Origin of the sequence: Streptomyces sp. NPDC046465, from assembly GCF_040646035.1 — a bacterium.
GTDB lineage: Bacteria > Actinomycetota > Actinomycetes > Streptomycetales > Streptomycetaceae > Streptomyces.
This window is the reverse complement of sequence record NZ_JBEYZK010000008.1, coordinates 57,672-283,907: the sequence shown is the minus strand read 5'-3', so window position 1 is coordinate 283,907 and position 226,236 is coordinate 57,672. Positions and strand designations below refer to the sequence as shown.

Below are 226,236 nucleotides of genomic sequence, written 5' to 3'. Positions count from 1 at the left end.
GAAGAAGGACGCCGTCCTGGCCGACACCGAGCAGTACCTGAAGGCCGTCGACCTGGCGATCGCCGAGCAGAAGCCCCTGCACAAGGCCTACCGGTTCTACTCCGAGGGCGAAGCCGCGGCCGGCAGCCAGAAGTTCGTGCAGGAGTACGTCAAGTACAAGGACCGGATCACCGGCACCAAGCGCTACTTCAACGCCCGGGTGGACCTCACGGGCGGCAGGACGGCAGGCGTCGTCTACTGCGAGGACCAGCGCAAGGCGCACAACAAGAGCCTGAAGACGGGGAAGACCGCGAAGGCGGCGGCGCCGTCCAAGGACGACTTCGTGCTCTACAGCAGCCGACTGCACGTGAACGATCAGGGCGTCTGGGTCACCGAGACGACCACATCCGACCGGGGGAACGACACATGCCAGCCATGAGCAGGAAGCCACTCAAGCCCCTCAAGCCCCTCAAGCCACTCAGGCCACTCATTGCCGCCGGAGCCGTGGCGATGGCCGCGGCGCTGCTGCTCCCGGCGCCCGCGGCCGCGCGCACCGGCCACGGCGGCACCGCGAACGGCGACGCCCAGGGCCCCACCGAGGACGGCGGTGACGGCTCGCTGCTTGCCACCGCGGGCGGCATCCGCTACGACGACTCCAAGAACGGCTCGGGCCCCAAGGCCGGGCCCATCGCCCCCGCGGGCGACTACAGCCCGCCGCCCTGCTGGTACGGCCCCACCTACACCCCCGCCCAGTTCAAGAAGGAGCGCGAGGCGATCTGGTCGGTCGACTCCACGGGCGCCCAGTGGGACCTGGAGCAGCGCAAGCGCTACGTCAAGGGCGAGCCGTACAAGAACTTCAACCTCGACAAGGCCGGCAAGGGCTACTGGTGGACCGCGTTCCCCAACAAGACGTACCCGCCCGGCTGGGACAAGTGCACCAAGGAGACCTTCTGGGTCGACGAGAACGAGCCGCCGCCCGCCGACCTCCCCGCCCTCGACCCGGAGATCCTGGCGAAACTCGCGTACGCCAGGATCCGCGTCCCCGGCACCGAGGTGAAGCTGGCCCCCGACGCCGCGACCAAGGTGAACCTGCCCACCTGGGCCTGGCTGGACGGCGCGGAGTTCAAGCCGGTGTCGGTCACGGCCAGGGTCGATGTCCTCGGCATCGAGGCGACGACGACCGCCGAACCCGTCTCCCTCAAGATCGACCCCGGCACCGCGGACGCGGAGACGTACCCCGCGGACGGTGTCTGCGACCTCGTCGGCGACAAGATCGGCACGCCCTACGCCAAGGGCAAGGCCAAGGAGACCCCGCCCTGCGGCGTGAAGTACCTGCGCTCCTCGGGCGAAGGATCGTACCCGCTGAAGGCCACGGTGACGTGGAAGATCCACTGGACGGGCACCGGTGTGAACGGCGAACAGCAGCTGCCCGACGGCGAGTTCGGCGCCGAGCAGGACGTGGTGGTGCAGGAGGTCCAGTCCGTCAACCGCTGACGCGAGACGGTCCGCCGGGCCGGGTGCGCGCGGTTCCGGCAGCCGTACCTTCCCACCAATCAGCAACCTCGTAGAAACACACCGTAGTCACCGACCCCGCAGGCGCCTACGGTGTGCCCGTGCAATCGAGCCAACCGCCGCACCAGCCGACGCCTCCCTTCAACTTCCCCGCCGCCCGGCGCCTGCGGGAGGCGCTCGGGATGGCGCACGGCCATGTCGCCTACGGGATGCGGGCCAGTTACGGCCTCGCGTACGTCACCGCCGACACCATCGCCTCCTGGGAGCGGGGGCTCTCCGCGCCGACCTCCGCCGAGCTCACCGCGCTGGCCGCCACCCTGTGGTGCTCGCCGGGGGATCTGATGGGGGCCGCGCGGACCCTGCGCGAGCACCGGCTCGCGCGCGGGCTCGCACCGGAGGACGTGGCGCGCGAGGCGGGCGTGGAGATCCAGTCGTATCTGCGCATGGAGGAGACCGGTACCTGGCGCGGCAACGAGCGGCAGTCCGCCGCCCTGGCCCGGGTCCTGGCCCTTTCAGCGGCCGACTTCGTCACGGTGACAGGGCGGGCCGACGCGCTCGCCGAGCTGCTGCGCAGCGCCGTCACGACGCGGTGGCAGGGATACGTGCGGCCGGTGGCCAAGCTGCTGCCGGTGGAGAAGCGGCACGTCGAGGGCGCGCTGCGGCAGATGCACGAGGACTACCAGTCCCGGATGACGCGCACGCTGAGCTGGGGCGGCGGGGCCGGTTCCGACGCGTCCGGGGAGGCCGGACGGGACTTCCTTGAGCGGATCCTCGAACACTTCTGGTCGCTGGTACGGGGCGGGCGGGGCTGAGATCCCGCCCGCCCCGGGCCGACGAGGGTACGGGGGCCTAGAAGACCGACTCCGCCTCGTCCATCCGGTCCTTCGGGACCGTCTTCAGCTCCGTGACGGCCTCCGCGAGCGGCACCATCGTGATGTCCGTGCCGCGCAGCGCCGTCATCCTGCCGTAGTCGCCGCGGTGCACCGCCTCGACCGCGTGCCAGCCGAAGCGGGTCGCGAGGACGCGGTCGTACGCGGTGGGGGTGCCGCCGCGCTGGACGTGGCCGAGGATGACCGGCTTGGCCTCCTTGCCGAGCCGGGCCTCCAGCTCGTACGCCAGGGCCGTGCCGATGCCCTGGAAGCGCTCGTGGCCGAACTGGTCGATCGCGCCCTTGCCGTAGTTCATCGTGCCGTCCTGCGGGTGCGCGCCCTCGGCGACGCAGATCACCGCGAACTTCTTGCCGCGCGAGAAGCGCTCCTCGACGAGGGCGACCAGGTCGGCGGGGTCGAAGGGACGCTCCGGCAGGCAGATGCCGTGCGCGCCGCCGGCCATGCCGGACTCCAGGGCGATCCAGCCCGCGTGGCGGCCCATGACCTCCACCACCATCACGCGCTGGTGGGACTCGGCGGTGGTCTTGAGGCGGTCCATCGCCTCGGTGGCCACGCCGACCGCCGTGTCGAAGCCGAAGGTGCGGTCGGTGGAGGAGATGTCGTTGTCGATCGTCTTGGGGACGCCGACGACCGGCACGCCCGCGTCGGACAGCAGGCGGGCCGCCGTCAGGGTGCCTTCGCCGCCGATCGGGATGAGCGCGTCGAAGCCGCTCTTCTCGATGAGTTCCTTGGCGTTGTCGCAGGCCGCGCGGAAGCGGGCGCGCTCCAGGCGGGACGAGCCGAGGATGGTGCCGCCGCGGGCGAGGATGCCGCTGACGGCGTTCAGGTCGAGGGCGCGGTAGCGCCCGTCGAGCAGGCCCGCGTAGCCGTCCTCGAAGCCGATGACCTCGTCGCCGTAATGCGTCACGGCGCGGTGCACGACCGACCGGATCACTGCGTTGAGGCCGGGGCAGTCGCCGCCCGCGGTGAGAATTCCGATACGCATCGCGCTGTGTCTCCTGCTCGCTGCTGGTACTTGTGAGCCGATCCGATTGTTCCATGGCCACAAAGGGGTCGCCGCTCACGGATGTCCGACGGATGTCTGATCGAGGGGCGGGCAGGGACCTTGGTACCGCCTCTGCCGGGCCTTTCGTCCGGCGGGCCGTCTATTCAGCCGCAGAGGTATTGTCAAGAGGGCACAGCCGCGATATCGGATAATTTGTCCAGCTCGCCCGGCAGCCGCGCCGGGTCCGCGGACAGCGACGGAAGCGAAGAAGGGGAGCACGCGTGACGCGCAGCGTGTACGTGACCGGGATCGACCGGGGCGACGGTCGCCAGGTCGTCGAACTGGGAGTCATGGAGCTCCTCACCCGCCAGGTCGACCGGGTCGGGGTCTTCCGGCCGCTCGTCCACGACGGCCCCGACCGCCTCTTCGATCTGCTGCGGGCGCGCTACCGCCTCTCGCAGGACGCGACGACCGTGTACGGCATGGACTACCACGAGGCGTCGGCGCTCCAGGCCGAGCAGGGCACCGACGAACTGGTCTCCCGGCTCGTCGACCGGTTCCACCGGGTCGCGAGGGATTATGAAGTCGTTCTCGTCCTCGGCACGGACTTCGCCGCCACCCAGCTGCCGGACGAGCTCGCGCTGAACGCCCGCCTCGCCAACGAGTTCGGCGCCTCCGTGCTGCCCGTGGTCGGCGGCAAGAACCAGACGGCCGAGTCGGTGCGCGCCGAGACGCGGAACGCCTACCGCGCGTACGACTCGCTCGGCTGCGACGTCCTCGCGATGATCACCAACCGGGTGGCCCCGGCCGACCGCGACGAGATCCACGCCCCCCTGAAGGCCCGCCTCCCCGTCCCCTGCTACGTCCTGCCCGACGAGGCCGCGCTCTCCGCGCCCACGGTCGCGCAGATCACCCACGCCCTCGGCGGCCGCGTGCTGCTCGGCGACGACTCGGGGCTCGCGCGCGACGCCCTGGACTTCGTCTTCGGCGGCGCCATGCTGCCGAACTTCCTGAACGCCCTGACGCCGGGCTGCCTGGTGGTCACCCCCGGCGACCGCGCCGACCTCGTGGTGGGCTCGCTCGCCGCGCACAGCGCGGGGACGCCGCCCATCGCGGGCGTCCTGCTGACCCTGAACGAGCAGCCGGGCCCGGAGATCCTCACCCTCGCCGACCGCCTCGCGCCCGGCACGCCGGTGATCGCGGTCTCCGGCGGGTCCTTCCCCACGGCGGCCGAGCTCTTCGCGCTCGAAGGCAAGCTGAACGCGGCGACGCCCCGCAAGGCGGAGACCGCCCTCGGCCTCTTCGAGCGGTACGTCGACACCGCGGACCTCCTGGTCCGTGTCTCGGCGCCGAGCAGCGACCGGCTCACGCCGATGATGTTCGAGCACAAGCTCCTTGAGCAGGCCCGCTCCGACCGGCGTCGCGTCGTGCTGCCCGAGGGCACCGAGGAGCGGGTGCTGCGCGCCGCCGACGTGCTCCTGCGCCGCGGCGTCTGCGACCTGACGCTGCTCGGCACGGTCGAGCAGATCCGCAAGAAGGCCGCGGACCTCGGCGTGGACCTCGCCGACTCCGAGCTGATCGACCCGCAGACCTCCGAGCTGCGGGACCGTTTCGCCGCCAAGTACGCGGAGCTGCGCTCCCACAAGGGCGTCACCCTCGAGCTCGCGCACGACGTGGTGGCGGACGTGAACTACTTCGGCACGCTGATGGTCCAGGAGGGGCTCGCCGACGGCATGGTGTCGGGCTCCGTGCACTCCACGGCCGCGACCATCCGGCCCGCCTTCGAGATCATCAAGACCAAGCCGGACGCCTCGATCGTCTCGTCGGTGTTCTTCATGTGCCTCGCCGACAAGGTGCTCGTGTACGGCGACTGCGCGGTCAACCCGGACCCCGATGCCGTGCAGCTCGCGGACATCGCCGTCCAGGCCGCCGCCACCGCCCAGCAGTTCGGGGTCGAGCCGCGCATCGCGATGCTCTCGTACTCGACGGGCACGTCCGGTTCGGGCGCCGACGTCGACAAGGTGCGCGAGGCCACCGAGCTGGTGCGCGAGCAGCGCTCCGACCTGAAGATCGAGGGGCCGATCCAGTACGACGCCGCCGTGGAGCCCTCCGTCGCGGCCACCAAGCTGCCCGGGTCGGACGTCGCGGGCCAGGCCAGCGTGCTGATCTTCCCGGACCTGAACACCGGCAACAACACCTACAAGGCCGTGCAGCGCTCGGCCGGCGCGATCGCCGTCGGCCCGGTCCTGCAGGGCCTGCGCAAGCCCGTGAACGACCTCTCCCGCGGCGCGCTCGTCCAGGACATCGTCAACACCGTCGCCATCACCGCCATCCAGGCCCAGGCGCAGACGCCCACCCCGGCCGCCGGCTGACCCCCCACAGAAAGCGCCCCGAATCAGTGACCGCAACGCGCGTACTCGTCCTCAACTCCGGCTCCTCGTCGGTGAAGTACCAGCTGCTCGACATGCGCGACAGCTCACGCCTCGCCGTCGGCCTGGTCGAGCGGATCGGCGAGGAGACCTCGCGGCTCAAGCACACCCCGCTGGCCGGTGGCGGCGAGTCCCGGGAGCGCGAGGAGCCGATCGCCGACCACGAGGCGGCGCTGCGGGCCCTCGCCCACGAGCTGACGGCGGACGGCCTCGGCCTCGACTCCCCCGAACTTGCCGCGATCGGCCACCGGGTGGTGCACGGCGGCCTGAAGTTCACCGAGCCGACCGTGATCACCGACGAGGTGCTCGCGGAGATCGAGCGCCTGGTCCCGGTCGCCCCGCTGCACAACCCGGCCAACATCACGGGCATCCGCACCGCCCGGTCCCTGCGCCCCGACCTGCCGCAGGTCGCCGTCTTCGACACCGCCTTCCACACGACGATGCCGGAGTCCGCGGCGCGCTACGCGATCGACGTGCAGACCGCCGACGAGCACCGCGTGCGGCGCTACGGCTTCCACGGCACGTCCCACGCGTACGTCTCGCGCAAGACGGCGAAGCTGCTCGGCAAGGCGCCCGAGGACACCAACGTCATCGTGCTGCACCTGGGCAACGGCGCCTCGGCGAGCGCCGTGCGGGGCGGGAAGTGTGTCGACACCTCGATGGGGCTCACGCCGCTCGAGGGGCTCGTGATGGGCACCCGCTCCGGTGACCTGGACCCGGCGGTCATCTTCCATCTGGCCCGGGTCGGGAAAATGTCCATCGACGAGATCGATGTGCTGCTCAACAAGAAGAGCGGCCTGATCGGGCTCTGCGGCGACAACGACATGCGGGAGATCAGGCGCCGGGTCGACGAAGGAGACGAAGAGGCCGCGCTCGCCTTCGACATTTACATCCACCGTCTGAAGAAGTACATAGGTGCTTATTACGCGGTTCTCGGCCGCGTCGACGCCATCGCTTTCACCGCGGGTGTCGGCGAGAACGCCGCCCCGGTGCGGGAGGCGGCGGTGCAGGGCCTGGAGGAGCTGGGGCTCGCGGTCGACGGCGCGCTCAATTCCGTACGTTCCGACGAAGCCCGGCTCATTTCGCCGGAGTACGCTCGCGTCGCCGTCGCCGTGGTGCCGACCGACGAAGAATTGGAGATCGCCGCGCAGACGCATGCGCTGATCTCCGACCGCAACGCCTGAGCGGACTTCCGCCCATTTGTAGATTCCACCAGACGGAATATTCCGTAGCGAAACAAACCGATAGGATCGCCCCATGCGCCGTTCCAAAATCGTCTGCACGCTGGGCCCCGCCGTCGACTCCGAAGAGCAGCTCGTCTCGCTGATCGAGGCCGGCATGAACGTGGCCCGATTCAACTTCAGCCACGGCACGCACGCCGAGCACCAGGGGCGGTACGACCGCGTCCGTGCGGCCGCCGCGAAGACCGGCCGGGCCATCGGTGTCCTCGCCGACCTGCAGGGCCCCAAGATCCGTCTGGAGACCTTCGCCGAGGGCCCCGTCGAGCTGGTGCGCGGTGACGAGTTCACCATCACCACCGAGGACGTCCCGGGCGACAAGTCGATCTGCGGCACGACCTACAAGGGTCTGCCGGGCGACGTCTCCAAGGGCGACCAGATCCTGATCAACGACGGCAACGTCGAGCTGCGCGTCGTCGAGGTGAGCGGCCCGCAGGTGAAGACGATCGTCGTCGAGGGCGGCGTCATCTCCGACCACAAGGGCATCAACCTGCCCGGCGCGGCCGTCAACGTGCCCGCGCTCTCCGAGAAGGACGTCGACGACCTGCGCTTCGCCCTGAAGATGGGCTGCGACATGGTCGCCCTCTCCTTCGTGCGCGACGCGAGCGACGTCAAGGACGTCCACAAGGTGATGGACGAGGAGGGCCGCCGAGTCCCCGTCATCGCCAAGGTGGAGAAGCCGCAGGCCGTCGCCAACATGGAGGGCGTCGTCGCGGCGTTCGACGCCGTGATGGTGGCCCGTGGCGACCTGGCCGTCGAGTACCCGCTCGAGAAGGTCCCGATGGTGCAGAAGCGCCTCGTGGAGATGTGCCGCCGCAACGCCAAGCCGGTGATCGTCGCGACCCAGATGATGGAGTCGATGATCACCAACTCGCGCCCCACGCGCGCCGAGGCGTCCGACGTCGCCAACGCGATCCTGGACGGCGCCGACGCGGTCATGCTGTCCGCCGAGTCGAGTGTCGGCGCGTACCCGATCGAGACCGTCAAGACGATGTCGAAGATCGTCACGGCGGCCGAGGAGGAGCTCCTCTCCAAGGGCCTGCAGCCGCTCGTGCCCGGCAAGAAGCCGCGTACGCAGGGCGGTTCGGTGGCCCGTGCCGCCGCCGAGATCGCCGACTTCCTCGGCGCCAAGGCGCTGGTCGCCTTCACGCAGTCCGGTGACACGGCCCGCCGTCTCTCCCGCTACCGCGCGGCCCAGCCGGTCCTGGCCTTCACCACGGACGAGGCCACCCGCAACCAGCTCGCGCTGAGCTGGGGCGTGGACACCTACGTCGTGCCGCACGTCGACAACACCGACGCGATGGTCGAGCTCGTCGACGCCGAGCTGATCAAGCTGAAGCGCTTCAACGACGGCGACACGGTCGTCATCACGGCGGGTTCGCCCCCCGGCGTCCCCGGCACCACCAACATGGTGCGGGTCCACCACCTGGGCAACGGCGGCCGCGACTGACGGTCGGGTCCGCCCCCGTCCCCCGTACGCGCCGAGGGCGCCCCCTGGTCCAGGGGGCGCCCTCGGCGTCTGTCGTGCGGCCGGCTCAGTCGGTGATCGACTGGTGCAGTCCGGGAATCGTCAGATTCCCGCCGAACTGGCCCGCCTGCTGCACCTTCACATCCGTGAAGTGGATCAGCGGAATGTTCAGCGGCGGCGGGTGCTCGGGGTCGAAGGTGATCGGGATCAGCCCGAACAGCTTGCCCGAGATCCGCTCGGTGTACATCGTGGTCTCCCCGCCCCGGATGGTGGACGTGGAACCCTTGGCGGCCTCGACGTGGTACTTCTTGCCGGCCGGTCCCTCGACGATCTGGTGCAGGTCACCGATGTCGGTGTTCTGGACGACGTACTTCAGGGCCTGCTTGCTCCGGCCGTTGGGCATCGTCAGGTTCACGACGCCCTGGTAGTCGGCGCCCTTGAGAGTGAGCGAGCTGGCTTCCAGGTTCCACGGCTGGTTCGGGATCGGCGAGGGCGGCTTCTCGACGTCTCCGTCGACCTTCTTCTCGACCACGCACGGGAACGGCTTCTTGCCGTTCTCGTCCGGCGCCATCGAGTCCTCGGCCTTGTCCTTCGCCGCGTCCTTCGCCGCCTTCTCGGCCGCTTCCTTGAGCTTGTCGGCCTTTTCCTTCAGCTTGTCGGCCTCGTCGTCGGCGGTGTCCTTGCCGTCCTTGAGACCGCCCTTGAGGCCGTCCTTGACGCCGTCCTTGACGCCGTCCCCCAGCTTGCCGACGGTGTCGTCGACCGGCTTGGTGACCTTGTCGGTGGTGTCCTTCAGCGCGTCCTCGGGGGACGTGGACTTCGAGCCGGACGGCGCCGGGGACTCGGGCTCCTTCTCGGCCTCGTCCTTGGCTTCGTCCTTGTCCTTGTCGGGCGTGAAGACGTCCTTGAGCGCGTCGCCCACGCCCAGCGGGTCCCAGGGGTTCTTGGTCTTGGTGGGCTCCGGAGTCTTCTCGGGCTCCTCGGCGCCGTCCTTCTCACCGGTGGACGGATCAGTGGGCCCGGCCTTGTCGTCCGGGTCCGCCTTGTCGCCCGAGGAGGGCGGGGTCGACGGGTCCGGCTTCTCGGCGCCGTCCTTCTTGCCCTCGTCCTTCCCGTCCTCCCCCTTGCCCTTGTCCGACCCCTTGGCCTCGTCCGAACCCTTGGCGTCCTTGGCGTCCTTGGCCGCCTTCTTGGCCGCCTCTTCCTTCGCCTTGGCCGCGGCGTCCTTCTCCGCATCGCTCTCGGCGTCCTTGTCCGGCGCCGTGACACACGGGCCGTCCTGGAAGGGGTTGTCCGGAACACCCGGCTTGGCCTGCGCGAGCGTCGGGGTCAGGCCCATGCCCATGAGCACGGCGGTGGGCATCGCGGCGATGGCTATCGCCTTGCCCGCGGGAACCTGCAGCCGGGTCAGCAGCGGCTTCCTGGGTGCCGCGTGGCGCGGCCCGGTTCTCGCACGGGGCTCCCCCGCGAAGCCCTCGTGGTGCACCTCGTCAGCCGGCACGGTGCCTCCCGTTCGTCCCGTTCGTCGGGCTCGTTCCTGACAGATCGTCCTGTTCGCCGCTCACCCCACCCGCGCCGGCCACGGCGGGCGACCCGAGGGCCCCGTCGGGGCCGCCGGACTCTTTGGCCTTGCGTCCCGCGGGCTCACCGGCAGGCTTCGCGTGGGCCCAGGAGACGCTGAGGGCGCCACCGATCAGGGCGAGCAGGAAGCCGATGACGAATCCGCCGAAGTTGGAGACCACCAGGGAGACCAGGGCGAGCAGAATCGCCGCGACGCCCGCGAAGACACGGGAGTGCGGCTGGAACCACATGGTCAGGCCGAGCACGACCAACAGCACGCCGATGATCAGCGATCCGGCACCGGCGGTGGTCGCCATCCGGATCGTCATCGTGCCGAGCGTGAGGTTCGCGTACGGGAAGTACATGATCGGGATGCCGCCGAGGAGTGTCAGCAGACCACCCCAGAACGGGCGCTGACCGCGCCACCCTCGGAACGATCGGCGCATCCGGCCGAGCCTGTCGCCCAGTCCCACTTGCGCTTCGGCGCTCATGTCGTACAGCTCCTCGGGAATGGCGTTGGTTCTGTGTGTCGTGCGGTTTCGGGCACGGGGACGGCTCCGTCATGTGCCGTCGCGCCCCCGCGCCCGGCCGTTCTCATCGCACCGAGTGCGCACCGGACCGCCTGATGCGACCCGCTAGGGCATCAACTGCCCTAGTAGCACTCGTGCTTGCCCTTCTTGACCGACATGCCGAGGCCAGAGAGCTTGAAGGTGCCGGCGGTGGTCGCCCACGCACGCTGCTTGACGTCGGTGAACTTCACCTTGTCGGCCTGCTGCGCGAACGAGTCCGGGGCGTACTTGTCGCCCTTCGCCGGACCAGGGCCCTTGGTGGTCTGGTCGACCGAGACGCCGATGTCGACGTTGGTGAACGTCGCATTGGCCTTCAGGTCATCGGCGTCGATGTAGAGCTTCCTGGCCTGTACCTTCGGGCCACCTCCGCCACCGGCCTTGAGGGTCATCGACACATCGCCGAAGACCGGGACCGGCACGACCACCGACTGGCAGAGGTTGGTGATCGTCGCCTTTTCGAGACCGACGACGGCGACCGGGTGGTGACCCGACTTGCCGCTGTCAAGGGCTCCGTACTGGACGAATCCCGTACCGTTGAGCTCCTTCGCAGTCACCTTGAACTGCTGACCTGACACACTGAACGATGCCGCGAGCGCACCCTGGGACAGGGCGACGCCTATCGCGGCAGTCGCCGCGACGCTCGGCACCATGACCACGGCGAACCGCTTCCATCTGGTTCCGCCACGAGCCACGGACTCCATGACTTTCCTCCTTCTCGGACGTACATCTCCGGCCCTGACTGCTCCCGTTCGGGCGGTTCAGCCGGGCAGGGATGGGAGAAGTGCTACGTCCTCGGGAAGGAGAGCGCCTGCATCGGAGGCGCGCAACCGCACCACTCAGCACCGGCGATCACCCCCGAGCGACAACCACTGGTCGCACCTGACGCATCACGCACAACCTCGCGGACAGGCCCTACCGGTACCGGCAGAGACCCCCCTGTCCAAGACCGGCGACGGCGTCACCGGCCTGCTCGGTGGGGACCCAGAAACCCCGCTCCCGACTGGCTGTCGGGCTGCGGGTTACAGGACCGAGCGTCGCCGATCGTGGTGCATTCTCGGCCCCCGCACAAGGGGGTTCGTTACTCGCTAGTAACGGCCGGATAACCGAAGCGCGACCGCGCGGTATCGGTCGGCCACGGACGGTGGCTCAACGGGCCGGAGCAGAACGGGATATGAACGGGCGAATACGCCCAGAAGGATGCCGTTCCCTTACTCCAAGTAACAGCGGCCGCATTTACCAAGTTTTGGCAAAGTGCGGCCGCTGTCGCGTCCTGGGAACAGACTTTTCACTCGGGCATCACAAGCCCCGGCGTTTAGGGACTGGTCAGCCGGAGGGCCGGTGGACGGTACCGGCCGGACTATTCGGCGTACGGTCGTTGGACGGTCAGAAGAGCACCCGGGCGAGCGCCGTGCGCGCCGCCGTCACGCGCGGCTCGTCCGCGCCCACCACCTCGAAGAGTTCGAGCAGCCGCACGCGTGCGGCGTCCCGGTCGTCGCCCGCCGAGCGTCGCACCGCGTCGATGAGCCGCCCGAAGGCGTCCTCGACGTGACCGCCCACGAGGTCCAGGTCGGCAGCGGTGATCTGGGCCTGCACGTCCGAGGGCCGGTCGGCGGCGTCCTTGCGGACCGCCTGCGGGTCAAGACCCTGCACGCGCTGGAGCAGTTCCGCCTGGGCGAGGCCGAGCTTGGCCTCGGTGTTGGCCGGGTCGTCGCTCAGTACGTTCTTGTACGCCTGTACGGCACCGCCGAGATCGCCCGCGTCCAGCGCCTGTACGGCCGCTTCGAGCAGGGCGTCGTAAGGACCGGCCGGCACCTCGGCGGGCGCGGGAGCCTGCTCACCCTCGGCGCCGGCGTCGGCGTCGACCACCAGGCCCGTCAGGCCGAAGCGCTCCTCGCCGACCTGGATGAGCTGGTCCAGGGTCTGGCGGATCTGCTCCTCCGGGGCGGCGCCCTGGAAGAGGGGCAGGGCCTGGCCCGCCACCACCGCGAAGACAGCCGGGATCCCCTGGACCCCGAACTGCTGCATCAGCATCTGGTTCGCGTCGACGTCGATCTTGGCAAGGAGGAAACGGCCGTTGTATTCCTGCGTGAGCCGCTCCAGGAGGGGGCTCAGCTGCTTGCACGGCTCGCACCATTCGGCCCAGAAGTCGATGACGACCGGGACCTCGGTGGAGCGCTGCAGGACCTCGCGCTCGAAGCCCGCCTCATCGACGTCGATGACCAGGGAGGCCGGGGAGATCGCGGCGCCCGCCGCGCCCCCGCCCTGCCGGGCCGCTTCGGCGCGCGCCTGCTCCGCCTTCGCCTTGGCCTCCTGGGCCGCCTTCACCGCGGCGAGGTCTACGACACCGCTCATGGACATGTTCCGTGGCTGCATGAGTACATCCTCCCCCAAGCCGTGCGGGAACCGCGCCCGTCCGTGACCCCCCGCCGGATTGCGGGGCCACAGGGGGCACGGTCCAAGGTCCCGAGGAGGACCGTCGGTTGGCTCGGGGTCCCCACCCCGGGCCGGTGGTCGTGCTGGTCGTGCTGCGTGGTTGTCGCTCGTGGCCGTTCGCCGCGCTCACAAGCTTTCGCTACGAGTCGTAGCGTAACTGTCCCGCTCTGGACGCGGTACGGGGCCTCCGGTGATCTCGCTCACTTCGCACCCCGAGCCGATACGTACTGGCCGGTATGGTCGCGGGCATGCAGAGCCGCACCACTCCTCCCACCCGCACCGGCGGCCGCCCGCGCAGCGCGACCGCCGACGCCGCGATCCTGGAGGCGACCCGGCAGGGCCTGGTCGAACTCGGCTGGTCCAAGCTGACGCTCGGCGCCGTCGCCACGCGGGCGGGCGTCGCCAAGACGACCCTCTACCGGCGCTGGGCCGGTAAAAGCGAGCTCGTCGTGGACGCGGTGGCGGAGCTCTTCGACGAGCTGGAGCTGCCCGACCGGGGCAGCCTCGCCGCCGACATCGAAGGCGTCGTCCTGCAGTTCGCGGTGCTGCTCGGGCGCCCCGAGACGAAGACGGCGCTGATGGCGGTGGTCGCCGAGTCCACGACGGACGAGCCCCTGCGGGACCGCATCCGCTCCTCCATCGTCGACCGCCAGAAACGGCTCGTCCTCGCGGGCCGCAAACGGGCCCAGGACCGCGGCGAACTCCCTCCCGAACCCGACCCCGCCTCCGCCGCCCGCACCGCCGACCTCATCTTCGACGTCATCGCGGGCGCCGTGGTCCACCGCGCCCTGGTCAGCGCGGAACCAGTGGACGAGGCCTGGGCCCGCCGCTTCACCCTGCTCCTACTGGGCGGCTTGGCAGCGGCAACAGAGGCGTAACCACCACCCGGCGCCGGGGGTCTTGCTTTTCAGGGGCGCGAGGAACTGCGCGAGCAACCCCCCACAGCCCCGCACCCGAGAACACCACAGAACAGGGGGTCGAATCGGCGCAAACCCCCAGCCCCAGCCGGGGCGCAAGAATTAACAGGTTTAAGGCCCAGGGGCCAGGGCAGGCACCCGCCCGGTCAACCGCCCCCGTCCCAGGAGAAACCGTGACCTCGTCCGGCCACGCCCGCACCGCCGCCATCGCCATCGGAGCCGCCACCGCAACCGTCCTCGGCGCGCTGCTCGTAGGCGGTTCCGGCGAGGTGAGCGCGAGCCCGCCGCCCGAGCCCAAGGTGCAGGACGCCTTCGACTCGCTCGGCCCCGCGGTGCACGCGGCGGAGCTCTCCGACGGGCGGACGGCGCACTACTCGGACACCGGCAACAAGGACGGCAAGCCCGTCCTCTTCATCGGCGGCACCGGCACGAGCGCCCGCGCCTCGCACATGACGGACTTCTTCCGTACGACGCGCGAGGACCTGGGCCTGCGGCTCATCTCCGTGGAGCGCAACGGCTTCGGCGACACCGAGTTCGACGAGAACCTGGGCAAGGCCGACTACGCGAAGGACGCCCTCCAGGTCCTCGACAAGCTCGGCGTCGACGACGTGTCCGTGGTCGCGATATCCGGCGGCGGCCCCTACGCCGCCGAGCTCGCCGCCCGCGCCCCCGAGCGGATCTCGCAGCTCCACCTCGCGGCCGCCCTGCCGCCGTACGGCACGAAGCCCGCCTACTGCGGCCTCTCCGACGACGCGCTCGCCGCCGCCGTGCGGGAGCAGATCAAGGACCCGCGCAAGTGGTGGGCCTTCCCCGACGACAGCCCCGTGAAGTCGATCCCGGGCTTCGCCGACACCGCGTACGAGGAGGGGGCCCGCACCTACAACCAGCGCGGGCAGCAGGCCGACCCGGCGCCCCAGGTGCACGAGCAGAAGCTGTACTGCGGCCGCCCCGGCCCCGACCTGTCGAAGCTCGACGCCCCCGTCTACCTCTACGGCGGCAAGAAGGACACCACGGTGCCGCCCGCCACGCTCAAGACGTGGCAGGACGCGCTGCCCGGCGAGGAGCGGGTGCGCACCTACGCGGACTCCGGGCACGACGTGCAGTACCGGCACTGGGACCAGATCCTGGTCGACCTGGCCGGGCACGGGGACCGCACGGTCGTCTGCAAGGGCGACAAGACCCGCGTCCTGATCGCCCGCGAGGCCGACCGGCTCGTCACCAAGGGCAAGGCGGAGCTGGGCAGCTGCGCCTGGGCGAAGAAGTAACCCGCACGCACGGTCGTACGGTCAAACAAGTCGCACGGTCAAACAAGGCGTACGGTCGAACAAGGCTTACCCCATCGGCAGTACGAGGCGGAACAGCGCGCCCCCGCCCGGCGCGCGTTCCGCCGTCAGCTCCGCGCCGTGCGCGTGCGCGATCTGGCGGGCCATCGCGAGCCCCAGACCCGAACCCGGCAGCGCGCGGGCCTTCTCGGCACGGTAGAAGCGGTCGAAGACGTACGGCAGGTCCTCCTCCGCGATCCCGGGGCCGTGGTCGCGCACGGTCAGGGCGGTGGCGGTCAGCGCGACCTCGACGGGAGCGCCCGGCGGGCTGAACTTCGCCGCGTTGTCCAGGAGGTTGGTGAGCAGCCGGGACAGTCGCGCCGCCACCCCGGGCACGCTGAGGCCCTCCGCGTCCCGCGCCACCGACAGCGTGAACGGGACGGCGGGCCAGTGGCCGCGCGCCGCGTCCACCGCGTGGACGGTCAGCGGGGCGAGCGGGACCTCTTCGAGCAGCGGCTGCGGCTCCGCGTCCCTGGCCAGCTCGATCAAGTCGTTGACGAGGCCGGTGACTTCACGCAGCTGGCGGCCGAGCGCACCGGACGCCCGGTCGCGCTGGGCGTCGGTCAACCGGTCGGCCCTGGCGAGCAGTTCGGCGTTCGTGCGCAGCGCGGTCAGCGGCGTGCGCAGTTCGTGGGAGGCGTCGGCGACCAGGCGGCGCCGGGCCGCGACGGACTCCTCCAGTTCCGCGAGCATCGTATTGAACGATGTGGCGAGGCGGGTGACTTCGTCCTCGTGGCCCTCGCGGCCCGGCGGCCCCGGCGGCAGCTCGATGCGGTGGCGGGCGTCCCGCGTGGCCGCGATGCGCTCGGCGGTGGCGGTGAGCCGGGTGATGGGCGCCAGGCCGGTGCGCGAGACCCAGTAGCCGCCCACCGCGGAGAGCAGCACGCCCGCGCCGCCCACCGCCGAGAGCAGCGACGCGGCCTGGCGCACACCGCGCTCCGCGATGTCCGCGCGCAGGGCGACCTGCACGGCCTCACCCTTGCCCTTGCCGAAGGTGGTGGTGTACATCCGGCCCGGCTTGCCGCCGGGGAGCGTGAAGTTCGAGTAGTACGGGGCGCGTCGGCCGCCCGCGACGGCGCGCGTCGGCTGCGTCACCGGCAGCAGATACGGCTTCGCCGGGTCGTCCGCGGAGTCGGCGGGGACCACCTGGGAACAGGCGGGCGCGCCAAGGAACCGGCACTCGCCCGTCAGGACACCGGGCCCCTCGGTGCGGTGCTCCTGGGCGACGAGCGTCGCCGACTGGGTGAGGTTCTGGTCGAGCTGCTGGTACAGCTTGAAGCGGATCACGAAGAACGCCGCGGCACACACCCCGATGGCCACCAACGCCACGGCCGCCGCGGCCATCACCGCGAGGCGGGTGCGCAGCGGCCTGCGGCGCCGCCAGCGCGCGCCGAGCCTGCGCCGCGCGCTCACGGGGAGCCCAGCCGGTAGCCGATGCCGTGCACCGTGTGGACGAGCCGCGGCTCACCGCCCGACTCCAGTTTCCGGCGCAGGTAACCCACGTACACGGCAAGGGAGTTGGAGTCGGGTCCGAAGTCCCGGCCCCACACCGCCTGCTGGATCAGCTCGCGCGGCAGGACCTGGCCCGCGTTGCGGAGCAGCAGTTCGAGCAGGACGGCCTCCGTGCGGCTGAACTCCACCCGGCGCTCGCCGCGGCGTCCGGTGCGCGTCGCGGGGTCCAGGACGAGATCGCCGTACGCCAGGTCGTCGCCGTCGGCCGCGGCGCGCTCCGGCGTCGCGCGGCGCAGCAGGGCCCGCACCCGCGCCACCAGCTCGTCGAGGGCGAACGGCTTGACCAGGTAGTCGTCGGCGCCCGCGTCAAGACCGTCGACGCGCTCGCTCACCGAGTCCAGGGCCGTCAGGACGAGGACCGGCGTGCGGTCGCCCGCAGCGCGCAGCTGTCGGCAGACCGCGAGGCCGTCCATGACCGGCATCAGGACGTCGAGGACCAGCAGATCCGGCTGCCAGCGGGCGACCGCCGTGAGCGCGCGGTGGCCGTCCGCCGCGCCCCGCACGTGGTGGCCCTCGACCGTCAGGGCGTCCTCGACGGCGGCACGCACTTCGGGGTCGTCGTCGACGACGAGGATCCGGTGCCGCGCCGCGTCGCCCGCGCCCGGCGGGCCGCCCTTGCTGGTCACGCTCGTGAAGCTCATGAACCAAAGGTGCCAAACGCGGCTCTTAAAACCCTCTTAGACCCCCGCGTGAAGCTCCATTGCCATGCGAACCACTCACTCCGACCGCGCTGCCGCCCCGGGCCGCACCGGTCTCTCCGTCGTCATCGGCGCGGGCGGCACCGGTGGGCACATCTATCCGGGCCTCGCCCTCGCCGACGCGCTGCGCCGGGCCGTGCCCGGTGCGGTGATCTCCTTCGTCGGCACCGAGCGGGGCCTGGAGACCCGGCTGATACCGGACGCCGGGTACCGCCTGCACACCGTCGACATGATCCCCTTCGATCCGTCGCTCGGTGCCCGCCGCTATCTGCTCCCCGCCGCGCTGGTGAAGTCCGGCGCCCAGTGCCGGACCATTCTGCGAGAGCAGGGCGCGCAGGTCGCCGTGGGCATGGGCGGGTACCCCAGCGCCCCCGTCATCGTCGGGGCCCGCATGGCCGGGCTGCCGAGCCTCATCCACGAGTCCAACGCGGTGCCGGGCCGCGCCAACCGGTTCGCGGCGCGGCTCACCCCGAACATCGCGGTCGCCTTCGACCGCAGCCGCGCCCATCTGCCGGGCGGCGAGCGCGCGCACACGACCGGGATGCCGATCGCCGCGCCGCTCGCCGCGCTCGACCGGGCCGCGCTGCGCGACGAGGCCCGGCGCGACCTCGGCGTGCCCGCCGGGGCCCGGCTGATCCTCTTCAACGGCGGCAGCCTGGGTGCGGCCCGGCTCACGGAGGCGGCGGTCGGCCTCGCGGAGCGGTGGCGGGAGCGGCGTGACGTCCACCTGCTGATCAAGACGGGGCCCGCCGCGTTGGCGGAGACCCGGGCCCGGCTCGCCGCCGGGGGCGGGGGCGCCGTCGCCCGCGCCGTGCCCTACCTCGACCGCATGGATCTCTCCTACGCCGCAGCCGACCTCGTCGTCTGCCGCGCGGGTTCGGCGACGGTCGCCGAACTGGCCGCCACCGGTGTCCCCGCCGTCCTCGTGCCCTACCCGCACGCGCCCGGCGACCACCAGACCCACAACGCCCGGGTCCTCTCCGACGCGGGCGCGGGCGTCCTGCTGCCCGACGCCGAGACTACCGCCGACCGGCTCGTACAGCTGGTCGGCCCGCTGCTCGCCGACCCGGTGCGGCTCGCCGCGATGAGCGGCGCCGCGGACCCCGGCCCGCACGCCCGCGCCGCCGACCTGCTCGCCGAGCGGGTCCTCGAACTCGCCCACGTCACCCCTCACCTGGAGTACGCATGAACACGTCCACTGCCGCATTCTCCTGGCAGGACCGCACCGTCCTCGTCACCGGCGCCGAAGGCTTCATCGGCTCGACGCTCGTCGACCTGCTCCTCGAAGCGGGCGCGAAGGTCCGTGCCTTCGTGCACTACAAGCCGTACGCGGAGAAGGGACACCTCGCGCACCTCCTCGGCGACCCGCGGGTCGAGATGATCGCCGGGGACGTGCGGGACGCCGGGCGCGTGATGGACGCGGTCGACGGCTGCGACACGGTCTTCCACCTTGCCGCGCTGATCGGCATCCCCTACTCGTACGACTCCCCGGGCGCGTACGTCCAGACGAACGTCGTCGGCACGGAGAACATCGCCGAGGCGTGCAGGCGGCACTCCGTCCGGCGCCTCGTCCACACCTCCACCAGCGAGGTGTACGGGACGGCGCTGACGGCGCCGATCGCCGAGACGCACCCCCTGCAGCCCCAGTCGCCGTACTCCGCGTCGAAGATCGGCGCCGACATGATGGCGCTCTCCCACTGGCACGCCTTCGAGCTGCCGGTGACGGTGGTCCGGCCCTTCAACACGTTCGGGCCCCGGCAGTCCGCGCGCGCCGTCATCCCCACGATCCTCGCCCAACTGCACGCGGGCGCCCGGGAGATCAAGCTGGGCTCCCTGACGCCCACCCGGGACTTCACCTACGTCACGGACACGGCGCGGGGCTTCATGGCGATGGCCGTCTGCGACCGGGCGCTCGGCCACGCGGTGAACCTCGGCGTGGGCCAGGAGATCTCCATCGGTGACCTCGCGGAGGCGCTGATCGCGGCGTCCGGGCGGGACGCGTCGGTGGTCGTCGACCCGGCGCGCCTCCGGCCCTCCGGCAGCGAGGTCGAGCGGCTCCTGTCGGACAACTCGCGGGCCCGCGAGTGGGCGGGCTGGGAGCCTCAGGTCTCCCTCGCGGAGGGCCTCAAGTTCACCTCCGCCTGGGTGGCGGACAACCTCCGCCTCTTCGCCCCGGACCGCTACCAGGTCTGAGACGCACCGCCCCTGGGGCCCCGACAGGGGCCACCCAGGGGCGCGGGGAACTGCGCGAACAACCCCCACAGTCCCGCACCCGAAAGACGGACGGAGATGGCCTAGAACCCCGGCGGCTCCACGTAAACCCCCCACTCGTCCCGCAGGACCCCGCAGATCTCCCCGAGCGTCGCCTCCGCCCGCACCGCCTCCAGCATGGGCCCAATCATGTTCGACCCGTCCCGCGCGGCGGCCAGCATGGCCTCCAGCGCGCCCCGGACGACCGCGTCGTCACGCCGCCCCTTGCGCCCCGCGAGATCCCGTACCTGCTCCCGCTCCACCTCATGGCTGACCCGCAGGATCTCCAGGTCACCCGTGACCGAGCCGTGGTGGCAGTTGACGCCGACGACGCGCTTGTCGCCCTTCTCCAGGGACTGCTGGTACTGGAAGGCCGACTCGGCGATCTCGCCGGTGAACCAGCCGTCCTCGATGCCCCGCAGGATGCCCGAGGTGATCGGCCCGATCGGGTGCTGCCCGTCCGGGTGCGCCCGGCGCCCCCGCTCCTTGATCTGGTCGAAGATCTTCTCGGCGTCGGCCTCGATGCGGTCGGTGAGCTGCTCGATGTACCAGGAGCCGCCCAGCGGGTCCGCGACGTTGGCGACGCCGGTCTCCTCCATCAGCACCTGCTGCGTGCGGAGCGCGATCTCCGCGGCCTGCTCGCTGGGGAGCGCGAGGGTCTCGTCCAGGGCGTTGGTGTGCAGGGAGTTGGTGCCGCCGAGGATCGCCGAGAGCGCCTCCACCGCCGTCCGCACGACGTTGTTGTACGGCTGCTGGGCCGTGAGCGAGACGCCTGCGGTCTGCGTGTGGAAGCGCAGCCACTGGGCCTTGTCGGTCCGCGCGCCGTACACGTCCCGCATCCACCGGGCCCAGATGCGGCGCGCCGCACGGAACTTGGCGATCTCCTCGAAGAAGTCGAGGTGCGCGTCGAAGAAGAAGGAGAGCCCCGGCGCGAAGACGTCGACGTCGAGGCCGCGCGAGAGACCGAGCTCCACGTACCCGAAGCCGTCCGCGAGGGTGTACGCGAGCTCCTGCGCGGCCGTCGCCCCGGCCTCGCGGATGTGATAGCCGGAGACCGAGAGCGGCTTGTACGCGGGGATGTCGCGCGCGCAGTGCTCCATCAGGTCGCCGATGAGGCGCAGGTGGGGCTCGGGCTGGAAGAGCCACTCCTTCTGCGCGATGTACTCCTTGAAGATGTCGGTCTGGAGCGTGCCGTTGAGCACGCCCGGGTCGACGCCCTGCCGCTCGGCCGCGACGAGGTACATGCAGAAGACGGGCACGGCGGGCCCGCTGATCGTCATGGACGTCGTGACGTCGCCGAGCGGGATGCCCTGGAAGAGGACCTCCATGTCGGCGGCGGAGTCGATGGCGACGCCGCAGTGCCCGACCTCGCCGAGCGAGCGGGTGTCGTCGGAGTCGCGGCCCATGAGGGTCGGCATGTCGAAGGCGACCGAGAGGCCGCCGCCGCCGTTGGCCAGGATCATCTTGTAGCGCTCGTTGGTCTGCTCGGCGTTGCCGAAGCCCGCGAACTGGCGGATGGTCCAGGTCCGGCCGCGGTACCCGGTCGGGTAGAGACCGCGCGTGAAGGGGTACTCACCGGGCCAGCCGATCCGCTCGAACCCCTCGTAGGTGTCCCCGGGCCGCGGCCCGTAGGCGGGGTCGACCGGGTCCCCGGAGAGCGTGGTGAAGTCCGCGTCGCGCTTGCGGGCCTTGTCGTAACGGGCCTGCCAGCGCCGGCGGCCTTCCTCGATCGCTTCAGCGTCCATACCCTCGAATTTACTAGGACGTCCTAGTAAAAGTCGATGGGAAACCGCCACGGACCTGTCCGTGGCGGTCGGATTACGCCTTGGCCGTGGCGGGGGAACCGTCCGCGATCAGCGGCTCCACCTCGCGGACGACCTTGCGCTCGACGAAGAACGCGGCGGTCGGGATCGTGCCCGAGATCAGCACCCAGAGCAGCTTCCCGAACGGCCACTTCGCCTTGGAGCCCAGGTCGAAGGCGAAGATCAGGTAGATGATGTAGAGGACTCCGTGGATCTGGGAGACCACCAGGGTCAGACCCTCGCCCTTTTCGAAGCCGTACTTGGCCACCATGCAGGCGCACAGGATGAGGAGCATGACGGCGGTGACGTAAGCCATCACCCGGTAGCGGGTCAGCACGCTGGATTTCATGGCTACGAGCGTAACGGCCCGTTTTGCGCGATCTTCGCCGCCCCCGCCCCCGCCCGGCCTCGACCGGAACGGACGCGTCCTACTTCTCCTCGAAGTCCTCCGCCGCCACCCGCAGGGGCCTGAGCATCGCGAAGATCTCCCCGCACTCCTCCGCGTCGTACGCCCCGAGCCCGAAGTCCATCGCCATCAGCTCGCGCGTCGCGGCCTCGACGACCTCGCGGCCCTTCTCCGTGATGGAGGCGAGCGTGCCGCGGCCGTCGTTGGGGTTCGGGCGCTTGTCGACCAGGCCTGACTTGACCAGGCGGTCCACCGTGTTCGTGACCGACGTCGGGTGCACCATGAGCCGCTCGCCGATCTTCGACATCGGCAACTCGCCGGCCTGCGAGAAGGTGAGCAGGACCAGCGCCTCGTAGCGCGCGAAGGTCAGTCCGTACGGCTTGACGACCGCGTCGACCTCGGCGAGCAGGATCTGGTGCGCGCGCATGATCGAGGTGATCGCGCCCATGGCCGGCACCGACCCCCAGCGCTGTTTCCAGAGCTCGTCGGCGCGGGCGATGGGATCGAAGGGGAGGCTGAGCGGCTTCGGCACGGCATCGACCTTACCCGTCGGTCACATGCTGGTCAGCCCCGTCTCGCAATTCGGTCGTACGTTCCCGAACGGGGTCCGCCACAGGTGCCCTCGGCCCCCCGTCCCGTGTGCGCCGCACCTCCAGCGCGAGCAGCAGACAGCAGGCCGTGCCGAGCACCCCCGCGCCCGCGACGACCGTGCTCACCGCGTAGAACTCGGCGGCCAGGCCCGCGAGCGCCATGCCGAGGCCCTGGATCGTCATGAGCCCCGCCGTGTGCACCGTCATCGCGCGGCCCCGCAGCTCCTCGGGGACGGCGTCGACGAACCAGCGGTCGAGGCCCAGGGTGTACGCCGATGCGGCCCCGGCGAGCGTGAGGGCCCCAAGGGCGGGGACGAGGCCGGGCGTGAGCGCGTACGAGGCGAGCGGCACCAGGGCGAGCGAGGCGAGCGGCAGCACGATGCGGGCGCGCGCGGACACGGACAGCGCGGACCCGGCGTACAGCTCCCCCGCGACCGTGCCCACCGGCAGGGCGCACATGAGCAGTCCGACGCCCCCGGCGCCGATGCCGATCTCGTCCGCGTAGGGGGCGGCGAGCGCCTCGGGGGCGACCATGAACATGGGCGGCACCCAGAAGAGCAGCAGCAGGGCCCGCACCCGCCGGTCGCCGAGCACCTGCCGGGCGCCGCTCAGCGAGTACCGCACGAGCGTGCCGCCGCCGCTCCCGCGCGCCTGCCGCCGCCGCGTCCCGCACCGCAGCACCAGCGCCGACACCGTGAACGTGCCGACGGTGACGGCGAGGGCGGCGCGCGGCGTCACGAGGGTGAGGAGCACGCCGCCGAGCCCGAACCCGACGAGGACGGAACTCTGGGAGACGATCCGCAGCAGGGAACGGCCGAGCACGAACAGGTCGCCGTCGCCGAGGATGTCGGTGAGGGTCGCCGTCCTTGTGCCGTTGAAGACGGGGGCGACGAGGGCGATGGCGCAGCGCAGCGCGAGCAGCGCGGCGACGGGCGTCGCGGGCAGCGCCATGAGGCCCGCGCACCCGGCGCAGACCACGTCGCACACGACGAGCACGCGCCGCGGCGGGTACCGGTCGGCGATGCCGGACAGCAGGGTCCCGCCGATCAGGTACGGCAGCATGCCGAGTGCGAAGGTGAGCGCGCTGAGCAGCGGTGACCCGGTGAGTCCGTAGACCAGCACGGTCAGGGCGATCTCGCTGACGATGACGCCGAGCAGCGAGAATGCGTGCGCGACGAAAACGGCACGGAACTCGCGTACCGCGAAGACGCGGGCGTAGCCGGGGGGTTCGGTGGCCGGGGCGGGCCGGGCGCGGGACATGTGCGCAGCCTCACGCGGGTGCGGGTCCTGCCCTAAAGTTTCGGGCTCAAGCGAATCTTCGGCGCCCGGTGAGAGGCCGACGGGGGTCCGGTAAGGGGGGTCCGTGCCGTTTCAGCTGCGCTTCGGTCAGGACGATCTGCTGCGCTGCCGGTTCGCGGTGTCGCCGCTGTGGGAGACGCAGGAGGCCGTCCGCACCCTCAACCGCCCCGAGCGGCACGCCTACCACCCGCGGTGGCTGCGCCGGATCCGCGCGGCGGGCCGCGGGCTCGACCTCTCCCTGCTGTGGCTCCTGATGCCCCGGCGCGGGCACTCCCCCGATTTCCTCGGACCGCCGCCGATCGGCCCCGCCGCCCGCTTCGAGGAGGAGATCGCGGCCGTCCGCGCGGCCGACCCGGTGGCCGCGCGGGACGACATGGCGCGGGCGCTCGCCTGCACTGCGGGCGCCGCGGAGTCGCCGCGGGGCCGGGCGCTCCTCGCCGATCCCGTGGGCGCGGTCCAGGAGCTCGCGGACACCATGGAGGCTGCCTGGCACGCCCTTGTCGAGCCGGACTGGCCAAGGCTGCGCACGCTCCTGGAAGCCGATGTCGCCTATCACTCGCGGCGGCTCGCGGAGGTGGGCCTCGGCGGGGTGCTCCCGGAGCTCGACCGGCGCCTGTCGTGGGACGCGGGGACGCTCACCGTGGAGTGGCGGGACGAGCACGTGCGGGACCTTTCGGGGCAGGGTCTCGTCCTGATCCCGAGCGTGTTCTCGTGGCCGGACGTGATCAGCGGCTTCGAGCCCCCGTGGCAGCCGACGCTGGCCTATCCGGTGCGCGGCATCGCCGCTCTCTGGGCGGAGCCGGAGAGCCGTACGCCCGAGTCGCTCGTACGCCTCCTCGGCCGCGGCCGGGCCAGGGTCCTCGCCGCGCTCGCCGTGCCGGACACCACGTCGGGTCTGGCGCACCGGCTCGGGCTCGCGCCGTCGTCCGTGTCGGCGCATCTGGCGGCGCTGCGGGGCGCCGGGCTCCTGATGTCGCGGCGGTACGGGCACCGCGTGTTCTACGAGTGCACGCCGCTCGGTATCGCGCTCGGCGCCGGGGGCGGTGTGGCACAAGAGCTTGAATAGTCCTCTATGTAACGATTGCCGGGCTGACTGACCGTCACCGTCACCACCGCCCAAGGGGGCTGGATGCACCGGCTGCTCCGCACGAACACGGCGCTCCGCACGTTCACGGCACTCGCGGCCCTCACCGGCCTCGGGCTCACGGCGGGCTGCTCGTCGGAGTCCGGGCCCACCACGCGGGAGGCGGCCGAGCGCGGCCCCGCCTCCGAGTCCTCCCGGCAGCCCGCGAGCACCTTCTGGGTCGACCCCGACAGCGCCGCCGCACGCCAGGTGGAGCAGTGGGAGCAACAGGGCCGCGCCCAGGACGCCACGGTGCTCAAGCGTATCTCCGAGCAGCCCATGGCCGTATGGCCGGCCGGGGACGACCCCGCTCCCGACATCGAGGAGGCGACGAAGGGCGCGGCGAAGGAGGGCCGCACCGCCGTGCTCGTCGCCTACAACATCCCGCACCGCGACTGCGGCCAGCACTCCGCGGGCGGCGCGGGCAGCGCCGACCAGTACCGGGGCTGGGTGAACACCTTCGCCGACTCGATCGGCTCCGCGCCCGCCGTGGTCGTTCTGGAGCCCGACGCGATCCCGCACATCGCCGACGGCTGCACCCCGGCCGAGTACCACGCGGACCGCTACCAACTGCTCTCCGAGGCGATCCAGCGCCTCAAGCGGCAGCCGAAGGTGAAGGTCTACCTCGACGCGGGGAATCCGGGCTGGATCAACGACGCCCACAAGCTCACCGAACCGCTGCGGAAGGCGAGCGTCGACCGGGCCGACGGCTTCTCGCTGAACGTCTCCAACTTCCAGAGCGACGCGACGACCAAGGCGTACGGCCGCACGCTGTCGGCCACCGTCGGCGGCAAGCACTTCGTCATGGACACCAGCCGCAACGGCAAGGGCCCCCTGGTGGGCGACCGCCAGGACGCCTGGTGCAACCCGCCGGGCCGCGGGCTCGGCACCCGGCCGACCGACCGCACCGGCGACCCGCTGCTCGACGCCGTCCTGTGGATCAAGCGCCCCGGTGACTCGGACGGCCCGTGCCGGGGCGGCCCGGCCGCCGGGCAGTGGTGGCCGGACTACGCGCTTGGCCTGGCGCGCAACGCCAAGGAGGCGTGAGGGGCCCGGACCGGTCAGTCCTCCGGCCGGTCAGTCCTCCAGCCGGTCAGTCCTCCAGGCCGACGTGGATCCACTTCGCCTCGGACGACGTGCCGTCCTTGTCCGTCACGAACAGCATGTACCAGCCCGGCGGGACAAGGGCCGTGTCGCCCTGCGGCACGTCCACCGTCACCGCGCCCTTGCCCTTGCTGAGCCCCAGCGCGATCGAACGCTGCTCGACGTCCGTCGTGTGCGTCACGGCGCTCGGGCGCATCAGACGGGCCGACGCGAGGTTCTCGGGGTGCTCGGTCCTGAACGTCGCCCGGCCGTCCGCGGCCAGCTGCTCCGGACCCTCGCCGAGGACCGGCCGGACCTGGCCGCCCTTGTGCAGCGCGGGGGGCGTGAAGATCTCCATGCGCTGCTCGAAGTGGCCGAGCTTGGTGTTCTGCTGGTTGTCGTAGAGCGGGTCGGAGCCGAACGTCACGACCCGGCCGTCGGGCAGCAGCAGCGCCTCCGAGTGGTAGTTGCGGCCCACCCTGGGCGAGGCGGCGTCGCGGAAGGCGTTGTCCTTCGGGTCGTAGAACTGCGCCTTGAGGATGTTGCTGCCGCTGCGGCCCCGGTAGTCGCCCGAGCCGTTGGACGTGAAGACCGAGTCGTCCGGCATGAGCACGCTGTTCAGGTACCGCGTGCCCTGCGGGAGTTCGGGCCCCGTCTTGAAGGACGGGTTCTCCTCCTTGAGGTCGATCACGGCGGTGCGGGGCGTGGCCTTGTCCGACTCGCCCACTCCCCCGCCGCCCATGATCATCACCTTCTGGTCCTGCGCGGGCGGCAGCAGCATGGACGCCGACGTCTCGGTCTGGTCCATGTCCTCCAGGCCCGGGACCTTCTCGAACTTGTTCGTCGTCAGGTCCCACAGGCCCGGCTCGCGGCCCTTCTCGGCCGGGCCGTAGCCCGCGTTCGACGCCGGGTAGAAGAGCTTGCCGCCCTTGGTGAGGAAGAGCGCGGGGTACGTCGGGAAGTACCGTTTGGGCCCGTCCGTCCACTTCTTGGTCTTCGGGTCGTAGATCTCGTTGTCGCCCGGGTCGATCACGCCCACGTCGTCGAGCCCGGAGACCGCGAGCACCTTGCCGTCCTTCAGTCCGACCAGGGTCGGATACCAGCGGGCCTTCTTCATCGGGTCGACGGGCAGGTACTTCTCGGCCTTCGGGTCGAACTCGTACGCCGCCTTGATGCCCTGGAAGTCCTGCTTCTCCATGTCGATCTTCTCGGCGATGCCGTACGTGTCGTCGGCCGCGTCGCCGGTCAGCCCCTCGATCTCGTACTGCGCCGACTTCTCGGTGACCGACTGCGCGCCGCCCTCGACCGCCTCCACGAAGACGCGCGCCTCGCTCGCCTTGACCTTGGTCTTCCAGGGCTGCATCACCCCTGACTTGGAGTACGTGATCTCGAAGCCCCGCTTGGCCTTGGGCACTTCGACGTCGACCTTGCTGACGTACTCGACGCCGGACGGCGAGCGGAACCGCGTGCCCTTCTTGAGGACCACCGGTTTGTCGGGGTTCTCGTTCTTCACCCGCATGCCGCCGCCCGCCCGCTCCACCTCGCCGTCGAGCAGTTCGTAGCGCGCGGTCCCGCCCGCCACCAGGAGCCGTCCGTCGGGCAGTTGGGCGTGCCCGGAGCAGAAGAAGTCCTCCGGAGTGTCGACCTTCTTGAACGTGTCGTTCTTCGGATCCCACAGGACCGTGTCGAACGAGCCCGCGTCGAATTTCCTCTGCTCGTTCCCCGAACCGGCGACGATCAGCACCTTGCCGGTGTGCAGCAGCGCGGCGTGGATGGCGTTGGTACGGAACTCCTCGGGGATGTCGACCTGCTTCCAGGAGCCGTACTTCGCCTTGTAGCCGGGCTGCGAGATCTTGTAGTCGTAGTACTGCTCCTCGGCGAAGGAGAGCGCGGCGGGAGCGTTCAGTCCCACCAGGAGCGCGCCCGCGCCGACTCCGAAAAGCGTCTTCCTGGTGCGCTTCGAGGGGCGGTAGGCCATGGGTCAGTTCCCTCCTGTCGTCGTGCCGGTGGCGAAGGCCGGCTCCGGCTCGCCCTCCGTGTCCTCGCCCAGCGGCTCCGGCTGCTCCGTCCGCTGCTCCCGCCGGGCCGCCCTGCGCTCCTTGGCGAGCGAGAACGCCCAGATGGAGACCGGCGCCAGCGAGATCACCATCGCGAGGACCGCCCAGGTGCGCATCGCCACGTGGGTGTGGCCGAGCACGAAGGAGGCGACCAGCGAACTGGCGAGCACCACCGCCCAGAAGAGGTGGATGCGGAAGGTGAGGAGCCGGTCCGGGCTCGCGTCGCCGCCCTTGGGGGTGACCACGAAGCGGCTGGGGCGGCGCACCAGGGCCGCGCCGAGCGACTTGGCGTAGATGGGCGCGGAGAGCGCCGACATCGCCATGCCCGCGAGGCCACCGGAGCCCTCGGGCTCGTGCGGGGACACGTTGTGCCGCCGGTTCCAGAGGTAGAGGCCGATCTGCAGGGCGGCAGCGTCGCTGTACAGCATCAGCCAGACCGACGCGGCGACCTGCGTACCGCTGGCCCCGAACCACAGGAACAGGACGCAACTGAGGATGCCGAGCAGCCAGTTGACGGCCGTCATGGGGTAGTACACGAGCATCAGCGAGTACGAGAAGAGGCGCCCTGGCGGCATCGTGAACGGCGCCTTCCAGTACTGCTTGAACAGCGTCTCGTAGGTGCCGCGCGACCAGCGCATCTGCTGGGTGAAGAAGTCCGTCCAGGAGGCCGGGCCCTCGCCGACGGCCAGGACGTCCGGCGTGTAGACCGAGCGCCAGTGCCGCTTGGTCGCCGGGTTGCGGTGGCGGTGCAGTTCGAAGCCCGTCGCCATGTCCTCGGTGATCGAGTCGTGCAGGCCGCCGATCTGGGTGAGGGCGCTGATGCGTACGACATTGTTCGTGCCGACGAACATGGGGGCGCGGTAGCGGTTGCCCGCGCGCTGGATCAGCGCGTGGAAGAGGAACTGCTGGGACTCGGCGGCCTTGGTGACGGGCGTCGTGTAGTTCCCGTAGACCTGCGGTCCGACGACGAACGCCACGTCCGGGTCGCGGAAGTAGCCCATCATCCGCTCCAGGAAGTTGGGGAGCGGGACGTGGTCCGTGTCGACGGACGCGAAGAAGTCGTACTCCGCGTGGTACATCGCCAGCCAGGCGTTGTAGTTGCCGTGCTTGGTACGGGCCTTGTGCGGGCCCTTCTTGCGGTTCCACTCCGCGATGCCGTACCGCGTGAAGTGCCGCACGCCGAGCTCCTCGCAGAGCGCCTTGGCCTCGGGGGTGTTCCCCTCGTCCAGGAGCCATACGTCGAGGGGGCCGGGGTGGTGTATCCGGACGGCGCCCTCCAGGGTGGCCCGCACCATGGTGAGGGGCTCCTTGCCGGGTACGTACGTGGTGAGGAAGGCGACGCGGGTGCCCGCTTCGGGGAACACGGGGACCGGGTCCCTCGCGACCATCGTGGCGTGGGCGATCGAGATGACGTTGACGAGCATGAAGAGCTCGATGAGGCCGATCGCCACGAGCATCGTCGCGTCCAGGCCGATCAGCCAGCGGTCGGCGCCCTCACGTTCGGTCCAGTGGGTGGGCCAGACGAGGTAGACCAGCAGGATGCCGGTGAGGAGGGGCGCCAGGGCCATCAGGAGTACGGCGCGTATTCGGTGCGGTTCGCCGGACAGGAGCGAGCGGTACCGGACCCGGTACGGCTCGGGGTCCCCTCCTGTCCCCTCGTCGCCGTCCGGCTCCGTGAGCGGTCCGGCGAGCGTGCTGTGGGTCTCGTAGTCGTAGCCCTCCGGCTGCCGCACAGCGCCCTCCAGGTTCTGGGTGATCCGGTATCGAACGTGCCGATACCCACACAAAAGTGGAGTTTCCCCGGCGTGTCGAACGGGGTTCGCCCGTGCGAGGGGTTTTAGGTTGGGGGGTTTTGGCCGGGTTGCGGTGCTCCTACGGGCGTGTACGGCGCAACCGGTGGCGGACCGCCCGCTGGGCCAGCGGCCCCAGGTCCTCGACCGCCGTCACGAGGACGGACAACTGCTCCAGGGAGTTGAGCGCCCGCTCCGTACCCGCCGGGTCGACCCCCTCGTACAGCTCCAGGCCCACGAAGGACGCGCCCACCGCCCGCGCGAGCCCCACGGGGTCCGTGAACTCGCCGAGCGGCGACGCGGACAGGACCCGGGTGAGGACCTTCTCGATCTCCTCGATCCAGAGCGCGAGACCCGCCGCCGTCGCCGCCGCGAGCCGCGGCTGGGTCTGCGCCCCGGCGAGGAGCTGGCCGAGGACGGCGACATGCCCCGCCTCGCGTTCCCGCTCGTGCATCTCCCGCCCGAAGGCGAGCAGTCCGGCGAAGGACTCGATCCCGGCGAGGCGCTCCCGGTAGAGGGAGACCCGCTGTTCCGTGCCGTGCCGGCAGGCCGCCGCAAGGAGGTCGTCGACGGAGCCGTAGTGGTAGAAGACGAGCGCCTGGTTGACCCCGGCGGCGGCCGCGATGTTCCGCGCCGACGCCTTGGCGATGCCCTGCTCGGTAAGCGTCCGCAGCGCGCCTTCGAGGAGCTTGGTCCGGGTCTCCTGGCTCTTGGCCGGGTCCTTGGCGGCGCTCACGCGCGCACCTCCTCGCGGACGGGCCGCAGCCCGGGGCGCACCCCGCACATACGGACGTCGGTGTACGCCGCCGTGAAGGAGCCCTCGTACCCGAAGAGCGGCCCGAAGCGGCGGTTGGTGACCCGCACCCGGATGCGGAACCGGCCCGCCGCGTCGTCGTAGGACTCCCGCACTTCCGCGTCGCCGCCGATCAGTTCGGGCACGCGGCAGTCCACCGGGCCTTCCCGGAAGCGGTGCTCTCCGGAGCGGATCAGGAGCGAGCCGTCGGGCTCGGCCCGCAGGTGCAGGTCGCTGGCGAGGTGCTGGTGCGTGCCGAGGTAGTCGAGCACGCGGTCGCCCTGGGGTCCGAGGACCATCTGGGCGTCGAAGCGGCGGGGGCCGCCGGGCAGTTCGAAGGTGCGCACGAAGGTCACCGTCTCACGGCCGTACGTGTCGGTGTACGGCACGTTCTCGATGGTGAAGGGGACGTTCCTGCCCTGGCGCGGAAGGAGGATGTTGCGGGTGCCGCCGAGCGCGAGGAACGGCTTCACGAAGCCCCTGCCGTGCCAGACGCGGTCCATCACGCCCCGCCCCGTGCAGGCCTCGCCGCTCGCGAGGCCCACGGAGAAGCGGCGCTGGATCTGCGGGTGCAGCCGGTCGAAGTCGGCGCCGAGCACCGTGCGGAAGATCGAGGCGTGCTGCTTCACGAGCGCTGCTCCTTGGCGGTGGTGAGGGTGGTGAGCGTCGCGAGGACGTGCGGGGCGCGGGCGCGTTCCGGTGGGGTGCGCAGGCAGCGGCGGGCGGCCGGGGTGGTGGGCAGGGGCGGCAGGAACAGCATCAGGGCCGCCGCGGCGATGGCGGTCATGGGGGCGAGGAGGACGGCGGCGAGGACGCAGAGGACGCGCGCGGCGGCCTCGGCGACCGCGTTCCACAGGGCGCGTTCGGGGGTGATGCCCCGCTCCAGCCAGAGCCGGAGCCGGTCGAAGGACCAGGCGGTCGCCCAGCCCATGAGGGGCCGGAAGAGCACGCGGTCGGCGGCCTTTCCGAAGCGGCCCCAGCGCGGCCGGTAGTCGTACCCGGTGAGGAAGCGGATGCCGTCGCCGTCCGGCGCCGGTACGTAGCGCCAGTAGCCGCTGCCCTCTTCGAGGAGGGAGAGGGGGTGCGGCGAGGAGAAGCGCAGGGCCGAGGTCCGCGTGCCGTCGGGGCGCCGCTTCTCGCCCGCGGAGACGCCGGTGCCCGCGATGGCGAGGAAGGGCAGCACGCGCGTGGCGTACCGGAAGTGCTGGGGCTCGCCCTCCTGGCGCGGCAGGTAGTCGATCTCGGTGAAGCGCAGGTCCCAGCGCTGGTGCCGGTCGGGCTCCTGGGTGCGCGCCCAGAGGTCGTCGAGATCGGCGCGTATCCGTGCCTCGATGTACAGGCTCACCGTTAACCCCCACGTCAGCGTCGTTTTGAGCGAGTGCTCAAAACGGAAGGTACAGGTGTTTGAGCAGTCGCTCAAGTCGCTCGCTCAAGTCACTCAGGCCGCTCGCTCAAGTGATGGCGCACGAAAAAGCCCCCGCCCGGAAGGGCGGGGGCTTTCTGTGCCGCTGCACGTGCAGGGACCGGCGACGAGGTGTCGGCGGCTCATGCGCCGAGGTGACGCTCCACCGTGTCGACCTTGGAGGTGAGGCCGTCGCTCACGCCGGGGCGGATGTCCGCCTTCATCACGACAGAGACGCGCGGGGCCCGTGCCTCGACGGCGGCGACGGCGCGCTTGACGACGTCCATGACCTCGTCCCACTCGCCCTCGACGGAGGTGAACATGGCGTCGGTCCGGTTGGGCAGTCCGGACTCGCGGACGATACGGACCGCGTCGGCGACGTACTCGCCGACGTCCTCACCGACCCCCAGCGGGGTCACGGAGAAGGCGACGATCATGCGTTCACGATTCCTTCGTTGCGGGCGCACGAGGCGATCACCGCGGCCTCGGCCTCACGCTTGAGCCTGCGCTCGGCCATGAACCCGCCGCCGGGGATGAAGGAGTACGCGAAGTAGAGGATGCCCGTCTTCGCGTCCCACTTCGTACGGTTCCACGCGTCGAGCCAGAAGATCACGTACAGGATGAAGAGCACGCCGTGGATCGGGCCGAGCACCGGGGCGACGTTGAAGCTCTCGGCGACCGTGTACTTGATGATCGTGCAGACCAACAGCACGATCCAGGAAATGCCCTCGGGCACGGAGACCAGGCGGAGGCGGCGGAGGGCGGAGGCGGTCTTGATGTCCACGGGTCACCTTCGGTGGGTGGGGCGGCGGGAGGAGGCAGGGCCGGGCGGCGCCGATCTTGTGAACGGACGCACAAGCGACCCCATTGTGACATCGGGGTCTTCTCGGGGTTCGCTCAGGGGCCTTCACCCTGTTCTGGGCGGGTACGCGGCGGCTACCGTCGATTCGTGGCTACATTCCGGCTCCAAGGGAGCAGAGTGCTCGCCGTCGACATGACCGGCGATGCCGTGAAGGCGAAGAACGGCTCGATGGTCGCCTATGACGGCCAGATGGAGTTCAAGAAGATGACCGGCGGCGGCGAGGGCATCCGGGGCATGGTGACCCGCCGCGTCACCGGCGAACAGATGACGGTGATGGAGGTGAAGGGGCACGGCACCTGCTGGTTCGCCGACCGCGCCACGGAGATCAATCTCGTGCGGCTGCGCGGCGACAAGCTCCATGTCGAGGCGAGCAATCTGCTCTGCACCGACGCGGGGCTGCGCACCGGCACCAGCTTCACGGGCCTGCGCGGCGCGACCCAGGGGAACGGACTGTTCACGACGACCGTCGAGGGCACGGGCCAGGCCGCGATCGTCTCCGACGGGCCCGCGGTGGTGCTGCGCGTCTCCCGGGAGTACCCCTTGATGGTCGACCCGGGGGCGTACATCGCCCACCAGGGCGACGTCCACCAGAGCTTCCAGTCCGGCGTCACCTTCCGCACGTTCATGGGCGAGGGCGGCGGAGAGGCCTTCCAGATCCGCTTCGAGGGCGACGGCCTGGTCTACGTACAGCCCAGTGAGCGCACCACGATCGCGGGGGACGTCTGAGATGCCGTTCCGGGAGATCAACTCGAAGGTGGTCGAGGCGACGGTGCAGCCGGGCGTCAAGATCTTCAGCCAGCGCGGCGCCATGCTCGCCTACCAAGGGGATGTCACCTTCACCCCCAACCTCCAGGGCGGCCAGGGCGGCCTGGCCTCCATGATCGGGCGCCGGGTCGCGGGCGAGGCCACGCCCCTGATGACCGTCGCAGGCAGTGGCACCGTCCTCTTCGGGCACGGCGGTCACCACATCCAGGTGATCGGCCTCTCCGGAGACACCCTCTTCGTGGAGGCGGACCGCCTGCTCGCCTTCGACGGCACGCTCCAGCAGGGCACGATGTTCCTGGGCGCGCAGGGCGGCGTCATGGGCATGGTGCGCGGACAGGTCAGCGGCCAGGGCCTGTTCACCACGACCCTGAAAGGCCACGGCGCGGTCGCCGTCATGGCGCACGGCGGCGTCATCGAGGTGCCGATCACCCCGCAGCGCCCCGTGCACGTCGACCCACAGGCGTATGTCGCGCACCACGGCGACGTGCGCAACAAGCTCTCGACGGCGCTCGGCTGGCGGGACATGGTGGGCCGCGGCTCCGGAGAGGCCTTCCAGCTGGAGCTGTCGGGAAGCGGCGCGGTGTACGTCCAGGCTTCGGAGGAGAAGCTGTGAACCCCAACGTCTCGACCCCCGCGGGAGCGCCCGCCGTCTTCGACCCCATGACGCTGCCGAGCGACGACAACGTCAGCCCGTACACCTTCTGCGTGGAGCTCAAGGGCAGCCAGTGGTTCCTGCAGAAGGGGAAGATGATCGCCTACTACGGGCGCATCGACTTCAACGGCATCGGGCACGGCCGCCTCGACCGAATGGTCCGGACCAGCTTTCATTCGCCGCTGCACGCAAGCGACTGGGTCGTGGCGGACGGGCAGGGCAAGATGCTCCTCGCCGACCGGGCCTTCGACGTGAATTCGTATGACTTGAACGAGGGCAACCTGACCATTCGCTCGGGCAACCTCCTCGCTTTTCAGCCAACTCTCGCGTTGAAGCAATCCATCGTTCCGGGCTTTCTGACGCTCATCGGCACGGGCAAGTTCGTCGCCGCTTCGAACGGGCCCGTGATCTTCATGGAGCCCCCGATCCGCGTAGATCCACAGGCGCTCGTGGGCTGGGCGGACTGCCCTTCACCGTGCCATCACTACGACCACGGGTATCTCACCGGCGTGATCGGGGGCGTGCGAGCACTGACCGGCATCGGCGGCACTTCGGGCGAGGAGCACCAGTTCGAGTTCGTGGGCGCCGGCACGGTGCTGCTCCAGTCCTCGGAGGCGCTCATGCCCGAGCAGGCGGCGGGAGCGGTGCCGAACCAGGCGGGCGTGCCGGGCGGGCGAGGCACCCCGGGCCAACCGGGTCAGCAGCCGGGGACACCGCGCCTTCCCGGACAACTGGGGGACCTCCAGCGTCGCTTCGGGCTGTGAGCGGTAGTCTGCGGAGTGTGACGGCGAACGCCTGTGCCCCTCCGAGAGGCAGGGGTTGCGAGGCGCGTCACATCCCACCATTCGTTCACCTTTCAACTTCTTAGGTAGAATCGATTCCATGGAGACCGAGACGGCCCCGCAGTGGCTGACCGACGAGGAACAGTGCGCTTGGCGCACCCACGTGGAGGTCAACCGGATGCTGACATATCAGCTCGAAAAGGACCTTCAGCCGTTCAACCTGACCATGAACGACTACGACATTCTCGTGTATCTCTCCGAATCGGAAGAGCTGCGGATGCGGATGAGCGATCTTGCCGCCGCCACCCTGCAGTCCAAGAGTCGCCTGTCCCACCAGATCACCCGTATGGAGAACGCGGGTCTGGTGCGCCGTGAGAACTGCGAGTCCGACCGGCGAGGCCTCTACACCGTACTCACCGAGGAGGGCATGGAGACCATGCAGAAGGTGGCTCCACACCACGTCGCCTCCGTGCGGCGGCACTTCGTGGACCTCATCTCCGCCGAAGCGCTCGAAGAGCTGCGCAAGGCCCTGACCCCGATCGCGGAACACCTGCGCTCCCAGCGCGGCAAGCCCTGACCCGCTCCGCCACGACCGGCCGCGGCACCCCTCATTCCGCCGACGACTGAGGGCTGGGCAGCCGGAGTTCGAAGAGCGCACCACCGGACGGCGCCTCCCGCACCACGAGCGTGCCGCCGTGCCGTACCGCAACGTCCCGCGCGATGGCGAGGCCAAGTCCGGCCCCGCCCTCGTCGCGGGTCCGCGCGTCGTCGAGCCGCACGAACCGCTCGAAGACCCGCTCCCGTTCGCTCGCCGGCACGCCGCTGCCGTCATCGGCCACCTCAAGGACCGCCCAGGCGCCGTCGTTCCTCGTGGTGACCGTGACGCGGGAGCGCGCGTGCCGCTGAGCGTTGTTCACCAGGTTGCCGAGCACCCGCGCCAACTGGCCGCGCGAGCCCGCGACCTCGACACTCCGCAGATCCGTGTGCACGTCGACGCGGTCCCGGGTCCGCTGCGAGACCTCCTCGCGGACGAAGGCCGCCAGGTCGAGCCTGGCCCCTCCCGGCTTCTCCCCCGCGTCGAGACGGGCAAGCAGGAGCAGGTCCGCGGCGAGCTCCTGGAGCCGCACGGTGTCCTCGACGGCGCCGTCCACATCCAGCAACTCCGGGTGCGCCGCGCCCACTTCGAGCTGGGTGCGCAGGGAGGCGATGGGGCTGCGCAGCTCGTGCGAGGCGTCCGCCACGAAGCGCCGCTGACGCTCCACCGAGGTCTGCAGTGCGGTGAGGGTCTCGTTCGTGGTGCGGGCGAGCCGGGCGATCTCGTCGTGCGTGTCCGGCTCTGGCACCCGGCGTGCCAGGTCCTCCGACGCGGTGATCGCGGACATCTCCGCGGTGATCGCCGCCACCGGGCGCAGGGCGCGCCGCGTCACCAGCCAGGTGACGCCGCCGACCACCGCGAGCAGCAGCGGAAACCCGATCAGCATGGACGTCAACGCCGTTGAGACCGCGCTCTGTTCGCTGGAGAGCGAGCCGCCGGCGTAGACGGTGAGGTCGCCCTTGGATTCGGTGCTCACCTCGACGGCGGCGAAGCGGAAGTCGGAGGTCTCGCCGTCGACGGTGGCGGAGCCGTCGGTGAACTTGGTCTCGTCGTCGACCTCACCGCCATCGGAGGAGCCCTCACCACTCTCCTCCTTCTCCCCCTTCTCCCTCTTCTCCCCCTTCTCTCCGTTTTCGGCGCTCCCGGACTTCGGTGCCCGGGAGGCGGGGCCGGGCCTGACCGCGTCGACGCCGGTTCCGCTGATCTTCTCCAGGTCGTCGCTCGCCACGACCAGCCTGCCCTCGTCATCGACGACCTGGACGGGCTCTTCCTCGTCGTCCGGCAGGTCGAGTTCGTCGTACGGCCGGTCCGCGACGAGCTGGGAGGCGACCTTGCGGGCGGCGGAATCGGCCCGGGAGCCCGCCTGGTCGACGAGATTGGTCCGTAGCGAGAGGAGTACGGCGGCGCCCGCGGCGACCAGCGCGAGGGCGACGACCAGGCTCGCGCCGAGCGTGGCCCTGGCCCGTACGGATCCGAGCAGTTTCCTCATCTTCCTCATCGCGGGGCCTCCAGGCGGTAGCCCGCGCCGCGCACGGTCTTGATCAGGGTCGCGCCGAGCTTGCGCCGCAGCGTGCTCACGTACACCTCGACGATGTTGGGGTCGCCCTCGTACGCGAAGTCCCAGACGTGGTCCAGGATGTCGCCCTTGGAGACGACCTCGCCGGTGCGCAGGACCAGCTGTTCAAGGACCGCGAACTCCTTCGCGGTGAGGGTGACTTCGTCCTCGCCACGGAAGACGCGGCGCGCGGCCGTGTCGACCTTGAGGTCGCCGAGGGTGTGCACCGGGGACGGGCCCGCGGAGCCGCGGCGGCGCAGCAGCGCCTTCACGCGGGCGACGAGGACGACGTACGAGAAGGGCTTGGTGAGGTAGTCGTCGGCGCCCGTGTCGAGCCCCTCCGCCTCGTCGTACTCGCCGTCCTTGGCGGTGAGCATCAGGATCGGCACGTCGTGGCCCGCGGCGCGCAGCGTGGAGCAGACGCGGTAGCCGTTCATGCCGGGCAGCATGATGTCGAGGATCACCAGGTCGTACGTGCCCTCGCTCGCGCGGTGCAGCCCGTCGACGCCGTCGTGGACGACGTCCACGGCGTAGCCCTCGGCGGTGAGGCCCTTGGCCAGCGACAGGGCGAGTCGCTTTTCGTCCTCCACGATCAAGATTCGATAGGTGTGGCGCGTAGCGCCTCCGGCAGGGCGGTGGTGGGAGACGGGCGGGCGCATGCGTTCAGGGTGGCAGAGCGAAGCTGAAGAGTTCTTCAGGCGGCTTCAGCGTGGGTTCAGGATCGCTCAGCCAGATTGGTCCATGTCGAAAGCGAACGGCAGCGGCCCCCCGGCCGCCACCCGTACCGCCCAGTTCTCGGGAGGACCCTCATGAAGCGCAACATCGTGATCGCCACCGTCGCCGCCGCGGCCCTGATCGGAGGCGGCACCGCCACCGCCTTCGCGGTCGGCGGTGACGACGACAGCGCCGCGAGCAAGTCGAGCGTCCAGCTCAAGGACCACGACCGCAAGGACCAGGACGGCAAGGACGACGACCGCAAGGACGAGGCGCACGACGACTCCGACGACGCTGACGACGCCGCGGAGAACACCGCGGAGGCGAAGGCCGCGAAGGTGACGGCCGCCGACGCCATCAAGGCCGCCCTCGCGCACACCAAGGGCACCGCGGTCTCCGCCGAGCTCGACGACGAGGACGGCGGCCTGGTCTGGGACGTCGACGTCCTGAAGGGCAGCACCTGGCACAACGTCGAGGTCGACCCCGGCACCGGCAAGGTGCTCGGCTCCTGGGTCGACAAGGACGACGACGGTGACGACGCCGCCGACGCCGCCCGGGTGAACTCCGCACTGAAGGACGCGTCCGTCAGCGCCGCGGACGCCGCGCGGGCCGGTGCCGACAAGGGCACGGTGACCTCCGTGGACCTGGACGACGACGGCAAGGCGGTCGCCTGGAACGTGGAGACGACCGGCGCCAAGGGCGCCGAGTCCGAGTACGACGTCGACCTGAAGACCGGCAAGGTCACGGCCGACCGCACGGACACCCACGACCACGCCGGCCAGGACCACGACGACCACGACGGTCAGGACGACGACGGCTCCGACGACTGACGTACAGCGACCACTCGGGCCACAGGGGCGGCGTCATCGACGCCGCCCTCGGCGCGTCGCGGCGTCCGCAGCGTCGCGACCGCCCCCAGGACGGGGGCGACGGCGGCTCCCACGAAGCACCAGGCCAGCGGGGCCCTGCCCACCATCGCGCCGATCGCGGCCGCGCCGACCGAAAGACCCGCGTTGACCGCGGTGTTGACCCAGGCGCCCGCTTGGGTGCGCAGCTCCGGCGCCACGGACTCGTCCGCGATCAGGTAGGCGGTGGTCAGGGCCGGGGCGACGAAGAGTCCGGCGCAGGCCGCCACGCCGACCAGGGCGGGCAGCCCCGGCGCGAGACCGGCCGCGGCCGAGAGCAGGCCGAGGGCCACGGCGAGCACGGGCAGCCGGGACCGCGCCGACGAGCGCCAGGACACGGCACCGTGCAGCAGGCCCCCCACGGCGCTGCCCGCGGAGAACGCGGCCAGGACCCAGACCACGGCGTCCGGCCGCCCCACTCCCTCGGCGAAGGCCACGAAGAGCAGTTCGAGGGCGCCCACACAGAGGCCGACCCCGGCAACGACGACGACAGGCTGGGCCAGCTTGCGCCCCACGGCGCGCCCGCCGCCTCCGGAAGCCCCGCCGCGCCGCCTCCGCTGCCCCCGGACCGCCGGGGACGCGAGGAAGGCGAGCGTGCCGGTCCAGATCAGTGCGGCGCTGGCCGCGATGCCCGCGGCGGCGGGCCCGACCTGGACGATCAGCCCCACGAGCAGCGGCCCCGAGACGAACAGCAGCTCCTCGGCCACCCCGTCCAGGCTGTACGCGCGCTGCAGCAACCGCCGGTCACCGTCGAGGAGTTCGGCCCACACGGTACGCATGACGGGGCCGAGCGGCGGCGTACAGGCTCCCGCGCACGCGGCGAGGACGCCGAGCCAGACCGGGGCCGTGCCGGGCCGCCACGTCGCGAGGGTCAGGGCGGTGAGGAGCCCGGCGTACAGAGAGACCATCGGGGCGAGCACGCGGCGCGGCCCGTGCCGGTCGACGAGCGCGGCACGGACCGGCGAGAGCAGCACGTTGGCCGCCCCGAACAGCGCGGTGACGGCCCCCGCGACGGCATACGACCCGGAGGCGTCCCTGACCGCAAGCATCAGGGAGAGGGAGACCGTCCCGTACGAGAGGCGGGCGGGCAGGACGGTGGCGAAGGCGCGGAGGGCGTGCGGGGTCCGCAGCACGGCGAGATACACGGAAGGGTTCCTCTGGACTCGAAGAGGCACAAGGGGTCGCCGGAGTCCCGCGTGGGCCACGGTCGTGCGTGGCGAGCGCGGGCGGGGCGGGCCCTATGCCAAGAGGAGGAACACGGGGGTCACGGTATCCGCCGGGGTGCCGCCTGGACACTCTTTTTCACGAACCGCCGAAAAGCCCATCGGAAGCGACCTAGCTCTCCGTCAGCCCCTCGACCAGCTCATCGGCCGCCGTGTACGGGTCGAGTTCCCCCGCCACGATCCGTTCCGCGAGCGCGGACAGTCGGAGATCGCCGTGCAGGGAGCCGATCCGTTCCCGCAGCGTCGTGACGGCGATCGTCTCGACCTCGTGGGAGGCGCGGGCGACCCGGCGCTCCGCGAGGACCCCCCGCTCCTCCATCCACGCCCGGTGCTTCTCCAGCGCCTCGACGACCTCGTCGATGCCCTCGCCGCGCGCCGCGACCGTCTTCACGATGGGCGGCCGCCAGTCGCCGGCGCCGCGGGATTCGCCGAGGCCCAGCATGTGGTTCAGCTCGCGGGCGGTCGCGTCGGCGCCGTCGCGGTCGGCCTTGTTGACGACGTACATGTCGCCGATCTCCAGGATTCCGGCCTTCGCCGCCTGGATGCCGTCGCCCATGCCCGGCGCGAGGAGCACGACCGAGGTGTCCGCCTGCGAGGCGATCTCCACCTCGGACTGTCCGACGCCGACGGTCTCGACGAGGATCACGTCGCAGCCCGCCGCGTCCAGGACGCGGATGGCCTGCGGCGCGGCCCACGCGAGCCCGCCGAGGTGGCCGCGCGTGGCCATGGAGCGGATGTAGACGCCGGGGTCGGACGCGTGGTCCGACATCCGCACCCGGTCGCCGAGGAGGGCGCCGCCGGAGAAGGGGGACGACGGGTCGACGGCGAGGACGCCGACCCGCTTCCCGGTCCGCCGGTAGGCGCTCACGAGCGCGGACGTCGATGTCGACTTGCCGACACCGGGGGATCCCGTGAGACCGACCACGTACGCGTTGCCTGCGAGCGGAGCCAGCGCGGCCATCACTTCGCGCAGCTGCGGCGACGCCCCCTCGACCAGTGAGATCAGCCGGGCCACGGCCCGCGGCCTGCCCTCGCGGGCCTGCGCCACCAGGGAGGGGACGTCTTGCATCACAGCTCCGTTCAGTACGTACGGGAGAGGACCGCGTACGGGAGGACCGACGTACGGGTCAGGCCTTGGCCACCTTCACGATCAGGGCATCGCCCTGACCACCGCCACCGCACAGCGCGGCCGCACCCACGCCGCCGCCGCGCCGCCGCAGTTCCAGGGCGAGGTGCAGCACGACACGGGCGCCGGACATCCCGATCGGGTGACCCAGGGCAATGGCGCCGCCGTTGACGTTCACCTTTTCCGAGGACACTCCGAGGTCCTTCATTGACTGCACCGCGACGGCCGCGAAGGCCTCGTTGATCTCGATCAGATCGAGGTCGGCGACTTGCAGACCCTCCTTCTTCAGGGCGTGCCGGATCGCGTTGGACGGCTGCGACTGGAGCGAGCTGTCGGGTCCCGCCACGTTGCCGTGCGCGCCGATCTCCGCGATCCAGGCCAGGCCCAGCTCCTCGGCCTTGGCCTTGGACATGACCACGACCGCGGCCGCGCCGTCGGAGATCTGCGAGGACGTGCCCGCGGTGATCGTGCCGTCCTTGGCGAAGGCGGGGCGCAGCTTGCCGAGGGACTCGGTGGTGGTCTCCGCGCGGATGCCCTCGTCCTGGGAGAAGAGGACCGGGTCGCCCTTGCGCTGCGGGATCTCGATCGGCGTGATCTCGGCCTCGTACAGGCCGTTCTTCTGGGCGGCGGCGGCGCGCTGGTGGGAGAGGGCGGCCACCTCGTCCTGCTCCGGGCGGCCGATGCCGAGGCGGGTGTTGTGCTTCTCCGTGGACTCGCCCATCGCGACGCCGTCGAAGGAGTCGGTCAGGCCGTCGTGGGCCATGGAGTCGATCATTTCGATCGCGCCGTACTTGTGGCCCTCGCGGGACTTGGGGAGCAGGTGCGGGGCGTTGGTCATCGACTCCTGGCCGCCCGCCACGACGATGTCGAACTCGCCCGCGCGGATGAGCTGGTCGGCGAGTGCGATGGCGTCGAGGCCCGACAGGCACACCTTGTTGATGGTGAGTGCGGGGACGTTCATGGGGATGCCCGCCTTGACGGCGGCCTGGCGCGCCGGGATCTGCCCTGTCCCGGCCTGGAGCACCTGGCCCATGATCACGTACTGGACCTGGTCGCCTCCGATGCCCGCGCGCTCGAGCGCGGCCTTGATCGCGAAGCCCCCCAGGTCCGCACCCGAGAAGGACTTCAGGGAGCCGAGGAGGCGGCCCATGGGCGTGCGTGCGCCCGAGACGATCACTGAGGTGGTGCCGGTCGTTCCTGCCATGTGCGACGACCCCTTGGGAGGAGAGGAGTTAACGAGGGTTTATCTGAATGTACTGAGCAGTACCCCCGCCGTCACCGGGCGGCAGGTGTGATCGCGCGCACGTTGCGTAATCACTGGGTCAAGCGCTGCACTTGAAACATGCTGACGCGAATCGATCACATCGGGATCGCCTGTTTCGACCTCGACACAACCGTCGAGTTCTACCGCGCGACGTACGGATTCGAGGTGACCCACAGCGAGGTCAACGAAGAGCAGGGCGTGCGGGAGGCCATGCTCAAGATCAATGACACCGGCGATGGAGGTGCCTCCTACCTCCAGCTCCTGGAGCCGACCCGCGACGACTCCGCGGTCGGCAAGTGGCTGGCCAAGAACGGCGAGGGCGTCCACCACATCGCCTTCGGCACCGCTGACGTGGACGGCGACGCCGCGGCCATCAAGGACAAGGGCGTGCGCGTGCTCTACGAAGAGCCCCGGATCGGCTCCATGGGGTCACGTATCACCTTCCTGCACCCGAAGGACTGCCACGGCGTCCTCACGGAACTTGTCACTTCGGCACCTTCCGAGACACCGGAGCACTGACCTCCGTATATCTGGGCCGGTAGGGTGAGGGGCGGCCGTCCGAACTTCTGGGCGGCCGAGTGCCGGGGTCCGGGTTTCGGGGGACGAGCGTCGGGGCAGCAGCCCATGCTCCGCTGTTGATCTGACACCATTCCCCCGGGGGCCCCGTCCGGCGGATGGACGGGGCTCGTTGGAGAGACTTGCGACCAGGGTTGGGGTATCCCCTGCTCGTAGAGCTTGGGGAAGGATGGGACCGCGCAGTGCGGGGCTACGAACGCCAAGAGAACTCGCGGGCTGAGACCGACAGTCTGTCGCGGTTCGAGGCCGAGATGGACCGGCTGAAGACCGAGCGGGAGAAGGCCGTCCAGCACGCCGAGGACCTCGGCTACCAGGTCGAGGTGTTGCGCGCCAAGCTGCACGAGGCGCGCCGCAACCTCGCGTCCCGCCCTGCCTACGACAGCGCGGACATCGGGTATCAGGCCGAGCAGTTGCTCCGCAATGCCCAGATCCAGGCCGAACAGCTGCGCGCCGACGCCGAGCGCGAGCTGCGGGACGCCAGGGCACAGACCCAGCGCATCCTCCAGGAGCACGCCGAACAGCAGGCCAGGCTCCAGTCCGAGCTGCACACCGAGGCCGTGACGCGGCGCCAGCAGCTCGACCAGGAGCTGAACGAGCGCCGGCAGACCGTCGAGTCGCACGTCAACGAGAACGTGGCCTGGGCCGAGCAGCTCAGGGCCCGTACCGAACAGCAGGCCCGCCGCCTCCTCGACGAGTCGCGCGCCGAGGCCGAGCAGTCCCTCGCCGCCGCCCGCGCGGAGGCCGCCCGCGTCGCCGAGGAGGCCCGCCAGCGCCTGGCCCAGGACGCCGAGGCCGCCCGCGCCGAGGCCGAGGCGGTCCTGCGCCGCGCCCGCACGGACGCCGAGCGCCTCCTGAACGCCGCGTCGACGCAGGCCCAGGAGGCCACCGACCACGCCGAGCAGCTGCGCTCCACCACGGCGACCGAGTCCGAGCAGGCGCGCCGCAGGGCCGCCGAGGCGAGCCGGGCCGCCGAGCAGCGCATGAGCGAGGCCGAGACGGCGCTGCGCGAGGCGCGCGCCGAGGCCGAGAAGGTGCTCGCCGAGGCCAAGGACACCGCGAGCAAGCAGCTCTCGGCCGCCGAAGGCGCGAACGAACAGCGCACGCGCACCGCCAAGGAGCAGGTCGCCCGGCTGGTCAGCGAGGCCACGAAGGAGGCCGAGGCCACCAAGTCCGAGGCCGAACAGCTGGTCGCCGACGCTCGTGCGGAGGCCGAGAAGCTGATCGCGGACGCCGCCGAGAAGGCGCGCACGATCACCGCCGAGGAGACCGCGGGCCAGCTCGCGAAGGCAGCGCGCACCGCCGAGGAGGTCCTCGACAAGGCCTCGAAGGACGCCAAGGAGACGACGAAGGCCGCCACCGAGGAGGCCGAGCGGATCCGCACCGAGGCGGAGACCGAGGCGGACCGGCTGCGCGCCGAGGCGCACGACATCGCCGAGGAGCTCAAGGGCACGGCGAAGGACGACACCAAGGAGTACCGCGCCAAGACCGTCGAGCTGCAGGAGGAGGCGCGCAGGCTGCGCGGCGAGGCCGAACAGCTGCGGGCCGACGCGGTCACCGAGGGCGAGCGCATCCGGGGCGAGGCGCGGCGCGAGGCGGTTCAGCAGATCGAGGAGGCGGCCAAGTCCGCCGAGGAGCTGCTCGCCAAGGCGAAGGCCGACGCGGACGAGCTGCGCACGGCCGCGGCCACCGAGAGCGACCGGGTCCGCACCGAGGCCGTGGAGCGCGCCACGGCGCTGCGCACGCAGGCCGAGGAGACCCTGGAGCGCACCCGCGAGGAGGCCGAGCGGCACCGCGAGGAGGCCGCCGAGCAGGCCGAGGCGACGAAGTCCGGGGCCGAGGAGGCCGCGCGGGCGCTGCGCGAGGAGACCGAGCGGGCCATAGCGGCACGTCAGGCCGAGGCCGCCGACGAGCTGACGCGGCTGCGCACGGAGGCCGAGGAGCGTCTGGCCGCCGCCGAGCAGGCGCTGACCGACGCCCGCGCCGAGGCCGAGCGCATCCGCAAGGAGGCCACGGACGAGACGGACCGCCTTCGCGCGGAGTCCGCCGAGCGGATCCGCACGCTCCAGTCGCAGGCCGAGACCGAGGCGGAGCGGCTGCGCACGGAGGCCGCCGCCGATGCCTCGACCGCCCGCGCGGAGGGCGAGAACATCGCCGTACGCCTGCGTTCGGAGGCCGCCGCGGAGGCCGAGCGGCTCAAGACCGAGGCGCAGGAGACCGCCGACCGCGTCCGCGCGGAGGCCGCTGCCGCCGCCGAGCGGGTCGCCGCGGAGGCCGCGGAGGCGCTGTCCGCCGCCCAGGAGGAGGCCGTCCGCCGCCGCCGCGAGGCCGAGGAGACCCTGGGCTCCGCGCGCGCGGAGGCCGATCAGGAGCGTGAGCGCGCCCGCGAGCAGAGCGAGGAGCTCCTCGCGTCCGCCCGCAAGCGCGTCGAGGAGGCGCAGACCGAGGCGGTCCGCCTCGTCGAGGAGGCCGACCGCCGCGCGAGCGAGCTGGTCTCGGCCGCCGACCAGCACGCCCAGTCCGTACGGGACTCCGTGGCAGGCCTGCACGAGGCGGCGCAGGAAGAGGTCACGGGCCTGCGCTCGGCCGCCGAGCACGCCGCCGAGCGTACGAGGACGGAGGCGCAGGAGGAGGCCGACCGCGTCCGCTCCGACGCGTACGCCGAGCGGGAGCGCGCCACCGAGGACGCCAACCGCACCCGGCGGGAGGCGACGGAGGCTTCGGAGGCCGCGCAGTCCCTTGCCGAGCGCACGGTCGCGGAGGCCATCTCGGAGGCCGAGCGGATGCGCTCGGACGCCTCGGACCACGCCCAGCGGGTCCGCACGGAGGCGTCGGACACCATCGCGCAGGCCGAGCAGGACGCGTCCCGCACGCGTGCCGACGCCCGCGAGGACGCCAACCGCATCCGCGGCGACGCCGCGAGCCAGGCCGACCAGCTGATCGGTGAGGCCCGCAGCGAGGCCGAGAAGCTGCAGAACGACACGGCCACGGAGGCCGAGCGCGTCCGTACGGAGGCCATCGAGGAGGCCGAGCGGCTCCGGGCCGAGTCCACGACCGAGGCCGAGCGGCTCCGCGCGGAGTCGGCCGCCGAGGCCGAGCGGGTGCGGGCCGAGTCGGTGGCGAAGGCCGAGAAGCTCATCTCGGATGCCTCCGGCGACGCGGAGCGGCTGCGCGCCGAGGCCTCCGAGACGGTCAACTCCGCGCAGCAGCACGCCGAGCGGATCCGCAGCGACTCCGAGCGCGTCAAGGCGGAGGCGGCCCAGGAGGCCGAGCGGCTCACGTCCCAGGCGCGCGACGAGGCGGAGCGGACCCTCGACGAGGCGCGGCAGGCCGCCAACAAGCGCCGTCAGGAAGCCGCCGAGCAGGTCGACACGCTCATCACGGAGGCCGCGTCGGAGGCCGAGAAGCTGACCTCGGACGCGCAGGAGAAGGCGCTCAAGGCGACCACGGACGCCGAGGCGCAGGCCGACACGATGGTCGGCGCGGCCCGCCAGGAGGCCGAGCGCCTTGTCGCCGAGGCGACGGTCCAGGGCAACTCCCTGGTGGAGAAGTCCCGTACGGACGCGGACGAACTGCTCGTCGGGGCCCGCCGCGACGCGACCGCCATAAGGGAGCGCTCCGAGGAGCAGCGCGACCGCCTCACCACCGAGATCGAGGAGTTGCACGCCCGCGCCCGCCGCGAGTCCGCCGAGGCGATGAAGTCCGCGGGCGAGCGCTGCGACGCGCTGGTGAAGGCCGCCGAGGAGCAGCTCGCGGAGGCCGAGGCGAAGGCCAAGGAGATGGTCGCCGACGCCAACTCCGAGGCGAGCAAGGTCCGTATCTCCGCGGTGAAGAAGGCCGAGGCGCTCCTGAAGGAGGCCGAGACGAAGAAGGCCGCGCTGACCCGCGAGGCCGAGCGGATCAAGGCCGAGGCGGAGGCGGAGGCCACGCAGACGGTCGAGGAGGGCAAGCGCGAGCTCGAAGTCCTGGTCCGGCGCCGCTCGGACATCAATGCGGAGATCTCCCGTGTCCAGGACGTGCTGGAGGCGTTGGAGTCTTTCGAGGCCCCGTCGAGCGGTGCGAAGACCGGGCCCAACAGCGGCTCCGGCGCGAGCGGCGTCAAGGCCGGTGCTGCGGCGGGGTCGACCCGTTCGGGTGGCAAGCAGTCAGAGGGCTAGCCAAAGGAGCATCTCCCGTGCTCCGTAAGGACCTTTGGCCCTGTCGCTGGCAAGTGCTCCGGCGGTTAGCCACTCAAAAGGGGTGTCATTCTCCAGATCAAACGGGCATCTGCTCGATGACACGCCGCTTGGACCCCTAGGATTCCCTCTATCACCTCACCGGTCTCATTCGACAGGAACCCCATGAGCGACACTTCCCCCTACGGCTTCGAGCTTGTGCGGCGTGGGTACGACCGCGCTCAGGTGGACGAACGTATCTCCAAGCTCGTCTCCGACCGTGACAGCGCTCTCGCCCGTATCACTGCTCTGGAAAAGCGCATCGAGGAGCTGCACCTCGAGACGCAGAACGCCCAGGCCCAGGTTGCCGACGCCGAGCCGTCGTACGCCGGTCTCGGTGCCCGCGTCGAGAAGATCCTCCGCCTCGCCGAGGAGGAGGCGAAGGACCTGCGCGAGGAGGCCCGTCGCGCGGCCGAGCAGCACCGTGAGCTCGCCGAGTCCGCCGCCCAGCAGGTGCGCAACGACGCCGAGTCGTTCGCCACCGAGCGCAAGGCCAAGGCCGAGGACGAGGGCGTCCGGATCGTCGAGAAGGCCAAGGGCGAGGCGAGCGCGCTGCGGGCCGAGGCCCAGAAGGACGCGCAGTCCAAGCGTGAGGAGGCGGACGCCCTCTTCGAGGAGACGCGCGCCAAGGCCGCCCAGGCCGCCGCGGACTTCGAGACGAACCTCGCCAAGCGCCGCGAGCAGTCCGAGCGCGACCTGGCGTCGCGTCAGGCCAAGGCGGAGAAGCGTCTCGCGGAGATCGAGCACCGCGCGGAGCAGCTTCGCCTGGAGGCGGAGAAGCTGCGCACGGACGCGGAGCGCCGGGCCCGTCAGACGGTGGAGACGGCGCAGCGCCAGGCCGAGGACATCGTGGCCGACGCGAACGCCAAGGCGGACCGTATCCGCAGCGAGTCCGAGCGCGAGCTCGCGGCGCTGACGAACCGACGCGACTCCATCAACGCTCAGCTGACCAACGTCCGCGAGATGCTGGCGACGCTGACGGGTGCGGCGGTCGCGGCGGCGGGTACGCCCGCCGACGACGAGCCTGTTTCGCGTGGCGTTCCCGCGCAGCAGACCCGCTGAAGCGATCCGTCGGAGCAGCGAAGCCCCCCGCCACCGAGTGGCAGGGGGCTTTGTCTCGTTCTAGCGTTGGCGCATGATCGAGCTCGAGGGGCTGACCAAGCGGTACGGCGAGAAGGTGGCCGTCAACAACCTGACCTTCACCGTGCGCCCCGGCATGGTCACCGGCTTCCTCGGCCCGAACGGCGCCGGGAAGTCCACGACCATGCGCATGCTGCTCGGGCTCGACAACCCCTCGGCCGGTGACGTCCGCATCGACGGCAGGCACTACTCCCAGCTGAAGGACCCCCTCAAGTACATCGGCGCCCTGCTCGACGCCAAGGCGATGCACGGCGGCCGCAGCGCCTTCAACCATCTGCTCTGCCTCGCGCAGAGCAACGGCATCCCGCGCAGCCGCGTCACCGAGGTCCTCGACACCGTCGGCCTGACCGCCGTCGCGAAGAAGAAGGCCAAGGGCTTCTCGCTCGGCATGGGCCAGCGCCTGGGCATCGCGGGCGCGCTGCTCGGCGACCCCGAGATCCTGATGTTCGACGAGCCGGTCAACGGCCTCGACCCCGAGGGCATCCACTGGATCCGCAACCTCATGAAATCCCTTGCCGCCCAGGGCCGTACGGTCTTCGTCTCCTCGCACCTGATGAGCGAGATGGCGCTCACCGCCGAGCACCTCGTCGTCATCGGCCAGGGCCGCCTCCTCGCCGATCTGTCGATGCCCGACTTCATCCGGCAGAACTCCCGGTCGTACGTCAGGCTGCGCTCCCCGCAGCGCGAACGCCTCCTCGACGTGCTGCACGAGGCGGGCGTCACCGCCGTCGAGGCGGGTGACGGCGCCCTGGAGGTGGACGGGGCGGCCGCGGAGCGGCTCGGCGAGCTCGCCGCTGCCTACGGGCTCGTCCTCCATGAACTGAGCCCCCAGCAGGCCTCGCTGGAGGAAGCCTTCATGCAGCTCACCGCGGAGTCCGTGGAGTACCACGCGCACGCGGACCACGAACGCGGCGGTCCGCCGCCGAGCGCCACCGGGCCGGCGGACACCGGCTGGGGCGAAGGCTGGCAGCAGCGGAAGGACGTCTGAGCGATGGCCGCTACGCAGGTTCTGAAGTCGGAGTGGACCAAGATCCGCTCGGTCTCGTCGACCGTCTGGACGCTCGGCCTCGCCGTCGTCGTCACGGTCGCGCTCGGCACGTTGATCAGCATCCTGTCCAAGAACGACTACGACAGTCTGGACGCCAAGGACAGGCTGACCTTCGACCCGACCTTCATCAGCTTCGCCGGGATGTCCCTCGGCCAGCTCGCGATGATCGTCTTCGGGGTGCTCGTCGTCTCGAACGAGTACAGCACCGGCATGATCCGCACCTCGCTCGCGGCGGTGCCGCAGCGGGCCACGTTCCTGTTCAGCAAGATCGGCGTCGCGACGCTGCTCGCGTTCGTGGTGGGCCTGGTCACCAGCTTCCTCACGTTCTTCGTGGGCCAGGCGATGCTCGGCCAGTACAAGGCCCACATCGGCGACCCCGGCGTGCTGCGCGCGGTGATCGGCGGCGCCCTGTACATGGCGCTCATCGCGATGTTCTCGATGGGCGTCGCGACGATGCTGCGCAGCCCGATGCTCTCCCTCGGCATCCTGATGCCGTTCTTCTTCCTGATCTCCAGCATCCTCGGCAACGTATCGGCGACGAAGAAGATCGGCCGCTTCCTGCCCGACCAGGCCGGCAGCAAGATCATGCAGGTCAAGTCGCCGTTCGACGACGACACCCCGTACGGGCCGTGGGGCGGTCTCGCGATCATGGCGGTGTGGGTGGTGGCGGCGCTGATCGGTGGGTACGTACTGCTGAAGAAGAGGGACGCGTAACCGCAGCATCCCGCAGACATACGGGCGCAGGGAGGCGTGTGACGGCGCAGGACCGCGGACTGGCGGCGCTCGGCCTCGACGGGGTGCCCGCCCTGCAACCCCTCACCTACCCCGGCCTCCCGGTCACCGTGCCCTCCCTGCTGACCGACGCCGAACTGCTGCCGCTCCTGGCACAGCGGGGCGGGCTCGGCGCGTGGACCGTCGACGGGGCGGGCCACCGGCCCCACCGCTCGCTGGACGAGGTCCTCACCGGTCTCGGCCGGGCACCCGTCGCGGGGCGCCTGCCCGTGCTCGCCGTCGGCTCGAACGCCTCCCCCGGACAGCTCTCCCACAAGCTCGCCCGGCTCGGCGTCCCCGGCGGGGTGCCGATGGTGCCCGTGCGGCTGCGCGGCATCGGCATCGGCTGCTCCGCGCACATCGGCCGCGCCGGGTACGTGGCGGCCGCCCCCTACAGCTCCGCCGAGGCGCGGGCCGCCCTGGTGGTGTCCTGGCTCGACGAGGCCCAGCTGGCCGCGGTCGACGCCACGGAACTCCCCAACTACCGGCGGGTGCGGCTCCCCGGCGACGCGTACGGGATGAGCCTGCCGTCCGGCGAGCGGCTCGGCGAGGCGTACGTCTACGTCAGCGCGCGCGGCCTCCTCGCCGACCCGGTCACCGGAGCGCCGCGGCCCGGCGGCGGCGACCAGGCGGTGCTGCTCGACGCCCTGCTCGACGCGTCGCCGCGGCTGCGCGAACTGCTCGGGCCCGACGCGGCGACCTGGGTGCGCCGGGCGGCCGCCGACCCCGAACTGCGTGCCCGGGGCACCCTTCTCTTCGCCGAGGAGGGCTGGGTGCTTCCGTGGACGGAGCTCCCGGTTCCGCCCGGCCGAGCTCGGCTGTTTTACTCGCTCTTGGCTGGAACCGTCAGTTCCCCGTTATCCTCCTAACCCTTACGGGGGCGTGTGCCCCGACGTCCTGAACCATTCGATGGGTGCGGAGAATGATCGAGGCAGTCGGCCTGACGAAGCGCTACGGCGCCAAGACAGCCGTGTACAACCTTTCCTTCCAGGTGCGGCCCGGTACCGTCACCGGCTTCCTCGGGCCGAACGGCTCCGGCAAGTCGACGACGATGCGCATGATCCTCGGGCTCGACGCACCCTCCAGCGGGCAGGTGACGATCGGCGGCTATCCCTACCGGAAGCTCCCGAACGCCCCCCGCCAGGTCGGTGCGCTGCTCGACGCCAAGGCCGTGCACGGCGGCCGGCACGCCCGCAACCACCTGCTCTGCCTCGCGCAGCTCTCCGGCATCCCGGCCCGCAGGGTCGACGAGGTACTCGGCGTCGTCGGCCTTCAGGAGGTGGCGAGGAAGCGCTCCAAGGGCTTCTCGCTCGGCATGGGCCAGCGCCTCGGCATCGCCGCGGCGCTCCTCGGCGACCCGCAGGTGCTGCTCTTCGACGAGCCGGTCAACGGCCTCGACCCCGAGGGCATCCTCTGGGTCCGCAACCTGATGAAGTCGCTCGCGGCCGAGGGACGCACCGTCTTCGTGTCGTCCCACCTGATGAGCGAGATGGCGCTCACCGCCGAGCACCTCGTCGTCATCGGCCGCGGCCAGCTGCTCGCCGACATGAGTGTCACGGACTTCATCTCGGCCAACTCCGCGGACTTCGCGCGGGTGCGGACGCCGGACAGCGAGCCCGAGCAGCGCGAGAAGCTGACGGCCGCGCTGACCGAGGCGGGTGGCCAGGTGATGCCGGAGGCGGACGGCGCGCTGCGCGTGACCGGTCTGCCGCTCCCCCGCATCAGCGACATCGCGCACGGCGCGAACGCCCGCCTGTGGGAGCTCTCCCCGCACCAGGCCTCGCTGGAAGAGGCGTACATGCGGATGACGCAGGGCGCCGTCGACTACCGCTCCACGGTCGACCAGCGGGCGGGCCTCCAGCAGCAGATGCCGCCCGGCGCGCTGCCGCCGGGCGGGCCGCAGGCGCCGGTGCCCGGCCAGGGCCAGCCCGGCTGGTACGCCCCGCCGCCGCCCCAGCAGGGCGGCCAGCCCTTCGCGATGCCGCAGCCGCAGGGCGCGCCCGGCGGAACGCCGAACCCTTACGCCACGGCGCCCCAGCAGGCTCCTGCGGCTCCCCCGGCCGCTCCCGCCGCCCCCGCCGCCGCCCCCGCCGCCCCCGCCCCCGACATGACCAAGCGCGACAGCGAGGACCAGCGATGACCACGCCTCCGACGCCGCAGCAGCAGCCGCAGCCGCAGGCACAGCCCCAGCAGGCGTACGCACAGGCGGGTGCCCCCGCGCGGGGCGCCCCGATGCAGGGCGCCCCCACGGCCCCCGCGCCCGCCGCCCCCGCGCCGCCCTCCGCCTGGCAGCAGGCGATGGCCAACGCCTACACCTCGCCGATCCCGGTCAAGAAGACCCACCTCGGCAACGCCCTCGCCTCCGAGTGGACGAAGATAAAGTCGGTCCGCTCCACGATGTGGACCCTGGGCATCTTCCTGCTCCTGGTCATCGGCATCGGCCTGCTCGCCGTGGCCAACACCAGCCCGGCCGACTACGCGGACATGCCGTTCACGGTCCCGGCCTTCTTCGGCCTGATGCTCGGCCAGATCTGCCTGATCACGCTCGGCGTCCTGGTCACCTCGTCCGAGTACGGCACCGGCATGATCCGCCCGACGTTCACCGCGTCCCCGCAGCGCAGCCGCGTCCTCACCGCGAAGATCCTGATCTTCTTCGTGGTCGCCTTCGTGGTCTCGGCAGGATCCATCCTGCTGGTGGGCCTGGCCGCGTCGGCCGCCAACAGCGGCCCTGAGGCGGGCGACCTGCCGTGGGCGGGCTCGGTCTTCAAGGGCGGTCTGTACGTCTCGCTCCTCGGTGTCCTCGCGCTCTGCGTCGGCTCGATACTGCGGCACTCCGCGGGCGCCATCACGGCGATGCTCGGCGTGGTGCTGCTGCCCGCGATCCTGGGCGGGTTCCTGATGATCTGGAAGAGCACGCAGCCGCTCGGCGAGAAGATGAACGACTACAACGCCATCACCGCCCTCGCCAAGATCTTCGGCGCGGACGACACGGGCGCCAGCGGCGGCTCACAGCTGGCGCTGCTCGTCGTCATCACGGCGGCCGCCGTCGCGGGCGCGTTCGCGCTCCTGGAGAAGCGCGACGTATAGCCGGTGAAAGACGCATAGCCGGTAGACGTATAGCCGGTAAAAGCCGACGGGCCGTCAGTACCTCGGCGCGTTACGGGACCGCTGCACCCGCGTGGTGCGGCGGTCCTTCGCGTTCCAGCAGGCCTTGTGCCAGTGCCTGCGCTCCTCCACGCCCGAGTGCTCGGGCCAGGCCACCACGTGCGCGAGGGCCGAGGGGATCTCCTGGTCGCAGCCCGGGCAGCGGTACCGCTTGCCGGCCGCGCTCGCCCCCGCGACATGGCGCACGCTCCACTGCTCGCCCTGCCACGCCTCGGTGTTCTGGAAGCCGCCGTAGCGGCCCGACGGCTCCGCGTCCGCGGACGCCCTCAGCTCTCCGGCGCCCTTGGGGCGGTTGCGACGCGGGGACACGAAACACCTCACGGGCTGTACGGCGGTCAGGAGTGTGACCAGCCTACGCGCCACGCCGGGGGGTACCCGTCGACCTCCGACGGCTCCCAGCCCGTCCGCTGCACGGAAAATCAAACAATCTTCATGCCAGGCCGTGCCTTTGGCACGTGTCACACGTTGTTGCCCGTAGGGGGAGTGCCTGCGTCGGCGCCAAGGAGGCAGGAGTTCGATGCGTGTAGGTAGTTTTGTTCTGGCCGCCCAGTTTCCCGGCCAGGGTCAGGGGGAGGCGCTGCACCGGGCGGTGCGGTCCGCCGAGGTGGCCGAGGAGGCGGGGCTCGAATCCGTCTGGCTCGCCGAGCACCATTTCGTTCCGTACGGCACGTGCCCTTCGGCGGTGACCCTCGCGGCGCTGCTCCTGGGGCGAACGCGGCGGATCCACGTCGGCACAGCCGTGAGCGTGCTCCCGACCTCGCACCCCGTGGCCCTCGGCGAGCAGGCCGCGCTGCTGCACCTGACATCCGGCGGCCGGTTCTCGCTCGGCGTCGGACGCGGCGGTCCGTGGGTGGACCTGGAGGTCTTCGGGGCGGGCCTCGAAGCGTACGAGAAAGGATTCCCCGACTCCCTCGATCTGCTCCTCAAGTGGCTGAGCGAGGCCCGGGTCGAGAGCCGGGGCGAGCGGTACGCCTTCCGCGAGGTGGCCGTCGTGCCACGCCCGCAGGAAGCCCTGAACGGCGTGGGCGAGAGCGGTCCCGAAGTGATCGTCGCCTGCACCTCGCCGTCCAGTGTGCGGCTCGCCGCGCAGCGCTGCCTGCCGATGCTCCTCGGCATGCACGTGGGCGACGACGAGAAGGCCGAAATGGTGGCCTTGTGGAATCGGCACGCACGTGCTGCGGGGCACAGCCCCGAGGACATCGCCTCGGCACCGCACGTCTCCGCCGGTGTCGCCCAGATCGCGGACCGGCGTCTGGAGGCGGCCGAGACGTTACAGAAAGCCATGCCCGGCTGGCTGAAGCAGGGGCTGGACGCCCATGTGACCGTGGACGGCCGCCACCGCGCCATGCGGGATCCGCTGGCCTACACCGAACTGCTCTGCGGGCTGCACCCCGTAGGGACCCCGCAGGTGTGCGCCGACCGGCTCGCCGCCACTTCGGAGCGCACCGGCATCACGCGTTTCGCCCTGCTCGTGGAGGGCTCGGGCGACCTCTCGGCCACCGAAGAGAACGTACGGAGGCTGGGCGCCGAAGTACTGCCCCAGCTCGGCTGAGATCCGCCGTCGGCTGAGATCACCCGTCGGCTGCGGAGCCGCCGCTCCGGACTGAAACACCTCCCGCGTCCGGAGCAGCGGCAACATTCGTCAGCAGTCCCGGAGTTCGGGTGACTGGTTGAGCAGCTGGCCGCGGATCGAGGTGAAGCGGGCGAGCCGGTCGTCCACTGACGAATCCAGCGGGAAGACGGCCACGCGGTGGCAGTTCTGGAAGGCCAGACGCACACCGAAGTGCCGCTGCAGGGACCCGCGAATGGCGTCACTCGCGAGGGCGCGCAGCAGCTGGCCACGGGCCTGCTCGTCCGGCGGCGGAGTCTGATTGTCGGCGAACTCGCCGCCGTCGACCTTCAGCTGGGCCACCAGGGAGCTGATCATCTCCCATGCGTAAGGCAGGGAGGTCCGGACGCAGTCGACGAATTCCGCTTCGTCGACCTCGCCTCGCTCGGCCTGTTCCAACAGTGCCGGTGAGACGTCGAGCGACATGGGTTCTCCTCTCGCACCCCCGGGGAGCGGGGGCCTACGGACAGGGATGGAGTCCGCCTACGCAGCGTGCACGGATGACGACCTCTCGCTTCTACGGTAGGCAACGCGCGGTGACCGCACCAGGAGATTGGGCGCATAACCGGCCAGGATCGAACGGGTTCATCGGCGGACAAGTCGCGCGGGGGGCGGGCGGTCCCGGGAGCGTGCCGGGCGAATCGCGTGCACCGCCCCGAGTCGAGTAGCGTTGCGCCCCATGCGTCTCGTCATTGCCCGATGCTCCGTGGACTACGCGGGTCGGCTCACCGCCCATCTCCCCTCGGCCCCCCGCCTGATCCTTGTGAAGGCGGACGGCAGCGTCTCCATCCACGCGGACGACAGGGCCTACAAACCGCTCAACTGGATGTCCCCGCCCTGCACCTTGAAGGAGGGGACAGGGGACGACACCGGCGTGTGGACCGTCGTGAACAAGGCGGGCGAGAAGCTCATCATCACGATGGAGGAGATCCTGCACGACTCCTCGCACGAGCTCGGCGTCGACCCGGGCCTCATCAAGGACGGCGTGGAAGCACACCTTCAGGAGCTGCTCGCCGACCGGATCGAGACACTGGGCGAGGGGTATTCGCTCATTCGTCGCGAGTACATGACCGCGATCGGCCCGGTGGACATCCTCTGCCGCGACGCCGATGGACAGACCGTCGCCGTCGAGATCAAGCGGCGCGGTGAGATCGACGGCGTCGAGCAACTCACCCGCTATCTGGAGCTGTTGAACCGCGACCCGCACCTGGCGCCGGTCAAGGGCATCTTCGCCGCCCAGGAGATCAAGCCGCAGGCACGCGTTCTCGCCACGGACCGCGGCATCGGCTGCGCGGTCCTGGACTACAACGCGCTGCGCGGCATCGAGGACGACAAACTGCGGCTGTTCTGACCTCTCGTTCGGGGACGGTTGGGTACGTCCGGGTACGGAAGAGGGCCGGTCCTCATGGATCCGGCCCTCTTTCGCGTACGCGTGTCCCTCAGCCCGCCGACGCGCCGCCCGAGTCGCTCGGGGAGCTCATCGTGCTGTTGCTCGCCGAGTCGGAGATGTCGGGCGAGGTGGGCGGGTCTTCGCTCTCGGGCGGTGTCGTCGGCGGGTCGGTGGGAGGCGTCGTCGGCGGGTCCGTGGGCGGAGTGGTCGGCGGGTCCGTCGGCGGCTTGGTCGGCTTCGTCGGCTTGTCCGTGGGCTTGGTGGGCTTGTCGGTCGGCTTCGTCGGCTTGTCCGTGGGCTTCGTCGGCTCGTCCGACGGCTCGCCGCTGTCGCTCGGCTTGCCCGAGGGCTCGCTGCTGCCGCTCGGCGTCGGGTCGTCCGCGGTGCCGGTGACGCCGTCCCTGCCCGGGTCGTCGGGGCGGCTCGTGGAGTCCTTCTGCGGCTTGTCGGCGGTGAGGCCGTTGTCGCCGTCGTCCTCCGTCGCCGACTGCTCCGTCGTGACCTTGTCGCCGTCGGGCGAGTCGTTGTCGGACGTGGCGCCGAGCGTGACGACGGTGCCGAGCACGGCGGCGAGCAGGGCTCCGGCGCCCGCCGCGATCAGGTTGCGCCGGGTGCCGCTGATGATGGAGCGGCGGCTCGGCGCCGGACCCGAACCGGCGCCGGTGACGACGGGCGTCACCCTGCTGGTGACCAGCGTGTCCGGTTCCGCGGGCGGCTCGGGGAGCGCGAAGGCGGCGGGGATGCCGCCGGGGGGCGACGCGGATTCCTCGTAGCGCGCGTCGGGGACCTCCTCGGCGGCGGCGGTGCGCCCACCGGGCAGCGCGGCGCCCGAGCGGTCGGCGACCAGCGCGAGGGCCCTGCGCCCGGAGATCATGCCGCGCTTGTCGGCGAGCACGCCGCGCAGCCCTATGGAGGCCTCGAGCTCGGCGCGGGCCCGGTCGAGCTGCCCCGCGCAGAGCGCGAGGATCCCCAACTCGTGGTGGAAGTACGCCTCTTCGGCGACCTCGCCCGCGTTGCGCGCCGCTTCCTGGCCGGATCGCAGGGCACGCTCCCAGGCGGCCCAGGCGAGTCCGCCCGCGAAGGCGGGCGCGGCGGTGCGGGCGAGCAGGACGGCGGCGCCGCTCTCCGTGGCGACCAGGGCGGCCAGCGCGGCCTGCACGGCGTCGGCCTCGGCGGCGACGCGCTCCGGGGTGACGGAGGGGTGCCCGGCCCACCAGGCGTAGTGCTGGGCGGCGGACAGGGCGTGGGCGGGCGCGTCGTCCGCGTACCCGACGGATTCCAGCTGTGCGCGCACCCCGGCGGCGAGGCGGTAGTGCGCGCCGACCGGGGTGACCAGGGCGCAGCTCACCAGCTCGGCGAGGGCCGCGTCGGCGTGGGTGTGGCCCACCAGGGCGGGCAGGTGGGCCTGGTGCGGCAGCTCGCCGCCGAGGGCGACGGCGAACGTCAGCGTGGCGCGGGCGGAGGGGCTGAGCCGGGAGGCGAGCAGGGCCGCGGGCGCGGCTCCGTCGGCGAGCGAGGGCAGCGGCACGTCCGGTGCGCCGTCGGCGTCGAAGGGCGCGTCGACGGGGGTGTCCCCGAAGTAGCCGAACTCCTCGAAGGCGTGCGGGTCGGCGCGCAGCTGGTCGCGCTGGCGGAGCAGGGCGCCCGCCTGCACGAAGCGCAGCGGCAGCCCTTCGGACTCGAACCAGAGGTCGCCCGCCCAGTTGGCCTCCTCGTCGTCGAGGACGCGGCCGACGGCGCGCTCCAGGAGTTCGAGGCCGCCGCCGCGGCCGAGGCCGCCGAGGAAGACCTCTTCGAGGTGGGAGTCGGGCGAGGGCGCCGCCACGTCGGGCGTCGCGGAGATCAGGAAGGCGCACTCGGGTGTCGCGTCGAGCAGCTCGTCGAGTCCGGCGCCGCCGAACTCCAGGTCGTCCAGGACGACGACCGCGCCGATGTCGTGGACGAGGTCGAGCAGCAGGGCGCGCTCGGGGCGGTGCAGCGGCGCGTCGTGGACGGCCGCGAAGAGGTCGTGGAGCAGCTCTCCGGGTGTCCTGCGGTAGCCGGAGAGGCGGACGACGCCGTCGGGGGCGAGGTCCGCGCAGTCGTCGGCGACGGCGTTGAGGAGCGCGGTGCGCCCCGATCCGGCAGGTCCGGTGAGCCGTACGGAGCGGCCGCGCGCGAGGAGGCGTGCGAGGCGCTCGCGCTCCTCCTGGCGCTCCAGGAGCGGCAGCCGGGGCAGTGCGGGTCCCGGCGGCACGGGCGGCGCCGAGGCCCGGCGCAGCTCGGCGCGGGCCGCCTCGGTCCGCTTGGCGGGCCGCTCGGGGCGTTCCCCGGGCGGGCAGGGTTCGATCTCACTGCCGTCGACGGGGTTGACGGTGAGCAGGAAGTCGCCCGAGACGAGCTGGATGGTGCGGGCGAGTGCGGGTGCCTGCTGGCCGAAGTCGGGCGTCATGGGGTCGCGTGGCGGCCGCCCGGGGCGCGCCGCGTCGTCGTCGTTGCCGTCGTGGCCGTACTCTTCGGGTCCCCGGTTCATCGGGTCCATGGTCCTAGCCCCCCAGATGCGTGGTGTGCAGAGCCCCCTCCGGCCTTCGTGCACACTTCACTGTCGCTTCTGGTCCGGTGCCCCCGTGCGGGTTCGTATATCGGTGGGCGACCGAACCCTAGACCTTTGCTCAGTATCTCCGGGAGGGCGGGGTACCGCCCCGTCCGAGACGTCACAGGTTCGTGAGGATTGTGCGCTCTTCAGGCGTCAGGTCAGGCGTCAGGTCAGGCGTCAGGCTCTGGGAAGCGATTCGACTCCGATGCCACCCTCGATGGCGAGGATCCGGTGCAGCCGGGTCGCGACGAGGAGGCGCTGCATCTGGGGCGGTACGTGGCGCAGGACGAGTCTGCGTCCGCAGCGCCCCGCACGGCGGTGGGCGCCCATGATGACGCCGAGTCCCGTGGCGTCCCACGAGTCGAGTTCCGACAGGTCGAGCACCAGGTCGCCGGCGCCGTCGTCGACGGCCGAGTGCAGGACCGTGCGGGCGTCCGCCGCGCTGCGTACGTCGAGGCGTCCCCCGACGACCAGCTGGGCCTGGTCGCCCCTGATGTGCATATATGCGCTCCCCGAGAGTGCTGTGTCTGCTGTGACGCCCGATACGTAAGGCGTCTGCGTATGTCACTGCAACTGACTGCCACGTGGGCGAGGAAGTTGCCGTCTGTAAGCGAACCGATACCGAATTCACTCCGAGGGGTGACCCGTGCGGCGCCGAGGCGTCAGACGGGGCGTCAGACGGCGTACGTCAGTGCTGGTTCAGTGCTTGTAGAACCCTTGCCCGCTCTTGCGCCCGATGTCACCGGCGTCAACCATCCGGCGCATCAGCTCCGGCGGCGCGAACTTCTCGTCCTGGGATTCCGTGTAGATGTTGCTCGTGGCGTGCAGCAGGATGTCGACGCCCGTCAGGTCGGCGGTCGCGAGCGGTCCCATGGCGTGCCCGAAGCCGAGCTTGCAGGCGATGTCGATGTCCTCGGCGGTGGCCACGCCCGACTCGTAGAGCTTGGCGGCCTCGACGACGAGCGCGGAGATCAGCCGGGTCGTCACGAAGCCAGCGACGTCGCGGTTGACGACGATGCAGGTCTTGCCGACGGACTCGGCGAACTCCCGGGTACGGGCGAGCGTTTCGTCGCTGGTCTTGTAGCCGCGCACCAGCTCGCAGAGCTGCATCATCGGCACCGGCGAGAAGAAGTGCGCGCCCACGACCCGCTCCGGACGCTCCGTCACGGCCGCGATCTTCGTGATCGGGATGGCGGAGGTGTTAGAGGCGAGCACGGCGTCGTCGCGCACGATCTTGTCGAGCGCACGGAAGATCTCGTGCTTGACCTCGAGCTTCTCGAAGACGGCCTCGACGACGATGTCCGCGTCGGCGACGGCGTCCAGGTCGGTGGTGGTCGCGATGCGGGCGAGCGCGGCCTCGGCGTCGTCGGCCGCGAGCTTGCCCTTGCTCACGAACTTGTCGTACGACGCCTTGATCCCGTCGGTGCCACGGGTCAGTGCCTCCTCGGTGACGTCGCGCAGGACGACGTCCCAGCCCGCCTGAGCGGAGACCTGAGCGATACCGGACCCCATGAGTCCGGCTCCGATGACGGCGAGCTTCCGTGCCACTGTTCCGACTCCCCTACCGCTTATCACGCTTGGCTTACACGCTGTTTACGTATGCCTCTTCGGCGCACGTTAGCGTTCGTGAGCGTGCCTGTGGCGGTGAAGAGATACGCGTCACGTCTCAGATGACGGACGTCACACCGGTACGAGGCATTACGCGCCACGCACCGCGTAGTTGAGGACTTTCTCGCTCAGCAGCTCCTCCATCTCGTCGAGCAGCCCGAGCGCTTCGCGGGAGACCTCGGCGGGCTCGCGGCGCTTGGACATCTCGTCGCCGATCCAGGCCATGAGCGTGCTGTGCACCCAGGAGAGCTGGCCCGCGACGAGTCCGGGCAGCGGGTCGGACCCGGCGGCCCCGCCTGCCCCGGTCTCCTCGGCGAGGGTCTCGGTGAGGCGGTCGAGGGCCTCCTGCTGGATCGCCCAGAGCCGGGAGCGCAGGGCGTGCGCCTCGGTGATGACCTTCATGAAGTCGGCCCAGCCGGGGAAGAGCCCGACGGTCGGCGACACGGCCTCCACGTCGGCGCGCAGCTCGCGCAGGACGGCGTCGGCGGCCGACTCCCCGTCGCGGCGCCCGCGCACGTGGCGGGAGAGGCGGTCGACGATGTCGCCGCCCCGGTCGAGGAAGAGGTCCTCCTTCGCCGGGAAGTAGTTGTAGACCGTGTTGACGGAGACGTCCGCGGCGTCCGCGACCTCCGCGACGGTCACGGTGACGAAGCCGCGCTCCAGGAAGAGCCCGGTCGCGATGTCCGAGATCCGCTGTTTGGTCTGCCGCTTCTTGCGCTCTCTGAGCCCCTCAGCCATGCACCCATCGTAGGCATCGTTGGCGCGTCACAAATTTTGCGCCGCATGGATATGTGCGGCACGAGCAATTTTGGGGACGTTGCAAAATTTCAGTGACTCTGTTTTTGTGGTCGCCATGGCAATCATCAGTACCGCCGGTCTCGCCCGGACCTTCCAGACCAAGAACGGCCCCGTGGAAGCCGTGCACGGCATCGACCTGCGCGTCGAGCCCGGCGAGATCCTCGGCCTCCTCGGACCGAACGGCGCGGGCAAGACCACCACCCTGCGCATGCTGACCACGCTGCTCCCGCCCACCGGCGGCGCCGCCACCGTCGCGGGCTGCGACCTGGCCCGGGACCCCGCGGGCGTCCGGAACAAGATCGGGTACGTCGCCCAGTCCGGCGGCGTCGACCCGAACATCTCCGTCCGCGAGGAACTGATCACCCAGGGCCGCCTCTACCGCCTGACCAAGCCCCGGGCCGAGGCGCGCGCCGCGGAACTGGCGCGCGACCTCGGTCTGACCGAACTCCTCGATCGCCCCTGCGCCGCGCTCTCCGGCGGCCAGCGCAGACGGCTCGACATCGCCATGGGGCTCGCCCACCGCCCCGACGTGCTCTTCCTCGACGAGCCGACCACCGGCCTCGACCCGGGCAGCCGGGCGAGCCTGTGGCAGCTGGTGCGGCAGTTGCGGGACGAGCACGGCACGACGGTCCTGCTCACCACGCACTACCTCGACGAGGCCGACGCGCTCTGTGACCGCCTCGTCGTCGTGGACAAGGGCGCCGTGGTCGCGGAAGGCACGCCGAGCGCGCTGAAGCTGCGGTACGGCGGGTCGATCGACGCCACGCTCCAGGACACCTTCCTCGCCATCACCGGGCGCGCCGCCGCCCCCAAGGACACGACCCCCGTCGCCGTCTGACCGCCACGATCCGGGACCCCACCATGCCTGCACTGCTCTCCGACACCGCGCTGATCTTCGGGCGGTACGCCCGGCAGACCCTGCGTTCCACGTTCCAGATCCTCTTCGGCGTCCTCACGCCCCTGCTCTACCTGCTCTTCTTCGGCCCGCTGCTCACCGATCTGCCGCTCGGCTCGCAGGGCGACTCCTGGCAGGTGCTCGTACCGGGGCTGCTGCTCCAACTCGGCTTGTTCGGGGCCACGTTCAGCGGTTTCGCGCTCATCATCGAGAAGCAGTTCGGCGTGGTGGAGCGGATGCGGGTGACGCCCGTGAGCCGCCTCGCGCTGCTGCTCGGCCGGATCCTGCGCGACGCGGCGCTCTTCGTCTTCCAGGCGGTGCTGCTCGTCCTCGCCGCGCTCCTGATGGGACTCAGGGCGCCGCTCGGCGGCATTCTCATCGGCTTCGCGTTCGTGGCGCTCCTGACCGCCGGGCTCTCCGCCCTCTCGTACGCGCTGGCCATGAAGGTCGGCAAGCCGCACGAGTTCGGCCCCGCCGTGAACGCGGTGAGCATGCCCTCGATGCTGCTCTCGGGCCTGATGCTGCCGATGGCGCTCGCGCCCACCTGGCTGGACGTGCTCTCCCACTTCATGCCGTTCCGCTATCTGGTCGACGCGGTGCGGGCGGGGTACGTCGGGGCGTACGCGACGACGACCATGCTGTACGGGGTCCTCATGGCGCTCGGCTTCGTGGCGCTGTCCGTGACGGTGGGCACACGTGTCTTCCAGAAGGCCGGAGCGTAACTACGCTGGCCGCATGGTCAATCTGACGCGCATCTACACCAGGACCGGCGACAAGGGCACCACGGCCCTCGGCGACATGAGCCGCACCGCCAAGACCGATCTGCGGATCGCGGCGTACGCCGACGCCAACGAGGCCAACGCGGCCATCGGCACGGCGATCGCGCTCGGGCAGCTCGACGCGGAGGTGGTGAAGGTCCTGGTCCGGGTCCAGAACGACCTCTTCGACGTGGGCGCCGACCTCTCCACGCCCGTCGTCGAGGACCCCAAGTACCCGCCGCTGCGCGTCGAGCAGTCCTACATCGACAAGCTGGAGGGCGACTGCGACCGCTTCCTGGAGGAGCTGGAGAAGCTGCGCAGCTTCATCCTGCCCGGCGGCACTCCCGGCGCGGCGCTCCTTCACCAGGCGTGCACGGTGGTGCGGCGGGCCGAGCGCTCCACCTGGGCGGCCTTCGAGGTCCACGGAGCCGGTGAGGAGGGCGGCACCATGAACCCGCTGACCGCCACGTATCTGAACCGCCTCTCCGACCTGCTCTTCATCCTTGCCCGTACGGCGAACAAGTCGGTCGGGGACGTCCTGTGGGTGCCGGGCGGCGAGCGCTAGCGCTTGCTGAGGAGGTCCTCGCGCCGCTCGGCGGGCGGCGCGGCGGGCGCCTTCTTCGGGAAGAGCGTGTACGTCCCCGCGATGATCACGTTGATGCCGATCACCCACAGCATCTTCTGCTGCCACATCCGCAGTGAACCGACGTCCCCGTCACCCTCGACGTACCAGACAGCGCCCTGTAGCAGCGCCATGGCGATCAGCGCGGCGAGCACCCAGCGGGCGGCGATCTTCCACTCGTGCACGGCTCGGGCCGCGCCGTACTTGGGGGTGGACGGCGGCGGGCCGCCCGCGAAGCGGTGGGCGACGCAGACGTCCACCCACTTGACCGTGTAATGGCCGAGGGCCACGGAGTAGCCGATGTAGGCGGCGGCCAGGCCGTGCTTCCAGTCCGGCTCGGCGCCGTTCTTCAGGTCGATCACGGTGGCGACGAAGAGCACGATTTCGAGGAGCGGCTCGCACAGCAGCACGCCGATGCTCGTCCGCGGCATCTTCGCCCCGTAGCGCAGGGCGAGCCCCGCGGCGAGCAGCACCCAGAAGCCGACCTCACAGATGATGATCAGTGTGACGATCACGGCTCACTCCTCCAGTCGCTCCGTCGATCTCCCTTCAAGGGTCCCGGCGCCACGGCGGCCGAACGTCGTCGTCAGTGAGGAATCGCGACTGCATCCTTCGATGTAGCGCCCGGTTCCTCCCTCAGGATCAGGCACGGGACCGGCGCGCCGTGTTGGATGGACGCATGGTCGTGACCCTCCCCCGCCCGCAACGCGTCGACGTGCAGATCGCCGTGGGCAGCCTGCTGTGCGGGCTCGCGCTGTGGGCGCTGGGACTGGAATCCCAGACCGACCGGCCCCTCGGCGACACCTGGGCGCTCGTGCCCCTGCTCGTCCTGACCGGCTGCGAACTGCTGCGCAGCAGCAGACCGCAGTTCGCCCTGGTCACCGCCTCGATCGCGCTGGTGGCCGACCAGTTCACGGCGGGCAACCTCGCGTCGATCCTGATGTTCACGGACGTCATGTACGCCGCCGTCGTCTACGGGACGCCCGCCGCCGCCCGGCGCATCCCGATCACCTCCGGCCTCATCACCGTGGCCCTGACCGTCGGCTTCCTCGCCTGGTGGCAGGACCCGCAGGCCGTGCTCCTCGGGGTGGCGGCCGGCATCGTCTCCTTCACCCCGGCCGCCACCGGCGTGCTGGTGCGCAACCACCGCGAGGCGACCGCGGCGGCGAAGCTGCGGGCCGAACAGACCGCGCTGCTCGCCGAGATGGACCGCGCCCAGGCCGTCTCCGCCGAGCGCGCCAGGATGGCCCGTGAACTGCACGACATGGTGGCCAACCACCTCTCCGCGATCGCCATCCACTCCACGGCCGCGCTCTCCCTGGACGATGCGCAGACCAGCAAGGACGCGCTCGGCGTCATCCGGGAGAACAGCGTCGAGGGGCTCGCCGAGATGCGCCGCCTCATCGGCATCCTGCGCGACGACAGCGGCGACCTCGAACCCGCCGCCGCGCCCACTCTCGACGGCCTCGGCGCCCTGCTCGCGGGCGCCCGCAGGGACGGCCTGGACGTCACGCTCGACGACGCCAGGCCCCCGGAGGGGCCGAAGCTGCCCACGCCGGTGGAGCTCGCGGCGTACCGGATCGTGCAGGAGTCCCTGACGAACGCCCTCAAGCACGCCTCGGCGGGCCGCGTCACGGTCTCCCTCGCCCAGCCACCCCGCGCCCTGACGATCCGCGTGACCAGCCCGTACGGTGATCCGTCCGGGCCCCGCGCCCCGGGCTCCGGAGCGGGCCTCGTCGGCATGCACGAACGTACTGAACTGCTCGGCGGCGCCTTCGAGTCGGGCCCCGAGAGCAGCCCTGACGGCAAGGTCTGGAACGTCTTCGCGACCCTGCCCGTCGACCCCGCGGACGAAGGAGCCAAGGAATGATCCGGGTGTTGGTCGCCGAAGACCAGTCAGCCGTGCGCGCGGGACTCGTGCTCATCCTGCGCAGCGCGCCCGACATCGAGGTCGTCGGCGAGGCGGCGGACGGCGAGGAGGCCGTCGCGCTCGCCCGTGAACTCCGCCCCGATCTGGTCCTGATGGACGTGCAGATGCCGCGCCTGGACGGGGTGTCGGCGACGCGTCAGGTGGTCGCGGAGGGCCTCGCGGACGTGCTGGTCCTGACCACCTTCGACCTCGACGAGTACGTCTTCGGGGCGCTGCGGGCGGGCGCTTCCGGGTTCCTCCTGAAGAACACCGAGGCGAGAGACCTCATCGAAGCCGTCCGCACGGTCGCGCGCGGCGAGGGCCTGATCGCGCCCGCGGTCACCCGCCGTCTGATCGCCGAGTTCGCCGCCCCGGCGACTGCCGTACGGGGCGAGAACGCGCCGGACCCCGCGATCCTGGACTGCCTCACCCGCCGGGAGCGTGAGGTGCTCTCGTGCATCGGCAAGGGGCTGTCGAACGCGGAGATCGCCGACCGTCTCACCATGGCGGAGGCGACGGTGAAGACGCACGTCAGCCGGATGCTCGGCAAGCTGGAACTGCGCAGCCGAGTGCAAGCCGCCGTCCTGGCACAGGAGTTGGGAGTCTGATCCGCGGGCCGGGCGGAAGGCCGTCGCGATCCGGCCAATGGTTCAGACCTCTTGACCGATGGTCCAGACCTTTCTATTCTCGCCGCACTGCGGTGAGCACTCCCCCACGTGTCCACGTGCTCACGGGCGGCGCAGGGTCCCAACCCCGTAGACCCCCGGAACTCACCCGAGGAGCACCTCGTGCGCTTCACAGACAGCAACGCTCGCTCGAGACTCAGAGTCAGACACAAAGCCGTGGCGGGATTCACCACTCTGCTGCTGCCGCTCGCCACCCTGGTCGCCCTCGGCGGGTCCGCCGAGGCGGCCCCCGACGCGGCGCCAGAGGCCACCGCCACGTACGCCAAGACCCAGGACTGGGGCGGCGGCTTCGAGGGCAAGTGGACGATCAAGAACACCGGCACCACCAGCATCAGCTCCTGGAACGTCGCCTGGGACTTCCCCTCCGGCACCAAGGTGACCTCCGCCTGGGACGCCACCGTCACCAACTCCGGCAACCGCTGGAGTGCCAAGAACCTCGGCTGGAACGGGACGCTCGCCCCCGGCGCCTCGGTCTCCTTCGGGTTCAACGGCTCGGGCTCCGGCTCCCCCTCCAAGTGCGAGCTGAACGGCGCGAGCTGTGACGGCGGCAGCGTCCCCGGCGACAACCCGCCGAGCGCCCCCGGCACGCCGACCGCCTCCGGCATCACCGACACCTCGGTGAAGCTCGACTGGAAGGCCGCCACCGACGACAAGGGCGTCAAGAACTACGACGTCCTGCGCGACGGCGCCAAGGTCACGACGGTGACGGGGACTTCGTACTCCGACACGGGTCTGACCAAGGGCACCGACTACTCCTACACCGTCCAGGCCCGCGACACCGCCGACCAGACCGGCCCCGCCAGCGGCGCCGTGAAGGTCCGCACCACGGGCAGCACCGACCCGGGCCCCGGCCCCGGCGACAAGGTCAAGCTCGGCTACTTCACGGAGTGGGGCGTCTACCAGCGCAACTACCACGCGAAGAACATCGCGACCTCCGGCTCGGCCGACAAGATCACGCACATCAACTACAGCTTCGGCAACGTCCAGGGCGGCAAGTGCACCATGGGCGACGCCTACGCGGCGACCGACAAGGCCTACACCGCCGACCAGAGCGTCGACGGCGTCGCCGACACCTGGGACCAGCCCCTGCGCGGCAACTTCAACCAGCTGCGCAAGCTCAAGGCCAAGTACCCCAACGTCAAGATCCTCTGGTCCTTCGGCGGCTGGACCTGGTCCGGCGGCTTCACCGACGCCATGAAGAACCCGTCCGCCTTCGCCAAGTCCTGTCATGACCTGGTCGAGGACCCGCGCTGGGCCGACATCTTCGACGGCGTCGACCTGGACTGGGAGTACCCCAACGCCTGCGGTCTGTCCTGCGACACCAGCGGCCCGGCCGTCTTCAAGAACATGATGCAGGCCTTCCGCACCGAGTTCGGCTCCAAGAACCTCGTCACCGCCGCCATCTCCGCTGACGGCTCCGACGGCGGCAAGCTCGACCTGGCCGACTACGGCGGCGCCTCGCAGTACGCCGACTGGTACAACGTGATGACGTACGACTTCTTCGGCGCCTGGGACGCGAAGGGCCCGACGGCCCCGCACTCCCCGCTCACGTCCTACCCCGGCATCCCGAAGGACGGCTTCAACTCCGCCGCCGCCATCTCCAAGCTGAAGGCCAAGGGCGTGCCCTCGGCCAAGCTCCTGCTCGGCATCGGCTTCTACGGCCGCGGCTGGACCGGCGTCACGCAGAAGGACCCGGGCGGCACGGCGACGGGGGCCGCACCCGGCACCTACGAGGCGGGCATCGAGGACTACAAGGTCCTCAAGAACTCCTGCCCCTCCAACGGCACGGTCGCGGGCACGGCGTACGCCCACTGCGGCAGCAACTGGTGGTCCTACGACACCCCGGCGACGGTGCGCGCGAAGATGAGCTGGGCCAAGCAGCAGGGGCTCGGGGGCGCGTTCTTCTGGGAGTTCAGTGGAGACACCGCCAACGGTGAGTTGGTGTCTGCCATCAATGACGGCCTGAAGTAGTACGCGCCGTCCCCCTAAGACGAAGCCGGGAAGACAGGATCGCCCCCTGTCTTCCCGGCTTCTCCATGTCGCGTGGGCGCTCAGGCCACATTGACTCGCTGGCCCGGCGGGGCCGCCTCCAGCCACGCCAGGAAACCCGTCAGCGCGTCCTCGCCCATCGCCAGCTCCAGGCGGGCGCCACGGTGCAGGCAGCCCAGGACGATGGCGTCGGAGAGCAGGGCCAGCTCCTCCTCGCCGTCCGGGGCGCGGCGGTCGACGACCTCGATGGCCGAGCGTTCCAGGATGCGCCGGGGGCGGGGAGCGTACGAGAAGACCCGGTACCACTCGACCCGGTCACCGTTGTAACGGGCGACCCCGTACCCCCAGCCCTTGCCGGAGGTGTCGCCCTTCTCCGGGGCGTCCCAGCGCAGGCTGCAGTCGAAGGTGCCACCGGAGCGCTGGATCAGCCGGCGCCGCAGTCCGAAGACGAAGAGCCCCACCAATACCAGCACGATCAAAGCAAGTCCGCACACGAGCAGAGTGAGGATCATCGGCACCGACCTCCTCGCCTCTACCGTCGGTCGAAGGACCGACAACGGACCAATACATTGCACCCGCATTGCCTCAGCCGCGACCCGGTCCGGAACCTTCCCGGACCTGGCCGCGGCTGAGTCACGTTACGCCGCGCGCTGGGGTCAGCGCGGTGCCACCGCACGCAGTCGGACGTCGGCGCGCCGCTCGGCGGACGCGTCAGCGTCCGACTTCGCGCGCTCCAGCGCCCGCTCCGCACGCTGGACGTCGATCTCGTCGGAGAGCTCCGCGATCTCGGCCAGCAGCGACAGCTTGTCGTCCGCGAAGGAGATGAATCCTCCGTGGACAGCGGCGACGACAGTGCCGCCGTCGCTCGTACGAATGGTCACAGGGCCCGATTCCAGCACACCGAGAAGCGGCTGGTGACCGGGCATGACGCCGATGTCGCCGGACGTGGTGCGCGCGACGACCAGGGTGGCCTCACCGGACCAGACACTGCGGTCCGCTGCGACCAGCTCGACATGCAGCTCAGCAGCCAAGGGTGGCTCCTCGGGTCACCACCCGGCGGTTCAGCCGGGTGTTGGGTCAAATTCTAGTGGGCGTACGGAGAAGGGCGGGACACGGCCCCCGCGGGACGTGCCCGCCCCTCTCCGTCAAGAGCTACTGAGCTCAGGAGACGCCGAGCTCCTTGGCGTTCTTCTTGAGGTCCTCAAGACCACCGCACATGAAGAAGGCCTGCTCGGGGAAGTGGTCGTACTCGCCGTCGCAGATCGCGTTGAAGGCCGTGATCGACTCCTCGAGGGAGACGTCCGAGCCGTCCACGCCGGTGAACTGCTTGGCGGCGTGCGTGTTCTGCGACAGGAAGCGCTCCACGCGACGGGCACGGGCGACGACGAGCTTGTCCTCTTCGCTGAGCTCGTCGATACCGAGGATCGCGATGATGTCCTGGAGGTCCTTGTACTTCTGGAGGATCCCCTTGACACGCATGGCGGTGTTGTAGTGGTCCTGCGCGATGTAGCGCGGGTCCAGGATGCGGGACGTGGAGTCCAGCGGGTCCACGGCCGGGTAGATGCCCTTCTCGGAGATCGGACGGGAAAGCACCGTCGTCGCGTCGAGGTGGGCGAACGTGGTGGCCGGGGCCGGGTCGGTCAGGTCGTCCGCGGGGACGTAGATCGCCTGCATCGAGGTGATCGAGTGACCACGGGTCGACGTGATGCGCTCCTGGAGGAGACCCATCTCGTCGGCCAGGTTCGGCTGGTAACCCACCGCGGAGGGCATGCGGCCGAGCAGGGTCGAGACCTCGGAACCGGCCTGCGTGAAGCGGAAGATGTTGTCGATGAAGAACAGCACGTCCTGCTTCTGCACATCGCGGAAGTACTCCGCCATGGTCAGACCGGCCAGGGCGACGCGCAGACGCGTGCCCGGCGGCTCGTCCATCTGGCCGAAGACCAGCGCGGTCTTGTCGAGAACGCCGGCCTCCTCCATCTCGACCATGAGGTCGTTGCCCTCACGGGTGCGCTCGCCGACACCGGCGAAGACGGAGACACCGTCGTGCAGCTTGGCCACACGGACGATCATTTCCTGGATCAGCACGGTCTTGCCGACACCGGCACCACCGAACAGACCGATCTTTCCACCCTTGACGTACGGGGTGAGAAGGTCGACGACCTTCAGGCCGGTCTCGAACATCTCGGTCTTGGACTCGAGCTGGTCGAAGGCCGGGGCCTTGCGGTGGATCGTCCAGCGCTCGGCCTCGGCGACCGTGGACGGGTCGTCGTTCAGGACCTCACCGAGGGTGTTGAACACCCGGCCCTTGGTCACGTCGCCGACCGGCACCGAGATGCCCTTGCCGGTGTCGGTGACGGGCGCCTGGCGGACCAGGCCGTCGGTGGGCTGCATCGAGATCGCGCGGACCACGCCGTCACCCAGGTGCTGGGCGACCTCGAGGGTCAGCGTCTTCTTCGCACCCTCGGTGGCCGGGTCGTCGACCTCGACGTGCAGGGCGTTGTAGATCTCCGGCATCGCGTCGACGGGGAACTCCACGTCGACGACCGGGCCGATCACCCGGGCGACGCGGCCCGTGGCAACGGCCGTCTCAACAGTGGTCGTCATTACTTGTCACTCCCCGCGGTCGCGTCGGCCAGCGCTGCTGTGCCGCCGACGATCTCGCTGATTTCCTGGGTGATTTCGGCCTGGCGGGCCGCGTTGGCAAGCCGGGAGAGGCTGTTGATCAGATCCCCGGCGTTGTCGGTCGCCGACTTCATCGCGCGGCGCGTGGCGGCGTGCTTGGAGGCAGCCGACTGGAGCATCGCGTTGTAGATACGGCTCTCGACGTAGCGCGGCAGCAGGGCGTCGAGGACGTCCTCCGCCGACGGCTCGAAGTCGTACAGCGGAAGGATCTCGCCCTTGGTGGACGACTCCTCCGCGACGTCTTCGAGACTGAGCGGCAGCAGCCGGCTTTCGATGGCCGTCTGCGTCATCATCGAGATGAACTCGGTGTAGACGATGTGGATCTCATCCACGCCGCCCTCCGCCGTCTCCTTCTCGATCGCCTCGATCAGCGGCACCGCGACCTTCTTGGCATCCGCGTACGAAGGCTCGTCGGTGAAGCCCGACCACGACTCCACGACCTTGCGCTCGCGGAAGTTGTAGTGGGCCAGACCGCGGCGGCCGACGATGTACGCGTCGACCTCCTTGCCCTCGGCCTCGAGGCGCTCGGTGAGCTTCTCCGCGGCCTTGATGGCGTTGGAGTTGAAGGCGCCGGCCAGTCCGCGGTCGCTCGTGAGGAGCAGCACCGCGGAACGGGTCGCCGTCTCCGCCTCGGTCGTCAGCGGGTGCTTCGTGTTCGAGCCAGTGCCGACCGCCGTGACCGCGCGGGTGAGCTCGGTCGCGTACGGGGTGGAGGCCGTCACCTTGCGCTGCGCCTTGACGACGCGCGAGGCAGCGATCATCTCCATCGCCTTGGTGATCTTCTTGGTCGCGGTGACGGATCGGATGCGACGCTTGTAGACCCGGAGCTGGGCTCCCATGAGTCAGGTCCCTTCCTTACGTCACTTGGCAGCGGCCGGAGCGTCCTCGCCGAGAAGCTTCCCGTCCGAGGTCTCGAACTGCTTCTTGAACTCCGCGATGGCGTCGCCGATGGCCTGCAGGGTGTCGTCCGACATCTTGCCGCCCTCCTTGATGGAGGTCATGAGGCCCTGCTCCTTGCGGTGCAGGTACTCGAGGAGCTCGCGCTCGAAGCGGCGGATGTCGTTGACCGGCACCTCGTCCATGCGACCGGTGGTGCCGGCCCACACGGAGACGACCTGGTCCTCGGTGGCCATCGGCTCGTACTGCGGCTGCTTGAGCAGCTCGACCATGCGCTGGCCGCGCTCGAGCTGGGCCTTCGACGCGGCGTCCAGGTCGGAACCGAAGGCGGCGAACGCCTCCAGCTCACGGAACTGGGCGAGGTCCACGCGCAGTCGTCCCGAGACCTGCTTCATCGCCTTGTGCTGCGCGGAACCACCGACTCGGGAGACGGAGATACCGACGTTCAGCGCGGGGCGCTGACCGGCGTTGAAGAGGTCCGACTCCAGGAAGCACTGGCCGTCGGTGATGGAGATGACGTTGGTCGGGATGAACGCCGACACGTCGTTCGCCTTGGTCTCGACGATCGGCAGACCGGTCATCGAGCCCTTGCCCAGCTCGTCCGAGAGCTTCGCGCAGCGCTCGAGCAGACGCGAGTGCAGGTAGAAGACGTCACCCGGGTAGGCCTCGCGCCCCGGCGGGCGGCGGAGCAGCAGGGACACGGCGCGGTAGGCGTCGGCCTGCTTCGAGAGGTCATCGAAGATGATGAGGACGTGCTTGCCCTCGTACATCCACTGCTGGCCGATGGCCGAACCGGTGTACGGCGCCAGGTACTTGAAGCCGGCCGGGTCGGACGCCGGGGCGGCGACGATGGTCGTGTACTCGAGCGCGCCGGCCTCTTCGAGGGCACCGCGCACGGAGGCGATGGTGGAGCCCTTCTGACCGACGGCGACGTAGATGCAGCGCACCTGCTTGTTCACGTCGCCCGAGCGCCAGTTGTCGCGCTGGTTGATGATCGTGTCGACGGCCAGGGCGGTCTTGCCCGTCTGGCGGTCACCAATGATCAGCTGACGCTGGCCACGGCCGATCGGGGTCATCGCGTCGACGGCCTTGTAGCCGGTCTCCATCGGCTCGTGCACCGACTTGCGCTGCATGACCGTGGGGGCCTGCAGCTCAAGGGCGCGACGTCCGCTGGTCTCGATCTCGCCGAGGCCGTCGATCGGGGTGCCGAGAGGGTCGACGACGCGACCGAGGTAGCCCTCGCCCACGGCGACGGAGAGCACCTCACCGGTGCGCTGCACCGGCTGGCCCTCCTCGATACCGCTGAACTCGCCGAGGACGACGGCACCGATCTCGCGCTCTTCCAGGTTCAGCGCGAGACCGAGGGTCCCGTCCTCGAACTTCAGCAGCTCGTTCGCCATCGCCGAGGGGAGGCCCTCGACCTTGGCAATACCGTCGCCGGCGACGGTGACCGTACCGACCTCCTCGCGCGAGGCCGCGTCCGGCTTGTACGCCTGGACAAAGTTCTCCAGCGCGTCCCGGATCTCCTCCGGCCGGATCGTGAGCTCCGCCATCTGGGTTCCCTGCTCTCCTTGTTGGGCCCGAAGTTTTCTTGGGGGGTCTGGGGTCAGCCCCCAGGAATCCTCTGCACGGCCCAACTAGGGCCGTAGGTCATGCTTGTTCTTTTACTGTCCTGCCACGCGACGACCGGCGTCCGCGATGCGGTCCGCGACGCTGCCGTTGATGACCTCGTCGCCCACCTGGACCGTGATCCCGCCGAGGACCCCGGGGTCCACGTCGAGGTTGAGGTGCATCGGGCGTCCGTACACCTTGGCCAGGACGGCGCCGAGGCGCTCCTTCTGCTGGTCCGAGAGCGGAACAGCGGAAGTGACGACGGCGACCATACGGTTGCGGCGGTCCGCGGCCAGCTTGGAGAGGGACTCCAGTCCGTCTTCCAGGCTACGTCCACGCGGCGCGGTCACAAGGCGCTCGATCAGCCGCTCCGTGACGTCCTCGGCGCGGCCGCCGAGCAGGCTGCGCAGCAGCTCGCTCTTGGCCGTACCGGTCGCGGCGCGGTCCGTGAGCGCGGACCGAAGCTCGGTGCTGGACGAGACGATCCGGCCGAACCGGAAGAGCTCGTCCTCGACGTTGTCCAGGGCGCCGGTCTTCTGCGCGCCGGTCAGGTCGGCGAGGTTGGCGAGCTCCTCGAGGGCGTCCACCAGATCGCGCGACGACGACCAGCGCGAGCGCACCATGCCGGCCACCAGGTCGGCGGTCTCGCCGCTCACCTGGCCGGACAGCAGGCGTCCCGCGAGCTCGGCCTTGGCCTCACCGGACTGCGCCGGGTCGGTCAGGACCCGACGCAGCGAGACCTCGCGGCCGAACAGCGCCGTGACGGCGGCCAGCTCGTCCGCGAGCCGCTTGGCGTCGACCGAGGTGCTGTCCGTCAGCGCGTCGAGGCGCTCGCGCGCGGCGGCCAGGGCCTCGCGGCTAGCTCCGTGCGCTGTCATCGAGCAGCCTCGGCCTTCTCCTCGAGCTCGTCGAGGAAGCGGTCGATCGTGCGGCTCTGCCGGGCGTGGTCCTCAAGGGACTCGCCGACGAGCTTGCCGGCCAGGTCGGTGGCCAGCTGGCCCACGTCCTGACGCAGCGACTGCGCGGCGGCCTTGCGGTCTGCCTCGATCTGGGCGTGACCGGCGGCCACGATCTCCTCGCGCTGACGCTGGCCCTCGGCCCGCATCTCGGCGATGAGCTGGGCGCCCTGCTCCTGCGCCTCCTGGCGCAGACGCGCGGCCTCGTGCCGGGCCTCGGCGAGCTGAGCCTTGTACTGCTCAAGCACGCTCTGGGCCTCGGTCTGAGCGGCCTCGGCCTTCTCGATACCGCCTTCGATCGCCTCCCGGCGCTCGTCCAGAACCTTGTTGATGTTCGGGAGGAGCTTCTTCCAGAAGAAGAAGAAGACGATGGCGAAGGCGATGGCGCCGACGAGCAGCTCGGGGCCGGGCGGGATGAGCGGGTTCTGCTCTTCCTCGGCCGCCAGCTGAACCAGGTTGGCGATCACATCAATGCCTTTCGTCGAAAGTGGTCAGTGAGGGGTTAGATCACTGGCCGTAAACGAACGGCAGAACAATGCCGATGAGGGCGAGCGCCTCGCAGAAGGCGAAGCCGAGGATCTGGTTGGCACGGATCAGACCAGCGGCTTCGGGCTGACGGGCCAGGGCCTCGGTGCCCTTGCCGAAGACGATGCCGACGCCGATGCCGGGGCCGATCGCGGCGAGGCCGTAGCCGATGGAACCGGTGGAGCCGTGCAGGCCCTTCTCGGCGGCGAGGTTGACCATGTCGAGAGCAGCGGACATGCCGTTACTTCCTTCTCTTTCACTGGCCGGTGGGGGTTGGCCACCGGACGATCATGGGGCTTGTGGAGGCAGGCTGGTTCAGTGGTGCTCGGCGAGAGCACCCTGGAGGTACGAGCAGGCGAGGAGCACGAACACGTACGCCTGAACGGCCTGCACGAAAAGCTCGAAGAGGATCATGACCACGGTCATCACGAAGGAGACGCCGGCGGCCGGGATCATGTAGCTGTTCAGCAGGTACCAGGAGGCGACGGTGAACATCACCAGCATCAGGTGACCGGCGAACATGTTGGCGAACAGTCGCACCGCGTGCGTGAAGGGACGCACGAGCAGGTTCGAGAAGAGCTCGATGAACGAGACGAGCCACTTGATCGGACCGAGCGAGTTGTCGTAGCCGGTGACGTTCTTCCAACCGCCCACGAAACCATGGCGCTTGAAGGTCAGCGGCAGCCACGTCAGATAGACGATGCCGGCGAGCACGGCCGGGTAGGCGATGACCGACGAGACCGGGAACTGCGAGAGCGGAACCACGGACCAGATGTTCATGATCCAGATGAAGAAGAACATCGAGACCATCAGAGGGACGTACTTTTCGCCCTCCTTCTTACCAAGGGTCTCGTAGACGATGCCGCGGCGTACGAAGTCGTAGCCGGCCTCGCCCATCATCTGCAGCTTGCCCGGGATCACCTTGGCCTTGCCGAAGGCCGCGTAGAAGAACGTGACGACGACGAGCGTGGTCAGCAGGGCGAGCAGCATCACCTTGTTGAACTCGACCCCGCCGACGGTGGCGATCGGCTTGAAGAGGAACGAGTGCAGGCCCGGAGCCGGGAAGCCACAGCCGTTGTCGGACATGATCCGACAGCTCCAGTCAAAGGCGAGCTCAGTTTGGTCAGCACTCACCGCGGGCTCCTTCGGCGTGACGCATAGGTACGGCAACCTCGTTGTCGTGTCGGCGCGGCGCGCAGCCGCGGGTCGGCACCGGACTGGTGTTTCGGAAGTGTGAGCGGCATTCAGGCATCGAGCCTCGCGATCGTGCAGGCGTCAGCTCAGATGCCCGCGCCCGCAGTGCCGCAGTTGGCACCGGACGATAGCAGGATCTCGAACGGCCATTTATCCCGCCCCTACCCTTCACTGCGACGACCCCGACTTCTCCGGCTTGTCGCTGTTGTCGGAGTCGGGCTCGACGTAAAGGATCTTGGCCTTCATATGCGCGCGAGCCTGGCCGACCATCCACACGACGGTCGCGATGATGAGCGCGAGAGCGAACGCCTTGGGGTTGAACAGGTCCGTGTCCTTGAACAGGCCCACGAGAACGAGCAGCAACAGAAGTTGGGCGACGTAGAGCATCAGCCCCATCGCCTGAAAAAGATGCGGAAGAGATTTAGCCGTCCGTTGCAGGACGTACAACCCGAGCCCCATGAACACGATCACGACCAGCGTGCCGACGACGGCCCCGATGGCCCCCTTGCCACCCGCGACCACACCACTGACCACGGCGACGATCGCGCCGACGGCAGCTGTGGGTACAGCGGATTGGAGGAGAGTTCGGGTGTCTTGAGACGGCATGGCGGCAGCTCCGCTTACTGATGGGGGCAGGGTGTCGTCATGGACGAGCGTAGACCCGGGTCGAGAGGGTCCCTCGGGCCAATGGACCGTCGCACTACGGTCCTTCGGCTCTATCCCGGGGTTTCGTGAACGGTATCACAAACTATTTGATGAGGTCTTTACCTGCTGAGTGTGCTCGCTGTCACACATGAGAGGTAATCCGCGCGTCTGTGCATCCGGAGCGGCAACTTGTCTGGTAATGGGGCGATTTCAAGTCGGGCGTCAACGTGACGTACCGGCTTCTCGCCTCTCCGAGAGGTGTGAACGGTCGCCGACCGCGGTCGCTCCGTTGACACCGGCGCCGACGGGATCCTTCGACTCCGTTTCCCTCGCATCCTGTTCCGCCTCCAGCGCCACAGCCGCGGCGTTGCGCTCCGCACGGCGACGGCGGTAGCGCGGCGGCACAAAGGCCTCGGCCCACCGCGGGGTGCGCGGCGTGAAGCGCGGCAGCAGGAGCAGCACGAGACCCACGGCGCTCAGCGCGACGATGAGCAGCAGGATCCACATGCTCGTCGAGTGCACCGAGTAGGCGACGGTGCCGAAGGCGATGAGGGCCGACCAGAAGTACATGATCAGCACCGCGCGGCTGTGCGAGTGCCCGATCTCCAGGAGCCGGTGGTGGAGGTGGCCGCGGTCGGCGGCAAACGGCGACTTGCCGTTCCAGGTGCGCCGGACGATCGCGAGGACCAGGTCGGCGAAGGGGATCGCGATGATGGTCAGCGGCATCAGGAGCGGGATGAAGACCGGCAGCATCGCGTGCGTGGCATCGCGGCCGCCGCCGAAGTTCAGCTTCATCGCCGCCGGGTCGACCTGGCCGGTGACGGAGATCGCGCCCGCCGCGAGGACGAGACCGATGAGCATCGAGCCGGAGTCGCCCATGAAGACCCGGGCGGGGTGCATGTTGTGCGGCAGGAAGCCCAGGCACATGCCCATGAGGATGGCGGCGAAGAGCGTGGCGGGCGCCGCGGCCTCGATGCCGTAGCCGTACCAGATGCGGTAGGCGTACATGAAGGACGCCGCGGAGGCGATGCAGACCATGCCCGCCGCGAGGCCGTCGAGACCGTCGACGAAGTTGACGGCGTTGATCGTGATGACGACGAGCGCCACGGTGAGCAGCGTGCCCTGGCCGGAGGTGAGCGAGACCGTGCCGACGCCGGGGACCGGGATCCACAGGATCGTCAGCCCCTGCATGACCATGACGCCCGCGGCGATCATCTGGCCGCCGAGCTTGATCAGCGCGTCGATCTCGAACTTGTCGTCCAGAACACCGATGAGCCAGATCAGCGCGGCCCCGGACAGCAGGGCGCGCGGCTCGTTGGAGTTCTCGAAGACCGTGTTCAGGCTCGGCAGGTGGTCGGCGACCAGCAGACCGGCGCAGAGACCGAAGAACATCGCGATCCCGCCGAGCCGGGGCGTGGGCTCCCTGTGCACGTCGCGGGCGCGGATCTCCGGCATGGCACCGGCCACGATCGCGAACTTCCGCACCGGGCCGGTCAGCAGGTAGGTCACCGCGGCCGTGATGCAGAGCGTCAGCAGGTATTCACGCACGGGCTTCCCCACAGGTATCGCTGGCCATCTCAGCCCCACACCCTAGCTTTGCGCGCATACGGTTGGGGACTTCCGGGTAGCGACGATGGTTGCACGAGTACCGGCCTGTCCCTGACGCGGCCACCCCGTCCCGAGGGCCTTTCACCGGGATCAGCCCGGGTACGGCGGGAATCCTCCTACCAGTTCGCGTACCTCTTCTCGTACGTTCGAGTTCTCGCGCACCGCCGCGGCCAGCAGGCCCGCGACGCGTGACAGCTCCACTCCGGCCATGCCCTGAGTGGTGACGGCGGCCGTTCCCAGGCGCAGGCCGCGGGTTCCGGTGTGCGGCAGAGCGCAGGTGTCGAGGATGATTCCGGCTGCCGCGAGGCGGCCGCGGGCGGTCTGCGCGTCCACTCCCAGGGGGGTCGGATCGGCCAGGACCAGATGGGTGTCGGTGCCGCCGGTGGCGATCGCGAAGCCCTCGGTGGCCAGCGCCTGGGCCAGGACGCGCGCGTTCGCGACCACCTGATGGGCGTACGCCGTGAAGGCGGGTGTCGCCGCCTCGCCGAACGCCACGGCCTTCGCCGCGATCGTGTGCATCTGGGCGCCGCCCTGGGTGAACGGGAACACGGCCCGGTCGATGCGCTCCGCGAGCCCGGCGCCGCAGAGCAGGAGGCCGCCGCGCGGGCCGCGCAGCACCTTGTGCGTGGTGGCGCAGACGACGTCGGCGTGCGGCACGGGGCTGGGCGCCGCTCCCCCGGCGACCAGGCCCATGGGGTGCGCGGCGTCGGCGATGAGGTAGGCGCCCACGTCGTCGGCGATCTCGCGGAAGGCGGCGTACTGGATGTGCCGCGGGTAGGAGATCGAGCCGCACACGATGGCCTTGGGGTGGTGCGCGCGGGCGAGGGCGTGCACCTGGTCGTAGTCGATCAGGCCGCTGCCCGCGTCCACTCCGTAGCCGACGAAGTCGAACCAGCGGCCGGAGAAGTTCGCGGGTGAGCCGTGCGTGAGGTGACCGCCGTCCGGCAGGCCCATCGCCAGGACCGTGTCGCCGGGGCGCAGCAGCGCGGCGTACGCGGCGAGGACCGCGGAGGACCCGGAGTGCGCCTGGACGTTGGCGTGCTCGGCGCCGAACAGGGCCTTGGCACGGTCGACGGCGATCCGTTCGGCGGCGTCGACCAGCTCGCAGCCGCCGTGGTGGCGGGCGCCGGGATAGCCCTCGGCGTACTTGTTGGCGAGCGGCGAGCCGAGCGCGGTGAGCACGGCGGGCGACTGGAAGTTCTCGGCGGCGATCAGCTGGAGACCGTCGGCCTGCCGGGCACTCTCGCCGATGAGGACCTCGGCGAGCTCGGGGTCCTGCCGGCGCAGCGCGTCGAGATCCGTGTACGCCGCGGGGGCGGAGGGTGCGGTGCTGACCGTCATCGTGGGCTCCGGGGCCGGTGCGGGGGTGACCTCAGATCCAATGTAGGCCTGCGCGGGCCGCTCCGCGCGGGCCCGCCGCTACATGTGCGCGGGCACCCCGGTCAGCGCCGTCACCACGGGGTCGAGCGCCTGGTTGATCTCGTCGCCCACCGATCTGAAGAACGGCAGGGGCGCACCGTACGGGTCGTACACCTCGTCGGCCTCCACGGTGGGCGCGAGGAGCCAGCCGCGCAGGGCCGCCGCGGCGCGCACCAGGGCCCGCGCACGCTCGACCACGCCGTCCCCGTCGGGGTCCGGCAGCGTCGTCGGGTCTATGGCCCGCACGAGCCGCGTGAACTCCTTGAGCGTGAACGTGCGCAGTCCCGCCGAGTGCCCCATGGAAATGACCTGCGCCCGGTGGTCGCGGGTCGCGGTCAGGACCAGGTCGGCGCGGATCACGTGGTCGTCGAGGAGCTCGCGGCCCATGAAGCCGGTGGGGTCCGCGCCGTAGTCGGCGAGGACCGCCTCGGCGTTGGTCTCCATCGGGGCGCCCTCGTGCCCCCAGGTGCCCGCGCTCTCCACGATGAGGCCGCCGGTGAGGGGGTCGCCGAGGCGGTCGGCCAGGGCATGCCGGGTCAGCCGCTCGGTGATCGGCGAGCGGCAGACGTTGCCGGTGCTGACGTGGAGGATGCGGAAGGAGCCCGCGGATCCCGGGAAGCCCGCTATGCCACGCCCCGTCTCAGGGGCTGTCAATTCGCCACCTCGAGGTCGGGTACCACCTTGCGCAGCTCGTCCGCGTCAAGGGCGCCCGCGCGGAGCAGGACCGGCACCTTGCCCGTGACGTCGACGATCGACGACGGGACGATGCCGGGCGTCGGGCCGCCGTCCAGGTAGACGGAGACGGAGTCGCCGAGCATCTCCTGGGCGGAGTCGCAGTCCTCGGGGGCGGGGTGCCCGGTGAGGTTGGCGGAGGAGACGGCCATCGGGCCGACCTCGGTGAGCAGCTCGATGGCGACGGGGTGCAGCGGCATGCGGATGGCGACCGTGCCGCGGGTGTCGCCGAGGTCCCACTGCAGGGACGGCTGCTGCTTGGCGATGAGGGTCAGGGCGCCGGGCCAGAAGGCGTCGACGAGCTCCCAGGCCATCTCGGAGAAGTCGGTGACCAGGCCGTGCAGCGTGTTCGGCGAGCCGATGAGCACGGGGGTGGGCATGTTGCGCCCGCGGCCCTTCGCGTCGAGCAGGTCGGCGCACGCCTCCGGGGTGAAGGCGTCGGCACCGATGCCGTAGACGGTGTCGGTGGGCAGCACGACCAGCTCGCCACGGCGGACGGCGGACGCGGCCTCGCGCAGACCGGTCGTACGGTCGGTCGCGTCGTTGGTGTCGTATCGCCGTGCCATTTAGCGGGCCTCCTCGTACACGAACTGCTCAGTTGAAGTCTGGGTCACGGCATCGCCCTGCGGGCGGTCGCGAAGCGCGGGCGGTTGTTCAGGTCGGGGTGGTCGGCCGCGTCGGCCCAGCCCCGCTCCTCCGTGAAGATCCACGGGACCTGGCCGCCCTGGGTGTCGGCGTGCTCGATGACGACGACCCCGCCCGGTCGCAGCAGCCGGTGGGCGGTGCGCTCGATGCCGCGGATCAGCTCCAGGCCGTCCTCCCCGGAGAAGAGCGCGAGTTCCGGGTCGTAGTCGCGGGCTTCCGGGGCGACATACTCCCACTCGGTGAGCGGGATGTACGGCGGGTTGGAGATGACGAGGTCGACCTGGCCGTCGAGCTCGGGGAGCGCGTCACGGGCGTCGCCCCGGGAGAGCTTGACCCTGGACCCCTCGACGTTCTTCCGCGTCCACTTCAGGGCGTCCTCGGAGAGCTCCACGGCGTGCACCCGCGAGCGCGGGACCTCCTGGGCGAGCGCGAGGGCGATGGCGCCCGAACCGGTGCACAGATCGACGATCAGCGGCTCGACCACGTCCATGGCGCGCACGGCGTCTATGGCCCATCCGACGACCGACTCGGTCTCCGGTCGCGGTACGAAGACACCGGGGCCGACCTGCAGCTCCAGATACCGGAAGTAGGCGTGTCCGGTGATGTGCTGCAGCGGCTCGCGGGCCTCGCGCCGGGAGACCGTCTCCCAGTAGCGGGCGTCGAAGTCGGCGTCCTTGACGGAGTGCAGCGCACCGCGCTTCACGCCGTGCACGAAGGCGGCGAGCTCCTCCGCGTCGTTGCGCGGCGAGGGCACGCCCGCGTCGGCGAGGCGCTGGGTGGCCTGGGCCACTTCCGCGAGCAGCACGCTGCGGGGGTTCGGGGGTCGCCCCCCAATATGTTGCTGCACGCTGGTCCTCCGGGACGGGTCGTGAAGGGTCGTACGGGGGGTGGCTTACGCGGCGGCGAGCTTGGCTGCGGAGTCGGCGTCGACGCAGGCCTGGATGACCGGATCGAGTTCGCCGTCGAGCACCTGGTCCAAGTTGTACGCCTTGAAACCGACGCGGTGGTCCGAGATCCGGTTTTCCGGGAAGTTGTACGTACGGATCTTCTCGGAGCGGTCGACGGTGCGGACCTGGCTGCGGCGGGCGTCCGCGGCCTTGCTCTCCGCCTCTTCCTGGGCCGCCGCGAGGAGCCTGGAGCGCAGAATACGCATCGCCTGCTCCTTGTTCTGCAGCTGGCTCTTCTCGTTCTGGCAGGAAGCGACCACTCCGGTGGGCACGTGCGTGATGCGTACCGCGGAGTCGGTGGTGTTGACGGACTGGCCGCCGGGCCCGGAGGAGCGGTAGACGTCGATGCGCAGGTCGTTGGCGTGGATCTCGACGTCGATCTCCTCGGCCTCGGGCGTCACCAGGACACCGGCGGCGGAGGTGTGGATGCGTCCCTGGGACTCGGTGGAGGGCACGCGCTGCACGCGGTGCACGCCGCCCTCGTACTTCAGCCGCGCCCAGACGCCCTGCCCCGGCTCGGTCGCGCCCTGGCCGCCCTTGGTCTTCACGGCGACCTGCACGTCCTTGTAGCCGCCGAGCTCGGACTCGGTGGAGTCGATGATCTCGGTCTTCCAGCCCACGCGCTCCGCGTACCGCAGGTACATGCGCAGCAGGTCGCCGGCGAACAGGGCCGACTCGTCGCCGCCCGCGCCCGCCTTGACCTCCAGGATGACGTCCTTGTCGTCGGACGGGTCCCGGGGCACGAGCAGCAGCCGCAGCTTCTCGGTGATCTCCCCGCGCTGCCGCTCCAGGTCCTTGACCTCGGCGATGAAGTCGGGGTCGTCGGCGGCGAACTCGCGCGCCGTCTCGATGTCGTCCCCGGTCTGCTTCCAGGAGCGGTACGTCGTGACGATCGGGGTCAGCTCGGCGTAGCGCTTGTTCAGCTTGCGCGCGTTGGCCTGGTCGGCGTGGACCGACGGGTCGGCGAGCTTCTTCTCGAGATCGGCGTGTTCGCCGATCAGTTCCTCGACCGCCTCGAACATTCGGGGGCTCCTGGTTTTCTACGCGGTGGCTCTAGGCGTTTTGGCTGCGGGACGGCAAAAGCGCCGGTCCCGGCCGCCCCCTCGCGAGGGCGGCCGACGACCGGCGCAGTGGCTCGCTACTTGTTGGCAGCCGCAGCCTTGCCGAAGCGGGCCTCGAAGCGGGCCACGCGGCCACCGGTGTCGAGGATCTTCTGCTTGCCCGTGTAGAACGGGTGGCACTCGGAGCAGACCTCGGCACGGACGGTGCCGCTGGAGATCGTGCTGCGGGTGGTGAACTCCGCGCCGCAGGTGCAGCTGACCTGGGTCTCGAAGTACTCGGGGTGGATTTCGCGCTTCAAGGTGTCTCCTAGTTTCGGGAGGGCGCCGGGTCGTACACGCGGATTGCTCGTACGTGAACCGGGGCCGACGTACCAGTCTGCCAGGACCGGCCGTATCTCCCAAAACCGGGGTAGGTGCCGATCTATTCCCCACGGGGCCTTCAGTGGCTGGTGACCACGTCGCCCGCCTCGCCCTTGTCGCCCGCCGACTGGTCGGTGGCGGACTTGGGTATGTGCTTGTCGGCCCTGAGGGCGTCCCAGACCTCCCGGTCGGCCTTCTCCAGGGGAAGCACGCGGTTGAGGTCGTTTGGGTCGTACTCGATGGGCAGCGTGACCATCTTCATGTCGCCCGCGCCGATGCCCTTGAGGCCGTTCGCGAAGCTCGCGAGGGACTTCACGTCGTTCAGGTCGGAGTCGGTGGTGATGGCGCTGGTCGCGTCGTTCGCCAGGTCGTACAGCTTCTTCGGGTTGCCGAAGACCCCGACGTCCTTGACCTGGTCGAGCAGCGCCTTGATGAAGGCCTGCTGGAGCTGGATGCGGCCGAGGTCGCTGCCGTCGCCGACGCCGTGCCGGGTGCGGACGAGGCCGAGGGCCTGCTCGCCGGTGAGCGAGTGCTTGCCGGCTTCCAGGTCGAGGTGGCTGTCCTTGTCGTGGATGGCCTTCTTGGTGGTGATGTCGACGCCACCGAGGGTGTTGATGAGCTTCTTGAAGCCCGTGAAGTCGACCTCGACGTAGTGGTCCATCCGGATGCCGGACATCTTCTCGACGGTCTTGACGGCGCAGGCGGGGCCGCCGACCTCGTACGCCGTGTTGAACATCTGCCGCGGACCGCCGGGGTCCGTTCTGTCGCCCTCGCTCTTGCACGAGGGCCGGGTTATCAGGGTGTCGCGGGGTATGGAGACGACGCTGGCCGTCTTGTGGCCCTTGTGGACGTGCACGATCATCGCGGTGTCCGAGCGGGCCGCGCCCTCGTCCTTGCCGTACTTGGCGTTGTCGCCGGAGCGCGAGTCGGAGCCGAGGACGAGGATGTCCTGGGAGCCGTTGTCGACGTCCAGGGGGCGGTCGGTGCCGAGCGCGGCGTTGATGTCGACGCCCTTGATGTTGCCGTTGAGCTTGAAGTACAGGAAGCCGGCACCGGCTCCGCCGAGGACGACCACCGAGGCCGCGGTCCACGCCGTGATGACGAGCGCCTTGCTGCGCTTGCGGGGCTTGCGACGCCGGCCGCCACCGCCGCGGGGGCGCTGGGTCTTCCCCTCGGCCGTGCCCGCGGACATGCTCTCGTCGGTCATGCGCTCCTCAAGTCCTCGTCGGTCGGTTACCCCCTGCTTTCAGGGCCAGGCGCGGTCTGTCGTCACTTGTCAGACGGCGAATCCGGTTGAAGGGTTGCACAGCGCCCTGTGCGCGCCCCGGGTACCACCGATCACGGACCGTGTACCCCTACCCTCCGATTTCAGCCCCCACCTGCGCCTTTTTCCGTCACCCTCGGCGCTGGGCCACGGCCCGTGACCGTGAGAATCTCTTATGCGTGTGGCCAAGGTCTCGCCGGTCACAGACGCAACAAAAGGGCCGCCCCGTCACAGCTGTGACGGGGCGGCCCTTTTATGAACGGTACGAACGGTGCGGACGACTAGTCGTTGCCGTTGCCCGGCGCCGGGGTCGTCTTCTGGATCTGCAGCAGGAACTCGGCGTTCGACTTCGTCTGCTTCATCTTGTCCAGGAGCAGCTCGATCGCCTGCTGCTGGTCGAGCGCGTGCAGCACGCGGCGCAGCTTCCAGGTGATGGCGAGCTCGTCGCTGCCGAGCAGGATCTCTTCCTTACGGGTACCGGACGCGTCCACGTCCACCGCCGGGAAGATGCGCTTGTCGGCGAGCTTGCGGTCAAGCTTGAGCTCGGCGTTGCCGGTGCCCTTGAACTCCTCGAAGATGACCTCGTCCATGCGCGAACCGGTGTCGACGAGCGCGGTCGCGAGGATGGTCAGCGAGCCGCCGTCCTCGATGTTGCGCGCGGCGCCGAAGAAGCGCTTGGGCGGGTACAGCGCCGTCGAGTCGACACCACCGGACAGGATGCGGCCGGAGGCCGGGGCGGCGAGGTTGTACGCACGGCCCAGACGCGTGATCGAGTCGAGCAGCACGACGACGTCGTGGCCCAGCTCCACCAGACGCTTGGCGCGCTCGATGGCGAGCTCGGCGACCGTGGTGTGGTCCTCGGCGGGACGGTCGAAGGTCGAGGAGATGACCTCGCCCTTCACCGACCGCTGCATGTCGGTGACCTCTTCCGGACGCTCGTCGACCAGGACGACCATCAGGTGGCACTCGGGGTTGTTGATGGTGATCGCGTTGGCGATCGCCTGGAGGATCATGGTCTTGCCGGTCTTCGGCGGGGCCACGATCAGACCGCGCTGACCCTTACCGATGGGCGCCACGAGGTCGATGATGCGGGTGGTGAGGACGCCCGGGTCGGTCTCCAGACGGAGCCGGTCCTGCGGGTAAAGGGGCGTCAGCTTGTTGAACTCCGGGCGCCCGCGCCCGGATTCGGGCGCCATGCCGTTCTGCGAGTCCAGGCGGACGAGCGCGTTGAACTTCTCGCGGCGCTCGCCGTCCTTGGGCTGGCGCACGGCGCCGGTGACGTGGTCGCCCTTGCGCAGGCCGTTCTTGCGGACCTGGGCGAGGGAGACGTACACGTCGTTGGGACCGGGGAGGTAGCCCGACGTACGGATGAACGCGTAGTTGTCGAGGATGTCCAGGATGCCCGCGACGGGGATCAGGACGTCGTCGTCGGAGACCTGCGGCTCGTTGCCGAAGCCCTGCTCGTCGCGGCCACGACGTCCGCGACGGTCGCGGTAGCGGCCGCGACGGCCGCGACGGCCACCCTCGAAGTCGTCGTCATCCTGCGGGCCGTTGTCACGCTGACGGTCCTGGCGGTCCTGCCGGTCCTGACGGCCCCCGCCACCCTGCTGCTGACGGTCCTGCCGGTCCTGCCGGTCCTGGCGCTCCGGACGGCCACCGCCCTGGCCGCCGCCCTGACCGCCGCCTTGACCGCCGGCCTGCTGGTCGTCGCCCTTGTTGCCGCGGCGGTCACGGTCGCGGTCACGACCGCGGCCCTGCCGGTCACGGCGCTCGCGGCGACCCTCGGCGTTGTTGTCGCCGGAGTTGTCGCCGCCCTTGTCGCCCTTGGCCTCGGACGTGTCGCCCTTGGCGTCGGCCTTCGACTCGGCCTTCGCGTCGGCGGTGACCGTCTCCGGGCTGCCCGCCTCTGCGGTGGCACGGCGCCGACGACGCTCGCCCGCAGCCGACTGATCGTCGCTGGCCGGCTGACCGGGAATGTCGATCTGCTGCTGGGCCGCGGCCTTGTCGGCCTTGGCGCCCTCGGCCTTGGCGGCGCTCGCCTTACCGGCGGGCTCGGCGGCGTCCTCGCCCGTACGGGCCTTCGAGGTGGCCCGGCGCTTGGGCTTGGTCTCGGTGGTGTCCCCGGAGGCCGCGGCGCTCTTCGCCGGGGCCCCGCCCCCTGCCTGCGCCTCCTTGATGACCTCGATCAGCTGGCTCTTGCGCATGCGCCCGGTGCCCTTGATTCCAAGGCCCGATGCGACCTGCTGCAGTTCCGCCAGCACCATGCCCTCGAGGCCGGTGCCGCGGCGCCGCCGGGACCCGGCCGAAGCACCGGTGGCAGGCGCCGCAGAGGCGTCCGTGGCGGGCGTGTCGGCAGTCACGCCCATCAGATCGGTGGTGTCGCTCACGAAGGGTCCTTCCCTGGAGCGGGCGTCGGCCTGTCTGGCTCGGCGACCGGTTGTGCTGTCCGGCGGTCGGTCCTTGCTTTCCTGTGGACCGTGCCGGGGCGGTGGTCCGCCAACGCGGCGGAAGAATTCATTGGTGATGGCGATTCCCGGTGCGGTGCCACTGAGGTGCGGTGTCACTCGGCTCGGTCACGCCGGTTCCGGAGCGTGCTCAGGACCGCTCAGTGCAAGGCACAGAGCAGTTTGGGGGGCTCCCGGAAGAATGGTTGTCCCGGACGGGGACACAAAGCACCTCGCCATGGTGAGGTCGGGTGCAGACTTGAGATTAACACTACCGGATCCAACAAACATTCCCCCTCTCGGGATCGGGACACCCCGAAATCCCTGTGTTCACTGCGTCAGGGCGCAAGCGGCAGCACGCTCGCTCCCTTGGCGTCGAGCGCCAGGCGATTGGCCGCCCAGCTCTCCCCCGCCAGGCGTGCGACCTTGTCGGCCGCACTGTCTTCGACCAGCGCGAGGACCGTGGGGCCCGCGCCGGAGATCACCGCGGGCACGCCGTCGGCGCGCAGCCGCTCCACCAGGGCCGTGCTCTCCGGCATGGCCGGGGCGCGGTACTCCTGGTGCAGACGGTCCTCGGTGGCGGCGAGCAGCAGCTCGGGGCGCCTGGTCAGGGCCTCGACGAGCAGGGCCGCGCGGCCCGCGTTGGCAGCCGCGTCGACGTGCGGGACGGTGCGCGGGAGCAGGCCGCGCGCCGTCTCGGTGAGTACGGGCTTTCCCGGTACGAAAACCACTGGAACGACGGAATCGATGGGGTCCATCCGGATCGCCCGCGCCGTTCCCCCGTCCATCCAGGAGAGCGTGAAGCCGCCGAGCAGACAGGCGGCGACGTTGTCGGGGTGGCCCTCGATCTCGGTGGCGAGTTCGAGCAGCGCGGCGTCGTCCAGCCTGGCCTCGCCGCCTATCGTCACGGCGCGCGCGGCGACGATACCGGCGCAGATGGCGGCGGAGGACGAGCCGAGGCCACGGCCGTGCGGGATGCGGTTGGCGCAGACGATCTCCAGGCCGCGCGGCTGTCCGCCGAGCAGGTCGAAGGCGGTGCGCAAGGACCGTACGAGCAGATGGGACTCGTCGCGCGGGAGGTTGTCGCTGCCCTCCCCCGCGATGTCGATGTTCAGTCCGGAGTCGGCCACCCGGACGACCACGTCGTCGTACAGCCCCAGCGACAGGCCGAAGGCGTCGAAGCCCGGGCCGAGGTTGGCGCTGGTGGCGGGGGTGCGCACCCGGACGGCGGCGGCGCGGAAAGCGGGACCGGCCATCGCTCGATGACTCTCCTTGAGCTGCGTGTTTTTGAGGCTCCGTATTTTTCAGTACGTGCCACATGTACGGAACACCCGAAGGCCGCGAACAACGGCGGCACCGGCATATGCGGTGGGCGGGTTCGGTACAGCCTATCGAAGGAAGGTTCCGTGGCGACATAGGGCGCACAGGAGGCGCACGATGCGTGTCGTAAGCCCCCTGTGCCACCCCCTGTACGGAGTTGCGGGTTCTGCCCGCGGTTACGCGAGGCCCCGCGGTTACGCGAGGCCGAGACGCTCGGCCGCGGCGGCGGCGTCGACCGGGACGGTGACCGGCTGCGGGGCGCCCGCGACGGCCCAGTCCGGGTCCTTGAGGCCGTTGCCGGTCACGGTACAGACGATCTTCTGGCCCTTGTCGACCTTGCCCTGCTCGGCGGCCTTCAGCAGACCGGCGACGGACGCGGCGGACGCGGGCTCGACGAAGACACCCTCCTGGGACGCCAACAGCTTGTAGGCGCGCAGGATCTCACGGTCCGTCACCTCGTCGATGAGGCCGCCGGACTCGTCGCGCGCGGCGAGCGCGTGCTGCCAGGACGCGGGGTTGCCGATGCGAATCGCCGTGGCGATCGTGGAGGGGTCCTTGACGATCTCGCCGCGCACGATGGGCGCCGAGCCGGAGGCCTGGAAGCCCCACATCCGGGGGGTACGGGTCGACACCGCGTCGGCCGCGTACTCCTTGTAGCCCTTCCAGTAGGCGGTGATGTTGCCGGCGTTGCCGACGGGAAGGACATGGAGGTCGGGGGCGTCACCGAGCGCGTCGACGATCTCGAACGAGGCGGTCTTCTGGCCCTCGATGCGGAACGGGTTCACCGAATTGACCAGCGCCACCGGGTAGTTCTCCGACAGGGCTCGAGCCAGGTTCAAGCAGTCGTCGAAGTTGCCGTCGACCTGCAGGATCTTCGAGCCGTAGACGAGCGCCTGGCCCATCTTGCCGAGCGCGATCTTGCCCTGCGGCACGAGGACGGCGCAGACCATCCCGGCGCGTACGGCATAGGCGGCGGCGGACGCCGACGTGTTGCCGGTGGAGGCGCAGATGACGGCCTTCGCGCCCTCCTCCTTGGCCTTGGTGATCGCCATGGTCATGCCGCGGTCCTTGAAGGACCCCGTGGGGTTGGCACCCTCGACCTTGAGGTGGACCTCGCAGCCGGTGCGCTCGGAGAGCACCTGTGCGGGCACGAGCGGCGTACCGCCCTCGCGAAGCGTCACGACCGGCGTGGTGCCGGAGACCGGAAGACGGTCCCGGTACTCCTCGATGATTCCGCGCCACTGGTGGGTCATTGCTGCTTACTCCCCTTCAACCCGCATGATGCTGGCGACACCACGCACGGTGTCGAGATTGCGCAACGCCTCGACGGTGCCGGTGAGGGCGGCGTCGGGCGCGCGGTGGGTGACGACGACGAGGGAGGCCTCGCCGTCCTTGCCCGTCTGACGGACCGTATCGATCGATACGCCGTGCTCGGCGAAGACCGTCGCGACCTGGGCGAGCACGCCCGGCTTGTCGGCCACGTCGAGGCTGATGTGATAGCGCGTGACGACCTCGCCCATGGAGCTCACGGGCAGCTGGGTGTACGCGGAGTCGCCGGGCCCGGTGGCCTCGGCGAGCTTGTTGCGGCAGACGGCGACGAGGTCGCCGAGGACGGCGGACGCGGTGGGCGAGCCACCGGCGCCGGGTCCGTAGAACATCAGCTGCCCCGCGGCCTCCGCCTCGACGAAGACGGCGTTGTACGCGCCGCGCACCGAGGCCAGCGGATGGCTGAGCGGAATCATCGCGGGGTGCACGCGCGCGGTGACGGACCCGCCGTCGGCCGCCCGCTCGCAGATGGCGAGCAGTTTGATGGTGCAGCCCATGCGCTTCGCGGACGCGAAGTCGGCGGCGGTGACCTCGGTCATGCCCTCGCGGTACACGTCGTCGAGGCGCACGCGCGTGTGGAACGCGATCCCGGCGAGGATGGCGGCCTTGGCGGCGGCGTCGAAGCCTTCGACGTCGGCGGTCGGGTCGGCTTCCGCGTACCCGAGCGCGGTGGCCTCGTCGAGGGCCTCCTGATAGCCGGCACCGGTGGTGTCCATGGCATCGAGGATGAAGTTCGTGGTCCCGTTCACGATGCCGAGGACGCGGTTGACCTTGTCTCCGGCGAGGGACTCGCGCAACGGCCTGATCAGCGGAATCGCCCCGGCGACGGCGGCCTCGTAGTACAGATCCCGACCGTGCTCGACGGCGGCGGCGTGCAGCGCGGCGCCGTCCTGCGCGATGAGCGCCTTGTTCGCGGAGACGACCGACGCACCGTGTTCGAAGGCGGTGGTGATGAGGGTCCTGGCGGGCTCGATCCCACCGATCACCTCGACGATCACGTCGATGTCGCCCCGCTTGACCAGCGCGGTCGCATCCGTGGTGATCAGCGAAGGATCGATTCCCTCACGCACCTTGGAGGGGCGGCGGACGGCGACCCCGGCGAGCTCCACCGGGGCGCCGATCCTGGCCGCGAGGTCGTCGGCGTGCGTCGTCATGATGCGCGCCACCTCTGAGCCGACGACCCCACAGCCCAGCAGCGCCACCTTCAGCGGACGCGTACGCATCATCCGACCTCACTTCTCATACATCTACGGTGGAACCAGTCTCACCCACCGGAACGGACTTTCTGTCCATCGTCCGGATCGTGAGACGTCTATTCCATTATGCGATTCATTGCCCGACTCGATGTCCGACTCGATGTCCGGCTCATTATCCGACGTCGAGACGGAGGAGGTCCTCCTCCGTCTCACGCCGGACGATCACCCGCGCCGCACCGTCCTTGACGGCGACGACGGGCGGGCGAAGCGCGTGGTTGTAGTTGCTCGCCATTGAGCGGCAGTACGCACCGGTCGCGGGCACGGCGATCAGGTCACCGGGCGCCAGGTCGGCCGGAAGGAAAGCGTCGCGTACGACGATGTCCCCACTCTCGCAGTGCTTGCCGACGACGCGCACCAGGACGGGCTCGGCGTCGGAGGAGCGGGAGACGAGGGCGACGCTGTACTCGGCGTCGTACAGCGCCGTGCGGATGTTGTCGGACATGCCGCCGTCCACGGACACGTACGTCCGCAGCCCTTCGAGGGGCTTGATCGTGCCGACCTCGTAGAGGGTGAAGGCGGTCGGGCCGACGATGGCGCGCCCCGGCTCGACGGAGATGCGGGGCGTACGGAGCTTCGCGGCAGCGCACTCGCGCGCGACGATCTCGTTCAGCGCCTTCGCGATCTCGTGCGGCTCGCTGGGGTCGTCGTCCGAGGTGTACGCGATGCCGAGGCCGCCGCCGAGGTCGATCTCGGGCAGCTCCACGCCGTGCTCGTCCCGCACCTCGGCGAGCAGCTGCACCACGCGCCGCGCGGACACCTCGAACCCGGCCATGTCGAAGATCTGCGACCCGATGTGGCTGTGGATCCCGATGAGTTCGAGCCCGTCGAGCTTGAGGGCCCGGCGCACGGCCTCCGCGGCCTGCCCGTCGGCCAGCGCGAGCCCGAACTTCTGGTCCTCGTGCGCGGTGGCGATGAACTCGTGGGTGTGCGCCTCGACGCCGACGGTCACCCGGATCTGCACGGGCTGGCGCTTGCCGTGCCGCTCCGCGATGTGCGCGACGCGCACGATCTCCTGGAAGGAGTCGAGCACGATGCGCCCGACACCGGCAAGGACGGCCCGCTCGATCTCGTCGGGGGTCTTGTTGTTCCCGTGGAAGGCGATGCGCTCGGCGGGCATGCCCGCGTCGAGGGCGGTGGCGAGCTCACCGGCGCTGCACACGTCCAGGTTGAGCCCTTCCTCGTGCAGCCACCGCACGATGGCCCGCGACAGGAACGCCTTCCCGGCGTAGAAGACGTCGGCGTCGTCGCCGAAGGCGTCGCGCCAGGCCTGGCACCGGGCGCGGAAGTCGGCCTCGTCGAGGAAGTACGCGGGGGTGCCGAACTCCTCGGCGAGCCGGGTCACCGCGATGCCGCCCGTGCTGACGACGCCGTCGGCGCCGCGGGTGACGGTGCGGGACCACACCTTGGGGTCCAGCGCGTTGAGGTCGGCGGGCGGGGCGCTGTAGTGGCCCTCGGGGTACACGTCGGCGTGGCGGGGGCCGGCGGGGTGTGCGGAACGGCTCATGGCTCTGTCGTCTCGTCTCTCACGTATGTCACATCCGTAGCATTCATCACGTCGGACGCCTTTTCTTGCTCACGTCTTCGTGCTCGCGTCTTCGTGCTCACGGATGTCACAGATGTTCGGGTGCGCTGATGCCGAGCAGGGACAGGCCACCGGCAAGCACCGTCCCGGCGGCTTCGGCGAGCGCGAGCCGGGCGCGGTGGGCGGCCGAGGGTTTCTCGTCACCCAGCGGCAGGACGGTCCCCTGCAGGGCGAGCATCTCGTCGGCGGTGACCACGAGGTGCCGGGCGAGGCGGTCGGGGGCGCGGTGGCGGGCCGCGGCGGCGAGAACGGCCGGGTAGGCCTCGATCTGCCGCAGCAGCTCGGTCGCGTCGACCTCGCCGTCCCCGGGGACGGCGCCGAAGCCGAGGTCGGCGGCATTGCGCATGAGCCTCCGACAGCGGGCGTGCGCGTACCGGACGCGGAAGAGGGGGTTGCTCTCCCGCTGTACGAGGTGCGCGTCGCCGCCCTGCTCGGGGGTGACGCGGGGATGATCGTGGGCGGCGGGATGGAGCAGCGCCCACCGACCGGCGTCACGACCGAGGCGGAGGGTGGCTTCCGCGGGGGCGGGGACGGGGCGCAGGGTGGGCAGCGGCTCGGGCGGCTGTCCGTGCCCGTCGACGCGTACGTCGAGACCGTCCGCCCCTGCCTTCGTCCAGGCGGGCTCCGGTGCGGCGTCGCACGTGACGCGGACGAGGACGCCCTGCGAGCGCAGAATCCGCCGGACACTGTCGGCGACGACGACGGCGCGGACCTCGTGCGGCACGTGGATCTGGGCTAGCTGTCCGGTGTCGGGGTGGATGTGCCCGTAGCAGCGCCCCTGCGCCAGCACGCCGCGCACGAGTGATTCGGCCGCCGCGCCGGGCGAGCCCGCGAGGGTGATGTTGAGGAACCCGCCCCCGGTGATGTCGACCCCGGCGATACCGGGCTCGTCGACGAGCCGCGCGGACAGCACCTCGGCGACCTGCCGCGGCGGCCGTCCGGCGGCACCGGCGATCTGCAGGGCGAGGTTGGTGGCGTAGTCCCCACACCCCCCGGGCCGCGGCCGCTCGACCCGCACGCGCCCCTCACCGACGGCCGCGACATCCCCCCGAAGCTCCCCGGCATCGACGGCATGGCGCATGGCGCGCAGCACGGTGCGGGAGAGCTCGACGGGGGTCACGGCACCAGCGTATGGGAGGAGGGGGGTGGGGACGCGAGTCGGTTTGGCGGATGGTCCGGGATGTGGACGGGGCGGGCCGGTGGCCTTCAGGGGTGGGCCCAGCGTCGGGGGGGCTCAGCGTCGGGGGGCTCAGCCTCCGGGGTGCGCGGCGCGCTCGGTCTCGCCGGTGCAGCCGCCCATTCCGGCGCCACCGCCGGAGCCCGCTCCGGACCCGTGCGCCCGGCACTCGCTCCCCAGGGCCCCTCCCACGGACCCGCGCTCGCGCTCGCGTCCATGCCCCTGGTGCGCCGGACAGCTCTGATGCCCTTGGCGATCGAGCCCGGCACTGGCCCCGCTCGCCCCGTCCATCAACTGCTGCACGACCCCGACCAGTTCGCTGGGCTCGAAGGGCTTGGCGAGGAAGGCGTCGACGCCGACCTCAAGACCGTTCTCGACCTCGTACTGCGTACACGCACTGATGACGACGATCGGCAGATGGCGGGTCCGCGCGTCGGACCGCAACCGCGCCGCGGTCCGCAGCCCGTCGAGCCGGGGCATCACGACGTCGAGGGTGACCACATCGGGCTGGACCTGCTGCACGACGTCCAGGCATTCGACACCGTCGGCCGCGGTCACGACCTCGAAGCCCTCCAGCTCGAGGTTGACCCTGATCAGTTGCCGAATGACCTTGTTGTCGTCCACAACAAGCACGCGGCCGGGCACGCCTGACACACCTCGAGAGTAGGTCCGCACCCCCGGCCGCGTCCCGGTTTTCCCTACTTCCGGCCCGCGCGAGGCGCCCGGCGAGGCCCCCCGCAGAAGAGGCACGCAGACCCGGCCGAGCCTCCCTCAGGGGCAACGAAATACCTGTTCATGGGGAGCCCCGAAGAGCTGGTAGGGTTCAACCCGTCGCCGCGCAAGCGGGTCGATACGCCCCCGTAGCTCAGGGGATAGAGCAACGGCCTCCGGAGCCGTGTGCGCAGGTTCGAATCCTGCCGGGGGCACCTTGTATGAGGTGCCCAAAGACCCCGCCATCAGCGGTTTCGCTGAGGACGGGGTCTTCGCGTATCTACAGGCAGATGTCGTCGGAAGCAGCCGCTCACTAGTGATCACGTTGCAACAACGTGTTGATCTTGCATAGCTCCCCGGCTTTGCTCACGTCAGCGGCCCCTTCGGCACCCACAAGGCCCCATGAGCTCCGAAGGTCAGCAACCGTCCGCAGGATCGGTCCAGTCGTCCGACACTTGAGGTGACCTCCAGACGCCGGCGTCCGGGCGGTCGAGAACCGGCGGCTCCTCATGGCCGGGTATTTGAGTCCCGTCGACGACGGTCTCGAGCGAGAGCTGCACGTATCGCAGGTAGCCGCGAATGTCCCTCACAACTCCTGCACCGCGCTCCTGGCCCTTGCCTCGCCACCCAACGTCGTAGGACAACTTCACAAGCGTCCTGTACCGAACCCTGATTTCGGTCTCACCGATCAAGGGAAGGTCGGTCATCATTCCTCGGCGCAGCCCCTGGAGTGCGGCACGGCACTGGCCCCGAGCATGCTCGCTCAGCCGTGGCGTCTCCCTCGACACGTCAGGCAGGGATGGCAACCAGTCATAGAGGGTGGCTAACGTCTCCAACAATTGGCTCGCCGCGGCGGATGCTCGCTCCCGTTGCCGCTCTGCATGTGCCAATTGAGTAGCAGCAGCTTGTTGAGCGACAGCAAGATCCGCTTGCGCAGCGATCGCCCTAGTTGTCTGCCATCGAGCCACCAGAACCGTGATGGCGCCACCAACCAGGGTGCCAACCAGGGCACTTACGGCTTGACTTGCAAGAACACTCCAACTGTCCACGGGCATATCGTCATGGCCACGGGCCGCGCCTCACAAGAACGCGTAAGGGCGCCCGTTGCTCTGACCACACCCCAAGCGCATGGGCGGCAACCCTGACACCATGGAAGGCGATTGATGAGTTCCTGTGGCGAGGGTTGAGCCGAGCCGTCGGTCAGCGCCAGGCGCAAGAGTTCGGCGACGCGTTCGGCCGTGTCGGGTGATACGCGGCCCAGCTCGACCCGGCCGTGCCCGAAGGCATTCAACTCCGTGCGCAGGTACGGAAAGTTCTTCTCCAGGCCCGCGCTCATGAGGGCATCGCGCAGTGCTGCCGTCGCGTTTCGGGCTGCGTACCAGGCGTCGCTGTCGAGAGGGGACCACGCGGCAGCGTCGCGTTCACCGGGCGGATGGATCGGCATCAGTCGTCCATCTCCTCGTGGAGAACGGTGGCCGACGCGCACGGAGTCCGGTACAGCTCGTCGAAGCGGTCGATCCTGGCCAGGAGTTCGGCGGACGCCACCATGGCGGTCGCCATCGCGACCGGGCGCAGCGGGTTGGCCTCCGGCCGGCGCATCGGTGCGCGGAGCCACTGATAGCGGTCGTCGGAGAGCGGGGTGGGGCCGGGCACGACCACTGCGGAGCCTTGGTCGAGGTACCGGTACGGAGGCAGAGAAGTCGTTTCGCGGTCGAGGCAGCAGGTGAAGGTCTCGCGGCTTCCGGAGCCGAGGAAGAAGCCGACTTTCTGCGCCTTGCGGTCGACGACCGTCGGTCCGAAGGGCATCGCGCTGTGCAGGAAGCGGTCGAACATCTCCATGCCGAGGCGCTGTCCCACGCTCACCACGTCGAAGAGGCGACCGGTCGAAAGGAGGGTCGGTATGCGCGGGTCATCCGCCCAGACCTGTTGGCACTCAGCTGGGTTGTCTGCTGCCGCCGTCAGCCACTCGACGCCTCGCCTTGTCATCCGCTGCACGTCGTCCCACCTTCAGCTGGAATCGCGTCGGCTCAGTGCCGCCGTGAGTCCAGACTCGTGGTCCGGCATGGGACCAGGTCAGATGACGAGAGGTGACGGGGGATGACGCGTCCACGAAGGTCGCGTCATCCCCCGTCATCTGTCCCGCGCGGCACGGCCTCCGATTACTGCCTGCAAGGGGAGGTCACCAGCGCGTACATTCACGCAGGCAGGGCGAGTTACCCCATATCGACGACGCCATAAGCGCACAGGAGTAAAGGGGTCGCGTCTCCATGAAGCCGACCAGTGTCCGTTTACGTGAGGCTCGCATCGGTCGTGGTTGGAGCCAGCCGCGACTGATCAGGGAGTTGCGCCAGGCGGCCGCCCGGCGTGGACATCAGCTCCCGTCGGACAGCAGCGTCAAGCGCCGAATCGCCAGTTGGGAGAACGGGCACAGCGTTCCCGACGACTTCTACGGCCCGCTGATCTGCGATGCGTACTCCGTGGATGCTGGAGGACTTGGACTGGAACACAGCCAGTCCAAGAACGCGGCCGTACTCGATGTGGCGTATCCCGTCAGCCCGGACGACGCCATCCAGACGGTCGGGCAGTTGTGGCGTGCGGATCTCAGTCAGTACGACCCGCTGCTCACATCGGAACCGTCCGAGCCCGCGTGGAGCGAGGCATCTCTTCGGTGGTTGGTAGGGCCGGAGCCTGGTACCCCTCGACCGCGCAACAACGGCGTTCGCGTCGGTGCCGGTGACGTGGCAGCGGTCAAGACCACGGCGGATTTCTTCGCCCGGCTCGACGACCAGTTCGGCGGAGACCACGCGCGCCATTCAGTCATCCAGTACCTCAACAACGACGTGGCACCGCTACTGCGAGGCCAGTACACCGAGCAGGTAGGTCGCGCGCTCTTCTCCACCGTTGCGGAAGCCACGCTCCTCGCCGGTTGGATGTCGTACGACGCATGCCGTCATGGCCTGGCACAGCGGTACTTTCTCCAAGCGCTCCGCCTCGCCCAGGACGCCAATGACCGTCGGCTCGCGGGCAGCATCCTGAGCGCGATGAGTCACCAAGCGACCTTCCTGGGGCGGTGCACCCAGGCCGCCACCCTCGCCCGTGCGGCTCTCATGGGAATCTCCCTGGTGGCCACGCCGACACTTCGGGGCCAATTTCATGCCATGGAGGCCCGCGCCCTTGCACGTGCGGGTGATGTCGTCGGGTGCGAGGCCGCGCTGAATGCCGCAGCCAAGGCCATGGGGTGCCGGAACAGCGTGGACGAGCCGGAGTGGATCAGCTACTTCGACGACATCGAGCTTGCCGCCGAAGCCGCCCACTGCTTCCGGGATGTCAACAGCGCCCGCCAGGCGGTGGCTCATGCGGAGAACGCCATGAGCGGCAACCACGTGCGCAGCGACTTCTTCGCGACCATGGTTCTCGCCGACGCCCACCTGTGTGCGGGTGAGGTCGAGGAAGCATGCCGCGTAGCTCTCGATGCTCTCGATCTCGGTGAGCAGCTCAAGTCCGCGAGGTGCGTCACCTACCTCGCCGAGTTCCGCCGGAACCTCGGCACGAGAAGCCCGAACACAGCGGCACGAGACCTTGCCGAGGAAGCGCGGGACCACAGGCTGTGGATGGCTGCTGAGCCATGCGGTCAGAGGTCAGCCAGCGGCTGAGCTACTCGTCAGCTCTCGGGAAGCGCCCCAAGATCAGTAGGCGCCCCAGGAGTCGCGTCCCTCGCCCGTACGCAGGGACGTCACGCGACGCGCGAACTCCGCGGCGAAGCGCGCACTTGTACCGGCCTGATGTCCCACCCACATGACCATCATCAGTTCCCGTATGTCTGCCAGCGTCTCGTACCCGGGCCAGCACATGAGGTCGAAGCCGTAGCGGTGAACGAACTCGTCGTACTCGGCCTTGCCGTGCCAGCCGTACCGGTCGTAGTAGATCGCGGTCAGGATCAGGTCCCACTCGCGTGGGGCCAGGGTCAGCCCATCAAGGTCGATGAGGACCGCGTGACCATCGCGGTGACGCAGGACGTTCCCGATGTTGGCATCGCCGTGGATCAGGCCGAAGGGGAGTACGAAGTCCAGCCCGTCGTAGTCCTTGGCGAGCTTGGACACCCGTTCTTCCAGGTAAGACCGGTCATCGCCCGAGACAGCGGTCAGGCTCTCAAGGGAGGACGACAGCTTTGCCAGGGGGTCGAAGGACGGAAGGCCCAGCAATTCTGGCTCTTTGAGACAGTGCAGCCGACGGAGTAACTCGGCCAGCTCTCCGACCGCCGCGTACTCCTCCCGCTCCTGGACGCTCTCCCAGAAGGTCACCACTCGACCGCGTACGGCGATGGGCCGAGGGACGTCGGGCAGCACGCGCGTCGTGGGGAAGTCGACCTCTTCGAGCCAGCGGGCCACGGCCACCGTCCGTTCCATCTCGGCCAGGACGGACGGGTCACGAGCGATACGGACGATAATCGGTGCGGAGGCGAGTCGGTACACCGCGTTCGAGCCGAGCCGGAGCAGCTCCGCTCCTGTCGCGTCCAAGTCGGCCGCTTCACATGCTGCGCGCAGCACGACGGCCACGCCCTCCGCTGTGAACTCCCCACCGCCGTCGCGCGCTTCCTGGCCGCTGCCCGAGATCATGGTTTCGACGATACGGCCCTGTCCCGGCCCGGGACAGGGCACCCACCACCGCTCCCGTACCTTGCGGGTGCCCTGCTCGGCTGTGTGGCTCAGCTGTTGTGGCCCTGGCTCTCTTCCCGGTGCTCGCCGCTCTCCTCCTTCAGGGCTCTCGTCTCGCTCTTGAGGATGCGGAGGGATTTGCCCATTGAGCGGGCGGCGTCCGGGAGGCGTTTGGAGCCGAAGAGGACGATGACTACGAGCGCCACGATCAGTAGGTGCCAGGGTTCCAGGGCGTTGCGGATCACTGTCGGTCCTCCGGCTTCCGTGCGGTTCGCGGGAATTTATAGTTGCTATATTGCGCAACTGTACAACCTTGGAGCGACGGGGCGGCAGTGAGGTGTGGTGGGCGGATGGGTGGGGTTCGGCGTAAGCGGAGGCGTGCGCGGCGGCGGAGGAGGCGGCGCGTGGGGCTTGGGGTCGTGGGGGCCCTGGTGGTGCTGGGTGTCGGTGGGGGTGGCTGGGTCTACTGGAAGTTGAACGGGAGCATCCAGACCTTCAGCGCCGACGGGGTCTCCGGGGACCGTCCTCCGGCCGGGAGTTCGCAGGGGCAGAACGTGCTCGTCATCGGGTCCGATGCGCGGACCGGAGGGAACCGTGCGCTCGGGGGCGGGGACTCTGATGACGTCGGGCGGTCCGACACCGCCTTCCTGCTGCACGTCTACGCCGACCGGCGCCACGCCGTCGCCGTATCCATTCCGCGCGACACCCTCGTCGACATACCGCCCTGCAAGTTGCCCAGCGGAAAGTGGACCGAGCCTCAGCACCACGTCATGTTCAATGCCGCGTATTCCGTCGGGGAGACCGCCAAGGGGAATCCCGCCTGTACGCAGAACACCGTGGAGAAGCTGAGCGGGCTTCGGGTGGACCACACCGTTGTCGTCGATTTCAAAGGGTTCTCCGAACTCACCGATGTCGTCGGAGGCGTTGACGTCTGCCTGCCCAAGGATCTCTACGAAGGCGACCTCAATCCTCACCGCGGCAGCCCCGGCGAGCGCGTATTCCGCAAAGGGGTGCAGACGGTGTCCGGGCAGCGTGCGCTGGACTACGTCCGCATTCGGCACGGCATCGGCGACGGGTCCGACATCGGGCGGATCAAGCGGCAACAGGCTTTTGTCAGTGCCTTGTTGAAGAAGGTCAAGGGGCAAGGGTTCAGTCCCGGGACACTGTTTCCGCTCGCCGATGCCGCCGTTCACTCCATGACCGTCGATCCCGGGCTGGGCTCCGCCGACAAGCTCATCTCCTTCGCCATGTCCCTGAAAGACATCGATCTGCACAACACCCGATTCGTCACGCTCCCGTGGCGTTACGACGGCGCCCGCGTCGCTGTCGTCGAGCCCGATGCGTCGGAGTTGTGGGCTGCTCTGAGGGAGGACAAAGGGGTTGAGGGCGGCAAGAATGGCGAGGGTGGTCATAGCGGTGGCGAGGGTGGTCATAGCGGTGGCGAGGGTGGTCATAGCGGTGGCGGTGGCCATAGCGGTGGCGGTGGCCATCAGGGCACGGCTCGGGCCGCCGATGACGGGGCCTGTTCCGATCTGTCCTACGGCTGAGCGGTGAAGCGGCGCCTCAGGGTGCGCCTCAAGGTGGTCAGGGCCAGCGCGTAGAGGGCCAGGACCGCGGCCAGGAGCAGGTAGTAGAGGGGTGGCAGCGGGGTCATCGCCAGCAGCGGGCCCAGGGGCGTGAGCGGGAGCACGAGGCCTGTGACCGCCAGGGCCATTGCCGCCCAGGTGATCGGCGCGGGTCTGCCAGGGACGCGACGGCTGCCGGGGCTGCCGGGGCTGCCGGGGCTGCCGGGGGGCGCGTTGCCGCGTGCCGTGCGCAGGAGCAGCATCACCAGTGCCTGGGTGAGCAGGTTCTCCGTGAACCAGCCCGAGTGGAACACCGCTTCGTCCTCCGTTCCCGTCGGGCCCGGCACCGCGAGCGCCAGGATCGCGAAGGTCGCCAGGTCCGCGACGGCGTTGAGGGCGCCGAAGCCCGTGATGAAGCGGAGGAAGGCGCGCGGGCGCAGGGACGTGGGGCGGCCCAGGGCCGCGCGGGCGGGGCGTTCGTAGGCGAAGGCGAGTTGGGCCGCGTCGAAGCAGAGGTTCTGCGCGAGCACCTGTGCCGGGAGCATCGGCAGGAAGGGGAGCAGCAGGCCCGCGGTGAGCATGGCGATGACGTTGCCGAGGTTCGAGGAGAGCGTGCTGCGCAGGTAGGTCGCGATGTTCGTGCTGCCGGCCCGGCCCGCGGTGACGGCGTGGTCGATCGCGGTCAGGCCGGTGGGTGTGCCGCCTGCCCGCCTCGGCAGCACCAGGTCCGCCGCCTCCCTCGCCACCGGTACCGCGTCGTGCGGAGCCACGCCCACATCGGCCACTCGCAGGGCGGGCAGGTCGTTGACGCCGTCGCCCAGGAATCCCGTGGTGTGGCCGTGGGCACGCAGGGCGGTCACGATGCGGGCCTTGTGTCCGGGTGTGCAGCGGGCGAAGACCGTGGTGCGGTGGGCCAGTTCGGCGAGGTCGGCGGGGGTGAGTCCCTCGATGTCAGCGGCGGTACGGATGTCCGAACCGTCGACGTCCAGGCCCAGGTCACGGCAGGCGCGGGCCGCCGTGCCCGGGTGGTCGCCGGTGAGGATCTTGACCGTGACGCCCCGGTCCGCGAGTGCCCGCAGCGCCGGGCCCGCGGCGGGCGTCAACGCGTCCCGCAGGGTGACGAAGCCGCGAAAGGTCAGGCCCCGTACGTCGGCCGGGGCCCAGGCCCGGTGCCGTGCGGGGCGGTCGGCGGTGGCCACGGCCAGCAGGCGCAGGCCCGCCGCCGCGTGCCGGGCCGCGTGGACGTGCAGGCGGGCGCGCTCCTCGTCGGGCAGCGCGCAGCACTCCAGTACGTTCTCGACGGCGCCCTTGACCACCAGCGTGTGGACGCCGAGGCCGGTGCCGGGGCGCGACACGACGGCCGTGGCGAGGCGGCGTACGGGGTCAAAGGGCAGTGCCTCGATGCCCTCGCAGTGCGTCACCGCCTCCTCGTCGGCGGCGTCCAGGATCGCCTCGTCCAGGGCGTCCGGCACGGGCAGGTCGGCGAGGTGGAGGGTCCACCAGGCGTTCACGGCCGCCCAGTGCAGGACCTCGGGGGCGTCCCGGCCTTCGGCGTCGAAGGACCGCTCGACGACCGGGCGGTCCTGCGTGAGCGTGCCGGTCTTGTCCACGCACAGGACGTCCATGGCGCCGAGGTCGTGCAGGGCGGGCAGCCGTCCGACGATCACGCCGTGGGTGCGGGCGAGGCGGACGGCGGCCCGCGCCAGGCACGTGGTGACGACGACCGGGAGCATCTCGGGGGTGAGCCCGACCGCCACCGCCACGGCGAACGGCAGGGTCTCCAGGCCCCGGCCCCGCAGCGCGGCGTCCGCCATGAGCACCAGCGGGGGCGTGAGCAGCATGAAGCGGATGAGGATCCAGGAGATGCCGTGCACGGAGCGGTCGAAGGCGCCGGCAGGTCGGGGCGCCCCGGCGAGTGCCGTGTACCCCGCGGCGAAGCGCGTCCGGCTCCCCGTCGCCGTCACCACCGCCGTGCCGCTGCCCGCGGTGACACTGCTGCCCTGGAAACAGGCGTACGGGGTGTCGAGCGGGGCGGCGGAGAGCCGGGGCGCGGCCCCCGCGTCTTTCGGTACCGGCGCCGACTCCCCCGTCAGCGCGGCCTCGTTCACGTACAGGCCCTGCGCCCTGAGCAGGTGGACGTCGGCCGGGACCAGGTCTCCGGCGCCGAGGCGGACGATGTCGCCGGGGACGAGCTGGTCCACCGGGAGTTCGCGGGGCACCGGGAGTTCGCGGGGCACCGGGAGTTCGCGGGGCACGGGGAGTTCGCGGGGCACCGGCGGGGCGTCGTGGTCGGGGCGGCGTACGACCGTCGCCGTCGTCGTCACCAGGTCGCGCAACGACCTCATCGCGCGGTCGGCGCGGTGTTCACCCGTCGCGCGGAGCGCGCAGCTGACCGCCACGAGCAACGTGATCACGCAGGCCGTGCCCCAGGCCGCGACGGTGGCCGAGACCAGGCCGAGGCAGAACAGGACGGCCGTGAAGGGGTCACGCAGGCCGCGTACGAACCGGCCGGGCCACGGCACGGTCCGCCGGGCAGGCAGGGTGTTCTCGCCGTGGCGGGCGAGGCGGGCGTCGGCCTCCTCGTCGGTGAGGCCGCGCGGTCCGGTGTCCAGGGAGCGCAGGACCTGCAGTGCCGTCGGCGCGGGCGTCCGGCCGTCGTGCTCCGCTACGGCCACCGACTCCCCGTGCACCGAATCCCCGTGCACCGACTCCCCGTATACCGAATCCCCGTACATCGGTCCCCCGGGCACGAGACCCTCAGGCACCGGTTCCGCGGAGGCGCCGGGCGGCGGGGGCGGTGGCCGCCTCGGCCCGGGACGCGAGTTGGGTGACCATCAGGCGCACCACCGTCACCATGTCGGGGTCGGCGACGAAGTACACCACGCGGCGGCCCTCGCGCCGGGAGCCCACGAGTCCGGCGAGCTTGAGCTTGGTCAGGTGCTGGCTCACGGCGGGCAGCGCGCCGCCCACCCGTTCGGCGAGGCCGCTCACGTCGCTCTCGCCCTGGGCGAGGGCCCACACGATGTGCAGCCGTGCGGACGACGCGAGCAGACCGAACGCGGCGGCCGCCTCCGTGAGCAGTTCGGCGGGCGGATCGTCGTGACCGTCGGCGCCCGTCGTCACCTGTCGGCCTCCCGCTCCCACCACCGTCGTCCTTCTTCTCGTCGATCCGGCTTCTCATCGAACAAGCCGACACCGGCCGGGCCCGGCTCTCTCCGCTCGGCGGCCAGTCTAGGCGGCTGCGGTGCGGCCCGGCCCAGCCTGGTCCACGGACATGATCAAGACCGTGGCGGTGCCTTGAGGCATGCTGGCGGACGTCGGCCGACCCGATCACGCGCCCGCCGTACGCGTCCGCCCCCGGCGACAGACACGACAGACACGACAGACACAGGACATCGCCGCCGTACGCGGCACGCGAAAGGAGAGCGCTCGTGGGCAACTGGATACGTGGCTTCCACCCCGCACCCGATGCCGGGACCCGGCTGGTCTGCTTCCCGCACGCGGGCGGTTCCGCCAGTGCCTACCACCCGCTGTCGGCCGCCGTCACAGGCGTCGTCGAACCGCTCGTCGTGCAGTACCCGGGCCGTCAGGAGCGGATCGGCGAGCCGTTCGCCGAGCGGGCCGACGAGGTCGTCGACGCCGTGCTCGCCGCGCTTCCCGGGTGGGCCGACGGCGAACCGACGGCCCTGTTCGGACACAGCATGGGTGCGCTTCTCGCGTTCGAGACCGCGCGGCGCATGACCGCCGAGGGGCGGCCGCCCGCGGCCCTGTTCGTCTCCGGCAGGCAGGCGCCCTCGCTGCCCTGGCGGCCCGCCGCGGCCCGGCGTCCAGTGGGCGAGATGTCCGACGTCGAACTCGTCGAGGACATGCGGGCCTTGTCCGGCACCGCCGACGGGCTTCTCTCCTCCCCCGAGCTGCTGCCGCTCATCCTGCCGCCGGTACGCGCCGACTACCGGCTCCTGGACGAGCACGTCCACCGGGGCGGGCCCCCGCTCGACTGCCCGGTCATCGCCCTGACCGGCGACGCCGACCCGCGCGTCGCGGTCGAGAACGTACGGCTCTGGGAGAGCGAGACGCGGGGCGCCTTCTCCTGCCACGTACTGACCGGCGGCCACTTCTTCCTCGACGGGCATCTGCCGTACGTCACCGAGGTCATCGCCTCCTCGCTGAGGACAGGCCGGTCAGGCTGAGGACAGGCCGGTCAGGCTGAGGACAGGTCGGTCAGGCCGGTCAGGCTGAGGAGTCGGTCAGGCTGAGGCGCGGCGCTTCGTCGTCGTCTTCTTCGCCGCCGTGGTCTTCTTCCCCGCCGTCGCCTTCCTGGCCGCCGCGGTCTTCTTCCCCGCCGTCGCCTTCTTGGTGGGGGCGGCCTTCTTCTTCGCCGAAGCCGCCGACGCCGACGCGGACGCGGACGACGCCGTCGACTTCTTGCCGCCCACCTGTTTCGGCGTCGCCCGGGACGACTTGCGCGCGATCGGGGTCACTTCGGCCACCTTGTCGTCCGCCGAGTCACCCCCGGAGGCCTCGCCCCGCGCCGTACGCGCCGCGCGCACACTGCTCTCCAGGGCCGCGATCAGGTCGATGACCTTGCCGCCGCCCGCCTCCGCTGCCGGAGTCCGCTCCGCCGGGGTCGCGCCCTCGACCTTCGAGGCGATGAGTTCCTCGACGGCGTCGCGGTAGTCGTCGTGGAGGGTGGAGATGTCTACCTCGCCGAGGGTGTCCATCAGCGCGTCCGCCAGGTCGAGTTCGGCGTCGCGGACGGTGACGTGCGTCTCGGGGGCCACCCCCTCCGGCGCCCGGATCTCATCCGGCCAGAGCAGGCCGTGCATGGCGATCACGTCGTCGACCACCCGCAGCATGCCGAGCCGCTCACGGCCCCGCAGCGCGTACTTCGCGATGGCCACCTTCTGGCTCCGCTTGAGCGCCTCGCGCAGCAGCGTGTACGGCTTGGCGGCGGGGACGCCGCTCGCCGAGAGGTAGTACGCGGCGTCCATCTGGAGCGGGTCGATGCGGTCCGCCGGAACGAAGGCGACGATCTCGATCGTCTTGGCCGTCGGAATGGGGAGCGCGGCCAGGTCCTGGTCCGTGATCGGAATGATCGAGCCGTCCGCGTCCTGGTACCCCTTGCCGATCTCCGCCGACGGCACCTCGCGCTCCTCGAGCTCGCACACCTTGCGGTAGCGGATCCGGCCGCCGTCCTTGGTGTGGATCTGGCGGAAGGAGACCGAGTGGTTCTCGGTCGCGTTCACGAGCTTGATCGGGATGCTGACCAGTCCGAAGGAGATCGCACCGTTCCATATGGATCGCACGTCCGACACCTCTCTGCGGGGAGGGGCAAGATGACAGGATCTCGCGGGATTCTCGCGGGATTCTTGTGGGATTCTTGTGGGATTCTTGTGGGATTACTTACTTCGTGGCGTTATGGGCGTTTTATGGGACTCTCATCGTATGACGCCTATCACCGAGGTGGAGGGGCGACGGCTCCCGCTCAGCAATCTGGACAAGGTGCTGTATCCCGCGACCGGCTTCACCAAGGCCGAGGTGCTGCACTACTACGCGAGCACGGCCGAGGCCCTCCTCCCCCACCTCCGCGACAGGCCCGTCTCCTTCCTGCGCTATCCCGACGGGCCCGACGGCCAGCAGTTCTTCGCCAAGAACGTGCCGCCGGGGACCCCCGACTGGGTACACACGGCCGAGGTGCCCCGCTCCGAGGGAGGCGTGCGGCAGATCCTCGTACAAGATCTGCCGTCCCTGATGTGGGCCGCCAATCTGGTGACGGAGTTCCATGTGCCGCAGTGGCGGGCAGGCACCCCGGCGCAGGCCGACCGGATGGTGTTCGACCTGGATCCGGGGCGGCCGGCCACCGTCGTGGAGTGCTGCCGGGCGGCGCGCTGGCTGCGGGAGCGGCTGACGGCCGACGGGTTCCACGTGTACGCCAAGACGTCCGGCAGCAAGGGCCTGCATCTGCTCGTACCGCTGGAGCCGACCCCCTCCGAACGGGTCACGGCGTACGCCAAGGAGCTGGCCGTCGAGGCCGAGCGCGAGCTGCCCGCGCTCGTCGTGCACCGCATGACGCGCAGCCTGCGCCCCGGCAAGGTCTTCGTCGACTTCAGCCAGAACGCCGCCGCGAAGACCACCGCCGCGCCCTACACCCTGCGGGCCCGCCCCGAGCCGACCGTCTCCGCGCCGGTGACGTGGGCCGAGGTCGAGGGCTGCGAGGAGCCGGGGCAGCTGGCCCTCGCCGCGGACGACATCGCGCCCCGGCTGCGGCGGCACGGCGATCTGCTCGCGCCCCTCCTCGACCCCGACCTCGCGCAGCCCCTGCCCGCACGGGCGGGCCGCTGAGCCGCGTTGTGACCGGCGTCACGTCTAATCAAGTTTGACTAGCGCCCCATCGCGGCATATCTTCTCTGTCAGTAATCAAACTTGACGACTCGACCTTGGCGACTCGACCTTGATGCTCGACCTTGATGAACCGACGACGAGGAGACCGCGTGACCTTCCTTCCCGAGACCGGATACGTCCCGACCACCGAGGACCGCGCGAGCCTGGACGCCTGGTTCGCCGAGTACGACGGGCACAGCGCACGGCGCGACGTGGAGCGCATGGCCGACCTGGCCGTCTTCCCGCTCAACCTGGTCAGCGACGACGCGGCGGGAGACGGGCGCTCGGCGCAGTGGGACCGGGAGCAGTTCGTGCAGACCATGACGCACGTGATGGGGGACGGCAGCGATGACATCACCTTCGAGTCGACGCGCACGCCCGTCTTCCTCTCCCCCGCGATGGCCGTCGTCTTCACCGACTCGGTGATGACGGCGAACGGCGAGACGCAGCAGCTGCGCTACGCCGACATCCTGATCAGGCGTGGCGGATCCTGGGCCTTCCAGACCATGATCCAGGGCGGCTGGGGGGACAACCTCTGAGCCGACGCTCCGCTCAGACCTGTAGCCAGTCAGACCCGTGACCAGTCAGTCCCGTGACCAGTCAGTCCCGTGACCAGTCAGTCCCGTGACCAGTCAGTCCCGTGACCAGTCAGACCTGTAGCCAGGTGCGGCGGTCCCTGGCCGACGCGTGCAGGGCCTCCACATCGGCCGGTTTCAGCACCCCGCCGAGGCGGGCAAGGCCCGGCAGGTCCGCCTCGCGCAGCACCCGTACGTCCCGTGGCGGCGCCGCCACCGCCAGGTCGGCGGCGCCGGTCCCGGCCAGCGCGAGGACGGGGCGGACCTCGGCGGTCAGCGCGAACGAGGCGCGGCCCGCGTCGGAGCGGATCGAGCGCAGCAGCGGAACCGGCTCGGCGCGGCCGACCGCGACCATCGGATCGGCGATGCGCACCCGCTGCCTGCGGACCGCGAGGGCCCCCACACAGAACAGGCCACCGGGGCCGATCAGCAGATGGTGGATGCGGGCGCCACCGGGCAGCGGCACGGAGTGCAGCACCCGCCAGCCCGCGCCTTCGAGCTCGTCCAGTGCCTCGCCGACCGTCCGCTCCGCGGCGAGCGCGCGGTGCCGGGCGTCGGTGCGGAGCCTGCGGGCGGGCACCGGGTCGCGGTCGAGAGAGATCCGCAGGGCCTCGCCGGGGCGGTTGGGGGCCAGGTCGTCGTCCGGGTGGAGGGCGAGGCGAGCCAGCTCGGCGGGGGTGGGCACGGGCGGCGGCCCCACCGTGAACTGGCCGGTCAGAAAGGGTGCGAGGGCGTCGAGCACCTCCTCTTCGCGGTCCTCGCTCAGCAGGTTCACGCGGGACGAGTCGCGGTCGTACCAGGCCACGTTCCTGCCGTCCGCAAGACACACGTACAACCGCTCGTTCCCATGCCGCCAAGCCGGTACGACGCGCAGTCCGGTCATGCGTCATCACCCCCTCGACCATGGGACCAGCCCTTGGCCTCCCGCGGCAAGAACCGGGCTGCGGCGGACGCAAGTCGAGGCTTCTTCGCGCCGATCCGTCCGCTCCGCGCGGGGAATCCCTCCGGCCCCGTAACGGCACTGCTCGCACAGCTACGGCCCGCTGTTACATAGACGACGAATTGCCGCAATAGCGGACATCTAGCGTCGTAGCTGTCCACCCGATCAGCACCGGAGCGACCAGCCGACCGACCGTAAGGAACGCCCCGTGAGCACCACCCGCCCCCGTACCCTCCTCCGCACCGCCGCCGTCTCCACGCTCGTCGGCGGGGCGCTGCTCGTACCGGCCGCGGGTGCCTTCGCGGACTCACCGGCCCCCGAACCGACGGCGTCGCGCGGCCAATCGGGGAATGGCACGAACCACGGCAAGACCGTGGCCCCCAAGGGCGGCGTCAAGGCCGGTGCCGAGCACCTGCGGGACGCCGGGGACCCCGCGTTCCTGGTGGCCGGGGGCGGCATGGCCGCGGCCGGTGCGGCGGGGCTCGGCTTCGCGATGCTGCGCCGCGGTCGCACCGACTCCTGACCGCGCCGACTCCTGAACCACCCGGTCCCACCCGGTCCCACCCTCCCCCTCCCCCGCTGCCCCACTGCCCCACAGGAGTTCCCCGTGCGCACCTCCCCCGGTTTCGAGCCCGCCGGTTTCGAGCCCGCCGGTTTCGAGCCCGACGGTTTCGAGCCCGACGGTTTCGAGCCCGACGCACCCGACGAGGCACCGGCCTCCGCCCGGCAGCGCCGTCGCACCACCCGCATCGCGGCCGTCGCGGCCCTGACCGCGGCACTCGGCATCGGTCTCATCGCCTGCGGCCAGGGCGGCAAGAGCGACCCGGCCCCCGACGTCAAGGTGAACAACGCCGCCACCACCCAGGCCAAGCAGGCCGTCACTCCGTTGAAGGCGTCCGAGCCGACCGGGCTGCGCATTCCCTCGGCGGGCGTCGACGCGACGTCGATGCTCGGCCTGAGCGTCGGTGCGGACAACGAGCTTCAGGTGCCGCCGGTGGACAAGGCGGACGAGCCCGGCTGGTGGACCGGCGGGGTCACGCCCGGCGAGAAGGGGGCCGCCGTGATCGTCGCCCACTACGACACCGCGAACGGTCCCGCGCTGATGAAGAACGTGGCGAAGGTCAAGGTCGGGGACACTGTCCAGGTCCCGCGCGCGGACGGCAGCACGGCGACGTTCAGGGTCCGGGAGATCCAGCAGGTCGACAAGAAGGACTTCCCCACCAATAAGGTGTACGGAGCTACCGGCCGACCCGAGCTGCGCCTGCTGACCTGCGGCGGGCCGATCGTGAACGGCCACCGCTCGGACAACATCATTCTCTACGCAGACCTGGTGTCGTAACAACAGGCCTGGTGACACGACAGGCCGCACCCCGCGGCAGGCAGGAGTGCAGTGCACCGCAGTCGGCTCGCGCCCGCCGCCTTCGCCGCCTTCACCGTCCTCGCCGCGCTCACCGTCGCGGGCTGCGGCGACCCGGGCGGGCTGCGGAGCGCCGGCGCGACGCCGACCGCCGAAGGCCCCACCCACCTCTGGCCCGGCCTGCCGTCGCCCTCAGTGCCCGCCGAGGACTACGGCGCCATAGAGAGCGTCAAGGTCAAGGGCGTGAAGGTGCCGAAGGGCGACCTGCACAAGGTGGACCCGGTCGACGTCGTCCGTGCGGACTTCACCGAGAACCCGGGAACGTACGAACCCTCCGACCGCACCTACAAAGAGACGGTCGAGCGGCTCAAGGACTGCGCCGAGGACGGCTCTCCTGGGCGCTGCCCGGTCCTCAAGGCGTACTACCGCGACCTGACCGGCGACGGCAAGGACGACCTGATCGTCGGCATCTCGACGCCCGACGACAACCTCGACGTCCGCGTCTATGCCGAGGAGCGGCGGCAGCTGACGCAGATCATGGAGATGAGCGACGCGGTGCTCGGCGTCGAGCTCGCCGGGCGCGACCTGATCATCCGCGCCATCTCCAGCCTCGCCGGGTACGAGTACCACACCGTCTGGTCCTGGGACTCGCACCAGAAGGCGATGCTGCCGAAGAGCGACGAGATCGTCCGCTCCGGGAACGCGTCCCGCCCCAAGTCGCACCGGCCCACGACCCCCAAGCCCGCCACGCCCCGCCCCACCCCCACTGCCACCCCCACTCCCTCCGGCTCCGGCTCCGGCTCCGGCGGCGGGCGATGAGCCACCGGCAGCCGCGCGGGCCGCGGCTCCCCGCCTGGACGGCGACCCTCACCTGGAAGGCCGCCGTCTTCATCACCGTCATGTGCTGCGCGCTCGCCGCGCTGCTCGGCGCGCTCGTGCACGTCTCGGTGACCAACCAGACCGTCGGCCAGGCCCGCGAACGGGCCCTCGACCAGCTGAAGGAGGTCACCGAGCGGTACGAGGCGGGCGACCGGCTCGGGCCCGGCGCGGGCGTCGATCCGGCGGGCCTGCCCGGCGGGCTTCGCGACCTCGCGGCGAACGGGCAGCGCGGCACGATGGTCGCCGCCCACGAGTCGCGGCCGACGATGTGGGCGGCGGGGCCCGCCGACGGCCGCCGCGCCATCGCCGTCCAGGTCGACTACGCGCAGGGCGCCCGCACCATCGACGGCCTCGACCGGGCGATCCTCGGCTCCTCCGTGCTCGCGATCGGCGCGACGCTGCTCGTCGGCGCGTTCGCCGTGACGCGGGTGACGCGGCGGCTGCACCTGACGGCGCAGGTGGCGCGGCGGATCAGCGCGGGCGATCTGGACGCGCGCGTCAAGGACCCGCACTCCGCGCCGAGCGTCGGCGGGGTCCCGCGCCGTCAGGACGAGGTGGCCGCGGTCGCGGGCGCCCTGGACACCATGGCCTCCACGCTGCAGGGCAAGCTCCTGACCGAGCAGCGGTTCACCGCGGACGTGGCGCACGAGCTGCGTACGCCGCTGACCGGGCTGCACGCGGCGGCCGAGCTGCTGCCGCCGAGTCGCCCGACCGAGCTGGTGCGGGACCGGGTCGCCGCGCTGCGCACGCTGACCGAGGACCTCCTCGAAATCTCCCGGCTCGACGCGAAGAGCGAGCGGGTGGACCTCGACGCCCATCAACTCGCTCCACTGGCGGAGCGGGTGGTGCGTTCTTCCGGTGAGGGCACCGAGCTCGTCGTCGTACGCGATGTCTGCGTGGAGACCGACCGGCGGCGTCTGGAGCGGGTGCTCGGCAACCTCGTCGCCAACGCGCACAAACACGGGCGCCCGCCGGTCCTTGTGACCGTCGACGGGCCGGTCGTGACGGTGCGGGACCACGGTGACGGCTACCCCGACTACCTGGTGGAGCACGGGCCGCAGCGCTTCCGCACCGAGGCCACGTCCGCCAAGGGGCACGGCCTCGGCCTGACCATCGCGCTCGGTCAGGCGGCGGTGCTCGGCGCGCGGCTGACGTTCTCGCAGGCCCCTGGCGGCGGGGCCGTGGCCTCGCTCCGGCTGCCGTTCGAGGAGGCCGACGCTTCCGGCGACGCGAGGTGAGGTGCGGCGAGGTGAGCTGAGGTGCGGCGTGGTGAGCTGAGGTACGGCGTGGTGAGCTGAGGTACGGCGTGGTGAGCTGAGGTACGGCGTGGTGAGTGAGCTGAGGTTGCGGGTGCGCTTTGTGCCGCTTTAAGTGTGATTGCGGCCTGCGAGCGCCTTGCCCGGAGCCGCTCGACCCGCCCCTCCCTCCGAGGAGTCCCCATGTCCCTGCGGACCACCGCCACCCGGCTCGGCGTGCTCGCCGCGGGCGGCGCCATCGCCGCCCTCACCGTCGCCGGTCCTGCCACCGCCCTCGACGACGCCACCAACAACCCGCCCGTCTACAAGGGCCGCGTCACCGCCAAGAACGGCCTCCTGCTCCGCACTTCGCCGACCCGCGGCAGCAAGGTGGTGCGCACCGTCCCGCGCGGCAAGGTCGTCACCATCTTCTGCAAGACGCGCGGTGACCGGGTGGTCAACAACAACATCTGGTACCTGCTCACCGACGGGACCTGGGCCTGGGGCGCCGCGTACTACATCTCGAACATCGGCCCGGCGCCGCGCTGGTGCTGACGCCCCCTCACACCGCTCGGCCGACATAGTCGACATAAGCGGACTTCGGGCCGATTGCTTGCTACGTTCCCGGCATGGCCGGAACGAGCACGGGCGCCGCACAACCCGCGGTCCCCGCTGCCCCCGTCCCCCGGCGCCGGGGCACCGAGCTCGCCCTGCTCGTCGTCGCCGTCCTGCTCTCGGTGTACGGCTACTGCGACGTCGGCCTCGCCAAGCACGGCACCGTCCCGCCCGGCGCCGCCGGTTACGGCGCCGGGCTCGGTGTGCTCGCCCTCCTCGCGCACCTCGCCGTCCGCTTCCGCGCCCCGTACGCCGATCCGCTGCTGCTGCCCATCGCGGTGCTGCTCAACGGCCTGGGCCTGGTGCTCATCTACCGGCTCGACCTGGAGACACCGCGCGACGAGGCCGCCCCCGCCCAGCTGATCTGGTCGACCGTCGGCGTCGGCCTGTTCATCGCCGCCGTCCTCTTCCTGCGCGACCACCGCGTACTGCGGCGCTACGCCTACCTCTCCGTCGTCGCCGCACTGATCCTCATGATCGTGCCGATCTTCTTCCCCGCCGTGAACGGCGCCCGGATCTGGATCAGGGTCGGCGGCTTCTCCATCCAGCCCGGCGAGTTCGCCAAGATCCTGCTCGCCGTCTTCTTCGCCAGCTACCTCGCGGACAACCGCAACGCCCTCGCGTACACCGGCCGCACCCTCTGGCGGTTCAAGCGCCTCCAACTCCCCACCGGACGCGTCCTCGGACCGATCGTGGCGATCTGGCTGCTCAGCGTCGGCGTCCTCGTCGTGGAGCGCGACCTCGGCACCTCGCTGCTCTTCTTCGGGCTCTTCGTGATCCTGCTGTACGTCGCCACGGGCCGCACCGGCTGGATCGCCGTCGGCCTCGTGCTCGCCGCGTTCGGCGCGTTCGCGGTCGGCTCGCTGGAACCGCACGTCCACAGCCGCGTCGAGGACTGGCTGCACCCCTTCGCCTCCATCGACGCGGGGCAGGGGCCCAACCAACTCGCCCAGTCCCTCTTCGCGTTCGCGGCCGGAGGCATGCTCGGCACCGGCCTCGGGCTCGGACACTCCATCCTCATCGGCTTCGCCGCGAAGTCCGACTTCATCCTGGCCACGGCGGGCGAGGAGCTCGGCCTCTCGGGGCTCTGCGCGATCTTCCTGCTCTACGCCCTGCTCGTGGAGCGCGGCTTCCGTGCCGGGCTCGCCCTGCGGGAGCCCTTCGGGCGGCTGCTCGCGATCGGGCTCGCGTCCATCGTCGCGCTGCAGGTCTTCGTCATCGCGGGCGGCGTCGCGGGGCTCATCCCGCTCACCGGCATGGCGATGCCGTTCCTCGCGCAGGGCGGCTCGTCGGTCGTCACCAACTGGATCATCGTGGCGCTGTTGATCCGGATCAGCGACTCGGCGCGAAGCCAGCCCGTCGGCAGCCAGCCCGTCAGCAGGGAGGCCGCGTGACCTGGCACGTCCGCGAGGAGGCCGCGTGACCCGGTACGTCCGCGAGGAGGCCGCGTGACCCGGTACGTCCGCGAGGAGGCCGCGTGACCCGGTACATCCGGCACGCCGCCGCGTTCTGCGCGCTGCTGCTCATCGCCCTGCTCGCCAACGCCACCCGCGTCCAGGTCTTCGAGGCCGACTCCCTCGACGCCAACCCGGCCAACCGCCGCAACGCCATCGTCCGGTTCGACCAGCCGCGCGGCGACATCCTGGTCGACGGGCGGCCCGTCACCGGGTCCAAGGACACCGGGGAGCAGCTCCGCTACGAACGCACGTACAAGAACGGACCGTTGTACGCCCCCGTGACCGGCTTCGCCTCCCAGGTGTACGGCACGACCTTCCTGGAGAACACCGAGGACGGCATCCTCTCCGGCACCGACCCGATGCTCGCCCCGTTCCCCCTGTGGAACGACATCACGCGCGCGCAGAACCCCGGCGGCCACGTGGAGACCACCATCAAGGCGGCGGCGCAGCGGGCCGCGTACGCCGGTCTGGGCGGGAAGAGGGGCGCCGTCGCCGCGCTCGAACCGTCGACAGGCAAGATCCTCGCGCTGGTCAGCGCCCCTTCGTACGATCCGGAGCGGCTGTCGGGGACGAGCGCGCAGGTCGCGCGGGCCTGGGCGGAGCTGAACGGCGGCGCGAGCAAGCCGATGCTGAACCGCGCGATCCGCCAGACCTACCCGCCCGGTTCGACGTTCAAGGTGGTCACGGCCGCGGCGGCGCTCGACGCGGACACGGTGACGGACCTGGACGCGCCGACCAAGTCCCCGAGCCCGTACACGCTGCCCGGCACCAGTACCCAGCTGACCAACGAGGTGGACGGCTGCGCCGACGCCTCGCTCCGCTACGCCTTCCGGTGGTCCTGCAACACGTTCTTCGCGAAGCTCGGGGTCGACACCGGGCTCGGCCGGATGGCGGGCACGGCGCGTGACTTCGGCTTCAACGACCGCGGGCTCAGGATTCCCTCGTCCGTCGCCCCGAGCAACTTCGACACCTCGATGGACAAGGCGCAGCTCGCGCTCTCCTCCATCGGGCAGTACGACACCCGGGCGACGCCGCTGCAGATGGCGATGGTCTCGGCGGCCGTGGCCAACGGCGGTTCGGTCAAGTCCCCGCATCTGGTGGACCGCACGACCACCGATGACGGCGACGTGGTCGACACGACGGGGGTCAAGTCCCTGCGCCAGGCGATGAACCCGAACACGGCGATGCGGCTGCGCGAGATGATGCAGCAGGTCGTCGAGGAGGGCACCGGCACGAACGCGGCGATCCCCGGTGTGACGGTCGGCGGCAAGACGGGCACCGCTCAGCACGGCATCGACAACTCCGGTACGCCGTACGCCTGGTTCATCTCCTGGGCGCAGGCGCCGGGCGACGGGGAGCCCTCGGTGGCGGTCGCGGTGGTCGTCGAGGACGCGTCGGCGGACCGCGGGGACATCAGCGGGGGCGGCAGCGCGGCGCCGATCGCCAAGGCGGTGATGGAGGCGGTGGTCGGCGCCCACTGACCCGTGGTCAGTCTGCCTCGCCGGAGGCTATCGCGTCCGCCACCTCTTCCACGCGCTCCCGCTCCTCGGCGGCGAAGCGCTCCGCGTCGAGCTTCTCGGCGATCTCCTCGTCCTGCGCCATGAGCTGGTCGAGGTTGGCGTTGCCCATCTCGAAGACGCCCATGTCGACGTACGCCTCTTGCAGACGCTTGCCCCACAGGCCGATGTCCTTGACGCACGGCACGATGCGGGAGAACAGCAACTGCCGGAATATCGCCAGGAACTCGGACTGCTCGCTGTACTCGTCGGCCTGCGCCTTCGGGATGCCGAAGTTCTCCAGGACCTCGGTGCCGCGCAGCCGGTCGCGCATCAAGTAGCAGCCCTCGATGACGAATTCCTCGCGCTCGCGCCGCTCCGCGTCGCTGAGCTGCTGGTAGTAGTCGCGCAGCGCCATCCTGCCGAAGGCCACGTGCCGGGCCTCGTCCTGCATGACGTAGGTGAGGATCTGCTGGGGCAGCGGCTTGTCCGTGGTGTCGCGGATCATGCCGAACGCGGCGAGCGCGAGGCCTTCGATGAGGACCTGCATGCCGAGGTAGGGCATGTCCCATCGGGAGTCGCGCAGGGTGTCGCCGAGCAGCGCCTGGAGGTTGTCGTTGATCGGGTAGAGCATGCCGATCTTGTCGTGCAGGAAGCGGCCGTAGACCTCGGCGTGCCGTGCCTCGTCCATGGTCTGGGTCGCGGAGTAGAACTTGGCGTCCAGGTCGGGGACCGATTCGACGATGCGGGCCGCGCACACCATCGCGCCCTGCTCGCCGTGCAGGAACTGGCTGAACTGCCAGGAGGCGTAGTGCTTGCGCAGCTCGCCCTTGTCGTGGTCGGTCATCTTCGCCCAGTGGGGCGTGCCGTAGAGCGTCATGGACTCGTCGGGGGTGCCGAGCGGGTCGAGCGGGTCGACCTCCAGGGCCCAGTCGATGCGCTTGGCACCGTCCCACTGCTTGTCCTTGCCCTTCTGGTAGAGCGCGAGGAGCCGCTCGCGCCCTTCGTCGTACTCCCAGCTGAAGCGGGCCGAACTGGCCGACGGGACTTGCCAGTTGAGATCCGCAGGTGGACTCGTGTAAAGCTCGTGCGTCGCCATGAGGGCAGGCTCACACGTTGCTGGACAAGGGGTCAACAAGTCGTGCGCAAGGGATTGACGGCCTTACTGACAAGCAGTCTCATAAGACTTGACCGCCGGTAACCCGCGACAAGGCAGGAACAGTCATGACGACCGTGACGGAAGACGCTTCCCTGGACGGACTGCGGGACGCGCTCGGACTGCTCAAGGACCGGGAGCAGGTGGCCCTCCGGCTCCTGGAGTCGTCCGCCAAGCACTCCTTCGACCCGGACAAGGACCTCGACTGGGACGCTCCGCTCGAGGAGGGCAAGTGGTTCTGGCCGCCCGAGCTCGTCTCCCTCTACGACACCCCGCTGTGGAAGCGGATGTCCGAGGAGCAGCGGCTCGACCTCGCCCGGCACGAGGCCGCCTCGCTCACCTCGCTCGGCATCTGGTTCGAGATCATCCTGATGCAGCTGCTCGTCCGGCACATCTACGACAAGTCGGTGACCAGCGCCCACGTGCGGTACGCGCTCACCGAGATCGCCGACGAGTGCCGGCACTCGATGATGTTCGCCCGGGTGATCGAGAAGGGCGGCGCACCGACCTATCCCGTCACGCGCCTGACCCACAATCTCGCGCGCGTCCTCAAGACGGTCTCCACCACCCCCGGCTCGTTCGCCTGCACGCTGCTCGGCGAGGAGATCCTCGACTGGATGCAGCGCCTCACGTTCCCGGACGAGCGCGTCCAGACGCTGGTGCGCGGCGTGACCCGCATCCACGTCGTCGAGGAGGCCCGCCACGTGCGGTACGCCCGCGAGGAGTTGCGGCGCCAGATGGCGACCGCGCCCCGCTGGGAACGGGAGCTGACGCGCATCAGCTGCGGTGAGGCCGCCCGCGTCTTCTCCATCGCCTTCGTGAACCCCCAGGTCTATACGAACGTCGGCCTCGACCGGCGGGAGGCGATGGCCCAGGTGAAGGCGAGCGGGCACCGGCGGGAGGTCATGCAGACGGGGGCGAAGCGGTTGACGGACTTCCTCGATGACATCGGGGTGATGAGGGGGGTCGGGCGGCGGCTCTGGCGGAGTTCGGGGTTGTTGGCCTGACATCCAGCCCGTCCGGCGATTGAGGACGAGCCCGGAGGGCGACCGGGGGTCCGGGGGCGGAGCCCCCGGAGTGCGGCCACCCCGGACTACGCTGCACTTCATGACGACGCCAGCGCCCACCCCTGCGTACCGCCGCCTCAGCGTCGAGGCGCGGCGGAGGCAGCTTCTGGACTCCGCGCTCACCCTCTTCGCGCACCGCGCGCCCGAGGAAGTCAATCTCGACGACGTCGCGGAGGCGGCCGGGGTCTCGCGGCCGCTCGTCTACCGCTACTTCCCGGGCGGGAAGCAGCAACTGTACGAGGCCGCGCTGCGCTCCGCGGCCGACGACCTGGAGCAGTGCTTCGCGGAGCCGCCGGACGGGCCGCTCACCCGGCGGCTCTCCCGGGCGCTCGACCGGTACCTGGCCTTCGTCGACCAGCACGACACGGGGTTCAGCGCGCTGCTGCAGGGCGGCAGTGTGGTGGAGACCTCCCGGACGACGGCCATAGTGGACGGCGTGCGCAGGGCCGCCGCCGAACACATCCTCAGCCACCTGGACGTGCCAAAGCCTGGTCCGCGGCTGCGGATGACCGTGCGGATGTGGATCACGGCGGTCGAGGCGGCCTCTCTGATCTGGCTCGACGAGGACAAGCAGCCGCCGCTCGACGAGCTGCGGGACGTGCTCGTGGAGCAGTTCATGGCGGTTCTCGTGGCGACCGCGGGGCGTGACGCGCAGACGGCGGAGGTCGTGCGCTGGGCGCTGACCCTGGAGACGCCGGAAGGGCCCGTCGGCGCCCTCGCCCGGCACGTGCTGCCCGTGGTGGCCGACGCGGCGCACCTGCTGTGACACTGGAGGCGTGAAGAGCGAAGACACCCCTTTCGTGGGTGGCCCCCTGGACGGCCGGGTGCTCCCGGTCCTGCTCGGGCCGACCGGGCACCCTCCGAAGGTGTACCGCGTGCCCGTCCCTGACGACGCGGGCGGCCCGCCGACCGTCCTGGTGTACCGACGGGCGGCCGCCGCCACCCCTGACCGGCGCTTCTCCCTCACCCCGAAGTGGCACTACGAGTACGACGCCGAGGGCGACACGGGCGGCGGCCTGAAGTGGCCGTGGTCGAAACCGGACAAGCGGGAGGGCCGAAAGCCTCCGCCCTCCCCGACCGACCCGACCGACCCGACCACCCCGTCCGCCCCGGACGAGTGACCTCGTTGCGCCGACCGCCCCCCGCCGGGAGGCGCCCCTCAGGAGCCGGGCCGATGCTCGCGGTGCGTGCCGGAGGTCCCGCCACGCACCGGAGGTGATGGCGTGTCAGGAAGGCTGCTGCGGTGGGTCTGCACGGGTGCCGTGGTGGGCGTCCTGATCACCACCATGCCCGGGGCGAGCGCGGTGCCCGCACCCGCGCCCGACCCCGGGGAGCGTCCGGTCTCCCAGCTTCTGACGGACCTTCAGCGGCTCTACCGGTCGGCGGAGGAGGCTTCGGAGACGTACCACGCGACCGGGGAGAAGCTGAAGAAGCAGCGGGCCGAGGCGGCGAAACTCGACAGGAAGCTGGCGAAGGTCCGCGCGTCGGTGCACGACAGCCGGGGTGAGGCCGCCCGCTTCGCCCGGCAGCAGTACCAGGGCACCACCGGACTCTCCCCCTACCTGCGCCTGCTCCTCGCCCGCGACCCGCAGCGCGCCCTCGACCAGGGGCACGTGGTCCGGCGGGCGGCCGCGGGCCGGGCCGCCACGGTGCGACGCCTCGTCGGCGGCGAGAAGAAGGCGGACGACCTCGCGGGCGAGGCCAAGAAGGCCCTGGACACCGGGGCCGCCCTCGCGGCCCGGCAGAAGAAGCAGCGGAACGAGGTCGACGGCCGCCTCAAGGAGGTCGAGGAGCTGCTCTCCTCCCTCACCCCCGACCAGCTGGCGGCGGTGCGGCAGGCGGAGGAGACGGACACCGCCGACTCCGAGCGGCGGTTCGAGGCGTCCGGCGCGCTCAGCGGCAGCCCGGCCAGGCGTGCGCCCTCCCGGCAGGGCGACAGGGCCCTCGACTACGCGGTGCGGCAGATCGGGCGGCCCTACGAGTGGGGCGCCGAGGGCCCCGAGAGGTTCGACTGCTCGGGGCTGACCCAGCAGGCCTGGGCGCACGCGGGCCGGGAGATCCCGCGGACCAGCCAGGAGCAGTGGGCCGAACTGCGCCGCATCCCGCTGACGCGGCTGCGCCCCGGCGACCTGATCGTCTACTTCCCCGGGGCCACGCACGTGGCGATGTACCTGGGCGACGGCAAGGTCGTCCAGGCGCCGCGCCCCGGCGCCCGCGTCAAGGTCTCCCCGATCGGGGCGAACCCGGTGCTCGGCGCCGTGCGCCCCGACCCCGGAGGCCGGGCCATGCGCGGGTACACCCCGCCGAGGCTGCCCGCGGGGGCCACCGCGGGCAGCGACCTCGGGTACGGGTCGGCTCAGGCGCCGGGCGCGACCGACTCCAGGTAGGCGGCCGCCTTGTCCGGGTCGAAGAAGAAGTCCTCGAGGTCGGCCGGGTCGTCGAAACCGTTGACGAACCGGTCGGCGACCGGCTGGAGCTGCCCGGCTGCGCCCAGGATGTTCAGGACGTGCTCCGGCGGGGGGCCCAGCATCGCGTTGGTCCACTTGGTGACGTGCTGCGCCGTCCCCCAGTAGCGGTCGAAGGCCGACTGCATCCACGCCTCGTCGAAGGGCTTGTCGCCGTGCTCGACGATGGAGGAGAGGTACGAGGCGGCGCACTTGGACGCCGAGTTGGAGCCCTGGCCGGTGATCGGGTCGTTGGCGACCACCACGTCGGCCACGCCGAGGACCAGGCCGCCGCCGGGCAGCCGGCCGATCGGCTTGCGCACGGTGGGGGCGTACCGCCCGGCCAGCGTGCCGCCCGCGTCGGTCAGTTCGACCTTGGTGGCGCGCGCGTACTCCCAGGGCAGGAACTTCTCCATGAGTTCGAGGGTGAGCGCCAGGTGCTCGCTCGGGTCCTTGATGCCCTGGAAGACGTCGAGGGGGCCGCCGGGGATGCCCTCCCAGAAGAGGATGTCCGCGCGGCCCGAGGTGGTGAGCGTCGGCATCACGAAGAGCTCGCCGATGCCGGGCACCAGGTTGCAGCGCACCGCGTCGAACTCGGGGTGCTCGGGGCGCGGGCCGAGCCCGTGGACGTACGCCACCGCGAGCGCGCGCTGCGGCTCGGTGAACGGGGAACGCTCCGCGTCCCGCTCGAACATCGAGACCAGCTCGCCCTTGCCCGCCGAGACGAGCACCAGGTCGTAGGCGCGCGAGAAGTAGTCGAGGTCGCCGACCGCGGCACCGTGGATGACCAGCTGGCCGCCGCGCTGCGCGAAGGTGTCCATCCAGCCCGCCATCTTCACGCGCTGGTCGACGGACTGGGCGTACCCGTCGAGCTTGCCGACCCAGTCGATGACGCGGGAGGTGTCGGGCCCGGCGACGGAGATGCCGACGCCCTCGATCCTGGGGGCCTGCGACTCCCAGAAGTTGGCCTGGATGTCGCGCTCGTGCTGCAGCGCCGTGTGGAACATGCACTGCGTGGACATGACCCGGCCCGACCGGATCTCGTCCGCCGTGCGGTTGGACATCAGGGTGACCTCGTACCCCTGGCCCTGGAGGCCGAGGGCGATCTGGAGCCCGGACTGACCGGCTCCGACGACAAGTATCTTTCGCATGGAGGTCCTTCTTCTCGGTCTGGCTGGCTTCTCAGTCCGGACTCGTTCAGGTCTTACTCAGGGGTCGCGTCGAGCGCGTGGCCGACCAGGGCGAGCAGGGACTCGATCGCCGATATCCGGCGCCGCGCGTCCATGATCAGCACGGGGATGTGCGCGGGCACCGTCAGCGCCTCGCGCACGTCGGCCACCTCGAACTTCTCGCTGCCGTCGAAGTGGTTGACGGCCACGATGTACGGCAGCCCGCAGCTCTCGAAGTAGTCGAGCGCCGGGAAGCAGTCGGAGAGGCGGCGGGTGTCGGCGAGCACGACGGCGCCGATCGCGCCGCGCACCAGGTCGTCCCACATGAACCAGAAGCGCTGCTGGCCGGGCGTGCCGAAGAGGTAGAGCACCAGGTCGTCGTCGAGCGTGATGCGGCCGAAGTCCATGGCGACCGTCGTGGTCGTCTTCTCCGGGGTCCCGCTCAGGTCGTCGGTGTCGGCGCTCGCCTGCGTCATCAGCGCCTCCGTCTGGAGGGGCGTGATCTCGGAGACGGCGGTCACCAGCGTCGTCTTGCCGACGCCGAAACCGCCCGCCACCACTATCTTCGTGGCGATCGGGGCACGTGACCTGTCCGTCTGCCAGGCCTGCAACTGACCCTCGTTGTCGAGGAGTTCAGAGACGGCGGAGTCCACTCAGCACCCTTTCCAGCAGTGCGCGGTCGGGCTGTCCCGGGCCGTGGCCCGTTCCGTAGACCCGGATCTTTCCCTGGTCGGCGAGGTCGCTGAGCAGGACGCGGACCACGCCCAGCGGCATCTTGAGGAGCGCGGCGATCTCCGCGACCGTGCGCATGCGCCGGCAGATCTCGACGATCGCGCGCATCTCCGGCATGACCCTCGCCAGCGTGCCCTTGGGCAGTTCGCGGCGCTCCTCGGGCGCCTCGAGCGCGGCGACGAAGGTCTCGACGAGCAGGACGTGACCGAACCTGGTCCGTCCGCCGGTCAGCGAGTAGGGGCGGACGCGAGCGGGTTTTCGCTCGCCGCCGCGCTGCGGGAGCTTCGGCGGTTTGCGGCTGCCGCTCATCGGGCGCTCTCCATCGACTGGCGCAGCTCACTGCGGAGTTCGGGGGTGAGGACGTGCCCGGCGCGGCCGACGAAGAGCGCCATGTGGTACGCGACGACACTCATGTCGCAGTCCGGGGTGGCATGCACGCCGAGCAGCGAACCGTCACTGATCGACATGACGAAGAGGCTGCCCTCCTCCATCGCGACCATCGTCTGCTTGACCGCTCCGCCGTCCATCAGCTTGGCGGCGCCGATGGTGAGGGAGCCGAGGCCCGACACGATGGTGGCGAGGTCGGCGCTGGAGCCCCTGGGGCCCGTGGGGTTCGCGGCGGGGCGCTCGACGTTCCTGCCGGGGTCGGAGGAGAGCAGCATGAGCCCGTCGGAGGAGACCACCGCGACGGAGAGGAGCCCGGGGACCTCCTCCACCAGGTTCGTCAGGAGCCAGTGCAGATTGCGGGCTTCGCTGCTCAGGCCGTACGCGACGGGTTCCGCGGGTCCTGTGGAGCCTGCGGGTGCCGCGGGTCGTGCGGATGCCGCAGGTCGTGCGGACGCCGCGGGCCGTGCGGGTTCTGCGGATTCGACGGGTGCGGCGGAAGAACTGGGCGTGCGCATGGGCGCAGTCAACTGCTTGCCTCCTCGACTGAGTCCCCCATTACGTCTGCGACCTGTGTGGTCTTTTCGTTACGTTGTGGCTGCTCTGCCGGGTCCGTCTCGGCGGCGAGTTCGGCCTCCACGTCACGTCGGCCGCTCTGCGCGCCCTGGTGGAAACCGCCCAGGCGCCGACGGAGCGCGTCGGCGTCCACGGAACCGCTGCGTGGCTTCGGCGGGGCGGCCGGTGCGGTGATCTTCGGCGTCCGCTTCGGCAGGCCCTTGTCAGTGACACGCTCCCACTTGGGAGGCGCGGGCTCGGGCTCCGGCTGCTTCGGCTGCTCCGGCTCCGGTGACGGCGACGGGGGCGGCGTGGGCGGCAGGAGCTCCATGGTGGTCTCGGGGGACGGCGAAGGCTCGGGCTCGGGCTCGGGCTCGCGGGCCGACTCGGGCTCGGGCTCGTGGGCCGACTCGGGCTCGGGCTCGCGGGCCGATTCCGGTTCGGGCTTCGGCAGCTCCGTTTCGAGCGTGCGCTCCGCCGCCGCGATGAGCGGGTCCGCCCCCTCGCCCACGGCGGTGGCCAACCGGCCCGGGATGACGTTCGAGTTGGCCTCGGCCTCCGAGCCGGGCAGGTGGACGAGCCCGCCCTCCCCGGCCCCGGCCGCCGCGCTCACGCCGGAAGGCGCCCCCGCCAGCGGCGGCGCCCCCGCCAGGATCGCGGTGGGCAGCACCACGACCGCCGCGATCCCGCCCTGCTTCTGCTCCCGCAGCCGCACCCGCGCCCCGTGCCGGGCCGCGAGCCGCGCGACGACGTAGAGGCCGAGGCCGAGGCCGTCGCCGCTCTCCTGGTCGTACACGTCGTCGGGGTCGAAGTCCGCGAGGCGGGCGTTGAGCTCCCGCATCCGCTCCTGGGAGACACCGATGCCCTCGTCCTGGACGGAGAGCATGACCTCGCCGTTCTCCAGGAGCCAGCCGGACACCTCGACGGCGGCGTCCGGCGGCGAGAACGATGTCGCGTTCTCCAGGAGTTCGGCGGTGAGGTGGCTGATGTCGTCCGCGACGAACCCCGCCACGTACGCGTGCGGCGGCAGCGTGGCGATGCGGACGCGTTCGTAACGCTCGATCTCGGAGACGGCCGCGCGCACCACGTCGACGAGCGGGACGGCGCCGGGGTGCTGGTGGCCGTGCTCGGCTCCGGCCAGGACCAGGAGGTTCTCGCTGTGCCTGCGCATGACCGTGGCCAGGTGGTCGAGCTTGAAGAGGGTGGCGAGCCGGTCGGGGTCCTGCTCGCGCTCCTCCAGGTTCTCGATGACGGCGAGCTGGCGCTCCACCAGGCCGAGGGTGCGCAGGGCGAGGTTGACGAAGGTGCCGTGGATGGACTGGCGCACCCGCGCCAGGTGCACGGAGGCCTCGGCGAGCTCCTCGCGCAGCGCCGCGCGCTCGTCGGCCATGGACTGCCGCTGCCCGATGAGGTGCTTGCGGTCCGATTCGAGGGTGGCCAGGCGCTCGGCGAGGGCGACCGCGTGGCCCTGCAGCGCGTTGACGGAGCGGACGGCCTGGGCGAACTCGTCGTCGCGGCCCGTGAAACGGATCGGCTCCTGGGGGCCGGGTTCCCCGGCGAGGCGGGCCGAGCCAAGGCGCAGGACGGCGAGCGGCCGGGTCAGCGAGCGGGCCGCGCCCATGGCGACCCCGACCGCGACGAGCAGGCAGACGCCCACGAGCGCGATACGGATCTCCAGGGCCGTGACGTCGTCGTCGCGCAGCTGGGCGAGCTGCTTGGTGCGCTCGACGCCGAGCGCGGACTCGGCGCCGCGCATCGTCTCGATACGGGCGGAGAGCGCGGCGTCGACCTTCTTGGCGCTGAAGCCCCGCTCGGCGGCGGAGAGCGTGGGCTGGTCGGTGAGGCGCTTGAGGTACTTCTCCGCGGCGGTGACCTCGGAGCCCGTGACGGTCGACTCGAACGTGGCGCGGGCGGGGTCGCCCGCCGCGTCCCGGAAGTCGGCGAGCGCGGCGAGTTCGCGGACGCGGGCCTGCTGGGCGGCGGAGCTGAGCTCGTCGCGGCGCTTGGTCTCGGCAGGGGTGCCCTCGGTGGCGTTGGCCGGGAGGCCGGTGACCGGGTCGAGCGTGGTGGTGCCGGTGGAGTCGGGCAGGGCGAGGGCGGCGAGGAGGAGGCCGCGGGTGGCGGCGGCCTGCTCGACGGCGTGGTCGAGGTCGGCGAGGGCGAGGGCGCCGCCGTTCGCCTCGGGGGGCAGCCGCTCGGCCAGGTCGCGGGTCAGCCCGTGCAGTTCGGCGATGACCGAGGTGTACGCCTCATGGGCTTCGAGAGCGGTGCTCTTGCCGGTGAGCGCCGCTCTGCGCACGGCGGCGATGTCGGCGAGGTCGTCGCGAAGGCCGGTGGGCGCGTCGGCGCCGCGGAGCTCGTCGATCTGCCGGTCCACGCGGGCGCTGCGGCTCTGGGAGAGCCCCTTGCCCTGCGGGCGCCCCGAGGCGATGAACGTGGTGACCTCGTCCCGCTCGTCGGCGAGGGAGTGGCCGAGGGAGACCGCCTGCTGGGTCTGTTCGGCGAGCGTCACCAGGCTCTGCGTGTCGTTGAGGCGACCGGACGCGGCGACGATGGCGGGCGCGCCCGCGCCCGCGATGGCGGCGGCCACGACGGCCACGGCGACGATCAGCCGATTGCGCACTCGCGCGGTGGGTGCCTTGTTGACCGGGGGCGCGGCCACGGGGGTCGCGGCGGGGGCCGCGGCGGCGGCCGGTCCGGCGGAGGCGTCAGCCGCGGCGACCGCGCTCTCGCCCGCCCCGGATGCCATTCCTGATGCCGCTCCGGATGCCATTCCGGATGCCGCTCCGGGCCCCGCTGCGGCGTCCGCGGAGAGGTCCGTGGCGGTGCGCTCCGGCACACGCTCGGTCGGAGTCGTCGCGCCCGGCGTGGCCCCTTCCGGGGCCGTCTGCTTGCCTTTGCGCCGAGGCCGAATCTTCTGCACCGGTGCTCGCATTCTTGTTTTCGTCTGCCCTTGGGCCCGGGTGACGGCATGTCAACACGAGCGCTCCCCCGGTACGGCTCCCGACCCTTCCAGTGCCGGTGAGTGGCGGTCGTGCATCGCCTGCCTGGCCACCCGAAGGAGTGAACATCGGCGGGGAGTTGGGGAGCAAGTCCCGGCTGGACGGCCGTGCGGCCGGTGCGGTGTGCCGGTTGGACGTCGCTCGAAGGCTTTGGCAGGATGCGCCGCCACACCCCGACGGAGGTGATCATTCCGGTCGAATTCCGGCGGCCGTACCGCCGGTAGGGACCTCCCTCCTGCCCCTTTTCCGCTCCCCCTGACCTCCGTGAAGACCTCGTGCAGACTGGCCGGATGCGTATCGAACTCGCCACCGAGCCCGGCGACCCCGCACGCCCCAACGAGGACTTCGCCTCGGTCGCGCTTCCCGCTTCCGGACAGGGCGGTTCGCTCGTCCTCCTGGACGGCGTGACGCCGCCCGAGGGAGCGGTCGGCTGTCCGCATTCCGTCCCCTGGTTCATCGCGCGACTCGGCGGCGCCCTGAGCGAACTGTCCGTTTCACGCCGGGATATGACGCTCACTGAGGTCCTTTCGGCCGCCATCTCGCGTACGGCCGACGCCCATCGTTCAACCTGTGACCTTTCTCACCCTCGTACGCCACAGGCAACCGTGGTGCTCGTGCGGTGGGACGCGGAGCGCGTCGAGCACCTGGTCCTGTCCGACTCGGCGCTGCTCATCGCGGGCCGCGACGGCTCGGTGACCGCGATCCTCGACCGCCGCCTCGCCGAACTGCCGCCCACCGTGTGGGCCCTGCGCGACCAGGTGCGCGCCCTGCCGCGCGGCTCGGCCGAGCGGGACGTGGCGGCCCGCGCCTACGGGGCGGCCGTCGAGGCGCTGCGCAATGCCGAGGACGGCTTCTTCACGGCCGCCACCGACCCCTCGGCCGCGCTGCGCGCGGTCACCGGCGAGCTGCCGCGGGCCGAGGTGACGGCGGTGGCGGCGCTCACCGACGGGGCAGGGCGGTGGGTCGAGACGTTCCGCGAGGGCGACTGGACCGACTGCTTCACGCTGCTGCGCAAGCAGGGGCCGCAGCACCTGGTCGACCGGGTGCGGGAGTTGGAACACGCGGACCCGGACCGCCTGGCCCACCCCCGCGGGAAGCGGCACGACGACGCGGCGGTCGTGTACGCGGAGTTGTGAGGCGTCCGTACAAAGGGAGGCGTCCGCGTACGGGCGAGGAGTACGGGTGAGGCGTCCGCGTACGGGTGACGTGGCCGCCGGTGAGCGGGCCGCTCAGGCGTCCGCGCTCTCGTTCAGCCGTCCGAGCAGCCGGGCGAGTTCGGCGACCTCCGCCCGGTCCCACGCCGCCAGCCTGCGCACGTACTGGGCCCGGCGCCCGGCGCGCACCGTGCGGAAGCGGGTGCGGCCGTCCGGCGTGAGCTGGATGAGCCAGGCGCGCCCGTCGGCCGGGTCGGGCTCGCGCGAGACCAGGCCGAGCTCCTCGAGCGCCCGCAGCTGGCGGCTCATCGTGGCCTTGCCGACGCCGATGTAGGCGGCGAGTTCGGTGGCCCGCTGCGGCCCCGAGTCGTCGAGGCAGACGAGCAGTCCGTACGCGGCGGGCTCCAGATCGGGGTGGACCTGGCGCGCCATCTCGCCCGACGAGGCCCGCGCGCGGCGCAGCAGCAGCGACAACTCCCGTTCGAGGGAGAGGAACTCGCGATCCGTCCCCTGTTCCACGTCGCCCTGTGCGCCACGCCTCACGTCGTCTTCTGCAGCACCCATGTCCCGCTTTCCCGTTTCTGAAAGTTATCGCCGGAAGGACCTCGCGCCGCAGCCGTGGCGACAGCGGCCTGACCAGTATTTCGCAAGGTGACGACCGCTCCGCTCCGATGCCACCGTCACAGGAGTGGACCAACGGCAGAAGTCTGGCCCCCTTCCCTAGCGCCGGTCTACGTGCGTAGCTTTCAAGTGACATGTTCACACCAGAGCATGTCGACAGGTCCCCACCGAGCACCACCGAGGCCTTCGGAGGCACGCCCATGCCCGTGCACAGACCCGGAACGGCCCGCCGCTCGCGCTTGTCGCCGGCGGGGGTTCTCCTCGCAGCACTGTCCGCCCTCTCCCTCCTCCTGACGCTCCCCACAGCGGCCAGTGCGGACGACGACGTCCCCGCGCGCGGCTCCGCCCGCCTCGGCCAGGGCGTCATCGAACACGATGGCCAGGGCGGTCTGCCCACCGGCGGTGGCGCCGCGCAGACCGAGGGCGTCGACGTCAGCAGCCACCAGGGCAACGTCGCCTGGTCGACGCTGTGGAACAGCGGCGTGAAATGGGCCTACGTCAAGGCCACCGAGAGCACGTCCTACAAGAACCCCTACTTCGCCCAGCAGTACAACGGTTCGTACAACGTGGGCATGATCCGCGGCGCGTACCACTTCGCGACGCCCGACACCTCGAGCGGCGCGAGTCAGGCCAATTACTTCGCGAGTGGCGGCGGGGGCTGGTCGCGGGACGGCAGGACCCTGCCGGGCGCCCTCGACATCGAGTGGAACCCGTACGGGGCGGCCTGCTTCGGCAAGTCCCCGTCCGCGATGGTGAGCTGGATCCGCGACTTCCTCACCACGTACAAGGCCCGCACCGGACGCGACGCCGTCATCTACACCGCCACCAGCTGGTGGAAGCAGTGCACCGGCAACTACAGCGGCTTCGGCGCGAGCAACCCGCTGTGGATCGCCCGCTACGACACCGGCCCGGGTGAACTCCCCGCAGGCTGGGGCTTCCAGACGATGTGGCAGTACACCTCGTCGGGACCGACGGTCGGCGACCACAACAAGTTCAACGGCGCCCTCGACCGGGTGACGGCACTCGCCAACGGCTGAGCGCACGGACGGCGGCCACCCCGGTGCGGGGGTGGCCGCCGTTCCGCTGTGCCGGGCTAAGCGGCGACCGGGACCCGCACCTCGGCCACCTCGGCCTCGGTGAGCGCCAGTTCGAGCACCTGGCGCACATCCGTGACCGCGTGCACGTCGAGCTTCTCCAGGACCTCGGCCGGTACGTCGTCGAGGTCCGCCTCGTTCCGCTTCGGGATGATCACCGTGGTGACCCCGGCGCGGTGCGCGGCGAGCAGCTTCTGCTTGACGCCGCCGATCGGCAGGACGCGGCCGGTCAGCGAGATCTCGCCGGTCATCGCCACGTCCGTACGGACCAGGCGGCCGCTGAGCAGCGAGGCGAGGGCGGTCGTCAGCGTGACACCCGCGCTCGGCCCGTCCTTGGGGACGGCGCCCGCCGGGAAGTGGATGTGCACGCCCCGGTCCTTCAGGTCGCCCACGGGCAGTTCCAGTTCGGCGCCGTGCGAGCGCAGGAAGCTCAGCGCGATCTGCGCGGACTCCTTCATCACGTCGCCGAGCTGACCGGTGAGCGTGAGCCCCGAAGCCCCCGTCTCCGGGTCGGCGAGCGACGCCTCCACGTACAGCACGTCGCCGCCTGCCCCCGTGACCGCGAGCCCGGTGGCCACGCCCGGCACCGCCGTGCGCCGCTCGGCCGGGTCCTGCGCGGACTCGGGCACGTGGTGCGGCCGCCCGATGAGCTCGCGCAGGTCCGCGTCCGTGACCGTGAACGGCAGCTCCCTGTCGCCCAGTTCGTGCTGCGCGGCGATCTTGCGGAGCAGCCGGGCCACGGAGCGCTCCAGGTTGCGCACGCCTGCTTCACGGGTGTACTCGCCGGCGAGCTTGCGCAGCGCGCTCTCGTCGAGCGTCACCTCGTCCGCCTCCAGACCTGCCCGCTCCAGCTGGCGCGGCAGCAGGTGGTCGCGGCCGATGACGACCTTCTCGTCCTCGGTGTAGCCGTCGAGCCTGACGAGCTCCATGCGGTCGAGGAGGGCCTCGGGGATGGCTTCGAGGACGTTGGCGGTGGCGAGGAAGACGACGTCGCTGAGGTCGAGCTCGACCTCCAGGTAGTGGTCGCGGAAGGTGTGGTTCTGGGCCGGGTCGAGGACTTCGAGGAGGGCGGCGGCCGGGTCGCCCCGGAAGTCGGAGCCGACCTTGTCGATCTCGTCGAGGAGCACCACCGGGTTCATGGAACCGGCCTCCTTGATGGCCCGCACGATGCGTCCGGGCAGCGCCCCCACGTACGTACGGCGGTGGCCGCGGATCTCCGCCTCGTCGCGTACGCCGCCGAGCGCGACCCGCACGAACTTGCGGCCCATGGCGTGCGCGACGGACTCGCCGAGACTCGTCTTGCCGACGCCCGGAGGCCCCACCAGGGCGAGCACGGCGCCGCCGCGACGGCCGCCGACGACCCCGAGGCCGCGGTCGGTGCGGCGCTTGCGCACCGCGAGGTACTCGGTGATGCGCTCCTTCACGTCCTGCAGACCGGAGTGCTCGGCGTCGAGGATCTCCTGGGCGCCCTTGATGTCGTACTCGTCCTCGGTGCGCTCGTTCCAGGGAAGTTCGAGGACGGTGTCGAGCCAGGTCCTGATCCAGGAACCCTCGGGCGACTGGTCGCTGGAGCGCTCCAGCTTGTCGACCTCCTTGAGGGCCGCCTCGCGGACCTTTTCGGGCAGGTCGGCGGCCTCGACGCGGGTGCGGTAGTCGTCGGACTCCTCGGCCGCGTCCTTGCTGTCGCCGTTGATCTCGCGCAGTTCCTTGCGGACGGCGTCGAGCTGACGGCGGAGCAGGAACTCGCGCTGCTGCTTGTCCACGCCCTCCTGTACGTCCTTGGCGATGGACTCGGCGACGTCCTGCTCGGCGAGGTGCTCGCGCAGCTGCTCGGTGGCGAGCTTGAGGCGGGCGACCGCGTCCTCGGTCTCCAGGAGCTCGATCTTCTGCTGGGTGGTGAGGAACGGCGAGTATCCGGAGTTGTCGGCGAGCGCGGAGACGTCGTCGATCTGCGTGACGCGGTCGACGACCTGCCAGGCGCCGCGCTTCTTCAGCCAGCTGGTGGCGAGCGCCTTGTACTCCTTGACGAGCTCGGTGACGGCGCCCGGCAGGGGCTCCGGCACGGAGTCGTCGAGCCGCTGGCCCTCGACCCAGAGGGCGGCGCCGGGGCCGGTCGTCCCGGCGCCGATGCGCACCCGGCCGCGGCCGCGGATGAGGGCACCGGGGTCGCCGTCGGAGAGCCGGCCGACCTGCTCGACGGTGCCGAGGACGCCGGTCGCGGCGTACGTCCCGTCGATGCGCGGAACAAGCAGCACCTTCGGCTTGCTGTCGCCACTGGACCGGGCGGCGGCCTGCGCGGCCTCCACCGCGGCCCGCACGTCCGCGTCGGACAGATCGAAGGGCACCACCATGCCGGGCAGGACGACCTCGTCGTCGAGCGGCAGCACGGGCAGAGTGAGCGACGTGTACGTGGTGGACTCAGTAGCCATGATCTCCCCTTCGGCATTCAAGTTGAGCTATACCGACTCAATGCTCATGAGCTTCGAGATGTTCCCCCACCGTGTTCGCTGTGAGCGATCACCCGGAGACGCACCGTCCGAGGGCTGTCCGAACCCTGTCCGAGCACCGTCCGAGCACCCGTCCGAGCACTGTCCGAGGGCTGATTTCCGGTCACGCAGCGTGCGGATGTCCGCAGGGCGGCGTTCCCCTGCGGCCGTTCCGTTGGGACCGTGGACACTCCGACTCTCACGGAGGGCAGCCATGGTGGACACACCGGGGACCGGCGACGACGGCACACGGGATGTGTTGGATCAGCTCGCGGAGCACGCTCTGGGGCACCTCTTCTCGGCGGCGCTGCGCACGGCGGTGAGCTGCCGGATAGCCGACCGGCTCGCGGCGGGCCCGCGCACCGCCGGACAACTGGCCGAACTGACCGACACGCACGCCGGACACCTGCGCCGTGTCCTGCGCTATCTCGCCACGCGCGGCATCTTCCGTGAGGACGCGACGGGCGCGTTCCACCTCACGCCGCTCGGGGACGCCCTCCGCACGGACGCGCCGAACTCCCTGCACGAGGGGGTCCTGCTCCTTACCGATCCGATGTTCCAGCGCACGTCGGCGAGCCTGGAGGAGACGGTGCGCAAAGCGGGCCCGTCCTTCGAGCGCATCTTCGGCAAGCCGTTCTACGCCCATGTCGCCGATGACCCGGAGCTGCGGGAGCTGTTCGACAAGGGCATGGCCTCGCTGTCGGGCCAGATCGACACGGTGATCGCCGGGACGTACCCCTTCCCGGAGAAGGGCACCGTGGTGGACGTGGGCGGCGGGCGCGGCGGGCTCCTGCGCGCGGTCCTGCGCGAGCGCCCCGGCCTGACGGGCATCCTCTTCGACCAATCGGCCGCGGTGAGCACCCACCTGCTGGCCGAGGACGACGCGGTACAGGGCAGATGGCGGGCCGACTCCGGGGACTTCTTCACCGAAGTCCCCGAGGGCGCGGACATCTACGTGCTCAAGCACGTCCTGCACAACTGGCCGGAGGACGCCTGCCTGCGGATTCTGCGCAACTGCCGCGCGGCGATGGCGCCGGACGCCCGTCTCCTGATCGTCGACCCCGTGCTGCCCGGCGGCAACGCACCGCACCTCGGCAAGACCCTGGACGTGGCGATGTCCGCCATTCTGGACGGCCAGGAGCGGACGGAGGACGAGTTCTCGGCGCTGCTCACGGTGGCGGGGCTGCGGCTGACGCGCATCCTGCCGACCGAGATGTTCACGTCGATCGTGGAGGCGGAGGCGGCCTAGAGACAGCCTCTCAGCGAGGCGCGGTCGGCCCGTTCAGGAGCGCGCGGCCGGCCCCGCCCTCGTATCCAAGATCATGACCCCGCCCCCGTACCCAAGATCATCGAGTGCAGAATGGCCCGTATGCCGATGACGCACCCTCAGATGCCGGGCGCTGCCGTCCCGGAGGCGGCGACGCCGGAGGACGCCTCGCCGATAGGCCGCATCCTGGCCCGCGCCTTCGGCGACGACCCGATGATGCGCTGGTTCTTCCCTGTCTTCTCCGGGAGCCAGACGCGCGAGGCGGACCTCGGCCGCTACTTCGCCACCCTCTTCACCCGGCAGTACGTGCGCCACGGCGTCTGCGAGCGCACCCCTTCGGCGGCCGCCTTCTGGGTGCCGCCGGGCGCGCAGCACGAGGCCGTGCCGGACGCGGAGACCGTCGAGCAGCTCGCGGAGATCCTGGGCGACCGGGCCCCGCTGTTCCGCGAAGCGGCGGCCGCGGCCGCCGGGCAGGCCCCCCGGGAGCCCCACTGGTACCTGGCCGTGCTCGGCGCGGACCCGGCCGCCCAGGGCCGGGGCCATGGCGCCGCCCTGCTCCGCTCCGGCCTCGCCAAGGCCGACGCGACGGGCCTGCCCACCTACCTGGAGTCCTCCAAGGCGGAGAACATCCCCTTCTACGGGCACTTCGGCTTCATGGTGCTCGGTGAGGTCCGGCTCCCGGGCGGCGGCCCGCCCCTGTGGGTGATGCGCCGCGCACCGGCCTGGCAGGCCGGCGCCTGAGCCTGAGCAGCGGCCAGGTGGCGACGCCGATCAGGAGCGCGAGCAGGTGGCCCCAGCTGGTCATCGGGTCGGTGAACGCGATCAGGTCCTCGACCAGCACGCAGCCGAAACCGGCGAGGACGGTCCAGCGCAGCCACGGCGTGAGCAGTCCGGCGAGCGCGCCCACACTGGCGGCCACGCCGAAGCTGATGCCGTAGTCGAGCCGGTGCAGCGAACTGCCGGGCAGATGGCCCGCGAGGACCGAGACGGCGACCGGAACCTCGGTCACGAGCGTCGCGACGACATGCCCGAGGAGGAAGACCGCCGCGGTGCGGATGCCGCCGATGCGCCGCTCCAGGGCGGTGAGCACCAGCAGGAAGCCGACCGCGTACGGGGACGTGATGCCGCCCGCGATCCACAGGGCGCTGGCGACCAGGACGAGGGCGGGGTTGTGCGCGAGGTGCGCCACATCGGTGCTCGATCCGCGCAGGAGCGAGTCGACGAAGTCCGGGTCCGCGTACCGGGCGACCATCGAGGTGGCGGCGAGCACGAGCGCGTACCCGAAGGTGAACGGCGTGCCGGTAGGGGTGGGCAGCAACCGGCCGAGCCGCGACAGGGCCCGCAGCCTCTGACTCCGCACGCTCTGCACGGCGCCGGTGCAGGGACCGACGACTGCGGCGCCCGAGCCCGTGACTGCGGCATCGACGACTGCGGCGCCCGACCCCGTGACTGCGGCGTCCACGACTGCGGCTGCGGCGCCCGACCCCGGGACTGCGGCGTTCACGACTGCGGCTGCGGCGCGCGAGCCGATGGCTGCGGCGCCCGAGGCCAGGGCCGCGCTCCCCGCGTGCGCCACGCCCCCGCCCGTGTCCGGGGCGCCTGTCCGCACGTCCGGGGCGCCGTCGCCCGGGTGCGGTGCGCGCGCCCGGCCCGGTGGGGGCAGGTGCGCCGGCTGTCGCGGTATTCCGTTCAGGGTGCCCGGCGTCGCCGCGTCGGACGCGGCCGCGGCGGGCCGCACGCTCTGGTTCACGGGTGAGGCGCTCCTTCCGTCCCACCCCACCCTTTGCCCTCTTTTCCCCTGTTGTCTATGACAGGCGCCACGTGAGGTGCGTCTCACAGGCAACCCGCGGGCCGATTTGTGCGTCGCCACCGATTTCCGCGTCGCCAACGATTTCCGCGTCGCCACGAAAAATCACCTGAGCTCCGGCGGCCCGTCGAAATACGCTGCCGCCATGGCCACATACGCTGCCGCCACGGCCACCCACACCGCCGCCCCCGTCATCCTCGACCGGCGCGAGGGCCCGTACGGCGAGGTCGTCCTGCGGCGCCACGGTGAGCTGCTGCAGATCATCGCCAACGGCTGTTTCCTGATGGACACCTCCGACGGCCGCTCCGAGCGGCTGCTCGTCGACGCGGCCCGCGACACCCTCGACGGCCGCCGGTCCCCCGCCGTTCTCATCGGCGGCCTCGGCGTCGGGTTCTCCCTCGCGCACGCCGCCGCGGACCCCCGCTGGGGGCGCGTCGCCGTCGTCGAGCGCGAGCAGGCGATCATCGACTGGCACACCGGCGGACCGCTCGCCGAGCTGTCCGGTGCCGCGCTCGCCGACCCACGTACGCAGATTCTTCACACCGATCTCGTCACATACGTCTCCGAGGCCTCGGAGACGTACGACGCGCTCTGCCTGGACATCGACAACGGCCCCGACTGGACGGTGACGGAGGGCAACAACTCCCTTTACTCGCCTGCCGGTCTGGCCGCCTGCAAAGCCCGTCTGAACCCCGGTGGAGTGCTCGCCGTATGGTCCGCCCAACCCTCGTCCGCTTTCGACGACGCTCTACGGAATGCCGGATTCCAGAGGGTACGGACGGAAGAGATCCCCGTTGCCCGAGGCGTCCCGGACGTGGTCCATCTCGGCGTCAGGGCTGCGTAGCCGAGGTGCCTTCGCGACCCGTACTCTGCTGACCGAACACAAGCGATCAGTGTCAGGGGCGGGCGATGGAGCAGACACACACCTCCCACAACGGCGCCACGGCGGCGACGCCGGGCGCCCAGCGCCGGGTGCTGGTGGTCGAGGACGACCCGACGATCGTCGACGCCATCGCCGCCCGGCTGCGTGCCGAGGGTTTCGTTGTGCAAACGGCGGGAGACGGCCCTTCGGCGGTCGACACCGCCCAGGCGTGGCAGCCCGACCTGCTGATCCTCGACATCATGCTGCCGGGCTTCGACGGCCTGGAAGTGTGCCGCCGGGTACAGGCGCAGCGTCCCGTCCCCGTCCTCATGCTCACCGCGCGTGATGACGAGACGGACATGCTGGTCGGGCTGGGTGTCGGCGCGGACGACTACATGACCAAGCCGTTCTCGATGCGCGAGCTCGCGGCCCGCGTGCACGTGCTGCTTCGCAGGGTCGAGCGGGCGGCGCTCGCCGCGACCACGCCCCGCAGCGGCATCCTGCGCCTGGGCGAGCTGGAGATCGATCACGCTCAGCGACGTGTGCGAGTGCGCAGCGAGGACGTCCATCTGACGCCCACCGAGTTCGACCTCCTGGTCTGCCTGGCCAACACCCCGCGCGCCGTGCTCTCCCGCGAGCAGCTGCTCGCGGAGGTCTGGGACTGGGCCGACGCGTCCGGCACCCGCACCGTCGACAGCCACATCAAGGCGCTCCGCCGGAAGATCGGGGCCGAGCGGATCCGTACGGTGCACGGAGTCGGATACGCCCTGGAGACCCCCACCCCGTGAGGCGGGCCGTGCGATGAGCGGACCATTCACAGGACTGCGGCCCTTCTCCATCAAGACCAAGCTCGGCGCCCTGGTGGTCGTCTCGGTGTTCATCACCACGGGCCTGCTCCTGGTGGCGACGAAGACCGAGACCGAGCTGCGCTTCATCACCGTCTTCTCGGTGATCGCCACCCTGCTGATCACGCAGTTCGTGGCGCACAGCCTCACCGCCCCGCTGGACGAGATGAACGCGGTGGCCCGCGCCGTCTCGCACGGCGACTACACGCGCCGGGTGCGCGGCGCCGACCGGCGCGACGAGCTGGGCGACGTGGCCTCCACGATCAATGCCATGGCCGACGACCTGGAGGCCCAGGACACCCAGCGCAAGGAGCTCGTCGCCAACGTCTCGCACGAGCTGCGCACCCCCATCGCGGGGCTGCGCGCGGTCCTGGAGAACGTCGTCGACGGCGTCTCCGCGGCCGACCCCGAGACGATGCGCACGGCCCTGAAGCAGACGGAGCGCCTGGGGCGGCTCGTCGAGACCCTCCTCGACCTGTCCCGCCTGGACAACGGCGTCGTCCCGCTCAAGGCCCGCCGCTTCGAGGTGTGGCCCTATCTGTCGGGCGTCCTGAAGGAGGCCAACATGGTCGCCTCCGCGCGCGCGGGCATCGCCTCCGGCTCCGGCAGCCACACGCGTACGGACGTCCATCTGCACCTCGACGTCTCTCCCCCGGAGCTGACGGCCCACGCGGACGCGGAGCGGCTCCACCAGGTCGTGGCGAACCTCATCGACAACGCGGTGAAGCACAGCCCGCCCCACGGACGTGTGACGGTCCTCGCCCGGCGCGGCCCCTACCCCGAGTCCCTGGACCTGGAAGTGCTCGACGAGGGCCCCGGCATCCCGGAGTCGGAGTGGCACCGCGTCTTCGAGCGCTTCAACCGCGGCAGCCACGCAGGCGCCCTCGCGCCGGGCTCCGGCAACGACGGCGGCACGGGGCTCGGCCTCGCCATCGCGCGCTGGGCGGTCGATCTGCACGGCGGGCACATCGGGGTGGCCGAATCCCCTCGCGGTTGCCGGATCCAGGTCACTCTTCCGGGCCTGCCCCAGGCATGAAGTTGACGTAGGGTTCGAAGTGGAAGCGGAGAACAGGGCTGCTCAAGGGCGCCCGGAGGCCGCCGCCGCGCGTAGACGTCCCACCGGCGTACCCGCGCGGCCATCTGGCGTTGCAGAACCTCGCTTGTTTCCCGCCATTTACAGCGCCGAAACCATTGTTCCAGTGTGACTTACGCGACGGATGCCGGGCCCGGTCTGCACCTCGCGCCCTGGGAGGCGTAGCCTTTATTTCCGCTGTCCATCACCTTGTGAAGCGGAAGAGGGCGGTTACCGCCGTGTCGTCACAGTCCCCCAGTAGCTCGAGCATCTCGACCGACCAAGACGGGCAGGGCAAGGACCCTGCTGCTGCCTTCGGTCCCAACGAGTGGCTCGTAGACGAGATCTATCAGCAGTACCTCCAGGACCCGAACTCGGTCGACCGAGCCTGGTGGGACTTCTTCGCCGACTACAAGCCAGGCGCGGGCGCCTCCCCGGCCGCCGCCCCGGCGAAGCCGGCGGGTGACGCAGCCGCGGGGGCCGCGTCCACCAGTGCTCCCGCTGCCCCGGCCGCACCTGCCCCGGCGAAGCCCGCGGCCCAGGCCGCGCCCGCCGCAGCGGCTCCGGCCGCACCCGCGAAGCCCGCGGCCACCGCTCCGGCCCCCGCCGCGAAGCCCGCGGCCGCCAAGGAGACCGCCAAGGAGCCCGCCGCCAAGGCGGAGCCCGTGGCCCCTGCCGAGGCGGCCCCGGCAGGCCCCGAGTACGTGACGCTGCGCGGCCCCTCGGCCGCCGTCGCGAAGAACATGAACGCCTCGATCGAGGTCCCGACGGCGACGTCGGTCCGCGCGGTCCCGGTGAAGCTGCTCTTCGACAACCGCATCGTCATCAACAACCACCTCAAGCGCGCCCGCGGCGGGAAGATCTCCTTCACGCACCTCATCGGGTACGCGATGGTGCAGGCCATCAAGGCCATGCCGTCGATGAACCACTCCTTCGTGCAGAAGGACGGCAAGCCGACCCTGGTCAAGCCGGAGCACATCAACTTCGGCCTCGCCATCGACCTGGTGAAGCCCAACGGCGACCGCCAGCTGGTCGTCGCGGGCATCAAGAAGGCCGAGACCCTGAACTTCTTCGAGTTCTGGCAGGCCTACGAGGACATCGTCCGCCGCGCGCGCGACGGCAAGCTCGGCATGGACGACTTCACCGGCGTCACGGTCTCGCTGACCAACCCCGGCGGCCTCGGCACCGTCCACTCGGTCCCGCGCCTGATGCCCGGCCAGTCGGTCATCATGGGCGTCGGCTCGATGGACTACCCCGCGGAGTTCCAGGGCACCTCCCAGGACACCCTGAACAAGCTCGGCATCTCGAAGGTCATGACGCTCACGTCGACCTACGACCACCGGGTCATCCAGGGCGCCGCCTCCGGCGAGTTCCTGCGGATCGTCGCGAACCTCCTCCTCGGTGAGAACGAGTTCTACGACGAGATCTTCAAGGCGCTCCGGATCCCCTACGAGCCGGTCCGCTGGCTCAAGGACATCGACGCCTCGCACGACGACGACGTCACGAAGGCCGCCCGCGTCTTCGAGCTGATCCACTCCTACCGCGTCCGCGGCCACGTCATGGCCGACACGGACCCGCTGGAGTACAAGCAGCGCAAGCACCCCGACCTCGACATCACCGAGCACGGCCTCACCCTGTGGGACCTGGAGCGGGAGTTCGCGGTCGGCGGCTTCGCCGGCAAGTCGATGATGAAGCTGCGCGACGTCCTCGGCGTGCTGCGCGACTCGTACTGCCGCACCACCGGCGTCGAGTTCATGCACATCCAGGACCCCAAGCAGCGCAAGTGGCTACAGGACCGCATCGAGCGCACGCACGCGACGAAGCCCGAGCGCGAGGAGCAGCTGCGCATCCTGCGCCGGCTGAACTCGGCGGAGGCCTTCGAGACGTTCCTGCAGACGAAGTACGTCGGCCAGAAGCGCTTCTCCCTGGAGGGCGGCGAGTCCGTCATCCCGCTGCTCGACGCCGTGCTCGACAGCGCCGCCGAGTCGCGCCTCGACGAGGTCGTCATCGGCATGGCCCACCGCGGCCGCCTGAACGTCCTCGCCAACATCGTCGGCAAGTCGTACGCCCAGATCTTCCGCGAGTTCGAGGGCAACATGGACCCCAAGTCCATGCACGGCTCCGGCGACGTGAAGTACCACCTGGGCGCCGAGGGCACCTTCACGGGCCTGGACGGCGAGCAGATCAAGGTCTCGCTGGCCGCGAACCCGTCCCACCTGGAGACGGTCGACCCGATCATCGAGGGCATCGTCCGCGCCAAGCAGGACATCATCAACAAGGGCGGCACGGACTTCACGGTCCTGCCCGTCGCCCTGCACGGTGACGCGGCCTTCGCGGGCCAGGGTGTGGTCGCCGAGACGCTCAACATGTCGCAGCTGCGCGGCTACCGCACGGGCGGCACGGTCCACATCGTCATCAACAACCAGGTCGGCTTCACCGCCGCCCCGGAGTCGTCGCGCTCCTCCATGTACGCCACGGACGTGGCCCGCATGATCGAGGCGCCGATCTTCCACGTGAACGGCGACGACCCCGAGGCCGTCGTCCGCATCGCGCGGCTCGCCTTCGAGTTCCGTCAGGCGTTCAACAAGGACGTCGTGATCGACCTCATCTGCTACCGCCGCCGCGGTCACAACGAGTCGGACAACCCGGCGTTCACGCAGCCGCTGATGTACGACCTGATCGACAAGAAGCGCTCGGTGCGCAAGCTCTACACCGAGTCCCTCATCGGTCGCGGCGACATCACCCTGGAAGAGGCCGAGCAGGCGCTGCAGGACTTCCAGGGCCAGCTGGAGAAGGTCTTCACCGAGGTCCGCGAGGCCGTCGCGCAGCCCGCGCAGGCCGAGGTCCCCTCGCCGCAGGCCGAGTTCCCCGTGCACGTCGAGACCGCGATCTCCCAGGAGGTCGTCAAGCGGATCGCCGAGTCCCAGGTCAACATCCCCGACCGGGTCACCGTCCACCCGCGTCTGCTGCCCCAGCTGCAGCGCCGCGCGACGATGGTCGAAGAGGGCACGATCGACTGGGGCATGGGCGAGACCCTCGCCATCGGCTCGCTGCTCCTGGAGGGCACCCCGGTCCGCCTGTCGGGCCAGGACTCCCGGCGCGGCACGTTCGGCCAGCGCCACGCGGTCCTCATCGACCGGGCGACGGGCGAGGACTTCACGCCGCTGATGTACCTCTCCGAGGACCAGGCGCGCTACAACGTCTACGACTCGCTGCTCTCCGAGTACGCGGTGATGGGCTTCGAGTACGGCTACTCGCTGGCCCGCCCCGAGTCGCTGGTGATGTGGGAGGCGCAGTTCGGCGACTTCGTCAACGGCGCGCAGACGGTGGTGGACGAGTACATCTCCGCCGCCGAGCAGAAGTGGAACCAGCACTCCGGTGTCACCCTGCTCCTGCCGCACGGCTACGAGGGCCAGGGCCCGGACCACTCCTCGGCCCGCATCGAGCGGTTCCTGCAGCTCTGCGCGCAGAACAACATGACGGTGGCCATGCCGACCCTCCCGTCGAACTACTTCCACCTCCTGCGGTGGCAGGTGCACAACCCGCACCACAAGCCGCTGGTGGTCTTCACCCCGAAGTCGATGCTGCGCCTGAAGGCGGCTGCGTCGAAGACGGAGGAGTTCACGACGGGCGGCTTCCGCCCGGTCATCGGCGACGCGTCGGTCGAGGCGTCGGCGGTCCGCAAGGTCGTCTTCTGCGCGGGCAAGCTGTACTACGACCTGGAGGCCGAGCGTCAGAAGCGCGGCGCCAAGGACACGGCGATCATCCGCATCGAGCGCCTGTACCCGCTGCCGGGTGCGGAGCTCCAGGCGGAGATCGCCAAGTACCCGAACGCCGAGAAATACCTGTGGGCGCAGGAGGAGCCGGCGAACCAGGGCGCATGGCCCTTCATCGCCCTCAACCTCATCGACCACCTGGACCTGGCGGTCGGCGCGGACATCCCGCACGGCGAGCGCCTGCGCCGCATCTCGCGGCCGCACGGCTCGTCCCCCGCGGTCGGTTCGGCCAAGCGTCACCAGGCCGAGCAGGAGCAGCTGATCAACGAGGTCTTCGAGGCCTAGCCCCGGCTGTCGTACGTGGGTGGGCCCGGCCCCGAGTCTGCGCGACTCGAGGCCGGGCCCACCGGCGTATCGGGACTTGTCCAGCGCCTACCATGAACGGGTAGCAGCCGTCCGCATCAGGAGCTTGAGTTGTACTTCACCGACCGTGGCATCGAGGAGCTGGAGAAGCGGCGCGGCGAGGAGGAGGTCACCTTCGAGTGGCTCGCCGAGCAGCTCCGCACCTTCGTGGACCTCAACCCCGACTTCGAGGTGCCGGTCGAGCGCCTGGCCACGTGGCTCGCGCGCCTCGACGACGAGGACGAGGACGAGGACGAGTAGCGCTCCCTCCGTCCCTCTCGTCTCCTCCGTCCCCTCAGCCCCCTCAGCCCCTCCAGTCGCCTCAGTCGCCTCAGTCGCCTCAGCCGCGCGCCCGCATACGGTCGTAGGCGAGCCCCGCCGCTCCCTGCGCCAGCAGCAGCGCTGCCGTCGCGGTCCAGCCGCCGCTGCGGCGCCGCACGGCCCACACCGCCAGCGGCAGACCCGCCGCGACCTGGGCGGCGGCCAGCGCCCGTGCCCTCGGCCCGCGCACCCAGGGACCGAGCGGCCCCTTGTCGACCTGGCCGAACTCCGCGCGCACCACGTCCCGCCAGCCGGGCCAGTCGACCTGCCGCACGCCCTGCCGGGCCCGCGCGGACTCCCGCAGCCGGTCGGCCGGTTCGCCGGGGCCGAGGCCCGGCGGCAGCGTGAGGCCCGTGCGCGTGAGGACGGCGAGGAGCCCGAGCATCCTGGCGCGCGCGTCGGCCTCGGTGTCGGGCCGGGTGAGTGCGTCCAGGGACTGCAGGTCCAGTACGGGGTCCAGGGCAAGGCGGGCGGCGAACGTCCGCATCGCCTCGCCCTCCCCGACGGGCGTCCCGTTGGCCAGCCACTCGTATCCGACGGTCCTGCGGAAGCCTGCGGCGAGGGTGTAGCCGGACCGGTCGCCGTCCCACCACAGGGCGAGCACGGGCCAGCCGGAGCCGACGGCGAGCGCGGTGGCCCACCCGGTCAGGACCCGGTCGACGGGCTCGTCGCCGTGCAGCCACGGCTTGCCCTCGGGGACGAGGACGCTCCAGCCGGATCCGGCCTCGGCGAGCAGCATCCGCTCGCGGAGCAGCTGGGCGGCGGGCTCGACGACGTCGGGTTCGGCCCGGCAGAGCAGCAGTGCTCCGGCTCCGGCGGCCCCGGCATCCACCGGGGCGCCGCCGGGCGGAGAAGCGTCGAACGACATGGCCCCACGCTAGGGCAGATCAGCTCATTCAGCGCATAACAGGTTCCGTTCAGCACATATCGGGCTCCATTCAGCGCACGACGGGCTCCGTTCGGTTCACTCTCCCGTGTGTCTTGACTTCCCGTATCCACGATATATCGTGAATGACAGAGAACGCGATATGGCGCGTCGCATCCGGCACGCCGAGGCCCGTCAAGGAGGTCAGCTCATGTCCGAGTGGTCCGTCGCCGAGCCCCGGAAGCTCACGTTCGACACCCCCGTGACCGCCCTGCACGTACGCATCGTCAACGGCACGGTGAACGTGGTGGGCACCGGCGAAGGTTCCGCCCGCCTTGAGGTCTCCGAAATCGAGGGCCCACCCCTGCGGGTCACCATGGAGGACGGCACGCTCACGGTCGCCTATGAGGACCTGCCCTGGAAGGGCTTCCTCAAGTGGCTCGACCGCAAGGGCTGGCGCCGCAGCGCGGTGGTCTCCGTGGCCATACCCGCCGGGTCCGACGTCGAGGTGGGTGTGGTCGGCGCGGGCGCGGTGGTCTCCGGCGTCGAGGGTCGCGCACAGGTGAAGGGCGTCACCGGCGACACGGCACTCCTCGGCCTCGCCGGGCCGGTCCGCGCGGACACGGTCTCCGGCAGCCTGGAGGCGCAGGGCGTCACCGGCGACCTCCGCTTCAACTCCGTCTCCGGCAACCTCACGGTGGTCGAGGCCGCGGGCCCCTCCGTCCGGGCCGACTCCGTGAGCGGCTCGATGATCGTGGACCTCGACCCGGCGGACACCCCGACGGATGTCGCCCTGACGAGCGTCTCGGGCGAGATCGCGATCCGGCTCCCGCATCCGGCGGACGCCGAGGTCGAGGTGGACACGGCGAGCGGATCGGTGTCGAACGCCTTCGAGGACCTGCGGGTCGGGGGCCAGTGGGGCGCCAAGCGGATCACCGGCCGGTTGGGCACGGGCCGCGGGCGGCTCAAGGCGACGACCGTCTCCGGCTCCATCGCGCTCCTGCGCAGGCCGCAGACGGAGGAAGATCCGTACGACGACGTCCCTCTCGACGTCGCCCCGGCGGACGCCGTCCCCACCCGGACAGACGATCCGAACCACGGCCCGACGGAATCCCCCACCGAAGGCCCGACCGCAGGTTCGACCGCTGGCCCGACCGCAGATCCGACCGCAGATCCGACCGACAAGAAGGTGCTCTGACATGTCCCCCGTGTTCGCCCACGGCCGCCTGCGCCTGTATCTCCTCAAGCTGCTCGCCGAGGCCCCCCGCCATGGCTACGAGGTGATCCGCCTCCTCGAAGAGCGCTTCCAGGGTCTTTACGCACCCTCGGCAGGCACGGTCTACCCCCGCCTCGCGAAGCTGGAGGCCGAGGGCCTGGTCACCCACACCACCGAGGGCGGCCGGAAGGTCTATGCCATCACGGACGCCGGCCGCGCCGAACTGGCCGACCGCAGCGGCGAGCTGGCCGACCTGGAGCTGGAGATCCGCGACTCGGTCGCCGAGCTCGCCGCCGAGATCCGCGACGGCGTCCAGGGGGCGGCCGGTGAGCTGCGCCGCGAGATGCGGGCGGCCGCCAAGGAGGCGCGTGCCACGAGCGGTGCGGCCTCGGCTCCCCCCTTCCCCGACCCGGCCGACTTCTTCGACGGGAGCCTGGGCGACAAGGAGAGCTGGCGCCAGGCCAAGGAGGAGTTCAAGCAGGCCAGGCAGGAGTGGAAGGAACAGGCCCGGCGGGCGAAGGACGAGAGCCGCCGCGCCCGCGAGGAGGCCCAGCGGGCCCGCCGCCAGGCCAAGGACGCCCAGGACAGGGCCCGCGCCCAGGCCCAGAAGGCCGAGGAGGAGGTCCAGCGCATCGCCAGGCGGGTCCAGGAGCAGGTCCAGGACCACTTCACGCGAGGCGACTGGCCGACGGGCGTACGAGAAGGCCTGACAGAACTGGCCAAGGAGTTCGGCGAGTTCGGCAGGGACTTCGGCCGGGACTTCGGCAAGGGTTTCGGCTCCCGCCCCGAGGAAGCCGCCGACAGGAAGGCCGCCGCCGGGGCCGGTCCCCAGTTCAGCGCCGCCACCGAGGACCTCCCCGTGGAGTACGCCCCCGAGTGGTCCCAGGAGGACTCCACGGGCAACCCCGGCAGAGACCTCGACCGCCTCCTGGACCGCTTCCGCGACGACATCCGTGACGCGGCCCGCGACCACGGGGTCACGGAGGATCAGCTCCGCGAGGCCCGCCGCCACCTGTCCCAGGCAGCGGCGCATATCGGCGCCACCCTCCGCACGCCAAGCCAATGACGAGGTCCCGCCCAGCAGGAGGCAGCACTCAAGGGGAGGCCACGCTCAAGGGGAGGCCGTACTCAAGGGGGGCCGCACTCATGAAGCCTCACCGAAGAGAATCCGCTCAAGCCCCGCGTACGTCACCCCGTGATCCGCGAGCGTCTCCGAGGTCACCCCGGGCCGGACCGTGAGCGCCAGAAGGATGTGGTGCCCCCCGATGACCCGGTCGCGGCGCGCGGTGGCGATCCGCAGGGACTTCACGAGGACTTCCTTGGCATCCCGGCCGAACCGGCCCAGCAGGCCCTTCCCAGAACCCCCACCCTTCCCCGACCCCCCGCCCTTCCCGGATCCCCCACGCCTCGCGGCGCCCGCACCGGCCAGCACTCCGGCCCCGTGCGCCTCTTCGACCCTGGAGACGATCTCGTCCACGTCGATGCCGAGCCCGGCGAGCGCTTCGGTATCGGCCTGCGAGAGCCCGCCCCTGCGCCGCGCCTCCCCGAGGGCCCGCTCGATCGACTCGCGCCGGTCAGCGGCCCCCAGCGCCGTCAGGGCGAACGCGGCGCGGCCCGCGCCGGGGCCCTCGTCGAGCTGGGCGAGGAGGGCGAGGAGGGCGAGCAGCAGGTGACCGTCGTCGACCGACGCGACACCCGCTCGCTCCGCCTGTTCGACCGCGCCCAGGACCACGGCGCGGGACTCTTCCGTGAATTTCTCGAACATCACTGCCTCCCGTACTTCTTGTGCACGGCCTGCCTGCTCACCCCGAGCTCCGCGGCGATCTCCTGCCACGACCAGCCCTGCTGGCGCGCGCTGCGCACCTGCACGGCCTCCAGCTGCTCCACCAGCTTCCGCAGCGCGGTGACGGCTCGCAGCCCGATCCGTGGGTCGCGATCGCCCGCGCGCTCGGCGAGATCCGTTGCTTCGGTCATACGTGTCAACTTACGTTGACGCGAGGACGGTGTCAACCAAAGTTGACGCGGGGTGAGGGGGTGGCGGTCATGGGGAGGCCGCGGGATCAGACCTCCAGGACGATCTTTCCGAACTGATCGCCCGACGCCAGCCGTTCGAAGCCCTCGCGGGCCCGGTCCAGCGGCAACACCTCGTCGATCACCGGCCGCACACCCGTGGCCGCGCAGAAGGCAAGCAGGTCCTCCAGCTCGTCCTTGGTGCCCATCGTCGAGCCGACGACCTTCAGCTCCAGGAAGAAGATCCGGGTGAGTTCGGCGTGCGAGGGCCGGTCGCCGCTGGTCGCCCCCGAAATGACCAGGGTGCCGCCCGGCTTCAGGGACTTGACCGAGTGGGACCAGGTCGCCGCGCCCACCGTCTCGATGACCGCGTCCACCCGCTGCGGAAGCCGCGCCCCCGCCTCGACCGCTTCCACGGCGCCCAGCTCCAGCGCCCGCTTGCGCTTGGCCTCGTCCCGGCTCGTCGCGAAGACCCGCAGCCCGGCCGCCTTGCCGAGCACGATCGCGGCCGTGGCGACACCGCCGCCCGCGCCCTGCACGAGCACCGAATCCCCGGGCCGCACCCCGGCATTGGTGAAGAGCATGCGGTACGCGGTCAGCCACGCGGTCGGCAGACAGGCCGCCTCCGCGAAGGACAGTTCCTTCGGCTTGGGCAGCACGTTCCAGGTGGGGACGGCGACGCGTTCGGCGAAGGTTCCTTGGTACTTCTCTGTGAGGATGGAGCGGCCCTCGCGGGGCCCGACGCCGTGCCCCGACTGTCCGATGACGGAGTGGAGCACCACCTCGTTCCCGTCCTCGTCGATGCCTGCGGCATCACAGCCGAGGATCATCGGCAGCTTGTCCTCGGCCAGGCCGACCCCGCGCAGCGACCACAGGTCGTGGTGGTTGAGCGAGGCGGCCCTGACGTTCACGGTCGACCAGCCGGGGCGCGCCTCGGGGGCGGGCCGCTCCCCCAACTCAAGGCCGTCGAGCGGCTGGTCACGGTCGATACGGGCAGCGTAGGCAGCGAACATGAGGTGACCCTAGGCGGCAGCGGCGCCCCGGCGGAACCTCGTACGGCTGTGACACGCGCCGCGCCCCCTGCCGCACGAAGTGCACGGCAGGGGGCGCGGCGGATGCTCGGACCCGGGGTCCCGGTGTCAGCTCCGGGCCACGCCCTCGGCACGGGCGGCCGCGGCGACCGCCGCCGTCACGGCCGGGGCGACCCGCTCGTCGAACGGGGAGGGGATCACGTAGTCCGCGGAGAGCTCGTTCCCGACGACGTCCGCGAGGGCGTCGGCCGCGGCGATCTTCATGCCCTCGGTGATGCGGGAGGCCCGCACCTGGAGCGCGCCCGCGAAGATGCCGGGGAAGGCAAGCACGTTGTTGATCTGGTTCGGGTAGTCCGAACGTCCGGTCGCCACCACGGCCGCGTACTTGTGCGCGACGTCGGGGTGGACCTCGGGGTTCGGGTTGGCCATGGCGAACACGAAGGAGTTCGGCGCCATGGAGGCGACGGCGGGCTCGGGGACGGTGCCGCCCGAGACGCCGATGAAGACGTCGGCACCGTCGAGGGCCGTCTCCAGCGAACCGCTGATCCCGGCCTTGTTGGTGAGCTCGGCGAGCTCGCGCTTGACCGGGGTGAGGTCGTCCCGGTCGCGGCTCACGATGCCCTTGCGGTCGGCGACCGCCACGTCGCCGAGTCCCGCTTCGAGGAGGAACTTGGCGATGGCGACCCCGGCCGCACCGGCGCCGGAGATGACGGCGCGCAGCTCACCGAGCGTGCGCCCGGTCAGCTTCGCCGCGTTCCGCAGCGCGGCCAGCGTCACGACGGCCGTGCCGTGCTGGTCGTCGTGGAAGACGGGGATGTCGAGCCGCTCCTGGAGCTTGCGCTCGATCTCGAAGCACCGGGGTGCCGAGATGTCCTCCAGGTTGACGCCGCCGAACGACGGCGCGAGACGCACGACCGTCTCGACGATCTCGTCGGCGTCCTTCGTCGCGAGGGCGATCGGCACCGCGTCCACGCCGCCGAACTGCTTGAAGAGAATGGCCTTGCCCTCCATCACGGGGAGGGAGGCCTCGGCGCCGATGTCCCCGAGACCGAGCACCGCGGTCCCGTCGGTCACCACGGCGACGACATTCGATTTCCACGTGTAGTCGTGGACGAGCTCCGGCCGCTCGGCGATCGCGCTGCACACTTTCGCGACGCCGGGCGTGTAAGCCAGGGACAGGTCGTCCTTGTCGCGGACCGGCACGGTGGCCTGCACGGCCATCTTGCCGCCGCGGTGCAGCGCAAACGCCGGATCGAAGGGCTCGTCTGCGCCCTCGTGATCCGTACTGCTGTCGCTGCGAGGATTGACGATCTCCGCTGCCACTTGTCTGACCCCTTAAGTCTTATTCATCAGTTGAGGGTGTCCACTCCCGGTTGAGAAGTGGGCGGGCACCGCGTCCGTTCCCCGCCTGTCGGCGGAGGGAGGTACGGACACGCGGGCGCGCCGCACACGCGCCCTGGGCCCCGGATGAGGGGTGTAGCCAACCTTTGTACCCGAAGGCAGTGGGCACGGGCGAGTGACATTGGTTGCAGCATGCTTGGCAGACGTCCCTCGAGGCCGGGCCGAATGTCACTGGGCCGCGCGCGTGACCTGTGGGACGGCACGCGGTGCCATCTTCGGTAGCGCCCATTCCGCGATCAAGAACCTGGTAACCGCTCTTTTCCGACATCAGCCCCCTCGCCCGTAAAAGCACGCTCTCCGCGCACCCCTAACGACCGATGTCCGAATTCTCCGAATAGTGCACTCCAGAGGTCCGCATAGCGAGATTCTCCGGATATCACTTGGTTAACAACGATTCGATCCGGCCCCCCTACGCCCCTGCCGTACCGGGATGGTGCGATTCGAGGCTCGCCCGTTATCCGATTTTGACATCTCCGGCACCCAGAATCGGACGGTCCGAATGGCAAGATGCCGTCATCACACGAGGTCGCGACACCCGAAGGTGTGTGCACGACTCATCGGCAACTCCCTCATCCGCCGGAGGACCCACCATGACCGCAAGCTCCATTTGTCGTAAGACCGTCGGCAAGTCCGCGAAGTCCCGGATTGCCGCGGTCGGCACGATCGCGGTCGTCGGCTCGCTGCTGCTTTCCGGCTGCGGCGACCAGACCAACGACAAGGAGAGCAACTCGGTCAGCAATGCCCCGCTCGCCGACAAGCTGCCCCAGGACATCCGCGACAGGGGCGTAATCAAGGTCGGGTCCGACATCGCTTATCCGCCGGTCGAGTTCAAGGACAAGTCCGGCAACACCGTGGGTATCGACCCCGATCTCGGCGAGGCCCTCGGCAAGCAGCTCGGCGTGAAGGTCGAGTTCGAGAACGGCACCTTCGACACCCTCATCGGCGGTCTGCGCTCCAAGCGCTATCAGATCGCCATGTCGGCCATGACCGACACCAAGAACCGCCAGGAAGGCATCGACGAGGAGAACGGCAAGAAGGTCGGCACCGGCGTCGACTTCATCGACTACTTCACCGCCGGCGTCTCGATCTACACCAAGAAGGGCGAGGACCAGTCCATCAAGACCTGGGCCGACCTCTGCGGCAAGAAGATCGTCGTCCAGCGCGGCACCGTCTCGCACGACCTGGCCAAGGCCGAGTCCAAGAAGTGCAAGGGCGGCAAGAAGATCTCGATCGAGCAGTACGACAACGACCAGCAGGCCCAGGCCCGGCTGCGCTCCGGCGCCGCCGACGCGGGCTCGTCCGACTTCCCGGTGGCCGCGTACGCGGTGAAGACCTCGGGCGGCGGCAAGGACTTCCAGCTGGTCGGCGAGCAGGTCGAGGCCGCCCCGTACGGCATCGCGGTCTCCAAGAAGAATCCCGAGCTGCGGGACGCCGTCAAGGCAGCGCTCGACGCGATCATCAAGAGCGGCGAGTACGGAAAGATCATCAAGAAGTGGGGCGTCGAGGCCGGCGCGGTCAAGGAAGCCAAGGTCAACGGCGGCAAGTGATCACCCTCCCCCTCCCTCCCCGTCGCTGAAAGGCCACTCACGTGACCCCCGACATCTCCAAGAAGGGCCCGGCGGACGACGTCCCCACGGCCCGCACCGCGGAGGCCATCAAGGCCATCCCGGTCCGGCACTTCGGCCGGTACATAGCCGCTGTCCTGGCGATCGGCGTACTCGCATCGATCGTGGTCGCCTTCGCGCAGGGCGACATCAACTGGGGCGCGATCCCCGACAACTTCTTCGACGAGCGCATCCTTAAGGGTGTCCGCGAGACGCTGATCCTCACCTTCCTCTCGATGCTCATCGGCGTGGTCGGCGGTGTGCTGCTGTCGATCATGCGGCTGTCGAAGAACCCGGTGACCCAGTCGATCGCCTGGTTCTACATCTGGTTCTTCCGCGGCACGCCGGTCCTGGTCCAGCTCTTCGTCTGGTTCAACCTCGGCTTCGTCTTCGACTACATCAACCTCGGTCCGATCTACAAGGACGAGTGGTCGGACTTCATGACGCCGATGCTGACGGCGCTGCTCGGCCTCGGCCTCAACGAGGCCGCGTACATGGCGGAGATCTGCCGCGCCGGTCTCCTCTCGGTCGACGAGGGCCAGACCGAGGCGGCGCACGCGCTCGGCATGAGCCACAACAAGACGCTGCGCCGCGTCGTGCTTCCGCAGGCCATGCGCGTCGTCGTGCCGCCGACCGGCAACGAGTTCATCAACATGCTGAAGACGACGTCGCTGGTCGCAGCCGTCCAGTACTACGAACTCCTCAAGTACGCCCAGGACATCGGCACCTCGTCGGGCGCGACGGTGGAGACGCTGCTGCTGGCCGCCTGCTGGTACCTGATCATGACGTCGATCCTCAGCGTCGGTCAGTTCTACCTGGAGCGGTACTACGCCCGCGGCTCGTCGCGCTCCCTGCCGGACACCCCCTTCCAGAAGATCAAGGCCAACATGCTGTCCCTCAACAGCCCGCGGGGAGGCACCGCATGACCGCCATGGTGAAGTCCGAAGGCGTTCACAAGTCCTTCGGCCACGTCGAGGTCCTCAAGGGGATCGACCTGGAGGTCAAGTCGGGTGAGGTCTTCTGCCTCATCGGCCCGTCCGGCTCCGGCAAGTCGACGTTCCTGCGCTGCATCAACCACCTGGAGAAGATCAACGCCGGTCGGCTGTACGTCGACGGCGAGCTGGTCGGCTATCGCCAGAAGGGCGACAAGCTGTACGAGCTGAAGGACAGCGAGGTCGCCCTGAAGCGCCGGGACATCGGCATGGTCTTCCAGCGCTTCAACCTCTTCCCGCACATGACGGCCCTGGAGAACGTCATGGAGGCGCCGATCCAGGTCAAGGGCGTCGCCAAGGCCGAGGCCCGGGAGCGGGCCGGAGAGCTCCTGCAGCGCGTGGGCCTCGCCGACAAGGCGGGCAACTACCCCTCGCAGCTCTCCGGCGGCCAGCAGCAGCGCGTGGCGATCGCCCGTGCGCTCGCGATGGACCCGAAGCTGATGCTCTTCGACGAGCCGACGTCCGCGCTCGACCCCGAGCTCGTCGGCGACGTGCTCGACGTGATGCGCGACCTCGCGGAGTCCGGCATGACGATGGTCGTCGTCACGCACGAGATGGGCTTCGCCCGCGAGGTCGGCGACAGCCTCGTCTTCATGGACGAGGGCGTGGTGGTCGAGTCGGGCCACCCCCGTGAGGTGCTGACGAACCCGCAGCAGGAGCGGACGCAGTCGTTCTTGTCGAAGGTGTTGTAGCAGCCGCGGCCCTGCGGGGGTTCGCAGCCGGGAGATCCGGAAGGGGCGGTACGGACCAACGTCCGTGCCGCCCCTTTCGCCGGGTGAGGGTTACTTCAGGCCAAGGATCAGCGCGTCCGAGGGCGACGCCCACACCGGCCGCGCCTCCCCGAAGCCCGCCTCGCGCAGCGTCCGCGCGTGCCACTCCGCCGAGGGCATGTCCCCGTCCGCGTGCTCCCCGTAGATCTCGAACCGCTTGGCGGTGGGACCCGCGAGGATCGGGTCCTGGGCGGCGAGCTGCCACCACTCCCGCCAGTCCAGGACGCCCTCGGCCTTGGCACGCTCCATCCGCCGGTGGCGGAGAGCGCCCTCGGCCGCGTTGATGCGCGGAGTGGCGGGGTCGGGCATGTGGTCGGCGTTCATGAAGACGCCGCCGTCGCGGACGAGTCCGGCGACCTGGCCGTAGAGCGTGGCCAGCGGGTCGCTGTAGAGCCAGTGCAGCGCGGTCGCGGTGAGCACGGCGTCGTACGAGTCGTGCGGCAGCGCGGCGGTCCAGTCCGGGTCCTTCAGGTCCGCGGTCACGAAGGTGACCCGGTCGTCCCCGGCGAAGGTGCCCTCGGCGATCGTGAGCAGCGCGGGGTCCAGGTCGACGCCGACACTCGTCGCGTCCGGGAACCTCTTGAGCAGCCGGTCCGTAATACTTCCCGTACCGCACGCCAGATCCAGGACGCGCGGCGCGGTTCCGACCACGGCCTCGACCATGTCGAGCATGATCCCGAACCGCTCCTCGCGGTCGGGCAGGTACCACTGCTGCTGCCGGTCCCAGCTGTCCTGCCAGGCGCGCCAGTCGGTGCCGAGTCCGGCGCCCGCCGCTGTTCCGGTCCCCGTATCCGTCATCAGAACCCCTCCACTCCGTAATACCCTGGTACCGCAATCGGCTATTACTGGCCGACGAGAGTGACCATAGCCCGCCCCCGTAAGGACTACAAGTGGAACTGGCCTATTACTCGGACTATGCCCTGCGTCTGGTCAACAGCGAGGAGCCGGTCCGCAACAAGGACACGCTGACGTCCGTCGAGGCGATCAGGGAGCTCTTCGGGCCGAGCACCCAGATGGCCCGGCGCGCGACGGACTCCGACGTCACCCGCTTCCGGTCCGTGCGGGGCAGGCTCCGGGCGGTCTTCGAGGCGGCGGACGGCGGCGACGAGACGCTCGCGGTCGACCTCCTGAACTCACTACTCCTGGAGTTTCCCGTCAGCCCGCAGATCTCGGGCCACGACCACCGGGACGACGACGGGCGCCCGTTGTGGCACATGCACCTGGCGGACCATCCCTCGAACGCGACGGCGGGGTACGCCGCGATCGCCGCGATGGGGCTCGCCTTCCACCTCACCGAGCACGGCGTGGAGCGCCTCGGCCTATGCGAGGCCGCGCCGTGCCGCAACGCCTACCTCGACACCTCGACGAACCGCTCCCGGCGCTACTGCTCGGACCGCTGCGCGACCCGCGCCAACGTCGCCGCCTACCGCGCCCGCAAGCGCCTGGAGACCGAACGTTCCGCCGGAACCGGCCGTACGGCACCCAGTGCCCAGCGCACCAGCGTGAGCGGCGAACGGCGGCCGGGCGCCGGCGGGCGGTAGCGGAACCACACCTTCCCGAGGACGAGATCCTCGGGAACGACGCCGTAGTCCGTGCTGTCCCCGCCCGCGAAGGCGTTGTCGCCGAGCACCCACCAGCCGCCCTCGCGCCGCTCCTTGGCCCGCTTGACGACCAACAGGTCCTGTTGGAAGGGGTGGCACAGGATCACCACGTCACCCGGACGCACGCGCGCGCCCCACCGCACGAGCAGGCGGTCCCCGTGACGCAGCGTCGGCACCATCGAAGGGCCCGTCACCTCCGCCGCGCCCCACGGCACAAGGGCCCTTCCGCGCTCGCTCTCCTGCGACAGCTCCGGCATCACCGGCACCTCCCCGGTCCTATCCTCCACCAGTCCCAGTCTGACCCTGGACTTTTGTCCTAAGCCCATGGGGGCACCCGCGAAAACCCGTCTCTCACGGAGTAATGTCCCACCTGAGAAGACGATCACGAGGAGGACAGCACATGCTTTCCCGCCTGTTTGCCCCCAAGGTGAAGGTCAGCGCCCACTGCGACCTGCCCTGCGGTGTGTACGACCCGGCCCAGGCCCGCATCGAGGCGGAGTCGGTCAAGGCCGTGCAGGAGAAGATGGCCGGTAACGACGACGCGCACTTCCAGGCGCGCGCCACGGTCATCAAGGAGCAGCGCGCCGAGCTCGCCAAGCACCACGTCTCGGTGCTCTGGAGCGACTACTTCAAGCCCCCGCACTTCGAGAAGTACCCGGAGCTGCACCAGCTGGTCAACGACGCCCTGAAGGCCCTCTCGGCCGCGAAGGGCTCGACGGACCCGGCCACGGGCCAGAAGGCGCTGGACTACATCGCGCAGATCGACAAGATCTTCTGGGAGACCAAGAAGGCTTGATCTTCACCGGGCCACCGACCTGCTCTTTCGCGGGTCGCACCGCCCGTCCGACCGCACCCGGTCCGCAGGCCGCCGTGAGAACGGTGTCCGTGGCGGTCCGGGTGCGGTCTTTCGTCGGGCGGTCTTTCGTCGGACGGCCTTTCGTCGGGCGGTCTTTCGTCAGGCAGGCTTCCTTGGCCGGGCCAGGCCCAGGTCGTAGGCGAGGATCGTGGCCTGCACGCGGTCGCGCAGGCCCAGCTTGCTCAGCAGGGCGTTGACATGGGACTTGACCGTGCCGGTCGTGACGCCCAGGGCAGCCGCGATCTCCGCGTTCGTGTGGCCCGCGGCCACCAGGGCGAGGACCTCGCGCTCGCGGGGCGTGAGCGTGTCCAGGAGTTCGGGCTCCGGGGCGGGCGCCGTGCCGGCGAAGGCGTCGATCAGGCGGCGCGTGACGGTGGGGGCGAGCATGGCCTCACCCGAGGCCACGACACGGATACCGGCGAGGAGTTCCTCGGGCTGCGCGTCCTTCAGGAGGAACCCGGAGGCGCCGGCGCGCAGGGCGTCGTGGACGTACGCGTCCTGGTCGAAGGTGGTCAGGACCAGCACGCGCGGGGTGGGGCCGGTCGTCCCCGAGGCCGCCGTGAGCAGACGGGTCGCCGTCAGACCGTCCATGCCCGGCATGCGGATGTCCATCAGGACGACGTCCGGTACGAGTTCTGCGGCCAGCTGCACCGCGTGGGCGCCGTCGGCCGCCTCGGCCACCACGCGGAGGTCCGGCTCCGCGTCGACGATCGCCGCGAATCCGGCACGGACGACTGCCTGATCGTCGACGACCATCACTCGGGTCGTACTGATGACGGTGCCTCCTTCGGGTTCTTGGGGGGGGTGGAGGTGAGGGGGTGAAGGGGTGAGGGTGAGGGTCTTCAGCGGGGTGGGGCCGGGACCGGAACCCGCACAGCGGCCGGGGCCGAGTCCGGGACGGCGGCCGGGTCCGAGTCGGGGACGGCAGCCGGGGCCGAGTCCGGCACGGCGGCCGGGGCCGAGTCGGGGACGGCAGCCGGGGCCGAGTCCGGGACGGCGGCCCTCACAAGGCCAGGCCCCGTCACCTCCCTCAGCACTGCCAGCAGGCCCCGCATCGCCGAAAGGCCCGCCCTCGCCGCGTCCGCGACCCCGTCCAGGTCGCCCGCCTCGGCGTGTACGACCACCGCGTCGGCGTGCCGCAGGACTTCGCCGCGCAGCTCACCCGCGATGCGGCGGCGCTCCTCGTGCGCCTCGGCCACCGCCGACCACACCGTCGCCGTGAGCGCGTGGTCCTCCCAGGCCCTGACCCGTTCGCGCCGCGTCCGCACGCCCGCGCCGAGCCCCCACAGCGCCGCCATCGGCAGCAGGAACACCGCCCCGAGGACCACCGCGAGGAACACCAGAAGACCGAAGCCGCCGCCGTCCGCCGTGAGGTCCCGCATGCCGTCGGCCGACGCGAGGGCGAGCGAGGCCAGGGCCAGTCCCGCGGCCCCCACCGACATCACCGGCCACGTACGGCTCCCCGGCCCCGCGAACGCCGCCACCGCGTACACCGCCACGCACTCCGCGGCACCGCCCGCCACCAGCAGGCCCAAGGCCACGATCGGCGACAGCAGCCCGAAGGCGAGGCCGAGCGGTGCGAGCCATGCCGTGGCGAGGACCGCGCACAGCACCGCCCAGGGCGCCCGGCGCCGCCACAGCAGCGCGAGGGCGTGCACGGCGGCGGGTCCGCAGGCCAGGACGGCCGCGGTGGAATCCTCGGCGAGGATCACGACGGGTGGGAGCGCGGCGACGGCGAGGGCGACCGCCCCGTCGGACAGGTCGAGGCCGCGCAGCGCGCGGTGGCGGGCGGCCCGGTCGCGCAGGGCCCCGGTGGGGCGCGGGGCTCCCGCGGCGCGCGGCAGTCGGGCCCGCACGGACCAGCCGGGACCGTCGTCGCGCGGCCCGACCGTCAGCGTGCCGCCGAGCGCCGTGGCCCGCTCCCTCATGCCCGCCGTACCGCGCCCCGAGCCGAGCCGCTGTCCGGCAGGAACGCCGGCGCCGCCTTCCTCAGCCTCGTCAGCCTCGTCCGAGGAGCCCGCCGCGACCGCCCCGTCGTCCTCGACGGTCAGGCGCACCGCGCCGCAGGGTCCATCGAGTCGCCCGTCGGCTGCGTCAAGTCCATCCGCCCGGAGCCGTACACGTACCGTCGTATCGGGTGCGTACCGCAACGCGTTGGTGAGCGCCTCGCGCACGATGGCGAACGCCGCGTCGGCCACCGGCCCCGTCAGTGCCGCCAGGTCCGGCGCCACGTCGACGGCGGGCCGCAGACCCAGGCGGGCGAAGCCTGCGGCCAGTTCGTCGACGCGGTCCCGCAGAGCGCTCTCCTCGTCGGCCGCCGAGGTCCGCGCCATCGCCACCAGGCGGTGCAGCGCCGCCAGGGTCTCGCGCCCGGTGTCGGCCGCGAACCGCAGAGCCTGCGCGGTCAGTTCGGGCTTGCGGTCGCCGAGCCGCAGCGCGGCGGCCGCGGTGACCACGACCGACGTGAGGTGGTGGGCGCTGACGTCGTGCAGGTCGCGGGCGAGACGCTCACGTTCGGTGAGGGCGGCGCGGGCCCGTTCGGACTCCGCCCGCGCGAGGTCCCGCGCGGCGGTGCGGCGTCCGGCGAGCCAGCGGCGCCGGGTGCGGCCCAGCCCCACGACGCTCAGGAAGAGCACGCAGTTGATCACCGCTTCGCCACTGGCCTCGACCCCCGTTTCGAGCAGCACGGCCGAACGGCCCGCCTCACAGAGGGCCAGGGCGGCGCCGACGAGGGCTGCCGTCCGCCCCGGACAGCGCACCGCCACCGAGTACACGGCCACCAGCAGGCTCAAGGCGTGCAGGAGCGTCGCGTCCTCCGGGAGCGGCAGGCAGGCGAGGAGCACGGCCTCGACGACGAGCGCGGCGACGACCGGACGCCCGCGTCGTACGCCGAGCGCCGCGGTGATCACGACCGCGGCGACGAGCCCCACCACCGGCTGGAGAACGCCCACCGGGTCGTCGTCGCGCAGTGCGCGGCCGGGCCAGAAGGCCAGCTGCTGGATCGCCAGCAGGACGGGCAGCAGCCAGTTACGTATCCGCTCCATGGTGGCCTCGATGATACGGAGATGCTACGGAGGGGTGTCTTCCTGTCGGCCGCGTCTATCTCTGGTTGGAGAGCACGATCGTGCGGGCGGCCGACGCCGCGGCCCGCCGCCGCAGGAATGCTGGTGGACATGACCACGACGCCCTCCGCGGACCGCTCGGCCCACGCGTACGAACCCGCGTACGATCCCGCGCACGAATACGCGCACGCGCCGCACGACCCGTACGGGCCGCCGCCCACCTCGTACGCGTACGGGGCCCCCAACCCGCACGCGCCCTACGCCCCGTACGCGCCCTACGCCCCGTACGGGACCTACCCGCCGCTCCCCTACCACCGCCTCGCCCTGGCCACCGCCCGGCACCGCTGGTGGCGGCCCTTGGCCGGGACCGGGCTCGTGCTCGGCGGCGCCGTCGTCGCGTCCCTTGTGGTGCTCCTTGCGGGCGAGGTGGCGGGGGCGTTCCTGGACCGCCCCGTGGGCAAGGACGGATTCCGCGTCTGGGGCGGTATCGGGGAGATGGGGCAGGCCCTGCTGTCCCTCGCTCTGATCACCCCCGTGGTGTTCCTGGCCGCCCACTGGGCGGGGCGGCGTCCAGCGGGGACCCTGTCGTCGGCGACCGGACGGCTGCGGTGGCGCTGGCTCGTGCGGTGTCTGGGCGTCGGACTGCCACTGGTCACCGCGTCGACGGGGCTCATGCTGCTGCTCCCCGACTCGGCGGGCGGCGGCACGGCCGACCTGGAGTGGGCGGGCTTCCCGGACTTCCTGCTCGGCCTCGCGATGGTGTGCGTGCTCGTGCCGTTCCAGGCGTCGGCGGAGGAGTACGCGTTCCGGGGCTGGCTCACCCAGGCGGTCGGCGCCTGGTGCCGCTCGCCGTGGGTGGCGATCCTGCCGCAGGCGTTCCTGTTCGCCGCGGCGCACGGGTGGGGCACGCCGTGGGGCTTCGCGGATCTGGTGGTGTTCGGGCTGGTCGCGGGCGTGCTGACGGTCCGTACGGGCGGGCTGGAGGCGGCGATCGGCCTGCACGTACTCAACAACCTCCTTGCGATGGGCCTTTCGGCCGCGATCGCCGGGGCCCTCTCCTCGGAGGAGACGGCCGCGGACATGGAGTGGGCGGCAGTGGGCGTCGACGTGCTGGCGGTCTGCGCGTACGCGGCGGTCGTGCTGTGGCTGGCGGGACGGCACGGGGTCGCGACTGCGAGCGCGGGAGCGGAGAAGCAGAAGGTGAAGGAGAAGGAGAAGGAGAAGGAGGGGCAGAAGCGGGAGCAGCAGCTCTAAATCATTTGCCGCGGCCGACCGCCGACTGCTGCACTGAGGGGAGTCGGCAAGGGTCGACGGAATCTGCGGAGGAGACGGAAATGCGGCGTTCGTGCATGTCCCACACGAAAGGAATTCCCACTTCCGCAAAGGACATGACGGTACGTGCATTCAACTGCCCCGCACATTCTGAATCTGGGCATTCTGGCCCACATCGACGCCGGTAAGACCAGCCTGACCGAGCGGCTCCTGCACGCCGCCGGTGTCATCGACGAAGTCGGCCGCGTCGACGACGGGAACACCCGGACCGACTCGCTCGCCCTGGAGCGGCAACGCGGCATCACGATCAAATCCGCCGTCGTCTCCTTCGTCATCGACGACGGCGTCACGGTCAATCTGATCGACACCCCCGGCCACCCGGACTTCATCGCCGAGGTGGAGCGGGTCCTGAGCGTGCTCGACGGCGCCGTGCTCGTGGTCTCCGCCGTGGAGGGCGTCCAGGCGCAGACCCGCATCCTGCTGCGGACGCTGCGACGGCTGCGCATCCCCACGCTGATCTTCGTGAACAAGACGGACCGTGGCGGCGCCCGTTACGAGGGTGTCCTACAGCAGATCTCCGAACGGCTGACACCGGACGTCGTCCCGATGGGCACGGTCTCCGGACTCGGCACGCGCGAGGCGCGCTTCACGCCGTACACCGCAGCGCAGTCGATCACCGCCTTCACCGAGCTGCTCGCCGGTCACGACGACGCGCTCCTCTCCGCCTACGTGAACGACGTGGCGCCCCTCTCGTACGACCGCCTCCGCACCGAACTGGCCCGACAGACCCGCCGCGCACTCGTGCACCCGGTGTTCTTCGGCTCGGCGGCGACGGGTACCGGTGTGGCCGAACTGATGGACGGCATCCGGGAGTTCCTCCCCGCGTGCGCCGGTGACGCGGACGGCCCCGTCTCCGGCAGCGTGTTCAAGGTCGAGCGCGGGTCGGCCGGGGAGAAGATCGCGTACGTACGGATGTTCTCCGGCACGGTCCGTACGCGCGACCGTCTGGACATCGGAACCGGCGTCGAGCGAGACGAAGCCCTTCGTGAGGGCAGTGAGAACCATGAGGGCCGTGCGAACCATGCGAGCCATACGGGCCGTGAGGGCAAAGTCACCGCCGTCAGCGTCTTCGACCAGGGTGAGGACGTGCGCGGCCCCGAGGTCCGTGCGGGCCGCATCGCCAGGCTCTGGGGGCTCGGCGACGTCCGGATCGGTGACGTGATCGGCGTACCGCGCAAGGGCATCGAGCCCGGCGGCCACTACTTCACGCCGCCCACCCTGGAGACGGTCGTCTCGCCGCTGCATCCGGCCGACCGCGGCGCCCTGCATCTCGCGCTCACCCAACTCGCCGAGCAGGACCCGCTGATCGACCTGCGGCAGGACGCCGTCCGCCAGGAAGTGTCCGTCTCGCTCTACGGCGAGGTGCAGAAGGAGGTCATCCAGGCGACGCTCGCCGACGAGTTCGGCCTCGACGTCTCGTTCCGGGAGACCACGACGATCTGCGTGGAGCGGGTCGTCGGCACCGGCTCGGCCTTCGAGATCATCGACAAGGACCCCAACCCGTTCCTCGCCACGGTCGGGCTGCGGGTGGAGCCCGCGCCGGTCGGCGCCGGTGTGACGTTCCGGCTCGGGGTCGAACTCGGATCGATGCCGTACGCGTTCTTCCGCGCCGTCGAGGAGACGGTCGAGGAGACCCTGCGGCAGGGCATCCACGGCTGGCGCGTCCGCGACTGCACGGTCACGATGACGCACGCCGGGTACTGGCCGCGGCAGAGCCACGCCCACGGCACGTTCGACAAGAGCATGTCGAGCACTGCCGGGGACTTCCGGAACCTGACTCCGCTCGTCCTGATGGACGCGCTGCGCGAGGCGGGCACGGCGGTGCACGAGCCGATGCACCGCTTCCGGCTCGACGTCCCCGCCGACACGGTCGGGGCGGTCCTGCCCGCCCTCGCACGGCTGCGGGCCGTCCCTCACACGCCGACGACGAACGGGTCCTCGTACCGCCTGGAAGGGCACGTACCCGCGCAGCAGGTGCACGCGCTGGAGCAACTGCTGCCCGGACTGACACGCGGCGAGGGCGAGTTGGAGTCGTCCTTCGACCACTACGAGCCGGTGCGCGGCGGCACGCCCCCGACCCGCGAGCGGACGGACCACGACCCGCTCAACCGCAAGGACTACCTGCTGCGGGTGGTACGCCGGACGAACGGCGGCGGGCGCCCGGCGCACGGCAGCGGAGGCCCGGCGCGAGGCACCGGAGGTCCACCAGAAACGCCCTAGGGCCTGTGTCGGAAGTCCCCCAGCACCGGGAGGTCGAGCTCCTTCAGGCGCTCGCGGTCCGCGATAATGTTGATCTCCACGATCTTGCCGTCCACCACCGTGAAGGACCCGAGCGAGACCGCCTCGCCGCCAGGGAGGGCGACCAGGCCCGGCAGGCCGTTGACGAGCACCAGGTACTGGTCCGCCGCGACCCGCGCGAACATCTTCGCCTGCCCGGCCACCACCGCGGCGCCCCGCACCACCTTCGACAGGCCCGACGACAGCTCGCCGGTGTCCGCCCGCAACACGACGCCCGGGTCGAGGAGTTCGAGCAGGGCGTCGAAGTCACCGGTACGCGTGGCGGCCATCCACGCCTCGACCACCTCGCGCTGTTTGGCGACATCGGTCTCCGCGGTCGGCGTGGAGCCCTGCACGCGGCGGCGCGCCCGGCTGGCCAACTGGCGCGTCGCCGCCGGCGAGCGCTCCACGACCGGCGCGATCTCGTCGAACGGCACGGCGAACATGTCGTGCAGCACGAACGCGAGCCGCTCGGCGGGCGCCAGCGTCTCCAGTACGACGAGGAGCGCAAGGCCCACCGAGTCGGCGAGCAGCACCTCCTGCTCGGGGTCGACCGCGTCCACGCGGGTGACGATCGGGTCCGGGATGTGCGTCTCGCCGAAGGTCTGCAACGAGGCGTCCAGGGAGTCCTCGCGGCGGGACTGCCGGGAACGCAGCAGGTCGAGGCAGATTCGACCGACGACCGTGGTCAGCCAGCCGCCCAGATTCTGCACCTGGCCCGACGCCGCGCCACCCGACTCGGTGCCTGCCTCCGTGCCCGCCCCCGTCCCCGTGCCCGTGCCCGCCCCCGGCACCGTCCCCGTGCCCGGCCCGGCCACGGTGCGGCTCAGCCGGAACCACGCCTCCTGCACCGCGTCCTCGGACTCGCTCAGTGAGCCGAGCATGCGGTAAGCGACCGCGTTCAGACGAGGCCTGTGCTCCTCGAACTCCGCCGCGAGCGCGACCTGTGCCGATCCGTTCTCGTCCATCTGTCACTTTCTCCCGTCGCGGCCCGTCATAGGTATGACGGCCAACCCCACACATACGTGACAACCGAGGAGAACAGTAATGATCACCGGGATGAGGAATCCGACCGAGGTCCTCCCCGACGTCGCGCCCACCCTTCAGGCCCTGTTGGAGAGTACGCGGACCGCCGGTGTGCCCGGGGCCACGCTCGAACTCGTCCACCTGCGCACGAGCCAGATCAACGGCTGCGCCACCGGCGTCGAACTCGGCGTGCGCAACGCCCTGGGGAACGGCGAGACCGACGAGCGTCTGCACGCCGTGGCCGCCTGGCGCGACGCCTCCTGCTTCACCGGCGCCGAGCGGGCCGCACTCGCGCTCGCCGAGCACACGGCACGCCTCGCCGACCGCACGGACGCCATCCCGGACACCGTCTGGGACGAGGCCGCCGCTCACTACGATGAGCGCCAACTCGCCGCGATAGTCCTCATGATCGGCGTGACCAACCTCTTCCACCGCCTCGACCTCACCACCCGCCAGCCGACGGGCGAGGCCATGAGGCCTGAGGGGGGAGGGTGGGGGGAGGCATGAGGCATGAAGCATGAGGCGCGCGGCGTGCGGCATGCGGCGTCGAAATCAGTGGCCGGGGACCGCCGGAGCAGATGGGATGAGAGATCACCCCGTCCATCCCTCGAGGAGCTACCCGAATTGTCGTCCGCGCAGATCGACGCCGATCTCGTCCGCCGCCTGCTGGGGGACCAATTCCCGCAATGGGCCGACCTGCCCGTCGCCTCGGTACCGCTCCCCGGCATGGACAACGCGACGTTCCGGCTCGGTGACGACATGTCCGTACGGCTGCCGCGCTATCCCCGTTGGATCGGGCAGGTCGAGCGCGAGCAACGGTGGCTCCCGTGGCTGGCCCCGCAGTTGCCGCTCACCATCTCGACGCCGGTCGCCGCGGGACGGCCCGGCCAGGGCTACCCCTTCCCCTGGTCGGTCTACCGCTGGCTGGACGGCACGGCCGCGACCACCGAGGGCCTCGCCGACCCGGTCCGCGCGGCGCATGAACTCGCCGGATTCATCGGCGCGTTGCAGAAGATCGACGCGACCGGCGGCCCCGCCCCGGACCTGAGCAACGCCTTCCGTGGCGAGCGCGTGGGCACCGAATGCGACTCGCTGACCGCCGACTCGCTCGTACGGTCCAAGATTACGAAGCTGGCAGGCATCGTCGACACGGGCGCCGTCACGGCGGTCTGGGAGGCGGCCCTGGCGGCGCCCGCGTGGGACCGCGACCCCGTCTGGCTGCACGGCGACCTCGCGACCGGCAACCTCCTCGCCGTCGACGGCCACCTCAGCGCCGTCATCGACTTCGGCACGCTGGCCGTGGGCGACCCCGCCTGCGACCTGATCCCCACCTGGATGTTCCTGCCCGCCGAGGCGCGGGGCACCTTCCGCGCGGCGGTCGGCATGGACGACGCGACGTGGGCCCGGGCCCGCGGCCTGGCACTCGCCGGGTCGCTACCGGTGCCCGACGACCCGTTCTTCGCCGTCCCGGCACGGGTGACGGCGGCCCTGCGACACCTGAACGCGGTGCTCGACGACTACGCGGAGTACGCGGGTCCGTAGGAGGCGGCCCCGGACAGACCAGACCAGACCAAGCCAGGTCTCATCAGGTCAGGTCAAGTAAGGTCAGGTCAGCGGGGCCAACGCCGCTCTCAGGTCCGCCGGTTCGCGGTAGAGCAGACCGGTCATCCCGAGCGCGACGGCGGCGTCCACGTTCTCCCGACGGTCGTCCACGAAAAGGCAGCGGCCGGGTGCGACCCCGGCCCGCGTCGCCGCCGCCTCATAGATGCGGCGGTCCGGCTTGGCGATGCCGAGGTCGGCGCTGCTGACCACGTCGTCCAGCACTCCCTCCGGCCCGGTCAGCCCCAGTAGGGCGAGGTCGTCGGCGAGCCACGGGGTCGCGTTCGTGACGAGCAGGACGGGCAGCCCGGCCGCGCGGACCTGCCGAAGCAGCCCCACGACCACCTCGTCGGCCCGGAACTTCGCCTCGGCCAACGTCATCCCGAGCTCATACCCGCGCGCCCACGGCACCCGGTCGGCGAGCCCATCCGCGATCGACTCGATCCACCGCTCCTTGGTGATCTCCCCGCGCATCAACGGCATGTCCGTCTCGGGCCGGAACGCCACTTCTGCCGTACTGCCCTGCGGCAGGTCGACCGAGCGCTCCAGCTCCTCCAGTTCCGCCATGTCGTAGAAGCGGATCACGCCGTCGAGGTCACTCAGTACGGCATCGAACGCCCGGCCGCAGATCGTCATCACACGTGTTTATCACGCCACCACCACCGCCCCGACGGGCCACCTTCCCCCGACCAGAACAGCCCGGCACGACCCGACAAGCCCCGCCCCGCCCCAGCCCGACGACGGTCAACACGGCAGCCGACCCGCGAGGCATCACGTCACGTATTGCCGCTACCGTCTTCATCGCGAGCGGCGTATCCACCCTCGCCCCCGCGCGACCTATCTCCTGCCGTACCGCGTCCGCGTCCGGGACCGCGACCGGGACCGGGACCGTTTGCCCCCCGCACCCGCACCCGCGCCACCACCGCCACCACCGCCCGCCCGGCCACTCGGCTCCTCGCCCTCATCCAGGACGCACGCCTCACACTCCGCGTTGCGGCACGGGCCGGGGCCCCACACGGGGACGAACACCCCGAGCACCTTGCGCCGCCGGATCGCCGTACCCACCGGCCCTCCGCAGACCTTGCACGCCGGCTCATCCTCGCTCCGCGGCGCAAGGTCGGGCCGTGGCTCTTCGCTGCCCATACCTCCAGGCTATTCCGATCCAACCGACCGGGCGGTCCTACGACGTCAACCTCTTCATCGCTGCCGTCCTCGGCTCACGCCACATCGGCCACATCCGCGGACCGTCCGGCAGATCGAGCGTCGCACCCATGACGTCAAACCCCAGGCGCGTGTACAGATCACGGCTGCGTGGGTTGCTCGCCTCCAGATAGGCGTGCCTGCCCTCGCGATCACACCCTTCGAGTACCGCGGCGAGAAGCTCCGTACCGAGGCCCTCGCCCTGCCGGTCCGGGTGCACGGCTATGAGGTGCAGGTATTCGTGCGCCCTGTCGGTCGGATGGATCGCCTCCGTCAACCGCCCGATCACCTCCACGCGTTCGTTCCCCGGATCGACGATCCGGCGCAGCAACACCGGCCCGTCTTCACCCCCCTCCCCCACATCTCCCTCCCTCACGTCGCCCTCCCTCACGTCGCCCTCCCTCGCTTCTCCGTCACCTGCGTCTCCGTCACCCGCGGGCACGGACCACCACAGCGCCACGGCCGCACCATCCTCGGTGACGTCGACATGCCCCTCACCGAGCGCGATGTCGAAGAAGGCGCCCATCAGCCCACCGTGCAGGCGCAAGCGGCGCGCCTCGTCAGGAAAGATCCAACTGCTCACCGGATCCTGCATGAACGCCGCATCGAGCAGCCGGACCACGTCCTCCCGGTCGCCCTCCCCAGCCCTCCGGATCGCCACGCCCACAGCCAGCCCCTCACCACTCGTCCGCTCCCGGCGACGCGCTCACGGACCCATCAACCCCTGGGCGCGGCACGCCGGTCGCAGCGTAAGTGAATTCGGGCTACACCGGACGGTCCCCCTTAGCCCGACCGGCCCGGACCTCCCCAGGCCGAGCCGCACCGGACCACCTCTCACCTCCTCACCCCACCCCGCCCCTCAACTCCCCACCTCACCTCACCCCGCCCCTCAGCCCCTCATCCCAGCCCCCCCGTCCCTCCCCCCTCTCCTCTCTCCCCTCTCTCCTCATCTCCCCCAGTCCCCCAGCACACCCCACCCCAGACCTCTCAGTACGTACGCCGCGTCACGAACTCCGCGAGTGCCAACAGCCCGCCCGCCGATTCCGGATCCGGTACCGCTCCGGCGAGCTGCCCCACCGCCTTGGACATCCGGTCCGCCGCGTGCACCTGCGCCCAGTCACGGCCACCCGCACACTCCACGGCACGGGCCGCGCGCACCGCGAACTCCCCGGTGCCTCCTGCCGTCTCGATCCCGGTCTTGCCGATCCCGGTCTTGCCGATCCCCGTCCTGTCGGCCCCCCTCGCACCGTCGTCCTTCGATCTGCCGTACAGCTCGGCCAGTTCGGCCGCGGCCGGCGTGCCCGAGGCCAGGGCCGCGACGACCGGCAGGGACTTCTTCCGCGCCGCCAGATCCGCGCCCGCGGGCTTGCCGGTGCGGCTGGGGTCGCCCCAGATACCGATGACGTCGTCGATGAGCTGGAAGGCGAGCCCCGCCTCCCGGCCGAACCCGTCCAGCGCATCGGCCTCCTCCTCACCCGCGCCCGCATACACCGCCCCCAGCGCGCAGGCGCAGCCGAGCAGCGCCCCGGTCTTGGCCTCGGCCATGGCGAGGCATTCCTCCAACGTGACCTCGTCCGGACTGCGGGCCTCCAGCGCGGAGTCCGCGAGCTGTCCCGCACAGAGCTCCACGACACAGGCGGTGAGCCGGGCGGCTGCCGCCGGGGCCCCCGGGTGGGGGTCTTCGGCGACCAAGCGCTGTGCCAGTGCCTGCAGGGCGTCGCCGGTGAGGATCGCGCCGGCCTCGCCGAACACGGTCCAGGCGGTGGGCCGGTGCCTGCGCGTGGTGTCGCGGTCCATCACGTCGTCGTGCAGGAGTGTGAAGTTGTGGACCAGCTCGACCGCGGCCGCCGCCCGTACGGCCGCGGCGGGCTCCCCGCCGAGTGCCCGCACCGCGGTGAGTACGAGCGCGGGCCTGATGGCCTTGCCCGCGTTCCCCGAAGCCGGTGTGCCGTCCGCGTGCTCCCACCCGAAGTGGTAGAGCGCGATCCGGCGCAGCGATCCGGGCAGCGAGTCGATCGCCCTGCGCAGCTCCGGATCGACCTGTGTCCGTGCCGACGCCAGAATCTCCGCGGCCTCGTGACCCTCGCCCGGCCCGCTCCCCGGGATACGCGCCGATACGCTCCCCGCGTCATCCGCCGCGTCCGCCGCGTCCGTCTTCGTGTCTGCCGTCGTCCTCGCCGTCATGTCCGTCATGGACTCACCCCGTGAAGGATGCGGACGGTGGCGGTTCCTCGGCCTGTGGGCGCGTACGGAGAGGGTGTACCCCGTGCCGCACCCGGAGACACGGCGGCCGGCTCACTGCCATCGACCGATCTCGACGTTCTCCAGGACGCCGAGCGCGTCGGGAACGAGCACTGCCGCCGAGTAGTACGTCGACACCAGGTACGAGATGATCGCCTGCTCGCTGATGCCCATGAACCGGACGGACAGGCTCGGTTCGATCTCGTCGGGGATGCCGCTCTGGCGCAGGCCGACGACACCCTGTTCCTCCTCTCCTGTACGCATGCAGATGACGGACGTCGTACGGGCCTCGGTGACCGGGATCTTGTCGCACGGGAAGATCGGCACCCCGCGCCAGGTGGGGATCCTGGTGCCTCCCACATCGGCGGTCTCGGGGGCGAGCCCCCGCTTGTTGATCTCGCGGCCGAACGCGGCGATCGCGCTCGGGTGGGCGAGGAAGAGCTTGGAGCCACGCCTGCGGCTGAGCAGTTCGTCCAGGTCGTCCGGGCTGGGGGCGCCGTTGTGGGGCTGGATTCGCTGGTCGTACTCGCAGTTGTGCAGGAGGCCGAACTCTCGGTTGTTGATGAGTTCGTGCTCCTGGCGCTCCTTGAGCGCTTCGACGGTCAGCCGCAGCTGCTGCTCGGTCTGGTTCATCGGCTGGTTGTAGAGGTCGGCCACGCGCGTGTGGATGCGCAGCACGGTCTGGGCGACGCTCAGTTCGTACTCGCGAGGCGCCGATTCATAGTCCACGAAGGTGCCGGGGAGCACGGCCTCGCCGACATGGCCGGCCGACAGGTCGATGGCCGCCTCGCCGAACGTGTTGGTGCGCTGGGCCGGGAGGGACCGCAGCCTCTGCAGGTGGTCGCGGAGCGTGTCGCTGCGCTCCGCGACCTGTTCGAGTTCCTGCCGGGGCAGGGTGAGGACCGTACACGCGGTCACCGCACGCGCGGTGTACTCCCAGATGGACTCGGGGTCGATGAGTGCCTGTTCGCCGAAGTACGAGCCGTCGGCGAGCGTCTCGAGCACGGTGTCGTCCCCGTACGGACCCGAGCCGATCTTCTCGACGCGACCGTGCGCGAGCAGGAACGCCTCGTCCGCCTGGCTGCCGAAGGAGGCCAGGACCTCTCCCGCGGCGAACTCCCGCTGGTGGCAGCGCTGCGCCAGCTCCCCAAGCACTTCCTCGTCCGCGAACTCCCGCAGCACCGGCAGCTCGCCGAGCTCGGCCGGGATGACTTGCACGCGGTCGCCGGTCTTCACGAAGGTCACCCGACCGTCGCCGACCGAGTAGCTCAGCCTGCGGTTCACCCGGTACGTGCCGCCCTGTACCTGGACCCAGGGGAGCATCCGCAGCAGCCAGCGGGAGCTGATCTCCTGCATCTGTGGGGCGGATTTGGTGGTGGTGGCCAGATTCCGCGCGGCGGATGTGCCGAGACTCTGCTGCGGCTTCTCCGACTCAGTGCGGATCTCTTCGCCTACCGACATTGGCTTTGCCCTCCCGAGTACCTGCGTGCGGTGGTCTGCCCGCCCAACTCTTCCAGCACAGAACGTGGTCGCGCCATTACACAAACGAGCGGGAATGGATCACGCTTCCGCGGGGCAGTAAGCGTGCTTCCACCCGTTCGGACCAACTCGGGGTGTGCCGGGCCGGGCGGCCTGGTGGGCTCGGTGGATGACCACCTCCGAGGCTGCTGCCGACGCCGGTGCGCGGGAGCCGGCCCCGGCGGCCCCGGTCGCGCCGCCGGGCGAGCGCGGCCCGGTGCGCTGGCTGCACGCCGTCGGCCGGGCCTTCGAACCGGTGCGCCGTGCGCCGGTGACCGTGTTCGTGGTCGTGGCGCTGTGGGCCGTGGGCTTCTTCACTGGAAGCCTCGGCGCCGGGCCGTCAAGCACGCTCCTGAACGACGTCGGCGTCGGCGTACCCGCACTCGCCGACGGCCGCTGGTGGACACCGCTCACGTCGATCTTGTGGTGCCCGGGCATCGGCAACTACGTCGGTTCCACGCTGCTGTTGCTGCTCCTGGGCTCCGCGGCCGAGCAGCGCATGGGCTCCGTGCGCACCGCCGCCGTTCTGGTTCTCGGCCAGGTGCTCGGCGCACTGCTCGGCTCCGGCGTCGTCAAGCTGGGCTCCCTGGCCGGTGAGGACTGGCTGAACGACCTCTCGCACAGCCTCACGGCGACGCCCGGGATCGGCGCCTGTGCCGTCGGCGCCTTCCTCAGCTTCCGGCTCGACGCCCTGTGGCGGCGCAGGCTGCAGTTGTGCCTCATCGTGTTCCCGCTGATGCTCGCGCTGTACGTCGGCCATCTCCAGGGGGTGCTGCGCCTTGCCGGCGTCGTGGTGGGCCTCGGGCTCGGCGCCCTGGCACACCGGCACACGCACCGGCTGCGGATGCCGCACGCCTCGCACTCCGAGGGCCGGGTCCTGGTGGCGCTCGCGGTGGCCGCCTCCGCCGTCGGCCCGCTCGTCGCCACGCTCTACAAGGACTCGCTCGGCCCCTTCAACATCCTGGACCTGTACGTCTCCGGAGGCCCCGGCCCCGAGGACATCGCGGACGCCTGCGTCCGGGCGAGCAGCACGGACTGCGCCCGTGTCCACGCCCAGGACCACTTCTACGGCTCTCCCGCGATGCTCATGGGAATCGCCATTCCCCTGCTGCTGCTCGTGCTCGCCGAGGGGCTGCGCCGCGGTCTGCGGCTGTCCTGGCGGATCACCGTGGCCGCGCAGCTGGTGTGGCTGGGGCTCATGGCGTACCTGCTGAGTGACATCACCTCGCACCCCGACCGGTACGTACTGGAGGGCAGCGACCTGTCCGACCAGAAGGCCGCGATGATCCAGTCGGTCATCGAGCAGATGATGCTGCCGCTCCTCGTCCTGGTGCTGCTCCTCCTCGCCCGGCACCTCTTCGACCAGTGCGTCTCGCGGACCACCGTGACGTGGCTCGCGGGAGCCGTCGGCGGCGCGCTGCTGCTGGCCTGCCTGGCTTACGTGGGCATCGGGTATGCGGTGCGCGACCAGTTCACGCCCGACGCGACTCTCTCGAAGCTGATCTCCGGCATCCCCGCACAGTTCCTGCCGCCGAGCTATGAACCGTTCTTCTTCCAGGGCCGGGCTCCCGTCCCGGTCGGCGGCACGGCGCTGTCCCTGTACGAGTACTGCGGGATGCTGTTCTGGGTGGTCACCCTGATCGCTCTCTTCGTGGCGTTCCGGCGGCCCCTGATGCATGCCGACGCCGGGGCGGCCGCACGCGCGCGTGCGCTGCTCGCCGCGCACGGCGGCTCCACGCTCTCGTATCTGACGACGTGGCCGGGCAACCACTACTGGTTCTCGGCGGACGGCCGGGCCGCGGTGGCCTACCGCGTGCATTCCACGGTCGCGCTCACCACGGGCGACCCCTTCGGGGAGACGTCCGCGCGTGCGGAGGCGGTCGGCGGGTTCGCCGAGTACTGCGACCGGCGTGGCTGGACACCGTGTTTCTACAGCGTGACGGCCGACGCCAAGCTCCGTACGGACGCGCTGGGCTGGAGCTCTGTGCAGGTCGCCGAGGACACCGTCGTGCCGTTGCCGGAGCTGGCGTTCACGGGCAAGAAGTGGCAGGACGTCCGCACGGCCCTGAACAAGGCCAAGAAGGAGGGCATCACCGCGGAGTGGCACACCTTCGCGGAGGCTCCCCTCTCGCTCACCGACCAGATCCGCTCGATCTCCGAGGAGTGGGTCGCGGACAAGGGGCTTCCGGAGATGGGCTTCACACTCGGTGGGCTCGACGAGCTCGACGACCCTCATGTGCGCTGTCTCCTCGCCGTCGACGAGGAGCGCACGGTGCACGGCATCACGAGCTGGATGCCCGTCTACGGAGACACCGGAGAAGCCGGAGACACCGGAGAAGCCGCCGACGGCACGCCCACCCCGCCGGTGGGCTGGACGCTGGACTTCATGCGACGCCGCTCCGACGGGTTCCGAGGCTCGATGGAGTTCCTGATCGCGTCCGCCGCGCTCGGCTTCAAGGAGGAGGGCGCCCAGTTCCTCAGCCTCTCCGGAGCGCCGCTCGCCCGCGCCTCGGACACCGGGGAGCCGCCGGCCGCGCTGCAGCGCCTGCTGGACCACGCGGGCCGCACCCTGGAGCCGGTCTACGGCTTCCGTTCCCTGCTCAACTTCAAGGCCAAGTTCCAGCCCCAGTACCGGCCCATGTACATGTGCTATCCCGACCCGGCAGCCCTGCCCAACATCACGCGGGCGATCGGCAAGGCTTATCTGCCGCACATGAAGCCCGCCCAGGGGGTGCGTCTGATGCGCAAACTGACCTCTTAGGCGCGGAGGACGCGGCCCGCGCACCATACGGGCCGGGAACTCCAAGATCCGCGCAACCGTTGAACCCATCGCGGGGCGTCAGTACCATCCGCCCCCTTCGCACCAACCGGCAGGAGAAGGCAATGGCAGGCTTCCTGGATCGCGCCAAAGAGCAGGCCCAGCGGGGCCTCACCCAGGGCAAGCAGAAGATCGACGAGGTCCAGGAGAAGCGTGCGGGCGACGCCCTCCTGAAGAAGCTGGGCGCCGCGTACTACGCGGAGCGGCGGGGCACCGGCTCCGCCCAGGACACCCAGCAGGCGCTGCAGGCCCTGGAGTCCCACATCGCGACGAATGGCGACGGATTCCTGCACGGCAGCTGACCGGATCGGCTCGCACGGTGTCCGAACAGGCCTCGAATTGGTTCCGAACGACTGGTTACAGCATCGGAGTTCCGGTACAAGCAGGGCGTACGAGACGGTCCGCGACCGGCGGCCGTCGTGCCTTGCGAAGAAGGCCGCCATGTCCCCACCCATGTCAGCGGGCCGGTTCCTGGACATCCTGCGAGACGAAGGTGTGACCGTCGTCGAAGTCGGCGACTGGGAGCACCACAACCGCAATCACAAGGGTCCCTGGGGCCCTATGCACGGCGTGATGATCCACCACACGGTGACATCGGGTAGCCAGCGCACGGTGGAGATCTGTCGCGACGGTTTCGCGTCGCTGCCGGGCCCGCTCTGCCACGGCGTCATCACCAAGGACGGCCGCGTCCACCTCGTGGGCTACGGCCGCGCCAATCACGCGGGACTCGGCGACGACGACGTGCTGCGCGCCGTCATCGCCGAGAAGCGGCTGCCTCCGGACAACGAGGCGAACACCGACGGCAACCGCCACTTCTACGGCTTCGAGTGCGAGAACCTCGGCGACGGCGAGGACCCCTGGCCCGACGAGCAGCTGGAAGCGATCGAGAAGGTCTCGGCCGCGATCTGCCGCCACCACGGCTGGACGGAGCGCTCCGTGATCGGCCACCTGGAGTGGCAGCCGGGCAAGATCGACCCGCGCGGCTTCACGATGGACTCGATGCGCGACCGCATCGAAGAACGCCTCAAATAACCCCACCCGAGAAAGGCCCGGGGAGCCCCGGCACAAGGGCTCCCCTGCCGGACGTCGCCCCGCGGGGGACAATGGCGGGGTGCGTCCCACCCCGCCCGCAGGCCTGCGCCCCCGGCTGCCGTCCCCGTTGCAGCACATAGAAGACGACCGTTTCGCCCGGCGCGGCGTACGGCTGCTGCTCAAGCGCGACGACCTGATCCACCCCGACCTGCCGGGCAACAAGTACCGCAAGCTCGTCCTGAACCTGCGGGCCGCGGCCGACGCGGGCCACGACACCCTCCTCACCTTCGGCGGCGCCTACTCCAACCACCTGCGCGCCACCGCCGCGGCGGGCCGCCTCCTGGGCTTCGCCACGATCGGCGTCGTCCGCGGCGACGAACTCGCCGGGCGCCCCCTCAACCCGTCCCTGACGCGCTGCGCGGCCGACGGCATGCGCCTGCACTTCGTCGACCGGACGACGTACCGGCACAAGGCGGAGCCCGGCACTCTGGCGGCGCTCCTGCGCGCGGCGGACGCCGCGGGGGCCTACGTGATCCCCGAGGGCGGCAGCAACAGCCTTGCCGTACAGGGCTGCACAGCACTCGGCGAGGAGCTGCGCGAGCACGCCGACGTGGCAGCCGTGGCGTGCGGCACGGGCGGCACCCTCGCGGGCCTGGCCGCCGGCCTCGGCCCGGACCGTCACGCCCTCGGCATACCCGTCCTCAAGGGCGGCTTCCTGGGCGGCGACATAGCGGCACTGCAACGGCAGACGTTCGGCGAGCCGACCGCCAACTGGCACCTCGACGAGCGCTTCCACTGCGGCGGCTACGCCCGCACCCCGCCCGAACTCATCGCCTTCGCCGAGGACTTCGAGGACCGCCACGGCCACGCGACCGGCCTCTCCGTGGAACGGCTCTACGTCGCCAAGCTCCTGTACGCCCTGACAGCCCTCTCCGAAGAAGGCGCCTTCCGGCCCGGCACCCGCCTCACCGCGGTCATCACCGGCACGGCCTAGGCCGCTCAGCCCTCGCTCGTCCTCACTCAGTCCTCGATCTCCCGATGGGCGGCGGCCTCCTCCAGGTCCAGCTTGCGCAGCAGCGTGCGCATCATCTCGTCGTCGATGCGCCGCTCGTCCCGCATCTTCACGAACACCTCGCGTTCCGCTGCGATCGCCTCGCGCGCAAGGCGGCGGTAGGTGTCGTCCGCCGACTCCCCCGTCACCGGGTTGGATTGGCCGAGCCGCTCCCACACGGAGTTGCGCCGCCGCTCCAGAACGGTGCGCAGGCGGTCCTGAAGGGGCTGTGGCAGGCGATTGCGCTCGTCCTGCATGAGTTCCTCCACCCGCGCCTCCGCGGCCTGTGAGGCGGCGTTCTGCGCCTGCGCCTCGGCGAGTGTCTGAGCCTGCGCGTCACGGCCGGGCAGTTTCAGGACACGGATCAGCCACGGCAGCGAGAGACCCTGCACGACGAGCGTGCCGATCACCGTGGTGAACGTCAGAAACAAGACAAGGTTGCGCGCCACGAAGGGCTGCCCGTCGTCCATGACGAGCGGGATGGAGAAAGCGATGGCCAGCGACACCACGCCCCGCATCCCGGCCCAGCTGACGATCAGCGGCCGCCGCCAGTCCAGGTCGCCCTCGCGCTCCCTGATCCGGGCCGACACCCCGCGCGGCAGGTACGTCGCCGGATACGACCACGCGAAGCGCACCAGCACGACGAAGACGAAGACCCCGACCGCGTACCAGACCGCCTGCCCCACGCTGTACTCGCCGAGCCCCTTGAGCACGACGGGCAGTTGCAGTCCGATGAGCGCGAACACCGTCGACTCCAGGATGAACGCGACGACCTTCCACACCGCGGCCTCCTGCAGCCGCGTCTCGAAGTCGACCTGCCAGGACCGGTGGCCCAGGTAGAGGGCGACGACGACCACGGCGAGCACCCCGGAGGCGCCGACCTGTTCCGCGGCGGCGTAGGCGACGAAGGGAATGAGCAGCGACAGCGTGTTCTGCAGCATCGCCTCCTTCAGGTGGGTGCGCAGCCAGTGGATCGGCACCATGAGGAGCAGCCCGACGCCGACCCCGCCGACCGCCGCCATCAGGAACTCCCGGATGCCGCCCGCCCAGCTCGCGCCCTCGCCGACCGCCGCGGCGAGGGCCACCTTGTAGGCGGTGATCGCGGTCGCGTCGTTCACCAGGGACTCGCCCTGCAGGATCGTGGTGATCCGGGAGGGCAGCCCCACCCGGCGCGCCACGGCGGTCGCCGCGACGGCGTCCGGGGGCGCGATCACGGCGCCGAGGACGAGCGCGGCGGTCAGCGGCAGGTCGGGGATGAGCAGGTAGGCGAGCCAGCCCACGGCGACCGTGGCGAACAGGACGTACCCGACGGAGAGCAGGGCGACGGGCCTGAGGTTGGCGCGCAGGTCCAGGTAGGAGCTCTCCAGGGCCGCTGTGTGCAGCAGCGGGGGCAGGATCAGCGGCAGCACGATGTGCGGGTCGAGGTGGTAGTCGGGCACTCCGGGGACGTACGAGGCGATGAGTCCCGCCCCTACCAGGAGCAGCGGTGCCGGCACGGGCGTCCTGCGTGCCGCCCCCGCCACCACGGCGCTCGCCGCGATCAGTGCCACCAAGGGCAATACATCCATCGCCAGACTCTCCGCCCTCCGCGTTCCCGTCGTAACCTGGCAATCATGAACGAGTGCCCGCACGTCGCCGCGCTGCCGCACCCCGAGGTGTCACCGCTGAGCGAAACGTGTCTCGAGTGCCAGGCGGCCGGCAGCCACCCGGTCCAGCTCCGGCTCTGCCTGGAGTGCGGGCACGTCGGCTGCTGCGACTCATCGCCCTTCCAGCACGCGACAACGCACTTCAAGGAGACCTCACACCCAGTGATGAGGACCTTCGAGCCGGGCGAGAGCTGGCGCTGGTGCTTCGTGGACGGTTCGATCGTCTGACGCCTGGGTACGTCAACCCGGCACCCGTTCTTTCCAATTGGGCCTGCTCGACCCCTAGCCACTGTCCGTACTCATAGGCTTACTATGAGTGACAGCATCGGGTGGGGTCCCCGGGACACGGAACTGGGGAGCGCGGTAGCGTCACCGCAGAAAGAAGTGGTGCGTTACCCGTGTGACGCAGTCCGGACCACCGCTGGACGTTGGCCCCGGAACCCCGAAAGTGCTTGTACCACCTTGGAGGTGAGGGTGTCCCAGATCGCAGGCGAGCCCGGGAATCAGGACTTCGTGGAGGTCCGTCTTCCGGCTGCGGGTGCCTACCTGTCTGTGCTGCGGACGGCGACGGCCGGCCTCGCGGCGCGTTTGGACTTCACTCTCGACGAGATCGAGGACCTCCGTATCGCGGTCGACGAAGCCTGCGCGATCCTGCTCCAGCAGGCCGTGCCCGGCTCCGTACTCAGCTGCGTCTTCCGCCTCGTCGACGACTCGCTGGAGGTGACGGTCTCGGCGCCCACGACCGACGGCCGGGCCCCGGAACGGGACACCTTCGCCTGGACTGTGCTGTCGGCCCTCGCGGGCCAGGTCGACTCCGCCGTCGCCGAGGACAACACCGTCTCGATCAGCCTCTACAAGAAGCGCGGCGCGGGACCCGGGCCGGCGTGAGGAACGGGGACGGGCCGGTGCGGGACGAAGAGCGCGACACACAGGGTCTACCCGCCGGCGGCAGGGAGGGGACGCGCCGCATGTCCACCGGAATCCCCGAACAGCAGGCCAAACCGCACCCGGAGGAACCGGACCCGGTTCCGCTCAGGGTGGCCGATGTGTCGGAGCAGGCAGAGCCGACCGCCAAGGACGAGCTCAAGCAGCTCTCCGGCCGGGGCGGCGGGCGACGGGTGGGAAACATGAGCGAGCACGAGCACAGCCGGCACGATCCACGGGACCGCAGCGGCGCACGCGCGATGTTCATCGAACTGCGTTCCCTGGACAGCGGAAGTCCGGAGTACGCGGAGCTGCGCAACAGGCTGGTCCGCATGCACCTGCCGCTCGTCGAGCACCTGGCCCGCCGCTTCCGCAACCGCGGCGAGCCGCTCGACGACCTCACCCAGGTCGCCACGATCGGGCTGATCAAGTCCGTGGACCGCTTCGACCCGGACCGCGGCGTGGAGTTCTCCACGTACGCGACGCCGACGGTCGTCGGTGAGATCAAGCGGCATTTCCGCGACAAGGGGTGGGCGGTCCGCGTACCGCGGCGCCTCCAGGAGCTGCGTCTCGCGCTGACGACGGCGACGGCAGAGCTGTCGCAGTTGCACGGCCGCTCCCCCACCGTGCACGAGCTGGCCGAGAAACTGGCCATCTCCGAAGAGGAGGTCCTGGAGGGCCTGGAGTCGGCCAACGCCTACTCCACGCTGTCCCTGGACGTCCCCGACACGGACGACGAGTCCCCGGCCGTCGCGGACACCCTGGGCGCCGAGGACGAGGCCCTGGAGGGCGTCGAGTATCGCGAGTCGCTCAAGCCCCTCCTGGAAGACCTGCCCCCGCGCGAGAAGCGCATTCTGCTGCTTCGCTTCTTCGGCAACATGACCCAGTCGCAGATCGCGCAGGAGGTCGGCATCTCCCAGATGCACGTGTCCCGCCTGCTGGCGCGGACGCTCGCGCAGCTGCGGGAGAAGCTGCTGGTCGAGGAGTAGTCACTCCCCGTAGTCATCCTCGGAGGTCACTCCTTGTAACCGCCCCCGCAGGGGCACTCCTCGCGGTCACCGCCTCGGCCTCGCACCGGCGGGTACCCGCTACTTCTGATCCTGAACGTTGCCGGGGCCCTGGATTCCGAGGGCCTCGGTCGTCGCCGGATTGATCAGGAGCACGAGCGACGCGACGGCTGCGACGGCGAGGGCGATACCCGCCGGGATCGCCACGCTGTCGGCCTGCAGCATCTGCCAGGACACCGGAAGCGCCATGATCTGCGTGATGATCGCGGGCCCACGGCTCCAGCGGCGCAGCTTCATCAGGCCGCGCGCGGCGAGCAGCGGCAGCAGCGCGAGGACGATCAGCGTGATGCCGCCCGTCTCGGCCTGCCGTGCGTCGTCGGGTGATCCCGCGAGACCCATCGCAAGCATGTACACGCCCCCGGCGAGAAGGGCGAGACCCTCCAGAGCGACCAGTGCTGCGGCGGCGGTCACCCGCACGGGTCGGGGTCCCGGCTCGGGCGACTCCGGGCTTTCGGGGGTGGATTTCCGCTCAGTACTCACCCCAGCAGGGTAGCTCCGGGTGCCCTCACCCCGGCACCTCGGTCTAGGCCGGGTAAAGACGGCTAGGTAGTCTGCTGCGCATGCGTGCACTTCTCGTGGTCAACCCGGCGGCAACCACCACCAGTGCGCGTACGCGTGATGTGCTGGTCCACGCCCTGGCGAGCGAGATGAAGCTCGACGCGGTCACCACGGAGTACCGCGGACACGCCAGAGACCTCGGCCGGCAGGCCGCGGACAGCAAGGACATCGAGCTGGTCGTCGCCCTCGGCGGCGACGGCACCGTCAACGAAGTCGTCAACGGACTGCTGCACCACGGCCCCGATCCGGACCGCCTGCCCCGCCTGGCCGTCGTCCCCGGCGGCTCCACCAACGTCTTCGCGCGCGCCCTGGGGCTGCCGAACGACGCCGTGGAGTCCACCGGTGCCCTCCTGGACGCCTTGCGCGAGGGCAGTGAGCGCACGGTGGGCCTGGGCATCGCGGGCGGCACACCGGGCACGGAGGACGAGGCCGTGCCCTCGCGCTGGTTCACGTTCTGTGCGGGACTCGGTTTCGACGGCGGCGTCGTCGGCAGGGTCGAACAGCAGCGCGAGCTCGGTCGCCGTTCGACACACGCCCTGTATGTGCGCCAGGTGCTCCGCCAGTTCCTCGACGAGCCGCACCGCAGGCGCGGAATGATCACCCTGGAGCGGCCCGGCGAGGACCCGGTGACCGACCTGGTGATGTCGATAGTCTGCAACACCTCTCCGTACTCCTACCTGGGCAATCGCCCCCTGTACGCATCCCCGCAGGCCTCCTTCGACACGGGCCTGGACGTGCTCGGCCTGAAGAAGCTCTCCACCGCCGCGGTGGCCCGTTACGGCACCCAGCTCCTGACGTCGACGCCGGAACGCGGACCGCACGGTAAGCACGCGGTTACGCTCCACGACCTCACGGACTTCACCTTGCAATCAAAGGTGCCCCTGCCCCTCCAGATGGACGGTGACCACTTGGGGCTGCGGACGAGCGTGACGTTCACAGGCGTACGCCGTGCACTGCGTGTGATTGTGTGAGTAGAAGGGCCTAAAGTCCTTTCACTCGAACGTTTAGGCCAGGGTCCACCCCATAGAAGTACGGCTGTGACCCAGCCGACACTGAGGAATCAAAAAAAACTTTCCTGAAGGGGTTGTATCCGCCGCCGAGGTTTGCGAATCTCTACATGGCGATCGGGACGGCCCGCAACATCGGCCCCACAGAGAGCCAGAACCCCTCCTCCACCACAGGTCCACACCAGGCAACTGGGCGTCGGCCCTTCCCGTGCGGGGGGATTCGTGAAAGCGTTCACATTCACAAGCAACCTGAATGTAATACCAAGGAGAGGTAGCAGCCATGGACTGGCGTCACAACGCCGTTTGCCGCGAGGAAGACCCCGAGCTCTTCTTCCCCATCGGCAACACCGGTCCTGCGCTGCTGCAGATCGAGGAAGCCAAGGCCGTCTGCCGTCGCTGCCCCGTTATGGAGCAGTGCCTGCAGTGGGCGCTCGAGTCCGGCCAGGACTCCGGCGTCTGGGGTGGCCTCAGCGAGGACGAGCGCCGCGCAATGAAGCGCCGCGCCGCTCGCAACCGTGCACGCCAGGCCAGCGCCTGACGTTCACGCCCCCCACGAGCCTGAGCTTGGCGGCGCGTACAGCGAGTACGCAACTCCCGCCCCCGAGCCGCAGCCGCGCAGTACCCCCGATGCGCATCGCAACGTGAGCAGTGAGCCCCGGACCCTTGGGTCCGGGGCTCACTGCTTTCGTCTGTCCGGCCGTTTGCCGCTGCTATCAGCCGCAGCTACCAGTCGCTCTTGCTTGTCGCTGTTACTTGTCGCCGCGGACCGGGATGTCGAGGATGACCTGCGTGCCGCGTTCCGGTGCGCGGACCATGTCGAAGGTGCCGCCCAGCTCGCCCTCGACCAGTGTGCGGACGATCTGCAGGCCGAGATTGCCGGAGCGGTGCGGGTCGAAGCCGTCGGGAAGTCCGACGCCGTCGTCCTGGACAGTGATCAGCAGGCGCGCTTCCTTGGTGGTGCCACCCCGCACGGCGGACACCTCGACCGTGCCGGTGTCCCCCTCGCGGAAGCCGTGCTCCAGGGCGTTCTGCAAGATCTCCGTGAGCACCATCGACAGCGGCGTCGCGACCTCCGCGTCGAGGATCCCGAAACGGCCGGTGCGTCGGCCCGCGACCTTGCCGGGTGAGATCTCGGCGACCATCGCAAGCACCCGGTCGGCGATCTCGTCGAACTCCACGCGCTCGTCCAGGTTCTGGGAGAGCGTCTCGTGGACGATGGCGATGGAGCCCACGCGGCGTACCGCCTCCTCCAGGGCCTCGCGGCCGGTGGCGGAGTCGATGCGGCGGGCCTGCAGCCGCAACAGCGCGGCGACCGTCTGCAGGTTGTTCTTCACCCGGTGGTGGATCTCCCGGATGGTGGCGTCCTTCGTGATCAACTCCCGCTCGCGGCGGCGGAGTTCGGTGACGTCACGCAGGAGGACGAGCGATCCGATGCGAGGCCCCTTGGGCTTGAGCGGGATCGCGCGCAACTGGATCACGCCGTCGCCGCCCTCGATCTCGAACTCGCGCGGCGCCCAGCCGCTCGCGAGCTTGGCCAGGGCTTCGTCCACCGGGCCGCGGGACGGGGCGAGTTCGGCCGTCGCCGTCCCGAGGTGGTGCCCGACGAGGTCGGACGCGAGGCCGAGACGGTGGTACGCGGAGAGGGCGTTCGGCGACGCGTACTGCACGACGCCGTCGGCATCGAGGCGCACCAGACCGTCGCCCACGCGCGGGGAGGCGTCCATGTCGACCTGCTGCCCCGGGAAGGGGAACGATCCTGCAGCGATCATCTGCGCGAGGTCGGACGCCGACTGGAGGTAGGTCAGCTCCAGACGCGACGGTGTGCGCACGGTCAGCAGGTTGGTGTTGCGGGCGATGACGCCCAGGACGCGCCCTTCCCTGCGTACGGGAATGGACTCGACGCGCACCGGAACCTCTTCGCGCCACTCCGGGTCGCCCTCGCGCACGATGCGCCCCTCGTCGAGGGCCGCGTCGAGGAGGGGGCGGCGGCCGCGTGGTACGAGGTGGCCGACCATGTCGTCCTGGTAGGAGGTGGGGCCGGTGTTGGGCCGCATCTGCGCCACGGAGACATAGCGGGTTCCGTCGCGCGTGGGGACCCAGAGGACCAGGTCGGCGAAGGAGAGGTCGGAGAGCAGCTGCCACTCCGAGACCAGCAGGTGCAGCCACTCGAGGTCCGAGTCGCCGAGGGCGGTGTGCTGGCGTACGAGGTCGTTCATGGAGGGCACGTGTGCGAGCGTACCTTTCGCGTCCGGCGGGTCCGCTCCGTGGAGTTCCCGGCGGGCTGCCGGGCGAGGCGGGAGGGCTCCGGCGGTCCCGACGAGCCGCGGCGCCAGGGCGGGACCCTCAGCCCGCCCACGGCACCGCAGCCCTTCAGGTGCATCGGCCGCCAGAATGTGCGGTACTGAACAGCCGATCGGGAGGATCCGACGCGGTCAGGGCAGAGAGCGCCGGTTCCTCGATCCGCTCTCCTGTGCGGGAAGAGCGGAGGCTTTACCCACGCATTGTGGACTAGACCATTCTCCCATGTCTATGCGTCGACAGATGTTTGTTGTTGTCTCTTTCTCCGACACATGGGCTCGACGGTCAGGTCCTATTCTCCACCGCTCGGGCCGGTGGCCACACCTGCATCGCGAGATCGGCCACCGCTTCCAGGTCGGCCCTGGTGGCACCGTCCCTGGCCTGCTGCGACATCCCCTGGAAGACCGCCGCCGTGTAACGGGCGAGGGCGGTGGGGTCGGCGTCACCGGGCAGCTCCCCCGCCGCGACGGCCGCGCGGATGCGGGACTCGATGTCCGTCACACTGGCGTTCCGCCGCTCGCGCAGGGCGTCTTCCACCTCCGGCGTCGTGCAGTTGGTGGCCGCCGAGATGACCAGGCAGCCGCGAGGGTGGGCCGGGTCGGTGAACTCGGTCGCGGCCTCGCGCAGCATCCGTGAGACGGCGCCGCGCACCGTGGGCTCCTCGTCGAAGGCGCGGTCGCCGAAGACGCCGTAGGTGAGGCCGTACCGCACGACGGCCTCGTCGAAGAGAGTGCGCTTGTCACCGAAGGCGGCGTAGAGGCTGGGTGCCCCGATCCCCATGACGCGCGTGAGGTCGGAGACCGAGGTCCCCTCATACCCGTGCTCCCAGAAGGCGCGAATCGCCTGCTCCAACGCCGTGTCGCGGTCGAAGGAGCGGGGCCGGCCGCGCTGTTTCGTCGCCATGGAGTGAATTGTATAGCGGGCGCTAGTAAATGGTGCGAGGGTCGGGTACGGTTCTTTTTGTAGCGACCACTAGAGAAAGAGAGGGCGCCTGACATGAGTGCGTCTACGGGCAGGCTTGTGGGGAAGACGGCGCTGGTCACGGGCGGGAGCCGGGGTATCGGTCGGGGTATCGCCGAGCGGCTCGGGCGGGACGGTGCGCGGGTCGCCGTGCACTACGGCAGCAATGAGGTGGCCGCGAAGGAGACGGTCGCCGCGATCGAGGCGGCGGGCGGATCCGCCTTCGCGATCGGCGCCGAGCTGGGGGTGCCCGGCGACGCCGAAGCGCTCTGGTCGGAGTTCGACCGGCACGCGGACGGCCTGGACATCCTGGTGAACAACGCGGGCATCGGCCTGTACAGCCAGGTGGGAGAGGTCAAGGAAGAGGACTACGACCGGGTGTTCGCGGTCAACACCAAGGCGCTCTTCTTCGTCGTGCAGAAGGGGCTCAGCCGACTGCGCGACGGCGGCCGGATCATCAACATCTCCTCCGGCGTCACTCGGATCGCCTTCCCGATCACCATCGCCTACTCGATGACGAAGGGCGCGGTGAACGTCTTCACCCACACGCTGGCGCAGGAACTGGGCCCGCGCGGGATCACGGTCAACGCGGTGGCGCCGGGGATCATCCAGACGGAAATGATGGACGGGCTTCCCGAGCAGGCGGAGATGGGGAAGTACTCGGCCTTCAACCGCATAGGCCAGCCCGCCGATGTGGCGGACATCGTCGCCTTCGTCTCCTCGGACGACGCCCGCTGGATCACCGGGCAGTACATCGACGCGACGGGCGGGTCGGTTCTGGGGGTGTGACGAGGGCAGGGGTGAGGCTGCCCGGCGGGGGTGTTCGGCGGGACTACGAAGACGGTAATGGGGGGGGCGGCGGGACCGCGCTCCGGGGGTGTGTTCGGCGGGACCGCTCGGGGGGCTGTCCGGGCGGGACTGCTCGGGGGCGTTCGAGGAGGGCTGTCCGGGCGGGACTGCCCTACGGGGGGGGGCGTTCGAGGAGGGCCGTTCGGCGGGGCGGTTCGACGGGCGGAGGCGGTGGGGTTCGACGGGCGGAGGCGGTGGGGAGGGCCGAGCATGGACTGGAGGAATCGACTGCTCTGGCGGCACAGCTCTGCTAGATTGGTCTATACCACCAGCCCTTGTGAGTCCCCCCACTCCTCCCTCAGCCCACCCTCTCCACCCTCTCCAGATCGGCAGGCCCAGCGTGGAAGTTGTCATCGTCCCGGACGCCAAGGCAGGCGGCGAGCTCATCGCGGAGGCCATGGCCGCCCTGGTGCGCCGTAAGCCTGACGCCCTGCTCGGTGTCGCCACCGGGTCCACCCCGCTGCCCATCTACCAAGCGCTGACCGCGAAGGTCGCCGCCGGGTCCGTGGACGCCTCGCGTGCGCGCATCTGCCAGCTCGACGAGTACGTGGGGCTGCCCACCGGGCACCCCGAGTCGTACCGCTCCGTCGTCCTTCGCGAGGTCGTCGAGCCGCTCGGGCTGAGCGAGGCCTCCTTCATGGGGCCGGACGGCAGTGCCGAGGACGTACAGGCGGCGTGCGTGGCGTACGACAAGGCGCTCGCCGAGGCCGGGGGGGTCGACCTCCAGCTGCTGGGGATCGGGACGGACGGGCACATCGGGTTCAACGAGCCGTGTTCGTCGCTGGCTTCGCGTACGCGGATCAAGACGCTGACGGAGCAGACGCGGGTGGACAACGCGCGCTTCTTCGACGGGGACATCGAGCAGGTGCCCCACCACGTCATCACCCAGGGGATCGGGACGATCCTGGAGGCGCGGCACCTGGTGCTGCTCGCCACGGGTGAGGGCAAGGCGGACGCGGTGGCCGCGACGGTCGAGGGGCCCGTCGCCTCGGTCGTGCCTGCCTCCGCGCTGCAGCTGCATCCGCACGCCACGGTCGTCGTGGACGAGGCCGCCGCCTCCAAGCTGAAGCTGGCGGACTACTTCCGGCACACGTACGCGGACAAGCCCGACTGGCAGGGTCTGTAAGAGAGTTCGGATACGACGGATACGGCGGATACGAAAACGGAAACGAAAGGGGCGCCCCCGCTCAGGGGCGCCCCTTCGTCACCGGCCGGTGTCAGGCTCTGTCAGGCGCCCGTGACGGCCTCCGCCGCCGCTTGGCCGCATACGCGCGACGCGCCCCGCGTGGCGATGTGGATCGCGCCGGTGGGGGCGGACTGCGGGACGCCCATCTCGACGACGACCGTGTCGGGGCGGGCCGAGACGAGCGTGGTCAGGGCGTCGGCCATCCACCCGTGGCGGTGGGCGTCGCGGACCACGGCCACGATGCGGCGCTCCCCCGCCGCCGCGAGGGCCCGGTCGCCCGAGCCGTCGCCGGAGAAGGTGCCGGACGTCGTGCCGGGGAAGCGGCGTTCCAGTTCGGCGGTGACGCCCCAGGGGGTCTCGTCGCCGACCGCGATGTTCGGGACCGGGGAGAAGGTGGCGACGTAGGGGGCCTCGCTGACCGGGGCGGCGTAGGTGTCGCCTCGGGTGACCGTCAGCGCGCGGCGTGCCGCGACCAGACCGATCCCGGTGTCGGGCGCGCCCCCCGAAAGATCGGTCGCGCCCGACACCGAGGCCCAGCCCGCCAGGGCGCGCACGCGGTCGGCCGCCTCGGCCAGCCGCTCCTCGGGCAGTTCGCCCGAGCGCACCGCGGCGACGAAGGCGTCCCGCAGCCGCAGCACGGTCCCCTCGTCGGAGGGGCCGCCGCCCGTGCAGATCGCGTCGGCGCCGGCGGCGATGGCGAGGACGCAGCCCCGCTCGAAGCCGTACGTACCGGCGATCGCCTGCATGTCCATGCCGTCGGTGACGATGAGTCCTTCGTAGCCGAACTCCTCGCGGAGCAGGCCGGTCAGGATGCGGCGGGAGAGCGTTCCGGGGTTGTCCGGGTCCAGGGCCGGGGCCAGCACGTGGGCGCTCATCACGGCCCGCGTGCCCGCGGCGATGGCCGCGCGGAACGGCGCCAGGTCACGGGAGTTCAGCACGTCCCGGTCGACGTCGATGACCGGCACGGAGTGGTGCGAGTCGATCGCCGTGTCGCCGTGGCCCGGGAAGTGCTTGGCGGACGTGGCGACGCCGGAGGACTGCATGCCCTCGACGTACGCGGCGGTGTGCCGGGCGACGAGGTCGGGGTCCGCGCCGAAGGAACGTACGCCGATGACGGGATTGTCGGGGTTGGCGTTGACGTCGGCCGACGGCGCCCAGTTGAGGTTGATGCCGCAGGCGGCCAGGCGGCGGCCGAGGTCTGCGGCCACCTCGCGGGTCAGCGCGGTGTCGTCGACGGCGCCGAGCGCGTGGTTGCCCGGGTAGGAGGAGCCGGTGCGCACCTCCAGGCGGGTGACGTCGCCGCTCTCCTCGTCGATGGCGATCAGGAGGTCGTCGCGCTCGGCGCGCAGCTGCGCGGTGAGGGCCGCGACCTGCTCGGCGGTCTGCACGTTGCGGCCGAACAGGCTGACGGAGGCGAGGCCTTCGCCGATCCGGCGGCGCAGCCAGTCCGGCACGGCGGTGGTGCCGTCGAAGCCGGGCTGCAGTACGGCGAGGGCGTTGCGGGTGAGGGTGTCACCGGCGTGCGTGAGTGTCGTCATGTGCGAGTTATCCCTTCACTGCGCCGTCGGTCAGGCCGGCCACGGCCTTGCGCTGCAGGAAGACGAAGAGGACGAGGATCGGGATGGCGAACAGGGAGGCGGCCGCCATGGTGGCGCCCCAGTCGTCGCCGAAGGCGGTCTGGAAGCTGGACAGCCAGATCGGCAGGGTCTTGGCGTCCGCTTCCTTGTTGAGCACGAGGGCCAGCGGGAACTCGTTCCAGGCGGTGATGAAGCCGAAGAGCGAGGTCGACATCAGGCCCGGGGCGAGCAGCGGCAGGATCACCCGGCGGAACGCCTGCATACGGGTGCAGCCGTCGACCATGGCGGACTCCTCCAGCTCCTTGGGCACGGCGGCGACGAAGCCGCGGAGCGTGAGGAGGGTGAAGGGCAGGATCATCACCATGTAGAAGAGGGTCAGCGGGACCAGGCTGTTCAGCATGTCCGCGTCGCGCACGATGATGTAGATCGCGATGACCATGACTTCCCACGGCGCCATCTGCGCCAGCATGAAGCCGATGATGAAGCCGCGCCGGCCCTTGAAGCGCATCCGGGCGAGGGCGAACGCCGCGGTCACGCCGATGATGAGCGAGAAGACGACCGCGAGGACCGTCACGATGAGGGAGTTGCCGACCATGGTCCAGAAGTGGTCGGCGTCGATCGCCTTCTTGAAGTGCTCAAGGGTGGCGTCGGTCGGGAACCAGACGGGGTCCTCGGCGATGATGTCGCCGGTCGGCTTGAAGGCCGTCGCGAACATCCAGTACACGGGGAAGACGCAGAAGACGAAGATGACGACGGCGGCCAGGTTGGGCCACAGCCGGCCCATCAGCGAGCGCTTCACAGCTCGTCCTCCTCTTGCTTGAGCACGATCCGCAGGTAGAACGAGGTGATGGCCAGCAGGATGATGATGGTGAGCAGCGCGATCGCGGCTCCCATGCCGAAGTGCTGGTTGCCCATGCCCTCGATGTAGGCGTAGACGGGAAGGATCTCGGTGAGCCGGTCGGGGCCGCCCTCGTTGATCGTGAAGACCTGGACGAACGCCTTGAAGACCCAGATGATCTCCAGGAACGTCGTGGCGTAGAGGAAGGGCCGCAGGTACGGCAGCGTGACCTGGGTGAACTGCTTCCAGGCGCCCGCGCCGTCCAGCGCGGCGGCCTCGTACACCTCCTTGGGGATGGTGGTCGTGGCGGCGTACAGGTTGATCGCCACGAAGGGGATGGACATCCAGACGATCAGGAGCAGGACGACGAAGAAGGTCGAGTACTGCGTGGCGAGCCAGTCGTGGTCGGCCATCGAATCGAAGCCGATCTTGGCGAGCACCCAGTTGACGACGCCGAAGCGCTGCGCGAACAGCCACTGGTAGACCGTGCTGGCCGCGACGACGGGCATCGCCCAGGCGAGCACGAGGCCGAGCAGGAGGAACGTGCGCATCTTCCGGCCGAGGCGCGCGAGCAGCAGTCCCACCAGCGTGCCGAGGACCATGATCAGCACGACGTTGACGGCGGTGAAGGCGACCGAGCGGCCGGTGACCCGCCAGAAGTCCTCGCCGGTGAGGACCTCCTTGTAGTTGTCGAATCCGTTCCACTCGGTCAAGTGCAGAATGAACTGCCGCATGTTGAGGTTCTGGAACGACAGCATCCCGTTGTTGACCAGCGGCCAGCCGAGCAGCAGCAGGGTGACGATGATCGCGGGGGCAAGGAGCAGATAGGGCGTGAGCCCGGCGAGACGCCCGGACTCCTTGCGTGGACCACTTGGTCGTGACCCGCCTGCCGGTGTCTGCACCTCCGTCGGGCCGGAGGGCGGCCGTTCGGTCTTCTGCACGGTCATGCTCGCCATCTCTTTCGTGGGCAACGCGAAGCGCCGGGATCAGCGCGGGGCGCCGGGATCAGCGCGGGCCGCCGGGTCCAGCGCGGGAGACGCTGTGGCAGCGCGGGAGACGCTGTGGGCAGCGCGGGGCGCCGGGATCAGCGCGGGGGACGCTGTGGGCAGCGCGGGAGAACGTGGGGTGCGCATGGTGACGCCGGGGGCAGCGGGGTCGTGTCACCCGCCGCCCCCGGCAGGGCACGCGTCCTTACTGCTTCTGCGACAGGCGCTTGTTGAGCTCGCCCTCGACCTGCTTGGCGGCGTCGGCAGGCGCCTTACCGTTGAGCACGGCGGTCATGTAGTTCTTGATCGGGTTCGGCGGGTTCTCGACCGCGCCCCACTCCGGGATCAGCGGGGTGATGCCGCCGCCGGGGGTGGCGGGCGTCATGGCCTTGGCGGCCGGGTTGCCCGCGAGGAAGGACCCGAGGGACTCCTTGTTCGGGATGACGCCACCGTCCTTGGCGAACTGCCCCTCGTACTTGTCGGACAGCGCGATCTTCAGGAACTCCTTGGCGAGCTCCTGCTTCTTGCTGGTCGCGGCGATGGCGAGGTTGGAGCCGCCGAGGAAGACACCCTCGGGCTTGTCCGCCGTGGCGCCCGGGATCGTGAAGTAGCCGATGTCCTTCTCGATCTTCTTGTCGGTCTTGATGGCCAGCGCGGCCTCCCACGGCATGGCGATCATCGCGCCGGTCTTGCCCTTGCCGAAGACCTCGCCCTGCTGCGGCGTGGCCTCGTCCTTGTTCTTGGGGGCCTTGGAGAGCTTCTGGAACTCCTGGTACGTCTTCATGGCCTTGGTGACCTTCGGGTCGCCCAGGTTGGAGACGTACTTGTCGCCGTCCTTCTTGACCAGCTCGGCGCCCTCACCGATGGTCAGGCCGACGAAGTGGTACCAGAACTGGCCCGGCATGTAGAGCGGCTCGGCGTCGGTCTTCGCGCCGATCTGCTTGAGGTCCTTGAGGAACTCTTCGCGGGTCTTGGGGGTCTTCTTGATGCCGGCGTCGGCCCAGATCTTCTTGTTGTAGATCACGACGCGGTTGAGGACGAACCACGGGGCGGCGTACTGCTTGCCGTCGATGACCGAGGCCTTGTTCATCGACTCGGTCCAGTCGGCGCCGATCGACTCCTTGAGGTCGCCGAGTTCGGCGAGGCCGCCGGTCTTGGCGTACGCGGCGGTCTGGGTGTTGCCGATCTCGAAGACGTCCGGCGGGTTCTCCTCGGAGAGGGCGGTGGTCAGCTTCTGCTGGATGCCGTTCCACTGCTGGACTTCGAACTTCAGCTTGGCGCCGGTCTTCTTCTCGAAGGCGGCCGTGACGTCCTTCTGCCACTGGTCGGGCGTCGAACCGTCCATCGCCCAGAGCGTCAGGGTCTCACCCTTGAAGCTGTCGGCCCCCCCGGCCTTCTTGTCGTCGTCGTCACTGCCGCACGCCGCGACCGAGACCAACATGCCCGCGACACCGATGGCCGCTATGAGCTTGCGCTTCACGTCACCCTCCTCAAGGGATGCCAGTCAACCCCCCACCCGCAGCGACCGAATGGACCGAGATCTGCCCGTGGGACTGGAACCTGGTCTTTAATGGTGTAGACCAGTACGGGGAGCTTGGCCTAGACCTTTAGGGGTGTCAAGGGTGTATAAGAAGGGCTGTCGCGTCCGTTATCGGACCGACACCTGAGCAGGCAGAGTCTGCTCGGCCCGTACCGTGCCACGATGTGAGCCGCGACAGACGGAGGAGCCGGTGACGGCAGCAGCACAGGAGCCGGGAAGGTCAATCATGGGCACCGAAGCGGGCAGCACAGGAGCCGATCTGGGCGTGCCCGCGGAGGGCTCCGGGGTCGGCCGCACCGCGCGCGTGCCCAAGTATTACCGCCTGAAGCGGCACCTGCTCGACATGACCGAAACGCTGCCGCCCGGCACCCCCGTCCCGCCGGAGCGCACGCTCGCCGCCGAGTTCGACACCTCCCGCACCACCGTGCGCCAGGCGCTGCAGGAGCTGGTCGTCGAGGGCCGCCTGGAGCGCATCCAGGGCAAGGGCACCTTCGTCGCCAAGCCCAAGGTGTCGCAGGCCCTCCAACTCACCTCGTACACCGAGGACATGAGGGCCCAGGGCCTTGAGCCGACCTCGCAGCTCCTCGACATCGGCTACATCACCGCCGACGACACCCTCGCGGGACTGCTCGACATCAGCGCCGGCGGCCGCGTGCTGCGCATCGAGCGGCTCCGGCTCGCCAACGGCGAGGCGATGGCCATCGAGACCACGCACCTGTCGGCGAAGCGCTTCCCGGCCCTGCGCCGCTCCCTGGTGAAGTACACCTCGCTCTACACGGCGCTCGCCGAGGTGTACGACGTGCATCTCGCGGAGGCCGAGGAGACCATCGAGACCTCGCTCGCCACCCCGCGCGAGGCGGGCCTGCTCGGCACCGACGTCGGCCTGCCGATGCTGCTGCTCTCGCGCCACTCGCTGGACGGCGGCGGCCAGCCGGTGGAGTGGGTGCGCTCCGTCTACCGCGGCGACCGGTACAAGTTCGTCGCCCGGCTCAAAAGACCCACCGACTGACGCTCAGAGCCACCGGCTGACGCTCTCCACCCGTCCGAGGTCTGGCGCGGCTCACGTCGCTGTTCTACGTTCCTCCCGTCATCGCCTGATGAACGGGAGGACGACCCGGTGCGCAGAGCGAACCCCCGATCCATCGTCATCTGGTCCCTCGTCGCGCTGGTCGGCGCCGCGGGCTGGACCGTCCTTGCCCTCGCCCGCGACGAGGAGGTGTCGGCCGCCTGGATGGTGGCGGCGGCCCTCGGCTCGTATGCCGTCGCGTACCGCTTCTACTCCAAGTTCATCGCCTACCGGGTCCTGAAGGTCGACAAGAAGCGGGCCACCCCGGCCGAACGGCTCGACAACGGCATCGACTTCCACCCGACCGACCGCCGGGTGCTGCTCGGCCACCACTTCGCGGCGATCGCGGGCGCCGGACCGCTGGTGGGCCCGGTCCTCGCCGCCCAGATGGGATATCTGCCCGGCACCATCTGGATCATCGTCGGCGTGATCCTCGCGGGCGCCGTGCAGGACATGGTCGTGCTGTTCTTCTCGACGCGGCGCGACGGCAAGTCGCTCGGGCAGATGGCGCGCGAGGAGATCGGCCCGTTCGGCGGGGCCGCCGCGCTGCTCGCCACCTTCGCCATCATGATCATCCTGCTCGGGGTGCTCGCGCTGGTCATCGTCAACGCGCTCGCCGAGTCGCCCTGGGGCACCTTCTCCATCGCGATGACCATCCCGATCGCCCTCCTCATGGGCTTCTACCTGCGGGTCCTTCGCCCCGGCCGGGTCAGCGAGGTCTCCCTGATCGGCGTCGCCCTGCTGTTGCTCGCGCTGGTCTCCGGGCGCTGGGTCGCCGAGTCCTCGCTCGCGGACACCTTCACGTTGGCGCCGTCGACGCTGGTGATCTGGCTGGTGGCGTACGGGTTCATCGCCTCGATCCTGCCGGTGTGGATGCTGCTCGCGCCGCGCGACTACCTCTCCACCTTCATGAAGATCGGCACCATCCTGCTGCTCGCGCTCGGCGTCGTGATCACCCTGCCGACGCTGAAGATGGACCCGGTGACCGACTTCGCCTCGCGCGGCGACGGCCCGGTCTTCGCGGGCTCGCTCTTCCCCTTCGTCTTCATCACCATCGCCTGCGGCGCACTCTCCGGCTTCCATGTGCTCATCTCCTCGGGCACGACGCCGAAGATGATCCAGAAGGAGACGCAGGTCCGGATGATCGGCTACGGCTCCATGCTGATGGAGTCGTCCGTCGCGGTCATGGCGCTCGTCGCGGCCTCGGTCATCGACCCGGGCCTGTACTTCGCGATGAACGCACCGGCCGGTGTGGTCGGCCAGACCGTCCAGGAGGCCTCGAAGGCGGTCGCGGGCTTCGGGTACTCCATCTCCCCGGCCGATCTGGCGCAGGCCGCCAAGGACGTCGAGGAGTCCTCGCTGCTCTCGCGCACCGGCGGCGCGCCCACGCTCGCGGTCGGCGTCTCGGAGATCTTCTCGAAGGTCACCGGCGGCTCGCTGCGGGCCTTCTGGTATCACTTCGCGATCATGTTCGAGGCGCTGTTCATCCTGACGGCGCTCGACGCGGGCACGCGCGTGGGCCGCTTCATGCTGCAAGACATGCTCGGGAACGTCTACAAGCCCTTCAAAAACCTGAGCTGGAAGCCGGGACTGCTCCTGACCAGCGCGGCGGTCACCGGTCTGTGGGGCTACTTCCTGTGGGTGGGCGTGCACGAGCCGCTCGGCGGCATCAACCAGCTCTTCCCGGTCTTCGGCATCGCCAACCAGCTCCTCGCCGCCGTCGCCCTCGCCGTCTGCACCACGCTGCTCGTGAAGTCCGGGCGTCTCAAGTGGGCCTGGATCACCGGGATCCCGCTCGCCTGGGACGCGACGGTGACGCTCACCGCGAGCTGGCAGAAGGTGTTCTCGAGCGATCCGCGCGTCGGCTTCTTCCAGCAGCGCGCGAACTACCAGGACGCCATCGACGAGGGCAAGGTCCTGCCGCCCGCCAAGTCGATGGATGACATGCACACCGTCGTCACCAACTCCACGGTGGACGGCGTCCTTTCGGCGGCGCTCGCGCTGCTCGTCGTCATCGTGATCCTGGACGCGGCACGGGTGTGCATCAAGCACGTCCGCGCTCCCGGAGCCACTCGCCTGAAGGAAGCGCCGTACGTGGAGTCGAAGTTGACCGCGCCTGCCGGGCTCTTCGCGACCAGCGAGGAGAAGCGGGAGGCACGGGAGGCCCAAGAGGCGCAGGAGGCTTCCCGGGAACAGCGGGCCGCCGCCGGGCCCGGGGCCGGGGCGTCCTCGTGACGGCGCTGCTGCTGCGGGGCATGCGCTGGATGCGCTGGTACGTCAGGGAGTTGACCGACGAGTCGGCGTACGAACGGTACGTGGCTCATATGCGCGCGGACCATCCCACCGCAACCGTCCCCAGCCGCCGCACTTTTGAGCGCATGCGGACAGACCTCCAGGAGTCGGACCCCCGTCAGGGGTTCCGCTGCTGCTGAGCAGGGACATTCACCCGTCCGTTATCCGGACGGGGGTTCCATACCGCGAGACTGTGGCTTAGATTTCCCGCACGTTAAGCATGGGATAAGTGAGGGAACGGAGCCGCGATATGTCAGATGCGCCTGAAGTGAACAGACCGGTCGTCACACCGGTCCGCGTGGTCATCGCCGTCTGTCTCGTCGCGCCCTTCGTGGCGATGCTGTGGGTGAGCTCCTACGCCAAGGTGGACCCGACCTTGATCGGCATTCCGTTCTTCTACTGGTACCAGATGCTGTGGGTGCTCATCTCCACGGCGCTCACGATGATCGCGTACAAGCTGTGGCAGCGTGACCAGCGCGCCCGCAAGGCCGAGCAGGCCCAGGGGGGTGCCGGACAGTGACCACACTCGCATCGGGAACGGGCGGCGTGAACGGCATCGCCCTCGCCGTCTTCATCTTCTTCTTCGTGGCCGTCACGGCGATGGGCTTCCTGGCCGCGCGCTGGCGCAAGGCCGAGACCGAGAGCCTGGACGAATGGGGCCTCGGCGGCCGGTCGTTCGGCACCTGGGTCACCTGGTTCCTGCTCGGCGGCGACCTCTACACCGCTTATACGTTCGTGGCCGTCCCCGCGGCGATCTACGCGGCAGGCGCGGCGGGCTTCTTCGCGGTGCCGTACACGATCCTCGTCTATCCGCTGATCTTCACCTTCCTGCCGCGCCTCTGGTCGGTCTCGCACAAGCACGGATACGTGACCACGTCCGACTTCGTGCGCGGACGGTTCGGCTCGAAGGGGCTCTCGCTGGCCGTCGCGGTCACCGGCATCCTCGCCACGATGCCGTACATCGCGCTCCAGCTGGTCGGCATCCAGGCCGTGCTCGACGTCATGGGCGTCGGCGGCGGTCCCGACACCAACTGGTTCATCAAGGACCTGCCGCTCCTCATCGCGTTCGCGGTGCTCGCCGCGTACACGTACTCGTCCGGTCTGCGCGCGCCCGCACTGATCGCGTTCGTGAAGGACGGCCTGATCTATCTCGTCATCGCCGTCGCCATCATCTACATCCCGATCAAGCTCGGCGGCTTCGACGAGATCTTCCGGGCGGCGAGTGACAAGTTCTCGGCGTCGAACGAGGCGGCGGGCAAGCCCGTCGCGGGTCTCGCGCCCGGACAGAGCGGACAGTGGACCTACGCGACGCTCGCGCTCGGCTCCGCGCTCGCCCTGTTCATGTACCCGCACTCGATCACGGCGACGCTCTCCTCCAAGAGCCGCAACGTGATCCGCCGCAACACCACCATCCTGCCGCTCTACTCGCTGATGCTCGGCCTGCTCGCGCTGCTCGGGTTCATGGCGATCGCGGCCGGGGTGAAGGTGGAGAACGGTCAGCTGGCGATTCCGCAGCTGTTCGAGAACATGTTCCCCGACTGGTTCACGGGCGTCGCGTTCGCCGCCATCGGCATCGGCGCGCTCGTCCCCGCCGCGATCATGTCGATCGCGGCCGCGAATCTCTTCACCCGCAACATCTACAAGGACTTCCTCAAGCCGGACGCGACACCGCAGCAGGAGATGAAGGTCTCCAAGCTGGTCTCGCTCCTGGTGAAGGTCGGCGCGCTCGCCTTCGTCCTCACCATGGACAAGACGGTCGCGATCAACTTCCAGCTGCTCGGCGGCATCTGGATCCTGCAGACGATGCCCGCGCTGGTCGGCGGCCTCTTCACCCGGTGGTTCCACCGCTGGGCGCTGCTCGCCGGCTGGGCGGTCGGCATGGCCTACGGAACGCTCGCCGCGTACGGCGTCGCGTCGCCGACCCAGAAGCACTTCGGCGGCTCGTCCGACGAGATCCCCGGCATCGGCGAGATCGGCTACATCGGCCTGACCGCGTTCGTCCTGAACGTGGTCGTGACCGTGGTCCTCACCTTCGTCCTGAAGGCGCTGAAGGCCCCCGACGGCATCGACGAGACCTCCCCGGAGGACTACACGGCCGACGCGGGCGACCCCGGCGTCGTACAGGAGCTGCCGACGGCGACCGCGGGCGCCGGGCACTGAGTCCCGCCCCCCTTCCGCCAGTAACAGGGACCCGCACGTGACAGGGGCCGCCGGAAAACCGGCGGCCCTTTGCCGTGCCCGTGTTGCACACTGCGCTGCATGGACATCACCATCAGGCGGGCACGCCCCGAGGAGTACGAGACGCTGGGCGACCTCACCGCGCAGGCCTATCTCGACGGCGGGCATCTGGATCACGGGGCGGCGGACCGGTATCTGCACGTGCTGCGGGACGTGGCGGGGCGCGCGGCGCACGCCGAGATCCTGGTGGCCGCGGCGGACGGCGGGGCGCCCCACGCCCTCCTGGGCGGCGTGACGTTCGTGCCGTCCGGCGGCCCCATGGCCGACATCGCACGGGACGGCGAGACGGAGATCCGCATGCTGGCGGTCTCGCCTACGGCGCGCGGCCGCGGCGTCGGCGAACTCCTGGTGCGCGGCTGCGTCGAACGGTCCAGGGAAGCGGGCCGGACCCGGCTCGTCCTGTCCTCCTCGCCCTCCATGCGGACCGCCCACCGGCTCTACGAACGCCTCGGCTTCGCACGGGCCCCGGAGCGCGACTGGTACCCGATCCCCGGCCTCCCGCTGCTCGCCTACGCATTGACACTCTAGGGGCCACCGTCCGGGCCCGCCTCGCGATCCGACACAAGATGTGGGCCTGCTTCAGTAGTGCGACACAAGATGTATGCTCGTGCTCGCTGTCGCCGCAGGGGAATCCGGTGCAAGTCCGGAACTGTCCCGCAACGGTAGACGTGTACGCATTTGTCGTACGCGGAGTCCGAAGACCTGCCGCAGCGCACCCGTGTCGTCCGGCCCGGGTGCCGACCGTCCGGGCCTCGTGGAATGGGCCGGTGGACGCGGTGTGCCGCCCTGCCCGGGTGTGCCCGTGTGTACCGATCTCTCCCTCAGGCCCCGGAGCCGAGCGAGGGAGAGCTCCACGTGACCATCGCGCCTGCCGAACCTGCGTCAGTGCTGGCATCGCGGCCCAGTGACAGCGCTGAAAGCCCCGAGGGTAACGACGCGCCGGGGACCGCGCTGCTGCGCACCCTGACCGACCTCACCGCCGACCTCCCCGACGCCGATCCCGGCCGGGTGGCGGCCGCCGCGCTGCGCGGCCGGTCGGCCAGGGCCGACGAGAGCGAGCTCAGGGAGCTCGCGACCGAGGCGGCCGCGGGGCTCATCTCCGAGGACCCGGCGTACTCCAAGCTCGCCGCCCGGCTGCTCTCCCTCTCCATCACCGCCGAGGCCGCCTCGCAGGGCGTGCGCTCCTTCACGCAGTCGATCGCGGTCGGCCACCGCGAGGGCCTGATCGCCGACCGCACCGCCTCCTTCGTGACCGCGCACGCTCCCCGGCTCGACGCGCTCGTGGAGAGCGCGCTCGCCGACGGCGCCGACTTCCGCTTCGGCTACTTCGGCCTGCGCACGCTGCACAGCCGCTACCTGTTGCGCCACCCGATCACCCGGCACGTCATCGAGACGCCGCAGCACTTCATGCTGCGCGTGGCGAGCGGCCTGGCCGAGACCGACTGGGACACCGCGAGCGACAGCTCCCGCGCGGTCGACGAAGTCGCCTCGCTGTACGGCCTGATGAGCCGCCTGGACTACCTGCCGTCCTCGCCGACGCTCTTCAACTCCGGCACCCGCCACCCGCAGATGTCCTCCTGCTACCTCCTCGACTCCCCGCAGGACGAGCTCGACTCGATCTACGACCGCTACCACCAGGTCGCACGGCTCTCCAAGCACGCGGGCGGCATCGGCCTCTCGTACTCCCGCATCCGTTCGCGCGGTTCGCTGATCCGCGGCACGAACGGGCACTCCAACGGCATCGTGCCGTTCCTGAAGACCCTGGACGCCTCGGTCGCCGCGGTGAACCAGGGCGGGCGGCGCAAGGGCGCGGCCGCGGTCTACCTGGAGACCTGGCACTCCGACATCGAGGAGTTCCTGGAGCTGCGCGACAACACCGGTGAGGACGCGCGCCGCACGCACAACCTCAACCTCGCGCACTGGATCCCGGACGAGTTCATGCGCCGGGTCGCCGCCGACCGGGAGTGGTCGCTGTTCTCGCCGTCCGACGTGCCCGAGCTCGTCGACCTGTGGGGCGATGAGTTCGACGCGGCCTACCGCAAGGCCGAGGCCGCGGGGCTCGCCAAGAAGACGATGTCGGCCCGCGACCTCTACGGCCGCATGATGCGCACCCTCGCGCAGACCGGCAACGGCTGGATGACGTTCAAGGACGCCGCCAACCGCACCGCGAACCAGACCGCCGAGCCCGGCCACACCGTGCACTCCTCCAACCTCTGCACGGAGATCCTGGAGGTGACGGACGACGGCGAGACGGCCGTCTGCAACCTCGGCTCGGTCAACCTCGGCGCGTTCGTGGAAAACGGCGACCTCGCGTGGGACCGGCTCGACGAGACCGTCCGTACCGCCGTCACCTTCCTCGACCGCGTCGTCGACATCAACTTCTACCCGACCGAGCAGGCCGGCCGCTCCAACGCCAGGTGGCGCCCGGTGGGCCTCGGCGCGATGGGTCTGCAAGACGTCTTCTTCCAGCTGAAGCTCCCCTTCGACTCCCCCGAGGCGCGGGCGCTCTCCACGCGGATCGCCGAGCGCATCATGCTCGCCGCGTACGAGACCTCCGCGGACCTCGCCGAGCGCAGCGGCCCGCTGCCCGCCTGGGAGAAGACCCGCACCGCGCGCGGCGTCCTGCACCCCGACCACTACGACGTCGAGCTGGCCTGGCCGGAGCGCTGGGCGGCGCTGCGGGAACGTATCGCCGTGACCGGCATGCGCAATTCGCTGCTGCTCGCCATCGCGCCGACCGCCACCATCGCGTCCATCGCGGGCGTCTACGAGTGCATCGAGCCGCAGGTCTCCAACCTCTTCAAGCGCGAGACCCTGTCGGGTGAGTTCCTCCAGGTCAACGCCTACCTGGTCCAGGAGCTGAAGCGGCTCGGGATGTGGGACGCGCAGACCCGCGAGGCGCTGCGCGAGGCCAGCGGCTCGGTGCAGGGATTCGACTGGATCCCCGCGGAGGTGCGCGCGCTCTACCGCACGGCGTGGGAGCTCCCGCAGCGCGGCCTGATCGACATGGCCGCCGCGCGGACCCCCTTCCTCGACCAGGCGCAGTCGCTCAACCTCTTCCTGGAGACGCCGACCATCGGCAAGCTCTCCTCGATGTACGCCTACGCCTGGCAGCAGGGTCTGAAGACCACGTACTACCTGCGCTCGCGCCCCGCGACGCGCATCGCGCGCGCGGCGGGCGGCTCGAACGCGGCCGCCACCGCCCCCGCCCCCGTCCCCGCCCAGGCCACGGCCGAAGAAGCCGTCGCCTGCTCCCTGGAAAACCCCGAGTCCTGCGAGGCCTGCCAGTAATGAGCTCCACGACACACAGCGAGAAGAACCTCCTCGACCCGGGCTTCGAGCTGACCCTGCGTCCCATGCGCTACCCGGACTTCTACGAGCGCTACCGGGACGCGATCAAGAACACCTGGACCGTGGAGGAGGTCGACCTCCACTCCGACGTCGCCGACCTCGCCAAGCTCTCGCCCGGCGAGCAGCACATGATCGGCCGCCTGGTGGCGTTCTTCGCGACCGGCGACTCGATCGTCTCCAACAACCTCGTGCTCACGCTCTACAAGCACATCAACTCCCCCGAGGCGCGGCTCTACTTGAGCCGTCAGCTCTTCGAGGAGGCCGTGCACGTCCAGTTCTATCTGACGCTGCTCGACACCTATCTGCCCGACCCGGAGGACCGCGCGGCGGCCTTCGACGCGGTCGAGGAGATCCCCTCCATCCGCGAGAAGGCCGAGTTCTGCTTCAAGTGGATGGACTCGGTCGACAAGCTGGACCAGCTGGAGAGCCAGGCCGACCGGCGCCGCTTCCTGCTGAACCTGATCTGCTTCGCCGCGTGCATCGAGGGCCTCTTCTTCTACGGTGCCTTCGCCTACGTCTACTGGTTCCGCTCGCGCGGTCTGCTGCACGGCCTCGCCACCGGCACCAACTGGGTGTTCCGCGACGAGACGATGCACATGAGCTTCGCCTTCGACGTCGTCGACACCGTCCGCAAGGAGGAGCCCGAGCTCTTCGACGACGCGCTGCAGCAGCAGGTCACCGACATGCTCAAGGAGGCCGTCGAGGCCGAGCTGCAGTTCGCGCGGGACCTGTGCGGCGAGGGCCTGCCCGGCATGAACACCGACTCGATGCGCGAGTACCTGCAGTGCGTCGCCGACCAGCGGCTACAGCGGCTCGGGTTCGCGCCGGTCTACGGATCGGAGAACCCGTTCTCCTTCATGGAGCTCCAGGGAGTCCAGGAGCTGACCAACTTCTTCGAGCGGCGTCCTTCGGCCTACCAGGTCGCGGTCGAGGGCTCGGTCTCCTTCGACGACGAGTTCTAGCCTGCCCCCCGGCGCACCCTGGTGTGCCCGTCCCGTCCGGTGCGACGGGGCGGGCACTCTCGTGTGCTCAGCGCGGCTGGGCCCGCAGGACGAGCCGCTTGGGGTGGAGGGTGATGCCGACCCGGGTGCCGGTGTCGGTCTCCTCGACCCGCTCCAGGCGCCACTTCGGGACCACCGTCCCCAGGATCAGGGCGAGTTCGGCCAGGCTGAAGTGGTCGCCGGGGCACTTCCGGTTGCCGACGCCGAACGGCATCATCGCGAAGTCCGGTACGTCGGCCGCGCGTTCCGGATTCCAGCGGTCCGGGTCGAACTCGAGGTGCCGCTCGAAGGAACGCGGGTCGCGCTGCATCGCGTAGACGCTGTAGACGATGTCCGCGTCCGCTGGAATCGAATAGCCGCCCAGCTCGGTTTCGGCCACGGACCGGCGGGTGAATATCCAGGCGGCCGGCCGTATACGCATCGCCTCGGTGACGACATTGCGGGTGTGCGGCAGGTCTGCCAGATCGGCGAATGTGATCGCCCGATCCGGCGCCACGGCATTTACCTCTTCAACCAACCGCCTTTCCTGCTCGGGGTGTTCGGTGAGCAGATGGAAGGTCCACGCCAGCGTCGACGCCACATTCTCCGCACCCGCCACGACGAGCGATACCACGTTGTCGTGGATCTCCTGGTCGGCTATGGGCTCACCGGCTTCGTCCCTGGCCCGCAGCAATTCGGCGAGCAGGTCCTCGGGGCCGCCGGGCCCGGCCGCGCGGCGTTCCGCGATGATCTCGTCCACGAGCGCGTGAAGATCGGCGAGGGCACGCTCGAACCGTCGGTTGGCCGGGGTCGGCACGCGGTAGAGCGGGCCGACCGAGAGCACCATCCGGCGGTAGAGCCCCTCGAACACGGTGTGCAGCGAATCGGCGATGCGGTCCGCCTTCTCACCGATCGAGTCGACCTCCAGGAGCGAGCGCGAGACGATGCGCACGGCGGTGCGGAACATCTCCGCGCTCACGTCGACCTCGCCGCCCGGCTGCCAGCGGGCCGCCGTGGCGCGCGCCTCCTCCTCCATCACCTTGGCGTAGTCGGCGATCCGCTCGGGCCGGAACGCGGGCTGCATCGTGCGCCGCTGGCGCCGGTGCAGCTTGCCGTTGCTGGTCGCCACGCCCTTGCCGAGGAGCACCTCCAGGGTGTCCCAGAGCGGTCCGCCGACGATGTAGCCGGGGTCCTTCAGGAGGGCGCCGACCAGCTCCGGGGCGCACACCGCGTACGCCGTCCTCGGCCCCAGCCTGATCCGTACGAGATCCCCGTGGTCGCGCAGCGCGGCGAGGAAGCCGAGAGGGTCGCGCACCAGTTTCCAGGCGTGGCCGAGCAGGGGCACGCCGCCCCGGACGAGGGGCGGGGTGCGCAGCGGGTCGGGGCCCGATGTGGCCGATGCGGGTATCGCGGATTCGACGCTCATTCTTCACCCACCAGTTCGTTTTCCGCCAGGCCGTCTTCCGTCACATACGGGGGCATGGACCTGTCGTCCCAGCTGTCCACCCGATAGCGGCCGGATTCGTGATGAAACCAGTACACGGAAGAGAACCAGTTCCGCATATTGAAGACACACGATTTCACCGCGTCCGAGAGTTCCCTGCCGCGTTCGCTTCCGTCCACCAATTCATCGGCGAGCAGGAGCACTTCGTGCTCGGCCTCCATGAATTCCTGGACGCATTGGCTCACGCGTCTGTGGACTTCGCGCACCGCCTCCTCCAGCGTCATTCCCTCGTGGTGGATGAGGCTGATACCGAGATTGTGCAGCTCGTCTCCCGCGAGCTCCTTCGGCAGTGAGCACAGGTCGTTGTACCAGGCCGAGAAATCCTGGGTCGCCAGTGCCGCCCGCCGGTATGCGGGGTGTTTCCTTATGGAGCCCGGCAGTTCGCGCCGTGCGGTGGGTTCGAGGAGGTCGATCCACGCCCAGTGCGCGAACGTGAGGCGGCGCAGCTCGACGTACACCTCGACCGTGGGCACCCTGCCGAGGGCCCGGTTCCTGAACTCCTGGTCGTACGCCTCGATCACCGGGTGGAAGTGCCGGGCGAACCGGGCGTTCCAGCTGGGGCCGAGGAAGGAGTACAGGCGCCGGACGCAGTCCGCGAACCCGGCGACCAACGGGTCCTTGTGGTGCAGGTACTGCCGGGGGTCGTTCAGGGTGCCGTGCAGGCCTCGGCACAGCCGCCGCCACTGTGCCGTCCTGCCGTGCACCGAGTCCCTGTCGTGCCGGTCGTCCCACGCGAAGAACCAGCTGCTGAGATCGGCTATCGCGCTGAGCAACTCGTCCGGCGCGCCAATGTAGTAGCCGGCGACCAGGTCGGTGTAGCAGAGGCTGTCCGCGTACCGTTCGACCTTGTCCGGGGGCATCAGGCGCATTTCGCGCAGCCATGTCCTGGACTTCTCCTGAAGCTTTGGCCAATACGGGTGCAGACGGCGAGGGAACGTGGCTTCGATCACCGGAACGGCCAGCGCCGGTGGGATGGTGACCCCCGGTGTGCGTGGCTGTGTGTGTGGTTGTGTCTGTGAAGTGCTTCCGGAATATGCAGGCACGAACGAGCCCCTTTCGACCGCCTGAGGACACGCGCCCCTCCCGCCGTGCCGGGCGCGCGCCGTTGCGTATCCCCGCGCTTTCCATTCAGCACCACAACTGACCGTTCAGGGAACAGATTTGCGCCATTCACTACCCCCCAGTGCCGAGAACATCCCCGTACGTGACTGAATATGGATCACTGGCAGCCTGTTTTGCTCGCACTGACGAGCGGTTCACGCCGATTCATGCCAACGGCCCCTGGTCAGGGGCTAGTTCCCGACCAGGGGCCGCTCGTGTCACGCGGTACCCACGCCTCTCAGGCGGCGCGTGCGTCAGTCATTCGCCACCACGGGGTAGCGCGGGGTGCCCTCTTCCATCTGCCGCAGTGCGTCCTTGCGCTCCCGCTTGGAGAGGCGGTCGATGTAGAGGTATCCGTACAGGTGGTCGGTCTCGTGCTGCAGGCAGCGCGCGAAGTAACCGGTGCCGCGCACCTTGATGGGGTTGCCCTTCTCGTCCTGGCCCGTCACCTCGGCGTAGTCCGGGCGGGCCAGCGGGGCGTACGCCGTCGGGACGGAGAGGCAGCCCTCGCCCGAGTCGTCGAGGCTGCGCCGCTCGGCGGGCAGGTCCTGGAGCACCGGGTTGCAGATCACGCCGACGTGACGCACGCCGTCGTCGTCCATGCAGTCGTAGACGAAGGCCTTCAGGTCGACGCCGACCTGGTTGGCGGCCACGCCCACGCCCTGCGCGACGCGCTGCGTGGCGAACATGTCGTCGACCAGCTTCGACAGCTCGTCGTCGAAGGCCGTGACGTCCTTGCACTCCTTGTGCAGCACCGGGTTGCCGACGACCGTGATCGGCCGGGACGTGCCGCGCTCGCGGTAGGCCGTCTCGCGTGCCTCGCAGTCCTCGGTGTCGATGACGAAGCCCTCGTCGTCGACGGGGAGGACCCCGTCGCCGCCGATGGCCTGCTGCTCAGTGTCCTGCGCCATGTCCGCCGTACGCCTTCCGTGTAACCCTCAAGAGTTTGTGCCGGTACAGCCTACGGCGAAGTGTCAGCAGACCTCTTCGAGATCCCGCCAGTCGCGGGAATCCGGGCTGTCCGCCACCCAGCCGTCCAGGAGCCCGCGCACCAGGGCGGCGGGCGCCGCGAGGCCGCACTCGCGCTCCGGCACCCAGAGCGCACCCGGGCTGCGGTGGCCGAGCGGGCCCGGGTGGCCGGGCTCGCTGTGGTCGTGCGGGTCGAGGTGCTCACCGTCGCCCTCGTCGCTCGGCATCCGGGACTCGGAACACATCCGGCAGAGCAGCCGCACGGAGGACGACCAGTCCTCGGCGGCGAAGCCCGCGTCGGCCGCGAGCTGCTCCAGGGCGTCCCGGTCCTCCTCGGTGGCGGCCTCCAGGAGGACCACCCAGGTCGGCACGGGTGAGGGCGCCCACAGCTCGATCTCGTCGAAGACGGGATACGAGTGCCCGGCCGCCGTCGTCCGCTCGCCGTGCGGGACGCCGTCGTGCAGCACGACCTCGCCCCAGCGCCGCCCGGAGGAGGGCAGCGGGATGGACAGGACCTCCATGCGGGCCGGGTCGAGCCGACGGCCCCATACGACCTCTGCCTCGCCCTCCGGGGAGAGCCGCACGGCCGCGCTGCCGAGCTCCATGCCCGTCGGCTCGCCGGACGCGGCCACCCCGCCGGGCACCCGCAGGCCGTACGCCTGCCAGGCGCGGCGGGCCAGGGGCCAGTCCTGGAGGGCGGTCGCCGCGATGCCGACGTTCCACCAGTCGGGGGCGCCCGCGGAACGGTCGAGGAGCGCCACGGCACGCAGCCCCGCGGCCCGTGCCTGTTCCCAGTCGTGCCGGAACTTGTGCAGCAGGGCCAGGTTGAACCAGGACTCGGACAGCCAGGGTTCGAGATCCGCCGCGCGCGTGAGCAGTGCCCCCGCGTCCTCGTACCGGCCGTCGCCGATCAGCGTGAACGCGCGGTCGGTCGCCTGCCGCCATGAGGCGGAGGGCCGGTGCCGTCCCTTGCCGAAGATCCTCACGATTCCCGCCTGTTTCCCGCCTGCCACGTTTTCGAAGGTCTCATCTCGATCGGGCGCAGCGTCGGGTCGTACCCCCGTGCACCCTCTTCTTCGCATCCAACCACGTACGGTCGGACAGCCGCTCATTACCCATGGGTTACCCAGCTGGACCCGAGGTAAGGCCCGCGCCGCCTCGCCCGTCCCTGGACAGCACCCTGGCCAGCGACTCCACGACCTCCGGCTGGTAGTCGTGGCCGGTGGCCAGGCGCAGTCTCTCCAGGGCCTGGAGGGGGCCGTCGAGCGCCCCCGAGGGTCCTTCTCCCCGCGCCATCTCGTCGTACGCGTTCGCGGTACGCACAATTCGCGCCGTGAGCGGCTGTTCGCGGTACGGATCGGCCTGCCGCTCCACGACGACGGCGACGGCGGCGTCCACCCCGGTCTGCCGTACGACGGCGCCGCCGAGCAGGGCTATTCGGCGCTGTTCCGCCTCGGGCAGCACGGCGGTGGCGCCCGCGGGGACGGGGTCGACGAGGGAGAGCTGCCCGATGTCGTGCATGAGGGCGGCGTTCTCCAGGACGCTGAGGTCCGACGCGGAGAGCCCCAGGTCCCGCCCCACGGCCCGGCTCAGACCCGCCACGCGGTGGGCGTGGCCCTGCGGGGTGTACCCGGCGATCTCGGTGGCCCTGGCCAGGGAGGCCATGGTCTGCCGGTAGGTCGCCCGCACGGCCGCGTACCGCCGGAAGGAGAGCTGGGTGAGCAGCAGCGGCAGGCTGAAGACGGGCAGCGCCCACAGGCCCGCCACGGCCACCGAGAGCGCCATGACGGCGCCCGTCGCGCAGACGGCGGAACCGATGCCGAGCGTCGCCCGCAGCTCCTCCCGGAGGAGCGGCCCGAACGGCCACCGGGTGCGGGCGCGGGCGATCACGGCGGCGAGGACGGCGTCGCAGAGCGCGGTCAGGACGAGGAGGGCGACGATGACCAGTGCGAAGTAGGGCCCTTGCCCGAACCACTCCCCCAACTTGCCGGAGTTGTAGAGGGGTTGGAAGCAGGCGGCCGCGAAGCCGACGGTCAGCACCCGGCGCGCGATGTGGTCGGGCGTGCCCCCGCGGCCGAGCGCCACGTGCGGCACCGCGCCCACCAGCGCCGCCGCGACGACCACGGCGATCACCTGCAGCACGCCGTGGTGCGTGGCCTGCCCGGAGTTCTCACCGAGCAGGGCGTACGCCAGGGCCCCCGCGGCGCCGAGCGGCGCGGACTCCCTGCCCTGCCCGCTCCCCCGCCGGGCCAGCTCCCCGAGAGCGATGAGGACCCCGAAGGCGAGCGCGACCCGGCCTTCGGTGATGCCGTGCCAGAGGGTCCAGGCGAGGGCGGCGAGCGCCAGCAGACCGGCCAGGCAGACGACGGTCGGGGGCAGCCGCGCCGGGGCCCTCACCGGGCCGCCGAGCGGGAGACCGCGGGGGCGGCGGGAGCGGTTCCGGCAGGCACGTTTCCGCCCTGGTCGGGAACGTCGGCCGTGACCTCGTCGGCCGTGACCTCGGGATGCCATCCGTGCCGCTCCAGGGCGCGCGCCAGGGCGCCGACCATCTCCGGGTCGAACTGCGCCCCGGCACACCGCGAGAGCTCGGCCACGGCGGCCTCGACGGGCCGGGCCCGGCGGTAGGACCGGGTGGAGGTCATGGCGTCGAAGGCGTCGGCGACCGCGACGACCCGCGCGCACTGGGGGATCTGCGGCCCGGTGAGGCCGTACGGGTACCCGCTGCCGTCGATGCGCTCGTGGTGGTGCAGGATCGCCGCCCGCGCCTCGCCGAGGAAGCCGATGCCGCGCACCATCTCGTGCCCGTATTCGGGGTGCAGCTCGATGATGCGCCGCTCGTCCGGGGTCAGCGGCCCGTCCTTCCTCAACAGCCTGGTGGGGACGCCGAGTTTGCCGACGTCGTGCAGGATCCCGGCGAACCGCAGGACCTCGACGCGCTCGTCGTCCAAGCCCAGTTCACGCGCGATCATCACGGAGGCGCGGCCGACCCGTTCGCTGTGGCCACGGGTGTACCTGTCCTTGATGTCGACGGCCTGCACGAGGGCCCGGATCGTGGCCTGGTGGGCGGCCCGCTCGCGGTGGTACTGCGCGAAGACCCAGCAGGAGACGCCCATCGGGAGCAGGACGAGGAGGGCAGCGGGCGGGCCGTACGGGCTGGCCCAGAGCACGGCCATCATCAGCCCGGCGAGCCCGTGCACGGTGACGGGCGCGAGGATGCGCAGGAAGAGGCCGCGCCAGGCGGTCCTCGCGGGCAGGCGCTCGGCGGTCACGAGGATGCCCCCGTCCAGCACGGTGAGCACGCCGGAGAAGGCGAGCACGGCGGCTCCGGCGGGCCAGAGGACGTACGGGAAGTCGGGTGCGGCACCGGCGGCGGGCCCGCCGAGCGCGCCATACACCCACGCCGAAGCCCAGGCGGCCAGGGCGAGTTGGGCGGCGCGCCAGAGGCGGCGCAGCCACCGGGGGTGCCGGTCGACGCGGGCGAGCAGCGCGCCCGGCAGGGCGACCAGGGCGGCGGCGGACGGCGGCAGCAGGAAGACCCCGGCGAGCAGCACGGGGAAGAAGGTGCCGAGGCCGCGCGGGACGCGGCGGCCGACGAAGTGACACCGGGAGAGCTGCTCGCAGCCCGCGAAGAGCGCGGCGAGGAGCAGGACGGCGGGCCACGAGGGGTCCGTGCCGGGCGCGGGCGCGGCGCAGAGGCCGCCGGCCAGGGCGACGCACACAACGTAGACGCGGGCCCGCGCCGGCACCGACCGCATGGAGCTCTCCTCCTCGTTCCCGGTCCGGAGACTAGAACGGCGCTCCCCCGGCCAGCGACCGGCCGCCGTTAATTAGCACGTTCGAGTGACGGGAGAGGAGGAGGGGAGGAGAGGCGAGGGGGCGAGGGGTGGGGAAAAGGAAGCAGAGCAGGTTCGCGGCACCGCGATCCTGCTCTGCTTCCTTGCGTGATACGGGCGTGATACGGGAGTTCAGGCCTCCGAAGCCGTCACGTCGTGCGTGACGTCGTGCGCGACATCCTGGTCGGGCACGGCCTGCCCGGAGCGGATGAGGTCGATGCGTCCCATGACCTTGGCCCGCAGGTCGACGGGGACGTCGTCCGAGCCGCAGCAGCGCTTCACCAGCTTCTTGACCGCCTGCTCGAGGCCGTACTTCTCCAGGCACGGAGAGCACTCCTCGAAGTGCGTCTCGAACTTGTTGCAGTCGCTGTCCGGCATCTCGTGGTCCAGGAACTCATAGAGATGGTCCAGGACCTCACTGCAGTCAGTCTCGTGCGGCTCTCCGCAGCTCATGAGCCCGAGCCTTTCGTTCCGTTCGACTCCCCGGCGCCCGCCGGGACGAGCCCGCGCTCGCGGGCGTAGTCCTCCAGCATGCCGCGCAGTTGGCGACGGCCCCGGTGCAGTCGGGACATCACCGTACCGATGGGTGTCCCCATAATGTCCGCGATCTCCTTGTAGGCAAAGCCCTCTACATCGGCCAGATAGACGGCGATGCGGAATTCCTCGGGGATCGTTTGCAGCGCCCGCTTCACGTCCGAGTCCGGCAGGTGGTCGAGCGCCTGCGACTCGGCGGAGCGCAGACCGGTGGACATGTGCGACTCGGCGCGCGCGAGCTGCCAGTCCTCGATCTCCTCGGCGGCGCTGCGCTGGGGCTCACGCTGCTTCTTGCGGTACGAGTTGATGAACGTGTTCGTGAGGATTCGGTACAGCCAGGCCTTGAGGTTGGTGCCCTCGCGGAACTGGTGGAACGACGCGTACGCCTTCGCGTAGGTCTCCTGCACCAGGTCCTCCGCGTCCGCCGGGTTGCGCGTCATGCGCAGCGCCGCCGAGTACATCTGGTCGAGGAACGTCAGGGCGTCCCGCTCGAAGCGGGCCGAGCGCTCCGCGGCCGTCTCGGACTTCTCGGCACTCTCTCGGGGCTGCTCCGCCTGACCGTGCTCGGTCCCTGCGTCGGTCCCAGTGACCGGACCCACCTCCTCCAACGACGTGGTGAGGCCGAATGCAGCCCCACTCGAATCGGAGGATAGACGACGATCCGTACCGCGCGCCGCCCGAATAGTTGCGTTTTTGGGTGCGCTCAGCACCGTCCACTCCAGGTCAGAGGCGCTGGAGCGGTTCGGGCAGATGGTCGAACCCATGCGGCGGACTCCCTCTCGTACGAACAGCTGTCGACGGCGTTCACCGTCTGTCCGCCACAACAGAGCTCAGCCGCTCAGCATTCCCGCCCAACGCGTCACAGCGTCCGTGATGCGCTTCACTGCCTCGTCCTGTCCGATGTCCGCGCGCTTGGGCACGGCGAAGCCGTGGTCCCCGTACGGAATCTCCACGAGTTCGTACGCCCCTTCGGGGAATTCGGCGGGCTTCCCGAAGGGGTCGTTGCCGCCCTGTACGACGAGGGTGGGGACGCCCGCACCGAGCAGCTCGTCGGCGCGGGACTTCTCGGGCTTGCCCGGCGGATGCAGGGGGAAGCTGAGGGCGAGCACGGCGGCGGCGCCCAGCTCGGTCGCCGTGCGGCAGGCCACGCGGGCCCCCGCGCTGCGACCGCCGGAGATCACGGGCAGCCCCTTCTTCTCCAGCGCGGGCCAGATCCCCCGCCACCCCACGTCGAGCGTCTTCGGCGCGGGCGCCAGCTTCTTGCCCGCGACCCGCCAGGGCTGCTCGACGAGCGCGACGGTCACGCCGTGCGCGGGCAGGACGGCGGCGAGGGCCTGGAGGTCACGGGCCTCGATGCCGCCGCCCGCGCCGTGGCTGACGGCGAGGAGGAGGCGGGCGCTCTTCTTGAGGGCCGGGTGCCAGGTGATCCGCGCCTCACCGGCGTCGGTGGGGATGAGCTCGTTCTGGAGTGCGTCCTTGGTCACGTCAGAAGAGTGTGCCCTCTTCGGGGCCTTCGAGCTCCTTCAGCAGCTCCGGGCCGTTGTTGCGTACGTTGCTGACGGCGGTGGACACCGGGTAGGCCCGCATCAGCCCGTGCGGCGGCGGCTCCAGGAGGGCGCGCAGGTCCCCGACGTCCGTGCGGGAGGGGTCGAGCCAGGCGTCCCAGCGGTCCGGCGTCAGCATCAGCGGCATGCGCGGGTGGATGTCCGCGAGCGAGCGCGGGCCCTCCTCGGGGGCGACCGCCAGGGGCGCGGTCTCCGCCTCCGTGGTGATCACCGTGCACGTCACCCACCAGGCGAGCGGGTGCTCGTCGGGCAGCGTCTTGTCCCGCCAGAATTCGTAGAGCCCCGCCATGGCGAAGACCGAGCCGTCGGCGGGCGTCACGAAGTAGGGCTGCTTGCGCGGCCGCTTCTTCTTGCCCTCGACCTCGAGCTGCCGCTCGTCGGGCGCGGTCACCCACTCGTAATAGCCGTCGGCGGGGATGACGCAGCGGCGGGAAGTGAAGGCGCGGCGGTAGGAGGGCTTCTCGTGGACGGTCTCCGCACGGGCGTTGATCATCCGCGCGCCGCCCTCGGGCGTCTTGGACCAGGAGGGCACGAGTCCCCACTTGAGCGTGCGCAACTGGCGAACCGGAGACGGGTCGTCAGCGTCTTTCAGAGGACGGTCAAGGACCGCGTAGACCTCCTTCGTGGGGGCCACGTTGTAATCGGGGGCGAGCGCGTCTCCCGACTCCCACTTCTCCACCTCGAAGATTCCCGCGAGATCCTCGGGCCCACGACTGGATGCAAACCGTCCGCACATACGTGCCAGACTGCCAGGCCCACCCGTCGCCCGACCACCACCCCTCAACGATGCGCTCCGCGCAACCAGCCCCGATGACCACCAGAGGAGCCGGTCCACTCAATGGCCCAGGAAATGGAACCCACCGCCAACGCCAGCCTGACGGACCTCTGGGACCGTGTCTTCGGCACCCAGGCCGCGCCGGAACAGTGGCTGGTGATCGCGGTGGGCGTCGTGGCCCTGGCGGTCGTCGTCCCGCACAACATATGGCGCCTCGCCCGCAACGCCATCACCATCGCGCACGAGGGCGGCCACGGCCTGGTCGCCCTGCTCACCGGGCGCCGCCTCGACGGCATCCGGCTGCACTCCGACACCTCGGGCCTGACCGTCTCGCGCGGCAAGCCCTCGGGCCTCGGCATGATCCTCACCGCGGCCGCCGGGTACACCGCGCCGCCGCTGCTCGGCCTGGGCGGGGCGGCGCTGCTCGCCGCCGGGCACATCACGGCGTTCCTGTGGCTCGCGACCGCGCTGCTCGTCGTGATGCTGGTGATGATCCGCAACGCGTACGGCGCCCTGACGGTGATCCTCACCGGCGGCACCTTCCTGGTCGTCTCCTGGCTGGGCAGCACCGACGTGCAGGCGGCGTTCGCGTACGCGGTGGTGTGGTTCCTGCTCCTGGGAGGCGTGCGGCCCGCCTTCGAGCTGCAGTCCAAGCGCCGCCGCGGCGGAGCGGGCGACTCGGACGCGGACCAGCTCTCACGGCTCACGCACGTCCCCGCGGGGCTCTGGCTCTTCCTCTTCCACGCCGTCTCGCTCTGCTCCCTGATGGGCGGCGCCCGCTGGCTCCTGGACGTCTGAGCGGGGCCGCTGCCAGCCACTAAAGTGAGGGCATGACCGAAACTCCGGCGCACACCGCCCTCTGGCCCGCCCCGCACGCAAGCGGAGCCGTCACCGCGACGGTCCACGTCCCCGGTTCGAAATCGGTCACCAACCGTGCGCTGGTCCTGGCCTCGCTCGCCGCCGAGCCCGGCTGGCTGCGCCGCCCGCTGCGTTCCCGCGACACCCTGCTGATGGCGGGCGCCCTGCGCGCGATGGGCGTCGGCATCGAGGAGACGGTGTCGTCGAGCTCCGCCGTCGCCGGGGGTTCCGACGCCTCCGGCGAGGCCTGGCGCGTGATCCCCTCACAGCTGCGGGGCCCGTCCACGGTCGACGTCGGCAACGCCGGTACGGTCATGCGCTTCCTGCCCCCCGTGGCCGCCCTCGCCGACGGCCCGATCCGCTTCGACGGCGACCCCCGCTCGTACGAGCGCCCCCTGCACGGCGTCATCGACGCCCTGCGCGCGCTCGGCGCCCGCATCGACGACACGGACGGCAGCCGCGGCGCGCTGCCCCTGACCGTGCACGGCGGCGGCGCCCTGGAGGGCGGCCGGGTCGAGATCGACGCCTCGTCCTCCTCGCAGTTCGTGAGCGCCCTGCTGCTCTCGGGCCCCCGCTTCAACCAGGGCGTAGAGGTGCGGCACGTGGGCGGCGCGCTGCCGTCCATGCCGCACATCCGGATGACGGTCGACATGCTCCGCGCCGTCGGCGCGCAGGTGGACACCCCGGAGGCGGGCGGCGAGCCGAACGTGTGGCGGGTCGCCCCCGGCGCCCTGCTCGGCCGCGACCTGACCATCGAGCCCGACCTGTCGAACGCCCAGCCGTTCCTCGCCGCGGCCCTGGTCACCGGCGGTACGGTCACGATCCCCGACTGGCCCGACCGCACCACGCAGCCCGGCGACGCGCTGCGCCAGATCTTCACCGAGATGGGCGGCTCCTGCGAACTGACCGAGCAGGGCCTGGTGTTCACCGGCTCCGGGTCGGTGCACGGCCTCGACGTGGACCTGAGCGAGGTCGGCGAGCTCACCCCCGGCATCGCGGCGGTCGCGGCCCTCGCCGACTCCCCCTCGACGCTGCGCGGCGTCGCCCATCTGCGCCTGCACGAGACGGACCGCCTTGCCGCGCTCACCAAGGAGATCAACGAGCTGGGCGGTGACGTCACCGAGACCGCCGACGGCCTGCACATCCGGCCGCGCCGGCTGCACGGCGGCATCTTCCACACCTACGACGACCACCGCATGGCGACCGCGGGCGCGATCATCGGCCTCGCGGTGGACGGTGTACAGATCGAGAACGTCGGGACGACGGCGAAGACGCTCCCCGACTTCCCCGACCTGTGGACCGGGATGCTCGGGAACTGACGGGCGGATCGAGAACATGCGCCGTTACGGCAAGAACCCGGACGAGGACGACATCCGCGTCCGCCCCAACCGCAAGGGCAACCGCCCCCGCACCCACATCAGGCCCAAGCACGAGGACGCCGCCGAGGGCATGGTCCTCACCGTCGACCGGGGCCGCCTCACCGTCCTGGTCGACGACCGGATCGTGATGGCCATGAAGGCCCGCGAGCTGGGCCGCAAGGCCGCCGTGGTGGGTGACAGGGTCGCGGTCGTCGGGGACCTGTCCGGCAAGAAGGACACGCTCGCGCGGATCGTGCGGATCTCCGCGCGCAGCTCCGTCCTGCGGCGCACCGCGGACGACGACGACCCGTACGAGCGGGTGGTCGTCGCCAACGCCGACCAGCTCGCCATCGTCACGGCTCTCGCCGACCCCGAGCCGCGTCCGCGCCTCATCGACCGGTGCGTCGTGGCGGCGTACGACGGTGGTCTGGAGCCGATCCTCGTCCTGACCAAGTCGGATCTGGCCTCCGCCGACAAGCTCCTCGAGACGTACTCCACCCTCGACATCCCCTATGTGGTCACCAGCCGCGAGGAGTTCACCGACGGCGCGGAGCTCGCGCGGGTCCACGAACTGCTCGACGGCAAGGTCACCGCCTTCGTGGGGCATTCGGGGGTCGGCAAGACGACGCTCGTCAACGCGCTCGTACCGCTGGAGCGGCGGCGCACGACCGGGCACGTCAACGCGGTCACGGGCCGCGGCAGGCACACCACCACCTCCGCCCTCGCGCTCCCCCTGGAGGGCTCGGAGGGCTGGGTGATCGACACGCCGGGCGTGCGGTCCTTCGGGCTGAACCACATCGACCCGTCCCGCGTCATCCTCGCCTTTCCCGACCTGGAGCCGGGGACGGCGGACTGCCCGCGCGGCTGCAGCCACGACGAGAAGGACTGCGCCCTGGACGCCTGGGTCGAGGGGGGCCACGCGGATCCGGCCCGCCTCTACTCACTGCGCCGACTGCTCGCCACCCGGGAGCGACGCGAGGACGACTGACCTCCCCTTTGTTTGCGCCGCGACGGCAAAGGTAAATGCATAATCGCACCAAGCCGGATTCAAGCCAGACGAAGCGGCCGCGGATCGTGGACGAGTACGGGAGGCAAGGACATGGCGTGGCTGCTGGTCATCGTCGCGGGGATCCTCGAGACCGGCTTCGCGGTCTGCCTGAAGCTGTCGCACGGCTTCACCAGGCTCTGGCCCACGATCGCGTTCGCCTGCTTCGCCCTCGGCAGCTTCGGCCTGCTGACCCTCGCCCTGCGGAAGCTGGACGTGGGTCCGGCGTACGCGGTCTGGACGGGCATCGGCGCCGCGGGCACCGCGATCTACGGGATGATCTTCCTCGACGACCTGGTCTCCACGCTGAAGATCGTCTCGATCTCCTTCGTCATCATCGGCGTGATCGGCCTGCAGCTGTCCGGCTCCGCGCAGTGAGATCCGGCGGAAGTGAGATCCGGCGGAAGTGAGATCCGGCAGAACCCGCTAGCGCACGCCCACCCAGCGCCCGATGGCCCCGCGGACCAGTTCCGCGGGGTCGTCGTCGTTCCCGGCGGGCGCGACGACATACGACAGGGCGAGGCGGACGGCGCTCTCGCAGGCGAGGGCGAGCTCGGGGTCCCTGGTCCGGCCCCGGCCGCCGAGCGCGAGCACCGCGCGGTCCCGGACGAGCGCGAGCAGCTCCGCCGCGGAGGGCACCCCCGCGTCGGCGCGGCGCTGCGCGGGCACCGGCGAGGTGGACCCGCCGACCCGGCTCGGCGCGGGCAGCCGCTCGCCCCAGCAGTCGGTGAGGGCGGCCCGCACCAGCGTGTTGGCGCGGGCGGCGCCCACGGTCCACGCGGCCACGGCGGCGAGCCGGTCGGCGGGCTCGCGCTCCTGCGCGAGGGCCCGCTCGACACCGTGCAGATAGCCGTCGGTCTCGCGGCGCAGCAGTGCGCGGGCGAGGCCGTCCTTGCTGCCGAACTCGTTGTAGAGGGTCTGCCGGGAGACCCCGGCGCTCGCCGCCACGTCGACCATGCGTACGCCGGGCCACGGTCGCCGTGCGAGCGCCGTGTACGCCGCGTCAAGTAAGGATTCCCGTGCTGCAGGCATCGTCGCCTCCCCGGGCCCGAAACGGCTCCCGTGCCAGAGTTGACGCGCTCGGCAGCACTGTCAATAGCTCCGGCGCGGGCGCGGCCCCGCCGCCCGTGACCCGGCACTGTGGATCGCGCCGAACGAGATCGATACTGTTCACCCATGTCCGACTACCACGATGATCTGCGTCTCGCCCATGTCCTCGCGGACACCGCCGACGCCGCGACCATGGACCGGTTCAAGGCCCTCGACCTGAAGGTCGAGACCAAGCCGGACATGACACCGGTGAGCGAGGCCGACAAGGCCGCCGAGGAGCTGATCCGTGGCAACCTCCAGCGGGCCAGGCCGCGCGACGCGATCCTCGGCGAGGAGTACGGCGTCGAGGGCACGGGACCGCGCCGCTGGGTGATCGACCCGATCGACGGCACCAAGAACTACGTACGCGGTGTGCCGGTCTGGGCCACCCTGATCTCGCTGATGGAGGCGGGCGAGGGCGGCTACCAGCCGGTGGTCGGCGTGGTGTCGGCGCCCGCGCTCGGGCGCCGCTGGTGGGCGGCGAAGGGCGGCGGTGCCTACACGGGGCGCTCGCTCAGCTCGGCGACCCGGCTGCGGGTCTCCAAGGTCTCGCGGCTCTCGGACGCCTCACTGGCGTACTCCTCGCTCTCCGGCTGGGAGGAGCAGGGCCGCCTCGACGGCTTCCTGGACCTGACGCGCGCGGTCTGGCGCACCCGTGGCTACGGCGACTTCTGGCCGTACATGATGGTCGCCGAGGGCTCGGTCGACATCTGCGCGGAGCCGGAGCTCTCGCTCTGGGACATGGCGGCGACCGCGATCGTGGTGACGGAGGCGGGCGGCACCTTCACCGGCCTCGACGGCAGGCCGGGACCGCACAGCGGCAACGCGGCGGCCTCGAACGGCGTGCTCCACGACGAGCTGCTCGGCTACGTCAACCAACGGTACTGATACGTCAGCCAGCGGTACTGATACGTCAACCAGCGGTACTGATGCATTGATTGGCGTCACCGAGCCCGCGATCCGCACCGGCGCGCGGGCTTGGAACGTACGCGCCCTGAACTGACCGCACGCGCCCCCTTGCTGCCCTCCCGCATGGCTGCGACTCTATGAGTCCCCCCACTTGTGAACTTGTGAATTCGTTCTCCAGCCGGTAACGGAGGCAATCCTTCGCCCACCGGGAGACCGGGGATTCACCAAGGAGGTGGCTCACGCCCATGCTCGTCCGCGACGCCATGAGCACGGTGGTCCTGACCATCGGCCCCACCCACACCCTGCGCCAGGCAGCCAGACTGATGTCGGCACGCCACGTGGGCGCAGCCGTCGTCCTCGACCCCGACACCTACGGGCTCGGCATCCTGACCGAGCGCGACGTCCTCAACTCGCTCGCCCTCGGCCAGAGTCCCGACACCGAGATCGCCGGCACCCACACCACGACCGAGGTCGTCCTCGCCACCCCGGCGTGGACCCTGGAAGAAGCGGCGGACGCCATGTCGCACGGCGGCTTCCGGCACCTGATCGTCATGGACGGGAACGAGCCGACCGGGATCGTCTCGGTCCGCGACATCATCCGCTGCTGGGCGCCGGAGCGCCGCGCGGCGGCCACCGTGGCGGGCTGAACACGGCGGCGGGCCGGTCCCCGAGGGGATCCGGCCCGTCGCTCATCCACGGCAAGTGGTGCAGGGTCAGCCGCGCAGGGCCTGGACCGCGGCCTCCAGCCGCTTGCCGAAGTCACCGTCGGCCTGACGGAAGTTGTCGATCGCGCGCTCGGCTATGTCCTCGCGCGAGACCTTGGCGATGAAGCCCGACAGGTTCTCGACCAGGCGGTTCTTCTCGTCCTCGGACATCAGGCGGTAGAGGTTGCCCGCCTGCACGAAGTCGTTGTCCTCGGCGTGGACGGCCGGCGCGTGGTTGCCGGTGCCGCCCGTGACCGGGATGGGCTGCCACAGCGGGCGGCCCGTCTGGGCCGGACCGCCGAAGCTGTTCGGCTCGTAGTTCTTCGCGCCCTTGTGGCGGCCGTCGTACAGGAAGCCGTCACGCGAGTTGGTGCGCGCCTCGGTGGCGTGCGGGCGGTTCACCGGCAGGTGGTCGGCGTTGATGCCGACGCGGTAGCGGTGGGCGTCGCCGTACGCGAAGAGGCGGCCCTGGAGCATCTTGTCCGGGGAGGGACCGATGCCCGGCACGAAGTGGGCGGGCGAGAAGATGGCCTGCTCGACCTCGGCGAAGATGTTCTCCGGGTTGCGGTTGAGCTCCAGCTTGCCGATCTCGATCGGCGGGTAGTCCGCGTGCGGCCACACCTTGGTCAGGTCGAACGGGTTGAAGCGGTAGTTCGCCGCGTCCGCCGCCGGCATGATCTGCACCTGCACGGACCAGGACGGGAAGTCGCCGCGCTCGATGGCCTCGCGCAGGTCGCGCTGGTGGGAGTCGGGGTCCTCACCGGCGAGCCTGTTGGCCTCGTCCTGGGTGAGGTTCTTGATCCCCTGGTCGGTCTTGAAGTGGTACTTGACCCAGAAGACCTCACCGGCCTCGTTGTTCCACTGGAACGTGTGCGAGCCGAAGCCGTCCATGGTGCGGTACGAGGCGGGGATGCCGCGGTCGCCGAACAGCCAGGTCACCTGGTGGGTGCTCTCCGGGCTGAGGCCCCAGAAGTCCCAGACGTTGTCCGCCTCCTGCGAGCCCGAGTAGGGGTCCCGCTTCTGGGTGTGGATGAAGTCGGGGAACTTGATGGCGTCGCGGATGAAGAAGACGGGGGTGTTGTTGCCGACGAGGTCGTAGTTGCCCTCTTCGGTGTAGAACTTCAGCGCCCAGCCGCGCGGGTCGCGCACCGCGTCGGCCGCACCGAGGTTGCCCGCCACGGTGGAGAAGCGCAGGAACGTCTCGGTCTGCTTGCCGACCTCGGAGAGGAACGCGGCGCGCGTCCACTGCGAGACGTCGCGGGTCAGCGTGAAGGTGCCGTACGCACCGGCGCCGCGGGCGTGCACGATCCGCTCCGGGATCCGCTCGCGGTTGAAGTGGGCGAGCTTCTCGAGCAGCGCCTGGTCCTGCACCAGGACAGGACCGTCGACGCCCGCGGTCTCGCTGTTCTGGTTGTCGGCGACCGGCGCCCCGGCCTCCGTGGTGAGCGGTCCCTGCGTCACGTGCGCCTCCTGCGTCATTCCTGCAAGTCCTGTCCCTTGGCGTTATCCGTACTCGATCCTACAATGGACATTGTCTAAGTCAAGCGACGATCCAAAGTCACATCCGTTCGGGACTGAGGTCCCCTGCCTGTTAGGCTGGCTCACATGAGTGACCTGTTGGAACGACTGCGCGGACGCGGCTGGCGCATGACAGCGCAGCGGCGCGTCGTGGCCGAGGTCCTCGACGGGGACCACGTCCACCTCACCGCGGACGAGGTGCACGCCCGCGCCACGGACAAGCTGCCCGAGATCTCCCGGGCGACCGTCTACAACACCCTGGGCGAGCTGGTGACCCTCGGCGAGATCCTCGAAGTCTCGACGGACCGCCGCGCCAAGCGGTACGACCCGAACGCGCACCGCCCCCACCAGCACCTGGTCTGCGCGCGCTGCGGCGCCATCCGCGACGTCCACCCCACGGGCAACCCCCTGAGCTCCCTCCCCGACTCGGAGCGCTTCGGCTTCACGATCGAGGACGTCGAGGTCACGTACCGCGGCGTCTGCCCGAACTGCGCGACCGCGTAAGCGTCTTTCCGTACGTCACGAAGGGGTCCGGCACCGTTCGCGGTGCCGGACCCCTTCGGCGCACCCCTTCCAAGATCTGACGCCCCGTCATATTCTCTGCGGCGCCCGCCGTCCGCCTGCCCTCCGCAAGGAGAAGCCGTGGAAGCTCCGCACCCGCCGCACCCGCGGCCCCCGTCCGATCCCTCGCCCTCCAAACTCCGCGCCCGCACGGTGACCAGGACCTTCGGCCGGGCCGCCGGCGCCGTGCACGCCCTCGGCCCCGTCGACCTGGACATCGCCCCCGGCGAGTTCACCTGCGTCGTCGGCCCCTCGGGCTGCGGCAAGTCGACCCTGCTCCGCATCGCGGCCGGCCTGCTGCGGCCCAGCTCCGGCGAACTGAGCATCCGCACGGCCGCCCGGCGCCCCGTCGCGATGATCTTCCAGGACTACGGCATCTACGACTGGAAGACCGTGCAGGCCAACGTGAGGTTCGGCCTGGACGTCCAGAAGGTCCCGCGCCGCGAGGCGAACGCCCGCACCACGGACTGGCTGACCCGCATGGGCCTCGCCGACTTCGCCGCCGCCTACCCCGCCACCCTCTCCGGCGGCATGCGCCAGCGCGTCGCGATTGCCCGTGCCCTGGCCGTGGAGCCGGAGATCCTCCTCATGGACGAGCCGTTCGCCGCGCTCGACGCCCAGCTCCGCACGATCCTCCAGGACGAACTCCTCGCCCTCACCCAGACCACCCGCACCACGACCCTGTTCATCACCCACAGCCTCGAAGAGGCCATCGTCCTGGGCGACCGCGTCCTGGTGATGTCGGCCCGGCCCGGCCGCATCATCGCCGAGCGCCGCCCGCCGTTCCCGCGCCCCCGCAGCGGCGAGGTCCGCGGGGCGCCCGAGTTCACCGCGCTGAAGAGCGAGTTGTGGGAGCTGCTGCGCGCCGAGGTCGGCACGGAGGCGGCGGCATGACCACCGCGACCGGCAAGAGCCCGGCCCCACACCCCGGCAAGAGCCCCGCCCCCCGGGAAGACGTCCTGGTCAGAAGGCCAGGGCCGCAGGAACTCCACCCTGTCCGCACGCATCGCCGCCGCCGCGCCCTGGAGCTGTCGCTCGCCGCGGGCGTGCCGGTCGTCCTCGTCCTGCTGTGGCAGCTCGCCGCCGTGAGCGGCTGGATCGACGACCGCGTCTACCCCGCGCCGCAGACCATCCTTCAGGACGGCTGGCAGCGCGCCGCGGACGGCGATCTGTGGCCGGACGTGTGGGCCACGCTGAAGCGCGTGCTCGCCGGGTACGCGATCGGCACCGTCGCCGGTTACGCGCTCGGCCTCCTGATGGGCTCGCTCTCGGTCGTACGCGCCGCCCTCGAACCCACCCTCGACGCGCTGTACGTCGTCCCGAAGCTGGCACTGCTGCCCGTCTTCCTGAACATGTTCGGCCTCGGCGAGGGCCCGCAGATCGCCCTCGTCGCCGCCACGGTCTTCTTCTTCGTCTGGATCTCGACGATGGCGGCGGTCCTCGCCGTACCCTCCGGCCACCGCGACGCGGGCCAGGTCTTCGGCGCCTCGCCCTGGCAGATGTTCCGCCATGTCCTGCTGCCCGCCTCGCTGCCCGCCGTGCTGGTCGGCGCGCGGATCGCCGCGGGCGTCGCGGTCCTTGTCATCGTCGCCTCGGAGCAGATCGCGGCGGCGGACGGCCTGGGCCACCTCATCTTCGACTCGCGCGCCCTCTTCCAGAACGACGTGATGTTCGTCGGCATCGTCTGTGTCGCCGTGCTCGGCGTCGTCTTCTCCGAATTGGTGCGGATCGCGGGCCGGTTGCTCACGCCCTGGGCGCCGCGCGACCGCGGCCGAAGCCAGTCATGACCGTCGTACCGACGACAGCGCTCGGAGGCGCCATGCGCACCCGCTCCACCGCACTCGCCCTGCTCCTCGCGGGCTCACTGCTCGCCGCCGCGGGCTGCGCGAAGGAGGACGACGAAGACCCGCCCGCCCCCGCGAAGCCCCGTACCGTCACCGCCGTCCCCGGCTGCGCCAAGGGCAGTTGGACCGACCCCGCCGACCTGGCACCCGACCGCGCACCGGCCCGCTGCGCCCCACGCACCCCCGCCCCCGAACCGCTCCCCAAGGAGCGCAGCCTGACGATTGCGACCGGCACCCTGAGCGCCGAGTACGTCGCACCGCTCCAAATGGCTCTGGAAAAAGGCGAGTTCAAGAAGGAGAACCTGAACGTCGACCTGAAGGTGCTGCCCACCCCCGACGCCCTCCCCCTCCTCGCCAAGGGCGACATCGACGCCCAGTGGGCGGCCCCCGAGGCCGCCGTGATGAACGGCATCACCAGCGGCTTCGACATCAAGTGGACGGCGGGCAACTTCTCCCCCGATCCCCGGTCCAAGAGCGGCCTGTGGGTGCGGCTTAAGAAGAACGAGAGCGCGGCCCACGTCCCCATGGCGGGCCGCAAGCTCGGCACGATGATCGGCAAGGGGTCCGTCATCGCGTATCCCATGAACCAGGCCCTGAAGAAGCACGGCGGCGGCCTCGACAAGATCCAATTCCAGCAGCTGGGCTCGGCGGACGTCCTCACCGCGCTACAGAACGGCGGCACCGACTCGGCCTGGCTGCTCGACCCGGTCTGGCGCAAGGTCGACGGCGACAAGAAGTACGCGTTCCTCGGCGGCCAGCCCCCGGCCGAACCCCTGGGCGGCCTGCTCTTCGGTCCGAACCTGCTCAAGAAGGACCCCGACGCCGGCGTCGCACTGCTGCGCGCCTACATCCGGACGGTGAACACGTACTTCGCCGGCGACTACAAGGCCGACAAGTCCTTCGCGAAGGAGCTCGCCACATTGCTCAAGACGGACGAGGAGGTGCTGCTCTCCACCCCGTCGCTGCGCATGGACTGGGAGATCCGCGCGGGCACGACAGGCCGTCTGCAGGACGCGTACCGCGCGGCGGGGGTCACGGAGGGCGCCGAGGTCCCGGAGAAGAAGGCCGTGGACCGCTCGCTCTACGAGGAGGCGGTGGGGCACAAACCGTCGGGGCACAAACCGCCACGGCACAAATGAATCGAGGGCCGGAAGCCCATTGGCTTCCGGCCCTCGACCGTCAGTAGCGGGGACAGGATTTGAACCTGCGACCTCTGGGTTATGAGCCCAGCGAGCTACCGAGCTGCTCCACCCCGCGCCGTTGTGAGTACAACTCTACGTCAGGGCTTCGACCAGCGCAAATCTGTTCCGCGGGGCTCCGGGGCCCTTGCCCACGGCCTTACGCGGTGAGCTCCTGCCGCAGGGCCTCGCGCAGCCGCCCGGCACGCTCCGAGACCTCCGCGGGCCCGAGATCGACCGCCCGCGAGGCCCACCGCTGCCCCTGCGCCAGCTGCCCGCGCCGGGCGTAGAGCAGGGCGAGCCGCAGCGCCGCGCGGCCGTGCCCCGCGTCGGCGGCCCGTGTCCACCACAGCGCGGCCTCCGGCTCGCTGCCCTCGCGGGCGAGGAGCAGCCCGAGGTTGAACGCGCCGTTCCGGCTGCCCGCCTCCGCGGCCTTGCGGTACCACCGCGCGGCCTCGACGACGTCGCCCCGGCCGGAGGCCAGCATGCCGACCCGGACCTGGGCCCGCCGGTGCCCCTGCTCGGCGGCCCGCTCGTACCACTCCTCGCACTCGCTCTTCTCCGCCGCGGGCTCGCCGAGCGCGGGCGGGGCCGCCGCCGGGCGCCGCGCGTCGAGCACCGTCCCCAGTCGGTAGGCCGCCTCGGCGCTGCCGCCCCCCGCCGCGCACCGGAGATACCGCTCGGCCTCCCGGTCGTCGCCCGCGCGCAGCCGCGCGGTGCCGACCTGGAGGGCCGCGTCGGTGTGCCCGGCCGCGGCCGCGCGCTCGTACCAGCGCAGAGCGCCCGACTCGTCGTCCCGGCTCGCGTACAGGATGCCGAGGTTGAACGCGGCGTCGACGCTGCCGGCCTCCGCGGCCTTGGAGAACCAGGGCTCGGCTCCGGCGGCGTCGCCGCCCTGGAGCAGCAGCACGGCGAGCGAGTTGGCCGCCTCGCGGTGCCCGGCGTACGCGGCGCGGCGGTACCACTGGTCGGCCTGCGCGGTGCGGTCCTGCTCGGCGCAGAGCAGCCCGAGGTTGTACGCGCCGTTCACGTCGCCCGCGTCCATGGCGGCGCGGTACCAGCGCTCGGCGGTCTGCGTCTCGCCCCGCTCCGCGTGCAGCGCGCCCAGCGCGTTCGCGGCGTTGCCGTCGCCGTCCTGGGCGGCCTTGAGCCACCACACGGCGGCGCTCTCCTCGTCGCCCGCGTCCCGCAGCAGGAACCCGAGGGCGCAGGCCGCCCTGGACTCCCCGTCCTTGGCGGAGTTGAGGTACCAGCGGCCTGCCTCCTTCAGCTCGCCGCGCCGCTCCAGGATCGCGCCGAGGTGCAGCGCGGCCCTGCGGTGCCCGCGGGCGGCCGCCTGGCGGTACCACTGCTCGGCCTCGTCGGCGGGTGTCTTCGTGTTGTCGTCGGCGTGCTCCGCGCGCGAGGGGCGCTCGCCGCGCTCCGTGGTGGCCCGCCGGTCGAGCGCGCGGGCCAGACGGTACGCGGCCTCGCGGTGGCCGCGCTCGGCGGCGACGCGCAGCCAGCGCTCGGCGCCGACGTCACCGCGGTGCTCCAGGAGGTCGGCGAGCGCGTACGCCCCGAGGGTGTGGCCGTCCTCGGCGGACTGGCGCAGCCAGTACTCGGCGGCGGGCTCGTCGCCGCGCTCGCGGTGGTGGCGCCCGAGCGCGTGCGCGGCCGCCGCGGAACCGGCGACGGCGGCGACCCGCCACCAGCCGGCCGCCTCGTCGGCGTATCCGCGCTGGTGGAGGAGGACGCCCAAGTTGTTGGCCGCGGCGCGGTCGCCCTCGGCGGTCGCGGCGCGCAGCAGGGATTCGGCCCCGTCGAGATCACCGCGGCGCAGCAGAAGGCTTCCGAGCACGCTCATCGCGTCCACGTCGCCGGCCTCGGCCGCCAGCCGATGGCGCATCTCCTCGGCGGCCGCCCCGGGATCCTCCCGGTCGGCCGGCTGCACAAACCGCCCTGTCTCCAACAGAGTTGCCTTGTCCCCCATAACGTCCATCGTCGCACCACCTGCAACCTGGGTATACCTGATATACCGCAGCCAGTGAGGTCACTTCAGCGTTTTGTCGACATGCCCACAGAGAGATAAGTCAAACACAGATCCCCCAACTCTCCCCCGACCTCGCACCGTTCGCATGTCTTGGCATAGGACACCCGCACACGACCGCCACCGGCCGCCGCACCTGCCCCGGCACACACGACGAAGGCCCGGATCCGTAAGGATCCGGGCCTTCACCTTGCAGTAGCGGGGACAGGATTTGAACCTGCGACCTCTGGGTTATGAGCCCAGCGAGCTACCGAGCTGCTCCACCCCGCGCCGTTGTGTTCAAACCGTACCACGGCGCGAGGGGGCAGCTTGACCAGCCACTAGCCGGTCTGGTCGGCCCCGGAGTCGTCCTTCTTGTCCCCGCTCTTGTCACTGCTCTTGTCGGCGTTCTTGTCGCCGCTCTTGTCGCCGCTCTTGTCGCCGCTGTCGGCGCTCTTGTCCTTGACCTTCGCCGACGCCTCCTCGGCGCGACCCAGAGCCTCCTGAAGCTGGTCCTGGGCCTCGCCGTACGCCTTCCAGTCGCCCTTCTTCATGGCCGCCTCGCCGTCCTCGAACGCCTGCTGGGCGTCGTCGAGCGCGGCCTGGACCGTCGGGTCGCTCGTCTTGGGCGGCTTGGTCGGCTCGTCCTGGCCCTCACCCGGTGGCTTGGTGGTGCCCTCGGCGCTGAAGACCTCGTTGAGCCCCTCGCTGAGCGTGTCCGCGAAGGCGGTCTCCGTGCCGTACGACACAGCGACCTTCTTCAGGAGGGGGTAGGCCGACTTGCGTCCCTGTACGTAGACGGGTTCGACGTACAGGAAGCCGTCGTCCAGTGGCACGGTCAGCAGATTTCCGTAGAGGACGTCGGAGTCGGCGCCCTTCATATCTCGGACGAAGTTGCCGACTTGCGTCATGGAGTTCAGCTTGTTCTGGACCTGTTCCGGCCCGTCGACGTCGCCCTGCACTCTGAGCAGCTGCATCTTGCCGTAGTTCTTGCTTCTGGCATCGGCGTCGACCGTCATGAACGCCCGTAGGTTCGGCCGCTCGCTCGGTGTGAACGTCGTCGTCAGGGAGAACTGCTGCTGTGTCTGGCCCGGCGACTTCAGAGACAGGTAGTACGGCGGGACCGCACTGTCGTCCTTCTTCGTCGGGTCGTTCGGCACCTGCCAGGCGTCACTCGCGTTGTAGAACTGGCCGGGGTCCGTGACGTGGTACTTCGTCAGCAGTTCGCGCTGCACCTTGAACATGTCCTGCGGATAGCGCAGGTGGTCCATCAGCTTCGGCGGGATCTCGCTCTTGTCCTTGACGGTGCCCGGGAACGCCTTCTTCCAGGTCTTCAGGACCGGGTCCTTGTCGTCCCAGGTGTAGAGCTTGACGTCACCGGTGTACGCGTCGACGGTCGCCTTCACCGAGTTCCGGATGTAGTTGACCTGGTTCTGCTGGGCGATCACGGTCCGCTGGCTGTCGGCCTGCGACAGGGAGTCGGCTGTGGTGTCGCCGAGCGTCGTCCGCGAGGCGTACGGATAGCCGTTGCTGGTCGTGTACGCGTCGACGATCCACTGGATGCGGCCGTCGACCACCGTCGGGTAGACGTCGCCGTCGATGGTCAGCCAGGGGGCCACCGCCTCGACGCGCTCCTTGGGCGTGCGGTTGTAGAGGATCCGCGAACCGTCGCCGATGGCTCCGGAGTAGAGGATCTGCGGCTCTCCGAACGACACCGCGTACGCCGCGCGGTTGATCGGGTTGGAGAGATTGACGCCGCTGTCGCCCTTGTAGCTGTACGTCTTCTGACCGCCGCCGTTCTCTTCGTAGTCGAGCTCCTTTTGGGGCCCGCCCACGATCGAGTACTGGCTGGTCTTCTCGCCGTAGTAGATCCGCTGCTCGTACTCACCGAGGTCACCGTTGGTGGGCAGACCGGACTCGGTGAACGCCGGGGCGCCCTTGGAGCCCTTCTTGGTCTCCGTGCCCTTGGCGGCGACCATGCCGTAGCCGTGGGTGTAGGCGAAGTGGTCGTTGATCCAGTTCCGCTTGTCGAGCTTGTTCACGTTCAGCTCGCGCAGGCCGACGATGGTGTCCTGGCCGTTGTAGCGGTCCACGTCCAGCGTCTTCGGGAACTGGTAGTAGCTGCGCTCCTGCTCCAGCTGCTGGAAGGTCGGCGAGACGATGTTCGGGTCGTTCAGCCGGTAGTTGGCCGCCGTGTCCGCGTTCTCGCGCTTCTTCTTCGATTCCTCGTCGACCCTGCCCCCGCCCTTGTACTCCTGCGGCTTCACACCGTTGATGCCGTACGCGTTACGCGTGGCCTCGATGTTCTTCTCGATGTACGGGGCTTCCTTGGCCTGCTCGTTCGGCTGGACCTGGAACTTCTGGACGATCGCGGGGTAGAGCCCGCCGATGAGGATCGCCGAGAGCACCATCAGGCCGAAGCCGATGACGGGCAGCTGCCAGGTGCGCCGCCAGAGCGTCGCGAAGAAGAGGATGGCGCAGATGACGGCGATGCAGAACAGGATGGTCTTCGCCGGCAGATACGCGTTCGCGTCGACGTACCTGAGGCCCGTCCAGTTGCCCGTCGCCTTGAAGTCACTGGACTTCACCGCGAGGCCGTACCGGTCGAGCCAGTACGCGATGGCCTTGAGCGACACGAAGACGCCGAGCAGCACCGAGAGGTGACCGGTGGCCGCCGCGGTTGCGCGCGCGCCGGGGCTGGTGACCCGCAGCCCGCCGTACAGGTAGTGCGTCAGGGCGGCGGCGACCAGGGAGAGCACCGTCGCCGCGAAGCCGAAGCCGAGCAGGAAGCGGTACCAGGGCAGGTCGAACGCGAAGAACGCCACGTCCATGTGGAACTGCGGGTCCTTCTGGCCGAAGGGCACGCCGTTGACATAGAGCAGCCAGGTGCGCCACTGTCCCGCGGCGGACGCGCCCGCGATCAGCCCCACCAGGGCGGTGACTCCAATGAGGAGCCACTTCTTGTAGGGGGCGATACCCATGCGGTACCGGTCGAGGCTCTGCTGCTCCATCGACATGGCGCTCAGCGGCGGGCGCAGCCGGTGCGCCAGCCAGATGTTCACGCCGACTGCGGCCGCCATCAGGAGGCCGAAGACGAAGAACAAGCCGATCTTGGTCCACAGGGTCGTCGTGAAGACCGACGAATAGTGGACCGAGCGGTACCAGAGCCAGTCCGTCCAGAACCCCGCGAACATGACGAAGGCCATGGCCAGAACGGCAAGGACCCCCAGTGTCATGAGCAGGGTGCGGACACGCCGGGACGGTCGGCCCACTCTGATCCGTGGCCCCGTCGGGCCTCCGCCGCGGTCCGGCATCTGGAAAGCCAAGGTGCGCACCTCGAAGTTCGCTGTTGAAGAGCTGTTGGTCCGTCAGGCCCCCGAGATCGCGGACCCACACCTATGCAACTTACTCACGCTTTACTCGGTTCCCGTTTCCGGGGACTAACGAGGCAGGATTGTGACTATGTCCAACACTCCCATGGCAGCGAGCCCCCTCACTCGGGCAGTACTCGAGATCGACGAGTACGTATCCGGCCTCGGCTGGGACCGGCCCGCCCGCCTCTTCGCGCTGGTCGACACGGCGCGACTGCGTACCCAAGAACCCGGCCTCGCCTCTCAGCTCGGCCTCGACGACGGCGTGGAACACGCCGGTTACACCCCCATCGAGCAGGAGGAGATTCCCGCCGACAAGCCGCTGGACGAGTTCCTCGGCACCATCGCCTGGCCCGACGCGGTGACGGGCTGCGCCCTCACGGTGGAGCGCCTGATGCTGCCGCCGTCCGCCGAGACATCCGTCCCCGAGGGCCTCAGCGAGGCACAGCTCGCGAAGTGGGTGGCCGAGCACCCGGACCGCCAGGAGGTCCGCATGACCGTGGCGGTGCTCCGTGACGGTGCGCGCGAGTCCGCGCTGCGGCTGCGCGAGAAGGACTCGGCGACGGAGGTCCTCACGGGCTCGGCCCTGGTGCCGGGCCTTGCGGAGGCGCTCGCGGCGACGTTCGCGTAGGGCTTCCGCGTAAGGCTTTCCCGTAAAGCTCAGGTCTGTCGTT

At 70.5% G+C, this 226,236-nt stretch carries 207 protein-coding genes, 3 tRNA genes, 2 pseudogenes and 1 riboswitch (1 of these 213 cut by a window edge); of the genes and pseudogenes, 100 read left to right on the top strand and 112 right to left on the bottom strand.

Annotation, left to right across the window (positions count from 1 at the left end; genetic code table 11):
* From ABZ953_RS15290 to ABZ953_RS15280, 3 genes are all read left to right on the top strand, one after another.
* Positions 1-418, top strand: the 3' portion of a protein-coding gene (locus ABZ953_RS15290) for a hypothetical protein (RefSeq protein WP_361722650.1). 242 nt of this gene lie to the left of the window's left edge; 418 of the gene's 660 nt are visible here — the last part of the coding sequence; its start codon lies off the left edge, out of view; it ends in the stop codon at positions 416-418.
* Positions 415-1,473 carry a hypothetical protein gene (locus ABZ953_RS15285; protein ID WP_361722647.1) on the top strand — a complete coding sequence of 353 codons (1,059 nt, stop codon included), beginning with the start codon at positions 415-417 and terminating at the stop codon, positions 1,471-1,473. Before ABZ953_RS15290 ends, ABZ953_RS15285 begins: the two co-directional genes overlap by 4 nt.
* 119 nt (positions 1,474-1,592) lie before the next feature.
* Positions 1,593-2,303: a helix-turn-helix transcriptional regulator gene (locus tag ABZ953_RS15280; protein ID WP_361722644.1), complete on the top strand. Its 711-nt coding sequence runs from the start codon at positions 1,593-1,595 to the stop codon at positions 2,301-2,303.
* A gap of 37 nt (positions 2,304-2,340) precedes the next feature.
* Here ABZ953_RS15280 and ABZ953_RS15275 read toward each other — a convergent pair whose 3' ends face one another.
* On the bottom strand, positions 2,341-3,366 hold the full coding sequence (locus tag ABZ953_RS15275) for an ATP-dependent 6-phosphofructokinase (RefSeq protein WP_361722641.1): 1,026 nt from the start codon (positions 3,364-3,366) through the stop codon (positions 2,341-2,343).
* Positions 3,367-3,647: 281 nt separating this feature from the next.
* Between ABZ953_RS15275 and pta the strand changes: the two genes are divergently transcribed.
* The 3 genes from pta (at position 3,648) to pyk (ending at position 8,483) form a co-directional block, all read left to right on the top strand.
* A complete protein-coding gene (pta, locus tag ABZ953_RS15270) occupies positions 3,648-5,738 on the top strand; it encodes a phosphate acetyltransferase (protein WP_361722638.1) in 2,091 nt (696 codons plus the stop codon).
* Positions 5,739-5,764: 26 nt separating this feature from the next.
* Entirely contained in the window at positions 5,765-6,979 is a 1,215-nt protein-coding gene (locus ABZ953_RS15265) for an acetate kinase (RefSeq protein WP_361722635.1), read from the top strand.
* A gap of 73 nt (positions 6,980-7,052) precedes the next feature.
* Positions 7,053-8,483: a pyruvate kinase gene (gene pyk, locus ABZ953_RS15260; RefSeq protein ID WP_361722632.1), complete on the top strand. Its 1,431-nt coding sequence runs from the start codon at positions 7,053-7,055 to the stop codon at positions 8,481-8,483.
* A gap of 85 nt (positions 8,484-8,568) precedes the next feature.
* Here pyk and ABZ953_RS15255 read toward each other — a convergent pair whose 3' ends face one another.
* From ABZ953_RS15255 to ABZ953_RS15240, 4 genes are all read right to left on the bottom strand, one after another.
* On the bottom strand, positions 8,569-10,002 hold the full coding sequence (locus ABZ953_RS15255; RefSeq protein ID WP_361722629.1) for a hypothetical protein: 1,434 nt from the start codon (positions 10,000-10,002) through the stop codon (positions 8,569-8,571).
* On the bottom strand, positions 9,992-10,552 hold the full coding sequence (locus tag ABZ953_RS15250; RefSeq protein ID WP_361722626.1) for a DUF6114 domain-containing protein: 561 nt from the start codon (positions 10,550-10,552) through the stop codon (positions 9,992-9,994). Before ABZ953_RS15250 ends, ABZ953_RS15255 begins: the two co-directional genes overlap by 11 nt.
* Positions 10,553-10,713: 161 nt before the next feature.
* On the bottom strand, positions 10,714-11,331 hold the full coding sequence (locus tag ABZ953_RS15245) for a DUF6230 family protein (RefSeq protein WP_361722623.1): 618 nt from the start codon (positions 11,329-11,331) through the stop codon (positions 10,714-10,716).
* 682 nt (positions 11,332-12,013) lie between these two features.
* Entirely contained in the window at positions 12,014-13,003 is a 990-nt protein-coding gene (locus tag ABZ953_RS15240) for a tetratricopeptide repeat protein (RefSeq protein ID WP_361722620.1), read from the bottom strand.
* A 308-nt stretch (positions 13,004-13,311) separates the two neighbouring features.
* On the opposite strand from ABZ953_RS15240, the gene ABZ953_RS15235 reads away from it, so the two are divergent.
* Both ABZ953_RS15235 and ABZ953_RS15230 read left to right on the top strand, forming a co-directional pair.
* Positions 13,312-13,941 carry a TetR/AcrR family transcriptional regulator gene (locus tag ABZ953_RS15235; RefSeq protein WP_361722617.1) on the top strand — a complete coding sequence of 210 codons (630 nt, stop codon included), beginning with the start codon at positions 13,312-13,314 and terminating at the stop codon, positions 13,939-13,941.
* Between the two features lie 212 nt (positions 13,942-14,153).
* Positions 14,154-15,245 carry an alpha/beta hydrolase gene (locus ABZ953_RS15230; RefSeq protein WP_361722614.1) on the top strand — a complete coding sequence of 364 codons (1,092 nt, stop codon included), beginning with the start codon at positions 14,154-14,156 and terminating at the stop codon, positions 15,243-15,245.
* A 66-nt stretch (positions 15,246-15,311) separates the two neighbouring features.
* On the opposite strand, the gene ABZ953_RS15225 is transcribed toward ABZ953_RS15230, so the two are convergent.
* Positions 15,312-16,715: a HAMP domain-containing sensor histidine kinase gene (locus ABZ953_RS15225; protein WP_361722611.1), complete on the bottom strand. Its 1,404-nt coding sequence runs from the start codon at positions 16,713-16,715 to the stop codon at positions 15,312-15,314.
* The gene (locus ABZ953_RS15220; protein WP_361722608.1) at positions 16,712-17,455 is read right to left on the bottom strand and encodes a response regulator transcription factor; all 744 of its coding nucleotides are present in this window, start codon (positions 17,453-17,455) and stop codon (positions 16,712-16,714) included. The genes ABZ953_RS15225 and ABZ953_RS15220 overlap by 4 nt, the downstream gene beginning before the upstream one ends.
* A gap of 64 nt (positions 17,456-17,519) precedes the next feature.
* Between ABZ953_RS15220 and ABZ953_RS15215 the strand changes: the two genes are divergently transcribed.
* Positions 17,520-18,701, top strand: coding sequence for a UDP-N-acetylglucosamine--N-acetylmuramyl-(pentapeptide) pyrophosphoryl-undecaprenol N-acetylglucosamine transferase (locus ABZ953_RS15215; protein ID WP_361722605.1), 1,182 nt, complete (start codon positions 17,520-17,522; stop codon positions 18,699-18,701).
* Positions 18,698-19,705, top strand: coding sequence for an SDR family NAD(P)-dependent oxidoreductase (locus ABZ953_RS15210; protein ID WP_361722602.1), 1,008 nt, complete (start codon positions 18,698-18,700; stop codon positions 19,703-19,705). Before ABZ953_RS15215 ends, ABZ953_RS15210 begins: the two co-directional genes overlap by 4 nt.
* Before the next feature lie 101 nt (positions 19,706-19,806).
* On the opposite strand, the gene ABZ953_RS15205 is transcribed toward ABZ953_RS15210, so the two are convergent.
* From ABZ953_RS15205 to ABZ953_RS15190, 4 genes are all read right to left on the bottom strand, one after another.
* Entirely contained in the window at positions 19,807-21,507 is a 1,701-nt protein-coding gene (locus tag ABZ953_RS15205; protein WP_361722599.1) for a methylmalonyl-CoA mutase family protein, read from the bottom strand.
* Between the two features lie 73 nt (positions 21,508-21,580).
* Entirely contained in the window at positions 21,581-21,913 is a 333-nt protein-coding gene (locus ABZ953_RS15200; RefSeq protein ID WP_361722596.1) for a DUF3817 domain-containing protein, read from the bottom strand.
* A 79-nt stretch (positions 21,914-21,992) separates the two neighbouring features.
* Positions 21,993-22,502 (bottom strand): MarR family transcriptional regulator, encoded by a 510-nt coding sequence (locus ABZ953_RS15195; RefSeq protein WP_361722593.1) that lies wholly within the window; start codon positions 22,500-22,502, stop codon positions 21,993-21,995.
* A 10-nt stretch (positions 22,503-22,512) separates the two neighbouring features.
* On the bottom strand, positions 22,513-23,820 hold the full coding sequence (locus ABZ953_RS15190) for an MFS transporter (RefSeq protein ID WP_361722590.1): 1,308 nt from the start codon (positions 23,818-23,820) through the stop codon (positions 22,513-22,515).
* Between the two features lie 103 nt (positions 23,821-23,923).
* Here ABZ953_RS15190 and ABZ953_RS15185 point away from each other — a divergent pair, with 103 nt between their 5' ends.
* Both ABZ953_RS15185 and ABZ953_RS15180 read left to right on the top strand, forming a co-directional pair.
* Positions 23,924-24,925 (top strand): DUF5937 family protein, encoded by a 1,002-nt coding sequence (locus ABZ953_RS15185; RefSeq protein ID WP_361722587.1) that lies wholly within the window; start codon positions 23,924-23,926, stop codon positions 24,923-24,925.
* A 63-nt stretch (positions 24,926-24,988) separates the two neighbouring features.
* On the top strand, positions 24,989-26,029 hold the full coding sequence (locus ABZ953_RS15180; RefSeq protein WP_361722584.1) for a glycoside hydrolase family 6 protein: 1,041 nt from the start codon (positions 24,989-24,991) through the stop codon (positions 26,027-26,029).
* A 46-nt stretch (positions 26,030-26,075) separates the two neighbouring features.
* Here the strand turns inward: ABZ953_RS15180 and ABZ953_RS15175 are convergent, their stop codons facing one another.
* From ABZ953_RS15175 to ABZ953_RS15145, 7 genes are all read right to left on the bottom strand, one after another.
* Positions 26,076-28,043, bottom strand: coding sequence for a kelch motif-containing protein (locus ABZ953_RS15175; protein WP_361722581.1), 1,968 nt, complete (start codon positions 28,041-28,043; stop codon positions 26,076-26,078).
* A gap of 3 nt (positions 28,044-28,046) precedes the next feature.
* A complete protein-coding gene (locus ABZ953_RS15170) occupies positions 28,047-29,855 on the bottom strand; it encodes a cellulose synthase catalytic subunit (RefSeq protein ID WP_361722578.1) in 1,809 nt (602 codons plus the stop codon).
* A gap of 139 nt (positions 29,856-29,994) precedes the next feature.
* Complete coding sequence (locus ABZ953_RS15165) at positions 29,995-30,648, bottom strand: TetR/AcrR family transcriptional regulator (RefSeq protein ID WP_361722575.1); 654 nt, start codon at positions 30,646-30,648, stop codon at positions 29,995-29,997.
* Positions 30,645-31,334: a DUF4166 domain-containing protein gene (locus ABZ953_RS15160; protein WP_361722572.1), complete on the bottom strand. Its 690-nt coding sequence runs from the start codon at positions 31,332-31,334 to the stop codon at positions 30,645-30,647. Before ABZ953_RS15160 ends, ABZ953_RS15165 begins: the two co-directional genes overlap by 4 nt.
* Positions 31,331-32,050, bottom strand: a complete 720-nt coding sequence (locus tag ABZ953_RS15155; RefSeq protein ID WP_361722570.1) for a hypothetical protein — start codon at positions 32,048-32,050, stop codon at positions 31,331-31,333. The genes ABZ953_RS15160 and ABZ953_RS15155 overlap by 4 nt, the downstream gene beginning before the upstream one ends.
* Positions 32,051-32,250: 200 nt before the next feature.
* Positions 32,251-32,544: an MTH1187 family thiamine-binding protein gene (locus ABZ953_RS15150; RefSeq protein WP_361722567.1), complete on the bottom strand. Its 294-nt coding sequence runs from the start codon at positions 32,542-32,544 to the stop codon at positions 32,251-32,253.
* Positions 32,541-32,891 carry a DUF3817 domain-containing protein gene (locus ABZ953_RS15145; protein ID WP_361722564.1) on the bottom strand — a complete coding sequence of 117 codons (351 nt, stop codon included), beginning with the start codon at positions 32,889-32,891 and terminating at the stop codon, positions 32,541-32,543. Before ABZ953_RS15145 ends, ABZ953_RS15150 begins: the two co-directional genes overlap by 4 nt.
* 165 nt (positions 32,892-33,056) lie before the next feature.
* On the opposite strand from ABZ953_RS15145, the gene ABZ953_RS15140 reads away from it, so the two are divergent.
* The 4 genes from ABZ953_RS15140 to ABZ953_RS15125 all read left to right on the top strand — a co-directional run bounded on the left by ABZ953_RS15140 (position 33,057) and on the right by ABZ953_RS15125 (position 35,745).
* Positions 33,057-33,695: an AIM24 family protein gene (locus ABZ953_RS15140; protein WP_361722561.1), complete on the top strand. Its 639-nt coding sequence runs from the start codon at positions 33,057-33,059 to the stop codon at positions 33,693-33,695.
* Position 33,696: 1 nt separating this feature from the next.
* Positions 33,697-34,347 carry an AIM24 family protein gene (locus tag ABZ953_RS15135; RefSeq protein ID WP_361722558.1) on the top strand — a complete coding sequence of 217 codons (651 nt, stop codon included), beginning with the start codon at positions 33,697-33,699 and terminating at the stop codon, positions 34,345-34,347.
* 47 nt (positions 34,348-34,394) lie between these two features.
* Positions 34,395-35,150, top strand: a complete 756-nt coding sequence (locus ABZ953_RS15130) for an AIM24 family protein (RefSeq protein ID WP_361722555.1) — start codon at positions 34,395-34,397, stop codon at positions 35,148-35,150.
* A gap of 118 nt (positions 35,151-35,268) precedes the next feature.
* Positions 35,269-35,745 (top strand): MarR family transcriptional regulator, encoded by a 477-nt coding sequence (locus ABZ953_RS15125; protein ID WP_361722552.1) that lies wholly within the window; start codon positions 35,269-35,271, stop codon positions 35,743-35,745.
* A 31-nt stretch (positions 35,746-35,776) separates the two neighbouring features.
* On the opposite strand, the gene ABZ953_RS15120 is transcribed toward ABZ953_RS15125, so the two are convergent.
* Positions 35,777-37,252, bottom strand: coding sequence for a HAMP domain-containing sensor histidine kinase (locus ABZ953_RS15120; RefSeq protein WP_361722771.1), 1,476 nt, complete (start codon positions 37,250-37,252; stop codon positions 35,777-35,779).
* Between the two features lie 5 nt (positions 37,253-37,257).
* Positions 37,258-37,977, bottom strand: coding sequence for a response regulator transcription factor (locus tag ABZ953_RS15115; protein ID WP_361722549.1), 720 nt, complete (start codon positions 37,975-37,977; stop codon positions 37,258-37,260).
* Between the two features lie 150 nt (positions 37,978-38,127).
* On the opposite strand from ABZ953_RS15115, the gene ABZ953_RS15110 reads away from it, so the two are divergent.
* Entirely contained in the window at positions 38,128-38,862 is a 735-nt protein-coding gene (locus ABZ953_RS15110; RefSeq protein WP_361722546.1) for a PepSY domain-containing protein, read from the top strand.
* Here ABZ953_RS15110 and ABZ953_RS15105 read toward each other — a convergent pair.
* The 3 genes from ABZ953_RS15105 to ABZ953_RS15095 form a co-directional block, all read right to left on the bottom strand.
* A complete protein-coding gene (locus ABZ953_RS15105; protein ID WP_361722543.1) occupies positions 38,835-40,112 on the bottom strand; it encodes an MFS transporter in 1,278 nt (425 codons plus the stop codon). The genes ABZ953_RS15110 and ABZ953_RS15105 overlap by 28 nt on opposite strands.
* Positions 40,113-40,272: 160 nt before the next feature.
* A complete protein-coding gene (gene meaB, locus ABZ953_RS15100) occupies positions 40,273-41,229 on the bottom strand; it encodes a methylmalonyl Co-A mutase-associated GTPase MeaB (RefSeq protein ID WP_361722540.1) in 957 nt (318 codons plus the stop codon).
* Positions 41,230-41,287: 58 nt separating this feature from the next.
* Entirely contained in the window at positions 41,288-42,490 is a 1,203-nt protein-coding gene (locus tag ABZ953_RS15095; protein WP_361722537.1) for an acetyl-CoA C-acetyltransferase, read from the bottom strand.
* Between the two features lie 138 nt (positions 42,491-42,628).
* Here ABZ953_RS15095 and mce point away from each other — a divergent pair, with 138 nt between their 5' ends.
* The 8 genes from mce (at position 42,629) to ABZ953_RS15055 (ending at position 53,383) form a co-directional block, all read left to right on the top strand.
* Complete coding sequence (mce, locus tag ABZ953_RS15090; RefSeq protein ID WP_361722534.1) at positions 42,629-43,069, top strand: methylmalonyl-CoA epimerase; 441 nt, start codon at positions 42,629-42,631, stop codon at positions 43,067-43,069.
* A 239-nt stretch (positions 43,070-43,308) separates the two neighbouring features.
* The gene (scy, locus tag ABZ953_RS15085) at positions 43,309-47,280 is read left to right on the top strand and encodes a polarized growth protein Scy (protein ID WP_361722531.1); all 3,972 of its coding nucleotides are present in this window, start codon (positions 43,309-43,311) and stop codon (positions 47,278-47,280) included.
* Between the two features lie 183 nt (positions 47,281-47,463).
* Positions 47,464-48,399: a cellulose-binding protein gene (locus tag ABZ953_RS15080; RefSeq protein WP_361722528.1), complete on the top strand. Its 936-nt coding sequence runs from the start codon at positions 47,464-47,466 to the stop codon at positions 48,397-48,399.
* Between the two features lie 73 nt (positions 48,400-48,472).
* Complete coding sequence (locus tag ABZ953_RS15075; RefSeq protein WP_361722525.1) at positions 48,473-49,465, top strand: ABC transporter ATP-binding protein; 993 nt, start codon at positions 48,473-48,475, stop codon at positions 49,463-49,465.
* 3 nt (positions 49,466-49,468) lie between these two features.
* The gene (locus ABZ953_RS15070) at positions 49,469-50,239 is read left to right on the top strand and encodes an ABC transporter permease (RefSeq protein ID WP_361722522.1); all 771 of its coding nucleotides are present in this window, start codon (positions 49,469-49,471) and stop codon (positions 50,237-50,239) included.
* Between the two features lie 38 nt (positions 50,240-50,277).
* A complete protein-coding gene (locus ABZ953_RS15065) occupies positions 50,278-51,165 on the top strand; it encodes a hypothetical protein (protein ID WP_361722519.1) in 888 nt (295 codons plus the stop codon).
* A gap of 53 nt (positions 51,166-51,218) precedes the next feature.
* Positions 51,219-52,436, top strand: a complete 1,218-nt coding sequence (locus ABZ953_RS15060; protein ID WP_361722516.1) for an ABC transporter ATP-binding protein — start codon at positions 51,219-51,221, stop codon at positions 52,434-52,436.
* A gap of 158 nt (positions 52,437-52,594) precedes the next feature.
* Positions 52,595-53,383 (top strand): ABC transporter permease, encoded by a 789-nt coding sequence (locus ABZ953_RS15055; protein ID WP_361722768.1) that lies wholly within the window; start codon positions 52,595-52,597, stop codon positions 53,381-53,383.
* A gap of 54 nt (positions 53,384-53,437) precedes the next feature.
* On the opposite strand, the gene ABZ953_RS15050 is transcribed toward ABZ953_RS15055, so the two are convergent.
* The gene (locus ABZ953_RS15050; protein WP_361722513.1) at positions 53,438-53,770 is read right to left on the bottom strand and encodes an ATP/GTP-binding protein; all 333 of its coding nucleotides are present in this window, start codon (positions 53,768-53,770) and stop codon (positions 53,438-53,440) included.
* A 208-nt stretch (positions 53,771-53,978) separates the two neighbouring features.
* Here ABZ953_RS15050 and ABZ953_RS15045 point away from each other — a divergent pair, with 208 nt between their 5' ends.
* Complete coding sequence (locus ABZ953_RS15045) at positions 53,979-55,013, top strand: LLM class flavin-dependent oxidoreductase (RefSeq protein ID WP_361722510.1); 1,035 nt, start codon at positions 53,979-53,981, stop codon at positions 55,011-55,013.
* A 90-nt stretch (positions 55,014-55,103) separates the two neighbouring features.
* On the opposite strand, the gene ABZ953_RS15040 is transcribed toward ABZ953_RS15045, so the two are convergent.
* Positions 55,104-55,496: an SCO5389 family protein gene (locus ABZ953_RS15040; protein ID WP_361722507.1), complete on the bottom strand. Its 393-nt coding sequence runs from the start codon at positions 55,494-55,496 to the stop codon at positions 55,104-55,106.
* A 253-nt stretch (positions 55,497-55,749) separates the two neighbouring features.
* Between ABZ953_RS15040 and nucS the strand changes: the two genes are divergently transcribed.
* The gene (gene nucS / locus ABZ953_RS15035; RefSeq protein WP_361722504.1) at positions 55,750-56,421 is read left to right on the top strand and encodes an endonuclease NucS; all 672 of its coding nucleotides are present in this window, start codon (positions 55,750-55,752) and stop codon (positions 56,419-56,421) included.
* Positions 56,422-56,509: 88 nt separating this feature from the next.
* Here nucS and ABZ953_RS15030 read toward each other — a convergent pair whose 3' ends face one another.
* The 4 genes from ABZ953_RS15030 to ABZ953_RS15015 all read right to left on the bottom strand — a co-directional run bounded on the left by ABZ953_RS15030 (position 56,510) and on the right by ABZ953_RS15015 (position 61,381).
* Positions 56,510-58,981 (bottom strand): ATP-binding protein, encoded by a 2,472-nt coding sequence (locus tag ABZ953_RS15030; RefSeq protein WP_361722501.1) that lies wholly within the window; start codon positions 58,979-58,981, stop codon positions 56,510-56,512.
* A gap of 231 nt (positions 58,982-59,212) precedes the next feature.
* Positions 59,213-59,536: an STAS domain-containing protein gene (locus ABZ953_RS15025; protein WP_030792181.1), complete on the bottom strand. Its 324-nt coding sequence runs from the start codon at positions 59,534-59,536 to the stop codon at positions 59,213-59,215.
* Positions 59,537-59,734: 198 nt separating this feature from the next.
* Positions 59,735-60,583, bottom strand: coding sequence for a 3-hydroxyacyl-CoA dehydrogenase family protein (locus ABZ953_RS15020; protein ID WP_361722497.1), 849 nt, complete (start codon positions 60,581-60,583; stop codon positions 59,735-59,737).
* Between the two features lie 150 nt (positions 60,584-60,733).
* Entirely contained in the window at positions 60,734-61,381 is a 648-nt protein-coding gene (locus ABZ953_RS15015) for a TetR/AcrR family transcriptional regulator (protein WP_361722494.1), read from the bottom strand.
* A gap of 115 nt (positions 61,382-61,496) precedes the next feature.
* Here ABZ953_RS15015 and ABZ953_RS15010 point away from each other — a divergent pair, with 115 nt between their 5' ends.
* Genes ABZ953_RS15010 through ABZ953_RS15000 form a run of 3 tightly spaced genes read left to right on the top strand, consistent with a single transcriptional unit; the run spans position 61,497 to position 63,659 of the window.
* Entirely contained in the window at positions 61,497-62,279 is a 783-nt protein-coding gene (locus ABZ953_RS15010) for an ATP-binding cassette domain-containing protein (RefSeq protein WP_361722491.1), read from the top strand.
* A 23-nt stretch (positions 62,280-62,302) separates the two neighbouring features.
* Positions 62,303-63,058 carry an ABC transporter permease gene (locus ABZ953_RS15005; protein WP_361722488.1) on the top strand — a complete coding sequence of 252 codons (756 nt, stop codon included), beginning with the start codon at positions 62,303-62,305 and terminating at the stop codon, positions 63,056-63,058.
* A gap of 13 nt (positions 63,059-63,071) precedes the next feature.
* A complete protein-coding gene (locus ABZ953_RS15000) occupies positions 63,072-63,659 on the top strand; it encodes a cob(I)yrinic acid a,c-diamide adenosyltransferase (protein WP_361722485.1) in 588 nt (195 codons plus the stop codon).
* On the opposite strand, the gene ABZ953_RS14995 is transcribed toward ABZ953_RS15000, so the two are convergent.
* Complete coding sequence (locus tag ABZ953_RS14995) at positions 63,656-64,231, bottom strand: hypothetical protein (protein WP_361722482.1); 576 nt, start codon at positions 64,229-64,231, stop codon at positions 63,656-63,658. The two genes, ABZ953_RS15000 and ABZ953_RS14995, sit on opposite strands and share 4 nt — an antisense overlap.
* A gap of 164 nt (positions 64,232-64,395) precedes the next feature.
* On the opposite strand from ABZ953_RS14995, the gene ABZ953_RS14990 reads away from it, so the two are divergent.
* From ABZ953_RS14990 to ABZ953_RS14980, 3 genes are all read left to right on the top strand, one after another.
* Positions 64,396-65,586: a histidine kinase gene (locus ABZ953_RS14990; RefSeq protein WP_361722479.1), complete on the top strand. Its 1,191-nt coding sequence runs from the start codon at positions 64,396-64,398 to the stop codon at positions 65,584-65,586.
* On the top strand, positions 65,583-66,233 hold the full coding sequence (locus ABZ953_RS14985; RefSeq protein ID WP_361722476.1) for a response regulator transcription factor: 651 nt from the start codon (positions 65,583-65,585) through the stop codon (positions 66,231-66,233). Before ABZ953_RS14990 ends, ABZ953_RS14985 begins: the two co-directional genes overlap by 4 nt.
* A gap of 234 nt (positions 66,234-66,467) precedes the next feature.
* Positions 66,468-68,282: a glycoside hydrolase family 18 chitinase gene (locus ABZ953_RS14980; RefSeq protein WP_361722473.1), complete on the top strand. Its 1,815-nt coding sequence runs from the start codon at positions 66,468-66,470 to the stop codon at positions 68,280-68,282.
* 80 nt (positions 68,283-68,362) lie between these two features.
* On the opposite strand, the gene ABZ953_RS14975 is transcribed toward ABZ953_RS14980, so the two are convergent.
* From ABZ953_RS14975 to ABZ953_RS14855, 25 genes are all read right to left on the bottom strand, one after another.
* The gene (locus ABZ953_RS14975) at positions 68,363-68,812 is read right to left on the bottom strand and encodes a DUF2550 domain-containing protein (protein WP_361722470.1); all 450 of its coding nucleotides are present in this window, start codon (positions 68,810-68,812) and stop codon (positions 68,363-68,365) included.
* A 144-nt stretch (positions 68,813-68,956) separates the two neighbouring features.
* Positions 68,957-69,331 carry a F0F1 ATP synthase subunit epsilon gene (locus ABZ953_RS14970; protein WP_361722467.1) on the bottom strand — a complete coding sequence of 125 codons (375 nt, stop codon included), beginning with the start codon at positions 69,329-69,331 and terminating at the stop codon, positions 68,957-68,959.
* A 130-nt stretch (positions 69,332-69,461) separates the two neighbouring features.
* Positions 69,462-70,904 (bottom strand): F0F1 ATP synthase subunit beta, encoded by a 1,443-nt coding sequence (gene atpD, locus ABZ953_RS14965; RefSeq protein ID WP_361722464.1) that lies wholly within the window; start codon positions 70,902-70,904, stop codon positions 69,462-69,464.
* Positions 70,904-71,821, bottom strand: a complete 918-nt coding sequence (locus ABZ953_RS14960; RefSeq protein ID WP_361722461.1) for a F0F1 ATP synthase subunit gamma — start codon at positions 71,819-71,821, stop codon at positions 70,904-70,906. The genes atpD and ABZ953_RS14960 overlap by 1 nt, the downstream gene beginning before the upstream one ends.
* A 21-nt stretch (positions 71,822-71,842) precedes the next feature.
* On the bottom strand, positions 71,843-73,432 hold the full coding sequence (gene atpA / locus ABZ953_RS14955; protein WP_361722458.1) for a F0F1 ATP synthase subunit alpha: 1,590 nt from the start codon (positions 73,430-73,432) through the stop codon (positions 71,843-71,845).
* A 111-nt stretch (positions 73,433-73,543) separates the two neighbouring features.
* Positions 73,544-74,368: a F0F1 ATP synthase subunit delta gene (locus ABZ953_RS14950; RefSeq protein WP_361722455.1), complete on the bottom strand. Its 825-nt coding sequence runs from the start codon at positions 74,366-74,368 to the stop codon at positions 73,544-73,546.
* Positions 74,365-74,913, bottom strand: a complete 549-nt coding sequence (locus tag ABZ953_RS14945) for a F0F1 ATP synthase subunit B (protein ID WP_361722452.1) — start codon at positions 74,911-74,913, stop codon at positions 74,365-74,367. Before ABZ953_RS14945 ends, ABZ953_RS14950 begins: the two co-directional genes overlap by 4 nt.
* Before the next feature lie 40 nt (positions 74,914-74,953).
* Complete coding sequence (gene atpE, locus ABZ953_RS14940) at positions 74,954-75,208, bottom strand: ATP synthase F0 subunit C (protein ID WP_361722449.1); 255 nt, start codon at positions 75,206-75,208, stop codon at positions 74,954-74,956.
* 78 nt (positions 75,209-75,286) lie between these two features.
* Complete coding sequence (gene atpB, locus ABZ953_RS14935; protein ID WP_361722765.1) at positions 75,287-76,057, bottom strand: F0F1 ATP synthase subunit A; 771 nt, start codon at positions 76,055-76,057, stop codon at positions 75,287-75,289.
* A gap of 276 nt (positions 76,058-76,333) precedes the next feature.
* Positions 76,334-76,771, bottom strand: a complete 438-nt coding sequence (locus tag ABZ953_RS14930; protein WP_361722446.1) for a hypothetical protein — start codon at positions 76,769-76,771, stop codon at positions 76,334-76,336.
* Between the two features lie 261 nt (positions 76,772-77,032).
* The gene (locus tag ABZ953_RS14925; RefSeq protein ID WP_361722443.1) at positions 77,033-78,358 is read right to left on the bottom strand and encodes an MraY family glycosyltransferase; all 1,326 of its coding nucleotides are present in this window, start codon (positions 78,356-78,358) and stop codon (positions 77,033-77,035) included.
* Between the two features lie 150 nt (positions 78,359-78,508).
* Entirely contained in the window at positions 78,509-79,759 is a 1,251-nt protein-coding gene (glyA, locus tag ABZ953_RS14920; RefSeq protein ID WP_361722440.1) for a serine hydroxymethyltransferase, read from the bottom strand.
* Positions 79,760-79,837: 78 nt separating this feature from the next.
* Entirely contained in the window at positions 79,838-80,491 is a 654-nt protein-coding gene (locus ABZ953_RS14915; protein ID WP_361722437.1) for a protein-tyrosine-phosphatase, read from the bottom strand.
* Positions 80,488-81,135, bottom strand: coding sequence for an L-threonylcarbamoyladenylate synthase (locus ABZ953_RS14910; protein WP_361722434.1), 648 nt, complete (start codon positions 81,133-81,135; stop codon positions 80,488-80,490). The genes ABZ953_RS14915 and ABZ953_RS14910 overlap by 4 nt, the downstream gene beginning before the upstream one ends.
* Positions 81,136-81,179: 44 nt before the next feature.
* Positions 81,180-82,061: a peptide chain release factor N(5)-glutamine methyltransferase gene (gene prmC, locus ABZ953_RS14905; RefSeq protein WP_361722431.1), complete on the bottom strand. Its 882-nt coding sequence runs from the start codon at positions 82,059-82,061 to the stop codon at positions 81,180-81,182.
* A 45-nt stretch (positions 82,062-82,106) separates the two neighbouring features.
* On the bottom strand, positions 82,107-83,183 hold the full coding sequence (gene prfA / locus ABZ953_RS14900; protein ID WP_361722428.1) for a peptide chain release factor 1: 1,077 nt from the start codon (positions 83,181-83,183) through the stop codon (positions 82,107-82,109).
* 116 nt (positions 83,184-83,299) lie between these two features.
* Positions 83,300-83,521, bottom strand: coding sequence for a 50S ribosomal protein L31 (rpmE, locus tag ABZ953_RS14895; RefSeq protein WP_361722425.1), 222 nt, complete (start codon positions 83,519-83,521; stop codon positions 83,300-83,302).
* 140 nt (positions 83,522-83,661) lie between these two features.
* A complete protein-coding gene (locus ABZ953_RS14890; protein WP_361722422.1) occupies positions 83,662-84,789 on the bottom strand; it encodes an LCP family protein in 1,128 nt (375 codons plus the stop codon).
* Between the two features lie 338 nt (positions 84,790-85,127).
* Positions 85,128-87,233 (bottom strand): transcription termination factor Rho, encoded by a 2,106-nt coding sequence (gene rho / locus ABZ953_RS14885; RefSeq protein ID WP_361722419.1) that lies wholly within the window; start codon positions 87,231-87,233, stop codon positions 85,128-85,130.
* A gap of 395 nt (positions 87,234-87,628) precedes the next feature.
* On the bottom strand, positions 87,629-88,546 hold the full coding sequence (gene thrB / locus ABZ953_RS14880) for a homoserine kinase (RefSeq protein ID WP_361722416.1): 918 nt from the start codon (positions 88,544-88,546) through the stop codon (positions 87,629-87,631).
* Positions 88,547-88,804: 258 nt separating this feature from the next.
* Positions 88,805-89,863, bottom strand: a complete 1,059-nt coding sequence (gene thrC, locus ABZ953_RS14875) for a threonine synthase (RefSeq protein WP_361722413.1) — start codon at positions 89,861-89,863, stop codon at positions 88,805-88,807.
* Positions 89,864-89,869: 6 nt separating this feature from the next.
* On the bottom strand, positions 89,870-91,162 hold the full coding sequence (locus ABZ953_RS14870) for a homoserine dehydrogenase (protein WP_361722410.1): 1,293 nt from the start codon (positions 91,160-91,162) through the stop codon (positions 89,870-89,872).
* Between the two features lie 142 nt (positions 91,163-91,304).
* Positions 91,305-92,696, bottom strand: coding sequence for a diaminopimelate decarboxylase (lysA, locus tag ABZ953_RS14865; RefSeq protein ID WP_361722407.1), 1,392 nt, complete (start codon positions 92,694-92,696; stop codon positions 91,305-91,307).
* Between the two features lie 106 nt (positions 92,697-92,802).
* Positions 92,803-93,894 carry an ArgS-related anticodon-binding protein NrtL gene (gene nrtL / locus ABZ953_RS14860; RefSeq protein ID WP_361722404.1) on the bottom strand — a complete coding sequence of 364 codons (1,092 nt, stop codon included), beginning with the start codon at positions 93,892-93,894 and terminating at the stop codon, positions 92,803-92,805.
* Between the two features lie 129 nt (positions 93,895-94,023).
* Positions 94,024-94,626 carry a response regulator gene (locus ABZ953_RS14855; protein WP_361722401.1) on the bottom strand — a complete coding sequence of 201 codons (603 nt, stop codon included), beginning with the start codon at positions 94,624-94,626 and terminating at the stop codon, positions 94,024-94,026.
* A gap of 179 nt (positions 94,627-94,805) precedes the next feature.
* On the opposite strand from ABZ953_RS14855, the gene ABZ953_RS14850 reads away from it, so the two are divergent.
* A tRNA-Arg gene (locus tag ABZ953_RS14850) sits at positions 94,806-94,877 on the top strand.
* 201 nt (positions 94,878-95,078) lie between these two features.
* Here the strand turns inward: ABZ953_RS14850 and ABZ953_RS14845 are convergent.
* The 3 genes and pseudogenes from ABZ953_RS14845 to ABZ953_RS14835 form a co-directional block, all read right to left on the bottom strand.
* Entirely contained in the window at positions 95,079-95,369 is a 291-nt protein-coding gene (locus ABZ953_RS14845) for a hypothetical protein (RefSeq protein WP_361722398.1), read from the bottom strand.
* A gap of 494 nt (positions 95,370-95,863) precedes the next feature.
* Positions 95,864-96,106 (bottom strand): annotated as a pseudogene (locus tag ABZ953_RS14840) (hypothetical protein); the annotation flags it as partial.
* Positions 96,106-96,648, bottom strand: coding sequence for a bifunctional DNA primase/polymerase (locus ABZ953_RS14835; protein ID WP_361722762.1), 543 nt, complete (start codon positions 96,646-96,648; stop codon positions 96,106-96,108). The pseudogene ABZ953_RS14840 and the gene ABZ953_RS14835, both read right to left, overlap by 1 nt.
* A 281-nt stretch (positions 96,649-96,929) precedes the next feature.
* On the opposite strand from ABZ953_RS14835, the gene ABZ953_RS14830 reads away from it, so the two are divergent.
* Positions 96,930-98,315, top strand: coding sequence for a hypothetical protein (locus ABZ953_RS14830; RefSeq protein WP_361722395.1), 1,386 nt, complete (start codon positions 96,930-96,932; stop codon positions 98,313-98,315).
* A gap of 33 nt (positions 98,316-98,348) precedes the next feature.
* Here the strand turns inward: ABZ953_RS14830 and ABZ953_RS14825 are convergent, their stop codons facing one another.
* On the bottom strand, positions 98,349-99,278 hold the full coding sequence (locus ABZ953_RS14825; protein ID WP_361722392.1) for an aminoglycoside phosphotransferase family protein: 930 nt from the start codon (positions 99,276-99,278) through the stop codon (positions 98,349-98,351).
* Positions 99,279-99,367: 89 nt separating this feature from the next.
* A complete protein-coding gene (gene tatA / locus ABZ953_RS14820; RefSeq protein WP_361722389.1) occupies positions 99,368-99,562 on the bottom strand; it encodes a Sec-independent protein translocase subunit TatA in 195 nt (64 codons plus the stop codon).
* A 105-nt stretch (positions 99,563-99,667) separates the two neighbouring features.
* On the opposite strand from tatA, the pseudogene ABZ953_RS14815 reads away from it, so the two are divergent.
* Positions 99,668-100,705, top strand: a pseudogene (locus ABZ953_RS14815) (LCP family protein); the annotation flags it as partial.
* Between the two features lie 149 nt (positions 100,706-100,854).
* Here the strand turns inward: ABZ953_RS14815 and mgtA are convergent.
* Both mgtA and ABZ953_RS14805 read right to left on the bottom strand, forming a co-directional pair.
* Positions 100,855-103,557: a magnesium-translocating P-type ATPase gene (gene mgtA, locus ABZ953_RS14810; protein WP_361722386.1), complete on the bottom strand. Its 2,703-nt coding sequence runs from the start codon at positions 103,555-103,557 to the stop codon at positions 100,855-100,857.
* A gap of 82 nt (positions 103,558-103,639) precedes the next feature.
* A complete protein-coding gene (locus ABZ953_RS14805; RefSeq protein ID WP_361722383.1) occupies positions 103,640-104,005 on the bottom strand; it encodes a metalloregulator ArsR/SmtB family transcription factor in 366 nt (121 codons plus the stop codon).
* A 308-nt stretch (positions 104,006-104,313) separates the two neighbouring features.
* Here ABZ953_RS14805 and ABZ953_RS14800 point away from each other — a divergent pair, with 308 nt between their 5' ends.
* A complete protein-coding gene (locus ABZ953_RS14800; RefSeq protein WP_361722380.1) occupies positions 104,314-105,072 on the top strand; it encodes an alpha/beta fold hydrolase in 759 nt (252 codons plus the stop codon).
* Between the two features lie 57 nt (positions 105,073-105,129).
* On the opposite strand, the gene ABZ953_RS14795 is transcribed toward ABZ953_RS14800, so the two are convergent.
* Positions 105,130-106,188 (bottom strand): Ku protein, encoded by a 1,059-nt coding sequence (locus ABZ953_RS14795; RefSeq protein ID WP_361722377.1) that lies wholly within the window; start codon positions 106,186-106,188, stop codon positions 105,130-105,132.
* Positions 106,189-106,327: 139 nt separating this feature from the next.
* On the opposite strand from ABZ953_RS14795, the gene ligD reads away from it, so the two are divergent.
* Positions 106,328-107,224 carry a non-homologous end-joining DNA ligase gene (gene ligD, locus ABZ953_RS14790; RefSeq protein WP_361722374.1) on the top strand — a complete coding sequence of 299 codons (897 nt, stop codon included), beginning with the start codon at positions 106,328-106,330 and terminating at the stop codon, positions 107,222-107,224.
* Between the two features lie 149 nt (positions 107,225-107,373).
* Positions 107,374-107,802: a nuclear transport factor 2 family protein gene (locus ABZ953_RS14785; protein ID WP_361722371.1), complete on the top strand. Its 429-nt coding sequence runs from the start codon at positions 107,374-107,376 to the stop codon at positions 107,800-107,802.
* A gap of 109 nt (positions 107,803-107,911) precedes the next feature.
* Here the strand turns inward: ABZ953_RS14785 and ABZ953_RS14780 are convergent, their stop codons facing one another.
* A complete protein-coding gene (locus ABZ953_RS14780; RefSeq protein WP_361722368.1) occupies positions 107,912-108,721 on the bottom strand; it encodes a nuclease-related domain-containing protein in 810 nt (269 codons plus the stop codon).
* Positions 108,722-108,986: 265 nt separating this feature from the next.
* Between ABZ953_RS14780 and ABZ953_RS14775 the strand changes: the two genes are divergently transcribed.
* The 7 genes from ABZ953_RS14775 to ABZ953_RS14745 all read left to right on the top strand — a co-directional run bounded on the left by ABZ953_RS14775 (position 108,987) and on the right by ABZ953_RS14745 (position 115,802).
* Positions 108,987-109,301 (top strand): hypothetical protein, encoded by a 315-nt coding sequence (locus tag ABZ953_RS14775; protein ID WP_361722365.1) that lies wholly within the window; start codon positions 108,987-108,989, stop codon positions 109,299-109,301.
* A 243-nt stretch (positions 109,302-109,544) separates the two neighbouring features.
* Entirely contained in the window at positions 109,545-110,117 is a 573-nt protein-coding gene (locus ABZ953_RS14770) for a class F sortase (protein ID WP_361722759.1), read from the top strand.
* A 51-nt stretch (positions 110,118-110,168) separates the two neighbouring features.
* Complete coding sequence (locus ABZ953_RS14765) at positions 110,169-110,954, top strand: hypothetical protein (RefSeq protein ID WP_361722362.1); 786 nt, start codon at positions 110,169-110,171, stop codon at positions 110,952-110,954.
* Positions 110,951-112,252 carry a HAMP domain-containing sensor histidine kinase gene (locus ABZ953_RS14760; RefSeq protein ID WP_361722359.1) on the top strand — a complete coding sequence of 434 codons (1,302 nt, stop codon included), beginning with the start codon at positions 110,951-110,953 and terminating at the stop codon, positions 112,250-112,252. Before ABZ953_RS14765 ends, ABZ953_RS14760 begins: the two co-directional genes overlap by 4 nt.
* A 201-nt stretch (positions 112,253-112,453) precedes the next feature.
* Positions 112,454-112,804 (top strand): SH3 domain-containing protein, encoded by a 351-nt coding sequence (locus tag ABZ953_RS14755; protein ID WP_361722356.1) that lies wholly within the window; start codon positions 112,454-112,456, stop codon positions 112,802-112,804.
* A gap of 74 nt (positions 112,805-112,878) precedes the next feature.
* Entirely contained in the window at positions 112,879-114,258 is a 1,380-nt protein-coding gene (locus ABZ953_RS14750) for an FtsW/RodA/SpoVE family cell cycle protein (protein ID WP_361722353.1), read from the top strand.
* Between the two features lie 83 nt (positions 114,259-114,341).
* Positions 114,342-115,802 (top strand): penicillin-binding transpeptidase domain-containing protein, encoded by a 1,461-nt coding sequence (locus ABZ953_RS14745; protein WP_361722350.1) that lies wholly within the window; start codon positions 114,342-114,344, stop codon positions 115,800-115,802.
* Positions 115,803-115,809: 7 nt separating this feature from the next.
* On the opposite strand, the gene ABZ953_RS14740 is transcribed toward ABZ953_RS14745, so the two are convergent.
* A complete protein-coding gene (locus ABZ953_RS14740; RefSeq protein WP_361722347.1) occupies positions 115,810-116,916 on the bottom strand; it encodes a ferritin-like domain-containing protein in 1,107 nt (368 codons plus the stop codon).
* A 125-nt stretch (positions 116,917-117,041) separates the two neighbouring features.
* Here ABZ953_RS14740 and ABZ953_RS14735 point away from each other — a divergent pair, with 125 nt between their 5' ends.
* The 4 genes from ABZ953_RS14735 (at position 117,042) to ABZ953_RS14720 (ending at position 120,427) form a co-directional block, all read left to right on the top strand.
* Complete coding sequence (locus ABZ953_RS14735) at positions 117,042-117,980, top strand: diiron oxygenase (RefSeq protein ID WP_361722344.1); 939 nt, start codon at positions 117,042-117,044, stop codon at positions 117,978-117,980.
* A gap of 100 nt (positions 117,981-118,080) precedes the next feature.
* Complete coding sequence (locus ABZ953_RS14730) at positions 118,081-118,806, top strand: TetR/AcrR family transcriptional regulator (RefSeq protein WP_361722342.1); 726 nt, start codon at positions 118,081-118,083, stop codon at positions 118,804-118,806.
* A 10-nt stretch (positions 118,807-118,816) separates the two neighbouring features.
* The gene (locus ABZ953_RS14725) at positions 118,817-119,161 is read left to right on the top strand and encodes a hypothetical protein (RefSeq protein WP_361722339.1); all 345 of its coding nucleotides are present in this window, start codon (positions 118,817-118,819) and stop codon (positions 119,159-119,161) included.
* A gap of 102 nt (positions 119,162-119,263) precedes the next feature.
* Positions 119,264-120,427, top strand: coding sequence for a C40 family peptidase (locus ABZ953_RS14720; protein ID WP_361722336.1), 1,164 nt, complete (start codon positions 119,264-119,266; stop codon positions 120,425-120,427).
* On the opposite strand, the gene ABZ953_RS14715 is transcribed toward ABZ953_RS14720, so the two are convergent.
* The 5 genes from ABZ953_RS14715 to ABZ953_RS14695 are packed head-to-tail and all read right to left on the bottom strand — an operon-like array spanning position 120,397 to position 126,073.
* Entirely contained in the window at positions 120,397-121,635 is a 1,239-nt protein-coding gene (locus ABZ953_RS14715; protein ID WP_361722333.1) for a styrene monooxygenase/indole monooxygenase family protein, read from the bottom strand. The two genes, ABZ953_RS14720 and ABZ953_RS14715, sit on opposite strands and share 31 nt — an antisense overlap.
* A gap of 53 nt (positions 121,636-121,688) precedes the next feature.
* Positions 121,689-122,306: an ATP/GTP-binding protein gene (locus tag ABZ953_RS14710; protein ID WP_361722330.1), complete on the bottom strand. Its 618-nt coding sequence runs from the start codon at positions 122,304-122,306 to the stop codon at positions 121,689-121,691.
* Positions 122,287-122,694, bottom strand: coding sequence for a DUF742 domain-containing protein (locus tag ABZ953_RS14705; protein ID WP_361722327.1), 408 nt, complete (start codon positions 122,692-122,694; stop codon positions 122,287-122,289). The genes ABZ953_RS14710 and ABZ953_RS14705 overlap by 20 nt, the downstream gene beginning before the upstream one ends.
* Positions 122,691-123,287 (bottom strand): roadblock/LC7 domain-containing protein, encoded by a 597-nt coding sequence (locus ABZ953_RS14700; RefSeq protein ID WP_361722324.1) that lies wholly within the window; start codon positions 123,285-123,287, stop codon positions 122,691-122,693. Before ABZ953_RS14700 ends, ABZ953_RS14705 begins: the two co-directional genes overlap by 4 nt.
* Positions 123,288-123,295: 8 nt before the next feature.
* A complete protein-coding gene (locus ABZ953_RS14695; protein WP_361722321.1) occupies positions 123,296-126,073 on the bottom strand; it encodes a nitrate- and nitrite sensing domain-containing protein in 2,778 nt (925 codons plus the stop codon).
* A 543-nt stretch (positions 126,074-126,616) separates the two neighbouring features.
* Here ABZ953_RS14695 and ABZ953_RS14690 point away from each other — a divergent pair.
* Positions 126,617-127,462 carry a protein phosphatase 2C domain-containing protein gene (locus tag ABZ953_RS14690; protein WP_361722318.1) on the top strand — a complete coding sequence of 282 codons (846 nt, stop codon included), beginning with the start codon at positions 126,617-126,619 and terminating at the stop codon, positions 127,460-127,462.
* 93 nt (positions 127,463-127,555) lie between these two features.
* Here ABZ953_RS14690 and ABZ953_RS14685 read toward each other — a convergent pair whose 3' ends face one another.
* The gene (locus ABZ953_RS14685; protein ID WP_361722314.1) at positions 127,556-128,044 is read right to left on the bottom strand and encodes a MarR family transcriptional regulator; all 489 of its coding nucleotides are present in this window, start codon (positions 128,042-128,044) and stop codon (positions 127,556-127,558) included.
* A 257-nt stretch (positions 128,045-128,301) separates the two neighbouring features.
* Here ABZ953_RS14685 and ABZ953_RS14680 point away from each other — a divergent pair, with 257 nt between their 5' ends.
* Positions 128,302-129,138, top strand: a complete 837-nt coding sequence (locus ABZ953_RS14680) for a lysozyme (protein WP_361722311.1) — start codon at positions 128,302-128,304, stop codon at positions 129,136-129,138.
* A 56-nt stretch (positions 129,139-129,194) separates the two neighbouring features.
* Here ABZ953_RS14680 and lon read toward each other — a convergent pair whose 3' ends face one another.
* A complete protein-coding gene (gene lon, locus ABZ953_RS14675) occupies positions 129,195-131,624 on the bottom strand; it encodes an endopeptidase La (protein WP_361722308.1) in 2,430 nt (809 codons plus the stop codon).
* A 271-nt stretch (positions 131,625-131,895) separates the two neighbouring features.
* Between lon and ABZ953_RS14670 the strand changes: the two genes are divergently transcribed.
* Positions 131,896-132,930 (top strand): methyltransferase, encoded by a 1,035-nt coding sequence (locus ABZ953_RS14670; protein WP_361722305.1) that lies wholly within the window; start codon positions 131,896-131,898, stop codon positions 132,928-132,930.
* 111 nt (positions 132,931-133,041) lie between these two features.
* Complete coding sequence (locus ABZ953_RS14665) at positions 133,042-133,689, top strand: GNAT family N-acetyltransferase (RefSeq protein WP_361722302.1); 648 nt, start codon at positions 133,042-133,044, stop codon at positions 133,687-133,689.
* Here the strand turns inward: ABZ953_RS14665 and ABZ953_RS14660 are convergent.
* Positions 133,601-134,698 (bottom strand): rhomboid-like protein, encoded by a 1,098-nt coding sequence (locus ABZ953_RS14660; protein ID WP_361722299.1) that lies wholly within the window; start codon positions 134,696-134,698, stop codon positions 133,601-133,603. The two genes, ABZ953_RS14665 and ABZ953_RS14660, sit on opposite strands and share 89 nt — an antisense overlap.
* A gap of 202 nt (positions 134,699-134,900) precedes the next feature.
* Here ABZ953_RS14660 and ABZ953_RS14655 point away from each other — a divergent pair, with 202 nt between their 5' ends.
* The 5 genes from ABZ953_RS14655 to ABZ953_RS14635 all read left to right on the top strand — a co-directional run bounded on the left by ABZ953_RS14655 (position 134,901) and on the right by ABZ953_RS14635 (position 141,913).
* Positions 134,901-135,599, top strand: a complete 699-nt coding sequence (locus ABZ953_RS14655; protein WP_361722296.1) for a spermidine synthase — start codon at positions 134,901-134,903, stop codon at positions 135,597-135,599.
* Positions 135,600-135,664: 65 nt separating this feature from the next.
* Positions 135,665-136,405 (top strand): response regulator transcription factor, encoded by a 741-nt coding sequence (locus tag ABZ953_RS14650; protein ID WP_055701842.1) that lies wholly within the window; start codon positions 135,665-135,667, stop codon positions 136,403-136,405.
* A 13-nt stretch (positions 136,406-136,418) separates the two neighbouring features.
* Positions 136,419-137,498 carry a HAMP domain-containing sensor histidine kinase gene (locus ABZ953_RS14645; protein ID WP_361722293.1) on the top strand — a complete coding sequence of 360 codons (1,080 nt, stop codon included), beginning with the start codon at positions 136,419-136,421 and terminating at the stop codon, positions 137,496-137,498.
* A gap of 275 nt (positions 137,499-137,773) precedes the next feature.
* Positions 137,774-141,595: a multifunctional oxoglutarate decarboxylase/oxoglutarate dehydrogenase thiamine pyrophosphate-binding subunit/dihydrolipoyllysine-residue succinyltransferase subunit gene (locus ABZ953_RS14640; protein WP_361722290.1), complete on the top strand. Its 3,822-nt coding sequence runs from the start codon at positions 137,774-137,776 to the stop codon at positions 141,593-141,595.
* Positions 141,596-141,724: 129 nt separating this feature from the next.
* Complete coding sequence (locus tag ABZ953_RS14635; protein ID WP_136236161.1) at positions 141,725-141,913, top strand: DUF6104 family protein; 189 nt, start codon at positions 141,725-141,727, stop codon at positions 141,911-141,913.
* 79 nt (positions 141,914-141,992) lie between these two features.
* Here the strand turns inward: ABZ953_RS14635 and ABZ953_RS14630 are convergent, their stop codons facing one another.
* Positions 141,993-142,841, bottom strand: coding sequence for a hypothetical protein (locus ABZ953_RS14630; protein ID WP_361722287.1), 849 nt, complete (start codon positions 142,839-142,841; stop codon positions 141,993-141,995).
* A 208-nt stretch (positions 142,842-143,049) separates the two neighbouring features.
* Between ABZ953_RS14630 and ABZ953_RS14625 the strand changes: the two genes are divergently transcribed.
* Both ABZ953_RS14625 and ABZ953_RS14620 read left to right on the top strand, forming a co-directional pair.
* Positions 143,050-144,036: a DUF4097 family beta strand repeat-containing protein gene (locus tag ABZ953_RS14625; protein WP_361722284.1), complete on the top strand. Its 987-nt coding sequence runs from the start codon at positions 143,050-143,052 to the stop codon at positions 144,034-144,036.
* Position 144,037: 1 nt separating this feature from the next.
* Positions 144,038-145,120, top strand: a complete 1,083-nt coding sequence (locus ABZ953_RS14620; protein WP_361722281.1) for a helix-turn-helix transcriptional regulator — start codon at positions 144,038-144,040, stop codon at positions 145,118-145,120.
* A 78-nt stretch (positions 145,121-145,198) separates the two neighbouring features.
* Here the strand turns inward: ABZ953_RS14620 and ABZ953_RS14615 are convergent, their stop codons facing one another.
* The 4 genes from ABZ953_RS14615 to ABZ953_RS14600 form a co-directional block, all read right to left on the bottom strand.
* Positions 145,199-145,819 carry a Clp protease N-terminal domain-containing protein gene (locus ABZ953_RS14615; RefSeq protein WP_361722278.1) on the bottom strand — a complete coding sequence of 207 codons (621 nt, stop codon included), beginning with the start codon at positions 145,817-145,819 and terminating at the stop codon, positions 145,199-145,201.
* A complete protein-coding gene (locus ABZ953_RS14610; RefSeq protein WP_361722275.1) occupies positions 145,819-146,028 on the bottom strand; it encodes a helix-turn-helix domain-containing protein in 210 nt (69 codons plus the stop codon). The genes ABZ953_RS14615 and ABZ953_RS14610 overlap by 1 nt, the downstream gene beginning before the upstream one ends.
* A gap of 86 nt (positions 146,029-146,114) precedes the next feature.
* On the bottom strand, positions 146,115-147,077 hold the full coding sequence (locus ABZ953_RS14605; RefSeq protein ID WP_361722272.1) for a zinc-binding dehydrogenase: 963 nt from the start codon (positions 147,075-147,077) through the stop codon (positions 146,115-146,117).
* Between the two features lie 126 nt (positions 147,078-147,203).
* Complete coding sequence (locus ABZ953_RS14600; protein WP_361722269.1) at positions 147,204-148,418, bottom strand: NADP-dependent malic enzyme; 1,215 nt, start codon at positions 148,416-148,418, stop codon at positions 147,204-147,206.
* Between the two features lie 668 nt (positions 148,419-149,086).
* On the opposite strand from ABZ953_RS14600, the gene ABZ953_RS14595 reads away from it, so the two are divergent.
* Genes ABZ953_RS14595 through ABZ953_RS14585 form a run of 3 tightly spaced genes read left to right on the top strand, consistent with a single transcriptional unit; the run spans position 149,087 to position 151,784 of the window.
* Entirely contained in the window at positions 149,087-150,043 is a 957-nt protein-coding gene (locus ABZ953_RS14595; protein WP_361722266.1) for an ABC transporter substrate-binding protein, read from the top strand.
* Between the two features lie 41 nt (positions 150,044-150,084).
* Positions 150,085-151,026 (top strand): amino acid ABC transporter permease, encoded by a 942-nt coding sequence (locus ABZ953_RS14590; protein WP_361722263.1) that lies wholly within the window; start codon positions 150,085-150,087, stop codon positions 151,024-151,026.
* The gene (locus tag ABZ953_RS14585) at positions 151,023-151,784 is read left to right on the top strand and encodes an amino acid ABC transporter ATP-binding protein (protein WP_361722260.1); all 762 of its coding nucleotides are present in this window, start codon (positions 151,023-151,025) and stop codon (positions 151,782-151,784) included. Before ABZ953_RS14590 ends, ABZ953_RS14585 begins: the two co-directional genes overlap by 4 nt.
* A gap of 90 nt (positions 151,785-151,874) precedes the next feature.
* Here ABZ953_RS14585 and ABZ953_RS14580 read toward each other — a convergent pair whose 3' ends face one another.
* Entirely contained in the window at positions 151,875-152,660 is a 786-nt protein-coding gene (locus tag ABZ953_RS14580) for a class I SAM-dependent methyltransferase (protein WP_361722257.1), read from the bottom strand.
* Positions 152,661-152,752: 92 nt separating this feature from the next.
* Here ABZ953_RS14580 and ABZ953_RS14575 point away from each other — a divergent pair, with 92 nt between their 5' ends.
* Positions 152,753-153,403 (top strand): CGNR zinc finger domain-containing protein, encoded by a 651-nt coding sequence (locus tag ABZ953_RS14575; RefSeq protein ID WP_361722254.1) that lies wholly within the window; start codon positions 152,753-152,755, stop codon positions 153,401-153,403.
* Here the strand turns inward: ABZ953_RS14575 and sodX are convergent.
* Positions 153,286-153,720 (bottom strand): nickel-type superoxide dismutase maturation protease, encoded by a 435-nt coding sequence (gene sodX / locus ABZ953_RS14570; RefSeq protein ID WP_361722756.1) that lies wholly within the window; start codon positions 153,718-153,720, stop codon positions 153,286-153,288. The genes ABZ953_RS14575 and sodX overlap by 118 nt on opposite strands.
* Before the next feature lie 143 nt (positions 153,721-153,863).
* Here sodX and sodN point away from each other — a divergent pair, with 143 nt between their 5' ends.
* Positions 153,864-154,259 carry a superoxide dismutase, Ni gene (sodN, locus tag ABZ953_RS14565; RefSeq protein WP_078075133.1) on the top strand — a complete coding sequence of 132 codons (396 nt, stop codon included), beginning with the start codon at positions 153,864-153,866 and terminating at the stop codon, positions 154,257-154,259.
* Positions 154,260-154,418: 159 nt separating this feature from the next.
* Here sodN and ABZ953_RS14560 read toward each other — a convergent pair whose 3' ends face one another.
* Positions 154,419-155,075 carry a response regulator transcription factor gene (locus ABZ953_RS14560; protein WP_361722250.1) on the bottom strand — a complete coding sequence of 219 codons (657 nt, stop codon included), beginning with the start codon at positions 155,073-155,075 and terminating at the stop codon, positions 154,419-154,421.
* Between the two features lie 86 nt (positions 155,076-155,161).
* Positions 155,162-157,363, bottom strand: a complete 2,202-nt coding sequence (locus ABZ953_RS14555; RefSeq protein WP_361722247.1) for a histidine kinase — start codon at positions 157,361-157,363, stop codon at positions 155,162-155,164.
* Between the two features lie 129 nt (positions 157,364-157,492).
* On the opposite strand from ABZ953_RS14555, the gene ABZ953_RS14550 reads away from it, so the two are divergent.
* A complete protein-coding gene (locus ABZ953_RS14550) occupies positions 157,493-158,635 on the top strand; it encodes a CPBP family intramembrane glutamic endopeptidase (protein ID WP_361722244.1) in 1,143 nt (380 codons plus the stop codon).
* A 144-nt stretch (positions 158,636-158,779) separates the two neighbouring features.
* The gene (locus ABZ953_RS14545; RefSeq protein WP_361722241.1) at positions 158,780-160,933 is read left to right on the top strand and encodes a translation factor GTPase family protein; all 2,154 of its coding nucleotides are present in this window, start codon (positions 158,780-158,782) and stop codon (positions 160,931-160,933) included.
* Here ABZ953_RS14545 and ABZ953_RS14540 read toward each other — a convergent pair.
* Positions 160,930-161,958, bottom strand: coding sequence for a sigma factor (locus ABZ953_RS14540; protein WP_361722238.1), 1,029 nt, complete (start codon positions 161,956-161,958; stop codon positions 160,930-160,932). The two genes, ABZ953_RS14545 and ABZ953_RS14540, sit on opposite strands and share 4 nt — an antisense overlap.
* Positions 161,959-162,049: 91 nt before the next feature.
* On the opposite strand from ABZ953_RS14540, the gene ABZ953_RS14535 reads away from it, so the two are divergent.
* Both ABZ953_RS14535 and ABZ953_RS14530 read left to right on the top strand, forming a co-directional pair.
* A complete protein-coding gene (locus ABZ953_RS14535) occupies positions 162,050-162,523 on the top strand; it encodes a carboxymuconolactone decarboxylase family protein (protein ID WP_361722236.1) in 474 nt (157 codons plus the stop codon).
* A 117-nt stretch (positions 162,524-162,640) separates the two neighbouring features.
* A complete protein-coding gene (locus tag ABZ953_RS14530) occupies positions 162,641-163,558 on the top strand; it encodes an aminoglycoside phosphotransferase family protein (RefSeq protein WP_361722233.1) in 918 nt (305 codons plus the stop codon).
* Between the two features lie 63 nt (positions 163,559-163,621).
* Here the strand turns inward: ABZ953_RS14530 and ABZ953_RS14525 are convergent, their stop codons facing one another.
* From ABZ953_RS14525 to ABZ953_RS14505, 5 genes are all read right to left on the bottom strand, one after another.
* Entirely contained in the window at positions 163,622-164,251 is a 630-nt protein-coding gene (locus ABZ953_RS14525) for an HAD-IA family hydrolase (protein ID WP_361722230.1), read from the bottom strand.
* Between the two features lie 201 nt (positions 164,252-164,452).
* On the bottom strand, positions 164,453-164,758 hold the full coding sequence (locus ABZ953_RS14520; RefSeq protein ID WP_361722227.1) for a hypothetical protein: 306 nt from the start codon (positions 164,756-164,758) through the stop codon (positions 164,453-164,455).
* A gap of 37 nt (positions 164,759-164,795) precedes the next feature.
* Positions 164,796-165,482, bottom strand: a complete 687-nt coding sequence (locus ABZ953_RS14515; protein WP_361722224.1) for a GNAT family N-acetyltransferase — start codon at positions 165,480-165,482, stop codon at positions 164,796-164,798.
* Between the two features lie 320 nt (positions 165,483-165,802).
* Positions 165,803-167,008, bottom strand: coding sequence for a family 2 encapsulin nanocompartment cargo protein polyprenyl transferase (locus tag ABZ953_RS14510; RefSeq protein ID WP_361722221.1), 1,206 nt, complete (start codon positions 167,006-167,008; stop codon positions 165,803-165,805).
* 102 nt (positions 167,009-167,110) lie between these two features.
* Positions 167,111-168,517, bottom strand: coding sequence for a family 2B encapsulin nanocompartment shell protein (locus ABZ953_RS14505; RefSeq protein WP_361722218.1), 1,407 nt, complete (start codon positions 168,515-168,517; stop codon positions 167,111-167,113).
* A gap of 187 nt (positions 168,518-168,704) precedes the next feature.
* Between ABZ953_RS14505 and ABZ953_RS14500 the strand changes: the two genes are divergently transcribed.
* From ABZ953_RS14500 to ABZ953_RS14485, 4 genes are all read left to right on the top strand, one after another.
* Positions 168,705-171,335, top strand: coding sequence for a DUF2156 domain-containing protein (locus ABZ953_RS14500; protein ID WP_361722215.1), 2,631 nt, complete (start codon positions 168,705-168,707; stop codon positions 171,333-171,335).
* Positions 171,336-171,457: 122 nt separating this feature from the next.
* Positions 171,458-171,694 (top strand): hypothetical protein, encoded by a 237-nt coding sequence (locus tag ABZ953_RS14495; protein WP_361722213.1) that lies wholly within the window; start codon positions 171,458-171,460, stop codon positions 171,692-171,694.
* Positions 171,695-171,833: 139 nt separating this feature from the next.
* Complete coding sequence (locus tag ABZ953_RS14490) at positions 171,834-172,424, top strand: N-acetylmuramoyl-L-alanine amidase (protein ID WP_361722210.1); 591 nt, start codon at positions 171,834-171,836, stop codon at positions 172,422-172,424.
* Positions 172,425-172,503: 79 nt separating this feature from the next.
* Positions 172,504-173,418, top strand: a complete 915-nt coding sequence (locus ABZ953_RS14485; protein ID WP_361722208.1) for a pyridoxal-phosphate dependent enzyme — start codon at positions 172,504-172,506, stop codon at positions 173,416-173,418.
* A 26-nt stretch (positions 173,419-173,444) separates the two neighbouring features.
* Here ABZ953_RS14485 and ABZ953_RS14480 read toward each other — a convergent pair whose 3' ends face one another.
* Complete coding sequence (locus tag ABZ953_RS14480) at positions 173,445-175,043, bottom strand: Na+/H+ antiporter (RefSeq protein WP_361722205.1); 1,599 nt, start codon at positions 175,041-175,043, stop codon at positions 173,445-173,447.
* Positions 175,044-175,088: 45 nt separating this feature from the next.
* On the opposite strand from ABZ953_RS14480, the gene ABZ953_RS14475 reads away from it, so the two are divergent.
* The 3 genes from ABZ953_RS14475 (at position 175,089) to ABZ953_RS14465 (ending at position 177,034) form a co-directional block, all read left to right on the top strand.
* The gene (locus ABZ953_RS14475) at positions 175,089-175,349 is read left to right on the top strand and encodes a UBP-type zinc finger domain-containing protein (RefSeq protein WP_361722202.1); all 261 of its coding nucleotides are present in this window, start codon (positions 175,089-175,091) and stop codon (positions 175,347-175,349) included.
* Positions 175,350-175,595: 246 nt separating this feature from the next.
* Complete coding sequence (locus ABZ953_RS14470; RefSeq protein WP_062782207.1) at positions 175,596-176,009, top strand: hypothetical protein; 414 nt, start codon at positions 175,596-175,598, stop codon at positions 176,007-176,009.
* Positions 176,006-177,034 (top strand): RNA polymerase sigma factor SigF, encoded by a 1,029-nt coding sequence (locus ABZ953_RS14465; RefSeq protein WP_361722198.1) that lies wholly within the window; start codon positions 176,006-176,008, stop codon positions 177,032-177,034. Before ABZ953_RS14470 ends, ABZ953_RS14465 begins: the two co-directional genes overlap by 4 nt.
* Before the next feature lie 99 nt (positions 177,035-177,133).
* Here ABZ953_RS14465 and ABZ953_RS14460 read toward each other — a convergent pair whose 3' ends face one another.
* Positions 177,134-177,592, bottom strand: coding sequence for a hypothetical protein (locus ABZ953_RS14460; protein ID WP_361722195.1), 459 nt, complete (start codon positions 177,590-177,592; stop codon positions 177,134-177,136).
* A gap of 80 nt (positions 177,593-177,672) precedes the next feature.
* On the opposite strand from ABZ953_RS14460, the gene ABZ953_RS14455 reads away from it, so the two are divergent.
* Both ABZ953_RS14455 and ABZ953_RS14450 read left to right on the top strand, forming a co-directional pair.
* Positions 177,673-178,641 (top strand): diacylglycerol kinase family protein, encoded by a 969-nt coding sequence (locus tag ABZ953_RS14455; protein WP_361722192.1) that lies wholly within the window; start codon positions 177,673-177,675, stop codon positions 178,639-178,641.
* 316 nt (positions 178,642-178,957) lie between these two features.
* Positions 178,958-179,215 (top strand): WhiB family transcriptional regulator, encoded by a 258-nt coding sequence (locus tag ABZ953_RS14450; RefSeq protein WP_016639615.1) that lies wholly within the window; start codon positions 178,958-178,960, stop codon positions 179,213-179,215.
* A gap of 211 nt (positions 179,216-179,426) precedes the next feature.
* On the opposite strand, the gene ABZ953_RS14445 is transcribed toward ABZ953_RS14450, so the two are convergent.
* Both ABZ953_RS14445 and ABZ953_RS14440 read right to left on the bottom strand, forming a co-directional pair.
* On the bottom strand, positions 179,427-180,893 hold the full coding sequence (locus tag ABZ953_RS14445) for a PAS domain-containing sensor histidine kinase (protein WP_361722753.1): 1,467 nt from the start codon (positions 180,891-180,893) through the stop codon (positions 179,427-179,429).
* 367 nt (positions 180,894-181,260) lie between these two features.
* A complete protein-coding gene (locus ABZ953_RS14440; protein ID WP_361722189.1) occupies positions 181,261-181,878 on the bottom strand; it encodes a TetR/AcrR family transcriptional regulator in 618 nt (205 codons plus the stop codon).
* A gap of 93 nt (positions 181,879-181,971) precedes the next feature.
* On the opposite strand from ABZ953_RS14440, the gene ABZ953_RS14435 reads away from it, so the two are divergent.
* Both ABZ953_RS14435 and nagB read left to right on the top strand, forming a co-directional pair.
* Positions 181,972-182,724: an SDR family oxidoreductase gene (locus ABZ953_RS14435; RefSeq protein ID WP_361722186.1), complete on the top strand. Its 753-nt coding sequence runs from the start codon at positions 181,972-181,974 to the stop codon at positions 182,722-182,724.
* A 400-nt stretch (positions 182,725-183,124) separates the two neighbouring features.
* The gene (nagB, locus tag ABZ953_RS14430; protein WP_361722183.1) at positions 183,125-183,910 is read left to right on the top strand and encodes a glucosamine-6-phosphate deaminase; all 786 of its coding nucleotides are present in this window, start codon (positions 183,125-183,127) and stop codon (positions 183,908-183,910) included.
* 101 nt (positions 183,911-184,011) lie between these two features.
* Here nagB and ABZ953_RS14425 read toward each other — a convergent pair whose 3' ends face one another.
* From ABZ953_RS14425 to ABZ953_RS14410, 4 genes are all read right to left on the bottom strand, one after another.
* Positions 184,012-185,508, bottom strand: a complete 1,497-nt coding sequence (locus ABZ953_RS14425) for a glycoside hydrolase family 3 protein (protein WP_361722180.1) — start codon at positions 185,506-185,508, stop codon at positions 184,012-184,014.
* Between the two features lie 7 nt (positions 185,509-185,515).
* Positions 185,516-186,346 carry a carbohydrate ABC transporter permease gene (locus ABZ953_RS14420; protein ID WP_361722177.1) on the bottom strand — a complete coding sequence of 277 codons (831 nt, stop codon included), beginning with the start codon at positions 186,344-186,346 and terminating at the stop codon, positions 185,516-185,518.
* On the bottom strand, positions 186,343-187,332 hold the full coding sequence (locus ABZ953_RS14415) for a sugar ABC transporter permease (RefSeq protein WP_361722174.1): 990 nt from the start codon (positions 187,330-187,332) through the stop codon (positions 186,343-186,345). Before ABZ953_RS14415 ends, ABZ953_RS14420 begins: the two co-directional genes overlap by 4 nt.
* A 244-nt stretch (positions 187,333-187,576) precedes the next feature.
* Positions 187,577-188,851, bottom strand: a complete 1,275-nt coding sequence (locus ABZ953_RS14410) for an extracellular solute-binding protein (protein WP_361722171.1) — start codon at positions 188,849-188,851, stop codon at positions 187,577-187,579.
* 286 nt (positions 188,852-189,137) lie between these two features.
* Here ABZ953_RS14410 and ABZ953_RS14405 point away from each other — a divergent pair, with 286 nt between their 5' ends.
* From ABZ953_RS14405 to ABZ953_RS14370, 8 genes are all read left to right on the top strand, one after another.
* Positions 189,138-189,920, top strand: a complete 783-nt coding sequence (locus ABZ953_RS14405; RefSeq protein WP_361722168.1) for a GntR family transcriptional regulator — start codon at positions 189,138-189,140, stop codon at positions 189,918-189,920.
* A 108-nt stretch (positions 189,921-190,028) separates the two neighbouring features.
* Positions 190,029-192,212: a carbon starvation CstA family protein gene (locus ABZ953_RS14400; RefSeq protein ID WP_361722166.1), complete on the top strand. Its 2,184-nt coding sequence runs from the start codon at positions 190,029-190,031 to the stop codon at positions 192,210-192,212.
* A gap of 20 nt (positions 192,213-192,232) precedes the next feature.
* On the top strand, positions 192,233-192,409 hold the full coding sequence (locus ABZ953_RS14395; RefSeq protein WP_361722750.1) for a YbdD/YjiX family protein: 177 nt from the start codon (positions 192,233-192,235) through the stop codon (positions 192,407-192,409).
* Between the two features lie 110 nt (positions 192,410-192,519).
* The gene (locus tag ABZ953_RS14390; RefSeq protein WP_361722163.1) at positions 192,520-192,789 is read left to right on the top strand and encodes a DUF3311 domain-containing protein; all 270 of its coding nucleotides are present in this window, start codon (positions 192,520-192,522) and stop codon (positions 192,787-192,789) included.
* The gene (mctP, locus tag ABZ953_RS14385; protein ID WP_361722160.1) at positions 192,786-194,429 is read left to right on the top strand and encodes a monocarboxylate uptake permease MctP; all 1,644 of its coding nucleotides are present in this window, start codon (positions 192,786-192,788) and stop codon (positions 194,427-194,429) included. Before ABZ953_RS14390 ends, mctP begins: the two co-directional genes overlap by 4 nt.
* Before the next feature lie 99 nt (positions 194,430-194,528).
* Positions 194,529-195,035: a GNAT family N-acetyltransferase gene (locus tag ABZ953_RS14380; protein WP_361722157.1), complete on the top strand. Its 507-nt coding sequence runs from the start codon at positions 194,529-194,531 to the stop codon at positions 195,033-195,035.
* Positions 195,036-195,098: 63 nt separating this feature from the next.
* Positions 195,099-195,232: riboswitch (cobalamin riboswitch) on the top strand.
* A gap of 130 nt (positions 195,233-195,362) precedes the next feature.
* On the top strand, positions 195,363-197,798 hold the full coding sequence (locus ABZ953_RS14375) for a ribonucleoside-diphosphate reductase subunit alpha (RefSeq protein WP_361722154.1): 2,436 nt from the start codon (positions 195,363-195,365) through the stop codon (positions 197,796-197,798).
* A complete protein-coding gene (locus ABZ953_RS14370) occupies positions 197,798-198,820 on the top strand; it encodes a ribonucleotide-diphosphate reductase subunit beta (RefSeq protein WP_361722151.1) in 1,023 nt (340 codons plus the stop codon). The genes ABZ953_RS14375 and ABZ953_RS14370 overlap by 1 nt, the downstream gene beginning before the upstream one ends.
* A gap of 67 nt (positions 198,821-198,887) precedes the next feature.
* On the opposite strand, the gene ABZ953_RS14365 is transcribed toward ABZ953_RS14370, so the two are convergent.
* The 10 genes from ABZ953_RS14365 to ABZ953_RS14320 all read right to left on the bottom strand — a co-directional run bounded on the left by ABZ953_RS14365 (position 198,888) and on the right by ABZ953_RS14320 (position 209,080).
* Complete coding sequence (locus ABZ953_RS14365) at positions 198,888-200,264, bottom strand: cytochrome P450 (protein WP_361722148.1); 1,377 nt, start codon at positions 200,262-200,264, stop codon at positions 198,888-198,890.
* Positions 200,261-201,385 (bottom strand): epi-isozizaene synthase, encoded by a 1,125-nt coding sequence (cyc1, locus tag ABZ953_RS14360; RefSeq protein WP_361722145.1) that lies wholly within the window; start codon positions 201,383-201,385, stop codon positions 200,261-200,263. Before cyc1 ends, ABZ953_RS14365 begins: the two co-directional genes overlap by 4 nt.
* A gap of 312 nt (positions 201,386-201,697) precedes the next feature.
* Positions 201,698-202,354 (bottom strand): peptide deformylase, encoded by a 657-nt coding sequence (def, locus tag ABZ953_RS14355; protein ID WP_361722142.1) that lies wholly within the window; start codon positions 202,352-202,354, stop codon positions 201,698-201,700.
* 63 nt (positions 202,355-202,417) lie between these two features.
* Complete coding sequence (locus ABZ953_RS14350; protein WP_361722140.1) at positions 202,418-203,398, bottom strand: hypothetical protein; 981 nt, start codon at positions 203,396-203,398, stop codon at positions 202,418-202,420.
* A 136-nt stretch (positions 203,399-203,534) separates the two neighbouring features.
* Entirely contained in the window at positions 203,535-204,809 is a 1,275-nt protein-coding gene (locus ABZ953_RS14345) for an HD domain-containing protein (RefSeq protein WP_361722137.1), read from the bottom strand.
* Positions 204,806-206,167: an HD-GYP domain-containing protein gene (locus ABZ953_RS14340; RefSeq protein WP_361722134.1), complete on the bottom strand. Its 1,362-nt coding sequence runs from the start codon at positions 206,165-206,167 to the stop codon at positions 204,806-204,808. The genes ABZ953_RS14345 and ABZ953_RS14340 overlap by 4 nt, the downstream gene beginning before the upstream one ends.
* A gap of 210 nt (positions 206,168-206,377) precedes the next feature.
* Complete coding sequence (gene rsrA, locus ABZ953_RS14335; RefSeq protein ID WP_361722131.1) at positions 206,378-206,698, bottom strand: mycothiol system anti-sigma-R factor; 321 nt, start codon at positions 206,696-206,698, stop codon at positions 206,378-206,380.
* Entirely contained in the window at positions 206,695-207,378 is a 684-nt protein-coding gene (locus ABZ953_RS14330; protein WP_361722128.1) for a sigma-70 family RNA polymerase sigma factor, read from the bottom strand. The genes rsrA and ABZ953_RS14330 overlap by 4 nt, the downstream gene beginning before the upstream one ends.
* Before the next feature lie 231 nt (positions 207,379-207,609).
* Positions 207,610-208,263, bottom strand: coding sequence for an alpha/beta family hydrolase (locus ABZ953_RS14325; RefSeq protein WP_361722125.1), 654 nt, complete (start codon positions 208,261-208,263; stop codon positions 207,610-207,612).
* A gap of 1 nt (position 208,264) precedes the next feature.
* Positions 208,265-209,080 (bottom strand): SOS response-associated peptidase, encoded by an 816-nt coding sequence (locus tag ABZ953_RS14320; RefSeq protein WP_361722122.1) that lies wholly within the window; start codon positions 209,078-209,080, stop codon positions 208,265-208,267.
* Positions 209,081-209,194: 114 nt separating this feature from the next.
* On the opposite strand from ABZ953_RS14320, the gene ABZ953_RS14315 reads away from it, so the two are divergent.
* The 4 genes from ABZ953_RS14315 to ABZ953_RS14300 all read left to right on the top strand — a co-directional run bounded on the left by ABZ953_RS14315 (position 209,195) and on the right by ABZ953_RS14300 (position 212,758).
* Positions 209,195-209,917: a M50 family metallopeptidase gene (locus ABZ953_RS14315; protein ID WP_361722747.1), complete on the top strand. Its 723-nt coding sequence runs from the start codon at positions 209,195-209,197 to the stop codon at positions 209,915-209,917.
* Positions 209,918-209,949: 32 nt separating this feature from the next.
* A complete protein-coding gene (aroA, locus tag ABZ953_RS14310; protein WP_361722119.1) occupies positions 209,950-211,296 on the top strand; it encodes a 3-phosphoshikimate 1-carboxyvinyltransferase in 1,347 nt (448 codons plus the stop codon).
* A gap of 16 nt (positions 211,297-211,312) precedes the next feature.
* Entirely contained in the window at positions 211,313-212,323 is a 1,011-nt protein-coding gene (rsgA, locus tag ABZ953_RS14305; RefSeq protein ID WP_361722116.1) for a ribosome small subunit-dependent GTPase A, read from the top strand.
* A gap of 111 nt (positions 212,324-212,434) precedes the next feature.
* A complete protein-coding gene (locus ABZ953_RS14300; protein ID WP_361722113.1) occupies positions 212,435-212,758 on the top strand; it encodes a multidrug efflux SMR transporter in 324 nt (107 codons plus the stop codon).
* 48 nt (positions 212,759-212,806) lie between these two features.
* Here ABZ953_RS14300 and ABZ953_RS14295 read toward each other — a convergent pair whose 3' ends face one another.
* Positions 212,807-213,412, bottom strand: a complete 606-nt coding sequence (locus ABZ953_RS14295) for a helix-turn-helix domain-containing protein (RefSeq protein WP_361722110.1) — start codon at positions 213,410-213,412, stop codon at positions 212,807-212,809.
* A 144-nt stretch (positions 213,413-213,556) separates the two neighbouring features.
* Here ABZ953_RS14295 and hisN point away from each other — a divergent pair, with 144 nt between their 5' ends.
* Both hisN and ABZ953_RS14285 read left to right on the top strand, forming a co-directional pair.
* Positions 213,557-214,357, top strand: a complete 801-nt coding sequence (gene hisN, locus ABZ953_RS14290) for a histidinol-phosphatase (protein WP_361722107.1) — start codon at positions 213,557-213,559, stop codon at positions 214,355-214,357.
* Positions 214,358-214,623: 266 nt separating this feature from the next.
* Positions 214,624-215,025 carry a CBS domain-containing protein gene (locus tag ABZ953_RS14285; RefSeq protein WP_361722104.1) on the top strand — a complete coding sequence of 134 codons (402 nt, stop codon included), beginning with the start codon at positions 214,624-214,626 and terminating at the stop codon, positions 215,023-215,025.
* Positions 215,026-215,091: 66 nt separating this feature from the next.
* Here the strand turns inward: ABZ953_RS14285 and ABZ953_RS14280 are convergent, their stop codons facing one another.
* Positions 215,092-216,561, bottom strand: a complete 1,470-nt coding sequence (locus ABZ953_RS14280) for a catalase (protein WP_361722101.1) — start codon at positions 216,559-216,561, stop codon at positions 215,092-215,094.
* A 126-nt stretch (positions 216,562-216,687) separates the two neighbouring features.
* Between ABZ953_RS14280 and ABZ953_RS14275 the strand changes: the two genes are divergently transcribed.
* From ABZ953_RS14275 to ABZ953_RS14260, 4 genes are all read left to right on the top strand, one after another.
* Positions 216,688-217,104 carry a Fur family transcriptional regulator gene (locus ABZ953_RS14275; protein WP_361722098.1) on the top strand — a complete coding sequence of 139 codons (417 nt, stop codon included), beginning with the start codon at positions 216,688-216,690 and terminating at the stop codon, positions 217,102-217,104.
* A gap of 138 nt (positions 217,105-217,242) precedes the next feature.
* Positions 217,243-218,055, top strand: coding sequence for an ABC transporter ATP-binding protein (locus tag ABZ953_RS14270; protein ID WP_361722095.1), 813 nt, complete (start codon positions 217,243-217,245; stop codon positions 218,053-218,055).
* On the top strand, positions 218,052-218,948 hold the full coding sequence (locus ABZ953_RS14265) for an ABC transporter permease (protein WP_361722092.1): 897 nt from the start codon (positions 218,052-218,054) through the stop codon (positions 218,946-218,948). Before ABZ953_RS14270 ends, ABZ953_RS14265 begins: the two co-directional genes overlap by 4 nt.
* Positions 218,949-218,980: 32 nt before the next feature.
* The gene (locus ABZ953_RS14260; protein ID WP_361722744.1) at positions 218,981-220,144 is read left to right on the top strand and encodes an ABC transporter substrate-binding protein; all 1,164 of its coding nucleotides are present in this window, start codon (positions 218,981-218,983) and stop codon (positions 220,142-220,144) included.
* 44 nt (positions 220,145-220,188) lie between these two features.
* On the opposite strand, the gene ABZ953_RS14255 is transcribed toward ABZ953_RS14260, so the two are convergent.
* The 4 genes from ABZ953_RS14255 to ABZ953_RS14240 all read right to left on the bottom strand — a co-directional run bounded on the left by ABZ953_RS14255 (position 220,189) and on the right by ABZ953_RS14240 (position 225,505).
* Positions 220,189-220,262: transfer RNA gene (locus tag ABZ953_RS14255), tRNA-Met, on the bottom strand.
* Between the two features lie 81 nt (positions 220,263-220,343).
* Positions 220,344-222,164, bottom strand: a complete 1,821-nt coding sequence (locus ABZ953_RS14250) for a sel1 repeat family protein (protein ID WP_361722089.1) — start codon at positions 222,162-222,164, stop codon at positions 220,344-220,346.
* 244 nt (positions 222,165-222,408) lie between these two features.
* A tRNA-Met gene (locus ABZ953_RS14245) sits at positions 222,409-222,482 on the bottom strand.
* A gap of 50 nt (positions 222,483-222,532) precedes the next feature.
* The gene (locus ABZ953_RS14240) at positions 222,533-225,505 is read right to left on the bottom strand and encodes a UPF0182 family protein (protein ID WP_361722741.1); all 2,973 of its coding nucleotides are present in this window, start codon (positions 225,503-225,505) and stop codon (positions 222,533-222,535) included.
* Between the two features lie 148 nt (positions 225,506-225,653).
* On the opposite strand from ABZ953_RS14240, the gene ABZ953_RS14235 reads away from it, so the two are divergent.
* Complete coding sequence (locus ABZ953_RS14235; RefSeq protein WP_361722086.1) at positions 225,654-226,193, top strand: PPA1309 family protein; 540 nt, start codon at positions 225,654-225,656, stop codon at positions 226,191-226,193.
* Positions 226,194-226,236 lie beyond the last annotated feature (43 nt).

What these genes read in the sequence shown, in the direction of transcription:
- ABZ953_RS14630 (WP_361722287.1), bottom strand. Translation starts at nt 142,841, where the DNA reads ATGTCGTTCGACGCTTCTCCGCCCGGCGGCGCCCCGGTGGATGCCGGG.
- ABZ953_RS14405 (WP_361722168.1), top strand. Translation starts at nt 189,138, where the DNA reads ATGGGCACCGAAGCGGGCAGCACAGGAGCCGATCTGGGCGTGCCCGCG.
- ABZ953_RS15005 (WP_361722488.1), top strand. Translation starts at nt 62,303, where the DNA reads ATGCCTGCACTGCTCTCCGACACCGCGCTGATCTTCGGGCGGTACGCC.
- aroA (WP_361722119.1), top strand. Translation starts at nt 209,950, where the DNA reads ATGACCGAAACTCCGGCGCACACCGCCCTCTGGCCCGCCCCGCACGCA.
- ABZ953_RS14750 (WP_361722353.1), top strand. Translation starts at nt 112,879, where the DNA reads ATGGCCGGAACGAGCACGGGCGCCGCACAACCCGCGGTCCCCGCTGCC.
- ABZ953_RS14585 (WP_361722260.1), top strand. Translation starts at nt 151,023, where the DNA reads ATGACCGCCATGGTGAAGTCCGAAGGCGTTCACAAGTCCTTCGGCCAC.
- hisN (WP_361722107.1), top strand. Translation starts at nt 213,557, where the DNA reads ATGTCCGACTACCACGATGATCTGCGTCTCGCCCATGTCCTCGCGGAC.
- ABZ953_RS14740 (WP_361722347.1), bottom strand. Translation starts at nt 116,916, where the DNA reads ATGGCGACGCACGAGCTTTACACGAGTCCACCTGCGGATCTCAACTGG.
- ABZ953_RS14605 (WP_361722272.1), bottom strand. Translation starts at nt 147,077, where the DNA reads ATGTTCGCTGCCTACGCTGCCCGTATCGACCGTGACCAGCCGCTCGAC.
- lysA (WP_361722407.1), bottom strand. Translation starts at nt 92,696, where the DNA reads ATGAGCCGTTCCGCACACCCCGCCGGCCCCCGCCACGCCGACGTGTAC.
- rsrA (WP_361722131.1), bottom strand. Translation starts at nt 206,698, where the DNA reads ATGAGCTGCGGAGAGCCGCACGAGACTGACTGCAGTGAGGTCCTGGAC.
- ABZ953_RS14520 (WP_361722227.1), bottom strand. Translation starts at nt 164,758, where the DNA reads ATGGGCAGCGAAGAGCCACGGCCCGACCTTGCGCCGCGGAGCGAGGAT.
- ABZ953_RS14595 (WP_361722266.1), top strand. Translation starts at nt 149,087, where the DNA reads ATGACCGCAAGCTCCATTTGTCGTAAGACCGTCGGCAAGTCCGCGAAG.
- ABZ953_RS15075 (WP_361722525.1), top strand. Translation starts at nt 48,473, where the DNA reads ATGATCGAGCTCGAGGGGCTGACCAAGCGGTACGGCGAGAAGGTGGCC.
- ABZ953_RS15015 (WP_361722494.1), bottom strand. Translation starts at nt 61,381, where the DNA reads ATGGCTGAGGGGCTCAGAGAGCGCAAGAAGCGGCAGACCAAACAGCGG.
- sodN (WP_078075133.1), top strand. Translation starts at nt 153,864, where the DNA reads ATGCTTTCCCGCCTGTTTGCCCCCAAGGTGAAGGTCAGCGCCCACTGC.
- def (WP_361722142.1), bottom strand. Translation starts at nt 202,354, where the DNA reads ATGGCGCAGGACACTGAGCAGCAGGCCATCGGCGGCGACGGGGTCCTC.
- ABZ953_RS14415 (WP_361722174.1), bottom strand. Translation starts at nt 187,332, where the DNA reads ATGACCGTGCAGAAGACCGAACGGCCGCCCTCCGGCCCGACGGAGGTG.
- ABZ953_RS14240 (WP_361722741.1), bottom strand. Translation starts at nt 225,505, where the DNA reads ATGCCGGACCGCGGCGGAGGCCCGACGGGGCCACGGATCAGAGTGGGC.
- ABZ953_RS14280 (WP_361722101.1), bottom strand. Translation starts at nt 216,561, where the DNA reads ATGACGCAGGAGGCGCACGTGACGCAGGGACCGCTCACCACGGAGGCC.
- ABZ953_RS14320 (WP_361722122.1), bottom strand. Translation starts at nt 209,080, where the DNA reads ATGTGCGGACGGTTTGCATCCAGTCGTGGGCCCGAGGATCTCGCGGGA.
- ABZ953_RS14985 (WP_361722476.1), top strand. Translation starts at nt 65,583, where the DNA reads ATGATCCGGGTGTTGGTCGCCGAAGACCAGTCAGCCGTGCGCGCGGGA.
- ABZ953_RS15070 (WP_361722522.1), top strand. Translation starts at nt 49,469, where the DNA reads ATGGCCGCTACGCAGGTTCTGAAGTCGGAGTGGACCAAGATCCGCTCG.
- ABZ953_RS14620 (WP_361722281.1), top strand. Translation starts at nt 144,038, where the DNA reads ATGTCCCCCGTGTTCGCCCACGGCCGCCTGCGCCTGTATCTCCTCAAG.
- ABZ953_RS14300 (WP_361722113.1), top strand. Translation starts at nt 212,435, where the DNA reads ATGGCGTGGCTGCTGGTCATCGTCGCGGGGATCCTCGAGACCGGCTTC.
- ABZ953_RS14510 (WP_361722221.1), bottom strand. Translation starts at nt 167,008, where the DNA reads ATGACGGACATGACGGCGAGGACGACGGCAGACACGAAGACGGACGCG.
- ABZ953_RS14425 (WP_361722180.1), bottom strand. Translation starts at nt 185,508, where the DNA reads ATGACGACACTCACGCACGCCGGTGACACCCTCACCCGCAACGCCCTC.
- ABZ953_RS14780 (WP_361722368.1), bottom strand. Translation starts at nt 108,721, where the DNA reads ATGACCGGACTGCGCGTCGTACCGGCTTGGCGGCATGGGAACGAGCGG.
- ABZ953_RS15010 (WP_361722491.1), top strand. Translation starts at nt 61,497, where the DNA reads ATGGCAATCATCAGTACCGCCGGTCTCGCCCGGACCTTCCAGACCAAG.
- ABZ953_RS14315 (WP_361722747.1), top strand. Translation starts at nt 209,195, where the DNA reads ATGGAACCCACCGCCAACGCCAGCCTGACGGACCTCTGGGACCGTGTC.
- thrC (WP_361722413.1), bottom strand. Translation starts at nt 89,863, where the DNA reads ATGACCCACCAGTGGCGCGGAATCATCGAGGAGTACCGGGACCGTCTT.
- thrB (WP_361722416.1), bottom strand. Translation starts at nt 88,546, where the DNA reads ATGGCCGGTCCCGCTTTCCGCGCCGCCGCCGTCCGGGTGCGCACCCCC.
- atpA (WP_361722458.1), bottom strand. Translation starts at nt 73,432, where the DNA reads ATGGCGGAGCTCACGATCCGGCCGGAGGAGATCCGGGACGCGCTGGAG.
- ABZ953_RS15130 (WP_361722555.1), top strand. Translation starts at nt 34,395, where the DNA reads ATGACGCTGCCGAGCGACGACAACGTCAGCCCGTACACCTTCTGCGTG.
- ABZ953_RS14845 (WP_361722398.1), bottom strand. Translation starts at nt 95,369, where the DNA reads ATGACCGACCTTCCCTTGATCGGTGAGACCGAAATCAGGGTTCGGTAC.
- ABZ953_RS14560 (WP_361722250.1), bottom strand. Translation starts at nt 155,075, where the DNA reads ATGGTCGTCGACGATCAGGCAGTCGTCCGTGCCGGATTCGCGGCGATC.
- ABZ953_RS14370 (WP_361722151.1), top strand. Translation starts at nt 197,798, where the DNA reads ATGAGCTCCACGACACACAGCGAGAAGAACCTCCTCGACCCGGGCTTC.
- ABZ953_RS14500 (WP_361722215.1), top strand. Translation starts at nt 168,705, where the DNA reads ATGACCACCTCCGAGGCTGCTGCCGACGCCGGTGCGCGGGAGCCGGCC.
- ABZ953_RS14340 (WP_361722134.1), bottom strand. Translation starts at nt 206,167, where the DNA reads ATGCGGTCGGTGCCGGCGCGGGCCCGCGTCTACGTTGTGTGCGTCGCC.
- ABZ953_RS15210 (WP_361722602.1), top strand. Translation starts at nt 18,698, where the DNA reads ATGAACACGTCCACTGCCGCATTCTCCTGGCAGGACCGCACCGTCCTC.
- ABZ953_RS15040 (WP_361722507.1), bottom strand. Translation starts at nt 55,496, where the DNA reads ATGTCGCTCGACGTCTCACCGGCACTGTTGGAACAGGCCGAGCGAGGC.
- ABZ953_RS14505 (WP_361722218.1), bottom strand. Translation starts at nt 168,517, where the DNA reads ATGTCGGTAGGCGAAGAGATCCGCACTGAGTCGGAGAAGCCGCAGCAG.
- ABZ953_RS14295 (WP_361722110.1), bottom strand. Translation starts at nt 213,412, where the DNA reads ATGCCTGCAGCACGGGAATCCTTACTTGACGCGGCGTACACGGCGCTC.
- sodX (WP_361722756.1), bottom strand. Translation starts at nt 153,720, where the DNA reads ATGCCGGAGCTGTCGCAGGAGAGCGAGCGCGGAAGGGCCCTTGTGCCG.
- ABZ953_RS14435 (WP_361722186.1), top strand. Translation starts at nt 181,972, where the DNA reads ATGAGTGCGTCTACGGGCAGGCTTGTGGGGAAGACGGCGCTGGTCACG.
- ABZ953_RS14450 (WP_016639615.1), top strand. Translation starts at nt 178,958, where the DNA reads ATGGACTGGCGTCACAACGCCGTTTGCCGCGAGGAAGACCCCGAGCTC.
- ABZ953_RS14930 (WP_361722446.1), bottom strand. Translation starts at nt 76,771, where the DNA reads ATGCCGTCTCAAGACACCCGAACTCTCCTCCAATCCGCTGTACCCACA.
- ABZ953_RS14445 (WP_361722753.1), bottom strand. Translation starts at nt 180,893, where the DNA reads ATGAACGACCTCGTACGCCAGCACACCGCCCTCGGCGACTCGGACCTC.
- ABZ953_RS14950 (WP_361722455.1), bottom strand. Translation starts at nt 74,368, where the DNA reads ATGACAGCGCACGGAGCTAGCCGCGAGGCCCTGGCCGCCGCGCGCGAG.
- ABZ953_RS14380 (WP_361722157.1), top strand. Translation starts at nt 194,529, where the DNA reads ATGGACATCACCATCAGGCGGGCACGCCCCGAGGAGTACGAGACGCTG.
- ABZ953_RS14525 (WP_361722230.1), bottom strand. Translation starts at nt 164,251, where the DNA reads ATGACGATCTGCGGCCGGGCGTTCGATGCCGTACTGAGTGACCTCGAC.
- ABZ953_RS15220 (WP_361722608.1), bottom strand. Translation starts at nt 17,455, where the DNA reads ATGAGCTTCACGAGCGTGACCAGCAAGGGCGGCCCGCCGGGCGCGGGC.
- ABZ953_RS15095 (WP_361722537.1), bottom strand. Translation starts at nt 42,490, where the DNA reads ATGGCAGGAACGACCGGCACCACCTCAGTGATCGTCTCGGGCGCACGC.
- lon (WP_361722308.1), bottom strand. Translation starts at nt 131,624, where the DNA reads ATGGCTACTGAGTCCACCACGTACACGTCGCTCACTCTGCCCGTGCTG.
- atpB (WP_361722765.1), bottom strand. Translation starts at nt 76,057, where the DNA reads ATGTCCGACAACGGCTGTGGCTTCCCGGCTCCGGGCCTGCACTCGTTC.
- ABZ953_RS14685 (WP_361722314.1), bottom strand. Translation starts at nt 128,044, where the DNA reads ATGGGTGCTGCAGAAGACGACGTGAGGCGTGGCGCACAGGGCGACGTG.
- ABZ953_RS14730 (WP_361722342.1), top strand. Translation starts at nt 118,081, where the DNA reads ATGACGACGCCAGCGCCCACCCCTGCGTACCGCCGCCTCAGCGTCGAG.
- ABZ953_RS14580 (WP_361722257.1), bottom strand. Translation starts at nt 152,660, where the DNA reads ATGACGGATACGGGGACCGGAACAGCGGCGGGCGCCGGACTCGGCACC.
- ABZ953_RS15205 (WP_361722599.1), bottom strand. Translation starts at nt 21,507, where the DNA reads ATGGACGCTGAAGCGATCGAGGAAGGCCGCCGGCGCTGGCAGGCCCGT.
- ABZ953_RS14830 (WP_361722395.1), top strand. Translation starts at nt 96,930, where the DNA reads ATGAAGCCGACCAGTGTCCGTTTACGTGAGGCTCGCATCGGTCGTGGT.
- ABZ953_RS14550 (WP_361722244.1), top strand. Translation starts at nt 157,493, where the DNA reads ATGACCACGACGCCCTCCGCGGACCGCTCGGCCCACGCGTACGAACCC.
- ABZ953_RS15120 (WP_361722771.1), bottom strand. Translation starts at nt 37,252, where the DNA reads ATGAGGAAACTGCTCGGATCCGTACGGGCCAGGGCCACGCTCGGCGCG.
- ABZ953_RS14700 (WP_361722324.1), bottom strand. Translation starts at nt 123,287, where the DNA reads ATGCGCACGCCCAGTTCTTCCGCCGCACCCGTCGAATCCGCAGAACCC.
- ABZ953_RS14235 (WP_361722086.1), top strand. Translation starts at nt 225,654, where the DNA reads ATGTCCAACACTCCCATGGCAGCGAGCCCCCTCACTCGGGCAGTACTC.
- atpD (WP_361722464.1), bottom strand. Translation starts at nt 70,904, where the DNA reads ATGACGACCACTGTTGAGACGGCCGTTGCCACGGGCCGCGTCGCCCGG.
- ABZ953_RS14705 (WP_361722327.1), bottom strand. Translation starts at nt 122,694, where the DNA reads ATGAGCGGCAGCCGCAAACCGCCGAAGCTCCCGCAGCGCGGCGGCGAG.
- ABZ953_RS14250 (WP_361722089.1), bottom strand. Translation starts at nt 222,164, where the DNA reads ATGGACGTTATGGGGGACAAGGCAACTCTGTTGGAGACAGGGCGGTTT.
- ABZ953_RS15180 (WP_361722584.1), top strand. Translation starts at nt 24,989, where the DNA reads ATGCACCGGCTGCTCCGCACGAACACGGCGCTCCGCACGTTCACGGCA.
- prfA (WP_361722428.1), bottom strand. Translation starts at nt 83,183, where the DNA reads ATGTTCGAGGCGGTCGAGGAACTGATCGGCGAACACGCCGATCTCGAG.
- ABZ953_RS14440 (WP_361722189.1), bottom strand. Translation starts at nt 181,878, where the DNA reads ATGGCGACGAAACAGCGCGGCCGGCCCCGCTCCTTCGACCGCGACACG.
- glyA (WP_361722440.1), bottom strand. Translation starts at nt 79,759, where the DNA reads ATGACGGTCAGCACCGCACCCTCCGCCCCCGCGGCGTACACGGATCTC.
- ABZ953_RS15045 (WP_361722510.1), top strand. Translation starts at nt 53,979, where the DNA reads ATGCGTGTAGGTAGTTTTGTTCTGGCCGCCCAGTTTCCCGGCCAGGGT.
- meaB (WP_361722540.1), bottom strand. Translation starts at nt 41,229, where the DNA reads ATGCAAGACGTCCCCTCCCTGGTGGCGCAGGCCCGCGAGGGCAGGCCG.
- ABZ953_RS15000 (WP_361722485.1), top strand. Translation starts at nt 63,072, where the DNA reads ATGGTCAATCTGACGCGCATCTACACCAGGACCGGCGACAAGGGCACC.
- atpE (WP_361722449.1), bottom strand. Translation starts at nt 75,208, where the DNA reads ATGTCCGCTGCTCTCGACATGGTCAACCTCGCCGCCGAGAAGGGCCTG.
- ABZ953_RS14695 (WP_361722321.1), bottom strand. Translation starts at nt 126,073, where the DNA reads ATGGCATCCGGGGCGGGCGAGAGCGCGGTCGCCGCGGCTGACGCCTCC.
- ABZ953_RS14495 (WP_361722213.1), top strand. Translation starts at nt 171,458, where the DNA reads ATGGCAGGCTTCCTGGATCGCGCCAAAGAGCAGGCCCAGCGGGGCCTC.
- ABZ953_RS15235 (WP_361722617.1), top strand. Translation starts at nt 13,312, where the DNA reads ATGCAGAGCCGCACCACTCCTCCCACCCGCACCGGCGGCCGCCCGCGC.
- ABZ953_RS14755 (WP_361722356.1), top strand. Translation starts at nt 112,454, where the DNA reads ATGTCCCTGCGGACCACCGCCACCCGGCTCGGCGTGCTCGCCGCGGGC.
- ABZ953_RS15240 (WP_361722620.1), bottom strand. Translation starts at nt 13,003, where the DNA reads ATGCAGCCACGGAACATGTCCATGAGCGGTGTCGTAGACCTCGCCGCG.
- ABZ953_RS14990 (WP_361722479.1), top strand. Translation starts at nt 64,396, where the DNA reads ATGGTCGTGACCCTCCCCCGCCCGCAACGCGTCGACGTGCAGATCGCC.
- ABZ953_RS15285 (WP_361722647.1), top strand. Translation starts at nt 415, where the DNA reads ATGAGCAGGAAGCCACTCAAGCCCCTCAAGCCCCTCAAGCCACTCAGG.
- ABZ953_RS14650 (WP_055701842.1), top strand. Translation starts at nt 135,665, where the DNA reads ATGGAGCAGACACACACCTCCCACAACGGCGCCACGGCGGCGACGCCG.
- ABZ953_RS15245 (WP_361722623.1), bottom strand. Translation starts at nt 11,331, where the DNA reads ATGGAGTCCGTGGCTCGTGGCGGAACCAGATGGAAGCGGTTCGCCGTG.
- ABZ953_RS14365 (WP_361722148.1), bottom strand. Translation starts at nt 200,264, where the DNA reads ATGAGCGTCGAATCCGCGATACCCGCATCGGCCACATCGGGCCCCGAC.
- ABZ953_RS14475 (WP_361722202.1), top strand. Translation starts at nt 175,089, where the DNA reads ATGAACGAGTGCCCGCACGTCGCCGCGCTGCCGCACCCCGAGGTGTCA.
- ABZ953_RS15190 (WP_361722590.1), bottom strand. Translation starts at nt 23,820, where the DNA reads ATGTCCCGCGCCCGGCCCGCCCCGGCCACCGAACCCCCCGGCTACGCC.
- ABZ953_RS14690 (WP_361722318.1), top strand. Translation starts at nt 126,617, where the DNA reads ATGCGTATCGAACTCGCCACCGAGCCCGGCGACCCCGCACGCCCCAAC.
- ABZ953_RS15150 (WP_361722567.1), bottom strand. Translation starts at nt 32,544, where the DNA reads ATGATCGTCGCCTTCTCCGTGACCCCGCTGGGGGTCGGTGAGGACGTC.
- ABZ953_RS14655 (WP_361722296.1), top strand. Translation starts at nt 134,901, where the DNA reads ATGGCCACATACGCTGCCGCCACGGCCACCCACACCGCCGCCCCCGTC.
- ABZ953_RS14540 (WP_361722238.1), bottom strand. Translation starts at nt 161,958, where the DNA reads ATGGACGAGAACGGATCGGCACAGGTCGCGCTCGCGGCGGAGTTCGAG.
- ABZ953_RS15215 (WP_361722605.1), top strand. Translation starts at nt 17,520, where the DNA reads ATGCGAACCACTCACTCCGACCGCGCTGCCGCCCCGGGCCGCACCGGT.
- ABZ953_RS15250 (WP_361722626.1), bottom strand. Translation starts at nt 10,552, where the DNA reads ATGAGCGCCGAAGCGCAAGTGGGACTGGGCGACAGGCTCGGCCGGATG.
- pyk (WP_361722632.1), top strand. Translation starts at nt 7,053, where the DNA reads ATGCGCCGTTCCAAAATCGTCTGCACGCTGGGCCCCGCCGTCGACTCC.
- ABZ953_RS15125 (WP_361722552.1), top strand. Translation starts at nt 35,269, where the DNA reads ATGGAGACCGAGACGGCCCCGCAGTGGCTGACCGACGAGGAACAGTGC.
- ABZ953_RS14610 (WP_361722275.1), bottom strand. Translation starts at nt 146,028, where the DNA reads ATGACCGAAGCAACGGATCTCGCCGAGCGCGCGGGCGATCGCGACCCA.
- ABZ953_RS14960 (WP_361722461.1), bottom strand. Translation starts at nt 71,821, where the DNA reads ATGGGAGCCCAGCTCCGGGTCTACAAGCGTCGCATCCGATCCGTCACC.
- ABZ953_RS15275 (WP_361722641.1), bottom strand. Translation starts at nt 3,366, where the DNA reads ATGCGTATCGGAATTCTCACCGCGGGCGGCGACTGCCCCGGCCTCAAC.
- ABZ953_RS14265 (WP_361722092.1), top strand. Translation starts at nt 218,052, where the DNA reads ATGACCACCGCGACCGGCAAGAGCCCGGCCCCACACCCCGGCAAGAGC.
- ABZ953_RS14615 (WP_361722278.1), bottom strand. Translation starts at nt 145,819, where the DNA reads ATGTTCGAGAAATTCACGGAAGAGTCCCGCGCCGTGGTCCTGGGCGCG.
- ABZ953_RS15135 (WP_361722558.1), top strand. Translation starts at nt 33,697, where the DNA reads ATGCCGTTCCGGGAGATCAACTCGAAGGTGGTCGAGGCGACGGTGCAG.
- ABZ953_RS15030 (WP_361722501.1), bottom strand. Translation starts at nt 58,981, where the DNA reads ATGGACCCGATGAACCGGGGACCCGAAGAGTACGGCCACGACGGCAAC.
- ABZ953_RS14910 (WP_361722434.1), bottom strand. Translation starts at nt 81,135, where the DNA reads ATGGCACGGCGATACGACACCAACGACGCGACCGACCGTACGACCGGT.
- ABZ953_RS14825 (WP_361722392.1), bottom strand. Translation starts at nt 99,278, where the DNA reads ATGATCTCGGGCAGCGGCCAGGAAGCGCGCGACGGCGGTGGGGAGTTC.
- ABZ953_RS14760 (WP_361722359.1), top strand. Translation starts at nt 110,951, where the DNA reads ATGAGCCACCGGCAGCCGCGCGGGCCGCGGCTCCCCGCCTGGACGGCG.
- ABZ953_RS14665 (WP_361722302.1), top strand. Translation starts at nt 133,042, where the DNA reads ATGGCCCGTATGCCGATGACGCACCCTCAGATGCCGGGCGCTGCCGTC.
- ABZ953_RS15060 (WP_361722516.1), top strand. Translation starts at nt 51,219, where the DNA reads ATGATCGAGGCAGTCGGCCTGACGAAGCGCTACGGCGCCAAGACAGCC.
- ABZ953_RS14625 (WP_361722284.1), top strand. Translation starts at nt 143,050, where the DNA reads ATGTCCGAGTGGTCCGTCGCCGAGCCCCGGAAGCTCACGTTCGACACC.
- ABZ953_RS14260 (WP_361722744.1), top strand. Translation starts at nt 218,981, where the DNA reads ATGCGCACCCGCTCCACCGCACTCGCCCTGCTCCTCGCGGGCTCACTG.
- ABZ953_RS14975 (WP_361722470.1), bottom strand. Translation starts at nt 68,812, where the DNA reads ATGATCCTCACTCTGCTCGTGTGCGGACTTGCTTTGATCGTGCTGGTA.
- ABZ953_RS14645 (WP_361722293.1), top strand. Translation starts at nt 136,419, where the DNA reads ATGAGCGGACCATTCACAGGACTGCGGCCCTTCTCCATCAAGACCAAG.
- ABZ953_RS14390 (WP_361722163.1), top strand. Translation starts at nt 192,520, where the DNA reads ATGTCAGATGCGCCTGAAGTGAACAGACCGGTCGTCACACCGGTCCGC.
- ABZ953_RS14275 (WP_361722098.1), top strand. Translation starts at nt 216,688, where the DNA reads ATGAGTGACCTGTTGGAACGACTGCGCGGACGCGGCTGGCGCATGACA.
- ABZ953_RS14535 (WP_361722236.1), top strand. Translation starts at nt 162,050, where the DNA reads ATGAGGAATCCGACCGAGGTCCTCCCCGACGTCGCGCCCACCCTTCAG.
- ABZ953_RS14490 (WP_361722210.1), top strand. Translation starts at nt 171,834, where the DNA reads ATGTCCCCACCCATGTCAGCGGGCCGGTTCCTGGACATCCTGCGAGAC.
- rsgA (WP_361722116.1), top strand. Translation starts at nt 211,313, where the DNA reads ATGCGCCGTTACGGCAAGAACCCGGACGAGGACGACATCCGCGTCCGC.
- ABZ953_RS14735 (WP_361722344.1), top strand. Translation starts at nt 117,042, where the DNA reads ATGACGACCGTGACGGAAGACGCTTCCCTGGACGGACTGCGGGACGCG.
- ABZ953_RS14395 (WP_361722750.1), top strand. Translation starts at nt 192,233, where the DNA reads ATGCGCTGGATGCGCTGGTACGTCAGGGAGTTGACCGACGAGTCGGCG.
- ABZ953_RS14480 (WP_361722205.1), bottom strand. Translation starts at nt 175,043, where the DNA reads ATGGATGTATTGCCCTTGGTGGCACTGATCGCGGCGAGCGCCGTGGTG.
- ABZ953_RS15025 (WP_030792181.1), bottom strand. Translation starts at nt 59,536, where the DNA reads ATGCACATCAGGGGCGACCAGGCCCAGCTGGTCGTCGGGGGACGCCTC.
- ABZ953_RS15080 (WP_361722528.1), top strand. Translation starts at nt 47,464, where the DNA reads ATGAGCGACACTTCCCCCTACGGCTTCGAGCTTGTGCGGCGTGGGTAC.
- ligD (WP_361722374.1), top strand. Translation starts at nt 106,328, where the DNA reads ATGACGCCTATCACCGAGGTGGAGGGGCGACGGCTCCCGCTCAGCAAT.
- ABZ953_RS15115 (WP_361722549.1), bottom strand. Translation starts at nt 37,977, where the DNA reads ATGCGCCCGCCCGTCTCCCACCACCGCCCTGCCGGAGGCGCTACGCGC.
- ABZ953_RS14680 (WP_361722311.1), top strand. Translation starts at nt 128,302, where the DNA reads ATGCCCGTGCACAGACCCGGAACGGCCCGCCGCTCGCGCTTGTCGCCG.
- mce (WP_361722534.1), top strand. Translation starts at nt 42,629, where the DNA reads ATGCTGACGCGAATCGATCACATCGGGATCGCCTGTTTCGACCTCGAC.
- ABZ953_RS15110 (WP_361722546.1), top strand. Translation starts at nt 38,128, where the DNA reads ATGAAGCGCAACATCGTGATCGCCACCGTCGCCGCCGCGGCCCTGATC.
- ABZ953_RS14555 (WP_361722247.1), bottom strand. Translation starts at nt 157,363, where the DNA reads ATGGAGCGGATACGTAACTGGCTGCTGCCCGTCCTGCTGGCGATCCAG.
- ABZ953_RS14715 (WP_361722333.1), bottom strand. Translation starts at nt 121,635, where the DNA reads ATGCGAAAGATACTTGTCGTCGGAGCCGGTCAGTCCGGGCTCCAGATC.
- ABZ953_RS14455 (WP_361722192.1), top strand. Translation starts at nt 177,673, where the DNA reads ATGCGTGCACTTCTCGTGGTCAACCCGGCGGCAACCACCACCAGTGCG.
- ABZ953_RS14870 (WP_361722410.1), bottom strand. Translation starts at nt 91,162, where the DNA reads ATGATGCGTACGCGTCCGCTGAAGGTGGCGCTGCTGGGCTGTGGGGTC.
- ABZ953_RS14835 (WP_361722762.1), bottom strand. Translation starts at nt 96,648, where the DNA reads ATGACAAGGCGAGGCGTCGAGTGGCTGACGGCGGCAGCAGACAACCCA.
- ABZ953_RS14670 (WP_361722305.1), top strand. Translation starts at nt 131,896, where the DNA reads ATGGTGGACACACCGGGGACCGGCGACGACGGCACACGGGATGTGTTG.
- ABZ953_RS14890 (WP_361722422.1), bottom strand. Translation starts at nt 84,789, where the DNA reads ATGACCGACGAGAGCATGTCCGCGGGCACGGCCGAGGGGAAGACCCAG.
- ABZ953_RS15200 (WP_361722596.1), bottom strand. Translation starts at nt 21,913, where the DNA reads ATGAAATCCAGCGTGCTGACCCGCTACCGGGTGATGGCTTACGTCACC.
- ABZ953_RS15055 (WP_361722768.1), top strand. Translation starts at nt 52,595, where the DNA reads ATGGCCAACGCCTACACCTCGCCGATCCCGGTCAAGAAGACCCACCTC.
- ABZ953_RS15175 (WP_361722581.1), bottom strand. Translation starts at nt 28,043, where the DNA reads ATGGCCTACCGCCCCTCGAAGCGCACCAGGAAGACGCTTTTCGGAGTC.
- nucS (WP_361722504.1), top strand. Translation starts at nt 55,750, where the DNA reads ATGCGTCTCGTCATTGCCCGATGCTCCGTGGACTACGCGGGTCGGCTC.
- ABZ953_RS14285 (WP_361722104.1), top strand. Translation starts at nt 214,624, where the DNA reads ATGCTCGTCCGCGACGCCATGAGCACGGTGGTCCTGACCATCGGCCCC.